The organism is Rhodosalinus sediminis, from assembly GCF_003385555.1.
Classification (GTDB): Bacteria; Pseudomonadota; Alphaproteobacteria; order Rhodobacterales; family Rhodobacteraceae; genus Rhodosalinus; species Rhodosalinus sediminis.
Window position 1 is genome coordinate 57,066 of the sequence record NZ_QOHR01000005.1, and the last position, 165,628, is coordinate 222,693.

153 protein-coding genes, 1 tRNA gene and 1 riboswitch (1 of these 155 running past the window's edge) are annotated in these 165,628 nt (G+C 71.9%); of the genes, 83 read left to right on the forward strand and 71 right to left on the reverse strand.

All coding sequences use genetic code 11. The annotated features are described in order from the left end of the window. Nucleotides 1–979 carry the 5' portion of a chorismate synthase gene (gene aroC, locus DRV84_RS06035; RefSeq protein ID WP_115978984.1) on the reverse strand. It extends 125 nt beyond the left edge of the window, so the window shows 979 of its 1,104 coding nt (coding positions 1–979); the start codon lies at nucleotides 977–979; its stop codon lies beyond the left edge, outside the window. Nucleotides 980–1,271: 292 nt separating this feature from the next. After that, a riboswitch (TPP riboswitch) is annotated at nucleotides 1,272–1,370 on the forward strand. Between the two features lie 52 nt (nucleotides 1,371–1,422). On the opposite strand from aroC, the gene thiB reads away from it, so the two are divergent. The 3 genes from thiB (at nucleotide 1,423) to DRV84_RS06050 (ending at nucleotide 4,661) form a co-directional block, all read left to right on the forward strand. Then, a complete protein-coding gene (thiB, locus tag DRV84_RS06040; RefSeq protein ID WP_115978985.1) occupies nucleotides 1,423–2,421 on the forward strand; it encodes a thiamine ABC transporter substrate binding subunit in 999 nt (332 codons plus the stop codon). 76 nt (nucleotides 2,422–2,497) lie between these two features. Next, entirely contained in the window at nucleotides 2,498–3,976 is a 1,479-nt protein-coding gene (locus tag DRV84_RS06045) for an ABC transporter permease family protein (protein ID WP_239994998.1), read from the forward strand. After that, nucleotides 3,969–4,661 carry a thiamine ABC transporter ATP-binding protein gene (locus tag DRV84_RS06050; RefSeq protein WP_115978987.1) on the forward strand — a complete coding sequence of 231 codons (693 nt, stop codon included), beginning with the start codon at nucleotides 3,969–3,971 and terminating at the stop codon, nucleotides 4,659–4,661. Before DRV84_RS06045 ends, DRV84_RS06050 begins: the two co-directional genes overlap by 8 nt. A gap of 221 nt (nucleotides 4,662–4,882) precedes the next feature. Here DRV84_RS06050 and mbfA read toward each other — a convergent pair whose 3' ends face one another. After that, nucleotides 4,883–5,857 (reverse strand): iron exporter MbfA, encoded by a 975-nt coding sequence (gene mbfA, locus DRV84_RS06055; RefSeq protein ID WP_115978988.1) that lies wholly within the window; start codon nucleotides 5,855–5,857, stop codon nucleotides 4,883–4,885. Between the two features lie 122 nt (nucleotides 5,858–5,979). On the opposite strand from mbfA, the gene DRV84_RS06060 reads away from it, so the two are divergent. After that, complete coding sequence (locus tag DRV84_RS06060; RefSeq protein ID WP_115978989.1) at nucleotides 5,980–6,597, forward strand: TetR/AcrR family transcriptional regulator; 618 nt, start codon at nucleotides 5,980–5,982, stop codon at nucleotides 6,595–6,597. Between the two features lie 246 nt (nucleotides 6,598–6,843). Here the strand turns inward: DRV84_RS06060 and DRV84_RS06065 are convergent, their stop codons facing one another. After that, nucleotides 6,844–9,099, reverse strand: a complete 2,256-nt coding sequence (locus DRV84_RS06065; protein ID WP_115978990.1) for an NADP-dependent malic enzyme — start codon at nucleotides 9,097–9,099, stop codon at nucleotides 6,844–6,846. A 39-nt stretch (nucleotides 9,100–9,138) separates the two neighbouring features. Next, nucleotides 9,139–9,807 (reverse strand): YrbL family protein, encoded by a 669-nt coding sequence (locus DRV84_RS06070; RefSeq protein ID WP_115978991.1) that lies wholly within the window; start codon nucleotides 9,805–9,807, stop codon nucleotides 9,139–9,141. A gap of 109 nt (nucleotides 9,808–9,916) precedes the next feature. On the opposite strand from DRV84_RS06070, the gene mutS reads away from it, so the two are divergent. Next, a complete protein-coding gene (gene mutS, locus DRV84_RS06075) occupies nucleotides 9,917–12,601 on the forward strand; it encodes a DNA mismatch repair protein MutS (protein ID WP_115978992.1) in 2,685 nt (894 codons plus the stop codon). Between the two features lie 62 nt (nucleotides 12,602–12,663). Here mutS and DRV84_RS06080 read toward each other — a convergent pair whose 3' ends face one another. After that, entirely contained in the window at nucleotides 12,664–13,923 is a 1,260-nt protein-coding gene (locus DRV84_RS06080) for a PP2C family protein-serine/threonine phosphatase (RefSeq protein ID WP_115978993.1), read from the reverse strand. Between the two features lie 170 nt (nucleotides 13,924–14,093). On the opposite strand from DRV84_RS06080, the gene DRV84_RS06085 reads away from it, so the two are divergent. Next, entirely contained in the window at nucleotides 14,094–14,381 is a 288-nt protein-coding gene (locus DRV84_RS06085) for an Hpt domain-containing protein (protein ID WP_115978994.1), read from the forward strand. Between the two features lie 4 nt (nucleotides 14,382–14,385). On the opposite strand, the gene ilvA is transcribed toward DRV84_RS06085, so the two are convergent. Continuing rightward, nucleotides 14,386–15,615: a threonine ammonia-lyase IlvA gene (gene ilvA / locus DRV84_RS06090; RefSeq protein WP_115979128.1), complete on the reverse strand. Its 1,230-nt coding sequence runs from the start codon at nucleotides 15,613–15,615 to the stop codon at nucleotides 14,386–14,388. A gap of 103 nt (nucleotides 15,616–15,718) precedes the next feature. Here ilvA and DRV84_RS06095 point away from each other — a divergent pair, with 103 nt between their 5' ends. From DRV84_RS06095 to msrA, 3 genes are all read left to right on the forward strand, one after another. Next, nucleotides 15,719–16,936, forward strand: a complete 1,218-nt coding sequence (locus DRV84_RS06095; RefSeq protein WP_115978995.1) for an argininosuccinate synthase — start codon at nucleotides 15,719–15,721, stop codon at nucleotides 16,934–16,936. Further along, nucleotides 16,929–17,348, forward strand: coding sequence for a DUF1810 domain-containing protein (locus tag DRV84_RS06100; protein ID WP_115978996.1), 420 nt, complete (start codon nucleotides 16,929–16,931; stop codon nucleotides 17,346–17,348). Before DRV84_RS06095 ends, DRV84_RS06100 begins: the two co-directional genes overlap by 8 nt. Nucleotides 17,349–17,495: 147 nt before the next feature. After that, complete coding sequence (gene msrA / locus DRV84_RS06105) at nucleotides 17,496–18,149, forward strand: peptide-methionine (S)-S-oxide reductase MsrA (protein ID WP_115978997.1); 654 nt, start codon at nucleotides 17,496–17,498, stop codon at nucleotides 18,147–18,149. Here msrA and DRV84_RS06110 read toward each other — a convergent pair. From DRV84_RS06110 to DRV84_RS06120, 3 genes are read right to left on the reverse strand one after another with little or no spacing between them, the layout of a single operon-like run. Continuing rightward, the gene (locus tag DRV84_RS06110) at nucleotides 18,146–18,742 is read right to left on the reverse strand and encodes a Smr/MutS family protein (protein WP_115978998.1); all 597 of its coding nucleotides are present in this window, start codon (nucleotides 18,740–18,742) and stop codon (nucleotides 18,146–18,148) included. The genes msrA and DRV84_RS06110 overlap by 4 nt on opposite strands. Next, on the reverse strand, nucleotides 18,739–19,782 hold the full coding sequence (gene mltA, locus DRV84_RS06115; RefSeq protein ID WP_115978999.1) for a murein transglycosylase A: 1,044 nt from the start codon (nucleotides 19,780–19,782) through the stop codon (nucleotides 18,739–18,741). Before mltA ends, DRV84_RS06110 begins: the two co-directional genes overlap by 4 nt. Next, nucleotides 19,782–20,450, reverse strand: a complete 669-nt coding sequence (locus DRV84_RS06120) for a Tim44/TimA family putative adaptor protein (RefSeq protein WP_115979000.1) — start codon at nucleotides 20,448–20,450, stop codon at nucleotides 19,782–19,784. Before DRV84_RS06120 ends, mltA begins: the two co-directional genes overlap by 1 nt. Nucleotides 20,451–20,557: 107 nt before the next feature. On the opposite strand from DRV84_RS06120, the gene DRV84_RS06125 reads away from it, so the two are divergent. Together DRV84_RS06125 and secB are read left to right on the forward strand one after the other, a co-directional pair. Next, the gene (locus tag DRV84_RS06125; RefSeq protein WP_115979001.1) at nucleotides 20,558–21,070 is read left to right on the forward strand and encodes an FxsA family protein; all 513 of its coding nucleotides are present in this window, start codon (nucleotides 20,558–20,560) and stop codon (nucleotides 21,068–21,070) included. Between the two features lie 71 nt (nucleotides 21,071–21,141). Then, complete coding sequence (gene secB, locus DRV84_RS06130) at nucleotides 21,142–21,687, forward strand: protein-export chaperone SecB (protein ID WP_115979002.1); 546 nt, start codon at nucleotides 21,142–21,144, stop codon at nucleotides 21,685–21,687. A 3-nt stretch (nucleotides 21,688–21,690) separates the two neighbouring features. On the opposite strand, the gene dnaQ is transcribed toward secB, so the two are convergent. The 4 genes from dnaQ to DRV84_RS06150 are packed head-to-tail and all read right to left on the reverse strand — an operon-like array spanning nucleotide 21,691 to nucleotide 24,395. Further along, nucleotides 21,691–22,383: a DNA polymerase III subunit epsilon gene (gene dnaQ, locus DRV84_RS06135; RefSeq protein ID WP_115979003.1), complete on the reverse strand. Its 693-nt coding sequence runs from the start codon at nucleotides 22,381–22,383 to the stop codon at nucleotides 21,691–21,693. Continuing rightward, nucleotides 22,376–22,969: a dephospho-CoA kinase gene (gene coaE, locus DRV84_RS06140; RefSeq protein WP_115979004.1), complete on the reverse strand. Its 594-nt coding sequence runs from the start codon at nucleotides 22,967–22,969 to the stop codon at nucleotides 22,376–22,378. Before coaE ends, dnaQ begins: the two co-directional genes overlap by 8 nt. Continuing rightward, a complete protein-coding gene (locus DRV84_RS06145) occupies nucleotides 22,969–23,799 on the reverse strand; it encodes a shikimate dehydrogenase (protein ID WP_115979005.1) in 831 nt (276 codons plus the stop codon). Before DRV84_RS06145 ends, coaE begins: the two co-directional genes overlap by 1 nt. Beyond that, nucleotides 23,796–24,395 carry a Maf family protein gene (locus DRV84_RS06150; protein ID WP_115979006.1) on the reverse strand — a complete coding sequence of 200 codons (600 nt, stop codon included), beginning with the start codon at nucleotides 24,393–24,395 and terminating at the stop codon, nucleotides 23,796–23,798. The genes DRV84_RS06145 and DRV84_RS06150 overlap by 4 nt, the downstream gene beginning before the upstream one ends. 410 nt (nucleotides 24,396–24,805) lie before the next feature. On the opposite strand from DRV84_RS06150, the gene DRV84_RS06155 reads away from it, so the two are divergent. The 7 genes from DRV84_RS06155 (at nucleotide 24,806) to DRV84_RS06185 (ending at nucleotide 32,182) form a co-directional block, all read left to right on the forward strand. Continuing rightward, on the forward strand, nucleotides 24,806–25,258 hold the full coding sequence (locus tag DRV84_RS06155) for a CopD family protein (RefSeq protein ID WP_115979007.1): 453 nt from the start codon (nucleotides 24,806–24,808) through the stop codon (nucleotides 25,256–25,258). 120 nt (nucleotides 25,259–25,378) lie between these two features. Next, nucleotides 25,379–26,650, forward strand: a complete 1,272-nt coding sequence (gene rho, locus DRV84_RS06160) for a transcription termination factor Rho (protein ID WP_115979008.1) — start codon at nucleotides 25,379–25,381, stop codon at nucleotides 26,648–26,650. A 31-nt stretch (nucleotides 26,651–26,681) separates the two neighbouring features. Next, nucleotides 26,682–27,962, forward strand: coding sequence for a tRNA uridine-5-carboxymethylaminomethyl(34) synthesis GTPase MnmE (gene mnmE / locus DRV84_RS06165; RefSeq protein WP_115979009.1), 1,281 nt, complete (start codon nucleotides 26,682–26,684; stop codon nucleotides 27,960–27,962). 24 nt (nucleotides 27,963–27,986) lie between these two features. Continuing rightward, on the forward strand, nucleotides 27,987–29,858 hold the full coding sequence (mnmG, locus tag DRV84_RS06170) for a tRNA uridine-5-carboxymethylaminomethyl(34) synthesis enzyme MnmG (protein ID WP_115979129.1): 1,872 nt from the start codon (nucleotides 27,987–27,989) through the stop codon (nucleotides 29,856–29,858). 2 nt (nucleotides 29,859–29,860) lie between these two features. Beyond that, nucleotides 29,861–30,472, forward strand: a complete 612-nt coding sequence (gene rsmG / locus DRV84_RS06175; RefSeq protein WP_239995000.1) for a 16S rRNA (guanine(527)-N(7))-methyltransferase RsmG — start codon at nucleotides 29,861–29,863, stop codon at nucleotides 30,470–30,472. Next, nucleotides 30,462–31,268, forward strand: coding sequence for a ParA family protein (locus DRV84_RS06180; RefSeq protein ID WP_115979011.1), 807 nt, complete (start codon nucleotides 30,462–30,464; stop codon nucleotides 31,266–31,268). The genes rsmG and DRV84_RS06180 overlap by 11 nt, the downstream gene beginning before the upstream one ends. Nucleotides 31,269–31,279: 11 nt before the next feature. Then, complete coding sequence (locus tag DRV84_RS06185) at nucleotides 31,280–32,182, forward strand: ParB/RepB/Spo0J family partition protein (protein WP_115979012.1); 903 nt, start codon at nucleotides 31,280–31,282, stop codon at nucleotides 32,180–32,182. Here the strand turns inward: DRV84_RS06185 and hemW are convergent. Genes hemW through rph form a run of 3 tightly spaced genes read right to left on the reverse strand, consistent with a single transcriptional unit; the run spans nucleotide 32,179 to nucleotide 34,674 of the window. Continuing rightward, the gene (hemW, locus tag DRV84_RS06190) at nucleotides 32,179–33,360 is read right to left on the reverse strand and encodes a radical SAM family heme chaperone HemW (protein WP_239995001.1); all 1,182 of its coding nucleotides are present in this window, start codon (nucleotides 33,358–33,360) and stop codon (nucleotides 32,179–32,181) included. The genes DRV84_RS06185 and hemW overlap by 4 nt on opposite strands. Then, nucleotides 33,353–33,964 (reverse strand): RdgB/HAM1 family non-canonical purine NTP pyrophosphatase, encoded by a 612-nt coding sequence (gene rdgB / locus DRV84_RS06195; RefSeq protein ID WP_115979013.1) that lies wholly within the window; start codon nucleotides 33,962–33,964, stop codon nucleotides 33,353–33,355. The genes hemW and rdgB overlap by 8 nt, the downstream gene beginning before the upstream one ends. Continuing rightward, nucleotides 33,961–34,674, reverse strand: coding sequence for a ribonuclease PH (gene rph / locus DRV84_RS06200; RefSeq protein ID WP_115979014.1), 714 nt, complete (start codon nucleotides 34,672–34,674; stop codon nucleotides 33,961–33,963). Before rph ends, rdgB begins: the two co-directional genes overlap by 4 nt. A gap of 116 nt (nucleotides 34,675–34,790) precedes the next feature. Between rph and hrcA the strand changes: the two genes are divergently transcribed. Next, nucleotides 34,791–35,855 (forward strand): heat-inducible transcriptional repressor HrcA, encoded by a 1,065-nt coding sequence (gene hrcA, locus DRV84_RS06205; RefSeq protein WP_115979015.1) that lies wholly within the window; start codon nucleotides 34,791–34,793, stop codon nucleotides 35,853–35,855. Nucleotides 35,856–35,864: 9 nt separating this feature from the next. Then, a complete protein-coding gene (locus DRV84_RS06210; RefSeq protein WP_115979016.1) occupies nucleotides 35,865–36,458 on the forward strand; it encodes a nucleotide exchange factor GrpE in 594 nt (197 codons plus the stop codon). Between the two features lie 3 nt (nucleotides 36,459–36,461). Here the strand turns inward: DRV84_RS06210 and DRV84_RS06215 are convergent, their stop codons facing one another. Then, entirely contained in the window at nucleotides 36,462–36,899 is a 438-nt protein-coding gene (locus DRV84_RS06215; protein ID WP_115979017.1) for an NUDIX domain-containing protein, read from the reverse strand. 80 nt (nucleotides 36,900–36,979) lie between these two features. Here DRV84_RS06215 and hslO point away from each other — a divergent pair, with 80 nt between their 5' ends. The 7 genes from hslO to DRV84_RS06250 all read left to right on the forward strand — a co-directional run bounded on the left by hslO (nucleotide 36,980) and on the right by DRV84_RS06250 (nucleotide 44,337). After that, nucleotides 36,980–37,975, forward strand: a complete 996-nt coding sequence (gene hslO / locus DRV84_RS06220) for an Hsp33 family molecular chaperone HslO (RefSeq protein ID WP_115979018.1) — start codon at nucleotides 36,980–36,982, stop codon at nucleotides 37,973–37,975. Then, a complete protein-coding gene (locus DRV84_RS06225) occupies nucleotides 37,959–38,564 on the forward strand; it encodes an NUDIX hydrolase (RefSeq protein ID WP_115979019.1) in 606 nt (201 codons plus the stop codon). The genes hslO and DRV84_RS06225 overlap by 17 nt, the downstream gene beginning before the upstream one ends. Next, nucleotides 38,561–39,730, forward strand: a complete 1,170-nt coding sequence (locus DRV84_RS06230) for a CCA tRNA nucleotidyltransferase (protein ID WP_115979020.1) — start codon at nucleotides 38,561–38,563, stop codon at nucleotides 39,728–39,730. The genes DRV84_RS06225 and DRV84_RS06230 overlap by 4 nt, the downstream gene beginning before the upstream one ends. A gap of 108 nt (nucleotides 39,731–39,838) precedes the next feature. Continuing rightward, the gene (locus tag DRV84_RS06235; RefSeq protein ID WP_115979021.1) at nucleotides 39,839–41,680 is read left to right on the forward strand and encodes an ABC transporter ATP-binding protein; all 1,842 of its coding nucleotides are present in this window, start codon (nucleotides 39,839–39,841) and stop codon (nucleotides 41,678–41,680) included. A gap of 32 nt (nucleotides 41,681–41,712) precedes the next feature. Next, on the forward strand, nucleotides 41,713–42,951 hold the full coding sequence (locus DRV84_RS06240) for a class I SAM-dependent RNA methyltransferase (RefSeq protein WP_115979022.1): 1,239 nt from the start codon (nucleotides 41,713–41,715) through the stop codon (nucleotides 42,949–42,951). A 3-nt stretch (nucleotides 42,952–42,954) separates the two neighbouring features. Continuing rightward, complete coding sequence (locus DRV84_RS06245; RefSeq protein ID WP_115979023.1) at nucleotides 42,955–43,764, forward strand: ion transporter; 810 nt, start codon at nucleotides 42,955–42,957, stop codon at nucleotides 43,762–43,764. A 75-nt stretch (nucleotides 43,765–43,839) separates the two neighbouring features. Then, nucleotides 43,840–44,337 (forward strand): L,D-transpeptidase family protein, encoded by a 498-nt coding sequence (locus tag DRV84_RS06250; protein ID WP_115979024.1) that lies wholly within the window; start codon nucleotides 43,840–43,842, stop codon nucleotides 44,335–44,337. On the opposite strand, the gene dalA is transcribed toward DRV84_RS06250, so the two are convergent. Further along, on the reverse strand, nucleotides 44,328–44,879 hold the full coding sequence (dalA, locus tag DRV84_RS06255; protein WP_115979025.1) for a divisome-associated lipoprotein DalA: 552 nt from the start codon (nucleotides 44,877–44,879) through the stop codon (nucleotides 44,328–44,330). The genes DRV84_RS06250 and dalA overlap by 10 nt on opposite strands. 152 nt (nucleotides 44,880–45,031) lie before the next feature. Here dalA and DRV84_RS06260 point away from each other — a divergent pair, with 152 nt between their 5' ends. Both DRV84_RS06260 and DRV84_RS06265 read left to right on the forward strand, forming a co-directional pair. Further along, nucleotides 45,032–45,640, forward strand: a complete 609-nt coding sequence (locus DRV84_RS06260) for a L,D-transpeptidase (protein WP_115979026.1) — start codon at nucleotides 45,032–45,034, stop codon at nucleotides 45,638–45,640. A gap of 146 nt (nucleotides 45,641–45,786) precedes the next feature. Beyond that, the gene (locus tag DRV84_RS06265) at nucleotides 45,787–45,984 is read left to right on the forward strand and encodes a ferrochelatase (protein ID WP_115979027.1); all 198 of its coding nucleotides are present in this window, start codon (nucleotides 45,787–45,789) and stop codon (nucleotides 45,982–45,984) included. Nucleotides 45,985–46,062: 78 nt separating this feature from the next. Here DRV84_RS06265 and hemH read toward each other — a convergent pair whose 3' ends face one another. Continuing rightward, nucleotides 46,063–47,127, reverse strand: coding sequence for a ferrochelatase (hemH, locus tag DRV84_RS06270; RefSeq protein WP_115979028.1), 1,065 nt, complete (start codon nucleotides 47,125–47,127; stop codon nucleotides 46,063–46,065). Nucleotides 47,128–47,184: 57 nt separating this feature from the next. Then, complete coding sequence (locus tag DRV84_RS06275) at nucleotides 47,185–48,003, reverse strand: methyltransferase domain-containing protein (protein WP_115979029.1); 819 nt, start codon at nucleotides 48,001–48,003, stop codon at nucleotides 47,185–47,187. Here DRV84_RS06275 and DRV84_RS06280 point away from each other — a divergent pair. Genes DRV84_RS06280 through DRV84_RS06295 form a run of 4 tightly spaced genes read left to right on the forward strand, consistent with a single transcriptional unit; the run spans nucleotide 48,002 to nucleotide 50,337 of the window. Continuing rightward, a complete protein-coding gene (locus DRV84_RS06280) occupies nucleotides 48,002–48,751 on the forward strand; it encodes a ComF family protein (protein ID WP_115979030.1) in 750 nt (249 codons plus the stop codon). The genes DRV84_RS06275 and DRV84_RS06280 overlap by 2 nt on opposite strands. 34 nt (nucleotides 48,752–48,785) lie before the next feature. Continuing rightward, the gene (gene grxC / locus DRV84_RS06285) at nucleotides 48,786–49,058 is read left to right on the forward strand and encodes a glutaredoxin 3 (protein ID WP_115979031.1); all 273 of its coding nucleotides are present in this window, start codon (nucleotides 48,786–48,788) and stop codon (nucleotides 49,056–49,058) included. After that, a complete protein-coding gene (locus DRV84_RS06290) occupies nucleotides 49,058–49,888 on the forward strand; it encodes a carbon-nitrogen hydrolase family protein (protein ID WP_115979032.1) in 831 nt (276 codons plus the stop codon). The genes grxC and DRV84_RS06290 overlap by 1 nt, the downstream gene beginning before the upstream one ends. A 2-nt stretch (nucleotides 49,889–49,890) precedes the next feature. Beyond that, entirely contained in the window at nucleotides 49,891–50,337 is a 447-nt protein-coding gene (locus tag DRV84_RS06295) for a MarR family winged helix-turn-helix transcriptional regulator (protein ID WP_115979033.1), read from the forward strand. Between the two features lie 79 nt (nucleotides 50,338–50,416). Here DRV84_RS06295 and ubiG read toward each other — a convergent pair whose 3' ends face one another. After that, nucleotides 50,417–51,163, reverse strand: coding sequence for a bifunctional 2-polyprenyl-6-hydroxyphenol methylase/3-demethylubiquinol 3-O-methyltransferase UbiG (gene ubiG, locus DRV84_RS06300; RefSeq protein WP_115979034.1), 747 nt, complete (start codon nucleotides 51,161–51,163; stop codon nucleotides 50,417–50,419). A 48-nt stretch (nucleotides 51,164–51,211) separates the two neighbouring features. Here ubiG and pip point away from each other — a divergent pair, with 48 nt between their 5' ends. After that, the gene (gene pip / locus DRV84_RS06305) at nucleotides 51,212–52,192 is read left to right on the forward strand and encodes a prolyl aminopeptidase (protein WP_115979035.1); all 981 of its coding nucleotides are present in this window, start codon (nucleotides 51,212–51,214) and stop codon (nucleotides 52,190–52,192) included. On the opposite strand, the gene hslU is transcribed toward pip, so the two are convergent. From hslU to regB, 10 genes are all read right to left on the reverse strand, one after another. Then, complete coding sequence (gene hslU, locus DRV84_RS06310; protein WP_115979036.1) at nucleotides 52,180–53,493, reverse strand: ATP-dependent protease ATPase subunit HslU; 1,314 nt, start codon at nucleotides 53,491–53,493, stop codon at nucleotides 52,180–52,182. The genes pip and hslU overlap by 13 nt on opposite strands. A gap of 100 nt (nucleotides 53,494–53,593) precedes the next feature. Then, the gene (hslV, locus tag DRV84_RS06315) at nucleotides 53,594–54,148 is read right to left on the reverse strand and encodes an ATP-dependent protease subunit HslV (RefSeq protein WP_115979037.1); all 555 of its coding nucleotides are present in this window, start codon (nucleotides 54,146–54,148) and stop codon (nucleotides 53,594–53,596) included. Between the two features lie 35 nt (nucleotides 54,149–54,183). Continuing rightward, nucleotides 54,184–54,504: a thioredoxin gene (gene trxA, locus DRV84_RS06320; RefSeq protein ID WP_115979038.1), complete on the reverse strand. Its 321-nt coding sequence runs from the start codon at nucleotides 54,502–54,504 to the stop codon at nucleotides 54,184–54,186. Nucleotides 54,505–54,569: 65 nt separating this feature from the next. Continuing rightward, nucleotides 54,570–57,965, reverse strand: a complete 3,396-nt coding sequence (gene addA, locus DRV84_RS06325) for a double-strand break repair helicase AddA (protein WP_115979039.1) — start codon at nucleotides 57,963–57,965, stop codon at nucleotides 54,570–54,572. Continuing rightward, nucleotides 57,962–60,919, reverse strand: a complete 2,958-nt coding sequence (gene addB, locus DRV84_RS06330; RefSeq protein ID WP_115979040.1) for a double-strand break repair protein AddB — start codon at nucleotides 60,917–60,919, stop codon at nucleotides 57,962–57,964. Before addB ends, addA begins: the two co-directional genes overlap by 4 nt. Beyond that, entirely contained in the window at nucleotides 60,906–61,598 is a 693-nt protein-coding gene (locus DRV84_RS06335; protein WP_115979041.1) for a nucleotidyltransferase family protein, read from the reverse strand. Before DRV84_RS06335 ends, addB begins: the two co-directional genes overlap by 14 nt. Continuing rightward, on the reverse strand, nucleotides 61,595–62,557 hold the full coding sequence (locus DRV84_RS06340; protein WP_115979042.1) for an aminoglycoside phosphotransferase family protein: 963 nt from the start codon (nucleotides 62,555–62,557) through the stop codon (nucleotides 61,595–61,597). Before DRV84_RS06340 ends, DRV84_RS06335 begins: the two co-directional genes overlap by 4 nt. Further along, nucleotides 62,547–63,029, reverse strand: coding sequence for a tRNA (adenosine(37)-N6)-threonylcarbamoyltransferase complex ATPase subunit type 1 TsaE (gene tsaE / locus DRV84_RS06345; protein WP_115979043.1), 483 nt, complete (start codon nucleotides 63,027–63,029; stop codon nucleotides 62,547–62,549). The genes DRV84_RS06340 and tsaE overlap by 11 nt, the downstream gene beginning before the upstream one ends. Before the next feature lie 227 nt (nucleotides 63,030–63,256). Continuing rightward, the gene (locus DRV84_RS06350) at nucleotides 63,257–64,759 is read right to left on the reverse strand and encodes a PAS-domain containing protein (protein ID WP_115979044.1); all 1,503 of its coding nucleotides are present in this window, start codon (nucleotides 64,757–64,759) and stop codon (nucleotides 63,257–63,259) included. Nucleotides 64,760–65,007: 248 nt separating this feature from the next. Then, entirely contained in the window at nucleotides 65,008–66,384 is a 1,377-nt protein-coding gene (gene regB, locus DRV84_RS06355) for a sensor histidine kinase RegB (protein WP_115979045.1), read from the reverse strand. An 88-nt stretch (nucleotides 66,385–66,472) separates the two neighbouring features. Between regB and DRV84_RS06360 the strand changes: the two genes are divergently transcribed. Together DRV84_RS06360 and DRV84_RS06365 are read left to right on the forward strand one after the other, a co-directional pair. Further along, nucleotides 66,473–67,117 (forward strand): SCO family protein, encoded by a 645-nt coding sequence (locus DRV84_RS06360; RefSeq protein ID WP_115979046.1) that lies wholly within the window; start codon nucleotides 66,473–66,475, stop codon nucleotides 67,115–67,117. Nucleotides 67,118–67,195: 78 nt separating this feature from the next. Continuing rightward, nucleotides 67,196–67,750: an ActR/PrrA/RegA family redox response regulator transcription factor gene (locus DRV84_RS06365; protein ID WP_115979047.1), complete on the forward strand. Its 555-nt coding sequence runs from the start codon at nucleotides 67,196–67,198 to the stop codon at nucleotides 67,748–67,750. 6 nt (nucleotides 67,751–67,756) lie between these two features. Here DRV84_RS06365 and DRV84_RS06370 read toward each other — a convergent pair whose 3' ends face one another. Together DRV84_RS06370 and DRV84_RS06375 are read right to left on the reverse strand one after the other, a co-directional pair. Beyond that, nucleotides 67,757–67,993: a hypothetical protein gene (locus DRV84_RS06370; protein WP_115979048.1), complete on the reverse strand. Its 237-nt coding sequence runs from the start codon at nucleotides 67,991–67,993 to the stop codon at nucleotides 67,757–67,759. 44 nt (nucleotides 67,994–68,037) lie between these two features. Then, nucleotides 68,038–68,637 (reverse strand): HD domain-containing protein, encoded by a 600-nt coding sequence (locus tag DRV84_RS06375; protein WP_115979049.1) that lies wholly within the window; start codon nucleotides 68,635–68,637, stop codon nucleotides 68,038–68,040. A gap of 325 nt (nucleotides 68,638–68,962) precedes the next feature. Here DRV84_RS06375 and ahcY point away from each other — a divergent pair, with 325 nt between their 5' ends. Further along, nucleotides 68,963–70,357: an adenosylhomocysteinase gene (gene ahcY, locus DRV84_RS06380; protein WP_115979050.1), complete on the forward strand. Its 1,395-nt coding sequence runs from the start codon at nucleotides 68,963–68,965 to the stop codon at nucleotides 70,355–70,357. Between the two features lie 333 nt (nucleotides 70,358–70,690). On the opposite strand, the gene DRV84_RS06385 is transcribed toward ahcY, so the two are convergent. The 3 genes from DRV84_RS06385 to tsaD are packed head-to-tail and all read right to left on the reverse strand — an operon-like array spanning nucleotide 70,691 to nucleotide 73,163. Then, on the reverse strand, nucleotides 70,691–71,110 hold the full coding sequence (locus tag DRV84_RS06385; RefSeq protein WP_115979051.1) for an EVE domain-containing protein: 420 nt from the start codon (nucleotides 71,108–71,110) through the stop codon (nucleotides 70,691–70,693). Nucleotides 71,111–71,121: 11 nt separating this feature from the next. Continuing rightward, nucleotides 71,122–72,087, reverse strand: a complete 966-nt coding sequence (locus tag DRV84_RS06390) for an NAD(P)H-dependent glycerol-3-phosphate dehydrogenase (RefSeq protein WP_115979052.1) — start codon at nucleotides 72,085–72,087, stop codon at nucleotides 71,122–71,124. Next, nucleotides 72,084–73,163 (reverse strand): tRNA (adenosine(37)-N6)-threonylcarbamoyltransferase complex transferase subunit TsaD, encoded by a 1,080-nt coding sequence (tsaD, locus tag DRV84_RS06395; protein ID WP_115979053.1) that lies wholly within the window; start codon nucleotides 73,161–73,163, stop codon nucleotides 72,084–72,086. The genes DRV84_RS06390 and tsaD overlap by 4 nt, the downstream gene beginning before the upstream one ends. 66 nt (nucleotides 73,164–73,229) lie before the next feature. On the opposite strand from tsaD, the gene DRV84_RS06400 reads away from it, so the two are divergent. From DRV84_RS06400 to DRV84_RS06420, 5 genes are all read left to right on the forward strand, one after another. Continuing rightward, entirely contained in the window at nucleotides 73,230–73,970 is a 741-nt protein-coding gene (locus DRV84_RS06400; protein WP_115979054.1) for a uroporphyrinogen-III synthase, read from the forward strand. 159 nt (nucleotides 73,971–74,129) lie between these two features. Further along, a complete protein-coding gene (locus DRV84_RS06405; protein ID WP_115979055.1) occupies nucleotides 74,130–75,785 on the forward strand; it encodes a COG4223 family protein in 1,656 nt (551 codons plus the stop codon). Nucleotides 75,786–75,796: 11 nt separating this feature from the next. Beyond that, nucleotides 75,797–77,266, forward strand: coding sequence for a heme biosynthesis protein HemY (locus tag DRV84_RS06410; protein ID WP_115979056.1), 1,470 nt, complete (start codon nucleotides 75,797–75,799; stop codon nucleotides 77,264–77,266). A gap of 67 nt (nucleotides 77,267–77,333) precedes the next feature. Further along, a tRNA-Thr gene (locus DRV84_RS06415) sits at nucleotides 77,334–77,409 on the forward strand. Between the two features lie 58 nt (nucleotides 77,410–77,467). Beyond that, on the forward strand, nucleotides 77,468–78,472 hold the full coding sequence (locus DRV84_RS06420) for a glycosyltransferase (protein WP_239995002.1): 1,005 nt from the start codon (nucleotides 77,468–77,470) through the stop codon (nucleotides 78,470–78,472). Here DRV84_RS06420 and DRV84_RS06425 read toward each other — a convergent pair. After that, the gene (locus tag DRV84_RS06425; RefSeq protein ID WP_115979058.1) at nucleotides 78,459–79,211 is read right to left on the reverse strand and encodes an ABC transporter permease; all 753 of its coding nucleotides are present in this window, start codon (nucleotides 79,209–79,211) and stop codon (nucleotides 78,459–78,461) included. The two genes, DRV84_RS06420 and DRV84_RS06425, sit on opposite strands and share 14 nt — an antisense overlap. 272 nt (nucleotides 79,212–79,483) lie before the next feature. On the opposite strand from DRV84_RS06425, the gene DRV84_RS06430 reads away from it, so the two are divergent. From DRV84_RS06430 to DRV84_RS06460, 7 genes are all read left to right on the forward strand, one after another. After that, complete coding sequence (locus DRV84_RS06430; RefSeq protein WP_147298840.1) at nucleotides 79,484–80,617, forward strand: KpsE/RkpR family capsule polysaccharide export protein; 1,134 nt, start codon at nucleotides 79,484–79,486, stop codon at nucleotides 80,615–80,617. 19 nt (nucleotides 80,618–80,636) lie between these two features. Then, the gene (locus tag DRV84_RS06435; RefSeq protein WP_115979060.1) at nucleotides 80,637–81,290 is read left to right on the forward strand and encodes an ABC transporter ATP-binding protein; all 654 of its coding nucleotides are present in this window, start codon (nucleotides 80,637–80,639) and stop codon (nucleotides 81,288–81,290) included. Nucleotides 81,291–81,395: 105 nt separating this feature from the next. Then, the gene (locus DRV84_RS06440) at nucleotides 81,396–82,427 is read left to right on the forward strand and encodes a DUF2793 domain-containing protein (protein WP_115979061.1); all 1,032 of its coding nucleotides are present in this window, start codon (nucleotides 81,396–81,398) and stop codon (nucleotides 82,425–82,427) included. Between the two features lie 11 nt (nucleotides 82,428–82,438). After that, nucleotides 82,439–82,777, forward strand: coding sequence for a hypothetical protein (locus tag DRV84_RS06445; RefSeq protein ID WP_115979062.1), 339 nt, complete (start codon nucleotides 82,439–82,441; stop codon nucleotides 82,775–82,777). After that, the gene (locus DRV84_RS06450; protein ID WP_115979063.1) at nucleotides 82,767–83,078 is read left to right on the forward strand and encodes a hypothetical protein; all 312 of its coding nucleotides are present in this window, start codon (nucleotides 82,767–82,769) and stop codon (nucleotides 83,076–83,078) included. The genes DRV84_RS06445 and DRV84_RS06450 overlap by 11 nt, the downstream gene beginning before the upstream one ends. 211 nt (nucleotides 83,079–83,289) lie before the next feature. After that, entirely contained in the window at nucleotides 83,290–84,003 is a 714-nt protein-coding gene (locus DRV84_RS06455) for a sulfotransferase family protein (RefSeq protein WP_275668731.1), read from the forward strand. Between the two features lie 4 nt (nucleotides 84,004–84,007). After that, on the forward strand, nucleotides 84,008–85,462 hold the full coding sequence (locus DRV84_RS06460) for a glycosyltransferase (protein WP_115979065.1): 1,455 nt from the start codon (nucleotides 84,008–84,010) through the stop codon (nucleotides 85,460–85,462). 39 nt (nucleotides 85,463–85,501) lie between these two features. Here DRV84_RS06460 and DRV84_RS06465 read toward each other — a convergent pair whose 3' ends face one another. Then, the gene (locus DRV84_RS06465) at nucleotides 85,502–86,155 is read right to left on the reverse strand and encodes a sulfotransferase family 2 domain-containing protein (protein WP_115979066.1); all 654 of its coding nucleotides are present in this window, start codon (nucleotides 86,153–86,155) and stop codon (nucleotides 85,502–85,504) included. 2 nt (nucleotides 86,156–86,157) lie between these two features. Then, complete coding sequence (locus tag DRV84_RS06470; protein WP_115979067.1) at nucleotides 86,158–92,181, reverse strand: glycosyltransferase; 6,024 nt, start codon at nucleotides 92,179–92,181, stop codon at nucleotides 86,158–86,160. A gap of 136 nt (nucleotides 92,182–92,317) precedes the next feature. Between DRV84_RS06470 and DRV84_RS06475 the strand changes: the two genes are divergently transcribed. Beyond that, on the forward strand, nucleotides 92,318–93,070 hold the full coding sequence (locus DRV84_RS06475; RefSeq protein WP_158547758.1) for a Stf0 family sulfotransferase: 753 nt from the start codon (nucleotides 92,318–92,320) through the stop codon (nucleotides 93,068–93,070). A gap of 32 nt (nucleotides 93,071–93,102) precedes the next feature. Here DRV84_RS06475 and glf read toward each other — a convergent pair whose 3' ends face one another. From glf to DRV84_RS06515, 8 genes are all read right to left on the reverse strand, one after another. Next, complete coding sequence (gene glf / locus DRV84_RS06480) at nucleotides 93,103–94,248, reverse strand: UDP-galactopyranose mutase (RefSeq protein ID WP_239995003.1); 1,146 nt, start codon at nucleotides 94,246–94,248, stop codon at nucleotides 93,103–93,105. Nucleotides 94,249–94,756: 508 nt separating this feature from the next. Beyond that, complete coding sequence (gene rfbA, locus DRV84_RS06485) at nucleotides 94,757–95,638, reverse strand: glucose-1-phosphate thymidylyltransferase RfbA (protein ID WP_115979069.1); 882 nt, start codon at nucleotides 95,636–95,638, stop codon at nucleotides 94,757–94,759. A 91-nt stretch (nucleotides 95,639–95,729) separates the two neighbouring features. After that, the gene (gene rfbD, locus DRV84_RS06490; RefSeq protein ID WP_115979070.1) at nucleotides 95,730–96,584 is read right to left on the reverse strand and encodes a dTDP-4-dehydrorhamnose reductase; all 855 of its coding nucleotides are present in this window, start codon (nucleotides 96,582–96,584) and stop codon (nucleotides 95,730–95,732) included. Next, complete coding sequence (gene rfbB / locus DRV84_RS06495) at nucleotides 96,581–97,627, reverse strand: dTDP-glucose 4,6-dehydratase (protein WP_115979071.1); 1,047 nt, start codon at nucleotides 97,625–97,627, stop codon at nucleotides 96,581–96,583. Before rfbB ends, rfbD begins: the two co-directional genes overlap by 4 nt. After that, nucleotides 97,624–98,196: a dTDP-4-dehydrorhamnose 3,5-epimerase gene (rfbC, locus tag DRV84_RS06500; RefSeq protein ID WP_420852966.1), complete on the reverse strand. Its 573-nt coding sequence runs from the start codon at nucleotides 98,194–98,196 to the stop codon at nucleotides 97,624–97,626. The genes rfbB and rfbC overlap by 4 nt, the downstream gene beginning before the upstream one ends. Before the next feature lie 76 nt (nucleotides 98,197–98,272). Then, complete coding sequence (tspO, locus tag DRV84_RS06505; RefSeq protein ID WP_115979072.1) at nucleotides 98,273–98,755, reverse strand: tryptophan-rich sensory protein TspO; 483 nt, start codon at nucleotides 98,753–98,755, stop codon at nucleotides 98,273–98,275. 58 nt (nucleotides 98,756–98,813) lie between these two features. Next, nucleotides 98,814–99,854: a 15-cis-phytoene synthase gene (crtB, locus tag DRV84_RS06510; RefSeq protein WP_115979073.1), complete on the reverse strand. Its 1,041-nt coding sequence runs from the start codon at nucleotides 99,852–99,854 to the stop codon at nucleotides 98,814–98,816. Then, on the reverse strand, nucleotides 99,851–101,395 hold the full coding sequence (locus DRV84_RS06515) for a phytoene desaturase (protein WP_115979074.1): 1,545 nt from the start codon (nucleotides 101,393–101,395) through the stop codon (nucleotides 99,851–99,853). The genes crtB and DRV84_RS06515 overlap by 4 nt, the downstream gene beginning before the upstream one ends. A gap of 126 nt (nucleotides 101,396–101,521) precedes the next feature. Between DRV84_RS06515 and crtA the strand changes: the two genes are divergently transcribed. From crtA to bchO, 4 genes are read left to right on the forward strand one after another with little or no spacing between them, the layout of a single operon-like run. After that, the gene (gene crtA / locus DRV84_RS06520) at nucleotides 101,522–102,229 is read left to right on the forward strand and encodes a spheroidene monooxygenase (protein ID WP_115979075.1); all 708 of its coding nucleotides are present in this window, start codon (nucleotides 101,522–101,524) and stop codon (nucleotides 102,227–102,229) included. After that, nucleotides 102,226–103,230 carry a magnesium chelatase ATPase subunit I gene (bchI, locus tag DRV84_RS06525; protein ID WP_115979076.1) on the forward strand — a complete coding sequence of 335 codons (1,005 nt, stop codon included), beginning with the start codon at nucleotides 102,226–102,228 and terminating at the stop codon, nucleotides 103,228–103,230. Before crtA ends, bchI begins: the two co-directional genes overlap by 4 nt. After that, nucleotides 103,227–104,906, forward strand: coding sequence for a magnesium chelatase subunit D (locus tag DRV84_RS06530; protein WP_115979077.1), 1,680 nt, complete (start codon nucleotides 103,227–103,229; stop codon nucleotides 104,904–104,906). The genes bchI and DRV84_RS06530 overlap by 4 nt, the downstream gene beginning before the upstream one ends. A 1-nt stretch (nucleotide 104,907) precedes the next feature. After that, nucleotides 104,908–105,759: an alpha/beta fold hydrolase BchO gene (gene bchO / locus DRV84_RS06535; protein WP_115979078.1), complete on the forward strand. Its 852-nt coding sequence runs from the start codon at nucleotides 104,908–104,910 to the stop codon at nucleotides 105,757–105,759. 231 nt (nucleotides 105,760–105,990) lie between these two features. Here bchO and crtC read toward each other — a convergent pair whose 3' ends face one another. Both crtC and crtD read right to left on the reverse strand, forming a co-directional pair. Beyond that, nucleotides 105,991–106,866, reverse strand: a complete 876-nt coding sequence (gene crtC, locus DRV84_RS06540) for a carotenoid 1,2-hydratase (RefSeq protein WP_115979133.1) — start codon at nucleotides 106,864–106,866, stop codon at nucleotides 105,991–105,993. Then, nucleotides 106,821–108,404, reverse strand: coding sequence for a 1-hydroxycarotenoid 3,4-desaturase CrtD (gene crtD, locus DRV84_RS06545; protein WP_115979079.1), 1,584 nt, complete (start codon nucleotides 108,402–108,404; stop codon nucleotides 106,821–106,823). The genes crtC and crtD overlap by 46 nt, the downstream gene beginning before the upstream one ends. Before the next feature lie 121 nt (nucleotides 108,405–108,525). Here crtD and DRV84_RS06550 point away from each other — a divergent pair, with 121 nt between their 5' ends. The 14 genes from DRV84_RS06550 to dxs all read left to right on the forward strand — a co-directional run bounded on the left by DRV84_RS06550 (nucleotide 108,526) and on the right by dxs (nucleotide 121,772). Then, entirely contained in the window at nucleotides 108,526–109,392 is an 867-nt protein-coding gene (locus tag DRV84_RS06550; RefSeq protein ID WP_115979080.1) for a polyprenyl synthetase family protein, read from the forward strand. 4 nt (nucleotides 109,393–109,396) lie between these two features. Next, nucleotides 109,397–110,554 carry a methyltransferase gene (locus DRV84_RS06555; RefSeq protein ID WP_115979081.1) on the forward strand — a complete coding sequence of 386 codons (1,158 nt, stop codon included), beginning with the start codon at nucleotides 109,397–109,399 and terminating at the stop codon, nucleotides 110,552–110,554. 114 nt (nucleotides 110,555–110,668) lie between these two features. Further along, a complete protein-coding gene (gene bchC, locus DRV84_RS06560) occupies nucleotides 110,669–111,610 on the forward strand; it encodes a chlorophyll synthesis pathway protein BchC (RefSeq protein WP_115979082.1) in 942 nt (313 codons plus the stop codon). Further along, nucleotides 111,607–112,611: a chlorophyllide a reductase iron protein subunit X gene (locus DRV84_RS06565; protein WP_115979083.1), complete on the forward strand. Its 1,005-nt coding sequence runs from the start codon at nucleotides 111,607–111,609 to the stop codon at nucleotides 112,609–112,611. The genes bchC and DRV84_RS06565 overlap by 4 nt, the downstream gene beginning before the upstream one ends. Continuing rightward, nucleotides 112,598–112,735: a hypothetical protein gene (locus DRV84_RS15575; protein ID WP_158547760.1), complete on the forward strand. Its 138-nt coding sequence runs from the start codon at nucleotides 112,598–112,600 to the stop codon at nucleotides 112,733–112,735. The genes DRV84_RS06565 and DRV84_RS15575 overlap by 14 nt, the downstream gene beginning before the upstream one ends. Then, a complete protein-coding gene (gene bchY, locus DRV84_RS06570) occupies nucleotides 112,732–114,315 on the forward strand; it encodes a chlorophyllide a reductase subunit Y (protein ID WP_115979084.1) in 1,584 nt (527 codons plus the stop codon). Before DRV84_RS15575 ends, bchY begins: the two co-directional genes overlap by 4 nt. 109 nt (nucleotides 114,316–114,424) lie before the next feature. After that, on the forward strand, nucleotides 114,425–115,897 hold the full coding sequence (gene bchZ / locus DRV84_RS06575) for a chlorophyllide a reductase subunit Z (protein ID WP_115979085.1): 1,473 nt from the start codon (nucleotides 114,425–114,427) through the stop codon (nucleotides 115,895–115,897). A 4-nt stretch (nucleotides 115,898–115,901) separates the two neighbouring features. After that, nucleotides 115,902–116,126, forward strand: coding sequence for a cytochrome PufQ (gene pufQ, locus DRV84_RS06580; protein ID WP_115979086.1), 225 nt, complete (start codon nucleotides 115,902–115,904; stop codon nucleotides 116,124–116,126). Between the two features lie 129 nt (nucleotides 116,127–116,255). After that, on the forward strand, nucleotides 116,256–116,405 hold the full coding sequence (gene pufB, locus DRV84_RS06585) for a light-harvesting antenna LH1, beta subunit (RefSeq protein WP_115979087.1): 150 nt from the start codon (nucleotides 116,256–116,258) through the stop codon (nucleotides 116,403–116,405). 15 nt (nucleotides 116,406–116,420) lie between these two features. Next, nucleotides 116,421–116,591, forward strand: coding sequence for a light-harvesting antenna LH1, alpha subunit (gene pufA, locus DRV84_RS06590; RefSeq protein WP_115979088.1), 171 nt, complete (start codon nucleotides 116,421–116,423; stop codon nucleotides 116,589–116,591). 115 nt (nucleotides 116,592–116,706) lie between these two features. Further along, the gene (gene pufL, locus DRV84_RS06595; protein WP_115979089.1) at nucleotides 116,707–117,546 is read left to right on the forward strand and encodes a photosynthetic reaction center subunit L; all 840 of its coding nucleotides are present in this window, start codon (nucleotides 116,707–116,709) and stop codon (nucleotides 117,544–117,546) included. Nucleotides 117,547–117,549: 3 nt separating this feature from the next. After that, complete coding sequence (pufM, locus tag DRV84_RS06600; RefSeq protein WP_115979090.1) at nucleotides 117,550–118,536, forward strand: photosynthetic reaction center subunit M; 987 nt, start codon at nucleotides 117,550–117,552, stop codon at nucleotides 118,534–118,536. A gap of 1 nt (nucleotide 118,537) precedes the next feature. Next, nucleotides 118,538–119,653, forward strand: coding sequence for a photosynthetic reaction center cytochrome PufC (gene pufC, locus DRV84_RS06605; RefSeq protein ID WP_115979091.1), 1,116 nt, complete (start codon nucleotides 118,538–118,540; stop codon nucleotides 119,651–119,653). A 193-nt stretch (nucleotides 119,654–119,846) separates the two neighbouring features. Further along, complete coding sequence (gene dxs / locus DRV84_RS06610) at nucleotides 119,847–121,772, forward strand: 1-deoxy-D-xylulose-5-phosphate synthase (protein WP_115979092.1); 1,926 nt, start codon at nucleotides 119,847–119,849, stop codon at nucleotides 121,770–121,772. 209 nt (nucleotides 121,773–121,981) lie between these two features. On the opposite strand, the gene hemA is transcribed toward dxs, so the two are convergent. From hemA to bchF, 14 genes are all read right to left on the reverse strand, one after another. Continuing rightward, complete coding sequence (gene hemA, locus DRV84_RS06615; protein WP_115979093.1) at nucleotides 121,982–123,196, reverse strand: 5-aminolevulinate synthase; 1,215 nt, start codon at nucleotides 123,194–123,196, stop codon at nucleotides 121,982–121,984. Further along, nucleotides 123,186–124,007, reverse strand: a complete 822-nt coding sequence (gene puhE / locus DRV84_RS06620; protein ID WP_115979094.1) for a putative photosynthetic complex assembly protein PuhE — start codon at nucleotides 124,005–124,007, stop codon at nucleotides 123,186–123,188. Before puhE ends, hemA begins: the two co-directional genes overlap by 11 nt. Then, nucleotides 124,007–125,122 carry a magnesium-protoporphyrin IX monomethyl ester (oxidative) cyclase gene (gene acsF / locus DRV84_RS06625; protein ID WP_115979134.1) on the reverse strand — a complete coding sequence of 372 codons (1,116 nt, stop codon included), beginning with the start codon at nucleotides 125,120–125,122 and terminating at the stop codon, nucleotides 124,007–124,009. Before acsF ends, puhE begins: the two co-directional genes overlap by 1 nt. Nucleotides 125,123–125,139: 17 nt before the next feature. Next, entirely contained in the window at nucleotides 125,140–125,436 is a 297-nt protein-coding gene (locus DRV84_RS06630) for a hypothetical protein (RefSeq protein WP_115979095.1), read from the reverse strand. A 17-nt stretch (nucleotides 125,437–125,453) separates the two neighbouring features. Beyond that, nucleotides 125,454–125,921 (reverse strand): photosynthetic complex assembly protein PuhC, encoded by a 468-nt coding sequence (gene puhC, locus DRV84_RS06635; RefSeq protein WP_115979096.1) that lies wholly within the window; start codon nucleotides 125,919–125,921, stop codon nucleotides 125,454–125,456. Nucleotides 125,922–125,950: 29 nt separating this feature from the next. Further along, nucleotides 125,951–126,586 carry a photosynthetic complex putative assembly protein PuhB gene (gene puhB / locus DRV84_RS06640; RefSeq protein ID WP_115979097.1) on the reverse strand — a complete coding sequence of 212 codons (636 nt, stop codon included), beginning with the start codon at nucleotides 126,584–126,586 and terminating at the stop codon, nucleotides 125,951–125,953. A 19-nt stretch (nucleotides 126,587–126,605) separates the two neighbouring features. After that, nucleotides 126,606–127,376, reverse strand: a complete 771-nt coding sequence (gene puhA, locus DRV84_RS06645; RefSeq protein WP_115979098.1) for a photosynthetic reaction center subunit H — start codon at nucleotides 127,374–127,376, stop codon at nucleotides 126,606–126,608. A gap of 30 nt (nucleotides 127,377–127,406) precedes the next feature. Further along, nucleotides 127,407–128,849 (reverse strand): PucC family protein, encoded by a 1,443-nt coding sequence (locus DRV84_RS06650; protein ID WP_115979099.1) that lies wholly within the window; start codon nucleotides 128,847–128,849, stop codon nucleotides 127,407–127,409. Next, on the reverse strand, nucleotides 128,846–129,526 hold the full coding sequence (bchM, locus tag DRV84_RS06655) for a magnesium protoporphyrin IX methyltransferase (protein ID WP_115979100.1): 681 nt from the start codon (nucleotides 129,524–129,526) through the stop codon (nucleotides 128,846–128,848). Before bchM ends, DRV84_RS06650 begins: the two co-directional genes overlap by 4 nt. Then, nucleotides 129,526–130,344, reverse strand: a complete 819-nt coding sequence (bchL, locus tag DRV84_RS06660; protein ID WP_239995009.1) for a ferredoxin:protochlorophyllide reductase (ATP-dependent) iron-sulfur ATP-binding protein — start codon at nucleotides 130,342–130,344, stop codon at nucleotides 129,526–129,528. The genes bchM and bchL overlap by 1 nt, the downstream gene beginning before the upstream one ends. A 301-nt stretch (nucleotides 130,345–130,645) precedes the next feature. Next, complete coding sequence (locus DRV84_RS06665) at nucleotides 130,646–134,218, reverse strand: magnesium chelatase subunit H (RefSeq protein WP_115979102.1); 3,573 nt, start codon at nucleotides 134,216–134,218, stop codon at nucleotides 130,646–130,648. Next, nucleotides 134,208–135,800 (reverse strand): ferredoxin:protochlorophyllide reductase (ATP-dependent) subunit B, encoded by a 1,593-nt coding sequence (gene bchB / locus DRV84_RS06670; protein WP_115979103.1) that lies wholly within the window; start codon nucleotides 135,798–135,800, stop codon nucleotides 134,208–134,210. The genes DRV84_RS06665 and bchB overlap by 11 nt, the downstream gene beginning before the upstream one ends. Next, nucleotides 135,797–137,083 (reverse strand): ferredoxin:protochlorophyllide reductase (ATP-dependent) subunit N, encoded by a 1,287-nt coding sequence (locus DRV84_RS06675; RefSeq protein ID WP_115979104.1) that lies wholly within the window; start codon nucleotides 137,081–137,083, stop codon nucleotides 135,797–135,799. The genes bchB and DRV84_RS06675 overlap by 4 nt, the downstream gene beginning before the upstream one ends. Further along, nucleotides 137,080–137,586, reverse strand: a complete 507-nt coding sequence (bchF, locus tag DRV84_RS06680) for a 2-vinyl bacteriochlorophyllide hydratase (protein ID WP_115979105.1) — start codon at nucleotides 137,584–137,586, stop codon at nucleotides 137,080–137,082. The genes DRV84_RS06675 and bchF overlap by 4 nt, the downstream gene beginning before the upstream one ends. Nucleotides 137,587–137,913: 327 nt before the next feature. On the opposite strand from bchF, the gene DRV84_RS06685 reads away from it, so the two are divergent. The 6 genes from DRV84_RS06685 (at nucleotide 137,914) to infB (ending at nucleotide 145,771) form a co-directional block, all read left to right on the forward strand. Beyond that, nucleotides 137,914–138,684 (forward strand): cobalamin B12-binding domain-containing protein, encoded by a 771-nt coding sequence (locus tag DRV84_RS06685; protein ID WP_115979106.1) that lies wholly within the window; start codon nucleotides 137,914–137,916, stop codon nucleotides 138,682–138,684. A 51-nt stretch (nucleotides 138,685–138,735) separates the two neighbouring features. Continuing rightward, nucleotides 138,736–140,175 carry a transcriptional regulator PpsR gene (gene ppsR / locus DRV84_RS06690; protein ID WP_239995005.1) on the forward strand — a complete coding sequence of 480 codons (1,440 nt, stop codon included), beginning with the start codon at nucleotides 138,736–138,738 and terminating at the stop codon, nucleotides 140,173–140,175. A 263-nt stretch (nucleotides 140,176–140,438) separates the two neighbouring features. After that, entirely contained in the window at nucleotides 140,439–141,008 is a 570-nt protein-coding gene (gene rimP, locus DRV84_RS06695) for a ribosome maturation factor RimP (RefSeq protein ID WP_420852967.1), read from the forward strand. Nucleotides 141,009–141,012: 4 nt separating this feature from the next. Continuing rightward, entirely contained in the window at nucleotides 141,013–142,638 is a 1,626-nt protein-coding gene (gene nusA / locus DRV84_RS06700; RefSeq protein WP_115979108.1) for a transcription termination factor NusA, read from the forward strand. A gap of 14 nt (nucleotides 142,639–142,652) precedes the next feature. Beyond that, nucleotides 142,653–143,303 (forward strand): RNA-binding protein, encoded by a 651-nt coding sequence (locus DRV84_RS06705; RefSeq protein WP_115979109.1) that lies wholly within the window; start codon nucleotides 142,653–142,655, stop codon nucleotides 143,301–143,303. Then, on the forward strand, nucleotides 143,300–145,771 hold the full coding sequence (gene infB / locus DRV84_RS06710; protein ID WP_115979110.1) for a translation initiation factor IF-2: 2,472 nt from the start codon (nucleotides 143,300–143,302) through the stop codon (nucleotides 145,769–145,771). The genes DRV84_RS06705 and infB overlap by 4 nt, the downstream gene beginning before the upstream one ends. An 81-nt stretch (nucleotides 145,772–145,852) precedes the next feature. On the opposite strand, the gene DRV84_RS15765 is transcribed toward infB, so the two are convergent. The 4 genes from DRV84_RS15765 to DRV84_RS06725 all read right to left on the reverse strand — a co-directional run bounded on the left by DRV84_RS15765 (nucleotide 145,853) and on the right by DRV84_RS06725 (nucleotide 148,609). Next, on the reverse strand, nucleotides 145,853–145,996 hold the full coding sequence (locus DRV84_RS15765) for a hypothetical protein (RefSeq protein WP_192881399.1): 144 nt from the start codon (nucleotides 145,994–145,996) through the stop codon (nucleotides 145,853–145,855). 123 nt (nucleotides 145,997–146,119) lie between these two features. Then, a complete protein-coding gene (mutT, locus tag DRV84_RS06715; protein WP_115979111.1) occupies nucleotides 146,120–146,521 on the reverse strand; it encodes an 8-oxo-dGTP diphosphatase MutT in 402 nt (133 codons plus the stop codon). Next, complete coding sequence (argJ, locus tag DRV84_RS06720; protein WP_115979112.1) at nucleotides 146,518–147,744, reverse strand: bifunctional glutamate N-acetyltransferase/amino-acid acetyltransferase ArgJ; 1,227 nt, start codon at nucleotides 147,742–147,744, stop codon at nucleotides 146,518–146,520. The genes mutT and argJ overlap by 4 nt, the downstream gene beginning before the upstream one ends. 4 nt (nucleotides 147,745–147,748) lie before the next feature. Further along, on the reverse strand, nucleotides 147,749–148,609 hold the full coding sequence (locus tag DRV84_RS06725) for a peptidylprolyl isomerase (RefSeq protein WP_115979113.1): 861 nt from the start codon (nucleotides 148,607–148,609) through the stop codon (nucleotides 147,749–147,751). 172 nt (nucleotides 148,610–148,781) lie between these two features. On the opposite strand from DRV84_RS06725, the gene secA reads away from it, so the two are divergent. The 4 genes from secA to DRV84_RS06745 all read left to right on the forward strand — a co-directional run bounded on the left by secA (nucleotide 148,782) and on the right by DRV84_RS06745 (nucleotide 156,917). Continuing rightward, nucleotides 148,782–151,547 (forward strand): preprotein translocase subunit SecA, encoded by a 2,766-nt coding sequence (secA, locus tag DRV84_RS06730; RefSeq protein WP_115979114.1) that lies wholly within the window; start codon nucleotides 148,782–148,784, stop codon nucleotides 151,545–151,547. A gap of 104 nt (nucleotides 151,548–151,651) precedes the next feature. Beyond that, the gene (locus DRV84_RS15580; RefSeq protein WP_158547762.1) at nucleotides 151,652–152,716 is read left to right on the forward strand and encodes a hypothetical protein; all 1,065 of its coding nucleotides are present in this window, start codon (nucleotides 151,652–151,654) and stop codon (nucleotides 152,714–152,716) included. Between the two features lie 39 nt (nucleotides 152,717–152,755). Next, nucleotides 152,756–154,300 (forward strand): phosphate ABC transporter substrate-binding/OmpA family protein, encoded by a 1,545-nt coding sequence (locus DRV84_RS06740; RefSeq protein WP_115979115.1) that lies wholly within the window; start codon nucleotides 152,756–152,758, stop codon nucleotides 154,298–154,300. A gap of 79 nt (nucleotides 154,301–154,379) precedes the next feature. Next, entirely contained in the window at nucleotides 154,380–156,917 is a 2,538-nt protein-coding gene (locus DRV84_RS06745) for a hybrid sensor histidine kinase/response regulator (RefSeq protein ID WP_115979116.1), read from the forward strand. 290 nt (nucleotides 156,918–157,207) lie between these two features. On the opposite strand, the gene yaaA is transcribed toward DRV84_RS06745, so the two are convergent. The 3 genes from yaaA to DRV84_RS06760 form a co-directional block, all read right to left on the reverse strand. Beyond that, nucleotides 157,208–157,978 carry a peroxide stress protein YaaA gene (yaaA, locus tag DRV84_RS06750; protein WP_115979117.1) on the reverse strand — a complete coding sequence of 257 codons (771 nt, stop codon included), beginning with the start codon at nucleotides 157,976–157,978 and terminating at the stop codon, nucleotides 157,208–157,210. 29 nt (nucleotides 157,979–158,007) lie between these two features. Next, a complete protein-coding gene (gene recQ / locus DRV84_RS06755; protein WP_115979118.1) occupies nucleotides 158,008–160,068 on the reverse strand; it encodes a DNA helicase RecQ in 2,061 nt (686 codons plus the stop codon). Nucleotides 160,069–160,143: 75 nt separating this feature from the next. Next, nucleotides 160,144–160,428, reverse strand: coding sequence for a YggT family protein (locus DRV84_RS06760; protein WP_115979119.1), 285 nt, complete (start codon nucleotides 160,426–160,428; stop codon nucleotides 160,144–160,146). A 125-nt stretch (nucleotides 160,429–160,553) separates the two neighbouring features. Between DRV84_RS06760 and DRV84_RS06765 the strand changes: the two genes are divergently transcribed. The 5 genes from DRV84_RS06765 (at nucleotide 160,554) to arfB (ending at nucleotide 164,805) form a co-directional block, all read left to right on the forward strand. After that, the gene (locus DRV84_RS06765) at nucleotides 160,554–161,120 is read left to right on the forward strand and encodes an acyl-CoA thioesterase (protein ID WP_115979120.1); all 567 of its coding nucleotides are present in this window, start codon (nucleotides 160,554–160,556) and stop codon (nucleotides 161,118–161,120) included. A 42-nt stretch (nucleotides 161,121–161,162) separates the two neighbouring features. Further along, nucleotides 161,163–162,524, forward strand: a complete 1,362-nt coding sequence (locus tag DRV84_RS06770) for an MFS transporter (protein ID WP_115979121.1) — start codon at nucleotides 161,163–161,165, stop codon at nucleotides 162,522–162,524. A gap of 46 nt (nucleotides 162,525–162,570) precedes the next feature. Next, on the forward strand, nucleotides 162,571–163,413 hold the full coding sequence (locus DRV84_RS06775; RefSeq protein WP_115979136.1) for an esterase-like activity of phytase family protein: 843 nt from the start codon (nucleotides 162,571–162,573) through the stop codon (nucleotides 163,411–163,413). A 93-nt stretch (nucleotides 163,414–163,506) separates the two neighbouring features. Continuing rightward, a complete protein-coding gene (locus DRV84_RS06780; RefSeq protein ID WP_115979122.1) occupies nucleotides 163,507–164,130 on the forward strand; it encodes a queuosine precursor transporter in 624 nt (207 codons plus the stop codon). Between the two features lie 255 nt (nucleotides 164,131–164,385). Continuing rightward, nucleotides 164,386–164,805, forward strand: coding sequence for an alternative ribosome rescue aminoacyl-tRNA hydrolase ArfB (gene arfB, locus DRV84_RS06785; protein ID WP_115979123.1), 420 nt, complete (start codon nucleotides 164,386–164,388; stop codon nucleotides 164,803–164,805). On the opposite strand, the gene DRV84_RS06790 is transcribed toward arfB, so the two are convergent. Beyond that, nucleotides 164,806–165,258 carry a phosphate-starvation-inducible PsiE family protein gene (locus DRV84_RS06790; RefSeq protein ID WP_115979124.1) on the reverse strand — a complete coding sequence of 151 codons (453 nt, stop codon included), beginning with the start codon at nucleotides 165,256–165,258 and terminating at the stop codon, nucleotides 164,806–164,808. Between the last annotated feature and the right edge of the window lie 370 nt (nucleotides 165,259–165,628).

The window sequence follows — 165,628 nt, forward strand, 5'->3', positions numbered from 1 at the left end:
GCCCCTTGGTGACGATCTCCGTCTCCTCGCCGGAGGTGGTGATCGTGCGCCGCGGCGTCAGGATCGAGGAGGTCGGCTTCACCGCGAAACGCACGACGAGGTCCTGCCCGGTCGAGATGCCGCCGAGCACCCCGCCCGCGTGGTTCGAGCCGAAGGCGGGCCGCCCGTCGGCGCCCATGGCGATCTCGTCGGCATTGTCCGAGCCGGTGAGCGCGGCCGCCGCCATGCCCTCGCCGATCTCGACGCCCTTGACCGCGTTGATGCTCATCATCGCCGCGGCGAGATCGGCGTCGAGCTTGCCGTAGACCGGCGCGCCGAGACCCTCCGGCACGCCGCTCGCCCGCACCTCGATCAGCGCGCCCGCGCTGTCGCCGGACTTGCGCAGCGCGTCGAGGTAGGCCGCCCAGTCCTCCGCCGCCGTCGCGTCCGGGCACCAGAAGGGGTTGCGGTCGATCTCCGCCGCGTCGAAGCGCGCCCGGTCGATCCCGTGCGGCCCGATGCCCACCATGTAACCGCGCACCGAGAGCCCGGGCGCGAGCGCGGCGAGCGCCGCGCGCGCCACGCCGCCCGCGGCCACCCGCGCCGCCGTCTCCCGCGCCGAGGAGCGCCCGCCGCCGCGGTAATCGCGCAGCCCGTATTTCCGCCAGTAGGCGATGTCCGCGTGCCCGGGCCGGAATTTCCCGGAAATCTCCGAGTAGTCCTTGCTGCGCTGATCGGCGTTGCGGATCATGAGCTGGATCGGCGTGCCCGTGGTGCGCCCCTCGAAGACGCCGGAGAGGATCTCGACCGCGTCCGGCTCGCGCCGCTGGGTGACGTAGCGGTTCTGCCCCGGCTTCCGCCGGTCGAGCCAGCGCTGCACCTCCGCCTCGGCGAGCGGCACGCCCGGCGGGCAACCGTCCACCACCGCGCCCAGCGCGGGTCCGTGGCTCTCGCCCCATGTGGTGACGCGAAAGACGTGACCGAAGGTGTTGAGGCTCATGCGCGCCCTCCTCCTCTTGCCGCGCGGTCTACCGGCGGGGGGGCGCGCTCACAAGCCGTTTCGACGCCGCGGCGCGGCCATGCGGCCGCACACCCGCGCTCGGGGCGAGGGGCGCTGCCCCTCGCGCTCCCCGGAGTATTTGGCCCAAGATGATGGGGCCCCGCGTCCGTCCCTTCTTCTTGGTGCAAATATCCCGGGGGAGTCGCGCGCCCCGCGCGCGACGGGGGCAGCGCCCCCTGCGGCGGTGGCGGCCTGCGCCGTCTTGCGGGCCGGGCGCGCGAGGCTTACCTTGCATGGAACCTCGGGGTGCCCGTTCGGGCTGAGACGCGCAAGCGAACCCGTTGAACCTGACCCGGTTCGGACCGGCGGAGGGAAGGTAAGGGACCCGGCGCCTCGGCCCGACCCGGACTCGCTCCGCCCGTCGCGACGAAAGGAGCGAGACGATGCGATCCCCTCTCACTGCCGCTGGCCCCGTCGCGGGGCTGGTCACCGCCACCATCATGGGCGCCGCGGCGGCACAGGCGCAGGACCTGACCGTCTATACCTACGACAGCTTCGTGTCGGACTGGGGCCCCGGCCCGCAACTCGAGGCGGCCTTCGAGGACCGCTGCAGCTGCGACCTCGAGTTCGTCGCCGCGGGCGACGGGGCGGCGCTCCTGTCCCGCATCCGGCTCGAGGGCGAGAGGACCGAGGCCGACGTGGTGCTCGGCCTCGACACCAACCTCACCCATGCCGCGCGCGAGACCGGGCTCTTCGCCGAGCACGGGCTCTCGCCCGAGCTCGATCTGCCCGTGGCCTGGGACGATGCGCACTTCCTGCCCTTCGACTGGGGCTATTTCGCCTTCGTCCACGAGGCGGGCTTCGACGCGCCGGGCTCCTTCCGGGCGCTCGCCGAGAGCGACGCCAGCCTCCTGATCCAGGACCCGCGCTCCTCGACGCCCGGGCTCGGGCTCGTCATGTGGGTGAAAGCCGCCTACGGCGACGAGGCCGGCGCGATCTGGGAGGGGCTCGCGGACAACATCGTGACCGTCACCCCCGGCTGGTCCGAGGCCTACGGGCTCTTCCTCGAGGGCGAGGCGGACATGGTGCTTTCCTACACCACGTCGCCCGCCTATCACCTGATCGCCGAGGACGACCCGACCAAGGCCGCCGCGCCCTTCGAGGAGGGGCATTACATGCAGGTCGAGGTGGCCGGCATGCTCGCCGGCACCGACGCGCCCGAGCTCGCGCAGGACTTCCTCGACTTCATGACCGGGCCGGCGTTCCAGTCGGTGATTCCGACGACGAACTGGATGTACCCGGCGGTCACGCCGCCCGAGGGACTGCCCGAGGGCTTCGACACGCTGATCCGGCCCGAGGCGGCGCTGCTCCTCGCGCCGGAGGAGGCGGCGGAGATCCGCGGCGCCGCGCTCGAGGAATGGCGTGCCGCCCTCTCTCGCTGAACCCCCGGCCAGGGCCGGTCCACGCCCCGGCGACACGGCGCGGCTGGGCATGCCCGCGGCCCTGTCGCGAGCGGCCATGGCGGGCGTCGCGGGGGCCGTCCTCCTGCCGCTCGCCGCGGTGGTCTGGCGCGCGGGCGGCGCGGGCTGGCTCAGCGCGGGCGACTGGGCCGCCGTGCGCTTCTCGCTGACGCAGGCGGCGCTCTCGGCGCTCCTGTCGGTGGCGCTCGCCGTGCCGGCGGCCCGCGCGCTGGCGCGGCGGCGGTTCCCGGGGCGCGGCGCGCTCGTCACCCTGCTCGGCGCGCCCTTCATCCTGCCGGTCGTCGTCGCGGTGCTGGGCCTGCTCGCCGTCTTCGGACAGGGCGGGCTGGCGAGCCGCGCGCTGGGGCTTTTCGGGCTGCCGCCGCTCTCGATCTACGGGCTGCACGGCGTGGTGCTGGCGCATGTCTTCTTCAACCTGCCGCTCGCCACGCGGCTCATCCTGCAGGGCTGGCTCACCATCCCGGCCGAGCGCTTCCGCCTCGCCGCGACGCTGGGCCTGCCGCCGGGGGCGGTGTTCCGCCTGCTGGAGGCGCCAATGCTCCGGCGCGCGGTGCCCGGCGCGCTGGTCGCGATCTTCGTGATCTGCCTGTCGAGTTTCGCCGTGGCGCTGACGCTGGGCGGCGGGCCGCGGGCGACGACCGTGGAGCTCGCCATCTATCAGGCCTTTCGCTTCGAGTTCGACCTCGGCCGCGCCGCGCTCCTGTCGGTGGTGCAGCTGGCGCTCGCGGGGGCGGCCGCCGCGCTGGCCGCGCGGCTCGCGCTGCCCCCGGCGATGGGCGCCGGGCTCGACCGGGTGACGCCGCGCTGGGACGCCGCGCGGCCGTGGCTCCGGGCGCAGGACGCGGCCTGGCTCGCGCTCGTCGCCGCGTTCCTGCTGCTGCCGCTCGCGATGATCGTGGCGCGCGGGCTGCCGGGGCTTGCCGAGATGCCGCCGCAGGTCTGGCGCGCGGCGGGTTTCTCGCTCGCCGTGGCGCTCGCCTCCACGGCACTCACGCTGGCGCTGGCGCTGCCGCTCGCCTCACGCGCAGGGGAAGGGCTCGCCATCGCGGCGATCGCGGTCTCGCCGCTGGTGCTGGGCACCGGGCTCTTCCTGATCCTGCGGCCGGTGGCCTCGCCCGGCGCCGTGGCGCTGCCCGTCACGGCGGCGGTCAACGCGCTGATGGCGCTGCCCTTCGCGCTGCGCGTGATACGGCCGGAGCTCGAGGCGGTGCGCGCCGACTACGGCCGGCTCTGCCTGTCGCTCGGCCTCAGGGGGCGGTGGTTCTGGACCCGCGTGGCGCTGCCGCGGCTGCGTCGGCCGCTCGGCTTCGCCACGGGGCTGACGGCGGCGCTCTCGGCGGGGGACCTCGGCGTCATCGCGCTCTTCGCCGATCCGGAGCGGGCGACGCTGCCCCTGCAGATGTACCGCCTGATGGGCGCCTACCGGATGGAGGCGGCCGCGGGCGCCGCGCTCCTGCTGCTGGCGATGAGCCTCGCGCTCTTCTGGGTCTTCGACCGGGGCGGGCACGGTGCTTGAGCTCGAGGACCTCCGCGCCGGGCACGGCGACTTCCGGCTCGCCGCCGAGTGGCACCTCCCGGCCGGGCGCATCGCGGCGGTAATCGGCCCCTCGGGCGGCGGCAAATCCACGCTGCTCGACGCGATCGCGGGCTTTCTCGCGCCGGAGGCGGGGCGCGTGCTCTGGCATGGCCGCGACCTCGGGCCGCTCGCGCCGGGCGAGCGGCCGGTGGCGATGCTCTTTCAGGACAACAACCTCTTTCCGCACCTGACGGCGGCGGAGAACGTTGCGCTGGCGCTCACGCCGAAGCGGCGCCTGACCGCCGCGCAGCGGGCAGAGGTCGAGGCCGCGCTCGCGCGCGTCGGCCTCGAGGGGTTCGGCGCGCGGAGACCCGCCGAGCTCTCCGGCGGCCAGCAGGGCCGCGTCGCGCTCGCCCGCGTGCTGCTGCAGCGCAAACCCCTTCTCCTGCTCGACGAGCCCTTCTCTGCGCTCGGCCCGGCGCAGCGGGGCGAGATGCTCGACCTCGTGGCGGAGCTCGCGCGCGAGACGGGTGCGACCGTGCTGATGGTCAGCCATGCGCCGGAGGACGCGCGGCGGATCGCCGACGCGGTCGTGCTGGTGGCCGAGGGGCGGGCGCAGGCGCCCGAACCGACCGAGCGCCTTTTCGCCGACCCGCCGCCGGCGCTGCGCGCCTATCTCGGCTGAGCGAAAGCGGAGCGCGCGAAGGGGGGCTGTCTGCCCCCCTCTTGGCCTTCGGCCAATTCACCCCCCGAGAGTATTTACACCAAGATGATGGATGAACGCCGGCCCCATCATCTTGGTCCAAATACTCCGGGGAGCGCGAGGGGCAGCGCCCCTCGCCCCTGCGAGGATGTGCGGCCGCGAGGCCGCGCCGCTATAATCTCCCTGTCCGCGAGACCCGCGGCTCAGCCGCTGCCGATCAGCACGCCGGCGGCGAAGACGAGCGCGCCGCCGAGGACCACCTGGAAGGCCGCGCGGAAGAAGGGCGTGTCCATGTAGCGGTTCTGAATCCAGGCGATGGCCCAGAGTTCGATGAAGACGACGATCGCGGCGGTGATCGTCGCGGTCCAGAAATGCGGGATCAGGTAGGGCAGCGCGTGGCCGAGCCCGCCGAGGGTCGTCATCACGCCGGAGGCGAGGCCGCGCTTGACGGGCGAGCCGCGGCCCGAGAGTTCGCCGTCGTCGGAGGCGGCCTCGGTGAAGCCCATGGAGATGCCCGCGCCGACGGAGGCGGCGAGGCCGACGAGGAAAGTCGTCCAGGTGTCCTGCGTGGCGAAGGCGGTGGCGAAGATCGGCGCGAGGGTGGAGACCGAGCCGTCCATGAGCCCGGCGAGGCCCGGCTGAACCCATGTCAGCACGAAGCGGCGCCGGGCGGTGTGGTCCTCAGCGCTGCGCGCGTCGTCGTCGAGATGGGTCTCGGCGAGCGTGTCCGCGACCTGCTGGTGCGCGGCCTCCGCCGCCGCGAGATCTCCGAGGAGGCTCCGCGTCTCGGCGTCGCAGCTGCGCTGCGCGGCCTTGTGGTAGAAGCGTTCGGCCTCCTGTTCCATGAGCTCGGCCTCGGCGCGGATGCGCTCGATCCCGAGGTTCTCGACGAGCCAGACGGGGCGGCGCGCGTAGAACCCGGCGACGTGCTCGCGCCGGATGAGCGGGATCGTCTCGCCGAAGCGCTTTTCGTGGAGCGCGATCAGCCGGCGGCGGTGGCGGTCCTCTTCCTCGGCCATGCCCTCGAAGAGCCGGGCGGTGTCCGGGAATTCGTCGCGCAGGCGATCGGCGTAGGTGCGGTAGATGCGGGCGTCGTCCTCTTCGGAGGAGATGGCGAGGGCGAGGATCTCGCGCTCCGAGAGGTCGGCGAAACGGCGGCGTTGGCTGAAGAAACGCATGACTGCTTCCCTCGATTTAGAATAATTCCAAACTAAACGGTTCAGGGGCGAGGGCAACCCCGCCCGCGCTTGCCGGAACTGAACCGAGCGGTTTATATTGTCGCAGGCAGGAGGAGGATCGCATGAACGCGCCCGCGCGCCGGAAGGGCCGGAAATACGACCAAGTGCTCGACGGGGCGCGCCGGGTCTTCATGGCCGACGGCTACGAGGGGGCGAGCGTCGACGCCATCGCGCGCGCCGCCGGCGTCAGCAAGGCGACCCTCTACAGCTACTTCGCCGACAAGCGCCTTCTGTTCATCGAGGTCGCGCGGACCGAATGCGCGCGGCAGGCCGAGGAATCCGCGCATCTCATCGATCTCGCCGCGCCCCCGCGGGAGGTTCTGCGCTTCGCCGCGCGGCGGATGCTCGGTTTCGTGCTCTCGGAGTTCGGGCAGCGCGTCTTCCGGGTCTGCGTGGCCGAGGCCGACCGCTTCCCGGAGCTCGGGCGCGCGTTCTACGAGAGCGGGCCTGCGCTGGTGCGGGCGCGGATCAAGGATTACCTGCGCGCCGCCGCCGGGCGCGGCGAGCTCGCGATCGAGGACTTCGACCTCGCCGCCGATCAGTTCGCCGAGCTCTGCAAGGCCGATCTCTGGCCGCGCGTCGTCTTCGGCATCGACCGCCGCTTTTCCGACGAGGAGGTCGCGCGGGTGATCGACGGCGCGGTGGAGACCTTCATGGCCCGCTACGGCGATTTTTCGTAAAGAACGCGCGGCTGGACCCCACCCCTCCACGAGCGTCGCGGATGGCGCGACGGGGCGGCGCGCTACGGCCGGGTGGGACCGCGGCGCCGGTCCTTCGGATCAGCGAACAGGCGCTCGATCCGGTGCGGCCCCCTTTGGGCCGCCTCTGGTCCGTCCGATCCCGCGGCGTGTCGCCAAGGGGCGCGCGCGTCGGCTCATGGGCGGAACCGCCCTTTCCCCGGCGCCGAGCTCATCCGTGCGCCGGCGTCAGCCCACCTTGCAGGCGGCGAGGACGGCCATGTTCAGGATGTCGTTCGCCGTCGAGACGGTCGAGCAGAGCTGAACCGAGGCGTCCACGCCGGCGAGGATCGGGCCGATCACCGTCGCGCCGCCCATCTCCTGCATGAGCTTGACCGAGATCGAGGCCGAGTGCCGCGCCGGCACCACGAGGATGTTCGCCGGCCCGGTCAGCCGCTGGAAGGGATAGGCGGCCTGCGCCTGCGCGTTGAGCGCGACGTCCACGGTCATCTCGCCCTCGTATTCGAAGTCCACCCCCCGCGCATCGAGCACCTGCGGCGCGCGGTGCATCTTCTCGGCGCGTTCGGAGACCGGGTAACCGAAGGTCGAGAAGCTGACGAAGGCCGCCCGCGGCTCCAGCCCGAGGTGGCGCGCGACGGCCGCACCGCGCTCGGCGATGGTGGCGAGCTCCTCGGCGCCGGGCCACTCGTGCACGAGCGTGTCGGCGACGAGCACGATCCGCCCGCGGTGCAGGAGCGCCGTGACCCCCGCCGCGCCGTGGCCCGCGTCGGCGTCGAAAACGTGATTGATGAGCTCCATCACATGCGCCGACTTGCGCGTGGCGCCGGTGACCACGCCGTCGCCGTGCCCGTGCGCGAGCATCAGCGCCGAGAACACGTGCCGGTCGCGCGCGGCGAGGCGGTGGATGTCGGCCATGTCGTGCCCGCGCCGCTGGAGCCGGGCGTAGAGGAAGGCCTTGTAGGTCTCGAGGTGCTCGGTGTTCGCCGCGTTCACGACCGTGAGTTCGCGCACCGCGTCGCCCATGCCCTCCCCCTCGAGCTTGGCGCGCACGTCCGCCTCGCGGCCGACGACGAGCGCGGTGCCGAACCCGGAGCGCTGATAGGCGACGGCCGCGCGCAACACGCGGATGTCGTCGCCCTCGGCGAAGATCATGCGCGCCTGCGCCCGCCGGGCGCGTTCCGTGATGCCGCGCAGGATGCTCGCCGTCGGGTCCATGCGGCCCTTCAGGCTCGCCTGGTAGCCCTCCATGTCCACGATCGGGCGCCGCGCCGCGCCGGTGTCCATGCCCGCCTTCGCCACCGCCGGCGGCACGCGCCAGATCAGCCGCGGGTCGAAGGGCGTCGGAATGATGTAGTCCCGCCCGAAGGAGAGCTTGCGCCCGTAGGCCATCGCCACCTCGTCGGGCACGTCCTCCCGCGCGAGGGCGGCGAGCGCCTCGGCGCAGGCGATCTTCATCTCCTCGTTGATCGCGCGGGCGTTCACGTCGAGCGCGCCGCGGAAGAGATAGGGGAAGCCGAGGACGTTGTTCACCTGGTTGGGATAGTCCGAGCGCCCGGTCGCCACGATCGCGTCGGGGCGCACGTCGTGCGCCTCCTCCGGGGTGATCTCCGGGTCCGGGTTCGCCATGGCGAAGATCACCGGGTTGTCGGCCATGCTCTCGACCATGGCGGGGGTCACCGCCCCCTTCACCGAGACGCCGAGAAAGACGTCGGCGCCCGCCATCGCCTCCTCGAGGGTGCGCAGGTCGGTCTCGACCGCATGGGCGGACTTCCACTGGTTCATGCCCTCGGTGCGGTCCTTGTGGATCACGCCCTTGGTGTCGCAGACGATGCAGTTCCGCGGCCGCGCGCCCATCGCCTTCAGGAGCTCGATGCAGGCGATACCCGCCGCGCCCGCGCCGTTGAGCACGATGCGGCAGTCCTCGATCCGCTTGCCCGAAAGATGCAGCGCGTTGATCAGCCCCGCCGCGCAGATCACCGCCGTCCCATGCTGGTCGTCGTGGAAGACGGGGATGTCCATCGCCTCCTTGAGGCGCTGCTCGATCACGAAGCAGTCAGGCGCGCGGATATCCTCGAGGTTGATGCCGCCGAAGGAGGGGCCGAGGTGCTTCACCGCGTCGACGAAGGCGTCGACATCCTCGGTGTCCACCTCGAGGTCGATGGAATCCACGTCGGCGAAGCGCTTGAAGAGCACCGCCTTGCCCTCCATCACCGGCTTGGAGCCCAGCGCGCCGAGGTTGCCGAGGCCGAGCACCGCGGTCCCGTTCGAGACGACGGCGACGAGGTTGCCCTTGTTCGTGTAGTCGTAGGCCGCCTGCGGCTCCTCCGCGATGCGCAGGCAGGGCACCGCGACGCCCGGCGAATAGGCGAGGCTGAGGTCGCGCTGCGTCGTCATCGGCACGGTCGCCGTGATCGCCCATTTCCCCGGCGTCGGCTCGTGGTGGAAGGCGAGCGCCTCCTCCTCGGTGAACTTGGTCCTCGACATGGCTCCTCCGCTGCGGCCGGCCATCACCCTAGGCCGCCCTCACGGAAGGTGAAACCGCCAATCCGCATCGCGCCAGACGAGGCCGAGCTTCCCGGCGATGCGCGCGAAGGCGTGGCGCAGGCCGGTACGGTTGGCCCGGCGCGACCAGTTGCGCACGGGCAGGGCGTGCACATCGCCGAACCCGTCCACGAGCACCACCTCCTCCGGCCCGCCGCGGCTGCCCAGCACGAGGTTCTTGGCGTTCAGGTCGCTGGCGCGGAGGTCCGCGCGGGCGATCCGCGCGGCCGTGTCGTTCAGAAGCTCCACCACCCGCGCGTCGAGCGCCCCGGCGCGGGTGAGCTGCAACAGGGTCGGCCCGACCCCGCCGTCCGGCGCCGCCACGCGCTGCGCCACCGCGCCCCAGCCGAGGCTCGTCGGGACGAAGCCGAAGTGCAGCGCGAAGGGCGGCCGGCCCCAGGCGTCGCGCCACGAACAGAGGGCACGCGCCTGCTCCTTCTGCTCGGCCAGCGTCGAGCGATAGAGCACCGAGGGAAAATACCGCGTCGTCACCCCGCGCATGCTGCGCGGATTGAGCTTGCGTTCGGCGAGCGGGATGATGAGCTTGAGTACCCGGTCGTCGCGATCGGGGTCGAGATAGACCCGCCGCTCGGCCCCTTGCGCCACCGGGAGGTGGCCAGTCAGATCGATGCGTGAAACGGGGTCGATCATCGGATATGCGCTCCCGGGTGAGACCAATGCGCGCCCGTCCCCCAGCGGACCGGGCGCCCGAGACGCAGGCAGGAGGTATAAGCTGGCGACCGCGGCCGACACAACGCCGATGATGGCGCAGTATCTGGAGATCAAGGCGCAGCATCCGGACGCGCTCCTGTTCTACCGGATGGGCGATTTCTACGAGATGTTCTTCGACGACGCGGCAGCGGCGGCGGAGGCGCTCGACATCGCGCTCACCAAGCGCGGCAAGCACGGCGGCGACGACATCCCGATGTGCGGCGTGCCGGTGCATTCGGCCGAGAGCTACATGCTCACGCTGATCCGCAAGGGCTTCCGCGTCGCCGTCTGCGAACAGATGGAGCGCCCCGAGGACGCGAAGAAGCGCGGGTCCAAGGCGGTGGTCAAGCGCGAGGTGATCCGCCTCGTCACGCCCGGCACGCTGACCGAGGACTCGCTGCTGGAGGCGCGGCGGCACAACTACCTCGCCGCCTATGCCGAGGCGCAGGGGCAGGGCGCGCTCGCCTGGGCGGACATCTCCACCGGGGCCTTCCACGTCATGGCGCTCTCGCGCGTGCGCCTCGGGCCGGAGCTCGCGCGGCTCGCGCCCGCGGAGGTGCTGCTGCCCGAGACGCTGGAGGCCGACTGCGCCACGATCGTGACCGACGGCGGCGCCGCGATGACGCCCCTCGCTCGCTCCGTCTTCGACAGCACGGGGGCGGAGAAGCGGCTGACCCGGCTCTTCGGGGTCGAGACGCTCGACGGCTTCGGGACCTTCACGCGCCCGGAACTCGCCGCGATGGGGGGGCTCGTCGATTACCTCGAACTGACGCAGAAGGGGCAGCTCCCGCTCCTGCGCCCGCCCGCGCGCGAGGCGGCGGGCGGCGTCATGCAGATCGACGCGGCGACGCGGCGCAACCTGGAGCTCACCCGCGCGATGGGCGGGGGGCGCGCGGGCTCCCTCCTCGCGGCGGTGGACCGGACGGTGACGGCGGGCGGCGCGCGGTTGCTCGAGGCGCGGATCGGCGCGCCCTCCCTCTCGCTCGAGACGATCCACGCCCGGCAGGAGGCGGTCGCCGCTCTGGTGGACGACGCGAGGCTCGCCGGCGACCTGCGCGATCTGCTGCGCCGCGCGCCGGATCTGGACCGCGCGCTCTCGCGCCTGTCGCTCGACCGGGGCGGGCCCCGCGATCTGGCCGCGGTGCGCGGCGCGCTGGAACAGGCCGCCGCGATCTCGACGCTCTGCGCGGAGCGCGATCTGCCGGAGCTGCTGCGCGCGGCGCTCGACGCGCTCACCGGTCAGGAGGAGCTGCGCGACCCGCTCGCCGACGCTCTGGTGGCCGAGCCGCCGCTCCTCGCGCGCGACGGCGGCTTCGTGGCCGAGGGCTTCGACCCCGAGCTCGACGAGACGCGGCAGCTGCGCGACAAGGGCCGCGGCGTAATCGCCGGCCTGCAGGCGCGCTACGCCGAGGAGACGGGCATCGCCGCGCTCAAGATCAAGCACAACAACGTGCTCGGCTATTTCATCGAGACCACCGCGACGCATGCCGAGCGGATGATGGCGCCGCCGCTTTCTGAGACCTTCATCCACCGCCAGACCACCGCCAATCAGCTGCGCTTCACCACGGTGGAACTCTCGGAGCTGGAGACGCGCATCCTGAACGCCGGGGCCCGCGCGCTGGACCTCGAGAAGGCGGTCTTCGCCCGGCTGCGCGCCGCGGTGCTGGAGGCGGCGGGCGCGCTCGGGCAGGTGGCCGCGGCGCTGGCCGAGATCGACCTCGCCGCCGGGTTCGCCGATCTGGCGCGGGGGGCGGACTGGACCCGGCCGGAGGTNNNCGACCTCGCCGCCGGGTTCGCCGATCTGGCGCGGGGGGCGGACTGGACCCGGCCGGAGGTCGACGCGAGCCGCGCCTTCGAGGTGACCGGCGGGCGGCATCCGGTGGTCGAGGCCGCGCTGCGCGCCGAGGGCGCGTCCTTCGTCGCCAACGACTGCACGCTGTCGGCGGAGGGCGAAGCGGCGGCGATCACGCTGCTGACCGGGCCGAACATGGCCGGCAAGTCCACCTGGCTGCGCCAGAACGCGCTGATCGCGCTGCTCGCCCAGATCGGCGCCTTCGTGCCCGCCGAAGCGGCGCGCATCGGCCTCGTCAGTCAGCTGTTCAGCCGCGTGGGCGCCTCCGACGACCTGGCGCGGGGGCGCTCGACCTTCATGGTGGAGATGGTCGAGACGGCGGCGATCCTCAATCAGGCCGACGAGCGCGCGCTCGTGATCCTCGACGAGATCGGCCGCGGCACCGCGACCTACGACGGGCTTTCCATCGCCTGGGCCGTGATGGAACAGCTGCACGAGGTGAACCGCTGCCGCGCGCTCTTCGCCACGCATTACCACGAGCTGACGGCGCTCGCCTCCCGCCTCGCCGGGGTGCGCAACGCGACCGTGGCGGTGAAGGAGTGGCAGGGCGAGGTGATCTTCCTGCACGAGGTGCGCCCGGGGGCGGCGGACCGCTCCTACGGCGTGCAGGTCGCACAGCTCGCCGGGTTGCCGGCGGCGGTGGTGGAGCGCGCGCGCGCCGTGCTGGAGGCGCTCGAGGCCGGCGAGCGGGAGAGCGGCGCGCGGCCCAAGGCGCTGATCGACGATCTGCCGCTCTTCGCCGCGGCGCCGGCGCCCGCCCCGGCCGCGCCGACAGGCCCCTCGCCGCTGGAGGCACGCATCGCGGAGCTGCATCCCGACGAGCTGACCCCGCGCGAGGCGCTGGACCTTCTCTACGAGCTCAAGACCATGACGCAGGGCTGACGCCGCCAAACGCCGAAGCGCGCGGGGCGCCCGCCGGACGCGTGCCAAGGGACCCGTCCCGCTCATCCGCGATAATCCAGAAGCGCCGCCGAAAGGTCATCCTCCGCCGCGACGCCGGGTCCCATCTCACGCCGGAGCTCCCGGAGGAGATCGTCGAGGAAATCCCGCCCGCTTTCGCGCGGCGCCGCGTGCGCGGCGAGGCGACGCAGCCCGGCCTCGCCGAGCATCCGGCCACAGGGCAGTTGCGCCTCGGTGAAGCCGTCGGAATGCAGGAGCAGCCTGTCGCCGGGGGCGAGGCGCGCCTCCACCTCCTCGAACTGCGCATTGGGGACGAGCCCGACGGGAAGCCCGCCGGCGCCCATGAACTCGCACGCGCCGCTCGCGCGGAGGATGAGGGGATAGGGGTGCCCCGCCTGGACCAGCCGCACGCGGCCGGACCGCAGGTCGACCGTCGCGTAGGCCATGGTGAAATACTCCTCCACCCCCTTGTCGGCGGCGAGGCGGTCGTTGAGAAGCCGCGCCACCTCCGCCGGGGGGCGAAGCGAAAAGAATCGCTCGAACCGGCGTGTGACGGCGAGATTCTGATCGAGAAACTCCCCCGACAGGTAGCCGCTGACCCGCGCCGCCATGAGCGCGGAGGTGATTCCGTGCCCCGAGACGTCGATCGCGTAGAGCCCGAGCGTCCCGTGACCCGGGCTGAACGCGCCGACGAGGTCGCCGCCCACCTGCCCGCAGGGCTGAAACAGCAGGTTGACCTCGGATCGGCCGAATCGGTGGGTCCGCTCCGGCACGAGGGAGCGCTGAATCTTGCGCGCCTGCTCCAGATCGGCGTCGAGCGCGGCCTGCGCGGCGCGCAGCTCCGCCAGCGTGTCGCTGAGATCGCGCTCCATCCGCAGGATGCGCGCCCCCGCCGCGAGACGCGCGCGCAACTCGGCCGGATCGACCGGCTTCGTCAGAAGGTCGTCGGCGCCGCCGTCGATCCCCTGCGCCACCTCGGCCTTCTCGCTGCGCGAGGTCATGAGAATGAAGTAGATATAATGGCTTGTCCGTTCCGCCCGCAGCGCGCGGCAGAGCGCCAACCCGTCGAGCCCGGGCATGAGCCAGTCGCTGACGACCATGTCGGGCGGCGCCTGACGGCAGAGATCGAGCGCCGCCTCGGCCGAGGCGGCCTCCGCCACACGATACCCGGCGCGCACGACGAGCTTCGCCAGCAAGCGCCGCTGAACGCGGCTTTCCCCGACGATCAGAACGTCGCGCGGCACGTCGGCGCGCCCCTCGCGGGCGGGCGGATCGGGATCGGCGTGGCGGACGGGCGCGGTCATGCGGGACACCTTCGGCAGGGCAGGGGGCGCCTGCCACGGCCCGACCCTGCACCATGGTCCCTGAACGCCGGGTTAAGGCCCGAGGTGCCCGCGCATGGCGGCCGGTAAGGGTTTCTTCACGTCCGTCTGCGATACCCCGCTGCGGGGGCCGCGAACTCGGGAGGGTGCCGATGATCGACTGGACCCGCGTGAAGGATCTGCATGAGGAAGTGGGCAGCCGTGATTTCGAAGAGGTCGTCACACTCTTCATCGACGAGGTGGAGACCGCTCTGGACCGCCTCGATGGCGATCCGACTCGCGAGGATCTGCATTTTCTCAAGGGCAGCGCGCTCAACCTCGGGTTCGCCGCGCTCGCTCAGGCGTGCCGTGACGGGGCCGATGCAACGACCCTGCGCCGCTGCTTCGCCGACTCGACGGCGCAGCTCCGCGCGGAGTTGCCGGAGCGCCTCGCGGCGTGACCGCTCAGATCAGGAACTGCGCGAGGATCTCGTCGTCGGTGATGTCCTGATAGGCCATGCCCGCCGCCTCGAGCCGCGCGAAGAGCCGGGCGAAGTTCGCCGGGTCCGTCGTCTCGATCCCGATCAGGACGGAGCCGAAGTTGCGCGCGGACTTCTTGAGGTACTCGAAGCGCGCGATGTCGTCGTCCGGCCCGAGGAAGTTGAGAAAATCGCGCAGCGCGCCGGGCCGCTGCGGCATGCGCAGGATGAAGTACTTCTTCACCCCGGCATAGCGCTGCGCGCGTTCCTTGACCTCCGGCAGCCGCTCGAAATCGAAGTTGCCGCCCGAGGTGACGCAGACCACGCACTTGCCGCGAATCGCCTCGGCGATGTCCGGCAGCACATCCACCGAAAGCGCGCCGGCGGGCTCGAGCACCATGCCCTCGACGTTCAGCATCTCGAGGATCGTGGCGCAGACCCGGTCCTCCGGCGCGCCGAGGACCGAGGCCGGGTCCTCACCGCTGAGCCGGGCGAACGGATGCGCGCCCACCATCGCCACCGCCGCGCCGTCCACGAAGGTGTCCACCGCCTCGAGCCGCACCGGCTCCCCGGCGGCGAGCGCGGCGTACAGGCTGCGCGCGCCCTGCGGCTCCACGAGCGTCATCGCCTGCTCCGGCCCGAACCAGCCGCGCGCGCCGGAAGACAGCCCGCCACCGCCCACCGCCATGACCAGCCGGTCGGGCGCCCCGCCGAGCTGCGCCTCGATCTCGGCGGAGACGGTCGCCTGCCCCTCGATCACGTCCGGATCGTCGAAGGGCGACAGGAACTGCGCCCCCGTCTCGCGACAATGCGCCTCGGCCGCGCGCAGCGTGTCGTCCACGTAATCCCCGACGAGGCGCACCTCGACCGCCTCGCCGCCGAACATCCGCGTCTTCTGGATCTTCTGCTGCGGCGTGGTCACCGGCATGAAGATCACGCCCTCGGCCCCGAAATGCCGGCACATGTAGGCCACGCCCTGCGCGTGATTGCCCGCGCTCGCGCAGGCGAACCGCCGCCCCTGCGCCAGCCGCTTGCGCATCGCGTTGAAGGCGCCGCGCAGCTTATAGGAGCGTACCGGCGACAGATCCTCGCGCTTGAGCCAGATCTCCGCGCCGAAGCGCTCGGAAAGATGCATGTTGCGGGTGAGCGGCGTGGGCTCGAACACCTCGCGCATGGCGGCCTCGGCGGCCCGGACGGCGTCGCGGAACTCGGTCATGGCCCCCGCCATGCCCCGCCGCGCGTGCCGGCGCAAGCCCGCGCGCCTTGCGGGGCCGGGGCAAACCCGCTATCCGCGCGGCGGTTTCCGCGGGAGAACGACGATGAACGCGCCGAAGAAAGTCGTGCTGGCCTATTCCGGCGGGCTCGACACCTCGATCATCCTCAAGTGGCTGCAGGCGGAATACGGCTGCGAGGTGGTGACCTTCACCGCCGACCTCGGGCAGGGCGAGGAGCTCGAGCCCGCCCGCGCCAAGGCCGAGATGATGGGCGCCTCGGCGATCTACATCGAGGACCTGCGCGAGGAATTCGTGCGCGATTTCGTCTTTCCGATGTTCCGGGCCAACGCCGTCTACGAGGGGCTCTACCTGCTCGGCACCTCCATCGCGCGGCCGCTGATTTCCAAACGCCTGGTGGAGATCGCGGCCGCCGAGGGCGCCGACGCGGTGGCGCACGGCGCGACCGGCAAGGGCAACGATCAGGTCCGCTTCGAGCTCTCGGCCTACGCCCTCGATCCCGAGATCACGGTGATCGCCCCCTGGCGGGAGTGGGACCTCACCAGCCGGACGAAGCTCATCGACTTCGCCGAAAAGCACCAGATTCCCATCGCCAAGGACAAGCGCGGCGAGGCGCCCTTCAGCGTGGACGCCAACCTCCTGCACACCTCCTCCGAGGGCAAGGTGCTGGAGGACCCGGCGGAGGAGGCGCCCGACTACGTCTATCAGCGCACCACCGACCCGGAGGCCGCGCCCGATCAGCCGGAGTACGTCGAGATCGGCTTCGAAAAGGGCGACGCCGTCAGCATCGACGGCGAGCGCCTCTCGCCCGCGGCGCTGCTGACGAAGCTCAACGAACTGGGCGGCAAGCACGGCTGCGGGCGGCTGGACCTTGTGGAGGGCCGCTTCGTCGGCATGAAGTCGCGCGGCATCTACGAAACCCCCGGCGGCACGCTCCTGCTGGAGGCGCACCGCGGGATCGAGCAGATAACGCTGGACCGCGGCGCGGCGCACCTCAAGGACGAGCTGATGCCGCGCTACGCGGAACTCGTCTACAACGGCTTCTGGTTCTCGCCCGAGCGCGAGATGCTGCAGGCCGCCATCGACACGAGTCAGGAGCACGTCACCGGCACCGTCCGGCTCAAGCTCTACAAGGGATCGGCGCGCACCGTCGGCCGCTGGTCGGAGCATTCGCTCTACTCCGAAGCGCATGTCACCTTCGAGGACGACGCCGGCGCCTACGACCAGACGGACGCCGCCGGCTTCATCCAGCTCAACGCGCTCCGGCTGAAGCTGCTGGCGGCGCGCGACCGCCGGCTTGGCTGACCTCGGCGAGTTCGTTGCCGCGCAGGATCCCGTCTGGGATCAGGTCCGGCGCGAGCTTCGCGCCGGGCGCAAGACGAGCCACTGGATCTGGTGGATCTTTCCCCAGCTCGCGTGCCTCGGCCGCTCCCCCCGGGCGCGGCATTTCGGGCTCACGGGGCTGGAAGACGCCGCCGCCTATCTCGCCCATCCCGTCCTCGGCCCGCGCCTCGAGGATGCCGCGCGCCTCGTGCTCGCGCACGCAGGCACCGCCCCCGAGGATATCCTGGGCGAGGTGGACGCGCTCAAGCTCCGCGCGTCGATGACGCTTTTCGAAGCGGTCCCCGGCGCATCGCCGACGTTCGCTGCGGTGCTCGACCGGCTCTACGCCGGCACCCGATGCCCCCGCACCCGCGCCGCGCTCGCCGGCGGCTAGGGCCTGCCCATCATCCTGGCACAAATACTCCGGGGGTGCGGGGGCAGCGCCCCCGCGTGCACGGCCGATCACCAGAGCGTGACATCACCGCATCGCCCTTGCCCGGCGCGACCGGCGGAACCAAGCTCTGGGGAAAGGAGATCCACCATGTCCACCTCCCGCGTGTTCGCCGCCGTCCTCGCCGCCCTCGCCCTCGGGCTCCTCGCTCAGAAATCCGCCGCCGACACCGCGACCGTCACCGTGGCCGGCGGCTGCTTCTGGTGCGTGGAAGCGGACTTCGAGAAGGTGCAGGGCGTCGACGAGGTCGTCTCGGGCTACACCGGCGGCGACGTGCCCGACCCGACCTACAGGGAGGTCGTCGGCGGCGGCACGGGCCACTACGAGGCGGCGCGCATCCGGTACGACCCGGAGGAGATCACCCGCCCGCAGCTTTACGACCTTTTCTTCCGCTCAATCGACCCCTTCGACGCGGGCGGGCAGTTCTGCGACCGGGGCGACAGCTACCGCTCGGCGATCTTCGTCGGCGGCGCCGCCGCGCGGGCCGACGCCGAAGCCGCGAAGCGCCGGGCCGAGGAGGAGCTCGGGCGCGAGGTCGTCACGCCGATCCTCGAGCTCAGCGATTTCTACCGCGCCGAGGACTACCATCAGGACTACTACAAGAGCGACGAGCGCCTCGCCGTCTCCTCGGTCGGCGTCGCCGTCCCGAAGAAGATCGCATACCAGCGCTATCGCGACCGCTGCGGGCGGGATGCGCGGGTGCGCGAGATCTGGGGCGACGACGCACCGTTCGCCGGCGGTTAACGCTTGCGCCTGAGATAGACGTAGAAGGCGCCGGACCCGCCGTGCTTCAGATGCGCCTCGCGCGTCTGCAGCACCACAGCGGCGAGCGGCGGCGTGGCGAGCCAATGCGGCAACTGATGCCGCAGGACGCCGCGCCGGCGCGGTATCGGGCCGTCGTCCTCCGACCGCCGGCCCTTGCCCGTGATGACGAGGACGAGCCGCCGGCCCCCCGCGTGCGACGACAGGATGAAGGACTGCAGCGCCGCATGCGCTTCCTCGAGGTGCATGCCGTGCAGGTCGATCCGGGCGTCCGGGTCGAGCTTGCCGCGCTGCATGCGCTGGTGCGTCTTGCGATCCATGCGCAGGGGAGCCTCCCGCACGCGGTCGGACACCGAGGGGGCGAGATCCCGCCGCTCGCCGGGCGGCGGCGCGGCGTCGCCGACGCGGAAGGGCGCGACCGGGCGGCGCTCGGCAGACTTGCGCCGGGGCAGGGGAGTGTGATCGGCCGGGTCCTCCTGCGGCGTCTCTTCGCGCCGCGGGTCGAGCGGCGCGGCGGTCTTGGCCACCTCGCGCCAGAGCGCGAGCTCGTCGGGCCTGAGACGCCGGCGGCTCATCGCCGCGCCTCCGGCCGTTGGGCGTAGGCGCGCTGGATCGGCAGCAGGACCACCATGCGGCCCGGGTCGCTCAGCCGGCCGGCGCGGCGGCCGGCCTCCGCGCCGGTGCCGAAGAAGATGTCGGCCCGCTGCGCCCCCTTGATCGCCGAGCCCGTGTCCTGCGCCACCATCAGGCGGCGCAGCGGTTCGTCGCCCCCTTTCTCGATCCAGACCGGGGCGCCGAGGGGCACATGCTCCGGGTCCACCGCGACCGTGCGCAGGGGCGTCACCGGGCGGTTCATCGCGCCGAGCGGACCGCGATGGGCTGGCACCTCGGTCACCTCGCGGAAGAAGACATAGGACGGATTGTGGAAGAGAAGCTCGCGCCCCGCCTCCGGGTTGCGGCGCACCCAGTTGCGGATCACCTGCGCCGAGACCTGATGCCGCTCGTAGATCCCGCGCCGGACGAGTTCCTGCCCGATGGAGCGATAGGGGTGGCCGTTCGCCCCGGCGTAGCCGACGCGGATCACGCTGCCGTCGCGCAGCCGAATGCGGCCGGAGCCCTGCACCTGAAGGAAGAAAAGCTCCACCGGGTCGTCCACGAAGGCGATCTCGAGGCCGCGCCCGTCGAGCGCGCCGGTGGTCACGATCTCCTGCCGGGTGAGCCAGGGCGACTGCCGGCCGGCCTCGGGCGGCTTGCGGTGGACCGGATGCCGGAAGCGCGGCGTGCGCCGGCGCGATCCCTCCAGCTCGGGCTCGAAATAGCCGGTAAAGAGCGCCGGGTCGCCGTCCTCGATCAGCACGGGACGGAAGAACAGCTCGAAGAAGCGGCGCGGGTGATCCTCGCCTTCGGTCTGCGCATAGGCGCAGAGCGCGCGCCAGTCCGGCGCGTCGAGATCGGGGCAGGTTTCGAGAAAGGTGTCGAGCGCGGCGGCATGGTCGTCCTCGGCCCAGCCGTCGAGATCCTCGAACGCGAGGAGGGTGCGCGTCGTCTCGGCGCCGCTCGCCGGTCCGGCCACCATCAGGCCGAGAGCGAGAGCCGCGCCGAGCGCCCGCCGCATCACTCGCTCGTGGCGACCAGCTGCCAGTTGGGATCGTCGGAGCCCATCACGCGCGCGAAGGTCCAGACGTCCTTCTGGCGGCGCACCTCGGTCGGGCTTCCCTCGATCACCTCGCCCTCGGCGTTCTTCACGACAGAGGTCAGCTCACCGACGAGGCGCACGGTGACTTCGCCGAGGCGGCTGGAGGTGTCGAAGGTCGCGTCCACGACCGAGACCTCGCGCACGCCGACGAACTCCGCCTCGATCGTGAGGCCCTGCGCCTCGCGCTCGCGCACGACCTCGTCGAAGCTCTCGTAGACGTCCTCGGCGAGGAAGGGCTTCACGCTTTCCATGTCGCCCTTCTCGAAGGCCATGAGGATCATCTCGTAGGCGCCGCGCGCGCCCTGCAGGAACTCGGAGACCGAGAAATCGGGATCGGCGGATTTCATCCGCGCGAGCGCGTCGGCGGCGTCGGAGCCCTGCGGCACGTGATCGGTGATGTCCTCGTCCGGGCCCCCCTCGATCACCTCGAATTCGGGCCGGCGCTGCGTGGCGCGGGCCGGCTGCTCCGCGCCGGGGACGGAGGATTTCTCGAAGCCGTCGCGGGTGCCGAGGACGCTGCGCAGGCGCAGGATCAGGAACACGGCGATGCCGGCCAGCACGAGGAGCTGCAGAAGCGGGGAGTTCATGTGAACCTCTCGGCGCGCGGATGGAAACGGGCGGTGTCCGTGCATATGTAGGGACCGCGGGCGGCCAAGTCCACCGCAAGCCCGTCACGCCGAGAAGGACCCCGCCTATGTGGCTCCTGATAGCTTTCCTCGCGGTCCCGCTGATCGAGATCGCGCTCTTCATCCAAGTCGGCGGCTGGATCGGCCTCTGGCCGACGCTGGCGATCGTCGTGGGCACGGCCTTCGCCGGGACATGGGCCGTGCGCAGCCAGGGGCGGGCGACGATGACCGACCTGCGCCGCCGGTTCGACACGCTGTCGGACCCGTCCGAACCGCTGGCGCATGGCGCGATGATCATCTTCGCCGGCGCGCTCTTGCTGACGCCGGGCTTCTTCACGGATGCGGTCGGCCTGTCGCTGATGGTGCCGGACGTCCGCCGCGCGGTGATGCGTTTCCTCGCCCGGCGGATCGAGGTGCAGCGCTTCCAGATGGGGCCGGGCCCGGAGGCGCCGCGGCGGCCCGGACCGGAGGGCGAGACGGTGATCGACGGCGACTGGGAGCGCGTCGATCCGGCGGAGGCCGACCGGGACGCGCCGCGCCGGCGGCCGGGCGACCGCGGCTCCGGCTGGACGCAGCACTGAGCGTGGCGGATTGAGCCCCTGCGGCGCGGTTGCTAGACACGCGCCGGTCCAGACCTTGAGCGGAGAGCCCGATGAGCGAAACAGAGAACGGCGCGGCCGAGGCCGGCAGCGGCCAGAGCGGCGGCGAGCAGCAGCCGCAGCCGAAGATGAACATCCTCGCGCAGTACATCCGCGACCTGAGCTTCGAGAACATCTACGTCCAGAAGGGCGGCGAGGCGCAGGGGCAGCCGGACGTGCAGGTGAAGGTGAACCTCGACGCCAAGCGCCGGCAGGCCGAGAACCAGTACGAGGTCTCGGTCAAGCTGAACGTGGACTCGAAGTCCAAGGAGACGGGCACGCAGCTCTTCCTGCTGGAGCTCGACTACGCCGGCGTGTTCCAGATCGAGAACGTGCCGGACAACCAGCTTCACCCGTTCCTGATGATCGAGTGCCCGCGGATGCTCTTCCCGTTCCTGCGCCGCATCGTCAGCGACGTCTCGCGCGACGGCGGCTATCCGCCGCTCAACCTCGAGACGATCGACTTCGTTCAGATCTACCGCAACGAAGTGCTGCGCCGTCAGGCCGAACAGCAGGGCACCGCGCAGAGCGCGAGCGACACGCCCGCCGGCACCGCCTGAGCCTCACTCGGACGGCCAGAGGGCGTCGTCCCCGAGGCGCGCGACCATCGCGGCGTGCGCCTCGGCCTCCTCGGGGGTGATCCGCCGGGGCAGGGGGCGCGGGCGCGGCCCCGGTCGCCACGCGTCGTTTTGCGTGTCGCGCGCGCCGCCCTCCGACGACGCGGCGCCCAGCGACAGGCCCGGCTGACGCCCGCCGATCAGCTCGAGATAGACCTCCGCCAAAATCTCCGCGTCGAGCAGCGCGCCGTGCAGCGTGCGCGCGGCGTTGTCGATCCCGAAGCGGCGGCAGAGCGCGTCGAGCGACGCCGGCGCGCCCGGAAACCGCCGCCGCGCGAGCGCGACGGTGTCGAGCGCCTGCGTCATCGGTAGCTGCGGCATGTCGAGCCGCGCGAGCTCCGCGTTGAGGAATTTCATGTCGAAGGCGGCGTTGTGGATCACGAGGCGCGCGTCGCCCACGAACTCGACGAAAGCCTGCGACACATGCGCGAAGACGGGCTTGGTGCGCAGGAACTCGTCGCCCAGCCCGTGCACGGCGAAGGCTTCCTCGGGCATTGACCGTTCGGGGTTGATGTATTCGTGAAAATGCCGGCCCGTCGGCATGTGGTTGTGAAGCTCCACCGCCCCGATCTCGACGATCCGGTGCCCTTCGGAGGGCTCGAAGCCCGTGGTCTCCGTGTCCAGCACGATCTCACGCATCGGTCTGCTGTCTCCTGATATCGGCCAGAATCGCGCGCACCTGTTCGCGCGCGTGCTCGGGCGTGTCGGTCTCGATCACGTAGTCGGCGCGCGCGCGCTTCTCGGCATCGGGCATCTGCCGCGCGAGGATACCTTCGAAGTCCGCCTCGGTCATCGATCCGCGGGCGAGCACGCGGCGGCGTTGCTCCTCGGGCGGGGCGCTGACGACGGCGACCGCGTCCATCTCGCGCTCGGCCCCGGTCTCGAAGAGAAGCGGGATGTCGAAGACGACGACGTCCGCCGCCGCCGCGTCGGCCCGGGCCGCGCGATCGGCCACGACGAGCGGATGCACGATCGCCTCGATCCGGGCGAGGGCGTCGGGATCGCGCGCGATGATCCGCCGCAGCGCCTCGCGCGAGACGGCGCCGTTCTCCACCGCCTCGGGGAAGGCCGCGCCGATCGGCTCGACCGCCGCGCCGCCCTCGGCGTAGGCGCGATGCACGGCGGCGTCGGCGTCCCAGACCTCGCAGCCCTCCTCGGCGAAGAGGCGGGCGGTCGCCGTCTTGCCCATGCCGATGGAGCCAGTCAGGCCGAGGCGAAAGACCATCAGAGCAGCACCTCGCGCGTCTCGGCGTCCACCTCCGGGCGCGCGCCGAACCACCGCTCGAAGCCGGGCACTGCCTGATGGATCAACATGCCGAGCCCGTCGACCGGGATACAGCCACGCTCCGCCGCGATGCGCAGGAGCCGTGTCTCGAGCGGCGTATAGACGAGGTCGTTGACGACCGTCCCCCGCTGCAGCCGGTCGAGCGCGATGGGCAAGTCCGGTTGCCCTGTCATGCCGAGGGACGTGGTGTTCACGACCGTCGCCGCTCGCGCGATCGCGTTACCCGCCTGCGTCCAGTCCTCGACCCGCAGGCGCGGGCCGAATTCCTGACATAGCTGTTCTGCGCGCACGCGCGTTCGGTTGGCGACGGTGATCTCCGGCGCGCCGGCGTCGCGCAGGGCCACGATCACCGCCCGCGCGGCGCCGCCCGCGCCGAGCACGACCGCCGGGCCGGCCTCCGCGCGCCAGTCCGGCACGCTCTGGCGCAGGTTTTCCAGGAACCCGTGGCCGTCGGTGTTGTCGGCCCGGATGCGCCCGTCCGCCTGAAAGGTGAGCGTGTTCGCGGCCCCGATCAGCGCCGCGCGATCGGTGACGATATCGGCGATGTCGAGCACCGCCTCCTTGTGCGGGATCGTGACGTTGACGCCGACGAAGCCCGCCTTCGGCAGGCAGGCCAGCACGTCGCGCAGGTCCTCGGGCGCCACGTCGAGCGGCACGTAATGGCCCGGAAGCCCGAGGCGGCGCAGCCAAAACCCGTGCAGCCGCGGCGAGCGCGAATGCGCCACCGGATGGCCCATGACCCCGGCCAGCGGGATGCGGTCGCCGCTCATGCCTCGATCTCCCCCGTGGTGGCGAGCCAGTTCAGAAGCTCCAGAAGCGGCAGGCCCTGAACGGTGAAGTGATCGCCGGTCACCGCCGCGAAAAGCCGCGCACCTTCTTCCTCGAGGCGATAGGCGCCGGCGCTCGTCGCCACCGTGGGCCAGTTCCGCTCGAGATACCCATCCAGAAATGCGTCCGAAAAGGCCCGCATCAGCATCCGCGCGACGCCGACCTGACGCCAGACGGGCTCCCCGTCCCGGCAGGCGACCACGGCCGACAGGAGCTGATGCCGGTCGCCGCGCAGGGCGAGAAGCTGCGCGCGGGCGCCCTCGCGCGTCTCGGGCTTCGGCACGATGGTTCCCCGGTGGTCGAGCACCTGATCCGCGCCGAGCACCAGCCGCCCGGGATGCTTGTCGCTGATCTTGCGCGCCTTCATCTCGGCGAGCGCGTCGGCCACGTCGCGCGGGGTGGCCTCTTCCGCGGCAAGACCCGCGCGCAGCGCGACCTCGTCGATCCGCGCGGGCACGACCTCGATCTTGAGCCCTGCGGCCCGAAGCAGGCGCGCCCGCGCCTCCGATGCCGATGCGAGAAGAAGCGGCGCCGCCATGGGGACAACCTGTGCAAGACCGGGCGAAGAACCTCTTGGAAACCTTGTCGAACAACGCCGGCCCGGATGCAAGCGGTGGAGATGCGGGCAGGCCGTCCGCCGATTCTCCCCGGTTTTCCCGATGGGGACAGGACAGATGCGCGCGGTGGACGAGCGGGGCTGGCGGGTCGCTCATCCGCCGAGTCGCTCCGGTTTTTCTCCGCAGGCCGGGAGCACGGCAAGTCGCTGCTAGGAAATGATAATCTTTCGATCTTCAGAAACCGTCCCCGAGTTATCCACACCCCGTTAACCGCTCTGGAAAACCCTGAGGACAGACGAACAATCCACCGCTGCGGCGCGAACATCCGAAACACCATCTTTTCTTTTTCTCTTCGAGTGAGTAGAGGCGCGGCGACCGACGGGAGCCCGCCATGATCGACCTCCTCGCGCTGCTTTACCCCTGGACCAAGTCGCTCCACATCCTCGCGGTCATCGCGTGGATGGCCGGGCTCTTCTACATGCCCCGGCTCTTCGTCTATCACACCGAGCGCTCGACCCCCGGCGACACCATCGACCCGGTGTTCCAGACCATGGAAGAAAAGCTCCTGCGGCTGATCATGAACCCGTCGATGATCGTGACCTGGGTCTTCGGCATCGTTCTGCTCTTCACGCCGCAGACCGGGGCGGGGTGGGACGTGCTCTGGGTCTGGACGAAGCTCGCGGCGGTGGGCGCGATGACCTGGTTTCACATGTGGCTCGCGGCGCAGCGCAAGGACTTCGTCGCCGGGGCCAACACGCTCACGGGCCGCCAGCACCGCATGATGAACGAGGTGCCGACGGTCCTTCTCGTGATCATCGTGCTGTCGGTCGTCGTGAAGTGGTGACGGCGCCGGATTGACTCGGCGCCGGCCCGCGCGTATCTGCACCAGATCCGTCCGTCCGGGCGGTCTTTCCCGTGCTAATCGACGAAAGCCGTGCCTCCCGCGCGGCGCGATAGGTTTTCCATGACCCAGACCCGTCTCAACCTCGCCGATCTGAAGGCCAAGAGCCCCAAGGACCTTCTGGCCATGGCCGAGGAGCTCGAGATCGAGAACGCCTCGACCATGCGCAAGGGCGAGATGATGTTCCAGATCCTGCGCGAGCGGGCCGACGAGGGCTGGCAGGTCGCGGGCGACGGCGTGCTCGAGGTGCTGCAGGACGGCTTCGGCTTCCTCCGCTCGCCGGAGGCGAACTACCTGCCCGGGCCGGACGACATCTACGTCTCGCCGGACATGATCCGGCAGTATTCCCTGCGCACGGGCGACTCGATCGAGGGCGGCATCCGCGCTCCGGAAGGCGACGAGCGGTATTTCGCGCTGGTCTCGGTGGACAAGATCAACTTCGAGACGCCGGACCGCGCGCGCCACAAGATCGCCTTCGACAACCTGACGCCGCTCTACCCGGACGAGCGGCTGCGCATGGAGATCGAGGACCCGACGATCAAGGACCGCTCGGCGCGGGTGATCGACCTCGTCTCGCCCATCGGCAAGGGGCAGCGCGCGCTCATCGTCGCGCCGCCGCGGACCGGCAAGACCGTTCTGTTGCAGAACATCGCCCACTCGATCGAGACGAACCACCCCGAGTGCTACCTCATCGTGCTGCTGATCGACGAGCGGCCCGAGGAAGTGACCGACATGCAGCGCAGCGTGCAGGGGGAGGTGATATCCTCCACCTTCGACGAGCCCGCCTCGCGTCACGTCGCCGTCAGCGAGATGGTCATCGAGAAGGCGAAGCGCCTCGTCGAGCACAAGCGCGACGTGGTGATCCTGCTCGACTCGATCACGCGCCTCGGCCGGGCGTTCAACACCACCGTGCCGAGCTCGGGGAAGGTGCTGACCGGCGGCGTGGACGCCAACGCGCTGCAACGGCCCAAGCGGTTCTTCGGCGCGGCGCGCAACATCGAGGAGGGCGGCTCGCTCACCATCATCGCCACGGCGCTGATCGACACCGGCTCGCGCATGGACGAGGTGATCTTCGAGGAGTTCAAGGGCACCGGCAACTCCGAGATCATCCTCGACCGCAAGATCGCGGACAAGCGCGTGTTCCCGGCGATCGACATCCTCAAGTCCGGCACGCGGAAGGAGGATCTGCTGATCGAGAAGGCCGATCTGCAGAAGACCTTCGTTCTGCGACGCATACTCAACCCGATGGGGACGACCGACGCGATCGAGTTCCTGCTGTCCAAGCTGAAGCAGACCAAGACGAACTCGGAATTCTTCGATTCGATGAACACCTGAAGGGGCGCGCCCGACGCGGCGCGACGGTGCCGTGAACGACACGATCTTCGCCCTGGCCACTGCGCGGGGCCGCGCCGGGGTCGCGGTGATCCGCATCTCGGGGCCTGCCGCTGTCGAGGCCGCGACGCGGCTCGCGGGTGCTGTGCCGGACCCGCGCCAGGCGGCGTTGCGTGTCTTGCGCGGCGCCGACGGGGCGGCGATCGACCGCGGTCTCGTCCTGTATTTCCCGAAAGGTGCCAGTTTCACAGGCGAGAATGTCGTCGAGCTTCAGGTGCACGGCAGCCCCGCGGTGGTCGCGGCGCTCTCGCGGGAGCTCGGCGCGATGCCCGGGCTGCGGATGGCCGAGGCCGGGGAGTTCACCCGCCGCGCCTTCGAGAACGGGTGCATGGACCTCGCCCAGGTCGAGGGGCTCGCCGATCTGATCGACGCCGAGACCGATCGTCAGCGCGCCCAGGCGCTGCGGATGCTCTCCGGCGCGCTCGGACAGCGCGCGGAGGTGTGGCGCGCGGATCTCTTGCGCGCCGCGGCGCTTCTGGAGGCGACGATCGACTTCGCCGATGAAGAAGTGCCCGTCGACGTGAGCGACGAGGTGCGCGGCCTGATCGACCGGTGCCGCGCCTCGCTCGCCGCGGAGATCGAGGGCGCGCGGGCCGCGGAGCGGGTGCGCGATGGCTTCGAGGTCGCCATCGTCGGCCCGCCGAACGTGGGAAAATCCACGCTTCTCAATGCCTTGGCCCGGCGGGAGGCAGCGCTCACCTCCGAGATCGCGGGGACTACCCGCGATGTGATCGAGGTGCGGATGGATCTCGAGGGCCTTCCGGTCACGCTCGTGGACACGGCCGGCCTGCGCGAGACGGAGGACCACGTGGAACGTCTCGGCGTGGAGCGCGCGCGCTCGCGCGCGGCGGAGGCAGATCTACGCGTGATCCTCACGGAGCCCGGGCAGCCTCCGGCGATCGAGCCTGCCGAGGAGGATATCGTCACCCCGGCCAAGGCCGATCTGCATGGCGACGGGATATCGGGCCTGACGGGGCAGGGGATCGACGCATTGGTGGCCGCGGTCGTGTCGCGTCTGGAGGCCCGCGTGGCCCACTCCCCGGTCGCGACGCGCGAGCGGCATCGGCAGGCGATGCTTGCAGCGGTGGAGGCGCTCGAAACGGCGCGCGACGGGCTGGCGCAGGGCCCCGACCGATATGATATATGTGCGGAGGATCTTCGCAGCGCGATTCGCGCGCTCGAATCCCTCACCGGGCGGATCGACGTGGAGAACGTCCTCGGCGAAATCTTCGCGTCCTTCTGCATCGGTAAGTGACGGATCACGTCGGGAGTGTTCCACGTGAAACACGAGAGCTTCGATGTCATCGTCGTCGGCGGCGGCCACGCCGGAAGCGAGGCCGCCCATGCCGCCGCGCGCGCCGGCGCCTCGGTCGCGCTCGTCACGCTGACCCGCGACGGGATCGGCGTCATGTCCTGCAACCCGGCGATCGGCGGCCTCGGCAAGGGGCATCTCGTCCGCGAGATCGACGCGATGGACGGGGTGATGGGGCGTGTCGCCGACGCGGCGGGGATCCAATTCCGCCTCCTGAACCGCCGCAAGGGTCCGGCGGTGCAGGGACCGCGGGCGCAGGCGGATCGCAAGCTCTATCGTGAGGCGATGCGCGCCGAGATGGAGGGGCATCCGGGCATCACGATCCTCGAGGGCGAGGTGACGGATTTCGCGATGGTGGGTGACCGGGTCGCCGGCGTCATACTCGCTGACGGATCGGACGTGCGCGCCCGCGCCGTGGTCCTGACGACCGGCACTTTCCTGCGCGGCGTCATCCACATCGGGGAAGAGCGCCGCGCTGGCGGGCGGATGGGCGACAAGCCCTCGGTACGCCTCGCCGAGCGGATCGACAGTTTCGGCCTGCCGCTCGGACGGCTCAAGACGGGCACGCCCCCGCGGCTCGATGGGCGGACGATCGACTGGGAGCGGCTCGAAGCGCAGCCGGGCGACGATGCGCCGGCGATGTTCTCCTTCCTGAACCAGGCGCCCGCCGTGCGGCAGGTCGCCTGCGGGATCACGCACACGAACCCGCGCACCCATGACATCATCCGGGAAAACCTCGAGAAATCCGCGATGCACAGCGGCGGCATCACCGGCGTCGGCCCGCGGTATTGCCCCTCGATCGAGGACAAGGTCGAACGCTTCGCCGACAAGGACTCGCACCAGATCTTCCTGGAGCCCGAGGGGCTGGACGACGACACTGTCTATCCCAACGGCATCTCGACCTCGCTCGCCGCCGACGTGCAGGAGGCCTACGTCCACTCGATCGCCGGGCTCGAGCGGGCCGTCATCAAGCAGCCCGGCTACGCCATAGAATACGACTACGTCGATCCCCGCGCGCTGACCGCGACGCTCGCGCTGCGCGACGTGCCGGGGCTCTACCTCGCTGGGCAGATCAACGGCACGACCGGCTACGAGGAAGCCGCGGCGCAGGGCCTCGTCGCCGGGATCAACGCGGCGCGCGCGGCCCGGGAGAAGGAGCCGGCGTGGTTCCCCCGGTCGGAGAGCTATATCGGCGTGATGGTCGATGACCTCGTGACGCGCGGCGTGACCGAGCCCTATCGCATGTTCACTTCCCGCGCCGAGTATCGCCTGTCGCTTCGCGCGGATAACGCCGACCAGCGGCTGACGCCGCGGGCGATGGAGCTTGGCCTTGTCTCCGAGCGGCGTCGGGCCGTCTTCGAGGACAAGCTCGAGCGGCTCGAGGCCGGGCGCGCGGCGCTCGACGCCCTGAGCGCGACGCCTGGGCAGCTGGCCGAGATCGGGCTGAAGGTGAAACAGGACGGCTCGCGCCGGTCGGGGATGGAGATCCTCGCCTTCCCCTACGTCGGTTTCGACACGGTGGTGCAACTGGACCCCGCGCTTGGCACAACTGATGCCGAGGTGCAGCGCCAGCTCGAAAGGGAAGCGCTCTACGCCAATTACATCGAGCGTCAGAAGCGCGACATCGACGCGCTCCGCCGGGACGAGGCGGTGGCGATCCCGCCGGATTTCGATTTCCGCGCGCTCAACGGGTTGTCGGCGGAACTTGGCGAGAAACTGTCCCGCGTGCGGCCGGAGACGCTTGCGCAGGCGGGCCGGATCGACGGCATGACGCCCGCGGCGCTGACCCTGATCCTCGCCGCGATCCGCAAGTCCGAGCGGCTGCGCGCGGCCGGCTGATCGTGGAGACGGTCCCGACCGATGTTTCACGTGAAACGAGGGAGCGTCTCGAGACGCTCCTCGCGCTCGTCGGGAAGTGGACGCGGCGCATCAACCTCGTCGCGCCGAGCACCGTCGAGGACGCCTGGCGCCGCCACATCCTCGATTCGATCCAGGTGCATCAGGCCGCCCCCGCCGCGCAGCACTGGGCCGATCTCGGCACCGGCGGCGGGTTTCCGGGGCTCGTCGTCGCCGTTCTCGAAACAGAGCGCACGACGCCGGCCAAGGTGACGCTGGTCGAGAGCGACCGGCGAAAGTGCACCTTTCTGCGCACGGCGCTCCGCGAGACCGGAGCGCAGGCGAGGGTCATCGACGCGCGCATCGAGCATGTGCCGCCGCTCGGGGCCGATGTCCTCTCCGCCCGCGCGCTCGCGCCGCTCGGCACGCTCCTCGGCTTCGCGCATCGGCATCTGGCGCCCGGCGGGACGGCGCTTTTCCCGAAGGGCGCGCGCTGGCGGGAGGAAATCGCCGCCGCGGAGCGTGACTGGACCTTCTCGGCGGAGCCGATTCCGAGTATCACGGATCCCGACGCCGTTCTTCTGAGGATCGGAGGCATCGCCCCTCATGCAGGCTGAGACACGCACACCCCCCCGCATCATCGCAATCGCGAATCAGAAGGGGGGCGTCGGCAAGACGACGACCGCGATCAACCTCGGCGCCGCGCTCGCCCGGGCCGGGCACGAGGTGTTGCTCATCGATCTCGACCCGCAGGGCAACGCCTCGACCGGCCTCGGCATGACGTCGGAGACGCGGCGGTTGACGACCTATGACGTGCTGATCGAGGGGACGCCGCTCTCGAAGGCGATTCAGCCGACGGCGCAGGAGCGGCTCGGCCTCGTCCCCGCCACCGTCGACCTGAGTTCCGCCGATCTGGAGCTCATGGGTAAGCAACGGCGGAGTTTCCTGCTGCGCTCCGCGCTCGCGCCGGTCACGCGGGGCGAGCTTGACGTCGATTACGTGCTGATCGACTGCCCGCCGTCGCTCAGCCTTTTGACGCTGAACGCGATGGTCGCCGCGCATGCCGTGCTCGTGCCGCTGCAATCGGAGTTCTTCGCGCTCGAAGGGCTGTCGCAACTCATGCTCAGCGTGCGCGAGGTGCGGCAGACGGCGAACCCGAACCTTCGGATCGAAGGGGTGCTGCTGACCATGCACGATACCCGTAACCGCTTGGCGCAACAGGTGGAATCCGACGCGCGGGAGACGCTGGGCGAACTGGTGTTCCAGACGGTGATCCCGCGCAACGTCCGCGTGAGCGAGGCGCCGTCCTACGCGCTCCCGGTGATGGACTACGACCCGACGTCGAAAGGGGCGCTCGCCTATGCCGCGCTCGCCGAGGAGTTGCGCCGCAATCACACCCGTGTCGCCGCCTGACGGAGCGTGCCATGACCGACAAGACCCCGAAATCGCGCGGGCTCGGCCGCGGTCTCTCCGCGCTAATGGCCGACATCGGCCCGGAGGAGGAGCGGACGCCCGACGCCCCGGCGCCGCGGCCGACGACGACGGTGCCCATCGACCGGATCGCACCCAACCCGGACCAGCCGCGGCGGACCTTCGGCGAGGAGGAGCTCGCCGAGCTCGCCAAGTCGATCGCGGCGCGCGGCATCCTGCAGCCGCTGATCGTGCGGCCCGACCCCGAGAAACCCGGCCATTACCAGATCGTCGCGGGCGAACGCCGTTGGCGCGCGGCGCAGCGGGCGCAGGTGCACGATGTGCCGGTGATCGAGCGGGAGCTCAGCGATCTCGAGGTGCTCGAGGTCGCGATCATCGAGAACATCCAGCGCGCCGACCTGAACCCGGTCGAGGAGGCGGCGGGCTACCGGCAGCTTCTGGAGAAATTCGGGCACACCCAGGATCAGCTCGCCGAGGCGCTCGGCAAGAGCCGCAGCCATATCGCCAACGCGATCCGCCTCTTGAAACTGCCCGACGAGGTGCAGGCGATGGCGCGCGACGGTAGCCTCAGCGCGGGGCACGCCCGGGCGCTCATCACGGCCTCCGATCCGGTCGCGCTCGCCCGGACGGTGGCGATGAAGGATCTTTCGGTCCGCGAAACCGAGGCGCTCGTGCGCAAGGGCGCGGCGGAGGCCAAGGGGGCAGGGGGCGCGGAGCGGCGCAAGCGCGGCGGCGAGAAGGACGCTGACACCCGCGCGCTCGAAAGCGATCTTTCCGCGATGCTGGGCATGAAGGTCGCCATCGAGCACAAGGCGGGGGCGGAAAGCGGGAAGCTCGTGATCGAGTATCCGGATCTCGACCAACTCGACGCGCTCTGCAACAAGCTGAGCGGCTAGGCGCCGAGAAGCTCCGGAATGATACGGTTGAGCAGCATCTGGCCCTGCGCGGTCGTGCAAAGCCGCCCCTGTTTCACGTGAAGCAGACCTGAGTGCACGAGCGCCGCGATCGCCTCGGGGTCGAGCGATTGGCCGGCGAGCCGCGCGTGGCGCTCCAGATCTATGCCGTCCGTGACGCGCAGGCCCATCATCAGGTGTTCGGCCGCCTGCTCGGCGTCGCGAATCACCGTCGTCCGCTCCGGCGTCGCGCCGCGCTCGACGCCGTCGAGCCATTGCCCGGGGGCCGACGCGGCCTCCGTCGCGATGCGGCGTGCGCCGAGCGTCAGCCGCCCGTGCGCGCCGGGGCCGATGCCGGCGTAATCGCCGTAGCGCCAGTAAACGAGGTTGTGCCGACTTTCCGCGCCCGGCCGCGCGTGGTTCGACACCTCGTAGGCGGGGAGACCGGCGGCGTCGCAGAGCTCCTGCGTCGCCTCGTACATATCCGCCGCGAGGTCCTCTTCGGGCAGCCCGGCGAGCTTGCCGGCGGCGAAACGGTCGCCGAAGGCGGTGCCCGGCTCGATCGTCAGCTGGTAGAGCGACAGGTGATCGACCGCCATCGCGAGCGCCTCGGCCAGTTCCGCGCGCCAGTCGGCGAGCGTCTGGAACTGCCGCGCATAGATCAGGTCGAAGCTCACCCGGTCGAAATGCGCGCGCGCGATGTCGAAGGCCCGCCGCGCCTCCGCCGCGCTGTGCAGCCGCCCGAGGCGGGTCAGATCCCGGTCGTTCAGCGCCTGCACGCCGAGCGACACGCGGTTGACCCCCGCCTCGGCGTAGCCGCGAAAGCGCTCGGCCTCCACCGAGGACGGGTTCGCCTCCAGCGTCACCTCCAGATCGTTGGCGAGGGGCCACGTGCGGCGGATGCGCGCGAGGATCGCCGCGACGAGGTCGGGGTCCATCAGGCTCGGCGTGCCGCCGCCAAGAAAGACGGAGTTGAGCACGCGGTCGCCGGTCATCCGCCCGAGGCGATCGATCTCGGAGAGATAGGCCGCGCGCCACCGCGCCTGATCGATAACCCGCGAGACGTGGCTGTTGAAGTCGCAGTAGGGGCACTTCGCCGCGCAGAACGGCCAGTGCAGGTAGAGCCCGAAGCCGCCCGCCCGCCAGTCCTCGACCAGCGGCGCGGCGGCGGCCTCAGTCAAGGCAGCGGCGCACCAGATCCGCGAAGGCGCGGGCGCGGTGGCTGATGCGGTTCTTTTCCCAGCGGTCCATCTCTCCGAAGGTAATTTCGTAGCCCTCGGGCTGAAAGATGGGGTCGTAGCCGTGCCCCTGATCGCCCCGCATGGGCCAGACGATGCGGCCCGGCATCCGGCCCTCGAACACCTCGTCGTGCCCGTCCGGCCAGGCCACGACGAGCGTGCAGCAGAACGTAGCGCGCCGCGGTTCCGGCGCGTTCGCCGCCTCGAGTTCCTCCCAGGCGCGGGTCATCGCCATGACGAAGTCGCGGCCCTGCGGCGTTTCGGCCCAGTCGGCGGTGTGCACCCCCGGCGCGCCGCCGAGCGCGTCGATGGCGATGCCGCTGTCGTCGGCGAGCGCGGGCAGACCGGTGGCCTGCGCCGCGGCATGCGCCTTGATCCGGGCGTTGCCGACGAAGGTCTCCTCGGTCTCCTCCGGTTCGGCCAGATCGAGGTCGCCCGCGCCCACGGGTGCGATCCCGTAAGGCCCGAGGAGCGCCTCGATCTCCTCGAGCTTGCCGCGGTTGTGCGTGGCGACGACGAGCCGGCCGGCGGAGAGTTTGCGCGTCATGCGGCCGCCGCGCGCTGCGCCTCGGCCAACTGCGCGACGCCGTCGCCCGCGAGGTCCAGAAGGCGCGTCATCTGATCGCGGGAGAAGGTCTGTCCCTCGGCCGACATCTGCACCTCGATCAGCCGGCCGTCGCCGGTCATGACGAAGTTGCCGTCGACGCCGGCCTCGCTGTCCTCGGGGTAGTCGAGGTCCACGACCGGCTGCCCGGCGTAGATCCCGCAGGAGACCGCCGCCACCGGCTCGCCCAGCGGATCGGAGGTCAGGTCCCCGGCCTTCAGCAGGCGGTTCACCGCGAGGCGCAGCGCGACCCAGCCGCCGGTGATCGCGGCGCAACGGGTGCCGCCGTCGGCCTGGATCACGTCGCAATCGACGGTGATCTGCCGCTCGCCGAGCGCCTGACGATCCACGCCAGCGCGCAGGGAGCGTCCGATAAGGCGTTGAATTTCAACGGTTCGGCCGCCCTGCTTGCCGGCGCTCGCCTCGCGGCGCATGCGCGTCGTGGTGGCCCGGGGCAGCATGCCGTATTCCGCCGTCACCCAGCCCTGACCGCCGCCCTTGAGGAAGGGCGGCACGCGCTCCTCGACGCTCGCCGTGCAGAGGACGTGGGTGTCGCCCACCCGGATCATGCAGGCGCCTTCGGCGTGTTTCGTGATGCCCGTCTCGATTGAAACGGGGCGCATTTCGCTTAAGTCTCGTCCTGAGGGGCGCATTGCCTATCCCTTGTCGCCGGTCGCCCTCCGATAGCGGCGGGCGCGGCGGCAGCGCAACCCCGATTGATTTTTCCTCCGCGCCCCTCTTTGATGTCGTGCCGGACAGGGCATGCGAAATGACCGAGACTCCGAATCTACTGGAAGAACTGAACGACCGCTCGCGCGAGGTCTTTCGCCGGGTGGTTGAGGGCTACCTGCAAAGCGGGGAGCCGGTGGGCTCGCGCACGCTGACGCGGACGATGAGCGAGAAGGTGAGCGCCGCCACCGTGCGCAACGTGATGCAGGATCTCGAGTACCTCGGGCTGCTCGACAGCCCGCACGTCAGCGCCGGGCGCATTCCGACGCAGGTCGGGCTGCGGATGTTCGTGGACGGCTTCCTCGAGATCGGGGACCTGTCGGAAGGCGACAAGGAGCGGCTCGATTCCACGCTCGGCGGCAACACCTCCGACGTGTCGTCGCTGCTGGACCGGGTGGGGTCCGCGCTCTCGGGCGTGACGCAGGGGGCGAGCCTCGTCCTCGCGCCGAAGCACGAGGCGCCGATCAAGCACATCGAGTTCGTCGGCCTCGGCCCCGACCGGGCGCTCGTGGTGCTCGTCTTCGCCGACGGGCACGTGGAGAACCGCGTGTTCTCTCCTCCGCCGGGGCAGACGCCCTCCTCCATGCGGGAGGCGGCGAATTTCCTGAACGCCATGCTGGAGGGCCGCACCCTCAGCGAGATCCGCCACCAGCTCGGCGCCGAGATCGCCGCGCGCCGGCAGGAGGTCGATCAGCTCGCGCATCAGCTGGTGCAGAGCGGCCTCGCCGTCTGGAGCGAGGACGGCGAGAGCGACGCGCGCCTCATCGTGCGCGGGCGGGCGAATCTCCTGGGCGAGGAGGCCGACGAGACCGACCTGGAGCGCATCCGCGTGCTCTTCGACGACCTGGAGCGCAAGCGCGACATCGCGGAGTTCCTCGAACTCACCGACGAGGGCGAGGGCGTGCGCATCTTCATCGGCTCGGAGAACAAACTTTTTTCCTTGTCGGGTTCCTCTCTGGTGGTCTCCCCATATATGAACGCGGACCGGAAGATCGTCGGCGCCGTGGGCGTGATCGGGCCCACGCGGCTCAACTACGGCCGCATCGTTCCGATCGTGGATTACACGGCGCAACTGGTCGGGCGGCTTCTGTCCGACCGGAGCTAGAGGTGAAAGATGGGTGACCCGAAGCGAGACGAGGACGAGTTCCTCGACGACATCGAAGCGCTGGAGGCCGAGGCCGAGGCGGCCGAGGAGGACTCCGGCGGCGCCGGCCGGGCCGCGCCGGGCGAGAGCGAGGAGTCCGAGCTCGACGCGCTGCGCGCCGAGCGCGACGACCTGAAGGACCGGTTCATGCGCGCGCTCGCGGACGCCGAGAACGCCCGCAAGCGCGCCGACAAGGACCGCCGGGAGGCCGAGCGCTACGGCGCCACGCGCCTCGCCCGCGATCTGCTGCCGGTCTACGACAACCTGCAGCGCGCCATCGCCGCCTCCCGCGAGGAGGGCGAGACCGCCTCCGACGCGCTCATGGAAGGGGTGGAGCTGACGCTGAAGGAGCTTCTCAACGTCTTCCACCGCCACAGCATCGAGGCGATCTCGCCGCAGGTGGGCGACACCTTCGATCCCAACCTGCACGAGGCGATGTTCGAGGCGCCGGTGCCGGACACCACCGCGGGCGAGATCATCCAAGTCTCGCAGGACGGTTTCATGCTGCACGACCGGCTGCTGCGGCCGGCGCAGGTGGGCGTTTCCTCCAACCCCGGAAGCTGACGCTCAGCCGAAGTAACGCGCGGCCACGGCGCGGTCGCCTGCGTTGGCGAGCGCGCCGGGCACCTCCCGCGCGGGTAGCCAGACCTCGGCGTGGCCGGCCTCGTCCGGCGGGCCGAGGCGCTGCACGGGGCGGGCCGTGTAGATCGTGCAGATCTTCTCGGCGTGGATGCCGTACTCCGGCATCCAGGTGAACCGCCGGAAGGCGCCGATCCGCCGCGGCGCCGCTATGGTCCAGCCGGTCTCCTCCCGCACCTCGCGGAAGAGCGCGGCGAGCGGCGGCTCCCCCGGATCGACGCCGCCGCCCGGAAGCTGGATCTCGGGCCACGGCGCGGCCTGATGGGTGAGCAGCACGCGGCGCCCGCGCGGCAGGATCGCGTAGACGCCGGGCCGCGCGACGTAGCGGCGGCCGGGCTCGGGCGGCGCGTCGTAGCGGGGGATCATCGCGGCGCGGCTCCTTGGGCTCGGCGCTTGAGGCGCCTATATGGGCGCGGTATGCCAATCCCCGACCCTCGAGGAAACCCATGACCTTAGGCACCAAGATCGCCTGGGACGACACGGTGCTGCCGTTCCAGCTCGACAAATCCGACACCCGCGGGCGCATCGCGCGGCTCGACGGTGTGCTGGAGGGCGTGCTGCGTCAGCATGACTATCCCGCCCCGGTCGAGGCGCTGGTCGCGGAGATGGCGCTTCTGACGGCGCTCATCGGCCAGTCGATCAAGCTGCGCTGGAAGCTCTCGCTTCAGGTGCAGACCGACGGGCCGGTGCGCATGATCGCCACCGATTTCTACGGCCCCTCCGAAGAGGGGCAGGCGGCCTGGATCCGCGCCTACGCCAGTTTCGACCGGGAGCGGCTGACTGACGCCGCACCCTTCGAGCAACTGGGCAAGGGGTATTTCGGGGTCCTCATCGATCAGGGGCAGGGGATGGCGCCCTACCAAGGGCTCACGCCGCTCAACGGCGGCTCGCTCCGCGCCTCCGCCGAGACCTATTTCGCACAGTCCGAACAGCTCCCCACCCGCTTCGCGCTCAGTTTCGGCCGGGCGCAGGCCCCGGGCGAGGCCGAGCACTGGCGCGGCGGCGGCATCATGCTGCAGCACCTGCCCAAGAGCGCCCCGGACGTGAGCGGCGGCGGCTCGGGCGACGACGGGCTGCTGGAAGCCGGCGACGTGGTGCCGGGCGACGAGGAGGAGGACTGGAACCGGGTGAACCTGCTCCTCGACACGGTGGAGGACACCGAGCTCGTCGGGCCGGGCCTGCCGCTGACGGATCTCCTGGTGCGGCTCTTTCACGAGGAGACGCCGCGCGTCTTCGAGACGCAGCCGGTGCGCTTCGGCTGCACCTGCTCCGAGGATCGCGTGCGCCGCGCGCTCTCGATCTACTCGGCCAAGGACATCGCCACGATGACCACCGAGGAGGGCACCGTCACCGCCGACTGCCAGTTCTGCGGCGCGCATTACGTGCTCGACCCCGCGACGCTGGGCGCGGAGGCGGAGGGGGGCGATGGCGCCGGCCACTGACCCCTGGGCCGCGCTGGAGGCGGCGCTCGCCCGGCCGAGCGCGCCTTCCTCGGACTACGACCTCGCGCCGGAGCGTCCGCCGGCCCGGGGCGCCGGATTGCGCCCCGCCGGGGTGCTGATGGCGCTTGAGGACGGGCCGGGCGGCCCGCGGCTCTACCTGACGAAACGCTCCCCGGCGCTGAAGCACCATCCGGGCCAGATCGCCTTTCCCGGCGGCAAGCAGGACGCAGGCGATGCCGACCCGACCGCCGCGGCGCTGCGCGAGGCGGAGGAGGAGATCGGGCTGGCCCGCGACGGGGTCGCCATCCTCGGCACGCTGCCCCCGCACGAGACGGTCACCGGCTTCACGGTGACCCCGGTGCTCGCCCGGGTGACGGCGCCCTTCGCGCCCGTGCCCGAACCGGGCGAGGTTGCCGAGGTCTTTTCCGTGCCCTTCGCCCATGTCGCGGACCCGGCGAACTACGGCGTCGAGGCGCGGCGCTGGCGCGGGCGGATGCGGCGGTACTACGCCGTGCCGTGGGGGCCATACTACATCTGGGGCGCGACGGCGCGCATCCTGCACGGCCTCGCGGAGCGGCTCGCCCGATGAAGGTCGCGGGCGACTGGATCGCGCGGCCCGCGACGCAGGCCGTCTGCGCGGCGCTCACCGGCGCGGGGCACCGGGCGCTCTTCGTCGGCGGCTGCGTGCGCAACGCGCTCCTCGGCGCGCCGGTCAGCGACATCGACATCGCCACCGAGGCGCGGCCCGAGCGCGTGGTCGAGGTCGCAGAGGCCGCCGGGCTCAAGGCCGTGGCGACCGGTATCGAGCACGGCACGGTGACCGTCGTCTCCGACGGCCTCCCGCACGAGATCACCACCTTCCGCCGCGACGTCGAGACCTTCGGCCGCCACGCCGTCGTCGCCTATTCCGACGACATCCGCGAGGACGCTGCGCGGCGCGATTTCACCATGAACGCGCTCTATGCGCTGCCCGACGGCACGGTCGTGGACCCGCTCGGCGTCGGGCTCACCGATCTGGAGGCGCGGCACGTCCGCTTCGTCGGCGACGCCGAGACGCGCATCCGCGAGGATTACCTGCGCATCCTGCGCTTCTTCCGTTTCACGGCATGGTATGGCGACCCGGACGCGGGCTTCGATCCCACGGCGCTCGCCGCGGTGGCGGAGACGGTCGAGGGCCTCGCCGGGCTGTCGGCCGAGCGGGTGGGCGGCGAGATCACGAAGCTCCTCGCCGCGCCGGACCCGGCGCCGGCCGTCGCGGTGATGGAGCGCACGGGCGCGCTCGCGCAGGTGCTGCCGGGGGCGGCAGCGCGGCTCATCGCGCCGCTCGTGCATCTGGAAGCGCGAACCGGCACGCCGCCCGACCCGATCCGCCGCCTCGCCGCGCTGGGCGCGGGGGAGGCGGAGGGCCGCGCGCTGCGCCTTTCGAAGCGCGAGACACGGCGGCTCGCCCGCCTTGCAGAGCTTCAGGGCGCGGCCATGGCGCCGGCGGAACTCGGGTACCGCCACGGGGCGGAGGCGGCGCGCGACGCGCTTCTCCTGCAGGGGGCGATGGCGGGGACGCCCCCCGAGGACGCCGCGCTCGCCGCGGCGGAGGAGGGGGCGCGGCAGCGGTTCCCGGTCGCGGCGCGCGACCTGATGCCGGCCTACGCGGGCCCGGCGCTCGGCGCGAAGCTCGCCGAGCTGGAGGCGCGCTGGATCGCGTCGGGCTTCCGGCTGTCGAAAGAGGCGCTGCTCGAGGACGCTCATCGCCCCTGACGGGGCGCTTCGCGCCGCGCCGCGCGGTGGGCTTCCGGCCGGGCATGACCTATATGCAGAGGCTCGGGCGCGGCAATCCGGCGGCGTCCCGAACCCGGAGGTGGCGGAATGAAGGCGACGCTCGGCCGCATGCTCGACCCGTTCCGCCCGGCGGCGGGGCCGCCGCCGCGCACGCTCGCGCGGTTCTTCGGCTGGTGCCTCTCGGGCGCCTGGCCGGCGCTGGCGCTCGCCGCGCTTCTCTCGGCGCTCGCCGGGGGGATGGAGGCCGGCACGGCCTGGGTGCTCGGCCGCGTGATCGACACGGCGCAGGCGGCGGGGCGCGGCGGGCTCCTCGCGCCCGAGAACCTCGCGCTGCTCGTGGGCGCGGTCATCTTCTTCGTGGTGGCGCGGCCGGTGCTCTCGGGGCTCTCGGCGGCGGCGAACTCGATGATCGTGCAGCCCAACGTGATGCCGCTCGTGTTGTCGCGGCTGCACCGCTGGGGGCTGGGGCAGGCGGTCACCTTCTTCGACAACGATTTCGCCGGGCGCATCGCGCAGAAGCAGATGCAGACCGCGCGCGCCGTCACCGACGTCGCGGCGGAGGTGATCAACGTGGTCGCCTTCGCGCTCGCCTCGCTCGTCGGCGCGGTGATTCTGCTCGGCTCCATCGACCTCTGGAACGCGGCGATCTTCGCGGTCTGGCTCGCGGGGTATTTCGCGCTGATCCGCTTCTTCCTGCCGCGGGTGCGGGCGCGCTCGGGCGCGCGGGCGGCGGCGCGCGCCAACGTCAGCGGGCAGGTCGTGGACACCATCACCAACATCAAGACCGTCAAACTCTTCGCCCACGACGCGCACGAGGACCGCGCGGCGCTCGACGCGATGCAGAGCTACCGGGAGCGCGCGCTGCACTTCGGCGTGCTCTCGGCGTGGTTCCGCCTCGCGCTGATGACGATCGCGGGGCTTTTGCCGGTGCTGATGGTGGGCGCGACGCTCCTGTTCTGGCAGGCGGGCACGGCGACGGCGGGCGACATCGCCGCGGCCGGCGCGATCTCCATCCGCATCGCGCAGATGACCGGCTGGGTCAGCTTCACGCTGATGGCGATCTACTCGAACGTGGGCGAGGTCGAGGACGGGATGAAGACGCTCACCCCGCGCGAGCGGCTGGAGGATGCGCCCGACGCTGCGCCGCTCGACGTCACGGAGGGACGCATCACCTTCGAGGACGTGAGCTTCGCCTACGGCCGGGAGGTGGGCGGCGTCGCCGACATCGCGCTCGACGTGGCGCCGGGCGAGAAGCTGGGCGTCGTCGGTGCCTCGGGCGCGGGGAAGTCGACGCTGGTCGCGATCCTCCTGCGCCTCTACGCGCCGGAACAGGGGCGCATCCTGATCGACGGGCAGGACCTCGCGCAGGTGACGCAGGAGAGCCTGCGCCGGCAGATCGGGATGGTCACGCAGGAAACCGCGATGTTCAACCGCACCGCGCGGGAGAACATCCTTTACGGCCGGCCCGACGCGACGGAGGCCGAGATGATCGCCGCCGCGAAGAAGGCCGAGGCGCACGACTTCATCATGGCGATGGAGGACCACCGCGGAAACCGCGGCTACGACGCCTACCTCGGCGAGCGGGGCGTGAAGCTTTCGGGCGGGCAGCGCCAGCGCATCGCGCTCGCCCGGGCGATCCTGAAGGACGCGCCGATCCTCGTCCTCGACGAGGCAACCAGCGCGCTCGATTCGGAGGTCGAGGCCTCGATCCAGACCGCGCTCGAGCGGGTGATGGAGGGCAAGACGGTGCTCGCCATCGCGCACCGTCTCTCGACGCTTTCCGAGATGGACCGGATCGTGGTGCTCGACGCGGGCCGCATCGTGGAGCAGGGCACACATGACGCCCTTCTGGCGCGCGGCGGGCTCTATGCCCGCTACTGGGAGCGGCAGTCGGGCGGTTTCATCTCCACGCAGGAGGCGGCGGAGTAGCGTCACGGCGCGCGCCGCGCTATCCGGGGACCATGCAGGAGATACGGATCGAGCGGCTGGGCCATCTGGGCGACGGCCTCGGCGACGGGGTGATCGTGCCCGGCGCGCTGCCGGGCGAGCTGGTCGCGGGGGAGGCGCGCGACGGCCGGCTCGAGGGGGTGCGCGTGCTGGAGCCCGCGCCGGAGCGCGTCGCCCCGCCGTGCCCGCACGTGCGCCGTTGTGGCGGCTGCGCGGTGCAGCACCTCGCCGACGATGCCGTGGCCGCGTGGAAGGCCGATCTGGTGCGCCAGGCGCTCGCCGCGCAGGGGTTGGCGGCGGAGATCGCAGGGGTCGAGACCTCGCCCCCCGCCTCGCGCCGGCGCGCGGTATTCGCCGCGCGGCGCACGAAGAAGGGTGCGCTCGCCGGGTTTCACGCCCGCGCCTCGGCCGAGATCGTGGCGGTGCCGGAGTGCCGCGTGCTGCACCCCGACCTCGTCGCCGCGCTGCCGGTGGCGGAGGCGCTGGCCGAGGCGGGCGCCTCGCGCAAGGGCGAGTTGGACGTGGCGGCGACCCGGACGGAGGCGGGGCTCGACCTGGCCGTGACCGGGGGCAAGCCGCTCGACCGGGCGCTGCGCACCCGGCTCGCGGAGATCGCGGGGGACGCCGACCTCGCCCGGCTGAGCTGGGACGGGGAGCCGGTGGCCATGGCGCGGCCGCCCCTCGTGCGCTTCGGCCGCGCAGCGGTGGTCCCGCCGCCGGGTGCCTTCCTGCAGGCGACGGAGGCGGGCGAGGCGGCGCTCGTCGCGCGCGTGCGCGCGCTCCTCGCCGGGGCGCGGCGGGTCGTGGACCTTTTCGCTGGCTGCGGCACCTTCGCCCTGCCGCTGGCCGAGGCGGCCGAGGTGCATGGCGTGGAGGGCGATCCGGCGATGACCGCCGCGCTCGACGCGGGCTGGCGGCAGGCCGAGGGACTCAGGCAGGTGACGGCGCAGGCGCGCGATCTCTTCCGCCGGCCGCTCGAGGCGGACGAGCTCGCGCCCTTCGAGGCCGCGGTGATCGACCCGCCCCGGCAGGGCGCGGCGGCGCAGGTCGCGCGGCTCGCAGCCGCGGGGGTGCCGCGGATCGCGCATGTCTCCTGCAACCCGGCCACCTTCGCGCGGGACGCGGCGACGCTCGTGGCGGCGGGCTACCGCATGGGGCCGGTCACGGTGGTGGACCAGTTCCGGTGGTCCCCGCACGTGGAGCTTGTGGCGGGCTTCGCGCTGGACCATATGCCGGGCGGCGAGAGGGAGTAGGTGATGGCGTTCCGCACGCGACTGGGGGAGTGGCTGGCCCGGCCGTGGGTCACCAACGCGATCATGGGCGTGATCGGGGTGAACGCCGTGGTCCTCGGGCTCGAGACCTCGGACGAGGCGATGGCGGCGGCGGGCCCGGCGCTGATCGCGATCGACCGGATCTGCCTCGCCATCTTCACCATCGAGATCGCGCTGAAGCTCGTTGCCCACGGCGGGCGGTTCTTCCGCAGCGGCTGGAACGTCTTCGACTTCGTGATCGTGGGGATCGCGCTGGTGCCGGCGAGCGAGGGGCTCTCGGTGCTGCGCGCGCTGCGCATCCTGCGGGTGCTGCGCGTGATCTCCGTCGCGCCGCGCCTGCGCCGGGTGGTGGAGGGCTTCGTGCGCGCGATCCCCGGCATGGGTAGCGTCTTTCTGCTGATGACGTTGGTCTTCTACATCGGCGCGGTCATGGCCACGAAGCTCTTCGGCGACGCCTTCCCGCAGTGGTTCGGCACGCTCGGGGACTCGGCCTATTCGCTCTTCCAGATCATGACGCTGGAAAGCTGGTCGATGGGCATCGTGCGCCCGGTGATGGAGGTCTATCCCTACGCCTGGGCGTTCTTCGTGCCCTTCATCCTCGTGACGACCTTCGCGGTGGTGAACCTGCTGGTGGGTCTGATCGTGAACTCGATGCAGGACGCCCATCAGGAAGAGGAGGGCCTGCGCACCGACGCTTACCGCGACGAGGTGCTGGAGCGCCTCGCGCGGATCGAGGCGCGGCTGGGCGACGCCGAAAGCGGCGAGGCGACGCCGGAGCGGCGCAAGGGCGCCTGAGGCGCAGATTGCGCTACGCGGGCGCCGCGATCCGGTGTACTCTCGCCGCAACGATACCCCCTCCGAGGGACAATGATGGCAGGTCTGGCGAGAGCGGCGGCGCTCCTTCTCGTGGTGGCGGCGGTTTCGGGGTGCGCGGGCAAGTTCCGCAGCTACGACGGCCCCGAGGTGACGCGCATCCTCGTCCTGAAGGGCGAGCGGAAGATGGCGCTCCTGCATCACGGCGAAGTGCTGGAGAGCTACGACATCGGCCTCGGCTTCGAGCCGGTGGGCCACAAGCAGCGCGAGGGCGACGGGCGCACGCCGGAAGGGGAGTATTTCATCGACCGGCGCAACCCGGAGAGCCAGTTCCACCTGTCGCTCGGCATCTCCTATCCCGAGCCGCACGAGCGCATGGCGGCCTCCGAGGCGGGCGTCGATCCGGGGGGCGACATCTTTATTCACGGCACCCCGCGGGAATACCGTGACGACGGACGCGACTGGACCGCCGGCTGCATCGCGGTCACCAACCGCGAGATGGAGGAGATCTACGCCATGGTCGGCACCGGCACGCCGATCACCATCTACCCCTGAGGGGTATCGGCGGCCCCGCCCCCGCCGCTCTTGCCGAAGACCATGGTCCACCAGATCCGGCCGCTCGGCTCCTGGTACCAGGAGATGCCCATCTCGTCGGCCTGCGGGTCGAGGATGATCTCGCGGGTCGGCGCCTCCTGCATCCATGCGGCGAGCGTCTCGACCTCCGTCTCGTAGGTCTCCGAGATCGTCTCGCCGCGGAACTGGCCGTCGTAGCCCACGCGCCGCACCCGGTCGATCGGTGAGGAACCGTCGGAGCCGAAGTGCCAGGGGCGGTTCTGCACCGACATGTCGCGGGAATGCGTGGCCGCGGCGGCGGTGAGCGCCTCGTCGAGCGCCACGGGCGGCGCCCCGGCCGCCGCGCGCAGGGCGTTGACGGAGTCGAGCACCTCGAAGGGGATGCGCCGCTCGTCCGCCGCGGTGATGCGATAGACGCGGGGCAGGGGCTTGCCGTCCGGGCCGAGCTGCGGCGGAGGCGGCGGCGCCGCGCAGGCGGCGAGCGTCGCGAGCAGCGAAACGAGCAGGATCAGGGGTCGCAGCATGGCACGGGCGCTCCGCGGTTGGGGTCTTTTCGCTCTACTCCGGGCACCGTGGCGTTTCCAACCCGGGTCGGACCCGATGACGCCGGTTTGATTTGCGGTTGCGGCATCCCGGCCATATGTATCTTTCGTCAGAGTTTGCGGAGTGAACACCGATGTCCGGCAAGCGATCCGTTCAGATCCTCGATCGGCGTGCGTTTCTCGCCGGGGCGGCGGCGGCGCTGGGCGCTCCGGCCGTGGCGCAGCAATCGCAGATGCCCGGCAGCACCGAGATGGAGACCGACCCGGCCGAGCAGGGCGTGCGCCGCAATATCTCGAGCTTCCGGTCCCTCGACTGGAAACCCTATTTCAGCGACCTGACCAGGGGCGCGATCCTCGTCGACATCACCTCGCGCGCGCTTCATTACTGGAGCGAGGACGAGAGCGTCTATCGCCTCTACCCCACCTCCGTGCCGCTCAGCGAGGAGCTGACGCGCCGGGGGCGGACACGGGTGACCTACAAGGACCCGGAACCCGACTGGCGCCCGACCCCCTCCATGAAGGAGCGCAACCCCGACTGGCCGGATTACGTGCCGCCGGGGCCGGACAATCCGCTCGGCACGCGGGCGCTGCACCTGTCGTGGACCTATTACCGCATCCACGGCACGCACGACACGCGCAAGATCGGGCGGCGCTCGTCGAACGGCTGCATCGGCCTTTACAATCGGCACATCGAGGAGCTCTTCGAATTCGCCGAAGTCGGGACACAGGTGTTGCTGATTTGACGACAGTGCCCGCGCGATCCCGGGCGTCGCGCATCGCGGATTTGCACTTTCGCCATGGGGCTGCTTAGACGATCATGCAAGCACGGCCTCTCGAGGCTCGTCGCAGGTATGCCGGACGACCGGCAAGCGTCTCATTGGAGGACCCCATGAAGAAACTCGTTCTCGCCGCAACCGTCTCGGCCTTCGCGGCACCCGCCTTCGCCGGCGGTCACACCGGGCCGAAGCAGGAAATCGAAATGGAGCCGCCGGTCATCGTCGAGGAGACCGAGCAGGCGTCCACCGCGGCCGGCATCATCGTGCCGCTGCTGATCATCGCCGTCGTGGCGGCCGCCGCCGGCGACTGATCCGATCCCCATCGCGGACAAGGAAAGAGCGGCGCCACGGCGCCGCTCTTTTCGTGCGTGGCCCCTGTCGTGGCCGGCTCAGTCGAGCCAGCCCTTCAGGTTTTCCCGGATCACGGACGACAGCGCCTCGATATGGGCCGGGTCGTCGTTGAGGCAGGGGATATAGGTGAACTCCTGCCCGCCGGCCTCCTCGAAGCTTTCCTTGATCTCCTCGTTGATCTCCTCGAGCGTCTCGATGCAGTCGGCCGAGAAGGCCGGGGCGATCACGGCGATCTTCTTCTTGCCCTCTTCGGAGGCGAGGCGCGCGACCTCCTCGACGGTGTAGGGGCGCAGCCATTCCTCCGGGCCGAACACCGACTGGAACGTCGTGGTGATCTCCGTGTCGTCCCAGCCGAGCCGCTCCTTCAAAAGGCGCGTCGTCTTCTGGCACTGGCAGTGATAGGGATCGCCCTCCGTCAGGTAGCGCTGCGGCATGCCGTGGTAGGAGCACACGAGGATATCCGGCCGGTTCTCGAGCTCGCCGTAGGCGCGTTCCACCGACTGCGCGAGCGCCTCGATGTAGAGCGGATGCTCGAAGTAGGGATCGACCGTGCGCGCCGTCGGCTGCCACTTCTGCTTCATCAGCGCGCGGAAGAACTGATCGTTCGCGGTGGCCGAGGTGGCGCCGGCGTAATGCGGGTAGAGCGGGAAGAAGAGGATGCGCGTGCAGCCGGCCTCCACCATCGCGTCCACTTTGGACTGCGTGGAGGGGTTGCCGTAGCGCATGCAGTAGTCGACCATCACCTGATCGCCGAACTGCTCCTTCATCGTCCGCGCGAGCGCCTCGGTCTGCGCCTTGGTGATCGTCATCAGCGGGCTCTCGCCGAGATCCTCGTTCCAGATCGACTTGTACGCCTCGCCCGAGGAAAAGGGCCGCTTGCTCAGGATGATGAGCTGCAAAAGCGGCTGCCACTTCCACGGCGCGTAGTCGATCACGCGGCGGTCCGACAGGAACTCGTTCAGGTAGCGCCGCATTGACCAGTAGTCGTAGTTGTCCGGCGTGCCGAGGTTGGCGATCAGCACGCCCACACGCTCCGGCGGCAGCTTCGGGTGGTCCGCGGGGGCGTGGACGGGGCAGGTCGCAGCTTTGCTGGCGTCGAGCATGGCACTATCCGTAATCTCGGCAGGTTCCTGAAGGAAATATGTGATTTCGGCGATACGTCAATCTTCGAGGGGCGTTTCCGTCGTCCCGAGCGCATCGGCGAGGCGATGCGTCGCGGTCCCCGGGCGCAGCGGCTTCGGCTGGCTCTCGTCCGGCGCCCAGCCGGTGAGCACCACGAAATCCGCCGTCGCGGCGACGCCGCCCTCGGGGTGCGCGGCCCGCTCGGCGTAGATCTCGGCGGCGCGCAGGAGCACCGCGCGCCGCGTCGGGCGGCGCAGCCGGCCAGCGAGCGCGTTCGCCTCGCCCATTCCGCGCAGCTCGCGCATCAGGTGCAGCGCGCTCGGATAGCGGACGTTCAGCGCGAAACTGTCCGCCACCGGCAGCGCGAAGCCCGCGCGTTGCAGGAGCGCGCCCAGATCCCGCACCTCGCCCATCGGCGCGACGCGGGGGCTCAGCCCGCCGGCGACCTCGCTTTCCGCCTCCGCGAGCGCGGCGCGCAGCTCCTGCAGGCTTCGGCCGGCGAAGAGCACCCCGAGGAAGAGCCCGTCCGGCCGCAGTGCGCGACGGCACTGGATGAGCTGGCCCACGGGGTCGTCGGCCCAGTGCAGATCCATGGCGTGCACCACCAGGTCATGCGCCTCCGCCTCCAGCGGCAGCACCTCGGCGGGCGCGACGTGCACCGCATCCGCCAGCCAGCCGTCCCAGACTTCGGGCCGCGGGCTGACGACGGCGGGCGCCGTAAATTGCTTGTTAACCATGGAGAGCCGATCCTCCAGGTCGTCGCGCGCGACCTCGTGCAGGAAGGTGACGGGCGCGCGCGCGGCGCGGGCCCGGTTCCGGGTGAGCGCGGCGCGATCGGTGAGGGCGGGCGTCTCCATGGGCGGAATAGATAGTGTCTGGGCGCGCGGGCTTCAAACGGCGGTGCGGCTCGTCTATCCGCCGCGCTGCCTCGCCTGCGGAGGCCCGGTCGAAAGCGATTTCGGCCTTTGCCCCGCCTGCTGGCGGGAGACGCCCTTCATCGGCGGGCTCGTCTGCGACGCCTGCGGCACGCCGCTGCCCGGCGACGATCCCGGAGAGGCGGTGCATTGCGACGACTGCATCGCCCATCCCCGGCCCTGGGCGCAGGGGCGCGCGGCGCTTCTCTACCGCGACGCCGGGCGGCGGCTGGTGCTGGGGCTGAAGCACGCCGACCGGGCTGACATCGCGCAGCCCGCGGCGCGCTGGATGGCCGCGGCGGCGGCGTCCATGCCGCTCGACGGGGCGCTCGTCGTGCCGGTGCCGCTGCACTGGCGGCGGCTGGTCGCGCGGCGCTTCAATCAGTCGGCGCTGATCGCCGCGCCGCTCGCGCGGGCGCTCGGGCTCGCCCATGCCCCGGACCTTCTGGAGCGGGTGCGCCGGACCGCGCCCCTCGGCGGGCAGGACCGCGGCGCGCGGGCCGCCACGCTCGAAGGCGCGCTGCGCGTCGCGCCGCGCCGGGCGGCGCATGTCACGGGGCGCCCGATCCTGCTGGTCGACGACGTGATGACCACCGGCGCGACGCTCGAGGCGGCGGCGCGGGCGCTTTCCGACGCCGGGGCGGGGGCGATTCGCGTCGTGGTTCTGGCGCGCGCGGCGCGGGAGGCTTAGGTTCGCGGCAGACCCGACCGAAGGAGGCCGCGCCGTGACCGACGCAACCCCGAAACCCGTGGTGATCTACACCTCGCCGCTCTGCGGCTTCTGCACCGCCGCCAAGCGCCTTCTCGCGAAGAAGGGCGTCACCTTTGAGGAGATCGACATCTGGGCCGCGCCCGACCGCAAGCCCGAGATGATCCAGCGCGCCCACGGTAGCCGCACCGTGCCGCAGATCTTCATCGACGAGGAGCACATCGGCGGCTGCGACGAGCTCTACGCGCTCGAGCGCGCGGGCAAGCTCGACCCGATGCTCGCCGCCTGATGCGCGCCGCGCTGCTGCAGCTGACCTCGTCCGACGACCCCGAGGAGAACCTCGGCCTCGTGCGCGGCCGGCTGCGCGAGGCGGCAGCGGAGGGCGCGGGATTCGTCCTGACGCCCGAAGTGACCAACTGCGTCTCGGCCAGCCGGACGCATCAGCACTCCGTGCTCACGCACGAGGCGAATGACCCGGTGCTCGCCGGCCTGCGCGAGGAGGCCGCCCGCGCCGGCGTCTGGCTGCTGATCGGCTCGCTCGCGCTGACGACGGACGACCCCGACGGGCGCTTCGCCAACCGCTCCTTCCTGATCGGACCGGAGGGGCGGCTCGTCGCGCGCTACGACAAGATCCACATGTTCGACGTGGCGATCAGCGACGCGGAGACCTACCGCGAATCGGCGGGCTTCCGCCCCGGACGCCGCGCGCGGGTGGCCGAGACGCCCTTCGGCACGCTGGGGCTGAGCATCTGCTACGACCTGCGCTTTCCCTATCTCTACCGCGCGCTCGCGCAGGCGGGGGCGGAGATCCTCACCGTGCCCGCCGCCTTCGCGCAGCCGACCGGCCGGGCCCACTGGCGCCCGCTCCTGCAGGCCCGGGCGATCGAGACGGGCGCCTGGGTGCTCGCCCCCGCGCAGACGGGCACCCACGCGGCGCGCCGCGGCAAGGCGCGGCGGACCTGGGGCCACAGCATGGTCGTCAGCCCCTGGGGCGAGGTCGTGGCGGAGGCGGGCGAGGCCTCCGGCATCCTCTACGCCGAGATCGACCGCGCCGCGGCGGCCGAGGCCCGCGCGCGCGTGCCCTCGCTGCAGCACGACCGGGAGTTCGACGGACCCTGACGATGGACCAGACGACGCATGCGCTGGCGGTGACGCTCTTCAGCGAGATCCTGACCGCCGATCAGCTCGTCCGGAACCGGCTGAGCCGCAGCCTGCCGCGCGGCATGGAGATCAGCCATTTCTCGGTGCTCAACCATCTCGCCCGCTTCGGGGTGGAGCGCTCTCCGGCGCAGCTCGCGCGGAGCTTCCATGTCACCCGCGGCGCGATGACCAACACCCTGAGCAAGCTGGAGGCGCAGGGCCATATCCACATCCGCCCGGACTGGGACGACGCGCGGCACAAGATGGTCGCGATCAGCCCCGCGGGCCGGCGCGCGCGCGACGACGCGCTCGCCGCCGTCGCGCCGATGGTCAGCGAGCTCATCGGCGAACTGGGCGACGAACGGGTGCGCGCCGTGCTGCCCATCCTGCGCGAGTTGCGCCTGAAGCTTGAGAGCGGGCCGGAGTGACGGAGAATTTTCGTACGAAAATTCTCCTGACACGATGCGGGGCCCTTGGCGAATTTTCGTACGAAAATTCGCCCCGCGCTCAGCCCTGTTTCCGGCTCGCCGTGACGTAGTTGACGCTAAGGTCGCGGGCCGAGATCGACCAGGACCAGCTCAGCGGGTTGAAGACGAAGCCCTTGGCGTCCACCGCGGCGAGGCCCGCCGCCTCGATGTGCTGCGTCAGCTCGTCCGGCGTGATGAACTTGCGCCATTCGTGCGTGCCCTTGGGCAGCCAGCGCATCACGTATTCCGCGCCGACGATCGCCATGGCGAAGCTCTTGGCGTTGCGGTTGATGGTCGAGCAGATCATCAGCCCGCCGGGCTTCAGGAGCGCGGCGCAGGTCGCCGTGTAGGCGCGCGGGTCCGCGACATGCTCGACCACCTCCATGTTGAGCACCACGTCGAATCGCTCGCCCGCGGCGGCGAGTTCCTCGGCGGTGCCGTGGCGATAGTCGATCTCGAGGCCGGACTGCGCGGCGTGGGTCTCGGCCACGGGGATGTTGCGCGCGGCCGCGTCGACGCCCACCACCTCGGCGCCCAGCCGCGCCATCGGCTCGCAGAGCAGCCCGCCGCCGCAGCCGATGTCGAGGATGCGCAGGCCGGCGAAGGGCGCCTCGGCCGAGAGGTCGCGCCCGAACTCCGCGGCGATCTGTCCGGTGATGTAGTCGAGCCGACAGGGGTTGAGCATGTGCAGCGGGCGGAACTTTCCGTTGGGGTCCCACCACTCCGCCGCCATCGCCTCGAACTTGGCGACCTCGTCCGCGTCCACGCTGGTTTCGGCTGCCTGCATCGTGATCTCCTATGGTCTTCCGCCGCTCTCGCCCAATATAGTGCCGGCATGGACAAGTTCTCGGGCCAAAACCGCACACCCGCGCATCTCTACCCGCCGATCGACCCCTTCGACCAGCGGATGCTGGAGGTGCCCGGGGGGCATTCCCTCTACGTCGAGCAATGCGGCGCGCGCGACGGGACGCCGGTCGTGGTGCTGCACGGCGGTCCGGGCGGCGGCTGCAGCCCGGCGATGCGGCGCTACTTCGACCCCGCCCGTTACCGGATCATCCTGTTCGATCAGCGCGGCTGCGGCCGCTCGCGCCCGCATGCGAGCGTCGAGAACAACACCACCTGGGATCTCGTCGCGGACATCGAGCGCATTCGCGCGGCGCTCGGGATCGACCGCTGGATCGTCTTCGGCGGCAGCTGGGGGGCGACGCTCGCGCTCGTCTACGCGCAGAGCCATCCGGAGGCCGTGCGCGCGCTGGTGCTGCGCGGCGTCTTCCTGATGACGCGGGCCGAGCTCGACTGGTTCTACGGCGGCGGTGCGGCGCTCTTCTGGCCCGAGACATGGGCGCGCTTCGTCGAGCTCGTGCCGGAGGACGAGCGTGGCGACCTGATCGCGGCCTATCACCGGCGCCTGTTCTCCGGCGACGTGCGGACCGAGACGCGCTTCGCGCGGGCCTGGACCGCCTGGGAGAACGCGCTCGCCTCGGTGCAGAGCAACGGCTCCGGCGGCGAGGCGCCGGGCGATTACGCGCGCGCCTTCGCCCGGCTGGAGAATCACTATTTCAGCAACCTCGGCTTCCTCGAGGAGGACGGGCAGATCCTGAACCGGGTAGAGCGCATCCGCGACATCCCCGGCTACATCGTGCAGGGGCGCTACGACATGATCTGCCCGCCGCGCCGCGCCTGGGAGCTGGCGCAGCGCTGGCCGAAGGCGGACCTGCGCCTCGTGCGCAACGCGGGCCACGCGCTGAGCGAGCCGGGCATCACCGGCGAGCTCGTGCGCATCATGGACAACATGCGCACGCCTCAGAGCACGTAGCGGCTCATGTCCGTGGAGCGGGTGAGCTCGCCGAGGTTGGCCTCGACGTAGGCGGCGTCCACCGTGACGGTGCCGCCCGCCTGATCCGGCGCGGTGAAGGAAAGCTCCTCGAAGACGCGCTCCATCACCGTGTAGAGCCGCCGCGCGCCGATGTTCTCGACGCTCGCGTTCACCTCCGCCGCGATCCGGGCGAGCGCGGCGATGCCGTCCTCGGTGAAGGCGACGGTGACCTCCTCGGTCTGCATCAGCGCGGTGTATTGCCGCGTCAGCGCGTTGTCGGTCTCGGTCAGGATGCGGACGAAGTCCTCCTCGCTCAGATCGCGCAGGGTCACCCGGATCGGCAGGCGGCCCTGAAGCTCCGGCAGCAGGTCCGAGGGCTTGGCGATGTGGAAGGCGCCCGAGGCGATGAAGAGGATGTGATCGGTGCGGATCGCCCCGTGCTTGGTGCTGACGGTGGTGCCCTCGATCAGCGGCAGGAGGTCGCGCTGCACGCCCTCGCGGCTCACGTCGCCGCTGCGCGTCTCCTGCTTGGCGCAGACCTTGTCGATCTCGTCGAGAAAGACGATGCCGTTCTCCTCCACCGCCTCGCGGGCGCGGGCGGTCACCTTCTCGTCGTCGAGGAGCTTGTCGGCCTCCTCCGAGATGAGGACGTGGTAGCTCTCGGCGACGGTCATGCGCTTGCGGGTGGTGCGCTGGCCGAAGGCCTTGCCGAAGATGTCGCCGAGGTTGACGCCCCCCATCGCGCCGCCGGCGCCGGGCTGGCCCGGGATCTCGAGGCCGGGGAAGGGGTTCGACGTCTCGGCGAGCTCGAGCTCGATCTCCTTGTCGTCGAGCTCCCCGGCGCGGAGCTTCTTGCGGAACATCTCGCGCGTGCCGTCGCGGGCCTGCTCGCCGGCGAGCGCCTCGATCACCCGGTCCTCGGCGGCGGCATGCGCGGCGCTCTCCACCTCGGCGCGCATCTGTTCGCGCACCATGACGAGCGCGGTGTCCATCAGGTCGCGCACGATCTGCTCGACGTCGCGGCCGACGTAGCCCACCTCGGTGAACTTCGTCGCCTCCACCTTGACGAAGGGCGCGCGGGCGAGCTTGGCCAGCCGCCGGCTGATCTCCGTCTTGCCGACGCCGGTGGGGCCGATCATCAGGATGTTCTTGGGATAGACCTCTTCCTGCATCGCCGCGTCGAGCTGCTTGCGCCGCCAGCGGTTCCGGAGCGCCACCGCGACGGCGCGCTTCGCCTCCTTCTGGCCGATGATGAACCGGTCGAGTTCGCTGACGATTTCGCGGGGGGTGAGGTCGGTCATTCAGGGATCATCCTTCGCTCGGCCGAAGAAAATTCTTCGTCCGAAGAATTTTCGGAGGGGCGCCATCGGGCCTCGGCGATTTTTCGTACGAAAAATCTCGTCAGCCGGCCTCGATCGTTTCCACGGTCAGCCGGCCGTTGGTGTAGACGCAGATATCGGCGGCGATGGCCATGGCCTGTCGGGCGATGGTCTCGGCGTCGAGGTCCGTCTCCATGAGCCCGCGCGCGGCGGCGAGCGCGAAGTTGCCGCCCGATCCGATGGCCGCGGCCTCGTGCTCGGGTTCCAGCACGTCGCCCGCGCCGGTGACGACATACATCTGCCGCCCGTCCGAGACGATCAGCATCGCCTCCAGCTTCTGAAGATACTTGTCGGTGCGCCAGTCCTTGGCCAGCTCGACGCAAGCGCGCTGCAGCTGGCCGGGCGTCGCCTCCAGCTTGGTCTCGAGCCGTTCGAGCAGGGTGAAGGCGTCGGCGGTGGACCCCGCGAAGCCCGCGACCACCTCGCGCCCGCCGGGCGACAGGCGGCGCACCTTGCGCGCGCCGCCCTTGATGACCGTGTCGCCGAGGCTCACCTGCCCGTCGCCCGCGATCACCACGCGGCCGCCGCGGCGCACCGCGAGGATCGTCGTCCCGTGCCAGCCGGGGCCGTCGGACATGGGCGCCTCCTGGGGTTTCGACGCGTGGCCGGGGATCAGATCGAGGAGTCGATCCAGGTCTGAAGCGCGGCCTTCGGTGCGGCGCCGGCGCGGTTCGAGACGACTTCGCCGTTCTTGAAGATGAAGAGCGCCGGAATCCCGCGCACGCCCATCGAGGCGGCGGTGTTCGGGTTCTGGTCCACGTCGACCTTGGCGACCTTGATCTTGCCGTCCATCTCGGTCGCGATCTCCTCGAGCGCGGGGCCGATCTGGCGGCAGGGGCCGCACCACTCGGCCCAGAAATCCACGACGACGGGAACGTCGGACTGACGCACTTCGGCGTCGAAGGTGTCGTCGGTGACGGCGACGGTTGCCATGGCGGTGTCTCCTGACAGCGGGAATGAATTTCGAGGTGCGAACGTATGGACGCCCCGCGAGAGCGTCAAGGCGGCGCCGCGCGGCCGAGCGCCGCGCGCACGAGGGGCTCCGGCAGCGTCATGAGCGTCGCGTCGCGCGTCCAGACGAGCGCCGTCTCCACCCGCCGCTCCGGCCAAAGCCGCGCGAGCGCGGCGGCGTAGGCGCCCATCTGCCGCAGCAGCCCCTCGGGCACCTCGTCCGGGGTCGCCGGCACGGTGCGGTTCGTCTTGAAATCGACGGCCAGCACGTGCTCGGGCCCGACGAGAAGCCGGTCGATCGTGCCGTGCACCCGGCGCCCGCCGAGCTCCGGCAGATCGGCGGAGACCGGCACCTCGGCGAGCGCCTCCGCCCCGAAGAGCGGCGCCAGCGCCGGGGCGTCGAGCACCCGCTCGGCCTCGGCCAGAAGCGCGGCGATCTCGCCCTCCGCTGCGGGCTCCGGCCCCGTGCCGAGCAGCGCCCGCGCCAGCGCCGCGCGGTCCGCGCGCGCCGCGTCGGGCAGATGCTCCAGCAGGAGATGCAGCCGCGTGCCGTGGAGGAGCGCCGCCTCCTCCGAGAGCCCGGCGTCGCCCGGCAGCGCCTTCGCGCCGCCGAGGTCCGAGGGCGCGAGCGTCGGCGCGGACAGGACCGGCGCCGGAGCTTCGGTGCGAAAGCGCGGCGGGACCGTGACTGCCGGCCCCTCGGTCTCCGGCACGCCGCCCTCCGCCGGGGCGGTCCAGTCGCCGTGCTCCAGCCGCAGGCCCGGCCCCTCCTCGAAGCCGAAGTCATGGCGCGCGGCGCCCTCGGCCTCCATCCCGCGGCGCACCATGTCGTGCCAGGCGTCGCCCGATTGCCCGAGATCCCCCGCCGCGGCGACGATCAGCCAGCTTTCGGCGCGGGTCATGGCGACGTAGAGCAGCCGGTCGCGCTCGGCCTGCTCGGCCTCGGCGGCGGCGGCGCGGGCGGCGCGCTGGGTCTCGGGCTCCTCGGCCTTCGGCATGGCCCAGATCGGGCGGTCGCCGGCCATCGGCAGCGGGTCCTGGTGGTTGCGCAGGTCGCGGCGCGCGCAGTCGGGCAGGAGCACCACCGGCGCCTCGAGCCCCTTGGCGCCGTGCACCGTCATCACGCGGATGCAGTCGCCCGCGGCGTCCATCTGGCGCTTCACCTCGGAGTCGTCGGTCTGCATCCAGCGCAGGAAGGCGGTCAGGCTGGGCACCTCGCTGCGCTCCTGCGCCAGCGCCTGCGCGAGCAGCGCGTCGATGCCGTCGGCGGCCTCGGCGCCCAGCCGCCCGATCAGCCTGCGCCGCCCGTCGTGGCGGATGAGCACCCGCTCCAGAAGGTCGTAGGGCCGGAGGAAATCCGCCTGCGCCATCAGGTCGTCGAAGATGGCCATGGTCTCGGGGAATTCGTCCCGCCGCCGCGTGAGCGCGCGCCAGAGGTAGCGGTCCGTTCGCCCGTGGGCGAGGTCGAAGAGCGCCTGTTCGCTCCAGCCGAAGAGCGGCGAGCGCAGCGCGCAGGCCAGCGACAGGTCGTCCTCCGGCAGGTCGAGCACCTGCAGAAGCGCGCCGAGGTCGCGCACCGCGAGCTCCGCGCCGAGCTTCAGCCGGTCGGCCCCGGCCACCGGCAGCCCCTCCGCCTTGCAGGCGCGGATGATCTCGGCGAAGAGGGCCGAGCGCCGCTGCACGAGGATCAGCACGTCGCCTGCCCGCATCGGCCGCATGGGCCAGGGCGTGCCGTCGCCCTTGTCCTTCGGGATCGGCGTGCCCTCGTCGATCTGCGCCTTGAGCCACGCGGCGATCCGCCGGGCGAGGCGGATGTCCGGGCTCCGTTCGCTCGGCCGGTCGACGGGGGCGTACCACGGCGCGGGTTCCTCCGCGGGCGTCTTGGGCACGAGCGGCCAGAGATCGACGCGCCCCGGCATGTCGCCCTTGAAGGCGATGTGGCGCTCCTCCGGCGTCATGCCGCTGCCGGCGCGGCCGTCGAAGGTCGCGTCCACGAGGCGCAGCACCGCCTGCGACGAACGGAAGGAATACTGTAGCGCGAGCGATTGCAGCGGCCGCTCGCTCTCCGCGAGGCGGGTGTCGAAATCCGCCTGCATCCGGGCGAAGGCGTCCGGGTCCGCGCCCTGGAAGGAATAGATCGACTGCTTGCGGTCGCCCACCACGAAGAGGCTGCGCGGCACGTCGGCCCGCGCGCCCTCGCCCGAGGTGAACTCCCGCGCGAGGCGTTCGATCACCGCCCATTGCTCGGGGCTGGTGTCCTGCGCCTCGTCCACGAGGATGTGGTCGATCCCGCCGTCGAGCTTGTAGAGCACCCAGTCCGCCACCGCCGGCGCGCGCAGGAGCTCCGCGGCGCGGCGGATCAGGTCGTCGAAGTCGAGCCAACCGCGGCGTTGCTTCTCGCGCTCGTACCGCGCGAGGAAGGCGCGCGCGAAACCGTGCAGCGCGAGGGTCGCGTCGGCGGCCGCGAGGGCGAGGCGGCGCTCCCGCGCGGCCTCCACCCGGCGCATCAGCGCCTCGAGCGCCGGCATCTCATCGGCGAGCGGCCCCTCGCGCAGGGTCTTGGTCGGGAAGGCGCCGATCTTGGCGGAAAAGGGCGCCTTGGCGGTCGGACCGTTGAGGAACACGTCCTCGAGCACCGGCAGCGCGGCGAGCTCCGGCGCGCCCACCGCGCGCAGCTTCGCGGCTGCCTTGGCGTCGGTCGTCCCGCCCGTCTCCAGCACCGCGCGGAGGCGGGCGAGAAGCTCCATCTCGCCGCCGAGAAAGACGTCGGCGCGCACGCGCTCGGCGTCGTCGTCCTCCGCCAGCCCGAAGAGCGCCCGCGCGCCCGCGGCGTCGAGAGGCGGCGTGATCCCGGCGCGGCGGGACAGGATGCTGCGGCAGAGCCGGGTGAGATCGGCGTCGGGCGCGATCTCCGTCACGGCGGAAAGCTGCGCCGCGTCGGCGTCGCGCGCCATCGCCTCGACGATCTCCTCGATCAGGAGATCGCCCGCGCGCTCCTCCATCTCGGTGAAGGCCGGGCTGACGCCCGCCTCCAGCGGGAAGCGGCGCAGGAGCGCGGCGCAGAAGGCGTGGATCGTCATGATCTTCAGCCCGCCGGGCGCTTCGATCGCGCGGGCGAAGAGCGTCCGCGCGCGGGCGAGGTCGTCGGCCCCGCCGGGCCGCTCCTGCCCGAGCCCCGCGAGCGCCGCGCGCAGATCGGCCTCCGGCAGCATCGCCCATTCGCCGAGCCGCGCGAAGAGGCGGTTCTGCATCTCGCTCGCCGCGGCCTTGGTGTAGGTCAGGCAGAGGATGTGCTCGGGCAGCACGCCGTCGAGCAGCAGCCGCGCCACCCGGTCGGTGAGCACCTTGGTCTTGCCCGAGCCCGCGTTCGCCGAGACCCAGACCGAGGCGCCCGGATCGGCCGCCTGCGCCTGCGCTTCGCTCGCCGCGTCGCGGGGGGTCATGAAAGGTCCTCCGGATGGATGGGGTCGGCCTCCTCCCATTCGCCGAAGCGGGCGAGGTGGTCGTAGCCGTTGTCGTAGGGCATGCGCTCCATCGCCCGGCGCGCGGTGAAGCCCTGCTCGGGGTCGAGGTGGCGCCGCATGAGATGCGCGAACTCCGTCCAGACCTGCGCGGCGGTGACGCGGCCCTTGTCCGGGTCCGCCACCTCGGCGAGCGGCGCGGGCACCTCCTTCGGCGCGCGTCCGAGCCCGATGTAGACCGCGCGCGCCACCGGGGCGGGGCCGAGCGTTTCGAAGGCGCCCTCCTCGGCCATCGCCGCCTCGAGCAGAAGCTGCTTGTCGAAGTGAAGCTGCTGCTTCGCGCTCGGCGGGTCGCCCGTCTTGTAGTCGTAGATATGGAGCCGCCCCTCGGCGTCGCGGTCGATGCGGTCGGCCTTGCCCCGGAGCGTCACGCCGAGGTCGGCGAGCTGCGCCGCGCCGCGTTCCTCCAGCAGGACCGGCTCGGCGCGTTTTCGGCGCGCCGCCTCGCCCTCGACGATCCACGCCGCCACGCGGGCGAGGCGCGCGCGCCACTGCATCCGCGTCGCCGCCCAGGGCACCGCCCCGGCGAGGACGGCCTCTGCCGTCGCCATGAGCTCCGCGACCGTCGTGCGCTCCGGCGCGTCCCGCGTGGCGGCGACGAAGCGGTCGAGCACCTCGTGGATCGCCGTGCCGCGCAGGAGCGCGTCGGGCGGCCGGTCGAGCGGATCGAGCGGGCGCAACCCGAGAACGTGGCGCGCGTAGATCGCGTACGGATCGCGGATCAGCGTCTGCACCTCCGTCACCGACAGCGACCGGGGCCGCGCGGGCACCGGCGGGCGCGGCGCGGGCCGGCGCGCGGCGGGCAGCGCCTCCGCCTCTTCCAGCGCCGCGCCAAGCCGCAGCCAGTGGCGCCCGCGGTCCCGCATCCCGTCGAGCGCGGCGCGCCCGCCCTGATCGGGCAGCCCGTGCAGCAGGTTCGTCAGGCGATTGAGCCAGCGCGCCGGGACGGTCGGCGCCTCCTCGGAGCGCGCGGCGCGTGTCAGCCAGACCTCGCGCGCGCCGGCGGCCTGCTGAAAATCATGCGCGGCGAGCCCGATCCGCCGCTCCGGCAGGAGAAGCCCCGCGCGATGGCGCAGCGCGCGGTTGAGCCACGGGTCGGGCGCGGGCGCCTCGGGCCAGCTGCCCTCGTTCAGGCCGCCGAGGATCAGCAGATCGGCCCCCTGCACCCGCGCCTCCAGCGTGCCCCAGATGCGGATGCCGGGGTGCGGCGCCTCGATGTCGTGCACCGCCTCGCCCTGCAGGAGCGTGGCCAGCAGATCGGCGAAGGTCGCCGCGTCCATCGCGCCGCCCGCCGCGGCCTCCCGTTCGAGCCCGGCGTAGAGGGTGGCGGCCTTGCGCCCCGCCTCCCGCTCCCAGAGGGCGCCCGCGCCCTCCGCCTCCGGCCCGGCGGCGAGGCGCTCGGCCCGGGCGCGCAGCGCCGCCGCATGCCCGGCGAGCGGCAGCGTCTCCGGCGCGGCGTCGAGGCAGGCGCCGAGCCACGCCGCCCAGTCCGCCGCGGCCGGGTCGCTCATCCCCGCCGCCCAGCGCGCGAAATCCGCCGCCCCCGGCTGCGGCACCGCCTCGCGGCGCAGCCAGAGCTCCAGCTCGCGCGCCAAGCGCAGGTGGCGGTTGCGCTCCGCCCCGGAGTGGGTCAGCGGATGCCGGACGAGCGCCATGACCTCGCCCGCGCCGGGCGGGCGCGCGGCGAGCCCCGCGACCATCCGCAAAAAGCGCCCCGGCGCGGAAAGGTGCAGGGGCCGCCCCGCGCTGTCGTCGGGCACGATCCCCCACCCGGCGAGCCGCGCCTCCACCTGCCGGGTCAGCCCGCGGTCGGGGGTGATGAGCGCGGCGCTCTGCCCGGTTTCGGCCGCCTCCCGGAGGCGCAGCGTGATGGCGAGCGCCTCCTCCCGCTGGCTCGGCGCCTCGACGAGGGTGAGCCCCGCGCAGGCCGGCCCCGGATCGCCCAGCGCCGGCCCCTCGGCCAGCCACTGATCCGTCACCGGCGCCGGCCGGAGCGCGAGGGAGATCAGCCGGTTGCGCGCCGGATCGGAGAGCGCCTCCGCCTGCCAGAGCCGCACGTCGCCGGGCCGCGCGCCCAGCGCCTCCATCAGCCGGCGGAAGCGGTACTGCGGATGATCCTCCCCGCTCAGGGCGTCGCCCATGCCGTTCCAGACGGCCTCCGGCAGGTGAAAATCGAAGCCGGGCAGCACCACCGCCCCCTGCGGCAGGCGCGCCACGGCCTCCATCAGCCGCGCCACCGCCCCGCGCGAGCCGGTGGAGCCGGCGACGATCACCGGATGCGCCGGCGGCGCGGCGTCCCAGGCCGCGATGCGCCGCTCGATCGCCGCGCGCAGCCGCGCGCCGGGGTCCGGCGGCGCATCGAGCGCGGCGAGGTAGTCGCGCGCGATCGAGAGAAACTCGAGCGCGCGCTGCCAGTGCCCCGACTGGTCCGAAACGTCGAGAGAGAGGACCGTCTCCGGGTCCACCCCCTCGACCCCCATCTCGTCCATCAGCGCGGCGAGGCTGTCGGTCAGATCGAAGAGCGCGGCCTCCGGCGCGAGGTCGGGCCGCGCCTCGATCAGCCGCGCGACGAGTTGCGACAGCTCCAGCCGGCGGCGGAGCGGCGGCACCGCGGGCGGCAGGTCGGCGAGGTCTGCGGCCTCCGACAGGTCGGTGACGAGCCGGATGCGCGGCAGCAGCACCGGCGGCCCGGCGTCGAAGATCGCGCGCAGCCGCCGCGCCATGCGCTCGGTGTTCACGATGAGTTCGACCCGCGCCATCGCCTCGGGCGGGGCGCCCGCGAGCCGCGCGCGCAGCCCCGCGACCAGCGCCGCCGGGAAATCCGCGCCCGGCGGCAGGCCGAAGAGCCGGGGCGCGCCCTCCTCAGGTCCGAACACCGCCGCCCTCCGTCAGCATCGCCTCGGCCGCCGCGATCCCCTCGGGGCGGCCCACGTCGCACCAGTGCCCCGGATAGAGGAGCGCGTGCAGCGTGCCCCGCGCGATCATCCCGTCCCAGACGCGGTTGAGCGAAAAGACGCGCTCGGGCACCGCGGCGACCGGGCCCGCCGCGGTGATCTGCGCCCCGGTGAAGACCGCCCCCGGCCCGCGCGTCGCCCGCCCGTCGGGGGCGATGGCGAAATCGCCCGCGCCCGCGTGGCTCCGCGCCCGCGCGGGCGGCACGCAGAGCAACAGCGCCTCCATCCGCGCCGGGTCCCAGGCCTCCGCCAGCATCCGCAGGGGGTTCGGCCCGGCCCAGACGGCGTCCGTGTTGAGCGTGAAAACCGGGTCCGCGTCGAGCTGCGGGAGCGCCGCGCGCAGGCCGCCCCCGGTGTCGAGGATCGCCTCCGCCTCGTGTGACACGCGCACCTCCGTCCCGGCGAGATGCGCGGCGACTTGTTCGGCGCGGTAGTGGGCGTTCGCCACGATGCGCCCCGGCGCGACGCCCCGCGCGATGTCCAGCGCGTGATCGAGGAGCGGTCGGCCCGCCACCTCGATCAGGGGCTTCGGCCGATCCGCCGTCAGCGCGCCCATCCGCGTGCCGAAACCCGCGGCGAAGAGCATCACCGCCCCCCTCACGCCGCGCTCCGCGGGGCCGGAAGCTCGGCGAGCGCGCGGGCCACGCCCGCCGCCGCCGGGTGGGCGAGATCGGCCCGGAGCTGGCGCCAGACGCGCGGCATGAGGGCGAGATACCGCGGTTTGCCCGCCCCCGCCAGCCGCGCGAAGATGCCGAGGATGCGCAGGTTGCGCTGCACGGCGAGCAGCGCCAGCGCCGCCTCCGTCTCGGCCCGTGCGCGGCCCGTGGCGGCGAGCCATGCGGCGAGCGCGGCCTCCGCCGCCTCGGCCGAGACGTCGCGGCGCGCGTCCCGGGTGAGCGAGGCGAGGTCGTAGGCCGGGTGCCCGGCGACCGCGTCCTGAAAATCCAGCAGCCCGAGGCGCGCGGGCCCCGCGCGCTCCGGCAGCCAGACGAGGTTTTCGGCGTGGAAATCGCGCAGGACGGGGACCGGCGCCTCCGCCGGTAGAGCCCCGAGCGCGTCGCGCAGCACCGCCTCGGTCGCGTCCCGATGCGCCGGGGCGAGGTGAGGCGCGTAGTGCGTGAAGAGCGGCGCCACCGCCTGCGCGAGGCGCTCGGGCGTGGCGAGGGGCCAGTCGGCGGGCGGCGCGTGCCGCTGGAGCGCGGCGAGCGTTTCACCAGCGGCGGCGTAGAGGGCGGGCTCCGCCCCGGGTCGCGCCGTGGCCTCCCGCGCGACGAGCGCGTCGCCCAGGTCCTCCAGCAGCAGAAAGCCCGCCGCGTCGTCGGCCGCGTAGACCTCCGGCGCGCTCAGCCCCGCGCCGCGCAGGAACGCCGCGACGCGGCGGAAGGGGCGCATGTCCTCCCCGGTGGCCGGGTCGGCGTCCATCAGGACCGCGCGCGCGCCGTCCACCCGCGTGAGCCGCAGGTAGCGCCGCGCGGAGGCGTCCCCGGCGAGCGGAGTCACCGCCGCATCGCCCCAGCCCGCCGCGTGAAGGACCGCCGCGCGCGCCGCCTCACGCGTCATCGTGCAGGTCCTCGAGCCGCGCGGCCCAGTCGCCCGCCGACCAGCTGAGCCTCGCGCGCCGCGCCGCCCCGTCCTCCACCGGCGCGAGGGTCACGGTGAGGGCGCTCGCGGGCGCCGCCGCGCCCAGCCGCTCGGGCCATTCGACGAGGCAGATGGCGCTGCCGAAGGCCTCCTCCAGCCCCAGCTCTGCGAGTTCGTCGGGATCGCCCAGCCGGTAGAGATCGGCGTGCCAGATCGGCCCGCTTCGCCCGGCATAGGTCTGAACGAGGGTGTAGGTGGGCGAGGGGATGTCCTCCGGCACGTCCAGAAGCGCGGTGATGAGCGCGCGGGCGAGATGCGATTTCCCCGCCCCGACCGGCCCCTCGAGCAGGAGCGTGTCGCCCGGGCGCAGCCGGGCCGCGAGCCGCCGCGCGAGCGCGTCGGTCGCCTCGGGCGAGGGGAGGTGCAGCGTGACGCCGTCGGGTGCGGTCATGGCGGCAGACTACCGCCCACGCACGCCCCTGCAAGCCCGCCCGCCGGGTCAGCGCCGGGCCCCGGGCCCGTGGCCGATCCTCGGCAGCGCCGCAGTGTCGCGCGCGGCCGCGGCGCAGGACGACAGGACGCCGGCGGCGCACCGTCCCGCGCCGCCCCCGCGCGGCCGGCGGCTGGCCGCGGCTCGGATCGCGGGGGATCGCGCGCCGGGCCGCACCTCGGCGGGCGTCATGGCGCGGTCGCGACCGGGGGCGGCAGGGCGGCGGGCTGCGTTCGGCGGAACCGCGCGAGCCGGGCCCCGCCCGGCAGCGGGGTGAGCCGCAGTTCGGCGACCGCGCCGTCGCGCAGGGTCAGGCGCCCGTGCCACTGCGCGGCCTCGCCCTCCGCGTCGAGCGCGGCGCGCAGCCCCGCCCAGTCGGGTCCGGGCCGGCAGCCGGCCTGCCAGAGCGCGACGGCCTCCGCCGCGGTGGTGGCCTCGAGCCTCGTGTCGGGCGCGCCGCCCCAGAGCTCCCGGTAGGCGGCGTTGGTCAAGATGATTTCCCCCTGTGCCGAGACGACCGCGATCGCCTCGTCCAGCGCGTCGAGCACCGATTGCCCGAGTTCGAGGTCGGTGCGGAAGCGGCGGGTCAGCGAGACCTCGCTCGTGGCGTCCTCGATCACCACGGCGAGCGCGCCGTCCGCCTGCGGCCGCGCGGCGACCCGGTAGACGAGGCCGCTCGGCAGGGTCCAGCTGTCGGTGTGCTCCGCGCCGCCGCCGGGGCGCGTCAGCGCGTCGAGACGCGCGCGCCACGCCGCGGGGTCGCGGGGCGGCGGCATCACCTCCGCCTCGCGCAGCAGATCGAAGAAGGTCACGAGATCCGGCCGCGCGCTCAGCCGGTCCGCGGGCAGGCCCGTCAGGTCGAGCAGCGCCGGATTGAACAGCGCGAGCCGCCGGTCGCGGTCGAAGACGGCGAGACCCTCGGGGAGCTGCGCGAAGATCCGGGTGAGCGTCTGCACGAAGGCGCGCTCGGCGACGGCGCCCTGAACCGCGGCATCCGCGGGCGTCGCGTGGCCGAGGGTGAGCGCCCCCTCGGGCCGCAGCGTGATGTCGAACCAGCGCCGCGCGCCGCTGTCCGGCATGACGAGAGAGACGCGCCCGTCGTCCTCCGGGGTGGGGGCGAACAGGCGCGGCAGCGCCGTCCCCTCCGCCCAGCTCCGGATCTCGAGGGCGAGCGCGCGATAGGCCGCGTTGGTCCAGGTCACGCGCCCGCTCGCGTCCTCGAGCCACGCGGGATCGCTGCAGAGCCCCGCGGCGGTGCGCATCGCGCGCAGGTCCAGCCGGTCGAGCACGTCCCGATGCCGCGCGGCGGCGTCGGGCGCGCGGTCCTCGAGCGTGAGGCGCAGGAGGCCGGGCGCCTCGCGCGCGATGGTCAGGGCGCCGCGCGTATCCTCGAGCTTTCGCGGCGCGCCGTCCTCCGCCGCCTCGGCCGTGGCGGGGAAGGCGGCGAAGCGGCGCGCGAAAACGGCCGCGAGCGCGGCCCAGTCCGCGCCGCCCCCCGCGAGATCGTCGAGAAGCGCCTGCGCGGCGGGCGTCGCATCCGCCACCTCGCCCCCGTCGACGAGCAGCGCGACACGCTCCGGCGGCGCGGTCGCGGCCTGCGTGTCGCCCGGCCGCCGGCGCAGCATCGCGACGGCGAGCGCGGCGCCCGCAAGGCTGGCGGCGGTGATGGCGAGCAGCGTGTCGAGCCCCAAGTCCGTCCCCCGGTGCGCATCCCCGATCGGGGCAGGTGTGCCGCACCACGGTAAAGGAAGGGTTAAGCCCGCTGGTCCGCGATGATCCGGCGGTCCCGCCTGCGATGGCGCACGGGCGCGCCGTCGCCGCCGCCACGCCGCACGGGGCGCGCCCCCGGGGGCCGCGTCGGGATGGACGCCGCCGCGATCTGCGCGGCGCGACCGGGCGCCGAGACCCCGCGACCGGCTGCCTCGTCAGGCGGGCGCCCTCAGGCGCGGATCGGGCGGTTCTGCCCCTGCGGCACCGGCGTTTCGCCGCGGATCGCGTCGATCTTGCCGCGCGGCCAGACGACCTCGACCAGCGCGCCGCGCGGGGCGTCCGCGCCGGCGCCCGGCTCCCCGCCATTGGCGAAGGTGAGTTCCGCGCCCGAGCGTTCCAGCAGCGTCTTGGCGATGAAGAGGCCGAGCCCCATCCCCTCGTAGCCCGGCCGCGCGCCGCGTTCGCCGCGCCGGGTGCGCATGAAGGGCTCGCCGATGCGCGACAGCATGCCCGGCGGGAAGCCGGGGCCGTCGTCGGCGATGCGGATCCAGATGCGCGCGTCGGTCCAGCCGCATTCGATCCGCACCGCCGATTCGGCGAAATCCACCGCGTTCTGCACGAGATTGCGCAGCCCGTGGATGATCTCCGGCCGGCGCAGCACCGCCGGCTGCGCGCCGTGGGCGGTGCGCGCCGCGGCGCGCTGGATTTCCTTGCCGCGGTCCTCGTGCGGCTCGACAGCCTCGCGGACGACCTCCTCGAGCGGGGCCTGCTTCACGTGCAGGTCGTCCTTCCCGGCGCGACCCATGGAGCGCAGGATGTCGCGGCAGCGGTCGGCCTCGTTGCGGATCAGCGCCGCGTCCTCGCGCAGTTCCGGGCGGTCGTCGAGCTCCTCCAGCAGTTCGGCGGAGGTGAGCTTGATCGTGGCGAGCGGCGTGCCGAGTTCGTGCGCGGCCGCGGCGACCACGCCGCCGAGATCGGTGAGCTTCTGCTCCCGCGCGAGGGCCATCTGCGTCGCGGCGAGCGCGTCCGACATGGCGTGCATCTCGCTGCTGACCCGGCGCGAGTAGATCGACAGGAACACCAGCGCGATCACCAGCGCCACCCATGTGCCCGCGAGCAGGAGCTCGGGCTGGCGCAGGACCTCGCCGTCGGGGGCGCGGAGCGGGCGGGCGGTGAGCGCGAGGAGCGTGACCACGGCCACCGCGACCGTCCCGAGCAGGGTCGTCGCGCGCAGCGTCAGCACCGAGGCCGAGACGGTCACCGGCCCGAGCAGCAGCAGCGCGAAGGGATTGTGCAGCCCGCCGGTGAGGTAGAACAGCACGCCGAGTTGCAGGATGTCGAAGAGCGCGAGCGCCGCGGTCTCGCGCTCGGTCAGGCGCTTGGTCTCGGGAAAGACCACCGTCGCGATCAGGTTGACGATCACCGCCGCCCCGATCGCCGTCAGGCAGAGCCCGAGGTCGAGCGGGATGCCGAGGCCCCACTGCGTGATGACGACCGCCGTGAGCTGCCCGGTGATCGCGATCCAGCGCAGCAGGATCAGCGTGCGCAGACGGATCCAGTCGCGCCGGCGCTGCCCCGGCAGGAGGGAGAGGTCGGTGTCGGACATGCGCGCTTTCGCTCCCTTGCGGCCCCGCCGCTGTCGCTTAAGTAGGGGACGCCTCGGGATCAATCCAGGTGCGACGGCGGAGGACGCGATGAGACGACTGAGCGCGATCGTGACGGCGGGCCTGATCGCTGGCGCGGCGGGCGCCGGCGCGGCCGCGGCGGACGGCTGGTTCTCCGGCCTGTTCGGCGGCGGGCAGGAGGACGCCTTCGCCGAGTGCCGCGGCGGTCAGGTCGCCGGCGGCGCGGGGCAGATCGGCGGGCCCTTCACCCTCGTCAACGCCGAGGGCGAGACGGTCACCGACGAGGAGGTGATCACCGAGCCGTCGATCCTCTACTTCGGCTACACCTTCTGCCCGGACGTCTGCCCGCTCGACACCGCGCGCAACGCCGCCGCCGTCGATATCCTCGAAGAGCGGGGGCACAGCGTCACGCCGGTCTTCATCTCGGTCGACCCGGAGCGCGACACGCCGGAGGTCGTCGGCGATTTCGCCGCCAACCTGCATCCGAAGATGGTCGGCCTCACCGGCTCGCCCGAGCAGGTCAAGGCGGCCAGCGACGCCTACCGCACCTTCTACAACGTGCGCGACGCGGGCGAGGACGAGTTCTACCTCGTCGGTCACTCGACCTTCAGCTACCTCGTCCTGCCGGAGCACGGCTTCGTCGATTTCTTTCGCCGCGACGAATCGCCGGAGGCGATGGCCGATCGCGTGCAGTGTTTCATCGAAGCGGGATAGGGTGACGCGGGGTCGCGATTTGACGCGGGCGCGCGCGCGGGCTAACTGCTTGGGTGCGAAAAACCCGAGGGTAGTCCCGTGGCCGAGGCACAGAAACCCGATCTTGGGCCCGATCCGTCGCTCCTGATCCTTGACGACGACGAATCGTTCCTGCGGCGTCTGGCGAAGGCGATGGAAAAGCGCGGCTTCGCCGTGGACATCGCGGGCTCCGTCGCGGACGGCAAGGCGCGCGTGACGACCAATCCGCCGGCCTACGCGGTGATCGACCTCCGGCTTGAGGACGGCAACGGCCTCGACGTCGTGGAACAACTGCGCGAGGCGCGGCCCGATGCGCGGATCGTCGTGCTCACGGGCTACGGCGCCATCGCAACGGCGGTGGCCGCGGTGAAGGCCGGCGCGACCGACTACCTGTCGAAGCCCGCCGATGCCGGCGACGTGACGAACGCGCTGCTCGCCATGACCGAGGACATGCCGCCGCCGCCCGAGAACCCGATGAGCGCGGACCGCGTGCGCTGGGAGCATATCCAGCGGGTTTACGAGCTCTGCGATCGCAACGTCTCCGAGACGGCGCGGCGGCTCAACATGCACCGCCGGACGCTGCAGCGCATCCTCGCCAAGCGCAGCCCGCGCTGAGGCAGCTCAGGGCACGCGGAACCACCGCCAGACGCCGATCAGGTTGATGCCCAGCAGGACGAGGTTCTGCAGGGCGAGCGCCGGCGCGCCGTCGATGACCGCCGCGGCGATCCAGGTCACGGCCGCCACGCTGAACAGCACGAAGCCCCAGGCCGTCTGCCGCGGCGGGCCGCGCCACGCGACGAGGCCCGCCGCCGCCATGGTGGCGAGCGCCGCCGCCCAGCGCAGAAGGTCCGTCTCCACTCCCATCGCTCCCCGTGAAGCCCCGTCCGGCGTGGGCGGTTCCGTCAGCCCGTCTGCGACAGGAGCGCCGCGTGCCGCGCGAGATAGGCGGCGCGCACCTCCGCCGGCGGGCGCGGCGCGATGCGGTACCCGGCGAGCGCGGGCGGCGGCCGCCCGAAGAAGCGCGTCGCCTCGGCCTCCGAGAAGCCGGCGATCTGCACCGCCTCGAGCCAGGCGCTCACGCGGTCGGCGCGCTTGATCCGCTGCTTGACGGTCTTCGGCAGCTCCGCGGGCAGACCGAAGCGCAGGTGGATCGCCACGGCGAGCCGCGCCTCGAGTTCGCCGTAGCCCGGCCCGACCGCCGCCTTCACCGGCGAGATCATGTCGCCGATCACGTATTCCGGCGCGTCGTGCAGCAGCGCGGCCAACCGCCAGCGCGCGGGCGCGGCGGCGAGGCGGCCGAAGATCTCCTCCACGAGGAGCGAGTGCTCGGCCACGGAATAGGGCCAGTCGCCGAGCGTCTGCCCGTTCCAGCGCGCGACGAAGGCGAGGCCGTGCGCGATGTCGTCGATCTCGATGTCCACGGGCGTCGGGTCGAGCAGGTCGAGCCGCCGCCCCGAGAGCATCCTCTGCCACGCCCGCGGCGGTGCGTTGCGATCTGCCATGCGATCCCTCCGGAGCCGAGGGCTAGGCCCGCCGCGGCCTGCGCGCAAGGGGCGACGCGGCGGACGCGGAGGGTGGCGCGGGGGCCGGCGCGCCGGCCGGATCGGGGGGTTGACATGCCCTTGCGTCACGAAATCCGCCAATCCCGCGCGGGGCGGGCCGGGGATGGAATATTTGTTTTTTCACATGGGCTTGCCGGCGGGTCGCGCCGCCTGAACCTGCGTCCGATCTGCCCGTTTCCGTGGCCGTTTCGCCACGCTGCATTGCCGCGAAGGCCCCTGAATGGTAGGAGCCCCCCATCCCTAAACAGGACAGGAGCATTGGCACATGCCACGTGATTACGTCGTCAAGGATCTGTCGCTGGCCGAGTTCGGCCGCAAGGAGATCGAGATCGCCGAAACCGAGATGCCCGGGCTGATCGCCCTGCGCGAGGAGTACGGCGACTCGAAGCCGCTCGCCGGCGCGCGCATCGCGGGCAGTCTGCACATGACGATCCAGACGGCGGTCCTGATCGAGACGCTCAACGCCCTCGGCGCCGACGTGCGCTGGGCGTCGTGCAACATCTTCTCCACGCAGGATCACGCCGCAGCGGCGATCGCCGAGGGCGGCACGCCGGTCTTCGCCGTCAAGGGCGAGACGCTCGAGGAATACTGGGACTACATCGACCACATCTTCCACTTCGAGGAAGGTGGCGCGAACATGATCCTCGACGACGGCGGGGACGCGACCCTCTACATCCTGATCGGCGCGCGCGTCGAGGAGGGCGAGGACGACCTGATCGCCGTGCCCACCTCCGAGGAGGAGGAGGCGCTCTTCGCCCAGATCCGCAAGCGCATCTCGGAAAGCCCCGGCTGGTTCGTCAAGCAGCGCCACATGATCAAGGGCGTCACCGAGGAGACGACCACCGGCGTCAACCGCCTCTACCAGATGATGCAGAAGGGGCACCTGCCCTTCCCGGCGATCAACGTCAACGACTCGGTCACCAAGTCGAAGTTCGACAACAAGTACGGCTGCAAGGAAAGCCTCGTCGACGGCATCCGCCGCGCCACCGACACGATGATGGCCGGCAAGGTCGCCGTCGTCATGGGCTACGGCGACGTCGGCAAGGGCTCGGCCGCCTCGCTCCGCGGCGCCGGCGCGCGCGTGAAGGTGACCGAGGTCGATCCGATCTGCGCCCTGCAGGCGGCGATGGACGGCTTCGAGATCGTCACCCTCGAGGACACGCTCAAGGACGCCGACATCTTCATCACGACGACCGGCAACAAGGACGTCATCCGTCTCGAGCACATGCGCGAGATGAAGGACATGGCGATCGTCGGCAACATCGGCCACTTCGACAACGAGATTCAGGTCGCCGCCCTGAAGAACCACAAGTGGACCAACATCAAGGAACAGGTGGACATGATCGAGATGCCCTCGGGCAACCGCATCATCCTCCTGTCGGAAGGGCGCCTGCTGAACCTCGGCAACGCGACGGGGCACCCGTCCTTCGTGATGTCGGCCTCGTTCACCAACCAGGTGCTCGCGCAGATCGAGCTCTTCTCGCGTGGGGAGAACTACGACAACGAGGTCTACGTGCTGCCCAAGCACCTCGACGAGAAGGTGGCGCGCCTGCACCTCGAGAAGATCGGCGCGAAGCTCACGAAGCTCGATCCCGAGCAGGCGGCCTACATCGGCGTCAGCCCCGACGGGCCGTTCAAGCCGGAGCACTACCGCTACTGAGCCCTCGGGCCTCGATGAACCCGGCACCCGGCGCGGTCTCCGCGCCGGGTGTTTTCGTTTCCGCGGCCGCCTGCGGCGGCGGGGCCGGGCGATCCCGGCGCGCCCTCGGCCCGGCGGGCGCGTCCATCGCCCCCGCCTGACGCGCCGGGACGCGGCGCACGGCTCTTGAGACAAATGCGCGGCATTCCCTGTTTGGTGCCGACCCGGCGGTTGCGTTACCGTTCCGGTGCGTGGCCGCTCCGGGCCGCGATCTCGCAGACGACCGTCGGTGTGTGGGAGCGCCGGGGGTGACGGAGGGTCCCGGTCGCGCGGGGCCCTCCGCTGCCCGGGGGGTCAGGGCTCGGTCTCTCCCATCGCGCAGACGATGCGCCATTCCTCTTCCGTGACCGGCTGCACCGAAAGCCGCGGGCGCCTGACCAGCGCCATCTCCGAAAGCCGCGGCTCCGCCTTGATCTTGGCCAGCGTCACGGGCCGCGCAAAGGGGCGGACGGCCTTCAAGTCCACGCAGTCCCATTTCGGGTCGTCGGCGGTGCTGTCGGGGTGCGCCTCGGCGATCACCTCCACGATGCCGACGACGGCCTTCTCCGTCTGCGAATGATAGAAGAAGCCGCGGTCGCCCGCCGCCATCTCGCGCATCATGTTGCGCGCCTGATAGTTGCGGACGCCGTCCCATTCCTCGCCCGCGTCGCCCTTCGCCACCTGATCGTCCCAGGACCAGGCGTCGGGTTCGGACTTGAACAGCCAGTAGCGCATCGCCCTCTCCCTCATTCCTCGCGCAGCGGCCGCGCGAGGAGCGTCTCCATCGCCTCGTTCAGCGCCATGCGCCCGTCGAGCACCGCGACGACCGCCTCGGTGATCGGCATCTCGACGCCGAGCCGCCGGGCGCGCTCCGCCGCCGCGCGGGCGGTCGCCGCGCCCTCCACCGTTTCGGCGGCCTCCGTGCCCTGTGCGCGGCTCTCTGCAAGCCCCATGCCGAACCGATAGTTGCGCGAGCCCTCCGAGGTGCAGGTCAGCACCAGATCCCCGAAGCCCGAGAGCCCCGCCAGCGTCGCGGGCGCCGCGCCGAGCGCCTGCGCCATGCGGTTCATCTCGGCGAAGCCGCGCGTCATCAGCGCCGCCCGCGCGCTCGCGCCCAGCCCGGCGCCCATCGCGGCGCCGCAGGCGATGGCGATCACGTTCTTGAGCGCGCCGCCCAGTTCCGCGCCGGTCACGTCCTCGGTGCGGTAGAGCCGGAGCGTCGGCGTCGAAAGCTGCGCCTGCAGCCGCGCGCCGAGGTCGGGCTCGGCGCAGGCCAGCGTGAGCGCCGTCGGCAGCCCGGCGGCGATGTCGGCGGCGAAGGAGGGGCCGGTCAGCACCGCGCGCGGCGCCTCGGGCACCACCTCGGCCAGCACGCCCGCGGGGCCCAGCGTCGTGCCGAGCTCCACGCCCTTGCAGCAGGCGACCAGCGGGCGGTCCGCGAGCGCGGCGGCGTGCCGCTCGGCGAGGGGGCGCAGCCGCTGCATCGGCACGGCCAGCAGGAGCGTCCCGGCCGCCGCGGCCTCGGACAGGTCGCCGGTCGCCCGCAGCCCCTCGGGGAAGCGAGGACCGGGCAGGCGGCGGGCGTTCTCGCGCGCGGCCTGCATCTCGTCCGCCCCTTCGCGCGCCCAGAGCGTGACGGGCCGCCCCGCGCCCGCGAGCACGATGGCGAGCGCCGTGCCGAAGGCCCCCGCGCCGAGGACGCCGACGCTCATGCCTTCGCCCCTTTCCGGCCCCCGCCGACCAGCGCGGGGCTCCGGTCATCGAGCGGCCAGCGCGGGCGCGCGGCGAGTTCCGGCCCGTCGCGCCGGCCCGCGCGGTAAAGTTCCGCCCCCGCGTAGGCCACGATCGCCGCGTTGTCGGTGCAGAGCTCGAGCGGCGGCGCGACCCAGGCGGCGCCGGCCTCCGCGGCGACGCGTTGCAGCGCCGCGCGGATCGTGGCGTTCGCCGCCACGCCCCCGGCGACGGCGAGCGCGGGCATCCCGCTCTCGGCCAGCGCGCGGCGCGTCTTTTCGGCCAGCACCTCGGCCACCGCCGCCTGAAACGCCGCGCAGAGATCGGCGCGGTCGCCCCGCGTCAGCCCGCCCTGCGCGGCGACCCGCCGGTCGCGCTGGCGCAGCACGGCGGTCTTCAGCCCCGAGAAGGACATCGCGCAGCCCGGCTTGTCCAGAAGCGGCCGGGGCAGCGGAACGCGCGCGGGATCGCCCGCGGCGGCCTCGCGCTCCACCGCCGGGCCGCCGGGCTGCGGCAGGCCGAGGAGGCGCGCGACCTTGTCGAAGGCCTCCCCCGGCGCGTCGTCGATGGTCCCGCCGAGGCGGGTGAAATCCTCCGGCCCGCGCACCTCCAGAAGCTGGCAGTGCCCGCCCGAGACGAGAAGCATCAGGTAGGGATAGGCGAGCCCGTCCGTCAGCCGCGGCGTCAGCGCATGCGCGGCGAGGTGGTTCACCCCCACGAGCGGCAGCCCGGCGCCCGCCGCGAGCCCCTTGGCCAGCATCACGCCGGCGAGCACGCCGCCGATCAGCCCCGGCCCGGCGGTCACCGCCACCGCGTCCATCTCGCCGAGGGCGAGGCCCGCGTCCTCCAGCGCGCGGCGCACGGCGAGGTCGAGCTTCTCGGCGTGGGCGCGGGCCGCGATCTCGGGGACGACGCCACCGAAGGCCGCGTGCAGATCGCCTTGTCCGAGCACCACGGAGGAGAGGATGTCCGCCCCCCCGGCGCCCTGCTGGACCACGGCCGCGGCGGTGTCGTCGCAGCTGCTTTCCAGCCCGAGTATGGTCAGCCTGTCGCCCATCGTCCGCGCGCCCGCCGGGAAAGGCTCTTGCTACCACCCGCGCCCCGGCCCCACAATCCCGCCCGCATGGCCGAGACCCCGACCCTCCTGCTCACGCGCCCGGCCGAGGCCTCCGACCGCTTCGCGGCGCAGCTGCACGGCATCCTCGGCGGCGCCATGCCGCGCGTCCTGACGGCGCCGCTGATCCGCGTGGACTACGCCGGCCGGCTGCCGGAGATGGCCTCGGTCGCCGCGCTCGTCTTTACCTCCGCCAACGGGGTGCGGGCCTATGTCGCGGCGGGCGGGCCGCGGGGCCTGCCGGCCTGGGCGGTGGGAGAGGCGACTGCGGAGGCCGCGCGCCGCGCCGGGCTCGCGCCCCGGACGGCGGGCGGCGACGCGCGCGCGCTGGTCGAGACGCTGACGCAGGCGCGGCCGGGGGGGCGGCTCCTGCACGTGCACGGCGAGCACGCGCGCGGCGAGGTGGCGCAGAAGCTGCGCGCGGCCGGCCTCGACGCGGAGGAGGCCGTGCTCTACCGCCAGATCCTCCTGCCGCTGACCGATGCGGCGGCGCAGGCGCTCGACGGGGCGGCGCCGGTGGTCGTGCCGCTTTTCTCGCCGCGCACCGCGGCGCAGTTCGCGGCGCAGCACCGGGGCCGCGCGCCGCTCCTGCTCGCCGCGATGAGCGCGTCGGTGGCGCACCGGGTCGCGCATCTGCCCGCCGCGCGGCTCCTGCAGGCCGAGCGGCCGGACGCCCCGGCGATGCTCCGCGCCGTCGTGTCGCTGCTCGATCACGCCGCACGGCTTGAGGGACCGGAACCCGGCGGGTAAGCTGCCGCGCGGCGGTGCTTCGGCCGTCGGGGAATCGAGAGGGACGACGCGGTGGCGAGGAAGAACAGGCGCCGGGCAGCCGGCCAAGGCGATCCGAAGCCGGCGGCGTCCGGCGCGCCGTCCCCAAAGGACCGGCCGGACACGGGCCCCGAAGGCGAGATGCCGACCGGCGCCGCCAGCCCCGAGGCGCAGCCCGACGCCACGCCCGAGACCCCTGCCCCCGAGAGCGAGACCGAGACCGAGGGCGCCGCGGCCACGGAGGCCGCGCCCGGCCCGGCCGAGGGCGCCGACGCCACCGAGCCGGGCGCGACGGAGGAGATCGCCGCCGGGGCGGCCGCCGTCGAGGCGGTGCCAGAGGCGCCGGGGGCCGATGAGGCCGCGACAGCGGCCGAAGAGGCCGGCGAGAGCGTGCAGGAGGCCGCGACATCCTTCGCGGAGACGCCGGAGGGCGAGGCGCCCGAACCGCAGGGCGCCGCATCGGAGCCGGCCGACACGGACACCGATAACGAACGCGCGGATGGCGGCCGCGACGAGACCGGCAGCGACAGCGTGACGCCTGAGCCTGACGACGCCGCGGCGACCGAGGGCGCGACTGCCGACGCTGCAGCGACCGAGGACGCAACCATCGGCGACGCCGCGACGGAGGCAGAGCCCGGCGCGACCGACGACACGGCGACCGGGGCAGAGCCCTCCGCGCCGACCGCCCCCTGGGCGGCCGCGGCGGGCGCCGGGGCGGCGAGCGCCGCAGGCGGCGCCACCGCCGACAGCGCCGGCGCCCGCGAGGCCCGGTCGGACGCCCCCCCGCGCGAGGTGATCGTCAGGCGCGGCGGCTTCGTGCCCGCGCTGATCGGCGGGCTCGCCGCCGCCGTCGTGGGCTTCGCCGCCGCGCGCTATGTCGTGCCGGAGGGCTGGCCCTTCCCTGGCGTGGACACGCCCGATTTCCGGGCCGAGACGCGCGCCGCGCTCGACGCGCAGGCCGAGGCCGTCGCGGCCCTGCGCGAGGAGATCGCCGCGGCCGAGCCCGATCTCGCCCCGCTCGAAAGCCGGATCGACGCGCTCGACGCCGGGCTCTCGGAGCTCGGCGCGCGCGTCGGCGACCTCGCCGCCACGCGCGACGCGCGCTTCGCCGAGATCGAGAGCCGCCTGACCGCGCTCGAGAAACAGCCAATGGAGGGCGCGCTCTCGGAAGAGGCGATCGCCGCCTACGAGCGCGAGCTTCAGGCGCTGATGGATCAGGTCGCCACGCAGCGCGCGGAGATCGAATCCATCGCCGACGACGTGCTCGCCCGCGAGGCCGACGCGCAGGCGGCCGCGCGCCGCGCCGCGGCGCTGGCCGCGCTCTCGCGCGTGACAGCGGCGCTCGATGCCGGCGCGCCCTTCGCCGGGCCGCTCGCCGATCTGGACGACGCGCTCGAGCGGGCGGTGCCCGATCCGCTGGCAGCCGCGGCCGCGGACGGCGTGGCCACGCGCGCCGAACTGGAAGAGAGCTTCGCCCCCGCCGCGCGCGCCGCGCTCGCCACGGCCCGGTCGGCGGAGGCCCCGCCGGACGATCCCGCCGACCGCGTCGGCGCCTTCCTGCGCGAGCGGCTGGGCGCGCGCTCCGTCGCCCCGCGGGAGGGCGACGATCCGGACGCCGTCCTCTCGCGCGCCGAGGCGGCGCTCGACGCCGGCGACCTGGGCCGCGCGCTCGAGGAAATCGATGCCCTGCCCGAGGCCGCGCAGGCCGAGCTGGCCGACTGGGCCGAGGCCGCGCGCACGCGGCACGCGGCGGTCGAGGCCGCCGACACCCTCGCCGAGACACTCAACGAAGAATAGGACGCCGATACATGCTCTGGTCCCTGCTCAAGATCCTGTTCTTCGTCGCCATCGTCGCCGCCGCCGCCTATGGCGGGCTCTGGCTCATGGAGGCCGAGGGCGGCGTGCGCATCGTCGTCGCGCAGACCGAGTTCACGCTCGGCGCGCTCGAATCGGCGATCGCGCTTCTGGTGCTGCTGGTCGCGCTCTGGGTGATCCTGAAGCTCGCCTCGCTCCTCGTGGCGACGCTGCGCTTCATCAACGGCGATGAGACGGCGCTCAGCCGCTATTTCGACCGCAACCGCTCCCGCAAGGGGCTGAAGGAGCTGACCGCGGCGCTCAACGCGCTCGCCGCCGGCGAGGGGCGCGAGGCGATGGTGGAGGCGCGCAGGGCGGCGAAGCACCTCGACCGCCCCGAGCTCGCCAACCTGATCACCGCGCAGGCGGCGGAGGCCGCGGGCGACGACCGCACCGCGCAGGAAATCTACCGCAAGCTGGTGGAGGACGACCGCACCCGCTTCGTCGGCGTGCGCGGGCTGATGAAGCAGAAGCTCGCCGAGGGCGACACCGACACGGCGCTCCAGCTCGCGCAGCGCGCCTTCGCGCTGAAGCCGCGCCACGAGGAGACGCAGGACCTGCTCCTCCGGCTTCAGGCGGGCGCGCACGACTGGTCCGGCGCGCGCCGGACGCTCGCCGCGAAGCTCAAGCACGGGGGCCTGCCGCGCGACGTGCACAAGCGCCGCGACGCGGTGCTCGCGCTGTCGCAGGCGAAGGACGTCCTCGACGAGGGCAAGGACGTCGCGGCGCGCGAGGCGGCGATCGAGGCGAATCGCAAGTCGCCCGACCTGATCCCGGCGGCGGTCATGGCCGCGCGCGGCTACATCGCGCAGGGCAAGGGCAAGAACGCGACGCGCCTCCTGACGAAGGCCTGGGCGGCGCAGCCGCATCCCGACCTCGCCGCCGCCTTCGCCGAGATCGCGCCGGAGGAATCGCCCGACGCGCGGCTCAAGCGGTTCCAGATGCTGGTCAAGACGAAGCCCGAGCACCGCGAGTCGAAGCTCCTGCTGGCGGAGCTCCACATCGCCGCCGAGGATTTCCCGGCCGCGCGCCGCGCGCTGGGCGATCTGGTGGAGAGCGACCCGGACGTGCGCGTGCTGACGACGATGGCCGCGATCGAGCGCGGCGAGGGCGCCTCGGACGCCGTGGTGCAGGGCTGGCTCGCCAAGGCGGTGACGGCGCCGCGCGGGCCGCAGTGGGTCTGCAGCAAGTGCAACGCGATCCATGCCGAGTGGGCGCCCGTCTGCGAAAGCTGCGGCGCCTTCGACACGCTCGCCTGGACCCGTCCGCCGGAGCAGGCGGTGGCGACCCCGGTCGGCACCGGGATGCTGCCGCTCGTCGTCGCCGGCGCGGGGGACGCCGACACCTCGGATGATACGGCGCGCGACGCCGTGCCGGAGGCGGAGACCGTCGAGGGGACGGCCGAGACGGAACGCGCGACGTAAACCGTCGCGGCCCGAAAAAGGGGGCTTTTCCCTCGCAGACCGCGGTGCTAAAGGCTCCGCCCAGACGGCCGGTGTAGCTCAGGTGGTAGAGCACGTCATTCGTAATGATGGGGTCAGGGGTTCGAGTCCCTTCACCGGCACCACATTCCTCCCACATGATCGATGACGCGGGCGACACGCCCGGCAGCGCCGGAGCGCGCCGTGGATGACGCGCCGACCGCGGACCCCGACGCCCGCGCGCGCCGGCTGGTCGCCGTCGTCGTCACCTACAATCGTCTGGACCAGCTGAAGGTCACCGTCGGGCGGTTGCTCGACGCGGGGCCGGGGGTCCTCGACGCCCTGCTCGTGGTGGACAACGCGAGCGATGACGGCACCGCGGACTGGCTCGCCGGGCAGGGCGACCCGCGGCTTGCGGTGCTGCGCCATGCCCGCAACCTCGGCGGCGCGGGGGGCTTCGAGACCGGGATGCGCCACGCGGTCGCGCATCTGGCGCCCGACTGGCTCCTGCTGATGGACGACGACGGGCGGCCGGAGCCCGGCGCGCTGGAGGCGTTCCACGCCGCGCGGCCGGAACGCTGGGACGCGATCGCGGCGGCCGTCTATTATCCTGACGGCACCATCTGCGAGATGAACCGACCGTCGGTGAACCCGTTCCGGACCGCGCGCGGCGTCCTGCGGGCGGTGCTCGGAGGGCGCGACGGGTTCCACATCGGCCCCGCGTGCTACGACGCGCCGCCGCGGGACGTCGACGTCGCGAGCTTCGTCGGCCTCTTCGTGTCGCGCCGCGCGGTGGAGCGCGTCGGCTATCCCGACGGTGCGCTCTTCGTCTACGGCGAGGACGGGCTCTATACCCTCGGCCTCAGCGCCGCGGGCGGGCGCATCGGCTTCGTGCCCGCCATCCGCTTCGAGCACGACTGCCGCACCTTCGCCGCGGAGCCGGGCCGCTTCGCGCCGCCGTGGAAGAGCTATTACTACCACCGCAACCTGCTCTTCCTCTATCGCCGCGCGGCCGGGCCGCTCTTCTGGCCGGCGCTGGCGCTCGTCCTGCCGAAGTGGCTGCTGAAGGTGCGGCGGCAACGGGGCGCGCGGTGGACGTACCTGCGCCTGCTCGGCCTCGCCGTCGCGCACGGTCTGACCGGCCATACCGGGACGCCGCACGAGGCGATCCTGTCCCGCGCCAGGGGGCGGCGGATCAGCGGTTCATGATGTCCTTGTTGTACCGCCGCAGAAGCAGAAGCCCCAGCGCGAGCGGCACGAGCGAGACGATCAGCACGTAGAGGACGCTGACGTACTGCGGATCGTACATCCCGTAGAACCCCTGTCGCATCAGGCCGCTCGTGTGCATGAGCGGGTTCCACCAGAGCACCGCCTGCGCCATCGCCGGCAGGTCCTCGTAGATGTAGAAGATCCCCGAGGCGAGAAAGAGCGGCCGGGTCGCGATGGACCAGACCACGTCGTAGGTCGGAAAGAGCCCCATCAGACAGCAGTTGAGCGTCCCGACGCCGAGGCCCAGCAGCGCGTTCAGCGTCAGAGCGAGAAGCGCCGTCTCGGCGTCGAGGACGACGCGCGTCTCGGTGGCGAGAATGATGCCCGTCAGGAGCAGATAGACGACGAGCGCCGTCGTGAGCACGTTCAGGAGAAAGCGCGCGGCGATGGCGTCGATCCATGTCACCGTCGGGTACGTGAGCAGCGGCGCGGAAAAGATGATCGAGCGGGCCACGGCCACCTGCACGCCCTGATACATCTGGAACGGCAGGAATCCCGTCGCGTAGAAAATGAGGAAGTTGCTGCCGAGCGACGGGGATCGCAGGAGCAGCGAAAAGCCGATCGACAACAGGACGATGAAGCCGAGCGGTTCCACGATCGCCCAGATGTAGCCGCCCGGCGTCCGGCCGTAGCGCGTGGACATTTCCCGCAGGACGAGCGCCAGAACCGTGCGCCACATGTGGCTCCGGCCCGCCGGGGATTGCGCGCGCGGCGGTCGCATGTCGTCCGGGGTGGATGTCACGGGCGCCCTCGCCTATGGCAACATTCTGCCACATTATGTATGTCTCGGGGCGAGTGAAAACCGCGTGATTTCCGGATGACGCTTTGACGGACGCAGAGTCGAAGGCCCCAGACCCCGCCCGCGCCCCCGGCGCGCCGGCCGGCGGGACGGGCGCGAAGGGCGGTGCGGGCGCGGCGCCTGCGGCGCCTGCGGGGCCGAAGGTCGTCGAGGTGCGCCCGCCCGCCGGACCGGCCCGCGTCGAGCGGCGCCACCGCGGGCTGATCCTGTCGTTCGTTCTGCTCGTCCTCGTGCCGATCCTCGCCGTGGCGGCCTACCTCTGGGTGGTCGCCGAGGATCAGTACGCCTCCGTCACCGGCTTCACCGTGCAGCAGGACGAGGGTGGCACGGCGGCCGAACTGCTCGGCGGGCTCGCCGAGTTCGCCGGCGCCGGGCAGCAGTCGGACAGCGACGTGCTTTACGAGTTCGTCCAGAGCCAGGAGCTCGTCGAGCGGATCCGGGAGGATCTCGATCTCGTCGGTCACTACACGCAGCACTGGCCCGGCGACCCGGTGTTCGCGCTCCCGGCCGATCCGACGATCGAGGACCTCGTCGCCTACTGGCAGCGGATCGTGCGCGTCGCCTACGATCAGTCCACCGGCCTGATCGAGCTGCGGGTGCTCGCCTTCGACCCGGCCTTCGCGCAGACCCTCGCGCAGGCGATCGTCGCCGAGAGCCAGGCGATGATCAATGCGCTCAACGATCAGGCGCGCGCCGATCTCATGGCCTACGCGCGCGACGATCTCGACCGCGCGCTGGAGCGGCTGCGCGCGGCGCGGCAGGCCCTGACCGAGTTCCGGACCCGCACCGGGATCGTCGACCCGCAGGCCGATGTTCAGGGCCAGTTCGGCGTCCTGAACACCCTCCAGCAGCAGCTGGCCGGCGCGCTGATCGAATACGACCTGCTCGCGGGGTCAGCCGACCCGGACGATCCCCGTCTCGTCCAGCTCGAGCGGCGCATCGAGGTGACGCGCGCGCGCATCGCGGAGGAGCGGGAGACGCTTTCCTCCGACGCCGTCGAGGGATCGGACGTCGATTTCCCGACGCTGATGGCGGAGTACGAAAGCCTCGTCGTCGATCGCGAGTTCGCCGAGGAGACCTACCGCGCGGCGCTCTCGGCCTTCGACATCGCCCGCGAGAAGGCGCAGCGCCAGAGCCGCTATCTCGCCACCTTCGTGCGGCCGACGCGCGCGCAGTCCGCGGAGTATCCGCAGCGTTTCACGCTCACCGGGCTCGCCGGGCTGTTCCTGCTGCTGGTCTGGGCGATCCTCGCGCTGGTCTACTACAGCGTCCGCGACCGGCAATGAGCGGCGACGGGCCGGGCGCATGATCCGCTTCGAGAACGTCACCAAGAGCTTTCGCGTGCGCGGCCGGCGGAAGGTGGTGATCGACGACCTGACCTTCGCCCTGCCGCCCGGGAAGGCCGTGGCGCTCCTCGGGCGCAACGGCGCGGGCAAGAGCACGCTCCTCGATCTCGTCGCGGGTCGGCAGCGCCCGGACAGCGGGCGCATCCTCCACGAGGGCAGCGTGTCGTGGCCGGTGGGCTTCGGCGGGTCGTTCCACCGGGAGCTCACGGGGGCGCAGAACGTCCGTTTCATCGCGCGCATCTACGGTGTGGACACCGACGCGCTCGCCGCCTTCGTCGAGGATTTCGCGGAACTCGGGCAGAATTTTCACATGCCGGTGCGCACCTATTCGCAGGGGATGCGGGCGCGGCTCGCCTTCGGGGCGTCGATGGGGATTCGCTTCGACACCTATCTCGTGGACGAGGTGACCGCGGTGGGCGACGCCGCCTTCAAGCGCAAGAGCCAGGCCGTCTTCCTCGACCGGATGCAGGACGCGGGCGCCCTGCTCGTCAGTCACGCGATGGCGCAGGTCAAGAGCCTCTGCGACGAGGCGATCGTCCTCGATCAGGGGCGCCTCCTCCATTTCACGGACGTGAACGCGGCGGTGGACCATCACAGGGCCCTGATGGCGTAGCGCCGCGGCCCGTTGCGCGGCGCGGCGCCCTGCGTCCGCCCGGGTGCCCGCGCGTTAACGGCGCCGGGCCATGGTCGCCGGGTCCTGTCCCGCAACGGAGGCGTCATGTCCGATCTGTCGCCCAACCTCGCCCTGCCGCTGCTTTTGCCGGCGCAGGCGCAGAAACACGTCACCCACAACGACGCGCTCGCCCTGCTCGATCTTCTGGTGCAGTTGCGGGTGCAGCGCTTCGACGCGCGGACGCCGCCCGAGGCGCCCGGGGACGGCGAGGTGTACGCGGTGGGCGCTGGCGCGACCGGCGCCTGGGCCGGGCAGGACGGGCGGCTCGCGGCGCGGGTGGGCGGCGGCTGGGTCTTCGTCGCGCCGCGCGAGGGGTGGCGCGCCTGGGACGTCGCCGGGGCCGAGGTGCGCGTTCATGCGGACGGGGCGTGGCGGCCGCTCGAGGCGCTTCCGCCGGGGACGGTCGAGCGCCTCGGCGTGAACGCCGCGAGCGACGCGGGCAACCGCCTCGCCGTCGCCGCGCCGGCGACGCTCCTGACGCACGAGGGCGCCGGTCATCAGCTCAAGATCGACAAGGCGTCGGCGGGCGACACCGCCTCCCTCCTGTTCCAGACGGGCTTCTCCGGCCGGGCCGAGATGGGCACCGCCGGGAGCGACGACTGGTCGATCAAGGTCAGCGCGGACGGCGCGTCGTGGACCGAGGCGCTGCGGATCGCCGCGGCGACCGGCGTGCCCGACCTGCGCGCCGGCGCGACGATCGGCGGGGCGGTGGCGTTTCACCGCACGAACGCCGCTGGCTCCGTCAGCCAGTCCGGCGGCGTGCCGACGGGCGCCCTGATCGAGCGCGGCAGCAACGCCAACGGCGAGTATGTGCGCTTCGCGGACGGCACGCAGATCTGCACGCATCGGCAGATGTCGAGCAGTTCCTCAAATGCGACCTGGACCTATCCGGCCGAGTTCGCGCCCGGAAAGACCGACTGCCTGCTGGGCACCGCGACGCCCATGACCGGCACCAACGTCGTGAGCGTGGTGCAAAGCACGACCGGGTCCGCGATCTTCACGATCCGGGACACGCTCAACTACGGCGTTCGGATCGAGGCGGACGTCTGGCTGTTCGCAATGGGCCGCTGGTTCTGAGGAGGTATCTCATGCGCATCACGCTTTCCCCCGTCCGCGGCCTTCCCGGTCAGCCCGAGACCGAGATCGCCGTCGCGGGCGAGACGATCACCGTGGACGGCACGCCCTACGACCTTTGCGCCGTGCCCGAAGGCGGCGAGGCGGTGCCCGCGGGCGAGCATCCCTTCGTCGGCACCATCACGCGGGAGGACGGCGAAATCGCCTGCACCGTCCGCGTGGCGCTCGGTGACGACGCGGCGCTGGATCAACCGCGCGATCCGACCGTCTGGACGGTGACCGCGACCGACGGGCCGGTGGCGATCCCGGCCGTCCGCAAGCCCGAGCCAAAGGAGCCCACCGATGACGTTTGAGCTGCACATCCGCACGCCGGAGGAGATCGCGGCCGAGAAGGCGGAGGCGCGCGCCGCTCGGCTCAAGGCGGAATGCCGCGCGCGGATCGAGGCGCGACTCGACGCGCGCACGGCGCAGAACCTGCTCGTCGCCCGGCTGCGCTCCGCGCTGTCGGCCGATCAGCTCGCGGCGTTCGACGCGGCCGAGGACTGGAAGCTCGCCACGATCGCCGAGTGCCGCCGCGCCATCGCGGAGGGCGACGATCCGGTCTGGCCCGAGTGGCCCGGTGGTGCGGCGGATGCGCTGGTGGCGGAGGTCTGAGCCATGGGCGCCGTCGGGCGCAGGGATTGCAACCTCAAAGTGAATTTTTTACTCCTTTAGTTGTATGCGCGGACTTGGGCATCGGGCCGTGTCCCGGGCGATCCACCCGGCGCGGTCGCTGCCGTCCGCGGGCGGCCGATCCCGTGCGGGAGCCTGACGATTGGTGAAGCTGTTTCGAGGCTCGAAGGTGTCGCCGCCGCCTGGCCGTTTCGTGATCGTCGGCCTGCCGCGCAGCGGATCGACATACCTCATGACCCTTCTCGGGTCGCACCCGGCGGTCTACTGCTCCGGCGAACAATACAACCCCTACGCCATCGTCGGCATCGGAGAGGAGCGCGACGACAGCTTCGAGGGCGTCGTCCGGCAGCGCGACGCGGACCCGGTCGGCTTTCTCGACAGGTTCTACGCCGAGCGCGTGCCGCCCGGCGTCACCTGGGCCGGTTTCAAGTTCATGCTGGGTCACAACATCGCAGCGTTCCGCGCGCTGGCCGAGCGTCCGGACATCCGGATCATCTACGTCTGGCGCGAGAACCGGCTGGCGCAGGTCGCCTCCCTGATCAAGGCGACGCGCACCCGGCGGTGGGCGCAGCAGAAACCGGACGCACACATCGCGCGCCGCATCGCGGCGAAGCCGCGACAGATCAGTCATCGCTGGCACGAGTTCGAGATGACCGATTACCTGTTTCAGCACTGGCTCGCGCAGGCCCCGCACCGCTCGATCACGCTGGAGTATCGCGAGCTCTTCGCGCCGGGTTTCCGCGAAAGGATCTGCGATTTCCTCGGGATCGCGCCCGACCGCCGCATGAAGAGCCCGCTCGTCAAGCAGGGCAGCAACACCATCGCCGACCGTTTCGAGGACCCGCGCGCCATCTCGACCTATTTCCGCGAGATCGGCCACGCGCGTTGGCTCGAGGACGAGCTCTGAGCGGATGCGCGTTCTCTATTACAACTGGGCCGACTACCTCGACGACGAGCGGCGGGGCGGCGGCGTCTCGGTCTACCAGCGCAACCTGATGGCGGCCATGGAGGCCCGGGACGACGTCGTCGCGGGTTTCTTCTCGTCGGGGCTGTCGTACGACCTTCCGGCCGGTCCGCCCCGCTGGGAGGCGGTCCGGCACGGGCCGCGCACCGACCGGCACCGGCGCTGGGAGATCGTGAACGCCGCACCGCTCGCGCCGGCCCATCATTCCTTCGGCGATCCGGCGCAGATCGAGGACCGGCCGACGGAAGCCGCGGTCTGCGATCTCGTCGCGGCGACGGGGCCGTGGGACGTGCTGCACCTCAACAACCTCGAAGGGCTGCCGGTGGCCGTCCTCGGGCGTCTCAAGGCGCGCTTCCCCGGGTTGCGCATCGTCCTGTCGCTGCACAACCACTTTCCCGTCTGTCCTCAGGTCAACCTCTGGTGGCAGGAGCGCAGCGCCTGCACGGATTTCGACGGCGGCCGCGCCTGCGTCACCTGCCTGCCTCGCATGCCCGACCGGCGCATGCTGCGGCTGGCGAACGGGCTGGCCTACCGGTTGAAACGCGCGGGTCTCGGGCCGGGCACCCGGGCGGTGCGGATCGGGGGGCGCGGGATGCGGGCCCTGCGCCGGTTGCGTCCGCCGCTGTCGGCCCTCACGTCCGGCGCGCCGCCCGCTCCGGTGCGTCCCGACGGCGCCCCCTTCGCCGCGCGGCGCAGCGCGATGGTCGCCGCGATCAACGCGCATTGCGATCGGGTGCTCTGCGTCTCCGACGCGGTGCGCCGGATCGCCCTGCGCCACGGCATCGCGCCGGACCGCGCGCATGTGTCCTACATCGGGACGGCGGAGGCGGAGGCCTTCGCGCGCACCGCGCCGCGCCGCGTGCCGCGCGCGGCGGACGGCACGCTCACCCTCGGGTTTCTCGGGTACATGCGCCGCGACAAGGGGTTCCATTTCCTGCTCGACGCGCTCGAGAGCCTCCCGGCGTCGCTGGCCGCGCGGATCCGGCTCGTCGTCGCGGCGCGCCGGGGCGACCGTGCGACCATGGCGCGGCTCGCCGGGCTGGAGGCGCGTCTCGCCTCGGTCGATCACGCGGACGGCTACCGCCACGCGGATCTCGACCGGCTGCTGGCGCCCGTCGACGTCGGCGTGATCCCTGTGCTCTGGGAGGACAGCCTGCCGCAGGTGGCGATCGAGATGCACGCCCGCCATATCCCGCTGCTGACCGCGGACATGGGCGGTGCGCGGGAACTGGGCCGCTGTCCCGACATGGTGTTTCCCGCCGGCGACACGGCTGCGTTTCGCGCCCGGCTGGAGCGGCTCGTGGCGGGGGGCGTCGATTTCGGGGCCTACTGGGCCGGGGCCATGCCGCCGGTGAGCCTCGAGGCGCACGCAGCGGCGTTGATGCGCCATTACCGGGGCTGATGCCCCCCGTCTGCCCCGCGTCGCGCGGCTGCGGCCCGGTCAGGCCTCGAGGGTCGCGCCGAAGGCCTTGTAATCGGCCGCATAGACATCCCGGAGCTTGCGGAGCTGCGCCGCCGTCAGGGCGCCCGCGTCGAGTTTCGGACCCCCGGTCTGAACATGCGGCAGGGTGAGCGGCTGTCCGGTCCGCGCGCGCATGTCGGCGAGAAACCGGTCGAGCTCCGCAAGAGTGTAGAGCTCCGAGAACCAGCCCGGATCGGGCCCGAGGAAGTCCACCATCGGCCGCGTGTGGTGATGGATCGACGGGCTGAGGGCGGCGTAGTCCTCGAGCCGGTCCACGAACGTCCCGAGGTCCGGATCGGGGTCGAGGCCGGTTTTGGCGAACTTCGCCGGCGCGCTCTCGCGGGCGAGTTCGCGGTGATTCCGGACCCGGTTTCGATAGGCCGAGATCAGCCGTTCGACGGGATCGCGGATCACGGCGACGCGGTGCATGTCGGCCAGGCGCGCGAGGGGCAGATCCGCATGGAGCGTCGTCGCATAGGCGGCGTTGTGTATATGGCGCGTGCGGCCGTTGACGACGAAGGGCTCGAACGGCCGTCCGTTCTCGGCCGAGAAGAACAGGAGCTTCAGGCTCGTGCAGGCGACCTTCGGCACGGGCGCGTAGAACAGGTCGAACTGCGGCAGTATGACGGCCATCCTCACAACTCCTGATGCTGGGGTGCGCGCTTCGCGCCCGGTGGCGTCGCGGCCGGATCGGCGCTCGTGGCGCCACGGGGCGGCGGCGGGCTGGCGCGGTCGAGCCGCGCGGCCACGAAGGGCGCCTCCGTCCAGGGCACCGAAACGTCCGGATCGAAGATGCGCTCGCGCCCCTCGGACACGAGGGCGAGGTACTTGCGGTATTCCCGCGCGTCGCCCCAATGCTGCCCGCGCGCGACCTCCGCCTCCGCCTTGCGGCGAAAATCGGCGGTGTACTTGAAATGGCCGAAGATCAGCTCGCGCGTGGCGATCCGCGCGTCGGCCACGAAGTGCAGCCCCGCCGAGAGCCGCATGAAGGGGTGATACCTCAGCAGCCCGAGCTTCTGCGCGGTGAAGTCGTTGGGCGACGCCCCGGGGATCAGCCGATGGCGCAGCGCCGAGGTCCAGGCGGGCTGATCCGAGAAGGGGCCGCGCATCGGGCTGTGCGTCAGGAAGGGTTCGCGGTCGGCGTAGCCCGCCTCGGCGAAGGGGTCGCCGCTCTGCAGCGTGACGTCGGACAGGCGGCCGTCCGGATACATGTCGAGCATGAAGATCCGCACCGCCTCGGCCGTCGCGAACTCGGGCGCCCGCAGGAGCTCCGGCAGCGTTTCGGTCTGCCGGCGCTGCCAGACGAGCAGCTCGTCGGCATCCGCGACGAGCGACCAGCGGCCGGGGCGGAAGGCGGACAGCAGGGCCTGCTGCCACGCGACGCCGAACGCTGAGCGGTTGTAGTCGGTATCGACGGAAAACAGGGCCACGTCCTCCTGCTCCGCGAGCATGTCGAGCGTGCCGTCGTCCGAGCCGTTGTCCGCCACGAGGAACGCGCCCACCCCGAGCCTGCGATAATGCTCGAGGAAGGTCTCCAGCATGAACATCTCGTTGCGCATGCAGGCCACGACGGCGACCTCGGCCTCGCGCGCGCGCTCGACCCGCGCCTCGGGGCTGACGAGGTCCAGCGCGTTGGACTGATATCCGAGCCGCACGTCCTGAAAGCTCGGCCAGATCTTCCGCGGCGCGAGCGTGGGGGCGGAAAGCTGTCGCATCGCCTCTGCCTGATCCGTCGTCCGGTCGAGATGAGCGAGCGTCACCGGCGCGGCGCGCGACGGCAGGAACCCGTTCACCCAGGCGGAGACGGGTGTCGCGTCGCGGTGGGCGCGCCGCCGTATCGAGATCCTGTAGTCCTCGTCCGCGACCTGAACCCCCTTCAGCGCCAGCAGGTCGCCCAGCAGCTTGTCCTCCATGAAGCTGTCCGCGATGAGCCGCCGGCCCTCCGGGCTGTCGGCGGCAGCACACGCGGCGCGCATGGCGGCGCGCGAGAGCGTGTAGCCGCTGCCGCCGTCGGCGTAGGTCGAGGGCTCGGGCGAGCGGTCGAGGTCCAGTCGGCCGCGCGCCGACCGGGATTTCGCCTGATGCCAGGCGCGGTCCATCTGCCCCGGCGCACGGTGCAGCCGGCGGCCGTAGTAGTCGTGCTTGCGAAAGCTCAGCGACCGGAAGAACAGCGGCGCGTTCAGGAAACAGTCGTCGTCGATCTTCAGCATGTGGGCGTGGCGCGTCCGGCGGACCACCCAGTCGATCGCGGCGAGCGTCTTCTGCGGCAGCCCCTCGTAATCGTCGGGCGCCTCCAGAAAGACGGTGTCGCCGCGGCGCGTGCCGTCGCCGTCGCCCACCATCACCAGATAGGGCACCCCGAGGTCCTCGAGCAGCGACAGCCAGCCCGCGCGCAGGGCCGGGATGCGCGTTTCGAGGTTCGCGCGGCAGGAAAAGACGGTCACGACGGTATCGTAAAGGGGCGCTTCGGGCAGTCCGGTGTCGAGCGGCTCTCGCGCGGACCGGGCCGGCGGCAGGATGTTTCCGAGCGCGTCCCGGACTCGCCGCGCCACGGCGTCGTCGCGCGCCGTCAGGCGGGCGAGCGGGGCCTGAAGCGCGGGGGCCGCGGCGAGCCCGGCGCGCGACGCGTCGGGCAGGCCGGCGACCCGGGCGAGCGCCCAGTCGGCCGCCCGGTCCGCAGCCGGCCCGTCCGGGGGCCAGGCCGCCGCGAGGCTCAGCGCGAGGCCGATGCCGAGGTAGCCGTCGCGCGCGTCGGCCAGCGGGGCGAGCTCCGCGAGGATCCGATCCGCGGGCTCCGCATCCGGGTCGCGCACGAGCCGCTCCAGCCGTTCGGCCACGCGTATCTGATGGCCCGGATGGCGAGCGCGGGGGATGTCGGGGTAGAGGTCGCCCATCCCCTCGGTCGCGAGCGCGACGACGTCCGTCTCAACCGGCGCGCTCCCGGGAAAGGCCATGTGACGGATCGCGCTTTTGGCGGGCGTCGGGCTGTCGCCCTCCAGCGCGCGTCGCGTCGGCGCTTGCCCGCGCTCGCGCGGCAGGCCCGCGGGACCGAGCAGGTCGCGGCGTATCCGGGCGGCGTCGGCGGTCCCGTGCGCCTCGAACCAGCGCAACGCCTCGTGCCGCGCGGCGTCGGAGCTTCCCTCGGCCCGAATGGTCTCGAAATGCTGGCGGGCCGGCACCAGCTCTGGCGGCGGGACACCGTCCGTTTCGGCATCGAGCGCCGTCCAGAACGCCCGCGACAGGCCGTAGATCTCGATGCAGCTCCGGACGACGTCGCGCCGCATCTCCTCGTCGCCTCGCATGTGCGCCGCGAGCCACGCCGCCACCGCGACGAATTCCGCGCAGGGCGCGCGCCCCCAGTAATCTTTCGACTGTCGGCGCGCGATCTCGAAGAAGGCATAGGCAGCCCCGTCCCGCAGCCACGCCGGCACGTCGTCGCGTGTCTGCGCCTGCCGGACGGTGCGGGCGATGCAGGGCGTGAGCGCCCACCCCTCGTCCGGGTCCGTCAGCGACCAGAGCGTGCGGTCCACCGCGGCGTGATCCCCCGAAAAGAGCAGGAACGGCAGCATCGCCGAGCGCGCCCAGACATCGGCCTGCGCCGGGTCGAAGCGATGCAGTCCCTCGGCCCGGGCGGCGTCGAACAGCACGCCGAAGTCGGCGCGTCCCGTGCAGAAATGCTCGGACAGCGCGAGAAAGAGCCCGCGGCGCTCCGCCGGGGGGAGCGCGAGCCCGGCGAGAACCTGCGCCGGGTCGGCGGGCGGATCGCTGCGCTGGCTCTGCGTGAAGCGCGCCACGGCCGCGTCGATCGCGGCCCGGCCGGGATCGACCCGGCGCAGGGCCTCGGCGGCGGCGTCGCCCGCGCGCGGGGCGTCGTCGTCCTCGCACCGCTCGAGGCTCCCGGAGAGGCCGACGCGCCGCGCCAGCGTGCGGATCCGGTCGCGCTCCGCGGCGGGCAGCAGCGGCATCAGGCGGGCCGCGGCCACCTGCTCGATCGCCACGGTGAGCAGGGGCATGTCGCCGGTGTCGAGCCCGGCCTGCAGCAGCGCGGCGATCCGGGCGGCCATGTCCTCCCGCGTGAGGGTCAGGCGCGCCTCCCGGCCGAGCCGGACGGTCACCGCGTCCTGTCCCGGCGTCCAGAGGCGCCCGACCGGCGCGGCGACGAGCGCCGGTGTGCCGTCGGGGAGCGCGGCCTCCGTGACCGGCAGGGCCGCGTCGCGTGCATCGCAGGTCAGCGTCGCGCCGTCCGGCGGGCGGGCGGCGCGGAACATCAGCCGCGGATCGAGCGTCAGCGCGCGCCCCGGCGTCCGGGGCACGAGGTCGAGCGCCCGCGCGCCGCCTTCGAGCGACAGATGCGTGATCCGGTCGAGCGCGTGCAGCCCGCCGCGATGCCGGAGGCTGCGCGGGCCGAGGGTGCAGACCCGCGCGCCGTCGATCGCGACATGCACGCGCGGCAGGTCGAAGTGGACCGTCACGGCGTGGCCCTCGCGCCGCAGCGGAAACGGCATGGGCCGCTCCGTGCGCCACCGGCCGTCCGCGCGGGTGTCGTTGACCACCAGCCGCTGCTCATCGGCCCGGAACGAGAGATGGAGGGGGCACAGCGCGCCGCGCGCGTCCGTGAAGAAGATGTTCGCGCATGGATGCGCGTGGAACGCGATCCTGAACCGGGCGAACCCGTCGTCGTGCAGGGGAAAGATGTGCCGCTGCGCCTGCGGCGCCACCGGTCCGACGCCGGGGCTCGAATGGCGCGCCGCCCGGAGGAGCGAAAGCGGGTCGAGCAGCCGGGCGAGGCGCGGCCCGACGCTCGGGTCGAGGCCGGCCGGCGTGTGGGCTGCGTCGCCGTATCCCCGGCGCAGGGCGCCAGCCGCCGCCGCGCCGAGCCGCAGCGCCCGCGCGGGCCGGGCGGCGGGCAGCGCCGTGTCCACCTCGTCGCGCAGGGCGCGGGCGTAGAGCCTGCGCTGCCAGCCGCGCGGCAGGCGCGCCGCGGCGCGCGCGGGCAGCGCCGCGAGCAGGGCGGCATGCCCGGCGCCGAGCCGTCCGCCCGCGCGCCGGCCCGGATCGTAGCGCGCCAGCGCGACCGCCGGCCGGTCAAGGTAGGCGCCCCGCTCTGCGAGAAGCGCAGCGCCGAGCGCGACGGCCCAGCCGGAGCGCGGACCGGGCGTGAAGCGCAGCCCTTCCGCCTCGGCGAAGGTGCGCCGGATCAGCCGGTTGCCGAGATCCGGGGCGAGCGCTATCGCGACCTCCGGGGCGAGGTCGAGTGGTCCCTCGGGCGGTTGGCCGTCGCGCAGCGGTCGCATGTCGGCGAACCCGTTGTGCACGGGGGCCACGTCCGTGGTGCCCATGCGGAACTGCGCCACGGCGATGTCCGCCCCGGCGCGCAGCGCGGCCTCCGTCCAGTCGGCGAGGGCCCCCGGCACGACGCGGTCGCCGGCCGCGAGGAACAGGACGTAGCGCCCGCGCGCCGCCGCGAGGCCCGCCTGCCGCGCCCGGCCGGGGCCGCGCGCCCGGGTCGCGATCACCTGCGCCGCGCCCAGCGATCGCGCGGATGGCGCCGCGGCGGGCGGGCAGACCACGATCACCTCGTGCGCGGGGCCGGGCTGACCGGCGAGCGTCGCGAGCGTGGCGGCGAGCGCGTCGGTGTCCCGCCCGTCCCAGGGCAGAACGACCGACAGCGGCGTCTCTCCGGCCACCTCGATATCCCGGGCCTGCGCGCCGCCCGCGTCCTGCCCGGCGCGATGGTCCACGTCGGCCGCGCGGAGCGTCTGCGCGGCCGTCCGCGCGAAGCGGGCGAGGCGCTCGGGATCGCGCAGCGCGGTGCTGCGTTCGGAGGTGAGCCGCGCGGCGAGGCGGGCGAAGGCCGTGTCCGCCGCCCCGTGCGGACCCGCCTCGAGGATGGCGCGGACCGTGTCGAGGACGGGGAACTGGTCGAAGACACGCTCGTCGTCCGACGTGGTGATCTGGCCCGGCCGGCCCCGCGTCTGCAGGTAGAGCGGTTCCGGCAGGTGCAGGATGTGGTCGGTGCGCGCCGCCGCGCGCAGGAAGAAGGCGTGATCCTCGAACCATGTGCCCGGGTCGAAGCGCAGCCCGTCGATCAGCGAACGCCGGTAGAGCTTGTTCCAGGCCGAGGGGAAGTGCCGGATCACTTCGCACCAGTCGTCGAAGCGGTAAAGCCGCGCCGTCGGATGCGCGGCGAGGTCCGCCGCGTCGTGGATCGCCGAATGCGCCGTGCCCGACCCGTCGCCGAAGCAGTAGCGCAGCGCGCAGGCGACCCAGTCGGCGTCATGCGCCACGAGCGCGCCGTGCATCCGCGCGAGAAAGTCGGGCATCACCCGGTCGTCGCCGTCGACGAAGGCGAGGACCGCCCCCTTCGCGGCGTCGAGCCCGGCGTTGCGCGCCTCCGACAGGCCGCGATTGTCCTGCCGGATAAGGCGGAAGCGCGGATCCTGCGCGACGGCCGCGCGCGCCGCCCGGTCGCTGCCGTCGGTCGAGCCGTCGTCGACCACGATGACCTCGAAATCCGTGAAGGTCTGTTCGCGGAGGCTCTGCAGGCACGGGCCGATATGCGCGGCGACGTCGTGGACCGGCACGATGACCGATACCGCGGGGGACGCGTCGGCGCGCGCCGCGCCCCGGGGCATCTGCGGGTCCGGTGTGATGCGCATGGCTCCCGCCTTTCTCCGCGTCGGCGACGAGCAGCGGCGCGGCACGCGACCGGATGGCGCAGCTGTCGCATTGGTTGCCAAAAGTCATGGCAAATGCTACCTGAAGTTGTCAACGCGGACTGGGCAGGCGGCCCCGATGACCTTTCCTCATGTCATATGGACGTTGCGCCGCACGGGGGGCACCACGCTGGCGACGCTGCTGGCCGATCTGTCGGACTATCCCGGCGTTCAGCATGAACCGTTCAACGCCGAGCGCATTTTCGGCGAGGTGACGCGCAACTGGACGGCCACCCGTGACACCGGGCTCCTGCGCGCCGACATGCAGCGCGTCCTCGCTCGCAAGCCGGTGATCAAGCACTGCGTCGAGCTGGTGCCCGAGCCCGTCAACGACGCCCTGCTGACGGTCTCCGCGTCGCTGGGTTACGTGCAGATCGTGCTCGACCGGCGCGCGGACGTGGACCGGATCCTGTCGCTCGAACTCGCGCGGCACACGGGCGCCTGGGGCAAGGCCGAGGCCCGCCGCGTGCATGAGGCGGTGCAGTCGGGCGAGCGGAGCCTGCCGCCCATCGATATCGCCGCCGCCGCGACGCATCTGCGGGCCTGCGACCAGCGCCGCCGGAACATGCACGCCCGGTTTGCGGACCACGGCATCGCGCCGTTCGTCGTCCATTTCGAGGATATCTACGCCGATCCGGTGCGCGGCCGCGACACGGTGGCGGCGCTCACGGCGTTCATCGGCATCGACCGGTCCGCCGTGGACGACTACGACGCGCGGGTCGAGGAGGCGCTCCTGACCAAGGGCCAGAAATCGGCCCGCCTTCTCGACCGGGTGCCCAACATCGACGAGGCGCGCGCAGCCCTCGAGGAGGTCCGCCGCCCGTCGGCCTGAACGGCGGAGCGCGACCCGCAGCATGGTCGTCGTCAGAGCGGCGCGGCCGAGAAGCGGGGCAGCCGGTCGCCTGCGCGCGCGGCGTCGCGCATGGCGCGCGCGGTGTCGAGCGCTTCGCGGATCGTGACGTCCATGTCGATGTAGCGATAGGTGCCGAGGCGTCCGACGAATGTCACGTTCTCCTCGGCCTCGGCCATCTCGACGTACCGCGCGAGCAGCGCCTTCTCCGCGACGAGGCGGATCGGATAATAGGGGATGTCCCCGGGACCGCAGGCGCGGCTGTATTCGCGGTAGCAGACCGTGCCGGCGTGCTCTTCCCAGGGCGCGAAATGCTTGTGTTCGGTGATGCGGGTGAAGGGCACCTCCGGGTCGGGATAGTTCATCACCGCGCAGCCCTGCCAGTCGCCCTCGGCGCGGAACGCCTCGAAATCGAGCGTGCGGTAGCCGAGGCGGCCGAGCCGGTGCCCGAACCATTCGTCGAGCGGCCCGGACCAGACGACGTGATCGTGCCGCTCCGCCATCTCCGGCGCGAAGGCGGTCTCCAGATGCACCTCGATCCCGGCCGCGTCGAGGATGCGCTCGACCATGGCGGTGTAGCCCTCCTCTGGGATGCCCTGGAAGCTGTGGAAGAAGTAGTTGTCGTCGTAGCTGAAGCGCAGCGGCAGCCGCTTGAGGATCGACGCCGGAAGCTTCGCGGGGCTCACGCCCCACTGCTTCTCGGTGTAGCCGCGCAGGAAGGCGTCGTAGAGTTCGCGCCCCACCATGCGCAGCGCCTGCTCCTCGAAGCTCGCGGCCTCGCCCTCGCCCGCCTCGGCGCGCGCGGCGACATGCGCGCGCGCCTCTTCCGGGCGCAGGGTCGCGCCGAAGAACTGATTGATCGTGTGAAGGTTGAGCGGCATCGCGTAGACGCGCCCGCGCGCCGTGGTGCGGACCTGATGGCGGTAGGGGCGGAAGCGGGTGAAGCCGTTGACGTAGTCCCAGACCTCCGCGTCGTCGGTGTGGAAGATGTGCGGGCCGTAGCGATGCACCAGCACGCCGGTCTCCGGGCAGCGCTCGGTGTGGCAGTTGCCGGCGATATGGGGGCGCGCCTCCACCACGGTGGCGCGGTGACCGCTCTCGCTCAGCGACCGGGCGATGACGGCGCCGGACAATCCGGCGCCCACCACGAGGACACGCACGCCGGCCTCCATTTCCAGCCAATGCTGAAATACAACCTAAAAGAGAAAATAATCCGCATCAATACAATCCAGGGAGAAGGTGCGCCGCGTCTGGCTCCGGTCGCGCCGCGCAGGCGGCCGCCGCGCGGCGCACGGCTATCGGGCAGCCACCCTGCGCCGTCCTGCACGCGCGGATTGTCCGCAAATCGCGGGCAGCCCATGAGGCGCCGGGATCGGCGCCGATCACGCGTGTCCGGGTCCGCTCCCTGCTCCCGGCGGGGCCGCGGTCCGCCGGCACGACCGGGCCGTCGCGGGCAGCGCCACCCGGCCGGGGGCCGCGTCGCCAGGCCGAACGCCGGCCGCCGGATCGCGCCCCGGCGCACGGCGGGTGCGATGACCGCCTCCCCCTCAAGCCCCGGTATCGCGCGACCGTCGTCTCACGGGTGTGCGCCCCCGCGCCGGACGCGTCCGAGGCCCGCGCCGTCCGAGCCTCTCGCCGCGTGCCCGGTCCCTTGCAGGGGTGGTCGCGTCAGGCCTCGCCGTCCAGCAGCCCGCTCAGATAGGCGCCGTAGCCGTTCTTCACGAAGCGGTCGGCCTGCGCGCGCAGGTCCGCGGCGTCGATCCAGCCGTTTGCGAAGGCGATCTCCTCGGGGCATCCGACCTGCTGGCCCTGCCGCTCGGTCAGGGTGCGCACGAAGTTCCCCGCATCCAGAAGGCTCGCGTGGGTGCCCGTGTCGAGCCAGGCGTAGCCGCGCCCCATGCGCTGCACCGTCAGGCTCCCGGCGTCGAGGTACATCTGCAGAAGATCGGTGATCTCCAGCTCGCCGCGGGCGGAAGGGCGGACGGCGCGCGCCCGTTCCGGGGCGGTGCCGTCGAGGAAATAGAGCCCCGTGACGGCGAAGGGGGAGGGCGGCGTCTCGGGCTTCTCGACGATGGCGCGCGCCCGCTGCTCGGCGTCGAAATCGACGACGCCGTACCGCTCCGGATCGGCGACGCGGTAGCCGAAGACGGTCCCGCCCGCGGCCTGATCCATCGCGGCGCGCAGAAGCTCCGGCAGCCCGTGCCCGAAGAAGAGGTTGTCGCCGAGGATCATCGCCGAGGGCGCGCCGTCGAGGAACGCCTCGGCCAGCAGATAGGCCTGCGCGAGGCCCTCGGGCGCGGGCTGCTCGATGTAGGTGAACGAAAGGCCCCACTGGTCGCCGTCGCCGAGCGCGCGGCGGAACTGCGCCTGATCCTCGGGGGTGGTGATGATCGCGATCTCGCGGATGCCGGCCAGCATCAGCACCGAGATCGGGTAATAGATCATCGGCTTGTCGTAAATCGGCAGGAGCTGCTTCGAGAGCCCCATGGTGATCGGGTAGAGGCGGGTGCCCGAGCCCCCCGCGAGCACGATGCCCTTGCGCTCGGTCATGCGCCGTGTCTCCTCCGTGGTGCCGCGCCGGGGCGCTCGGCCGGCGGGCGCGGCTTTCCCGCGGCCCCGCGGTGGTCTCCGCCCGCGGGCGTCATGCCGCGCCGAGCTCGCGCAGGATGTCCCCGAGCCCCGCCCGCCAGTCCGGCCGCGCGAGGCCGAAGGCCGTCGCGGTCGCGCTGCAGTCGAGGCGCGAATTGAGCGGCCGCCGGGCCGGGGTGGGATACTCCGCCGTCGGGATGTCGGCCACCGCGCAGGTCAGATCGGCCCGTACGAAGATCTCCCGCGCGAAATCCGCCCAGCTCACCTCCGGCGCGGCGGCGAAGTGGTAGGTCCCCGAGAGATCGGGCGCGCGCGCCAGATGCTCGGCGATGACCCGGCAGGCGTGCGCGATGTCGGCCGCGGGCGTCGGGCCCCCGATCTGATCCGCGACGATCGAGAGGCTCTCGCGCTCCGCGCCGAGGCGCAGCATCGTCTTGACGAAGTTCGCGCCATGCGCCGAGACGACCCAGGAGGTGCGCAGGATCGCGTGCGGCCCGCCCGCGGCGCCCACCCGCTCTTCGCCCAGGCGTTTCGAGCGGCCGTAGGCGTTGAGCGGCGCGGTCGCGTCTCCGGGCCGCCACGGCGCGGCGCCGGTCCCCGGAAAGACGTAGTCGGTGGAGATCTGCACGAAGGGCAGACCGCGCGCCGCCGCGGCGCGGGCCATCGCGGCGGGCGCCTCGGCGTTGATCACGATGGCCGCGTGCTCCTCCGCCTCGGCCTTGTCCACGGCGGTCCAGGCGGCGGCGTTGATCACGGCGTCGGCCTTGGCCGTGTCCACCGCGCGGGCGCAGGCCTCCGGGTCGGAGAGGTCGGCGTCCGCGCGCCCGAGCGCCGTGACCGCCGCGCCGCCCTGACGGCGGAGCTCGGTCGCCACCTGACCGCTGTGGCCGAAGACCAGAAGCCTCATGCCCCGGCCCCCAGCCGGCGCCCCACGCCCTCGCGGTCCGCGAGCTCGCGCCACCAATCCTCGTTGGCGAGGTACCAGTCGACGGTCCGCGCGAGCCCTTCCTCCAGCGTGACGGAGGGGCGCCAGCCGAGTTCCTCGGTGATCCGCGTGGCGTCGATGGCGTAGCGCAGATCGTGGCCGGGGCGGTCGGCGACGAAGTCGATCAGCCGCTCGTGCAGCGCGCCCGCGGGGCGGCGGGCGTCGAGCAGGCGGCAGATCATGCGCACGAGGTCGATGTTGCGCGCCTCGTTCCCGCCGCCGATGTTGTAGGTCCGCCCGGGCGTACCTTGGGCCACCACGGTCAGCAGCGCCTCGGCGTGATCCTCGACGTAGAGCCAGTCGCGCACGTTCTCGCCCTGCCCGTAGACCGGGATAGCCCGCCCGGCGAGCGCGTTCAGGATCACCACCGGGATGAGCTTTTCCGGAAAGTGATAGGGGCCGTAATTGTTCGAGCAGTTGGTCAGCACCACCGGCAGCCCGTAGGTGTGATGCCACGCGCGCACGAGGTGGTCCGAGGCGGCCTTGGACGCCGAATAGGGGCTGCGCGGGTCGTAGGCCGTCGCCTCGGTGAACTTCACGGAAGGGTCGGGCGGGAGCGAGCCGTAGACCTCGTCGGTCGAGACGTGGTGAAAGCGGAAGCCCTCGGGCCGGCCTTCGCGGGTCCAGTGGGCGCGCGCGGCCTCCAGCAGGGTGTAGGTGCCGGTGACATTCGTCTCGACGAATGTGCCGGGGCCGTCGATCGAGCGGTCCACGTGGCTCTCGGCGGCGAGGTGCATCACCGCGTCGGGGCGGTGGGCCGCGAAGATCCGGTCGAGCGCGGCGCGGTCGCGGATGTCGGCGTGCTCGAAGGCGTAGCGCGGGCTCTCCGCCACTTCCGCGACGTTGTCGAGGCAGGCCGCGTAGGTCAGCGCGTCGAGGTTGACGACCGCATGCCCCGCCGCCACCGCGCGCCGCACCACCGCCGAGCCGATGAAGCCCGCGCCGCCGGTGACCAGAAGCTTCATGCGGCGCCCCCGTGGACGAAGGGCGAGACCCAGTCGCGCCAGCGGGGCGCGCGGGCGTCCTTATCGCTCAGGATCGCGCGGTCGGGGTCGATGCCCCAGTCGATGCCGAGGTCCGGGTCGTCGAAGCGCACCGCGCCGTCGCTCTCCGGCGCGTAGAAATCCGTGCACTTGTAGAGGATCTCGGTATCTGGCTCGAGCGTGGCGAAGCCGTGCAGGAAGCCTTTGGGCACGAAGAGCTGCCGCCCGCTCTCGGCCGAGAGTTCGACGGCGAGCCACCGGCCGAAGGTCGGGCTGCCGCGGCGCGCGTCCACCGCCACGTCGATCAGCCGCCCGCGCCCGCAGCGCACGAGCTTGTCCTGCGCGTGCGGCGGCGCCTGGTAGTGCAGGCCGCGCACGGTGCCGGCCTCGCGGCTGAGCGACTGGTTGTCCTGCACGAAAGTCAGGTCGAGCCCGTGCTCGGCCATGCGCCGGGCGTTCCACGTCTCGGAGAAGAAGCCGCGATCGTCGCCGAAGCGGCGCGGCGTCAGCAGGAGCACCCCGTCCAGTGCCGTCGCCTCCACCGTCAGCATCGCGCCTCCGCCATTCCCGGGCTCGCCTGACGCAGGGCTAGCCCCCCGGCTGGCGACATGCAACGGCGGGCGCGGCTCAGCGCGGCATCGGCGGCGGGTTCGCGGCGACCTCGGGGTTGCGGAGCCACACGGAGAGGTTCAGCGCGCCGGCGAGCGAGACCCACGAGAGATAGGGCACGAACAAGAGCCCCGCGCGCCAGTCCACCTGCCAGAGCGCCCAGAGCGTCGCCGCCACCGAAAGCCAGAGCGCGGCGAGCACGCCCATGCCGAGCCTGATCCGCTTGAGCCCGAAAAAGACCGGCGTCCAGAGCCCGTTGAGCGCGATCTGAAGCGCCCAGAGGGCGAGCGCGAGTTCGGCGCCCGGCTGCCCGGCGGCGAGCGCCCCGGCGGCGGCCATGAAGATGTAGATCACCATCCAGGCGACCGGGAAGAGCCAGTCGGGCGGGGTCCAGACCGGTTTGGACAGGTCGCGATACCACGGCCCGGGGGCGAAGAGCCCCCCGGTGGAGCCCGCGCCGAAACAGGCGGCGAGCAGGATCGCGAAGATCACCCAGTCCATGAAATTGAGCTAGACTGCCGCGACGCGCGGTTCAAGGTGCGCGCGCCGCCTGCGGCGATCAGCCCGCGCGGCGCATGCCCCCCGGAACCCGGCGCCGCCGCGCGATCTCGTGCGCCTTGGCGCGCGCGAGCGTGGCGTAGAGCCGGTCCGACCAGTCGCCGGTCTCGGGCTCCGGCGCCGCCGCCGCCTCGACGAGGAAGGCCGTCTCGGGCAGGGGGCGGGCGTAGAGCAGCGGCGAGACCGGCATCACCAGCGTCGCGGCGCTGCGCACCATGGCGAGGCCGAGCCAGCCGGCCTTGTGCCGCCCGCCGGTGACCGCGCGCCGCGTGACCGAATCGTGATCCGCCGCGGCGATCCGCCCGTTGATCCCGGCGTAGATGTAGCGCGCCGCGAAGATGCCGGGCCGCGCGCGGAGCGGCAGGCGCTTCACCCCCGCCTCGGAGCGCGCGTAGAGCGCGTCGGCCTCGCGCAGGAGCCGGCGCACCAGCGCGCGCACCGGCGGCGTGGCCGCCGGATCGGCGAGGAAGGCCTCCGGGTCGAGGCCGGCGTCCTCCAGCCAGTCGAGCGGCAGGTAGAGCCGCCCCTCGCGCGCGTCCTCGCCCACGTCGCGGGCGATGTTGGTGAGCTGCATGGCGACGCCCAGATCGCAGGCCCGCGCCAGCGCGCCGCGCTCGCGCACGCCCATCAGGACGCACATCATCACCCCCACGGCCGAGGCGACGCGCGCCGAATAGGCGTAGAGGTCCGACAGCGTCTCGCAGCGCCGCTCCAGTGCATCCCAGGCGAGCCCCTCGAGCAGCGCCTCGGGCAGGGCGCGCGGCATCTCCACGGCCTCCACCATGGCGGCGAAGGCGCGGTCGGTCGGCGCGTTGCGCGGCCGCCCGTCGTAGACGCGGCCGAGGCGCTCCTGCAGGTCGTCGACCGCGGCGGCCTTCGCCTCCTGCAGGTCCACAGCGTCGTCGGCGAGCCGGCAGAAAGCGTAGAGCGCGAGCGCATGGTCCCGCACGTCCCGCGGCAGAAGATGGGAGGCCGCGTGGAAGCTGCGCGACCCGTGGCGGATCGCCTGCGTGCAGTGGTCGAGATCCGCCGCCGCGATCACGCGGGCACCTCCGCCGGGTCGGGCACCATCTTGTCGAGCACCTCCGCCGAGGAAACGACTCCCGGCAGCCCCGCGCCCGGATGCGTCCCCGCGCCGGCTAGGTAGAGGCCCTCGGCCTCCTCGCTGACGTTGTGCGGCCGGAACCAGGCGGATTGCAGAATGCGCGGCTCGATCGAGAAGCCGCAGCCCATGGGCGAGAGATACCGGTCGCGGAAGTCCTCCGGCGTGTAGATGAGCTCCGCCGAGAGGTGATCCTCGAAGCCGGGGATGACGCGCTGCAACTCGGCGGCCACCTTCGCGCGGTAGCGGTCGCGCATCTCTGACCAGTCCACCGGATCGTCGTGGCCGAGGTGCGGCACCGGCGAGAGCACGTAGAAGGTGTCGTCGCCCTCGGGCGCGACGCTGGGATCGGTGACCGAGGGCCGGTGCAGGTAGAGGCTCATGTCGTCGGCGAGATGGCCCTTGAGGAAGATGTCCTGCAGAAGCCCCTCGTAGCGCGGGCCCGAGAGGATGGTGTGGTGCCCCGCGTCGGGCCACATGCGCGCCGTGCCCTTCGTCCCGAAATACCAGACGAAAAGCCCCATGGACCACCGCTTGCGCTCGAGCTTGCGGTCGGACCAGCGCCAGCGCGGCAGGTTGCGCAGGAGCCGCGAATAGGTGTGCCCCGCGTCCGCGTTGGAGACGACGACGCGCGCCGGCAGCACCTCGCCGTCGGTCAGGCGCACGCCGGTCGCGCGGCCCTTGTCCACGAGGATCTCGTCGGCCTCCGTGCCGTAGCGGATCTCGCCGCCCTGCTCGGTGACGACCTTCGCCATGGCGTCGGCGATCGCCTGCACGCCGCCCATCGCGTAGTGGACGCCGTATTCCTTCTCGAGGTGGCTGACGAGCGCGTACATGGAGGTCACGTGCATCGGGTCGCCGCCGATGAAGAGCGGATGGAACGACAGCGCCATGCGCAGCCGCTCGTCCTTCACCCGCTTCCGCGCGAGGCCGAGGATCGAGCGGTCCGCGCGCAGCACGCCGAACTCGGGCAGCACCTTGGCGGTGTCCCAGAGCCGGTGCATCGGCTCGGCGACCATGCCCTCGTAGCCCACGACGTAGCGCCGCTCGGCATCCTTCAGGAAGCGCAGGTATCCGTCTACGTCGCCGGGCGAGAGGCGGCGCACCTCCTCCACCATCGCCTCGGTCGAGGCGCGGGCGGTGAAATGCGAGCCGTCCGGCCAGCGGATCGTGTAGAAGGGATCGAGCGCGCGCAGGTCCACGTCGGCGTGGAAGTCGCGCCCGCAGGCGGCCCAGAGCTTCTCGTAGACCTGCGGCACGGTCACGATGGTCGGGCCGAGATCGAAGCGGTGGCCGGCCTCCGTCACCGAGGAGCCGCGCCCGCCGGGCCGATCCAGCCGGTCGAGCACGGTGACGCGGTAGCCGCGCGCGCCGAGGCGCATCGCCGCCGCCAGACCGCCCAGTCCGGCGCCGACGATCACGGCATGAGGGGCGGCGGGCGTGGCGCCGGCGACGAGGTTGGGGTCGAGGCGTGTCAACATGAGTCCGATGCTACTACTGTCCACTCAAGTTGACAATAAGCGCAGCCTGCGGCGTTGGCGACACTTTTCCGGCCCGGGCCGATGTGTCAAATTGACTTGACACTATCGGCTGGAGAGACAGAGACGATGCAGACCGTCAGCCTGAGCTTTTTCCGCTTTCCCAAGGGCCTCGCCCGTGTCTGGGCCTTCGCGCAGATGGGCCTCGCGCGGGGGCCGATGGCCCGCGTGCCCGACATCGGCACGTGGAAGCTCTGCGGTTCCGGCGTCGGCGAGGGCTTCACGCCCTGGCCCAACTGGGGGGTCTACGCGATTCTCGCCACCTGGCCCGATCTCGAGACCGCGCAGAAACGCACCAAGGAGGCGCCGGTTTTCCGCAGCTACCACGACCGTGCGGAAGAGGCCTTCACCATGTTCCTCGCGGCGAGCTCGGCGCGCGGGCGCTGGGCGGGCGTCGAACCCTTCGAGGTCACCGCCGAGCCGTGGTCCGGCCCGACCGCCGTGCTCACCCGCGCCACCGTGAAACCCTCCCGCGCGCTCGCCTTCTGGAGCCAGGGCCCCTCGGTCAGCCGCGCCATCGGCGAGAACACCGACGTGCGCTTCAAGATCGGCATCGGCGAGGTGCCCTGGGTGCAGCAGGTGACCGTCTCGATCTGGCCCGATACGGCGAGCATGGCGCGCTTCGCCCGCGGCGACACGCCCCACGGCCGGGCTATCCGCGCCGTGCGCGAGGGCGACTGGTTCCGCGAAGAGCTCTATGCCCGCTTTCGCATCCTCGCGACGCGTGGCACATGGGAGGGCGTCGATCCCGTCGCAAACCTGGAGCTCGCCGCATGACGCCAGCCTTTCCCTTCTCGGCCATCGTCGGGCAGGAGCAGATGAAGCTCGCCATGATCCTCACGGCGATCGAGCCGGGGCTCGGCGGGGTGCTCGTCTTCGGCGACCGCGGCACCGGCAAGTCGACCGCCGTGCGCGCGCTCGCCGCGCTCCTGCCGCCCATCCGCGTGGTCGAGGGCTGCCCGGTGAACGCCGAGACGCCCGAGGCCGTGCCGGAGTGGGCCGTCGGCGTGGGCGAGGCGATCGTCGAGCGGCCCACCCCGGTCGTCGATCTGCCCCTCGGCGTGACCGAGGACCGGGTGACCGGCGCGCTCGACATCGAGCGCGCGCTCACCAGCGGCGAGAAGGTCTTTCAGCCCGGCCTCCTCGCGCAGGCCAACCGCGGCTATCTCTACATCGACGAGGTCAACCTCCTCGAGGATCACGTCGTGGACCTGCTGCTCGACGTCGCGCAGTCCGGTCAGAACGTGGTCGAGCGCGAGGGGATGTCGATCCGCCACCCGGCGCGCTTCGTGCTCGTCGGCTCCGGCAACCCGGAGGAGGGCGAGCTGCGCCCGCAGCTCCTCGACCGCTTCGGGCTCTCGGTGGAGGTCGCCTCGCCTTCCGACATCGACGAGCGGATCGAGGTTGTGCGCCGCCGCGACGCCTTCGAGACCGACCGGGAGGCCTTCATGGCGCACTGGGGCGCCGAGGACGCGAAGGTGCGCGACCGCATCCTCGCCGCGCGCGACGCGCTGCGCGGCGTCGCGGCCGAGGACGACGCCTTGCGCGATTGCGCGCAGCTCTGCGTGACGCTCGGCGCGGATGGTCTGCGCGGCGAACTCACCCTCCTGCGCGCCGCGCGCGCGCTCGCCGCCTACGAGGGCGACGACACCGTGGAGCGCAGCCACCTGCGCCAGGTCGCGCCGCTCGCCCTCTCGCACCGGCTGCGCCGCGATCCGCTCGACGAATCGGGCTCCGGCGCGCGCGTCGCCCGCGTCGTGGAGGAGGTGCTCGCGTGAGCGAGGGCGCGGCGCGCTGGGCGCGGGCGCTCCGCGCGCTGGCGCTCTTCGCCGTGGACCCGCAGGGTCTGCGCGGCCTCACTGTGCGCGCCCGCGTCGGCCCCGTCCGCCAGCGGTTCGAGGCGCTCCTCTCCGCGCTCGACGGGGAGGCGCACCGCATCCACCCCGAGATCGGCGACCCGGAGCTTTACGGCGGTCTCGACGTGACCGCGACGCTCGCCGCCGGGCGCCCGGTGATGGCCGGCGGCCTCGCCGACCGGCCCTCCCGGCTGATCCTGCCGATGGCCGAGCGCGCGGCGCCCGATCTCGCCGCCCGCCTCGCGCAGCTTCTCGACGCTTCGCCGGGCCACTCCCTCGTCCTTCTGGACGAGGGCGCCGAGCCGGACGAGCGCGCGCCCGCCGCCCTCGCCGAGCGGCTCGCGCTGTCGCTCGATCTCGACGGGATCGGCCGGCTGGAGGCCAAGGGCGATCTCCCCTGGACCGCGATCGCTGAGGCCCGCGCGCGCCTGCCCGACGTGGCGATCCCCGAGGAGGTCGCGCCGGCCCTCACCGCCCTCGCCGCGCGCTTCGGCATCGACTCGCTGCGCGCGCCGCTCCTCGCCCTGCGCGCCGCCCGCGCCGAGGCCGCGCTCGAGGGCCGGGAGACCGTGACCGAGGACGACATCCGCGCCGCCGCGGAACTCGTCTACCCGGACCGCGCCACGCGCACGCCCGAGCCGCCCCCCGAGGAGGACGAGACCCCGCCCGAGGACACGCCGGAGCCCGAGCCCGAGAGCGAGCAGGACGACGACGGCGACCTCGGCGACCTGCCCGAGGAGATGCTGGTCGAGGCCGTCGCCGCGCTCCTGCCGCCCGACCTGCTGACCCGCCTCGCCGAGGGCGGGGCGACCCGCGCCGCGAAGGGCTCCGGCGCCGGCGCCAAGCGGCGCGGCAACCGCCGCGGCCGGCCGCTGCCGTCGCGCCCCGGCCGCCCCGGCGGGCGCGAGCGGGTGGACCTCGTCGCCACGCTGCGCGCCGCGGCGCCGTGGCAGACGATCCGCCGCCGCCAGCAGCCCGACGCCGGCCGCGTGCTCGTCCACGCCTCCGACGTGCGCCTGCGCCGCTACGAGGACCGCTCCGACCGGCTGGTGATCTTCGCCGTGGACGCCTCCGGCTCGCTCGCCATGACGCGCCTGAACGAGGCGAAGGGCGCGGTGGAGCTCCTCCTGGGCGAGGCCTACTCGCGCCGCGACCACGTCGCGCTGATCGCCTTCCGCGGCACCGAGGCCGAGCTTCTCCTGCCGCCGACCCGCTCGCTCGTGCAGACGAAGCGTCGCCTCGCCGCGCTGCCGGGCGGGGGCGGCACGCCGCTCGCCGCCGGGCTGCAGGCGGCGGGCCTCCTCGCCCATCAGTCCGAGGGCCGCGGCCTCAGCCCCCGCGTCGCGCTGCTGACCGACGGGCGCGCGAACGTCGCGCTCGACGGCGCCGGCGGGCGCGCGCAGGCGATGGAGGACGCCGCCCGCACCGCGCGCGCCCTGCGGGGGCAGGGGCTCTCGGCCCTCGTCATCGACACCGCCGCGCGGCGCGGCGAGGCGGGCCGCCAACTGGCCGAGGCGCTCGGCGCGGGCTACCTCGCCCTGCCACGGGCGGACGCGCGCCGGCTCTCCGGCGCGGTCGCCGAGGCGCTGGAGGACTGAGATGGACTGGGCGCGTGACCTTCCCGGCTGGCCGCATGCGGCGCACTCCCGCCGCGTTGCGCATCCGCCCCACCGCTGGCACGTGCAGGAGATGGGCGAGGGCGAGACGCTCCTCCTGATCCACGGCGCCGGCGGCTCCACGCACAGCTGGCGCGGGCTGATGCCGCTCCTGGCGCGCCGCCGCCACGTCGTCGCGCTCGACCTGCCCGGTCAGGGCTTCACCCAAGCGGGCACGAAAAGCCGCTGCTCGCTCCCGCTCATGTCCGACGACATCGCCGCCCTCACGGAGGCGCAGGGCTGGCGCCCGGTCGCGGTGATCGGCCACTCCGCCGGCGCGGCCATCGCGCTCGAACTCGCCCGGCGCCTCGCCCCGCAGCCCCGCGTCGTCGGCCTCAACGCCGCGCTCGGCAACTTCGAGGGGGTCGCCGGCTGGCTCTTTCCCATGCTTGCGAAGGCGCTCGCCCTCAACCCGCTCTCCGCGACCATGCTCACCCTGGGCGGCGCGAGCCCCGCGCGCACGCGCCGGCTGATCGAATCGACCGGCTCCACGCTCGACGACGCGGGCCTGCGCCTCTACGCCCGCCTCGTCGGGGACCGCGGCCATGTGGACGCGACGCTCAAGATGATGTCCCAATGGCGCATCGATCCGCTGCTCGACATGCTCCCCACGATCGACGCGCCCACGCTCTTCGTCACCGGCGACAGCGACACCGCCGTCCCGCCCGCGACCTCCGACCGCGCCGCCGCGCGCATGCCGCAGGCCGAGGTCCGCCACCTCCCCGGCCTCGGCCACCTCGCCCACGAGGAAGACCCGCAGGCCGCCGCCGCCGAGATCGAGGCCTTCCTCACCTGATCGCTGCCCCCGGTCGCTTCGCCGCAGCCCGCCCGCAGCGCCACGCGAAGCCCACGGCCCGGCCGTCGCCCCGCATCCCGCGCCCATCATCTTGGCTCAAATACTCCGTGGGTGAATTGGCCGCAGGCCAAGAGGGGGCAGCGCCCCCTCCACGGCGGCCGCCCGACGCGCGGCCGCCACCCCCCGGCGACGACGGCCCGCCCGGGCCGGAGGAGCGCTCCCCCGGCCCGCTCAGTCCGGAAACCGCCAGCCCGCGCGGCGGGGCACGCGCACGGCGAGCATCGGCTTGATCAGCCGCGTGCGGAACCGCGTGAGGTCGAGCGCCTCGTGCACGCCCACCGTCTCCTCGCCGTCGAGCCGCGTTTTCACCGCCGCGCGGCAATAGAACGGCGCGTCGAGCATCGGCAGCACCTGCCGCGGGCGATAGCCCGGATCGGCCCGCGTTTCGCGCTTGACGGCCCAGAGAGAGCGGCGGAATTCGGTCTTCGGGTGCGGGTCGACCATGTGCGCGCCGCCGTCGTGGTCGAAGTGGATCGCCTGCGCCAGTGTGCTGCCGTCGAGGCGCGTGGCGTCGTAGAAGCAGGTCGCGCCGCCCGCCGCCGGGAAGCGGCCCCAGGTCCAATAGGCGAAATCCTCCTCCAGCGCGCGGGTGCCGAAGTTGGCGTCGAAATAGCCGTGCCCCGACCATTGCCAGCCCGGCGCCTCGAGCTCCACCTCGATGTCGGCGTTCGGCGCGAAGGGTCGCCAGAGGTGCGACTCGTCCGGCGTCAGCAGCATCTCGACCGAACTCATCGCCACCGGTTTCACCCGGATCTGTCCGCGCACGCGGCTGATCACGGGCGGCGCGGAGATCTCGTTCACGTCGATCACCAGCGCCCCGTCCTGCCAGTGGAGGGCCGAGGGGCCGACGCGGAAGCTGTCGCGCGATTTCCTCAGCGCCTGCCGTCCCCGGTCGGTCATGGTGAAGCGCCCGCCGGGGCCGTAGGTCGCCACGTTGATGCAGACGTGGTTTTCCGGGTCGCGCCGGCCCGACCAGCGGTACCAGGGCGAAAAGACCGAGCCTATGAAGGCGATGACCGAGACGGCGCGGGAGCCGTCGTCGCTGATCCCGTCGATGTACCACCAGGCGTAGCCGTTCGGCCCGACCTCGAGGTCGAAGTTCGGGCGCTCAGCATCGCCTCGGCCGCGTGCCGCGCGGAGAGGGTCGCCATCGGCACCCCCGCTCCCGGGTGCGCGCCGCCCCCGGCGAGGTAGAGGCCCGTGATCCGCGTCCGCGCCCGCGGCCGGGCGAGCGAGGCCGTCATCCCCTCCGGGCTCTGGCCGTAGAGCGCCCCGAGGGAGCCCGGAAACAGCGCCTCGAACCCCGCGGGCGTCGTCAGGCTCTCCGCCCCGGGGATCGGATCGAAGCTCAGCCCCATCCGGGCCAGCGTCTCGAAGGTGCGCGTCCGACATGATCCATACTCCTCGGCCGGGTGCGGCGGCCGCCCGAGCGGCGGCGCGTTGACGATGATCTCGAAGCGTTCCGGGGCGGGCACCGGCGACGGCGTGCCGCGGTCCTGCGCGCAGACGTAGAGCGTGGGCTCCCGCGGGGCGCGGCCGGCGTGCAGATCGCCCCATTCCTCGGCGTAGTCCGAGGAGAAGAAGACGTTGTGATGGGCGAGCTCCACGCCCGCGGGTTTCGCCGCGAAGGCCCAGACCTGCGCCGAGAGCGCGCGGGGGGCGTTTCGCGTCTGCGGCGCGACCGCACCCACGTCGGGCCCGAGCGCGCCGGTGGCGAGCGCGCGGGGATCGCCGTTGAAGAGCACCTCGCCCGCGGGGAGGCGCGTGCCGTCGTCGAGCACCACGCCGCGCACGCGGCCCGACGGCGCCTCGATCCGCGCGACGCCGGCGCCGTAGCTGAACTCTGCCCCATGCGCCGCGGCGAGGCGCTCGAGCGCGCGGGCGAGCGCGTGCATGCCGCCCTCGACCACCCAGACGCCGCGCGCCTCCGCTTCCCAGACCAGCGACAGGAGCGCCGGCACCCGGTAGGGCGAGCCGCCGACGTAGGTGGCGTAGCGCCCGAAGAGCTGCGCGAGGCGCGGCTCGCCGAGCTGCCGGGCGAGGGCCGTGGCCAGCGTCGCCCCCGGCGCCATGTCGGCCATCAGGCGCGGCCGGCGCATCACCGTCGCGGCGAGGCGGGGCAGGGCGGGCTCGGCCGCCTGCATCATCGGCGCGTCGAAGGCCTCGTAAAGCCGGCGCGCCCGACCCGCGAAGGCGCGGAAGCGCTCGGCGACCCGCCGCCCGGCGAAGGCCGCGATGGCCTCGACGTTGGCCGCCTCGCTGTCGTGCAGGTCGAGGGTCGATCCGTCGGGCCAGACGTGGCGGGCGAGGATGCACTGGCGGTGCAGCGTGACGTGCTCCTCCAGCCGCGTGCCGAGCGCGGCGAAGAGCTCCTCGAAGACCGGCCGCATGGTCAGCACCGTCGGCCCCGCGTCCACCGGGCCGGCGGGGCTTTCGAGCACGCGCATCTTGCCACCGGGCGTCGGGTGCCGCTCCAGCACCGTGACGCGCCGGCCCGCGCGGGCGAGGCGCGCCGCCGCGGCGAGCCCCGCGATGCCGGCCCCGACGACGATGGTGCCGTCTTCGGCGAATTCGTTGGACGTCATGGCGGGGATTGTTGACTCGTCAGCGGAAAGTGTCCAGTCTAATTTACAGTCGCGCTGTCATGTGTTGCAGACGCATGCCGCCGGCGCGGCCGCCGAGGGACAGAGGCAGAGGAGCGCCCGCATGGATCTTCACGCGCGGATCGACACGGCGATGGCCCGCGCCGTCGCGCTGGGGCAGGGGGGCACGCCGCCCGCCCGGCTGGCCGAGGCGCTGGACTACGCCACCGCGCCGGGCGGCGCGCGCATCCGGCCCACGATTCTCACCTCCGTCGCGCTCGCCTGCGGCGACGACCGCCCGGCGCTGACCGACGCGGCGGCTGCGGCGCTGGAGCTCGTGCACTGCGCGAGCCTCGTGCACGACGACCTGCCCTGCTTCGACGATGCGGCGACGCGCCGCGGCAAGCCCGCGCTGCATCGCGCCTACGGCGAGCCGCTGGCGGTGCTGACGGGCGACAGCCTCATCATCCTCGCCTTCGAGGTGCTCGCGCGCGCCGCGTCCGAGGACGCGCAGCGCGCCGCGCAACTCGTCCTGACGCTGGCGCAGCGCTCCGGCATGCCCGGCGGCATCTGCGCCGGTCAGGGCTGGGAGAGCGAGCCGCAGGTGGACCTCGCCGCCTATCACCGCTCCAAGACCGGGGCGCTCTTCATCGCGGCGACGCAGATGGGCGCGATCGCGGCCGGCCACGAGCCGGAGCCGTGGTTCGAGCTCGGCGATCGCATCGGCGAGGCCTTTCAGGTCGCCGACGACCTGCGCGACGCGGTGATGGACGCCGAGGCGCTGGGCAAGCCCGTCGGGCAGGACGCCGCGCACGGCCGGCCGAGCGCCGTGGCCGAACTCGGCGTCGAGGGCGCGGTGGCGCGGCTGCGCGACACGCTCGCCGGGGCCATCGCCTCGATCCCGTCCTGCCCGGGCGAGGCGCAACTCGCCAAGATGGTGCGGATGCAGTCCGAGCGCATCATGCCCGCCGCCGTGCGGCATCTGGCCTGACGCCATGGCGGAGGTGGCGGGCGCGCGCCCCGAGCGGCCCCGGCGCCGCGATCTTCCGACCGCGCTCGCGCGGCTCGCCGCGCGGCCCGGCTTTCAGCGCTGGGCGGCGGCCTTTCCCCTGACCCGGCGGCTGGTGCGGCGCGAGGGCGACGCGCTGATGGATCTCGTCGCGGGCTTCGTGCAGGCGCAGGCGCTCGCCGCGCTGGTCGAGCTGCGCGTGATCGAGACGCTTCTGGAGGGGCCGCAGGACGCGGCCGCCCTCGGGCGCGCGCACGACATTCCCGTAGAGCGGATGCAGGCGCTTTTGCAGGCGGGGGCCGCGATGGGCCTGCTGGCGCGCCGCCGCGGCGCGCGCTTCTCGGTCACGGCGCGCGGCGCGGCGCTGACCGGGGTGCCGGGGCTTCTGCCGATGATCCGGCATCACGGCGCGTTCTACCGTGACATGGGCGATCCGGTCGCGCTGTTGCGGGGCGAGGCGGAGACCGAACTCGCCGGGGTCTGGCCCTATGTTTTCGGCGCGCGGGAGGGCATCGACCCCGCGACGGCGCGCGCCTATTCCGACCTTATGACGCAGAGCCAGGCGCTCGTCGCCGAGGACACGCTGCGGCTGGTGTCGCTCAAGGGCGTCGCGCGGCTTCTGGACGTGGGCGGCGGCACGGGCGCCTTCCTGCGCGCCGCGGCGGCGAAACGGCCCGACCTCGGGCTCATGCTCATGGACCTGCCCGAGGTGGTCGAGGCCGCGCGCGAGCAGATGGCCGCGGCGGGGCTCGGGGATCGCGCGACGCTGCACCCCGGCTCCTTCCGCGATGCGCCGCTGCCCGAGGGGGCGGACGCGATTTCCCTGATTCGCGTGCTCTACGACCACGAGGACGCGACGGTGCGCGGCCTGCTGGCCAAGTGCTTCGCCGCGCTGCCACCGGGCGGGCGGCTGATCGTCTCGGAGCCGATGTCGGGCGGCGCCCGGCCGGATCGGGCGACCGACGTCTATTTCGCCTTCTACTGCATGGCGATGCGCACGGGGCGCACCCGCTCGGCCGCCGAGATCGCCGCGCTCCTGCGCGAGGCGGGCTTCGAGACGCCGGAGCGGGAGAACAGCCTGCGCCCCTACGTCACCACCGCCCTCGTGGCGCGCAAGCCGTTGCAATCTGTCGTGCAGGGCTGACAGTTTTTACGTCACTGCTAATTGACATGCCCATGTGTAAAGTTAAACTGACACCACTTACGCCGACCGTGCCGGCGGGCGACTCGCCCTGGCCCCGGTGAAGGGAGAGAGACGATGCACACCCCTGCGGTGCTCCTGAACGGACCGAAGGATCTGCACCTCGACAGCGTGCCGCTGGTCGCGCCGGGCGAGGGCGATCTGGTGGTGCGCATCGATCACTCCGGCATCTCCACCGGCACGGAAAAGCTATTCTACACCGGGCAGATGCCGCCGTTTCCGGGCATGGGCTATCCGCTGGTCCCCGGCTACGAGGCCGCCGGCGAGGTCGTCGAGGCCGACCCGGCCACCGGCTACCGCCCCGGCCAGCACGTCTTCGTCCCCGGCGCGAACTGCTTCGACGGGGCCTTCGGCCTCTTCGGGGGCGCGGCGCATCTGCTCGTCACGCAGGCCGACCGCGTCACGCCGATCGAGGCGGGCTGGGGCGCGGAGGGCGCGCTCCTGGCGCTCGCCGCGACCGCGCGCCACGCGATGGCCGGCCTCGACAAGCGGGTGCCCGACCTGATCGTCGGCCACGGCGTCCTGGGTCGGCTGCTCGCGCGGCTGACCATCGCCGCCGGCGCGCCCGCGCCGACCGTCTGGGAAGTTTCGGAGGGCCGCTCGGGCGGCGCGGAGGGCTACGAGGTCCTGCGCCCCGAGGACGACCCGAAGCGCGACTATCGTTCCATCTACGACGCCTCCGGCAACGCCGCGATCCTCGACGACCTGATCGGGCGGCTGGAGAAGGGCGGCGAGGTGGTGCTCGCCGGGTTCTATCCCGAGGGCCTCTCCTTCGCCTTCCCGCCCGCCTTCATGAAGGAGGCGCGCCTGCGCGTCGCCGCCGAATGGGCGCGCGAGGATCTCGCCGCGACCCGGGCGCTGGTCGAGAGCGGCGCGCTCTCGCTGTCCGGGCTCATCACGCACACGGCCCCTGCCGCGGAGGCCGAGACCGCCTACAGGACCGCCTTCGAGGACGAGTCCTGCCTGAAAATGATTCTCAACTGGGAGGATGCGGCGTGAAGGACGAAGTGCCCAACCTGAAGGATTTCGACCAGCGTCTTCGAGACGAAGCGGCCGAAGAGCCGACGCTCGAGGTGCCGGCCGAGGAGCCCACGAAACACACGCAGATCATCGCGATCTACGGCAAGGGCGGCATCGGCAAGTCGTTCACCCTGGCCAACCTGAGCCACATGATGGCCGAGCAGGGCAAGCGCGTGCTGCTGATCGGCTGCGACCCGAAGTCGGACACCACCTCGCTCCTTTTCGGGGGCAAGGCCTGCCCGACGATCATCGAGACCTCGACGAAGAAGAAGCTCGCCGGCGAGGAAGTCGAGATCGGCGACGTCTGCTTCAAGCGGGGCGGCGTCTTCGCGATGGAACTCGGCGGCCCGGAAGTGGGCCGCGGCTGCGGCGGGCGCGGCATCATCCACGGGTTCGAGCAGCTCGAGAAGCTTGGCTTCCACGACTGGGATTTCGACTACGTGCTGCTCGACTTCCTGGGCGACGTGGTCTGCGGCGGCTTCGGCCTGCCGATCGCGCGGGACATGGCGCAGAAGGTCATCCTCGTCGCGTCGAACGACCTGCAGTCGCTCTACGTGGCCAACAACGTCTGCTCGGCGGTGGAATATTTCCGCAAGCTCGGCGGCAACGTCGGCGTCGCCGGCCTCGTGGTGAACAAGGACGACCAGTCGGGCGAGGCCCAGGCCTTCGCCGAGTCGGTCGATATCCCGGTCCTCGCCGCGATCCCGGCCGACGACGACCTGCGCAAGAAGTCCGCGAACTACCAGATCGTCGGCACCGCCGAGAGCCAGTGGGGCGAGCTGTTCGCCGGGCTCGCCGAAGAGGTCGCCGGCGCGCCGCCGCTCCGGCCCACGCCGCTCAGCCAGGACGCCCTGCTCGATCTCTTCGACAGCAAGGACACCGGCGCGGACTTCGTGCTGGAGCCGGCGACCGACGCCGACATGCGCGGCAAGTACTACGCGCCGAAGGAATCCCTGGAGGTGGTCTATGACGACGTCTGATCCGCAGGAGGCCATTCGCCTCGCGCGGCTCCGGCGGCTGGTCGAGACCGCGCCGCCGGAGCGCCTGCGCCGGCTGATGGAGGACATCCGCAAGTCCCCGGGCGACGACGGGAGGGCGGCATGACCGACGAAGTGCGTTACGACGCCGCCGCCGACGCGGTGGTGATCGAGGGCGAGCGCCGCGCGGCCCGCGAGGCCGGCGCCGCCGCCACCGAGCCGCAGCCGGGCGTGGACGGCATGGGCTGCCACTCCGGCGCCGAGATGGAGACGGCTGCGCGCATGGCCGGCCAGTCCGAGATCCTCGACCAGTACGCGGCCGACTATCCGCAGGGGCCGCACGACAAGCCGCAGAGCATGTGCCCCGCCTTTGGCAGCCTGCGCGTCGGGCTCCGGATGCGCCGGGTGGGAACGATGCTCTCGGGCTCGGCCTGCTGCGTCTACGGGCTGACCTTCGTGAGCCACTTCTACGGCGCGCGGCGCTCGGTGGGCTACGTGCCCTTCAGCTCCGAGACGCTGGTGACCGGCAAGCTCTTCGAGGACATCCGCGACGCCGTCTACGAGATGGCCGACCCGGACCACTACGACGCGATCGTGGTCACCAACCTCTGCGTGCCGACCGCCTCCGGCGTGCCGCTGCGGCTCCTGCCGGACGAGATCAACGGCGTGCGCATCGTGGGCATCGACGTGCCGGGCTTCGGCGTGCCGACCCATGCCGAGGCGAAGGACGTGCTCGCCGGGGCGATGCTCAACTACGCCCGCGCCGAGGTGGAGGCCGGCCCCGTCGCCGCCCCCGAGGGCGGGCGCGGCTCGCGGCCCACGGTGACGATGCTGGGCGAGATGTTCCCGGCCGATCCGATGATGATCGGGCGGATGCTCGACCCCCTCGGCCTCGCCGCCGGGCCGGTGGTGCCGGCCCGCGAGTGGCGCGAGCTTTACGCCGCGCTCGACAGCTCGGTGGTCGCGGCGATCCATCCCTTCTACACCGCCGCGATCCGCGAGTTCGAGGCGGCGGGCCGGCCGATCGTCGGCTCCGCGCCCGTGGGCTACGAGGGCACGGCCGCCTGGCTGAAGGCCATCGGCGAGGCGCACGGCGTCTCCGCCGGGAAGATCGCCGAGGCGCAGAACGCGGTGCTGCCGTCGATCAAGGAGGCGCTCGAGGGCGCGCGGCTCGAGGGGCGGATCACGCTCTCGGGCTACGAGGGCAGCGAGCTTCTGGTCGCGCGGCTGCTTGTCGAGAGCGGGGCGGAGGTCGCCTACGTCGGCACCGCCTGCCCGAAGACGCCCTGGAGCGCGGAGGACGCCGCCTGGCTCGAGGCGCATGGCGCGAAGGTCACCTTCCGCGCGAGCCTCGAGGACGACTGCGCTGCGATGGAGGCGGTGCAGCCCGACCTCGCCATCGGCACGACGCCGGTGGTGCAGAAGGCCAAGGAGCTCTCGATCCCCTCGCTCTACTTCACGAACCTCATCTCGGCCCGACCGCTGATGGGGCCCGCGGGCGCCGGTTCGCTGCAGCAGGTGATGCGCGCGGCGATGGGGAACAAGGACCGCATGGCCCACATGACCGAGTTCTTCCACGGCGTGGGCGAGGGCGACACCGCCGGCATCTGGGAAGGCGCGCCGAACCTGCACCCCGAGTTCGCGGAACGCCACCGCAGGAAGCTCGAGAAGCAGGCCCGCGCCGCCAAGGCGGAGCAGATGATATGACCGCCGCGGTCCGCAATCAGCCCGCAGGGCGCGCGCGCGCCCTGCGCGACGCGGGGGCGCTGCCCCCGCACCCCCGGGATATTTCCACCAAGAAGAATGGAGGTGGGAAATGCTGATCCAGGACCATGATCGGGCCGGCGGCTACTGGGGCGCGGTCTATGCCTTCACCGCGGTGAAGGGCCTTCAGGTGGTCATCGACGGGCCCGTGGGCTGCGAGAACCTGCCGGTGACGTCGGTGCTGCATTACACCGACGGGCTGCCGCCGCACGAGCTGCCCATCGTCGTCACCGGGCTCGCCGAGGAGGAACTCGGCAAGGACGGCACCGAGGGCGCGATGAAGCGCGCCTGGGAGACGCTGGACCCGGCGCTGCCGTCGGTCGTCGTCACCGGCTCCATCGCCGAGATGATCGGCGGCGGCGTCACGCCCGAGGGCACGACGATCCAGCGCTTCCTGCCGCGCACCATCGACGAGGATCAGTGGGAATCGGCCGACCGGGCGATGACCTGGATCTTCACCGAACACGGCATGACCAAGGGCCGGATGCCCCCCGAGAAGAAGCGCGAGGAGGGCGCGAAGCCGCGGGTCAACATCCTCGGGCCGATGTACGGCGTGTTCAACATGCCCTCCGATCTCGCCGAGATCCGGCGGCTGATCGAGGGGATCGGCGCCGAGGTGAACATGGTGATGCCGCTGGGCAGTCACTTGGCCGAGATGCGCGACCTGGTGAACGCCGACGTGAACGTGGTCATGTACCGCGAGTTCGGCCGGGGCCTCGCCGAGGTTCTGGGCAAGCCGTATCTGCAGGCGCCCATCGGCATCGAGAGCACCACGAAGTTCCTGCGCAAGCTGGGCGAGCTTCTGGGTCTCGACCCCGAGCCCTTCATCGAGAAAGAGAAGCACTCGACCATCAAGCCGGTCTGGGATCTCTGGCGCTCGGTCACGCAGGATTTCTTCGCCACCGCGAACTTCGCGGTCGTCGCGAACGAGACCTACGCCCGCGGCATCCGCCACTACCTCGAGAGCGATCTGGGGCTGCCGTGCTCCTTCGCGGTGGCGCGCATCGCCGGGCGCAAGACCAACAACGAGGAAGTGCGCGCGCTGATGGCGCGGGAGCGGCCGCTGATCGTGCTCGGCTCGATCAACGAGAAGATGTATCTCGCCGAGCTCAAGGCGGGGCACGGGCCGCAGCCGGCCTTCATCCCGGCGAGCTTCCCGGGCGCGGCGATCCGCCGGGCCACGGGCACGCCGATGATGGGCTACGCCGGCGCGACCTACCTGTTGCAGGAGGTCTGCAACGGGCTCTTCGACGCGCTCTTCCACATTCTTCCGCTCGGCTCCGAAATGGACGCCGCGGACGCCACGCCGGCGCGGCTGCGCCGCGATTTCCCCTGGGACGAGGACGCCCAGCGGGAGCTCGACCGGATCGTGGCGACCCACCCCGTACTCACCCGGATCTCCGCGGCCAAGACGCTGCGCGACGCCGCGGAGCGCGCCGCGCTCGATGCGGGCGCGGAACGTGTGGTCCTCGAGACCGTGAAGGCCGTGTCGCCGGCCGTGAAAGGCGACGCCAAGGAGGGCTGACCAAATGGCAGACATCACGTCCAACCCCCCGCCGCGCACCCGTTCGGGCCGCCGCCGCGGCGCCGAATTCCACATCTATTTCGCGGTCATCTTCGTCGTGGCGATCCCGTTCACGACGATCCGGTGGACCCGCGACGTGATCCGCGACCGCACGCTCAACATGCACGGGCCGCTCGCCCGCGCCTGGGCCGAGGCGGACCGGATCACGCCCCTGATCTTCTCGGCCTGAGCGAGGCTCGGGCCGAGGCACGCCCTGCCCTCCCGGTGATCGGGAGGTCAGACCGGAGGGGCCCCTGGGCCCCGAAGGAACCCGGCCGCGGGGTTCGCGGCGTCAGCATAACGTTCCGGAGGAAAGTTCATGGCTGATAAGAACGACCTGTCCTTCACAGGTCTCACGGACGAGCAGGCCCAGGAGCTGCACTCGGTCTACATGAGCGGCCTTTGGCTGTTCGTGGCCGTTGCGGTGGTCGCGCACATCGCGACCTTCATCTGGTTCCCCTGGTTCTGATCGGAGGAAGAAAAGATGGCAAAATTCTACAAGATCTGGCTGATCTTCGACCCCCGCCGCGTGTTCGTGGCGCAGGGCGTCTTCCTCTTCCTGCTCGCGGTGATGATCCATCTCGTGCTCCTGAGCACGGACGGCTTCAACTGGTTCGAGATCGCGTCGGCCAAATACGGCCACGGCGGCGGCTGAGAACCCACCGCACTGCCATTGGCCGCGGGCGGTCCGTCCGCCCGCGGCGATCCGACAAGAAAACACTGACGGCTGAGGGTCGCAACCGGAAGGCCGCCAAACGCGGAGTACAAGAATGGCTTTGCTCAGTTTCGAGAGAAAGTACCGCGTCCGCGGAGGGACGCTGATCGGCGGCGATCTGTTCGATTTCTGGGTCGGCCCCTTCTACGTGGGGTTCTTCGGCGTCACGACGATCTTTTTCGCCGCGCTGGGGACGATCCTCATCCTCTGGGGCGCCGCCGAACAGGGGACGTTCAACCCCTGGCTCATCAATATCGCGCCGCCGGACCTGAGCTACGGGCTCGGCATGGCGCCGCTCATGGAGGGGGGCCTCTGGCAGATCATCACGATCTGCGCGATCGGCGCCTTCGTCTCATGGGCGCTGCGCGAGGTGGAGATCTGCCGCAAGCTCGGCATGGGCTATCACGTGCCCGTCGCCTTCGGCTTCGCCATTCTCGCCTACGTCACCCTCGTCGTGTTCCGCCCGGTCCTGATGGGCGCCTGGGGGCACGGCTTTCCGTACGGCATCTTCAGTCACCTCGACTGGGTGTCGAACACCGGCTACGCCTACCTGCACTTCCACTACAACCCGGCGCACATGCTGGCGGTGACCTTCTTCTTCGCCACCACGCTCGCGCTCGCGCTGCACGGCGGCCTGATCCTCTCGGCGGCCAACCCCGAGAAGGGCGAGGAGGCCAAGACGCCGGATCACGAGGACAGCTTCTTCCGGGATTTCATCGGCTATTCGGTGGGTACGCTCGGCATCCACAGGGTGGGCCTTCTGCTGGCGCTCAATGCCGGCTTCTGGTCCGCGGTCTGCATCATCATCTCCGGTCCCGTCTGGACCGAGGGCTGGCCGCAGTGGTGGAACTGGTGGCTCGAACTGCCGATCTGGCCGTCTCAGGTGGGGATGTAAGACATGCCTGAATATCAGAATATCTTCACGCAGGTTCAGGTGCGCGGTCTGCCCGAGCCGGGGCTCGACGACTACGGCACCCTCGCCGCAGAGCGGACGAAGCCCTTCGGCTTCTCCAAGCTCCTCGGCTGGTTCGGCAACGCGCAGCTCGGGCCCTATCACCTCGGCATCACCGGCGTGGTCAGCATCGCCTCGGGCCTGATCTGGTTCGTGATCATCGGGATGAACATGCTCGCGCAGGTGGGCTGGTCGATCCCCGAGTTCATCCGTCAGCTCTTCTGGCTGGCGCTCGAGCCGCCGGGGCCGGAATACGGGCTGAGCTTTCCGCCGCTGAACGACGGCGGCTGGTATCTCATCGCCTCGTTCTTCCTGCTGGTCTCGGTGATGCTCTGGTGGCTCCGGTCCTATCAGCTGGCCCAGGAACACAAGATGGGTAAGCACATCTTCTGGGCCTTCGGCTCGGCGATCTGGCTCTTCCTCGTGCTGGGTCTCTTCCGGCCGGTCCTGATGGGGTCGTGGTCCGAGGCGGTGCCCTACGGCATCTTCCCGCACCTCGACTGGACCACCGCCTTCTCGATCCGCTACGGCAACCTCTACTACAACCCGTTCCACGCGCTCTCGATCGTGTTCCTCTACGGCTCCGTGCTCCTTTTCGCGATGCACGGCGGCACGATCCTCGCGGTCTCGCGCTTCGGCGGCGACCGGGAGCTGGAGCAGATCTACGACCGCGGCACGGCCTCCGAGCGGGCGGCGCTCTTCTGGCGCTGGACCATGGGCTTCAACGCCACGATGGAGGGCATTCACCGCTGGGCGTGGTGGTTCGCCGTGCTGACCCCGATCACGGGCGGCATCGGGATCCTTCTGACCGGCACCGTCGTGGACAACTGGTTCATCTGGGCGCAGGAGCACAATTTCGCGCCGGCCTACGATGGCTCCTACGGCTACGAGGCCTACGGTTCCTACGAGGCCTTCATCGGACAGGAGAACTGACATGCTGCCGAAGTGGTTCAACAAGTGGAACGCCGAGAATCCGACCAACATCTACGGTCCGGCGGTCCTCCTCGGCGGCATCGGGGGCGCGGTCGTCGTGGCGACGCTCCTGGTGACCTGGGGCCAGCCCTACGCCACCGACAGCCTGCAGACCGGCCCGCGCGGCACGGGCATGTCGGTCCCCGAGTTCGAGTACGAGCTCGCGACCCCGGACCCGGCGATCGAGGGGTGGTTCGCCTCGACCTCGGATCCGATCCCGCCCCAGGGCGGCGAGACGACGGCGGCGGAGGCGCGTGAAAACGTGCCTCCGGGCCTCGGGGACCTGACGGTGGAGAACTACGACCGCCTGCTCGCGGCGATGCGCGAATGGACGGGGATCCCCGACCTCTTCGAGGACGCGGCTTCCTACCAGACGGCGGTCGGCCACACGATGGTCTCGATGACCCAGAACCTCAACGAGAACTGGGGGGCCCACGTCAACGCGAACAAGGAGGTGGGCGTCACCTGCTACACCTGCCACCGCGGGCAGCCGGTGCCGGACAACATCTGGTTCCAGGAGACCCCCACCGTCGAGAGCATGGCGGGCTGGTCGGCGAACCAGAACCGGGTGACCCCGGTCAGCCAGTTCACCTCGCTGCCGTCGGACGCGCTGCAGAAGTACCTCGTGGAGAACGAGCAGATCACGGTCCACGACCTCGAGAGCCGCGTGGACAACCAGATTCCGGGCGATCCGCTGATCCAGCACACCGAGCGGACCTATTCGCTGATGAACTACTTCAGCAACTCGCTCGGCGCGAACTGCCTGTTCTGCCACAACAGCCGGGCGTTCTACGCCGCCTCCGGTCAGGTCACGCTGCAGTGGAGCACGGCCAACCTCGGGATCGACATGGTTCAGGAACTCAACAACCAGTACCTGATCCCGATCGCCGGGCTGCTGCCCGAGAAGCGTCTCGGCCCCGTCCATCAGGACGCGCCGAAGGCCGCCTGCAAGACCTGCCACCAGGGCTACCAGCAGCCCCTGCAGGGCACGAACGTCATCGCCGACTGGCCCGAGCTCGCCACGACCGGGGATCCGGTCTACGCCGAGCCCTCGGAGCAGGCCGCGGTGACCGACTGAGATTGGCCGGGCGGCCGCGCGCCGCCCGACCTCGCCGCGTTCGGGCCGGCTGCTTCCCCGCCGGTCCGGGCGTCGGGGTCCCTGACCCCGGTTCCCTTCCTGTTGGCGACAGGACCGGCGCCGCGCCCGCTGCTTGCTTCACCCAAGGGCGCGGCGCCAATCCCCCGAGGGGGAGCAGAGGGAGGAGACACCCATGACACGCCCCGACACCCCGCTTCTCGACCGCGTCGCCGGCCCCGCCGATCTGAAGGGCCTGAGCGACCGGGCGCTTTCGCAACTCGCCGACGAACTCCGGTCCGAGGTGATCTCGACCGTTTCCGAGACCGGCGGGCACCTGGGTTCCTCGCTCGGCGTCGTGGAGCTGACCGTGGCGATCCACGCCGTCTTCAACACGCCGATGGACAAGCTGATCTGGGACGTGGGCCATCAGTGCTACGGCCACAAGATCCTGACCGGCCGGCGGGACCGCATCCGCACCCTGCGCCAGAAGGACGGTCTGTCGGGCTTCACCAAGCGCGCCGAGAGCGAGTTCGACCCCTTCGGCGCCGCGCATTCCTCGACCTCGATCTCCGCCGCGCTCGGCTTCGCCGTGGGCCGCGACATGGGCCAGCCGACGGGCGACGCGATCGCCGTGATCGGCGACGGCGCGATCTCGGCCGGCATGGCCTACGAGGCGCTCAACAACGCGGGTGCCGAGGGCCGGCGCCTCTTCGTGATCCTGAACGACAACGAGATGTCGATCGCGCCGCCGGTCGGCGCGATGTCGCAGTATCTCTCGCGGCTCTACGCCAACGAGCCGCTGGCGCGCATGCGCTCGCTCGCCGAGGGGTTCGAGGACGCGCTGCCCGGGCCGGTCCGCGAGGGCGCCAAGCGCGCGCGCCAGCTCGTCACCGGGGCGAGCGGGCAGGGCACGCTCTTCGAGGAGCTCGGCTTCGAGTACATCGGCCCGATCGACGGCCACGACATGAGCCAGCTCCTGCCGGTGCTGCGCGCGGCGCGGGCGCGGGCGACGGGGCCGGTGCTCATCCACGCCTGCACCGTGAAGGGCAAGGGCTATGCCCCCGCCGAGAGCTCGGCCGACAAGTATCACGGCGTCGCGAAGTTCGACGTGGCCACCGGCGCGCAGGCCAAGTCGAAGCCCGCCGCGCCGGCCTACACCGCCGTCTTCGGCGACGCGCTGACCGAGGCCGCGGCCCGCGATCCCAAGGTGGTCGCGATCACCGCCGCCATGCCCTCGGGCACCGGCGTGGACCGGATGGCGAAACGCTTCCCCAACCGCGTCTTCGACGCCGGCATCGCCGAGCAGCACGCGGTGACCTTCGCCGCCGGCCTCGCGGCGAGCGGCCTGCGCCCCTTCGCGGCGATCTATTCGACCTTCCTGCAGCGCGGCTACGACCAGGTCGTGCACGACGTGGCGCTTCAGGGCCTGCCCGTGCGCTTCGCCATCGACCGGGCGGGGCTCGTCGGCGCGGACGGGCCGACGCACGCGGGCGCCTTCGACATCGGCTACCTCGGCGCGCTGCCCGGCATGACGCTGATGGCCGCGGCCGACGAGGCGGAGCTCGTGCACATGGTCGCCACCGCGGCCGCGTTCGACGACGGGCCGATCGCCTTCCGCTATCCGCGCGGCAACGGCACGGGCGTCGAGATGCCCGAGCGGGGCGAGGTGCTCGAGATCGGCAAGGGCCGCGTGGTGCGCGAGGGCAGCGACCTCGCCCTCGTCTCCTACGGCGCGCATCTCGCGGAGGCGCTCGCCGCCGCCGAGGCATTGGAGGCCGAGGGGATCTCCGTCACCGTGGCCGACGCGCGCTTCGCCAAGCCGCTCGACGAGGAGCTGCTGATGCAACTGGCGCGCCACCACCGCGGCCTCGTCACGCTGGAGCAGGGCGCGGCGGGCGGCTTCGGCGCCTTCGTGATGCAGGCGCTCGCGCGGCGCGGGGCCTTCGACCGCGGGCTCGCGGTGCGCAACATCTGCCTGCCGGACCGCTACATCGATCAGGCGTCGCCCGCCGAGATGTACGCCGATGCGGGCATGAGCGCCGCCGACATCGCCGCCACCCTGCGCGAGATCGCCGGACAGGGTCAGGGCCGGGTGCTGCCCTTCAGCGTCACCGGCTGAGCCTCGGCTCAGGCGACGGATCGGCGCCCGCCTCCCTCGGAGGCGGGCGTTTTCGCGTGCCGCCGGCTCGTCGCGCCCGCGCGGGCGCTCCTCGCTGCGTCGGGCGGCCGCCGCGCCCGGACGGGGTTCGCCCGAACGACGACCGCCGCGCCCCGGGTGGGGACGCGGCGGTGCGAAGAGGGCCCGTCAGGGCCCGATGAGCGCGCGGCTCAGGCGACCTCGTGGGCGATGGCGCACTGCTTCCAGAGCACGGTGAGCGCGTTGATCAGGTGGTCGATGTCCGCGTCCGTGTGCCAGGGCGAGGGGGTGAAGCGCAGCCGCTCGGTGCCCTTCGGCACCGTCGGATAATTGATCGGCTGCACGTAGATCCCGTAGTCGCGCATCAGGATGTCGGCGATCATCCGGCATTTCACCGGGTCCTTGATCATCACGGGGATGATGTGGCTCGGGTTCGGCAGATGCGGGATACCCGCGCGGTCGAGCCCGGCACGCAGCCGCGCCACGTTCTGCCGCTGCGCCTGCCGCTCGGCGTCGGACTCCTTGAGATAGGCGATCGAGGCCTGCGCGGCGGCCGCCACCGCGGGGGGCAGGGCGGTCGTGAAGATGAACCCGCTGGCGAAGCTCCGCACGAAGTCGCAGAGCGCCGCCGAGCCGGTGATGTAGCCGCCGACCACGCCGTAGGCCTTGCCGAGCGTCCCTTCGATCAGGGTGATGCGGTGGGCCAGCCCGCGCTCTTCCGAGACGCCGCCGCCGCGGGGGCCGTAGAGGCCCACGGCGTGCACCTCGTCGAGGTAGGTCATCGCGCCGTGTTTCTCGGCGACCTCGACGATCTCCTCCATCGGGCAGATGTCGCCGTCCATCGAGTAGACCGATTCGAAGGCCACGATCTTCGGCGCGTTGGCCGGCAGCGCGGAGAGCTTCGCGTCGAGGTCCTCGGGGTCGTTGTGCTTCCAGATGACCTTCTTCGCGCGGGAGTGGCGGATGCCCTCGATCATGCTGGCGTGGTTCAGCTCGTCCGAGAGGATCACCGCGTCCGAGAGCCGCCCGCCCAGCGTCGAGAGCGCCGCCCAGTTCGAGACGTAGCCCGAGGTGAAGAGGAGCGCGCCCTCCTTGCCGTGCAGGTCGGCAAGCTCGCGCTCGAGCGCGACGTGGTGCGCGTTGGTGCCCGAGATGTTACGCGTGCCGCCGGCGCCCGCGCCGCAGCTGTCGATCACCTCCTTCATGCGCTCGGTGACCACCGGGTGCTGGCCCATGCCGAGGTAGTCGTTCGAGCACCAGACCGTGACCTCGGCCGGGGCGTCGTCGTCGTGGTTGCGCGCGCGGGGAAAGCGCCCGCACTGCCGCTCGAGATTGGCGAAGCGGCGATAGTTGCCCTCTTGCCTCAGGGCGTCGAGCTGGGTCTCGAACAGCGCTTCAAAGTCCATGAGCGTCCTCCGGTCCGTAAGTCGTTGTCTTGGGCGCACGGCGACGCTCGGGGAGCATCCAGCGCCAGAGTTTCGCGTCCTGCCACGGGATCACCATGAGCCAGTGCTCCAGCAGCGCGAGCGCGGTGAGGGCGGCCAGCAGCGAAAAGCCCACCGTGGCCGAGGCGGTGTCGGCGGAGATCAGCCGCTCGACCCAGCAGGCGGTGGCGGCGGTCAGCGCCGAGACCGAGAGCGGGAAGAGCCGGTTGAGCCGGCCGGTGCGGAAATGGCTCGGCAGATGCGCGAGCGCGTCGGGGATGAACTCCAGATTGATCTTGGGCACCCCGTAGAAGAGATTGAGCTTGGCCGAGATGCGCGCGCCGAAGAGCACCGCGAAGGTCCAGAGCCCGAAGAGGTTCTCCGCCCCCCAGCCGGTGAGCGCCATGGCGATCAGGAGCGCGGCGAGCAGCATCTCGTGATAGGCGACGGTGCCCCAGGCGCGCAGGAAGCGCTCGCCCTCGCCGACGCCCGGCGGGCAGGGGCGGGCCGCCGGCCCGGTGATCCGCCCGGTCAGGAAGGCGAGCTCGACCCAGCCCCAGACCGCGAGCGCCGAGAGGAAGGCGCCGTAGACCGCCGCCGTGCCGGTGCCGTCGAGGGTGGCGTGGTAGCCCCAGAGCCCCGCCGCCAGCAGCGGCAGGGTCCAAAGCACGGCCGCGGTGTTGGCCCGCGGCCCGCGCCGGTCGGCGAAGCGGACGAGGGCGAGGATCGCCCCGGTGGAGAACCACCAGGCGAAGAGCGCGACGAGCGCCGCGATCCAGCCCGAGGCGGCCATCAGTAGACGGGCTCCAGGCGCGGGCTGTCGGGCACCTGATGCGTCTTCGCCGGGATCGTGTAGAGCGCCGCGAAGGTCATCGCGGCGCGCGCGCTGTTCGTCCACTGCTTGAGCTTGCCGCCGACGCCGCCCTGTTTCTTGCCCTCGGCGATGCCGACGTTCGCCCGGTGCAGCCGCTCGAGGTTGCGCTGCCAGCGCGGGTTGTCGATGTCGAGCGTGATCGGGAAGATCTGCTTTGAGAGCTCGCTCGTCTTGGTGAAGACCTCCCGCGCGTACCAGTCGGGGTCCACCCCGATCGCATTGTGGAAGGCCGGGCGCTGGTGGTCACGGACGTACATCGTCGCGAAGACCGCCGTCAGGAAGAACTTGATCCAGAGCACGTTGACGCCGCTCGTCAGCTTCGGGTCGGTCTTCATCAGGAGGGCGAAGGCCTCGCCGTGGCTGAACTCGTCGTTGCACCACTCGCGGAACCACTTGAAGATCGGGTGGAAGCGGTGCTCCGGATGCTTCTCGAAGTGGCGGTAGATCGTGATGTAGCGCGCGTAGCCGATCTTCTCCGAGAGATAGGTGGCGTAGTAGATGAACTTCGGCCGGAAGAAGGTGTACTTCTTCTTCTGCGTCAGGAACCCGAGGTTCACGGCCACGCCCGCCTCGCGCAGGGCGTCGTTGATGAAGCCGGCGTGCCGCGCCTCGTCCCGCGCCATGAGCTGGAAGAGCTGCGTGATGTCCTTGTTGTGGCCGCGCCGCTTCATCTCCTTGTAGAGGACGCAGCCCGAGAACTCGGCGGTGCAGGAGCTGATGAGGAAGTCGATGAATTCCTTTTTCAGCTTGGGGTCCATCCCCTCCCAGTCGACGTGGTCCCAGGACTCGTCCTTCTTGAAGTGGCCCTTGTTCGGGTCCGCCTCCATCTGCGCGATGAGCCGGTCCCAGTCCTCGCGCACCGGGCTGACGTCGATGGCGTCGAGCTCGTCGAAGTCGGTGGTGTAGAAGCGCGGCGTCAGCAGGGTGTTCTGCATCGCCGTGTCGGTGGCCGACTTGCTGTCGAACTTCGCCTGCTCCTCCTGGATCGCGATGCCTTCCTCGGCGGTGGTCGCGTCGGCGGAGTGCTTGGGCATCTGGCGTGTGGGGGCGTTCATAGGTCCACCTCCTCGGAGAACGAGAATTCGCAGAGCTCCATCACCTCGACGTCGCCCGTCAGGCGCGTCCAGAGCCGTTCGAGACCGGAGGCGCGGACGATGATCGCCTCGCGGTCCTCGGTCACGATCTCGCCGAAGGGGGCCATGATCTCGGGGCCCTTCACCTTCACCTCGTCGCCGGGGTGGACGACCGCCCCGTTGTTGAAGCGCACATGCGCGTGGAGGCTTTCGAACCTGTGGCTCACCTCCACCGTGCAGGGCGCGTGTTCGATCTCTCGCGTCAGAAGTCCCATGTCTCGGTTCCCTTTCGTCACTTCAGCAGAAGCTTGGCGAAGGCTTCCGCGTTGTCCCGACCGAACCCCATCAGGTCTGCTCCCCACCCGGTGGAGGGATCGTGGACGGAAAAGCGCCCGTTCTCGTGGCGCCGCAGTTCGACGGGGCCGTCGAGGGCCACGCCGTGCTTGGTGCGCTCGCGGTGGAGCACACGGTAGACGCCGGACACGAAGCCGCCCTCCTCGGGCGACAGGTCGGCGATGATGGTCCCGTCGGCGGCGCGCACCGTGGCGGCGCCGGACATGTCGCCCTCGAGGTGGAGCATGCGGGCATGCGTCACCGGGCTCTCGGGCGGGGTCGAGGTGACGGGACGGCCCGTCCAGACCGCGATCGAGACGATCACGAGGACGGCCATGACGAGCCCGAACATCGCGCGCACCAGCACGACGGGAACGATCCGGTGTTCCGGCGTGTAGGTGCGCGGCGGGCGGGCGGTCTGCGACATCTTTCTGTCTCCTCCCCTGGCTTACGGTGTCATTCGGCGGCCACGCCGGCAACCGGCGCGTCGGCGCGGGCCACCTGCGGCTCGGCCACGCGGGTCTCGGCGGCCTCTGCGAGGATCCCCGCGACGCGCTCGGCGTCGGGGATGCAGCGCAGCGCCGGCTCGGGATTGCGCAGGTGCCACGGCCGGACGTGCGGCCAGAGCACCAGGTAGCTGAACCGCGTCTCGCCCATCAGCTCCAGCGCGATCGTGCCCGTGCCGCGCCGGCGCAGGTCGAGGTTGGCGTTGGCGATCTGCGTGTAGGGCAGGTTGAGCGTCACGGTGAGCGCCGCGCCCACGCGCATCGCCACCCGGCGGTTGGTGATCGTGTAGACCGTCGCCCGCGCCTGCACCCATGCGACGATGGCGAGCAGGGCGCAGACGATCAGCCCCATGACGATGAAGGGCGTCGAGATCGCCACCGCCTGCGCGAACGGCATCAGGTCGATGGCGGCGACCAGACGCCATGCCGCGAGCAGGACGAAATAGCCCATCACCCACTTCAGGTTCATCGACTCGAGGGCGAGCGCCCAGGCGTCGGGGCGGCCCTGCCAGAGGATGCGCTCGCCCTCGGGCGGCGTCTCGGGCAGGCCCTTGACGGGTTCGAATGCGAAATCGTCGTGCGACATGGCGTCGGGTCCTTTCCGGTCAGAGTTGCGGCTCGAGCCGCTCCTCGTCGGCGTAGATCACGCCGCCGGCGTAGTAGGCGGCGATCTTGTCCTCCTCGAGCAGGGTCACCTGCCGCGGCGAGGCGTGCACCGGCACGTTGGCGAAGTGCTTGGCGTAGATCGTGCGGATCTTGACGTGGTCGCGCTTGATCACCGCCAGCGTCATCGGCACGAGGCGCTTGCCCTCGCCCCACTCGGGGTCGAGCTGATATTCGATGAAGCGCACGAGCTGCTCGGGCTCGTCGATCCACATGTCGGTCACCGTGCCGACCACGACCTTGTCGCCCGACATCACCGGCAGACCGCGCGGATCGCGGCCCGCGGCGACGTGGAAGTTCTCGGTCGCCGCCATCGGCACGATCTTCGGGTGGCCGTGGCCGTCAAGCTCGGGCACGTCGCGGCGGTTCACCCAGGCCGCGGGGCCGATGCCGTCGACCAGCGGATCGCCCGTCGGCACGAAGGGATAGCCGCGCACCGGCTGCGTCTGCTCCATCGCGAGGTCCTCGCGCTCCTGCACCTGCTGCGAGGGATAGGAAACCTCGCCGCGGCCGTGCGCGAGCTTGAAGGTCTTGTCCTCGGGCAGGGGGAAGACGCTCGGCGTGGGCGCCGGATTGCCCTGCTCGTCCTCGAGCGGATAGCCCTCGCGCATGTTCTCGCGCTGGAGGTAGACGACCAGCCCCGCGAAGAAGAGGTAGAAGAGCCAGAGCGAGAGGCTGGCAAGATCGAATTGTCCGAAGAAGGTCTCAGTCATTGGTCTTTCCTTTCGAGAGACGGACGGCGGTCATGTCGGCATCTCCGCGAGGCCGAAGCGATGCTGCTCCGGGTCGCGCCGCGCGGGGCCGGCGGCATGCTTCACGAGCGGGCCGATCGCCACGAGAGTGACGAAGAGAAGCCCGATCTCCAGGTGGTAGACGAAGGAATATCCGGTCGCCGGGTCGTTCAGCGCCTCGCCGAGGCGGCCCGACAGCGCGGCATGGTTGACGAGGTCGCGCAGCCCGCCGCCGAGCGCGATGGCGAGGCCCGCGGCGGTGGCCTGCGCCGCGCCCCACGCGCCGAGCGCGAGGCCCCGGCCCGCCGCGCCCTCGGCCGGCATGGTCATCGCCGCGGTCAGTGTGGCGACCGCGAAGAGCCCGCCGCCGAAGCCGATCAGCGCCGCGCCGAGGAAGAAGACCGCGCCGGAGCCCATCGGCGCCGCGAAGATCACCGTGGAAAAGGCGGCGACCCCGATCAGCACGCCCATCGCCGCCATGCGGTAGGCGTTCGAGCCGCGCGCCAGAAGCCGCGCGGCCAGCGCGAAGGACAGGAGCGCGCCGCCGGCCCAGGTCGCGGTCAGCAGCGTCGTCGCCGAGACCGACAGCCCGAGGATCTCGCCGCCGTAGGGCTCCAGCAGCACGTCCTGCATGTTGAAGGCCATGGTCCCGAGGAACACCACGGCCAGCAGCCGCCCCGCCGTGCCGCCCGCGGCCAGATCGGACCAGGCGTCGCGGAAGCGCGGGCGCGGCGCCGCGCGCTCCTCGCGCGACATCGGGCGGATCTTCTCCTGCTTCCAGAGCGCGACGAGGTTCAGCAGGATACCGGCGAGCGCCACGCCCTGCACCACGCGTACCAGCGTGAAGGGCGCGAAATCCCGCAGCAGCCAGCCGACGACGATCGCCGAGCCGCCCATGCCGATCAGGTACATCACGTAGAGCAGCGCGACGACGCGCGGGCGGGTCTCCTCCGTCGCGCGGTCCGCGGCGAGCGCGAGGCCCGCGGTCTGCGTCATGTGCATCCCGAGCCCGGCCATAAGGAAGGCCACCGCGGCGAGCGCCTCGCCGGCCCACCAGGGCCCGACCGCCTGCTGCCCGCCCAGCACGAGGATCGCGAAGGGCATCACGGCGAGCCCGCCCATCTGCCAGAGCGAGCCGAACCACAGGTAGGGCACCCGCCGCCAGCCGAGCGCGCTCTTGTGCGTGTCCGAGCGGAAGCCCAGCAGCGCCCGGAAGGGCGCGACCAGCACCGGCAGCGCGATCATCGCCGCCACGATCAGCGCGGGCACCGAAAGCTCCACGATCATCACGCGGTTCAGCGTGCCGAGCAGCATGACCATCGCCATGCCGACCGAGACCTGAAAGAGCGACAGCCGCAGAAGCTGGCTCAGCGGCAGACCCTCGCTCGCGGCGTCCGCGAAGGGCAGGATCTGCGTGGTGAACCGCGCGAGCGGACGGAGACGCCAGAGACTCATCGCGACACCTCCAGCGCCTGCGAGATGTAGAAGCCTTCCGCGACCCGCTCGAGCACGCGGAGCCGCCCCGGCGCGCCCGCCTCGCGGAGCGCGCGGGCGAGGCGCTCGGGCGCATGCGGCACCATGGTGGGCGAGCGGTCCGAGCGCGGGAAGAGCCGACCCGCCTGCCACATCGCCATCAGGAGCGGCGTGCGCGGCGCGACGGTGAAGACGACCCGCCCCTCGGTGCGCCGCGCCAGCCCGTCGAGCGCGCGGGCGAGATCCGGCAGGCGGTAGTAGATCAGGCTGTCCATCGCCACGACGTGGTCGAAGCGCCCGCGCGCGGGATCGAGCATGTCGCCCGCGGCGAAGGTCACGCGGCCCCGGCAGCCCTCGGGCAGCCGCGCCTCGGCGATCTTCACGAGGCTGGGCGAGATGTCCACCGCCACGACCTCCGCGCCGCGCAGGGCGAGCTCGGCCGTCATCGGTCCCGCCCCGCAGCCCGCGTCGAGCACCCGCATGCCGCTCAGGTCCTCGCCCAGCCGGCCGAGGATCTGCGCGCGCATCGCCTCCCGCCCCCGGCGCACCGTCTCGCGGATCTTCGAGACGGGCGCGTCCGAGGTCAGCCGCTCCCAGGTGCGGGTCGCGGTCTTGTCGAAATAGGTCTCGACGCGGGAGAGGGTGCTCTCGTAGCTCATCAGTCGAAGCCCAGCAGCTCGAAGATGTCGCGGTCCTCCATCGGGTCGGGCGCGAGCGCCTCGGTCCCGTTCCAGAGCGTCTCGGCGAGGCGCACGTATTCCTTGCGCGCCATGACGATGTCCTCCTCGTCGGGCATCTCGAAGAGCGTCTTCTTCTTGAGCCGCGAGCGCCGGATCGCGTCGAAGTCGGGCATGTGCGCGATGCGCTGGAAGCCCACCGCGTCGCAGTAGCGGTCCACCTCGTCGGTGTCCTTCGAGCGGTTGGCGACGCAGCCCGCGAGGCGCACCTTGTAGTTGTTCGCCTTGGCGCGGACGGCGGCGATGATCCGGTTCATCGCGTAGATCGAGTCGAAGTCGTTCGCGGTGACGATCATCGCCCGGTCCGCGTGCTGGAGCGGCGCGGCGAAACCGCCGCAGACCACGTCGCCGAGCACGTCGAAGATCACCACGTCCGTGTCCTCGAGCAGGTGATGCTGCTTCAGGAGTTTCACCGTCTGCCCCACGACGTAGCCGCCGCAGCCCGTGCCCGCCGGCGGCCCACCGGCCTCGACGCATTGCACGCCGTTGAAGCCCTCGGTCACGAAGTCCTCGGGGCGCAGCTCCTCGGCGTGGAAATCGACCTCCTTGAGGATGTCGATCACCGTCGGCTGCAGATGCCCCGTCAGCGTGAAGGTCGAATCGTGCTTCGGGTCGCAGCCGATCTGCAGCACCCGCTTGCCGAGGCTCGCGAAGGCCACCGACAGGTTCGACGAGGTCGTCGATTTGCCGATGCCCCCCTTGCCGTAGACCGAAAAGACCTTCGCCCCCTCGATCTTCATCGAGGGGTCCTGGTGCACCTGGAGCGAGCCCTCGCCGTCCTCGCCCTTCTTGATCGCGGGCGGCGCGCCGAGGCCGCGTTTCTTCAGCCCGTCCCGTTCGCGGGCGTTGGCCTTCGCGGCCGGCGGCAGCTTGCTGTCGAGCGGACTCATGCGCGTCTCCCTTTCACGTCTGCGGCGGCGCGTTCCCGTCCCGCGCCGCTCGGGTCCTTCTTCTTGGCGGAAATATCCCGGGGGGTGAGGCCCGCGAGGGCCGAGGGGGGCAGCGCCCCCCTTGCGACCTCGCCGTATGCGCGCCCCCGGATCATTCCGCCGCGATCCCTTCCATCCGGTCCTCGAGCGCGTCGGCCGCGTCCTGCAGCGCCGCGAGCGTCGCCGCGTCGGGCTGCCAGTAGGCACGGTCCGAGGCCTCCAGAAGGCGGTTCGCCATCCGGCTCGAGGCCTGCGGGTTGAGCTCTGCGAGACGCGCGCGCATCTCGTCGTCGAGCACGAAGGTCTCGGAGATGCGCTGATAGACCCAGGGCTCGACCGCCCCGGTCGTCGCCGACCAGCCGAGCGTGTTCGTCACCTGCGCCTCGATCTGGCGCACGCCCTCCGAGCCGTGGCTCAGGAGCGCCTCGTAGAACTTCGGGTTGAGCGAGCGCGACCGCGTCTCGAGCGAGACCTGCTCGGCCAGCGTGCGCACCTTGCCGGCGCCGCGCGTCGTGTCGGAGATGTAGACCTTGGCCTCCTCCCCGCCGCGCGCGCGCTTCACCGCGCGCGAGATGCCGCCCAGCGTGTCGAAGTAGTGATCCACCGTCGTCACGCCGAGCTCGACCGACTCGAGGTTCTGATAGGCGAGCTCCACGTCGCCCAAAGCGGTGCCCAGAAGCTCGGGCTGCGCCGCGGCCTTGCCGTCGCGCCCGTAGGCGAAGCTCTTGCGCGTCTGGTAGGCGTCGGCGAGCTCGTCCTCGTCGCCGAAGGCCGAGCTGTCCACGAGCTGGTTCACGTTCGATCCGTAGGCGCCCTCGGCGTTGGAGAAGACGCGCAGGGCGGCCGTCTCCATGTCGCAGCCGATCTTCTCGGCATAGGCGAGCGCGTGGGCGCGGATGTGGTTCTGCTCCAGCGGCTCGTCGGCCGTCGCGGCCTTCCAGGCGGCCTCGGCCAGCATCCGCGTCTGCAGCGGCAGCAGGTCGCGGAAGATGCCCGAGAGCGTCATGATGACGTCGATGCGCGGGCGGCCCAGCTCCTCCAGCGGGATCAGGTCGGCGCCGGCGAGGCGCCCGAAGCTGTCGAAGCGCGGCACGGTCCCCATGAGCGCCATGGCCTGCGCGATCGGCCCGCCGTCGGACTTGATGTTGTCCGAGCCCCAGAGCACCATCGCCACGCTCTTCGGGATCTCCGCATGCGTGGCCAGCAGGAGCTCCGCCTGCTTGGCGCCTTCCCGGCAGGCGAACTCCGTCGGCATCCGGAAGGGGTCGAAGGCGTGGATGTTGCGCCCCGTGGGCAGCACATCCGTCGAGCGGATCAGGTCGCCGCCGGGCACCGGCGCGGTGTAGCGCGCGTCGAGCGCCTTCAGCAGCGCCGGGATCTCGTGGTCCTGCGACAGAAGCTCGGCGACCCGCGCCTTCGTCTCGTCGTCGGCGTCCTCGATCAGGCCGAGGTAGTCGGTCACCTGCGCCTCGGTCATCGGCCGGCCGAGCACGTGCAGCCCCTCAGGGATCAGCGCGTCCTCGGTCTCGAGCAGCTTGAGCCAGAGCTCCTCGGGCGGCGTGCCGCCCATGTCCACGGCCTCCGCCTGCTCGGCGATCAGCGTCTCGAGCTCGGCGCGCGCCGGGTCGCTCTCGGCCATCCCGCGCCACCGCGTGAGCGAGTCCTTCAGCTCCGACAGCCCCTTGTAGAGCCCCGAGGCCGCGAGCGGCGGCGTCAGGTGGGTGATCGTCACCGCCCCCGAGCGCCGCTTGGCGAGGCTCGCCTCGGAGGGGTTGTTCGAGGCGTAGAGATAGACGTTCGGCATCTCGCCGATCAGCCGGTCGGGCCAGTCCATCGCGCCGAGCCCCGCCTGCTTGCCCGGCATGAACTCCAGCGCGCCGTGCATCCCGAAGTGCAGGATCGCGTCCGCCTGGAAGGTGTTGCGGAGCCAGAGGTAGAAGGTGACGAAGGCGTGCGTCGGCGCGAAGCCCTTCTCGAACAGGAGCCGCATCGGGTCGCCCTCGTAGCCGAAGGCCGGCTGCACGCCGACGAAGACCTTGCCGAACTGCGCGCCCAGCACGAAGACGCCGCGCCCGTCGGACTGCACCTTGCCCGGCGCCGGGCCCCAGACCGCCTCGATCGCCTTGAGCGGCGGGGTGGTCTTGACGATCTCGTCGGCGCTGACGTGGGCGGCGACGTTCGCCTCCTGCCCGTATTGCGCCGCGTTGCCCTCCAGCACCGTGGCGCGCAAGGCTTCCACGCTCTCCGGCGGGTCGAGGTCGTAACCCGCTTCCGCCATGCGGTGCAGCGTGTTGTAAAGGCTCTCCCAGACGCCGAGATAGGCCGCCGTGCCCACCGCGCCCGCGTTCGGCGGGAAGCCGAAGAGCACCACGCCCACCTTCTTCTCGGCGTTCCTCTTGCGGCGCAGGCGGACCTGCCGCTCGACCTTTTCCGACAGGCTGTCGATCCGCTCGTGGCAGGGGGCCATGTCGCGGCTCTCCTGCTCCACGTGACAGGCGTAGCGGCAGCCCTTGCAGGGCTCGGTGCCGTGCCGCCCGGCGAAGACGCAAGGGTTGGTCGCCCCGTCGAGCTCCGGCAGCGCGATCAGCATCGTGGTCTCGATCGGCCCGAGGCCCTGGCTCGATTCGGCCCACTGCGCGAGCGTCTGGAACTCCAGCGGATGCGCGGCGAGATAGGGCACGTCCAGCCCCTCGAGCACCTCGATCGCGGCGTCGCTGTCGTTGTAGGCCGGCCCGCCCACGAGGCTGAAGCCCGTGAGCGACAGCAGCGCGTCGATCCTCGCGCCGGCGGCGTCGCGGAAGAAGCGGTCGATCGCCGGCCGCCCGTCGAGCCCGCCCGCGAAGGCCGGCAGCACGCGCAGCCCCTTGGCCTCCAGCGCGCGGATCACCGCGTCGTAATGCGCCGTGTCGCCCGACAGGACGTAGCTCCGCATCATCAGCAGGCCGACGGTGCCCTTCGGCGCCTCCGGCGCGGGCAGCGCCGCGGGGTCCTCCACGATCCGCTCCGGCAGGTCCGGGTGGTAGAGCCCCACCTCCGGGTATTCCACCGGCGCCGGCGCCTCGCCGCCGCGCCAGGCCTCGTGGCGGCAGTAGCGCGACATCAGGAAGCGCAGCATCGCCTCGATGTTGTCGTCCGACCCGCCGAGCCAGTACTGCATCACCAGGAACCAGGCGCGCAGGTCCTGCGCCTTGCCGGGGACGAAGCGCAGGATCTTCGGCAGCCGGCGGAGCATCTTCATCTTGCTCTCGCCCGAATCGCCCGAGGGCTTCGAGGAGCCGCGCAGCTTCTTGATCAGCTTGCGCATGCCCGAATCGGGCGCCGACATGTCGAGCGTGCCCATCTTCGTGAGCCGCACGATCTGCGCGTCCGCGATCACGCCGGCCATCGCGTCGCAGCGTTCCCGCGCGGCCTCGAGATGGGGCAGGATCGGCTTCACGTGCTCCTCGAGGAAGAGCAGGTTGGCGATCACGATGTCCGCGTTCTCGACCGCCTCGACGGCGGCCTCGAAGGCGCCCGGCGTCTCGCCCCATTCCGCCGCCGCGTGCAGCGAAACGTCGAGCCCGGGAAACTCCGGCGCGAGCCGCTCCGCCACCCGCCGGCAGGCGCTCGCCGCGTGGGCGTCGAGCGTGACGATCGTCACACGGTAGCCGGGCCGCCGCCCTGTGATGCCGGTTTCATCGCGCATAATGGGCCTTCGCCTCGTAGAGGGTGTCCACGTCGATCTCCGCGACCCCGCGCTCGCGCGCGAAGGCCTCGGTGTTCCGCTTCGCCTTGCCGCGCACGAAGAAGGGGATCTTCTTCAGCTCCTTCTCCGCCGCGGGGCGCCAGACGATCTCGATCCCGCCGGCCGCGGCCGGTCCTTCTTCTTGGGTCGAAATATCCCGGGGGGAGTCCGGCGCAGCCGGACGGGGGGCAGCGCCCCCCTCGTGCGCGGGCTCGGCCGGGCGCGGCGCCGGGGCATGCGCGGCGTGGTGCGAGGGCCCGGCCTCGTCGTGAAACTCGAAGTCCTCGCGGAACATGTGCAGCAGGTGCTCCTCGAGCCCCATGACGAGCGGATGCACCCAGGTGTCGAAGATCACGTTGGCGCCCTCGAAGCCCATCTGCGGGGCGTAGCGCGCGGGGAAGTCCTGCACGTGCACCGGCGCCGAGATCACGGCGCAGGGGATGCCGAGGCGCTTGCCGATGTGGCGCTCCATCTGCGTGCCGAGGATCATCTCGGGGGCGGCGGCCTCGATGGCGGCCTCGACCTCGAGGTAGTCGTCGGTGATCGTGGCCTCGACGCCGTAGTCCTTGGCCACCCGGCGGATGTTGCGCGCCTGCTCGCGGTTGTAGCAGCCGAGCCCCACGACCTCGAAGCCCATCTCGTCGCGGGCGATGCGGGCCGCGGCGGCGACATGGGTGCCGTCGCCGAAGAGGAAAACGCGCTTGCCGGTCAGATAGGTCGAATCGACGCTCGCAGAGTACCACGGCAGGCGCAGCCGGCTTTCGTCGGTGCGCACGGGCAGGCCGGTGATCCCGCTCACTTCCTCGAGGAAGTCGCGCGTCGCGCCGACGCCGATCGGCACGGTCTTCGTGAACGGCAGGCCGAGCTCGCGCTCCATCCAGCGCGCGGCGCTCTCGGCGGTCTCGGGGTACATCAATACGTTGAAATGTGCCGCCCCCAGCCGCGTCAGGTCCTCGGGCGTCGCGCCCATCGGGCCCACCACGTTCACGCCCACGCCCATCTCCTCGAGGTGGCGCGTGACCTCCGTGATGTCGTCGCGGTGGCGGAAGCCGAGCGCGGTCGGCCCGATCAGGTTGGCGGTGATCGCTTCCGTCTTCTCCACCGGCCGGGCGAGTGCCTTGACCAGCTGGAAGAAGGTCTCGTCGCAGCCGAAGTTTTCCTTGCGCTGGTAGCTGGGCAGCTCCAGCGGCACGATCGGGATCGGCATGCCCATCGTCTCGGCCATGCCGCCGGGGTCGTCCTGGATCAGCTCGGCGGTGCAGGAGGCGCCGACGATCATCGCCTGCGGCTGGAAGCGTGCGTAGGCGTCCTCGCAGGCGGTCTTGAAGAGATCGGCGGTGTCCGACCCGAGGTCGCGCGCCTGGAAGGTGGTGTAGGTGACCGGCGGGCGGTGGTCGCGCCGCTCGATCATGGTGAACAGGAGGTCGGCGTAGGTGTCGCCCTGCGGCGCGTGCAGCACGTAGTGCAGGTCGGTCATCCCCGTGGCGACGCGCATCGCGCCGACGTGGGGCGGGCCTTCGTAGGTCCAGACGGAAAGCTTCATTCGGCGGCCTCCAGCTTCAGGAGGTCATGCCGGCGGATCGGGCGCGAGAAGAGCCCCGCGAGGTCGCCGGCCTGTTCGTAGAAATGCACGGGCGTGAAGACGAGCTCGATCGCCCATTTCGTCGTCAGCCCCTCCGCCTCCAGCGGATTGGCGAGGCCGAGGCCGCAGACCGTCAGGTCGGGGCGCGCGGCGCGGCAGCGGTCGAGCTGCAGGTCCACGTCCTGCCCCTCCGAGATCACGGGGCCCTCGGCGAGCAGGTCGAGGTCCGGGGCGACCACCTGCTTGTTGATGTAGGGCGCGCCGACCTCGACCGCCTCCATGCCGCACTCGCGGGTCAGGAAGCGCGCCAGCGGGATCTCCAGCTGGCTGTCGGGGAAGAAGAAGAGCGAGCGGCGGTTGAGCGTCTCGGCGGCCTGCGCCACGGCGCGGCGGGCGCGGGCGCGCGGCGCGGCGGTGACCTCCTCAAGGCGCTCCTCGGAGACGCCGAACTCCTGCGCGACGGCGCGGAGCCAGGCGGTCGTGCCCTCCTCGCCGAAGGGGAAGGGCGCCGCGAGGTGGCGCGCGCCGCGGCGTTCGAGCGCCGAGAGCGTCTCGCCGAGGAAGGGCTGCGTGAGCGCGACGACGGTGTTCGGCCCCACGGCCACCTGATCGCTCGCCCGCGCGGCGGGCAGCACGGTGACCGGGCCGACGCCGAGCTTTTCGAGCAGGTCGAGGGCCTGGTCCTCCACCACGTCCGGCAGCGCGCCGACGAGCATCAGCTGCCGGCGGTCGGTCTCGGGCAGGACGGGCACCATGGAGGCGAGGCAGGCGTCCTCGCCCTCGGTGAAGGTCGTCTCGATGCCGGAGCCCGAGTAGTTCAGCACCCGCACCCGCGGCGCGTGGCGCTGGGTGAGCCGCTCGGCGGCGCGCGACAGGTCGAGCTTGATGACCTCCGAGGGGCAGGAGCCCACGAGGAAGAGCTGCCGGATGTCGGGGCGCCGGTCGAGCAGGCGCTCCACCTCGCGCTCGAGTTCCTCCTGCGCGTCGGCGAGCCCGGCGAGGTCGCCCTCCTCGAGGATCGCGGTGCCGAAGCGCGGCTCGGCGAAGATCATCACGCCGGCGGCGGATTGCAGGAGATGCGCGCAGGTGCGCGAGCCCACCACGAGGAAGAAGGCGTCCTGCATCTTGCGGTGGAGCCAGATGATCCCGGTCAGCCCGCAGAACACCTCGCGCTGGCCGCGCTCCTTGAGGACGGGCGTGTCGCGGCAGCCCGCGGCGGGCGGCGGGGTGAAGCTCTCGGTCATGCGGCCTCCCTGGCGGCGGCGGCATCGGCGGCCTCTGCGGCGAGGCGCGCCATGCGGAGTTTCCAGAGGAACTGGCCGGCGTTGACGACATAGGCGAGATAGGCCGCGAGCGCGATCGCCATCTCGGCGGAAGCGCCGTAGGCGCCGGTCCAGAGCGCGTAGAGATACCAGGTGTGCAGTGCGATCACCCCGAAGGAGACCACGTCCTCCCAGAAGAAGGCGGGCGCGAAGAGATACTGGCCGAAGACGACCTTCTCCCAGATCGCGCCGGTGATCATGATGCTATAGAGCACGCCGGTCTTGATCACGATCGACCAGGTCGCGGCGGCGTAGCCCTCGCCGGTGACGAGGAAGCGCACGACGAGCGCGAGCGAGACGAGGAACACCAGGAACTGCGCCGGGGCGAGCAGCCCCTGCACGAGCGTCCAGACGCTCTCGTCGCGGCGCTTGCGCTGCTCCGGCGTGTAGAGCGTGGCCGCGGTCCGGGGGTGGTGGTCGCCCATCTCTCCTCCGAGGGCTCGGATCAGGTTGAGGCGATGCTAGGGCCGGCGGGTGGAAAGTGTCAATCCTAATTTACACTGCGGCTCGCCGGGGATGTAAGTTCGCGTGGACGTGCGCGCGAGGCCGTCGAAACCGGGCTTGCAAAGAGGTGTCGGAACGAAACTAACTGAAAAAAGGGAAAAATTTCTTCCGGTGGAATCAGGGTGCAAGCTTGCGGCACCCCCGCGAAGGTGTCAGGAAGATTTGACAGCCACGCGGGGCGCCCGCAAGCTGCCACCAGCGCGCTGCGAGGGCGCGCCGCGAATCTGGCCTTGGGGACGGAGGGCACCATGAGGGACACCGTGGAGACCTGCAGCGAAAGCCCCGACGACAGCCCCGGCATCCGCTGCCTCGCCGAGTCGGCGCTGAAGATCCTCGCGGAGCGCAAGCAGGGCGCGCGGAGCGGCGGCTCGCAGGACTGGGTGGAGCGCCTCTGCGACGCCGTCGTGTCCGATTCGGAGACGAGCCACCAGAAGGTGATCTCCAGCATGATCTCGCGCGGCATCACCAGCGACGACGTCTTCGACGTCTACCTGCCCGCGGTCGCGCGCGAACTCGGCGAGCGCTGGGTCCGCGACGAGGCGAACTTCGTGCAGGTCACGCTCGGCACCGGGCGGCTGCAGACCCTGATCCGCGAGCGCGCGGGCCTCGGCGCCGGCAGCGCCGACGGAACCGGCCGGGTCCTGATGGTGTTGCCGCCCTTCGAGGCGCATGCGCTGGGCGTGTTCATCGCCGCCGACCAGATCCGCCGCGCGGGCCACTCCGTGCACGTCTCGGTCGCGCCGGAGGCGCCCGAGGTCGTGGAGATGCTGAACGAGCGCGATTTCGACATGGTCGGGCTGACCTGCGCGACGCGGCGGTCCATCGGCCGGCTCGGCGATTACATCTCGGAGATACGCGCGGGCGCCCCGGCGGCGCCGCCGCTCGTCGTCGGCGGGCCGATCGTGCCGGAGGTCCGCGATCTTGCCGCGATATGTGGCGCCGACCACGCGGCGGCGAGCACGGAGGACGCTCTGAGGGCCGCCGGTCTTGTATCGGCGCCCGAGTCGCTATGTATATGACACCAGCCGGGAGCGGGGGCGCTTCGCGGCGTTAATGTCGAAGGGACCGCCGTGACCAAACAGGCCCGGATGTCGGATCGGATTCGTGTCGGTGTCCTCCCTGCGCCGTCGCGCATCGAGTGGATCATCGAGCAGTTCGCCGATCTCGCGGTCGCCATCGACCGCGACGGCCGTGTGCTGGGTCTCTCGGTGAGCCCGGAAAGCCCCTATCTCGGATGTCTCGACCACTGGATCGGGCGCGATTTCCGCGAGTTCCTGACCGAGGACAGCCGCTCCAAGTTCGAGGACCGCATCGCCACGGTGCTCGCCGACCCGGACGCGGTCGTGCGCCCGATGGAGCTCAACCACGTGGACAACGCGAACTGGGAATTCCCGATTCGCTACACGATCCACGACGCGGGCGAGGACTACGGCATCCTGCTCCTGGGCCGCGACATGCAGCCCTTCGCCGACATCCAGCAGCGCCTCGTGCGCGAGCAGCTCGCCCGCGAGCGTGACGCCGAGCGCTTCCGCGGCGTGGAGACACGCTATCGCGTGGTCTTCGACGCCTCCGAGACGCCGATGGCCATGGTCGAGCCGGACACCGGCCGCGCGCTCGACCTGAACCGCGCGGCGATGCAGCTCCTGTCGGTCAAGACCGACAACCTGAGCGCCAACGCCTTCGCGCAGTGCTTCGAGGGCCGGCGCAAGGGCGAGTTCGGCGAGGCGCTCCGCGCCGCCGCGGCTGCCGACGACGCGCAGGGCGTGACGGCGGTGCTGCGCCGTACCGGCGGCGAGGTGCGCCTCTGCCCCGAGTTCTTCCGCGCCTCCGGCGAGGTCGCGCTGCTATGCCGGATGATGCCGGTCACGGACGAGGACCAGTCCGGGCGCGAGTTCCAGAACGCGCTCGCGCAGCTCTACGAAAGCACGAGCGACGCCATCGTCCTCACCGACGCCAAGGGCGCCGTCCGCGAGGCGAACGAGGGCTTCCTGCGCCTGACCGACGCCGCGCAGCTGCGCGACGTGCAGGGCCGGCCGCTCGCCGATTTCCTCGCCCGCGGGGCGGTGGACATGAAGCTCATCTTCGAGCAGCTCGACAAGACCGGGCGGCTCAGGGGCTACGCCGCGCAGGTCGAGAGCGTGGTCGGCATGCGCGCGACGGTGGACATCTCCGCGGCGCGGCTCACCGGGCGCGCAGACCGGCAGATCGGCTTCATCCTGCGCGAGGCGAGCGCGACGCAGGCGATCTCGGTCGCCGAGGCCGGCGCCACCATGAGCGAGGAGGCGATGACCAACGTCATGGACCTCGTCGGCACCGCCTCGCTGAAGGAGCTCGTCGGCGCGACCACCGACGTGGTCGAGAAGCTCTGCATCGAGACGGCCGTGCGGCTGACCGACAACAACCGCGTCGCCGCCGCCGAGATGCTCGGCCTGTCGCGGCAGAGCCTCTACGTGAAGCTCCGCAAGTACGGCCTTCTGGACAGCGCGTCTGAGGCCGGCGGCGACGAGTGACCGGCGGCGCGGGGAGGGGGCGCTGCCCCCTCTTGGCCTGACGGCCAATTCACCCCCGGGATATTTGGGCCAAGAAGAAGGACCGGGGGGCGGGGCCGCCGGGGCGTCGCGTGGGGCGCGGGCCGGTGGGGCCTTGCGGAGGCGGCGCGGCGTGCGTATATGGCAATCGACAGCGGTTCGCCGGACCCGAGGGCCAGCGACCACCGGGATCTTCGGGCGGGCCGCGTGCCCGCCTTTTCGTTGCCCGGAGCCGCAGGATCTTCATGAGCCTGATCGCCAAAGCCGCCATCGACCGGCGCCTCGCCGAGATCGTCCAGCCCGTGATCGAGGACATGGGCTTCGAGCTCGTGCGCGTGCGGCTGATGGGGGGCAAGACCTCGACGTTGCAGATCATGGCCGAGAAGCCCGAGGGCGGGATCGAGGTGGACGACTGCGCCGAGATCTCCACCGCCGTCTCGGCGGTGCTCGACGTGGAGGACCCGATCCTCGACGCCTACACGCTCGAGGTGTCCTCGCCGGGCATCGACCGGCCGCTGACGCGGCTCCGGGATTTCGCGGATTTCGAGGGCTACGAGGCCAAGCTCGAGACCTCGGAGCTCATCGACGGGCGGCGGCGCTTCAAGGGGGTGCTCGCCGGCGTCGAGGGCGACGAGGTCCTGGTGAACCTGCCCGAGGGCACGGTTGGGCTGAAGTTCGACTGGCTGTCGGACGCCAAGCTCGTGCTCACCGACGATCTGATCAGGGACATGCTCAAGGCGCGCAAGGCGCAGCCCCTCGACGAGGGCGCTTACGACGAGATCGAGTCACACCCCGCGGGGACCGAAGAGGAATAACGCCATGGCCATCACCTCCGCCAACCAGCTCGAACTGCTCCAGACCGCCGAGGCGGTGGCGCGCGAGAAGATGATCGACCCCGCGCTCGTCGTGGAGGCGATGGAGGACAGTCTCGCCCGCGCCGCGAAGAGCCGCTACGGCTCCGAGATGGACATCCGCGTCTCCATCGACCGCAAGACCGGTAAGGCGACCTTCACCCGCGTGCGCACGGTGGTGCCCGAGGACGAGCTCGAGAACTACCAGGCCGAGATGACGGTCGAGGACGCGAAGCAGTACATGGACGACCCCTCGGTGGGCGACGTCTACGAGGAGGAGGTGCCGCCGGTCGAGCTCGGCCGCATCGCCGCGCAGTCGGCCAAGCAGGTGATCCTGCAGCGCGTCCGCGAGGCCGAGCGCGACCGCCAGTACGAGGAATTCAAGGACCGCGCGGGCACGATCATCAACGGCATCGTCAAGCGCGAGGAATACGGCAACATCATCGTCGACGTGGGCGCCGGCGAGGCGGTGCTGCGGCGCAACGAGAAGATCGGGCGCGAGAGCTATCGCAACGGCGACCGCATCCGCGCCTACGTCAAGGACGTGCGCCGCGAGACGCGGGGGCCGCAGATCTTCCTCTCGCGCACCGCGCCGGAGTTCATGGCCGAGCTCTTCAAGATGGAGGTGCCGGAGATCTACGACGGCATCATCGAGATCAAGGCGGTGGCCCGCGACCCCGGCTCGCGCGCGAAGATCGGCGTGATCTCCTATGATTCGTCGATCGACCCGGTGGGCGCCTGCGTCGGCATGCGCGGCTCGCGCGTGCAGGCCGTCGTCAACGAGCTTCAGGGCGAGAAGATCGACATCATCCCCTGGAACGAGGATCAGGCGACCTTCCTCGTCAACGCGCTGCAGCCGGCGGAGGTGGCCAAGGTGGTCATCGACGAGGACGCGCAGCGCATCGAGGTGGTGGTCCCCGACGAGCAGCTCAGCCTCGCCATCGGCCGGCGCGGGCAGAACGTGCGGCTGGCGAGCCAGCTCACCGGGCTCGACATCGACATCATGACCGAGGAGGAGGAGAGCCAGCGCCGGCAGAAGGAGTTCGAGGAGCGCACGCAGCTCTTCATGGACAGCCTCGACCTCGACGAGTTCTTCGCGCAGCTCCTGGTTTCCGAGGGCTTCACCAACCTCGACGAGGTCGCCTACGTCGAGCTCGACGAGCTGCTGGTGATCGACGGCGTGGACGAGGAGACCGCGCAGGAGCTTCAGACCCGCGCCCGCGAATACCTCGAGGCGCAGGCACGCGCCGCGCTGGAGCGCGCGCAGGAGCTCGGCGCCGAGCAGAGCCTCATTGACTTCGAGGGGCTCACGCCCCAGATGGTCGAGGCATTGGCGAAGGACGGCGTCAAGACGCTGGAGGATTTCGCGACCTGCGCGGACTGGGAACTCGCCGGCGGCTGGACCAGCGTCGACGGGCAGCGCGTCAAGGACGACGGTATTTTGGAACCCTTCGATGTCTCGCTCGAGGAAGCGCAGAACATGGTGATGACCGCCCGCGTCATGCTGGGCTGGGTCGATCCCGAGGATCTGGTGTCCTCCGAGAGCGAGGACGAGGGCGACGACGGCGAGAGTGCCGAGGAGGAGACGGCCTGAGCGGCGGCGCGACGATGACACGGGGCGGCCGGACGAAGGACCGCGCGCAGGGCCCGATGCGCAGCTGCATCGCGACCGGCGCGGAGCGGCCGAAGGCGGAGCTTCTCCGCTTCGTCGTCGGGCCGGACGACACGGTCGTGCCAGACATCCTCGGGCGGCTGCCGGGGCGCGGCATCTACGTCGCGCCCGAGCGCGCGGCGCTCGAGCGGGCGGTGAAGAAGCGGCAGTTCGCGCGCGCCGCGCGCCGGCCGGTCACGGTGCCCGAGGATCTGGTCGCCGTGGTCGAATCGCTGCTCGCGCGGCGGGTGGTCGATCTGATCAGCCTCGCCCGCAAGGGCGGGGCGGCCGTGGCCGGCTATGAAAAGGTGAAGGCCGCGCTGGACCGCGGCGACGCCCGCGTGCTGCTGCAGGCCTCCGATGGCTCGACGCGCGGCAAGTCCAGGCTCTCGACACCCGAAGGGGGGCGCTGGATCGGCTGGCTCACCTCGGACGAGTTGGGTTTGGCATTCGGGCGACAAACTGTGATACATGGGGCGCTCGGCGCTGGCGGACTCACCTCGCGTGTTGTAGAGGAAGCCACGAAACTCCAGGGCCTGCGCGAAGACGAGCAGAGCAGGGGCGGCGCAGGGGCGCCCCCCGCCGGAAAGGACAAGACGGCTACATGAGCGATAGCGACGGCAAGAAGACCCTCGGCCTGCGCGGCGGCGCGCGTTCCGGGAGCGTGAAGCAGAGCTTCAGCCACGGGCGCACCAAGAACGTGGTCGTGGAGACCAAGCGCAAGCGTGTGGTCTCGAAGCCGGCCGCGGGCGGCGCGCAGGGCGGCGGCAAGCAGTCCGGCGGCGCCGGCGGCGGCAAGAAGCCGGCCGGCGTGTCCGACGCGGAGATGGAGCGCCGCCTCAAGGCGCTGCAGGCCGCCAAGGCCCGCGAGGCCGAGGAACAGCGCCAGCGCGAGGAAGAGGAGCGTCGCCGCGCCGAGGAGCGCGAGCGCCGCCGCGCGGAGCAGGAGGCCAAGGAGCGCGAACAGCGCGAGGCCGAGGAGCGCGCGCGTCAGAAGGCCGAGGAAGAAGAGCGCAAGCGCGCCGAGGAGGCCGCGCGCGCCGCCGGCGGCGCGCAGGCCGAACAGGCCCCCGCCGCCAAGGCCCAGCCCGCGAAGCCCGCTGCGCCCACGCCCTCCAAGAAGAAGGAGCGCGACGACGCGCGCGACGCCAAGGGCCGCAAGGGCGACGGTGGCCGCCGCTCGGGCAAGCTGACGCTCAATCAGGCGCTCTCGGGCGGCGAGGGCGGCCGCCAGAAATCGCTCGCGGCGATGAAGCGCAAGCAGGAGCGCGCGCGCCAGAAGGCGATGGGTCAGCAGGCCCCGCGCGAGAAGATCGTGCGCGAGGTGCAGCTGCCCGAGACCATCGTCGTCTCCGAGCTCGCCAACCGCATGGCCGAGCGCACCGCCGACGTGGTCAAGGCGCTCATGCAGAACGGCATGATGGTCACCCAGAATCAGGTGATCGACGCCGACACCGCCGAGCTCATCATCGAGGAGTTCGGGCACAAGGTCGTGCGCGTCTCGGACGCCGACGTCGAGGAGGCGATCCACCAGGTCGAGGACCGGGACGAGGACATGCGCCCGCGCCCGCCGGTCGTCACCGTCATGGGCCACGTCGACCACGGCAAGACCTCGCTGCTCGACGCGATCCGCAAGACGAAGGTCACCACCGGCGAGGCCGGCGGCATCACGCAGCACATCGGCGCCTATCAGGTGCAGAGCGAAAGCGGCGAGACGCTGACCTTCCTCGACACGCCGGGGCACGCGGCCTTCACCTCGATGCGCTCGCGCGGCGCGCAGGTGACGGACATCGTCGTGCTCGTGGTCGCCGCCGACGACGCGGTGATGCCGCAGACGGTCGAGGCGATCAATCACGCCAAGGCCGCCGGCGTCCCGATGATCGTGGCGATCAACAAGGTCGACAAGCCCTCGGCCGATCCCGACAAGGTGCGCACCGACCTCCTGCAGCACGAGATCATCGTCGAGAAGCTCTCGGGCGACGTGCAGGACGTGGAGGTCTCCGCGATCTCGGGGCAGGGGCTCGACGCGCTGCTCGAGGCGATCGCGCTTCAGTCCGAGCTTCTGGAGCTCAAGGCCAACCCGGACCGCGCCGCCGAGGGCGCGGTGATCGAGGCGCAGCTCGACGTGGGCCGCGGCCCGGTCGCCACCGTCCTCGTGCAGAAGGGCACGCTGAAACGCGGCGACATCTTCGTGGTCGGCGAGCAGTGGGGCAAGGTCCGCGCGCTCGTCAACGATCAGGGCGAGCGCGTGACCGAGGCCGGGCCGTCGGTGCCGGTCGAGGTGCTGGGTCTCAACGGCACGCCGGAGGCGGGCGACGTCCTGAACGTCGTCGAGACCGAGGCGCAGGCCCGCGAGATCGCCGAGTACCGTCAGGAGAAGGCCAAGGAGAAGCGCGCCGCCGCCGGCGCCGCGACCTCGCTCGAGCAGCTTCTGGCGAAGGCCAAGGAGGATCAGAACGTCGCCGAGATGCCCGTGCTGGTGAAGGCCGACGTGCAGGGCTCCGCCGAGGCGATCGTGCAGGCGCTCGAGAAGATCGGCAACGAGGAGGTGCGCGTGCGCGTGCTGCACTCGGGCGTCGGCGCCATCACCGAGACGGACATCGGCCTCGCCGAGGCGTCCAAGGCGCCGGTGATCGGCTTCAACGTCCGCGCCAACGCGCCGGCCCGCAACGCCGCCAACCAGAAGGGCGTCGAGATCCGCTACTACAGCGTGATCTATGACCTCGTGGACGACGTGAAGAAGGCGGCCTCGGGTCTCCTCGGCGCCGAGGTGCGCGAGAAGTTCATCGGCTACGCGGAGATCCGCGAGGTCTTCAAGGTCTCCAACGTCGGCAAGGTCGCTGGCTGCCTCGTGACCGAGGGCATCGCGCGCCGCTCCGCCGGCGTCCGCCTCCTGCGCGAGGACGTGGTGATCCACGAAGGCACGCTGAAGACGCTCAAGCGCTTCAAGGACGAGGTCGCCGAGGTGCAGTCCGGTCAGGAGTGCGGCATGGCCTTCGAGAACTACGAGGACATCCGCCAGGGCGACGTCATCGAGATCTTCGAGCGCGAGGAGGTCGAGCGCACGCTCACCTGACCCTGCGGCCTCTGAATCCAAAGACTAAAGGCCGTCGCCCGCGGGGCGGCGGCCTTTTCGCGTCGGGCGTGCGGCGGTGGATCAGGCGGCCGTGACGCCGCGCTCCACCGGCGTTCCGGCGAAGACCCGGTCGCCCACGCGCACCGCGATCCGGTTGCCGGGCAGATGCTGGACGAAGATGCCCTGCACGGACACCGCGCTGCCGATGACGATGGTTCTGAGCATGAGTGCCTCCCGAGGGCTCGCCCGGACGCCGGGCGAACTGCGCTCATTTTACGCGGTTCGTGAAAAAGGGGCAGCTGATCGTTCGATCGCCGCGGTGCGCTTAAGACAGCGCGCGGCGGCGCGCTAGAGCCAGTCGCGCAGGATCGGGATCAGCGGCAGGTCGGCGGGGGGCATCGGGTAGTCGCGCAGTGCCTTCGGCGCCGCCCAGGCGAGGCGCTGGCCCTCGCGGCCCTGCGGTATGCCCTCCCACTTGCGGCAGGCGAAGAGGGGCATCAGCAGGTGGAAGTCCGCGTAGGCGTGGCTCGCGAAGGTGAGCGGCGCGAGGCAGCTCGCCGCCGTGTCGATCCCGAGCTCCTCGGAGAGCTCGCGGATGAGCGCGGCCTCCGGCGTCTCGCCCGGCTCGACCTTGCCGCCCGGAAACTCCCAGAGGCCCGCCATGCTCTTGCCCTCGGGCCGCTCGGTGAGCAGCACGCGCCCGTCGCGGTCGATCAGCGCGACCGCCGCCACCAGAACCACCTTCGTCACGAGCGATAGTCCGCGTTGATGTCGATGTAGCCGTGGGTGAGATCGCAGGTCCAGACGGTCGCCGCCCCGGCGCCGAGGCCGAGGTCCACGCCGATGCGGATTTCCTGCCCGTGCATGTGCGCGGCGGCGTCCGCCTCGTCGTAATCGGGGGCGACCCAGCCCGCCTCGGCCACGCGTACGTCGCCGAAACGGATGCTCAGCCGGTCGCGGTCCGCCGCGGCGCCGGATTTGCCCACCGCCATGACGACGCGGCCCCAGTTCGGGTCCTCGCCCGCCACCGCGGTCTTGACCAGCGGCGAATTGGCGATGGCGAAGGCGTGGCTCCTCGCGTCCGCCGCGCTCGCCGCGCCGGTGACCGCGATCTCGACGAACTTCGTCGCGCCCTCGCCGTCGCGCACCACCTGCTGCGCGAGGTCCAGCATCACGCCGTGCAGCGCCGCGCGGAAGGCGGGATCGCTCGCGGCGTCCACCCCGCTCGCCCCCGTCGCCGCCGCGAGCAGCGTGTCGGAGGTCGAGGTGTCGCCGTCCACGGTGATGCGGTTGAAGGTCTCGTCGGACAGCTCCGAGACCATCTCCTGCAACGCCGGGCGGGAGAGGCGCGCGTCGGTGAAGATGTAGACGAGCATCGTCGCCATGTCCGGCGCGATCATGCCCGAGCCCTTGGCGATCCCGGCGATGCGGACCGGCCCGCCGGCGAGCTCCACCGTCGTGCCGGCGCCCTTGGGGAAGGTGTCGGTCGTGCCGATCGCCCGCGCCGCGGCCTCCCAGCCGCCGGGGGCGAGCGATCCGGCCAGCCCGTCGAGCGCGGCGGCGATGCGGTCGTCGGGCAGCAGTTCGCCGATCACGCCGGTGGAGGAGGTGAACACCCGCTCCCCCGGCAGGTCGAGCGCCGCGCCCGCGGCCGCGGTCAGCCGCGCGACCGCCTCCGCGCCGTGGCGCCCGGTGAAGGCGTTGGCGTTGCCCGCGTTGACGAGAATCGCCGCCCCCGCCGCGCTCTCGGCGCCGATCTTGGCCTCGCAGTCGAGCACCGGCGCGGCGCGGGTCGCGGAGCGGGTGAAGACCCCGGCCACCGCGGTGCCGGGGTCGAGCCGGGCGAGCAGCACGTCGTCCCGGCCCGCGTAGCGCACGCCCGCCGCCGCGGTGGCGAGCGTCACGCCCGCGACGGGGGGCAGATCGGGAAAGCGCGCCGGCGCGAGGGGCGAGCGCGGGGGTGTGGCGCCCATGCGCTTACTGCGCCTGAACGGAGGCCGCGGCGGCGCCGAGGTCCGCGGGTGCCAGCGTCTCGGCGCCCGAGCGGTCGATCTCGGCCCCGCCCTCGAGCTCCTCGACCCGCGCGCTCACCGCGGACTGGCGCAGCTCTTCGGAAAGCTCGCCGCGCACCTCGTCGAGCGTCGGTGCATCGGCGGTGCGGGTCTCGTTCAGCCGGATCACGTGCCAGCCGAACTGCGTCTCGACCGGGCTTTCGGAGACGGTGCCGGGCTCCAGCGTCTCGACCGCCTCCTGGAAGGGGGCGACCATGGCGCCGGCGCCGAACCAGCCCAGCTCGCCGCCCGCGGAGGCGGAGGGGCCGGTGGAGCGCGCCTCGGCGAGCTCGGCGAAATCGGCGCCCGCCTCGATCTCGGCGATGATCTCCTGCGCCTCCTCCTCGCTCTCGACGAGGATGTGCGAGGCGTTGAACTCGGTCCCGCCCTCGGCGTCGGCGTAGCGCTCGTCGTAGAGCGCCTGCAGCGCGTCGTCGGTGACGGCGGTGTTCACCACGTCCTCGACCGCCTGCGCCGCGCCGAGCAGCCGGCGCTCGTTCTCGAGCGTCATCTCGGCGATGCTGGTGAGCTCGTCCTGCGACTGCGAGAGCAGCGTCTGCTGCACCAGCTGGTCGAGCAGCGCGTCGAAGAGCACGTCGTCGGGCAGCTGCTGGTACTGCTGCGGCAGGTTGGAGCGCGCGGCGACCATGTGGCCGAGCGTGATCTCGTCGCCGTTCACGGTCGCGACCACCGTGGCGAGGTCGGGCGCATCGTCCTGCGCGGCGGCGGGCACGGCGAGGGCGAGCGCGGTCAGCGCGGCGGCGATCGGGCGCGTGAGGGTCTGCATGGTGGCTCCTTGACTGCGGCCGCGGCGGGCGGCGACGTTGACACTCGAAAGGCCGCCCCTTACATCGCCGTCAAGGCCCGGGCGGTGCCGTCTTTCCCAACACCTATGGGCTCCGGAGCAGGCGGGCAAGCGGGCGCCGCGCAAGAAATCGTCAACCCGGACGGAGAGAACCATGGGCATCGGACGCATCGCCAGAAAGGTCTTCGGCACGCCGAACGACCGCAAGATCAAGGCGACCCGCCCCCTGGTCGAGAAGATCAACGCGCTGGAGCCGGAGTATCAGGCGCTCTCCGACGCGGGGCTGATCGAGAAGACCGAGGCGTTCAAGGCCCGTCTGGCCGATGGCGCGCGCCTCGACGATCTCCTGCCGGAGGCCTTCGCCAACTGCCGCGAGGCGGCGCGCCGCGCGCTCGGCCTGCGCGCCTTCGACGTGCAGCTCATGGGCGGCATTTTCCTGCATCAGGGCAATATCTCCGAGATGAAGACGGGCGAGGGCAAGACGCTCGTCGCCACGCTGCCGGCCTACCTGAACGCGCTGACGGGCAAGGGCGTGCACATCGTCACCGTCAACGATTACCTCGCCCGGCGCGACTCGGAGTGGATGGGCAAGGTCTACGCCGCGCTCGGGATGACGACCGGCGTCGTCGTCCCCCAGCAGCCCGAGGAGGAGAAGCGCGCCGCCTATCAGGCCGACATCACCTATGCCACGAACAACGAGCTCGGCTTCGACTACCTGCGCGACAACATGAAGGCCTCGCTCGAGGAGATGTACCAGCGCGGCCATCACTTCGCGATCGTGGACGAGGTCGATTCGATCCTCATCGACGAGGCGCGCACGCCGCTCATCATCTCCGGGCCGAGTCAGGACCGCTCCGAACTCTATCAGGAGATCGACCGCCTGATCCCCGAGCTCTCGGACGATCACTACACCATCGACGAGAAGACGCGGAACGTCACCTTCACCGACGAGGGTAACGAGGTCCTCGAGGAGATGCTGCAGGCGCGCGGCCTGCTGCCCGAGGGTCAGTCGCTCTACGACCCGGAAAGCACGACGGTCGTGCACCACGTCAACCAGGGCCTGCGCGCGCACAAGATGTTCCAGAAGGACAAGGACTACATCGTGCGCGACGGTCAGGTGGTGCTGATCGACGAGTTCACGGGCCGCATGATGGTCGGCCGGCGCCTCTCGGAGGGGCTGCATCAGGCGATCGAGGCCAAGGAGGGCTGCGAGATCCAGCCCGAGAACGTCACCCTCGCCTCGATCACCTTCCAGAACTACTTCCGCCTCTACGAAAAGCTCTCCGGCATGACCGGCACGGCGAGCACCGAGGCCGAGGAATTCGCCGAGATCTACGGCCTCGGCGTGGTCGAGGTGCCCACGAACGAGCCCATCGCCCGCGTCGACGAGGACGATCAGGTCTATCGCACCGCGCGCGAGAAGTTTCAGGCCATCGTCGAGGAGATCCGCGCGGCGCACGCCAAGGGTCAGCCGGTGCTCGTCGGGACCACCTCCATCGAGAAGTCCGAGGCGCTCTCGGAGATGCTCAAGAAGGAGGGCGTGCCGCACAACGTGCTCAACGCGCGCCAGCACGAGAAGGAGGCGCAGATCGTCGCCGACGCCGGCCGCCTCGGCGCGGTGACCATCGCCACCAACATGGCCGGCCGCGGCACCGACATCCAGCTCGGCGGCAACGTCGAGATGAAGGTGATGGAGGAGCTCGCCGCCAACCCCGAGGCCGATCCGGAAGCGATCCGCGAGCGGATCGAGGCCGAGCACGCCGAGGAAAAGGCGAAGGTGAAGGAGGCCGGCGGGCTCTTCGTGCTGGCCACCGAGCGCCACGAGAGCCGGCGCATCGACAACCAGCTGCGCGGCCGCTCCGGCCGTCAGGGCGACCCGGGCCGCTCGGAGTTCTTCCTCAGCCTCGAGGACGACCTGATGCGCATCTTCGGGTCCGACCGGCTCGACAAGATGCTGAACCGCCTCGGCATGAAGGAGGGCGAGGCGATCGTCCATCCGTGGGTCAACAAGAGCCTCGAGCGCGCGCAGGCCAAGGTGGAGGCGCGGAACTTCGACATCCGCAAGCAGCTCCTGAAGTTCGACGACGTGATGAACGACCAGCGCAAGGTCATCTTCGGCCAGCGCCGCGAGATCATGGAGGCCGAGGACCTCTCGGACGTGGTCGAGGACATGCGCCATCAGGTGGTCGAGGATCTCGTCAACACCTACCTGCCGCCCAAGACCTACGCCGACCAGTGGGACACGCAGGGCCTCTACGCCGCCGCCATCGAGAAGCTCGGCATCGACGTGCCGGTGATCGACTGGGGCGAGGAGGACGGCGTCGACCAGGAGGTCATGCGCGAGCGGCTCCAGAACGCCGCCGACGATCACATGGCCAAGAAGGTCGCCGATTTCGGCCCCGAGACCATGCGCGGGATCGAGAAGCAGATCCTGCTGCAGACCATCGACTCGAAGTGGCGCGACCACCTGCTGCGGCTCGAGCACCTGCGCTCGGTCGTGGCCTTCCGCGGCTACGCGCAGCGCGATCCGCTCAACGAGTACAAGACCGAGGCCTTCCAGCTCTTCGAGGGGATGCTCGACTCGCTGCGCGAGGAGGTGACGCAGAAGCTGTCGCAGATCCGTCCGATGACGGAAGAGGAACAGCGCGAGATGATGCGCCAGATCCAGGATCAGCAGGCGCGCCTGCGCCAGCAGGCCGACGCGGCGACCGCGCAGCATCCCGCCCGCACGCCGGAACCCGTGGGCGCCGGCGCCCCGGTGGAGCCCGCCGCATCGGGGGCCGGGGCCGCAGCGGCCGGGGCGGCCGCGCCGGGCTTCGTGGAAAGCGATCCCGCCACCTGGGGCGACCCGGGCCGCAACGAACCCTGCCCTTGCGGATCGGGCAAGAAGTTCAAGCACTGCCACGGCAAGCTCGTGTGACCGCGCGGCGCGCCTCACAGATTCCGCGCGCCTGCCCCGTGAGCGCCAAGATTGACCGCGATGAAGAGGGCTGACCCCGGCGCCAGTGCCAGGAGAGCAGCATCATGTCGCACGTCCTTTCGAACCGGTATGTCATGGCAGGGGCGACGCTCGCCGTCGCGCTCGGCATCGGCTTCGTGATGCAGCGAGGGGCGCCCGATCCGATGGCGACGGCCATGCGCGCGGCCTCCGCGCCCGGGGCGGCGGGCGCTCCGACGGCCGCGGCGCCCCGCGCGCGCGACGGTGCGGGCGCGGTGCGCGAAGCGGGGGCGGACGGCGGCCTCGCCGCGGCGCCCGCTCAGCCCGCCCGGCCCGCGACCGACGCGGTGCTCACCGACATTCACTTCACCTCGGCCACGATTCCGCCGCGCCCGGCGCCCGCGCCGCGGCCGGCGCCGCCCCTGCGCGACGCCGCGGCCGAACGCCCGGCGCCGCAGGAGGCCGCGGCCGAGAGCGCGCCTGCCCCCGCCTGCGACGTCACGCTGGAGGCCGAGCCCGCCCCGTCGGCGACCGTGCGGCTGACCCTCGACGCGCCGTGCCTGCCTGAGGAGCGGCTGACGCTGCATCACGACGGGCTCATGTTCACGGCCGTCACCGACGCCGAGGGGGCGCTGACGCTCCGTGCGCCGGCGCTCACGTCCTCGGCCGTCTACATCGCCGCCTTCGCGAACGGCGACGGCGCCGTCGCGCAGGCGACCGTGCCCGACGTGGGGGCGCGCGACCGCGTGGCGCTGCAATGGCGGGGCGCGGCGGCGCTGCACCTCCATGCCTTCGAGGGCGACGCGCGCCATGGCGCGCCCGGACACGTCTGGGCCGGCGCCCCGCGCGCGCCGGAGACGGAGGGCGGCTTCCTGATGCGCCTCGGCGCGCCGGACGTGGCGGATGGGCGCGTCGCCGAGGTCTACACCTTCTCGGCCGAGCCCCCCGCGGGCGGTGTGACCCTCACAGTCGAGGCCGAGGTGACCGAGGCGACCTGTGGCACCGATATCGCGGCCGACACGCTCGCCCTGCGCGACGGGACCGCGGCGCCCCCGCGCGAGGTCGCCATGTTCATGCCGGATTGTTCCGCCGTGGGCGACTTTCTGGTGTTGAAAACCCTCTTCGACGACAGGGAGATCGCGGCCGAGTGACGGCCGGGGGCGGCCGCGGCAGGCGGGATCGAGACAGCGATGCGATCATGGCGTGCGGCGGTGACGGCCGCACTTCTCCTACTGGCGACCGCCGCCGCGGCGCAGGATGTGACCCTCCGGTCGCCCGACGGCGAGGTGGCGGTCGAGGGCACGCTGCTGGGCTTCGACGGGCGGTATTACCGCGTCGACACCGTCTATGGCGAGCTGACCGTGGACAGCTCCGGCGTGCTCTGCGAGGGGCCGGGCTGCCCCGGCCTCGAGCCCTTCGTCGCCGAGCTGCGCCTCTCGGGCGCGCCGGCGGTGACGGACGTCCTGATACCCGCGCTGATCGAGGGTTTCGCCCGGCGCAGCGGCTTCGCGCTCGAGCGGACGGAGGTCGGGCCGGATCGCCGCCGCTTCGCCCTGCGCGCGCCGGAGGGAGAGCGCCTCGCTCGTATCCACCTGCGCGCGACCACCACCAATGAGGCCTTCGCCGATCTCCTCGCCGACGAGGCCGACATCGCGATCGCCGTGCGCGCCGTGCGCCCGGAGGAGGCCGCGCGCGCCCGGGAGGCCGGTCTCGGCGACCTGACCGCCGACGGGCAGCGCCGGGTGCTGGCGCTCGACGCGCTGGTGCCCGTCGTCGCGCCGGGCCATCCCGTCCGCGCCATCGCGCCCGCGGAGCTTCTGCGCGTGCTGTCCGGGGATATCCGCAGCTGGGCGGCGCTGGGCGGGCCGGACGCGCCGATCACGCTCCACCTGCGCGCGGCGGGCTCCGGCCTCGCGCAGGTCGTGGCGGACCGGCTGCTCGCGCCGGCTGATGCGACCCTCGGCGCCGACGTGGTCCGCCACGCGAGCGACGCCGCGCTCGCCGAGGCCGTGGCGCGGGACAGGCTCGGCCTCGGGCTCGCGCGCTTCGCCCGCATGGGGAACGCGCAGCCGCTCGCGCTGACCGGGCCGTGCGGGCGCGCGCTCCGCGCGGAGCGCCGGGCCATCAAGATGGAGGACTATCCCCTCCCCGCGCCCGTCTTTCTCTACCTGCCGCGCCGGCGCCTCCCCGAGATCGCGCGCGACTTCCTCGCCTACATGCAGAGCGCGCCGGCGCAGATCGTGATCCGCCGCGCGGGCTTCGTGGATCAGGCGGCGGAGGAGGTGGCGATCGCCGATCAGGGCGCGCGGTTCGCCAACGCCATCGCGGCCGCGGGACCGGAGGTGCCGCTCTCCGAGTTGCAGCGCCTCGTCGCGACGCTGCGGCCCATGCGGCGGCTGACGACCTCCTTCCGGCCCGGCGCGGTCGAGCTCGACGCGCAGTCCCGCGCCAATGTCGCCCGCCTCGCCCGCGCGCTCGGGGCGGGGCGCTACGATGGGCGCGAGCTTCTCTTCGTCGGGTTCAGCGATGGGCAGGGGCCGGCGCAGACCAATCGCCGCATCGCGCAGCGCCGCGCCGACGCGGTGCGCGCAGCCATCGAGGCGGCGGTCCGCGATGCGGACCTCGCGCAGGTGGAACTCGGCACCGACGCCTTCGGCGAGGCGATGCCCATGGCCTGCGACGACAGCGCCTGGGGCCGACAGGTGAACCGGCGGGTGGAGGTCTGGGTGCGCTGAACCGGAGCGCGATTAAGCCGGCCTTCACCCTCCCTGCGCCATCCTCCCGGCGATCCGTCGTCGGGAGGGGCGCACATTCATGAGCCTGTCCACCGAACTCGCCGAGGAGCGGCGCGCGCGCCGCGCTGCCGAGCGTCTGCTGGAACAGAAGCAGGCCGAGCTGTTCGAGGCCAAGCGCAAGCTCGGGCAGCACGCCCGCGCGCTCTCCGAACAGATCGTCGAGACGAAGGCGGAGGTGGCGACCGTCCGCGACGAGAACGCGCGCGTGAAATCCGACCTGAGCGCGGCGAACGAGAAGATCGCCATCGTCGAGACGCAGCTCTGGCAGGCGCTCGAATCCGTGCGCGACGGCTTCGCCATGTTCAACGCCGACGGGCGTCTCGAACTGGCCAATTCCGCCTATCTCTCGGTCTTCGGGGGCATCGCCTCCATCGCGCCGGGGGCGAGCTTCGCGCATGTCGTGGACGTCATGATCGAGGAGGGCATCGTCGATCTGCAGGGCGAGCCGGGCATCGCCTGGCGCGAGCGGATGCTGGCGCGCTGGGACATGGCCGAGATCCCGCCGGAGGTGATCCGCTTCTGGAACGGGCAGTTCGTCAAGCTCATGGACCGGCGCACGCCGGATGGCGGGCTGGTGACGCTCGCCGTCAACAACACCGAGCTCATGCGCATGTGGTCGGCGGTCGAGGAGCTGCCCGACGGCTTCGTCGTCTACGATTCCGACGACCGGCTGGTGACCTGCAACGCGCGTTACCGCGAGCTCTACGCCGAGACCGCGCCGGCGATGGTGCCCGGCGCCACCTTCGAGGAGCTCCTGCGCTACGGCCTCGCCCGCGGCCAGTATGCCGAGGCCATTGGCCGCGAGGAAGAGTGGCTGGCTGAGCGGCTCGAGAAGCACCGCGCCGCCGAGGTGGCGATCGAGCAGCAGCTGGGCGACGGCCGCTGGCTGCGCATCTTCGAGAAGGAGACGCGCGACGGCGGCCGCGTCGGGCTGCGCGTCGACGTCACCGCGCTCAAGGAGCAGCAGAAGGCGCTCGAGCGCGCGACGGAGCGGGCGGAGGCCGCGAACCGCGCGAAATCCGCCTTTCTCGCCAACATGACGCACGAGATCCGCACGCCGATGAACGGGGTGGTGGGCATGGCCGAGCTTCTGGCCGACACCGAGCTGACCGAGGATCAGTCGCTCTATGTCGAGACGATCCGCGCCTCGGGCGAGTCGCTTCTCGTCATCATCAACGACGTGCTGGACTACTCCAAGATCGAGGCCGACCGCCTCGCCCTGCACCCCGAACCCTTCGACCTGGAGCGCTGCATCCACGAGATCGTGATGCTCCTGCAGCCCTCCGCGCGGGACAAGGGGCTGGTGATGCTCGTCGATTACGACCTCTTCCTGCCCACCCGCTTCGTCGGCGATCCGGCGCGCGTGCGGCAGGTGCTGACCAACCTGATCGGCAACGCGGTGAAGTTCACGCCGGCGGGCCACGTGCTCGTCCGCGTCACCGGCGTGCCGGAGAGCGGGGACGGCGCCGCCGAGGTGATCGTCACGGTGGAGGACACCGGCATCGGCATCCCCGCCGAGCGGCTGGAGCACGTCTTCGGCGAGTTCAATCAGGTGGAGGACGACCGCAACCGCTCGTTCGAGGGGACGGGCCTCGGCCTCGCCATCTCGCGGCGGCTGATCGACCTGATGGGCGGGCAGATCTGGGTCGAGAGCGAGGAGGGCGCGGGCACCTGCTTCGGCCTCCGCGTGCCGCTGCCCGCGGCCGAGGCCGTGGAGGAGGCGCCCTCCGGCCCGCCCGCGCTCGGGACCGCGCTCGTCGTGGACGACCACCCCACCAACCGCGAGATCCTGCAGAAGCAGCTCGCCGCGCTGGGCGTCGAGGTGCGCTGCGCGGAGAGCGCGGAGGCGGCCGCGCCCTCGCTCTCGCCGCCGCCGGACGTGGTGCTCACCGATCACCTGATGCCCGGGGTCGACGGCGTGCGCTTCGCCCGGCGCCTGCGCGCCGAAGGGCACGCGATGCCGATCCTCCTGCTGAGCTCGAACCCCTCGATGGTGGAGCCCGACCTGGAGCCCGGCGTGCTGCAGGCCGTGCTGCAGAAGCCGTTGCCGCGCCACGAACTTCTGCGCCGGCTGCACGGGCTCGGCGGGGTGCGGGGCGTCGCCGCGCCCACTGCCGCGCCCGCGACGGGACAGGCGCGCGCCGCGCGCCCGATGCGCGTGCTCCTCGCGGAGGACAACCGCACCAATCAGCTGGTCTTTTCAAGGATGGTGCAGGGGCTCGACGTCGATCTCGCCATCGCCGCGAACGGGCACGAGGCCCTCGCGGCGTGGGAGGCAGGGCCGCCCGACCTGATCTTCATGGACATCTCGATGCCGGGCATGGACGGGCGCGAGGCCGCGCGCGAGATCCGCCGCCGCGAGGGGGCGGCCGGCGCGGCCCGCGTGCCGATCGTGGCCGTCACCGCGCACGCCATGGAAGGTGACCGCGACGCGATCCTCGGCGACGGGATCGACGGCTACATCAGCAAGCCGGTGCGCAAGGCCGCGCTTCTGGACGCCATCCGCGCCCACCGCCCCGCCGCGGCCCGGCCGCCCGCGCCGGAGGGGCCGGGGTGAGGGGGCCGGAGACCAGCGCGGCACGGGCCTGTGCGCTCGCAGGGCCTCGCGTCCGGGCCCGGCTGGGTAGTGGCGGGCAGTGCGGCCCGCCGGTGCCGTCCTCGGGGGTGCGGGCCGTCGTCCGGTCTGCCGACGGTGCGGCGCCGGGGTGGCCCTCGGCGCCCGGCCGTGCCGCACCATCCCCGGCCCGCCCTGCCTAGAGGTCGACCGCCCCGTCGCGCCGTCGCGCTCGGCCCCTGCCGCCGCCGGTCCAGAACCGCGCGCCGGAAGGCCCCGCGGCGCGGCCCGGCTCAGGCCTCGCCGCGGACGAACACCGGGCGGTCGGGTTCCGACAGCTCGGGCGTGTAGGCATAGCCGCCCGCGTCGAAGCCGGTGAGCGCCTCGGGGTCCTCCAGCCGCGTCTCCAGCAGGAAGCGCGCCATCGCGCCGCGCGCCTGCTTGGCGTAGAAGCTGACGACCTTGGGGGTGCCGGCCTTCATCTCCATGAAGACGGGCGTGATCACCCGCAGGTCGAGCGCCTGACCGTCCACCGCGCCGAAATACTCCTGACTGGCGCAGTTGACGAGCGTGTCGGTCCCGGCCTCCGCGGCGGCGGCGTTCAGCGCCCGCGCGATCCGGTCGCCCCACCAGTCGTAGAGCGACCGGCCTCGCTCGGTGCGCAGGCGGCTCCCCATCTCGAGCCGGTAGGGCTCGATCAGGTCGAGCGGGCGCAGCACGCCGTAAAGCCCCGAGAGGATGCGCAGCCGCGCCTGGCCCCAGCGCAGCGCGTCGGCGTCGAGCGTCCCCGCCTCGAGCCCGCGGTAGGTGTCGCCGGCGAAGGCGAGCGCGGCGGGCTTCGTCGGCTGTTCGCCGAAGGCCGCGAAACGCTCGGCGTTGAGCCGCGCCAGCTTGTCGCTGATGCCCATCAGCGATTGCAGCTCGGCGTCGGAAAGCCCCTGCGCCACCTCGGCCAGCCGGGCGGCGTCCTCGCCGAAGTCAGGCGTGCTCGGCTCCGGGGCGCCGGCGGGCAGCGCGGCCTCCTCCATGTCGAGTTTCTTCGCGGGCGAGATCACGACGAGCATCGGCGGTCCTCCTGAAACGCGCTCAGGACTTAATCCGCCGCGCGCAGAACGTCCAGAAAGGCGTCGCCGAAGCGCTCGACCTGTCGCGCGCCCATGCCGGGGATGCGCGCCAGTTGATCGAGGTCGGCGGGCCGGCGCTCGGCGATGTGGCGCAGCGTCGTCTGCGTGCAGGACATCGGCTTCTCGATGCCGGTCTCGCCGCGGGCGAGGCGGCGCTCGGCCTCCTGCAGCCGGTCGAAGAGCGCGCCCTCGGGCCGCCCGGCGAGGCGCCGCCGGCTCGGGTGCAGTTCCGCCGTCCCCTCCGGCCCCTCCGCGATCACCTCGAGGAAGGCCTGCCCGTAGGTCTCGAGCTTCTTGGCGCCGACGCCGGGGATCGCCGCCATCGCGTCGAGCGTGGCGGGCCGCGCCTCGGCCATGGCGATCAGCGTGCGGTCGTTGAAGACGATGTAGGCGGGCACGCCGGCGGCCTCGGCCAGCGTGCGGCGCTTCGCCTTGAGCGCGGCGAGGAGCGGCGCGTCCTCCTCCGAGACGAGCGCCTTCGGCGCGGGCGCCTGCGTCCTCGTCACCGTGTCGCGGCGCAGGTCCACGCGCGCCTCGCCCTTGAGCACCGGGTGCGCCGCCTCGGTGACGCGGAGCGCGCCGTGCCGCTCGGGGTCGGGGCGCAGCAGATCGCGGCCCATGAGTTGCCGGAAGAGGCCCTGCCACTGGCTGCGCCCGTGCTCGCGCCCGACGCCGAAGGTGGGCAGCCGGTCGTGCCCGCGCTGGCGGACCTTGTCGGTCTCGGTGCCGGTGAGAATGTCGATCAGATGCCCGGCGCCGAAGCTCTCGCCCGTGCGCAGCGCGGCCGAGAGCGCCTTCTGCGCGGCCTCGGTGCCGTCGAAGGTCTCCGGCGGGGTCTCGCAGAGATCGCAGTTGCCGCAGGGCGCGGCCGTTTCGCCGAAATACTCCAGCAGCGTGCGCCGCCGGCATTCGAGCGCCTCGGCCAGCCCGAGAAGCGCGTTGAGCCGCCCGTGGTCGGCGGCGCGGCGCTCGGGCGGCGCCGGACTCTCGTCGATCTGGCTGCGGCGCAGGCGGATGTCGTCGGCGCCGTAGAGCGTCAGCGTCTCCGCCGGCAGCCCGTCGCGCCCGGCGCGGCCGATCTCCTGATAGTAGCCCTCGATGGACTTGGGCAGATCGGCGTGCGCGACCCAGCGGATGTCGGGCTTGTCCACGCCCATGCCGAAGGCGACCGTGGCGACCACGATCAGCCCCTCCTCGGCGGCGAAGCGCGCCTCGACCGTGCGACGGGCCTCGGCCTCCATGCCGCCGTGATAGGCGGCGGCGCTGTGCCCCGCCTCGCGCAGCGCCTGCGCCAGCGTCTCCGTCTTGGCGCGCGTGCCGCAGTAGACGATGCCCGACTGCCCGCGCCGCGCGTCCGCGAAGGCGAGGATCTGGCGCCGCGGACTGTCCTTCGGCCGGAAGGCGAGGCGGATGTTCGGCCGGTCGAAGCCGCGCAGGAAGCTCTCCGGCGCGCGGCCCGCGAAGAGGCGGGCGACGATCTCCTCGCGCGTCTCGGCGTCGGCGGTGGCGGTGAAGGCGGCGAGCGGCACGCCGAGCGCCTGCCGCAGCTCGCCGATGCGCAGGTAGTCGGGGCGGAAGTCGTGGCCCCACTGGCTGACGCAATGCGCCTCGTCCACGGCGATCAGCGAGACACCGGCGCGGCGCAGCACACCCGAGGTGGAGGCCGCGCCGAGCCGCTCGGGCGCCATGTAAAGAAGCTTCAGCCGCCCGGCCTCCAGCGCGGCCCAGACGGCCTCGGTCTCCTCCTCGGTGTTGGCGGAGGTGAGCGCGCCCGCCTCGACGCCCGCGGCGCGCAAGCCGCGCACCTGATCGCGCATCAGCGCGATGAGCGGCGAGACGACGAGCGTCACGCCGTCGCGCAGGAGCGCGGGAAGCTGATAGCAGAGCGACTTGCCCCCGCCCGTCGGCATGATCGCCAGCACGTCGCGGCCGGCGGCCACGGCCTCCACGATCTCGCCCTGTCCGGGGCGGAAGCCGTCGAATCCGAACACCTCGCGCAGAAGAGCCTCTGCGCCGCCTGCCTCGCTCATGCGTCCTGCCGTTCGTCTGCTCGCCGTGTCAGGCTATCCCGGTGAACGGGCGGGGAACAAGGCCCGGCCCGCGCGTCAGCCGAAGAGCACCGTCGGCAGGATGAAGTCGCGCAGCGAGATCACGATGATGATCGCCGCCAGCGGCGCGAGGTCGAGCGGCCGCGTGTCCGGCAGGATGTTGCGGATCGGCTGATAGATCGGCTCCAGCAGGCGGTTGAGCCCCTCCCAGATGGAGGCGACGACCTGCTGGCGGAGGTTCAGCACCTGGAAGTTGATGAGCCAGCTCATGATGATGTGGGCGATCATGATGAAGAAGGCCACGTCCAGGATCAGTTTCAGTGGTCCGTAGATCGCCATCATCGCGCTGTCCTTTCCCCGTCGCCGCCCTGATCTAGCCATGCCGGCCCGGCCGGGCAAGTCTGCCGCGAGGTCGCGGTTGACGCGGGCGACCCGCCGCGTCACCCCGCCGGCGAAGGAGACGCGCCATGTATCCCCTCGTGCGGATGGTCAAGGAGGTCTGGGTGGCGCGCGGGGGCGATCCGCTGCCGCTCACCGCGACGCATGTCTCGCATCACCGCTGCTGGCCCTGGGATCTCGACATCTGGTTCGAGCTCAACAACGGCCGGGCGCTCACGCTCTACGATCTGGGGCGCATCCCGTTGGCGATGCGCACGGGGCTCGTCGGCGCGCTGCGGCGCAACCGCTGGGGGCTGACGATGGCGGGGGCGAGCGTGCGCTACCGCCGCCGCATCCGCGCCTTCCAGAGGATCGAGATGCGCTCGCGGGCGGTGACCTGGGACGCGCGCTTCATCTACCTCGAACAGTCGATGTGGACGACCGCGGGGGACTGCGCGGGTCATGTCCTCTATCGCTCGGCGGTGACGGGGCGCGACGGGATCGTGCCGCCCGCGACCGTGCTCGCCGCGATGGGACAGGAGACGGCGCCGCCCCCGGTGCCCGACTGGATCGCGGCCTGGATCGCGGCGGAGGACGCGCGCCCCTGGCCGCCGATGCAGGACGACGCGGCGCTTGCACGCGGCGGCGCGGCGTAGTCTCCTGACGCGGGGGCGGCGACCGCCCGGAGGGAGAGGGGCATGGCCGCGCCGTCGCTCGGCAAACGCATCTGGGGCTGGTTCTTCTTCGACTGGGCGAGCCAGCCCTACAACACGCTGCTCATCACCTTCATCTTCGCGCCCTACGTGCAGGAGATGGTGGGCGACGGCAGCCGCGCGCAGAGCGCCTGGGGCTTCGGGATCGGCGCGGCCGGCATCGTGATCGCGCTCCTCGCCCCCGTGCTCGGCGCGCTGGCGGACACCTCGGGCAACCGGCTGACGTGGATCAAGGGCTTCTCGGCGATGTATGTCGCGGGGGCCGGGATGCTCTGGTTCGCGGCGCCCTCGGACTTCGACCTGGTGCTGACGCTCTTCTGGTTCGCGCTGGGCATGATCGGGATGGAGTTCGCCACGATCTTCACCAACTCGATGCTGCCCGACCTCGGCCCGGCGGAGAAGATCGGGCGGATCTCCGGCAACGGCTGGGCCTTCGGCTACGCGGGCGGGCTGGTGGCGCTGGTCGTGATGCTGACCCTCTTCGCCGAGAGCGGCGAGACGGGCCGCACGGTGATCGGCATCGCGCCGGTCCTCGGCCTCGACCCGGAGGCGCGGGAGGGCACGCGCTTCGTCGGGCCGCTCACCGCGCTCTGGTACGCGGTCTTCATGGTGCCCTTCTTCCTCTGGGTGCGCGATCCGAAGCCGCCCGCCCTGCCCGCCGGCGCGGTGCGCCGCGCGCTCGCCGAGGTGGCGACGACCGTGCGCCACCTGCCGCGCACGCCTTCGCTCTTCGCCTATCTGGGCAGCTCCATGGTCTACCGCGACGCGCTGAACGGCATGTACACCTTCGGCGGCATCTACGCCGCCGGGGTGCTCGGCTGGTCGGTCGTGGACGTGGGCGTCTTCGGCATCCTCGCCATCATCTCGGGCGCGGTCTTCGCCGTGGTGGGCGGGCGCGCGGACGAGGCCTTCGGCCCGAAGCCCGTGATTACCGCCTGCATCCTGATCCTGACCGGCGTGGCGGTGGCGATCCTCTTCGTCTCGCCCACGCGGCTCTTCGGGGTGCCGCTGGCCGAGGGCTCGTCCGCGTCGGACGTGGCCTTCTACATCCTCGGCGTGACGATCGGCGCGGCGGGCGGCGTGATCCAGGCTGCGAGCCGGACGATGATGGTCCGCCAGGCCGACCCGGCCAAGATGACCGAGGCGTTCGGCCTTTACGCGCTGGCGGGCAAGGCGACCTCCTTCGTCGCGCCGCTCGCCATAGGCTTCGCCACATGGGCGACGGGCAGCCAGCAAATGGGCGTGACGCCGCTGATCGCGCTGTTCCTGATCGGGCTCGCGCTGCTCGCCTTCGTGAAACCGGACGGAGACCGCGCCGCATGGTCCGCCGCGCGCGCCTCCGCATGAGCCGCGCCCCGTCGCCTTGCCTCACGAGGACCGACCGCCCGTGTCGATGCGCCGCCGTTTCGCCGCCGCCCTGATCCTCGCCTGTCTGCCTGCGTCCTGCGCGCCGCCCGAGGGGGTGACCTTCCTCGGCCGTCACGCGCTCGCGCTGGAGGACCCGCGGGCCGGTGGTTTCTCGGGGCTGGAGCTCGACGCGACGGGCACGCGGCTCGTCGCCGTCAGCGACCGCGGCGCGCTGCTCGAGGCGCGGCTGCACCGCGAGGGCGGGCGCATCGCGGGGCTCTCGGCGGTGCGGCTGAGCGACCTGCCGGGCCTGCCGGGCGCGGGCGCCCGTGCGCCCGACGCCGAGGGGCTCGCGCGGCTGGGCGAGCGGCTCTGGATCTCCTACGAGGGGCGGGCCCGCGTCGCGCGCCACCGGGGCGACACGCTGCCCCGCCCGGCGGCCTTCGCGGCATGGCCCGAGAACCGCGGGCCCGAGGCGCTCGCCGTGGACGGGGCGGGGCGGCTCTACACCTTGCCAGAGGCGGCGGAGGGCGGCGCCTTTCCGCTCTATCGCTTCGCGGAGGGTCGCTGGCGCCGCATCGGGCGCCTGCCGCGCGACGGCGGCTTCGTGCCCGTCGGCGCGGATTTCGACGACGCGGGCCGGCTCTACGTCCTCGAGCGTGCCTTCGTCGGGCTCGGCTTCCGCAGCCGCGTGCGCCGCGTCCGGCCGGGGGACGGCCCGCTGGACCCGGAGACGGTGCTGCCCGCGACCGCGCCGGGCCGGCACGGCAACCTCGAGGGGCTCGCCGTCTGGCGCGACGGGGGCGGGCGGCTGCGCCTCACGATGATCGCCGACGACAATTTCCTCGCCGTCCAGCGCAGCGAGATCGTGGACTACGCGCTGCCCTGAGCCTTGCGCGACCTGGCGGAACCCCGTATGCGCGGCGCGTCCGCCATGGGGGCGGGCCAAGTCCCCGACCACCTTGTCAAAACGGGAAAGCTCATGACACGCGCGCATCTGCCCGGCATCCTCGCCATGGCGGCCATCGTGGTCGCCTCCAACATCCTCGTTCAGTTCCTCTTCGGCCAGTGGCTGACCTGGGGCGCCTTCACCTATCCGCTGGCCTTTCTCGTCACCGACGTGATGAACCGGGTCTACGGGGTCGGGCCGGCGCGCAAGGTCGTGCTCGCGGGCTTCGCGGTGGGGGTCCTCTGCTCGCTCGTCGGCTCGCAGATCCAGGGGGAGTTTGGCCCGCTGGTCACCCTGCGCATCGCGATGGGCTCCGGCCTCGCCTTCCTGACGGCGCAGCTTCTCGACGTGGCGATCTTCGACCGGCTGCGCGCGGGGCGCTGGTGGCGCGCGCCGCTGGTCTCCACGCTGGTGGGCTCGACCGTGGACACGGCGATCTTCTTCACCGTCGCCTTCTCCGCCTCGCTCGCATTCCTCGAGCCCGGGAACGACGTCGCCTGGGCGAACGAGGCGCTGCCGCTTCTGGGGGCGGGGCCCGCGGTGCCGCTCTGGGTCTCGCTCGCCGTGGCCGACTGGATGGTGAAGCTCTCGCTCGCGCTGATCGCGCTGGTGCCCTTCCGCCTGATCGTCGCGCGGCTGACCGCGCGGCCGGCATGATTTCTCTTTGCAGGGGCGGCGATCCGTGCCACCCTGTCCGCAACGGCAACAGAGAGAAAGGAGGTGATCCAGTGTCTAGAGAAGCATTGGAGAGAGGTGTCGGGACAGTCCGGGAGGCGCGCCTCTGAGGCAGCCCTGAGGGGCGAGGCCCCCGGATTGGCGCGTGCCTGAACCGGCGCCGCCTCCGAGTTCTCGGAAAGGGCCGTCCGCGGGGCGGCCCTTTTTCGTGGACGCGACATGCCCCACACTGCGCCCATGCTGCGGATCACCGACGATATCGCCATCGAGGAGTGGGAGCTCTCCGAGCAGTTCACCCGCGCCGGCGGCCCGGGCGGGCAGAACGTGAACAAGGTGAGCTCGGCGGTGGAGCTCCGCTTCGAGGCGGCGCGCTCGCCCCACCTGCCCGAGCCGGTCAAGCGGCGCCTGCAACGCATCGCCGGCAGCCGCTGGACGAAGGACGGCGCGGTGGTCCTGCGGGTGGAGGAGACGCGCCACCAGGCCCGCAACCGCGAGATCGCGCGCGAGCGGCTGGCGGAGCTCATCCGCCGCGCGACCGAGCGGCCGAAGAAACGCCTGCCCACGCGGCCGACGCTCGCCTCGAAGAAACGCCGCCTCGAGGCGAAGAAGAAGCGCGGCGCGGTCAAGGCGCTGCGCGGCCCGGTGGAGGGCGACTGATCACTCCTCCGCGCCGGGGGAGGGCAGCCGCTCCACCTCCGCCCGGCGCTGCACCCACGAGAGCGCGGCCAGCGCCGCGGCGAGCGCGACGATCACTGCCGAAAGCCCCACGAGGAGCAGCGGATCGACCGAGCCGATGTCGATCAGGATGAGCTTGCGCACCACGGCGAGCACGCCGATCGCCAGCACCGCGCGCAACTGCACCAGCCCGCGCCGCCCGGCGACCATGAGCTGCACCGAATGCGCGAGCTCCAGCGCGATGATCGCGGCGAGCAGCCGGTCGAAGAGGGTCTGGAACACGGGATAGTCGAGCGCGGCCGCCGGATCCGCCGCGGCCGTCCCGGTCGCCCGCAGAAAGCTCCACACGGCGAGCGCGATGACCACGACCATCCCGGCCATGAGGACGAAGGCCACCCCCCGCTCGAAGTGACGGTAAAGGTCGTCGAGTTGCATGGAAGGGGGAACGCTCCCTAGCCTGAATTGGTTTCATGCGCCTCTTGAAAGTCACGCAGCGCACCCCCAATTCGTGTGCGATCCCGGCTTAAGGGGTCTCCTGCCCGCGGGTGGTTCCATTTCAGGAATCCTGCGTGTGTCACATGGCAGCCGTTCCTGATGGCTGTTTCGAGTGATTGGTTAAGGCTGGGCGTAATTCTGCGTTCGCCAGGTTGCCGGGAGAGCAGGAGACGACAAATGAAGAGATTCACGCGTCGCAACCGCCTGGTCCGCGAGATCGCCTACACGCTCATCGTGCTGGCTAAGCTAGTGCTTGTGCTGAGAGATCTTGTGGGCCCGGCTCTTAAGGATCGTCTGATCTACCGCTTCG

Coding starts and splice junctions, on each gene's coding strand:
- thiB (WP_115978985.1), top strand. CDS start 1,423: ATGCGATCCCCTCTCACTGCCGCTGGCCCCGTCGCGGGGCTGGTCACC.
- DRV84_RS06045 (WP_239994998.1), top strand. CDS start 2,498: ATGGCGGGCGTCGCGGGGGCCGTCCTCCTGCCGCTCGCCGCGGTGGTC.
- mbfA (WP_115978988.1), bottom strand. CDS start 5,857: ATGCGTTTCTTCAGCCAACGCCGCCGTTTCGCCGACCTCTCGGAGCGC.
- DRV84_RS06060 (WP_115978989.1), top strand. CDS start 5,980: ATGAACGCGCCCGCGCGCCGGAAGGGCCGGAAATACGACCAAGTGCTC.
- DRV84_RS06065 (WP_115978990.1), bottom strand. CDS start 9,099: ATGTCGAGGACCAAGTTCACCGAGGAGGAGGCGCTCGCCTTCCACCAC.
- DRV84_RS06070 (WP_115978991.1), bottom strand. CDS start 9,807: ATGATCGACCCCGTTTCACGCATCGATCTGACTGGCCACCTCCCGGTG.
- DRV84_RS06080 (WP_115978993.1), bottom strand. CDS start 13,923: ATGACCGCGCCCGTCCGCCACGCCGATCCCGATCCGCCCGCCCGCGAG.
- DRV84_RS06085 (WP_115978994.1), top strand. CDS start 14,094: ATGATCGACTGGACCCGCGTGAAGGATCTGCATGAGGAAGTGGGCAGC.
- ilvA (WP_115979128.1), bottom strand. CDS start 15,615: ATGACCGAGTTCCGCGACGCCGTCCGGGCCGCCGAGGCCGCCATGCGC.
- DRV84_RS06095 (WP_115978995.1), top strand. CDS start 15,719: ATGAACGCGCCGAAGAAAGTCGTGCTGGCCTATTCCGGCGGGCTCGAC.
- msrA (WP_115978997.1), top strand. CDS start 17,496: ATGTCCACCTCCCGCGTGTTCGCCGCCGTCCTCGCCGCCCTCGCCCTC.
- DRV84_RS06110 (WP_115978998.1), bottom strand. CDS start 18,742: ATGAGCCGCCGGCGTCTCAGGCCCGACGAGCTCGCGCTCTGGCGCGAG.
- mltA (WP_115978999.1), bottom strand. CDS start 19,782: ATGCGGCGGGCGCTCGGCGCGGCTCTCGCTCTCGGCCTGATGGTGGCC.
- DRV84_RS06120 (WP_115979000.1), bottom strand. CDS start 20,450: ATGAACTCCCCGCTTCTGCAGCTCCTCGTGCTGGCCGGCATCGCCGTG.
- DRV84_RS06125 (WP_115979001.1), top strand. CDS start 20,558: ATGTGGCTCCTGATAGCTTTCCTCGCGGTCCCGCTGATCGAGATCGCG.
- secB (WP_115979002.1), top strand. CDS start 21,142: ATGAGCGAAACAGAGAACGGCGCGGCCGAGGCCGGCAGCGGCCAGAGC.
- dnaQ (WP_115979003.1), bottom strand. CDS start 22,383: ATGCGTGAGATCGTGCTGGACACGGAGACCACGGGCTTCGAGCCCTCC.
- coaE (WP_115979004.1), bottom strand. CDS start 22,969: ATGGTCTTTCGCCTCGGCCTGACTGGCTCCATCGGCATGGGCAAGACG.
- DRV84_RS06145 (WP_115979005.1), bottom strand. CDS start 23,799: ATGAGCGGCGACCGCATCCCGCTGGCCGGGGTCATGGGCCATCCGGTG.
- DRV84_RS06150 (WP_115979006.1), bottom strand. CDS start 24,395: ATGGCGGCGCCGCTTCTTCTCGCATCGGCATCGGAGGCGCGGGCGCGC.
- DRV84_RS06155 (WP_115979007.1), top strand. CDS start 24,806: ATGATCGACCTCCTCGCGCTGCTTTACCCCTGGACCAAGTCGCTCCAC.
- rho (WP_115979008.1), top strand. CDS start 25,379: ATGACCCAGACCCGTCTCAACCTCGCCGATCTGAAGGCCAAGAGCCCC.
- DRV84_RS06180 (WP_115979011.1), top strand. CDS start 30,462: ATGCAGGCTGAGACACGCACACCCCCCCGCATCATCGCAATCGCGAAT.
- DRV84_RS06185 (WP_115979012.1), top strand. CDS start 31,280: ATGACCGACAAGACCCCGAAATCGCGCGGGCTCGGCCGCGGTCTCTCC.
- rdgB (WP_115979013.1), bottom strand. CDS start 33,964: ATGACGCGCAAACTCTCCGCCGGCCGGCTCGTCGTCGCCACGCACAAC.
- rph (WP_115979014.1), bottom strand. CDS start 34,674: ATGCGCCCCTCAGGACGAGACTTAAGCGAAATGCGCCCCGTTTCAATC.
- hrcA (WP_115979015.1), top strand. CDS start 34,791: ATGACCGAGACTCCGAATCTACTGGAAGAACTGAACGACCGCTCGCGC.
- DRV84_RS06210 (WP_115979016.1), top strand. CDS start 35,865: ATGGGTGACCCGAAGCGAGACGAGGACGAGTTCCTCGACGACATCGAA.
- DRV84_RS06215 (WP_115979017.1), bottom strand. CDS start 36,899: ATGATCCCCCGCTACGACGCGCCGCCCGAGCCCGGCCGCCGCTACGTC.
- hslO (WP_115979018.1), top strand. CDS start 36,980: ATGACCTTAGGCACCAAGATCGCCTGGGACGACACGGTGCTGCCGTTC.
- DRV84_RS06225 (WP_115979019.1), top strand. CDS start 37,959: ATGGCGCCGGCCACTGACCCCTGGGCCGCGCTGGAGGCGGCGCTCGCC.
- DRV84_RS06230 (WP_115979020.1), top strand. CDS start 38,561: ATGAAGGTCGCGGGCGACTGGATCGCGCGGCCCGCGACGCAGGCCGTC.
- DRV84_RS06235 (WP_115979021.1), top strand. CDS start 39,839: ATGAAGGCGACGCTCGGCCGCATGCTCGACCCGTTCCGCCCGGCGGCG.
- DRV84_RS06240 (WP_115979022.1), top strand. CDS start 41,713: ATGCAGGAGATACGGATCGAGCGGCTGGGCCATCTGGGCGACGGCCTC.
- DRV84_RS06245 (WP_115979023.1), top strand. CDS start 42,955: ATGGCGTTCCGCACGCGACTGGGGGAGTGGCTGGCCCGGCCGTGGGTC.
- DRV84_RS06250 (WP_115979024.1), top strand. CDS start 43,840: ATGGCAGGTCTGGCGAGAGCGGCGGCGCTCCTTCTCGTGGTGGCGGCG.
- dalA (WP_115979025.1), bottom strand. CDS start 44,879: ATGCTGCGACCCCTGATCCTGCTCGTTTCGCTGCTCGCGACGCTCGCC.
- DRV84_RS06260 (WP_115979026.1), top strand. CDS start 45,032: ATGTCCGGCAAGCGATCCGTTCAGATCCTCGATCGGCGTGCGTTTCTC.
- DRV84_RS06265 (WP_115979027.1), top strand. CDS start 45,787: ATGAAGAAACTCGTTCTCGCCGCAACCGTCTCGGCCTTCGCGGCACCC.
- hemH (WP_115979028.1), bottom strand. CDS start 47,127: ATGCTCGACGCCAGCAAAGCTGCGACCTGCCCCGTCCACGCCCCCGCG.
- DRV84_RS06280 (WP_115979030.1), top strand. CDS start 48,002: ATGGGCGGAATAGATAGTGTCTGGGCGCGCGGGCTTCAAACGGCGGTG.
- DRV84_RS06275 (WP_115979029.1), bottom strand. CDS start 48,003: ATGGAGACGCCCGCCCTCACCGATCGCGCCGCGCTCACCCGGAACCGG.
- DRV84_RS06290 (WP_115979032.1), top strand. CDS start 49,058: ATGCGCGCCGCGCTGCTGCAGCTGACCTCGTCCGACGACCCCGAGGAG.
- DRV84_RS06295 (WP_115979033.1), top strand. CDS start 49,891: ATGGACCAGACGACGCATGCGCTGGCGGTGACGCTCTTCAGCGAGATC.
- ubiG (WP_115979034.1), bottom strand. CDS start 51,163: ATGCAGGCAGCCGAAACCAGCGTGGACGCGGACGAGGTCGCCAAGTTC.
- pip (WP_115979035.1), top strand. CDS start 51,212: ATGGACAAGTTCTCGGGCCAAAACCGCACACCCGCGCATCTCTACCCG.
- hslU (WP_115979036.1), bottom strand. CDS start 53,493: ATGACCGACCTCACCCCCCGCGAAATCGTCAGCGAACTCGACCGGTTC.
- hslV (WP_115979037.1), bottom strand. CDS start 54,148: ATGTCCGACGGCCCCGGCTGGCACGGGACGACGATCCTCGCGGTGCGC.
- trxA (WP_115979038.1), bottom strand. CDS start 54,504: ATGGCAACCGTCGCCGTCACCGACGACACCTTCGACGCCGAAGTGCGT.
- addA (WP_115979039.1), bottom strand. CDS start 57,965: ATGACCCCCCGCGACGCGGCGAGCGAAGCGCAGGCGCAGGCGGCCGAT.
- DRV84_RS06340 (WP_115979042.1), bottom strand. CDS start 62,557: ATGACGCGTGAGGCGGCGCGCGCGGCGGTCCTTCACGCGGCGGGCTGG.
- tsaE (WP_115979043.1), bottom strand. CDS start 63,029: ATGACCGCACCCGACGGCGTCACGCTGCACCTCCCCTCGCCCGAGGCG.
- regB (WP_115979045.1), bottom strand. CDS start 66,384: ATGTCCGACACCGACCTCTCCCTCCTGCCGGGGCAGCGCCGGCGCGAC.
- DRV84_RS06360 (WP_115979046.1), top strand. CDS start 66,473: ATGAGACGACTGAGCGCGATCGTGACGGCGGGCCTGATCGCTGGCGCG.
- DRV84_RS06375 (WP_115979049.1), bottom strand. CDS start 68,637: ATGGCAGATCGCAACGCACCGCCGCGGGCGTGGCAGAGGATGCTCTCG.
- ahcY (WP_115979050.1), top strand. CDS start 68,963: ATGCCACGTGATTACGTCGTCAAGGATCTGTCGCTGGCCGAGTTCGGC.
- DRV84_RS06385 (WP_115979051.1), bottom strand. CDS start 71,110: ATGCGCTACTGGCTGTTCAAGTCCGAACCCGACGCCTGGTCCTGGGAC.
- DRV84_RS06390 (WP_115979052.1), bottom strand. CDS start 72,087: ATGAGCGTCGGCGTCCTCGGCGCGGGGGCCTTCGGCACGGCGCTCGCC.
- tsaD (WP_115979053.1), bottom strand. CDS start 73,163: ATGGGCGACAGGCTGACCATACTCGGGCTGGAAAGCAGCTGCGACGAC.
- DRV84_RS06400 (WP_115979054.1), top strand. CDS start 73,230: ATGGCCGAGACCCCGACCCTCCTGCTCACGCGCCCGGCCGAGGCCTCC.
- DRV84_RS06405 (WP_115979055.1), top strand. CDS start 74,130: ATGCCGACCGGCGCCGCCAGCCCCGAGGCGCAGCCCGACGCCACGCCC.
- DRV84_RS06410 (WP_115979056.1), top strand. CDS start 75,797: ATGCTCTGGTCCCTGCTCAAGATCCTGTTCTTCGTCGCCATCGTCGCC.
- DRV84_RS06425 (WP_115979058.1), bottom strand. CDS start 79,211: ATGTGGCGCACGGTTCTGGCGCTCGTCCTGCGGGAAATGTCCACGCGC.
- DRV84_RS06435 (WP_115979060.1), top strand. CDS start 80,637: ATGATCCGCTTCGAGAACGTCACCAAGAGCTTTCGCGTGCGCGGCCGG.
- DRV84_RS06440 (WP_115979061.1), top strand. CDS start 81,396: ATGTCCGATCTGTCGCCCAACCTCGCCCTGCCGCTGCTTTTGCCGGCG.
- DRV84_RS06445 (WP_115979062.1), top strand. CDS start 82,439: ATGCGCATCACGCTTTCCCCCGTCCGCGGCCTTCCCGGTCAGCCCGAG.
- DRV84_RS06450 (WP_115979063.1), top strand. CDS start 82,767: ATGACGTTTGAGCTGCACATCCGCACGCCGGAGGAGATCGCGGCCGAG.
- DRV84_RS06460 (WP_115979065.1), top strand. CDS start 84,008: ATGCGCGTTCTCTATTACAACTGGGCCGACTACCTCGACGACGAGCGG.
- DRV84_RS06465 (WP_115979066.1), bottom strand. CDS start 86,155: ATGGCCGTCATACTGCCGCAGTTCGACCTGTTCTACGCGCCCGTGCCG.
- DRV84_RS06470 (WP_115979067.1), bottom strand. CDS start 92,181: ATGCGCATCACACCGGACCCGCAGATGCCCCGGGGCGCGGCGCGCGCC.
- DRV84_RS06475 (WP_158547758.1), top strand. CDS start 92,318: ATGACCTTTCCTCATGTCATATGGACGTTGCGCCGCACGGGGGGCACC.
- rfbA (WP_115979069.1), bottom strand. CDS start 95,638: ATGACCGAGCGCAAGGGCATCGTGCTCGCGGGGGGCTCGGGCACCCGC.
- rfbD (WP_115979070.1), bottom strand. CDS start 96,584: ATGAGGCTTCTGGTCTTCGGCCACAGCGGTCAGGTGGCGACCGAGCTC.
- rfbB (WP_115979071.1), bottom strand. CDS start 97,627: ATGAAGCTTCTGGTCACCGGCGGCGCGGGCTTCATCGGCTCGGCGGTG.
- rfbC (WP_420852966.1), bottom strand. CDS start 98,196: ATGCTGACGGTGGAGGCGACGGCACTGGACGGGGTGCTCCTGCTGACG.
- tspO (WP_115979072.1), bottom strand. CDS start 98,755: ATGGACTGGGTGATCTTCGCGATCCTGCTCGCCGCCTGTTTCGGCGCG.
- DRV84_RS06515 (WP_115979074.1), bottom strand. CDS start 101,395: ATGTTGACACGCCTCGACCCCAACCTCGTCGCCGGCGCCACGCCCGCC.
- crtA (WP_115979075.1), top strand. CDS start 101,522: ATGCAGACCGTCAGCCTGAGCTTTTTCCGCTTTCCCAAGGGCCTCGCC.
- bchI (WP_115979076.1), top strand. CDS start 102,226: ATGACGCCAGCCTTTCCCTTCTCGGCCATCGTCGGGCAGGAGCAGATG.
- bchO (WP_115979078.1), top strand. CDS start 104,908: ATGGACTGGGCGCGTGACCTTCCCGGCTGGCCGCATGCGGCGCACTCC.
- crtD (WP_115979079.1), bottom strand. CDS start 108,404: ATGACGTCCAACGAATTCGCCGAAGACGGCACCATCGTCGTCGGGGCC.
- DRV84_RS06550 (WP_115979080.1), top strand. CDS start 108,526: ATGGATCTTCACGCGCGGATCGACACGGCGATGGCCCGCGCCGTCGCG.
- DRV84_RS06555 (WP_115979081.1), top strand. CDS start 109,397: ATGGCGGAGGTGGCGGGCGCGCGCCCCGAGCGGCCCCGGCGCCGCGAT.
- bchC (WP_115979082.1), top strand. CDS start 110,669: ATGCACACCCCTGCGGTGCTCCTGAACGGACCGAAGGATCTGCACCTC.
- DRV84_RS15575 (WP_158547760.1), top strand. CDS start 112,598: ATGACGACGTCTGATCCGCAGGAGGCCATTCGCCTCGCGCGGCTCCGG.
- bchY (WP_115979084.1), top strand. CDS start 112,732: ATGACCGACGAAGTGCGTTACGACGCCGCCGCCGACGCGGTGGTGATC.
- bchZ (WP_115979085.1), top strand. CDS start 114,425: ATGCTGATCCAGGACCATGATCGGGCCGGCGGCTACTGGGGCGCGGTC.
- pufQ (WP_115979086.1), top strand. CDS start 115,902: ATGGCAGACATCACGTCCAACCCCCCGCCGCGCACCCGTTCGGGCCGC.
- pufB (WP_115979087.1), top strand. CDS start 116,256: ATGGCTGATAAGAACGACCTGTCCTTCACAGGTCTCACGGACGAGCAG.
- pufA (WP_115979088.1), top strand. CDS start 116,421: ATGGCAAAATTCTACAAGATCTGGCTGATCTTCGACCCCCGCCGCGTG.
- pufL (WP_115979089.1), top strand. CDS start 116,707: ATGGCTTTGCTCAGTTTCGAGAGAAAGTACCGCGTCCGCGGAGGGACG.
- pufM (WP_115979090.1), top strand. CDS start 117,550: ATGCCTGAATATCAGAATATCTTCACGCAGGTTCAGGTGCGCGGTCTG.
- pufC (WP_115979091.1), top strand. CDS start 118,538: ATGCTGCCGAAGTGGTTCAACAAGTGGAACGCCGAGAATCCGACCAAC.
- dxs (WP_115979092.1), top strand. CDS start 119,847: ATGACACGCCCCGACACCCCGCTTCTCGACCGCGTCGCCGGCCCCGCC.
- hemA (WP_115979093.1), bottom strand. CDS start 123,196: ATGGACTTTGAAGCGCTGTTCGAGACCCAGCTCGACGCCCTGAGGCAA.
- puhE (WP_115979094.1), bottom strand. CDS start 124,007: ATGGCCGCCTCGGGCTGGATCGCGGCGCTCGTCGCGCTCTTCGCCTGG.
- acsF (WP_115979134.1), bottom strand. CDS start 125,122: ATGCCCAAGCACTCCGCCGACGCGACCACCGCCGAGGAAGGCATCGCG.
- DRV84_RS06630 (WP_115979095.1), bottom strand. CDS start 125,436: ATGGGACTTCTGACGCGAGAGATCGAACACGCGCCCTGCACGGTGGAG.
- puhC (WP_115979096.1), bottom strand. CDS start 125,921: ATGTCGCAGACCGCCCGCCCGCCGCGCACCTACACGCCGGAACACCGG.
- puhB (WP_115979097.1), bottom strand. CDS start 126,586: ATGTCGCACGACGATTTCGCATTCGAACCCGTCAAGGGCCTGCCCGAG.
- puhA (WP_115979098.1), bottom strand. CDS start 127,376: ATGACTGAGACCTTCTTCGGACAATTCGATCTTGCCAGCCTCTCGCTC.
- DRV84_RS06650 (WP_115979099.1), bottom strand. CDS start 128,849: ATGAGTCTCTGGCGTCTCCGTCCGCTCGCGCGGTTCACCACGCAGATC.
- bchM (WP_115979100.1), bottom strand. CDS start 129,526: ATGAGCTACGAGAGCACCCTCTCCCGCGTCGAGACCTATTTCGACAAG.
- bchL (WP_239995009.1), bottom strand. CDS start 130,344: ATGAAGATCGAGGGGGCGAAGGTCTTTTCGGTCTACGGCAAGGGGGGC.
- DRV84_RS06665 (WP_115979102.1), bottom strand. CDS start 134,218: ATGCGCGATGAAACCGGCATCACAGGGCGGCGGCCCGGCTACCGTGTG.
- bchB (WP_115979103.1), bottom strand. CDS start 135,800: ATGAAGCTTTCCGTCTGGACCTACGAAGGCCCGCCCCACGTCGGCGCG.
- DRV84_RS06675 (WP_115979104.1), bottom strand. CDS start 137,083: ATGACCGAGAGCTTCACCCCGCCGCCCGCCGCGGGCTGCCGCGACACG.
- bchF (WP_115979105.1), bottom strand. CDS start 137,586: ATGGGCGACCACCACCCCCGGACCGCGGCCACGCTCTACACGCCGGAG.
- DRV84_RS06685 (WP_115979106.1), top strand. CDS start 137,914: ATGAGGGACACCGTGGAGACCTGCAGCGAAAGCCCCGACGACAGCCCC.
- rimP (WP_420852967.1), top strand. CDS start 140,439: ATGAGCCTGATCGCCAAAGCCGCCATCGACCGGCGCCTCGCCGAGATC.
- nusA (WP_115979108.1), top strand. CDS start 141,013: ATGGCCATCACCTCCGCCAACCAGCTCGAACTGCTCCAGACCGCCGAG.
- DRV84_RS06705 (WP_115979109.1), top strand. CDS start 142,653: ATGACACGGGGCGGCCGGACGAAGGACCGCGCGCAGGGCCCGATGCGC.
- infB (WP_115979110.1), top strand. CDS start 143,300: ATGAGCGATAGCGACGGCAAGAAGACCCTCGGCCTGCGCGGCGGCGCG.
- DRV84_RS15765 (WP_192881399.1), bottom strand. CDS start 145,996: ATGCTCAGAACCATCGTCATCGGCAGCGCGGTGTCCGTGCAGGGCATC.
- argJ (WP_115979112.1), bottom strand. CDS start 147,744: ATGGGCGCCACACCCCCGCGCTCGCCCCTCGCGCCGGCGCGCTTTCCC.
- DRV84_RS06725 (WP_115979113.1), bottom strand. CDS start 148,609: ATGCAGACCCTCACGCGCCCGATCGCCGCCGCGCTGACCGCGCTCGCC.
- secA (WP_115979114.1), top strand. CDS start 148,782: ATGGGCATCGGACGCATCGCCAGAAAGGTCTTCGGCACGCCGAACGAC.
- DRV84_RS15580 (WP_158547762.1), top strand. CDS start 151,652: ATGTCGCACGTCCTTTCGAACCGGTATGTCATGGCAGGGGCGACGCTC.
- DRV84_RS06740 (WP_115979115.1), top strand. CDS start 152,756: ATGCGATCATGGCGTGCGGCGGTGACGGCCGCACTTCTCCTACTGGCG.
- DRV84_RS06745 (WP_115979116.1), top strand. CDS start 154,380: ATGAGCCTGTCCACCGAACTCGCCGAGGAGCGGCGCGCGCGCCGCGCT.
- yaaA (WP_115979117.1), bottom strand. CDS start 157,978: ATGCTCGTCGTGATCTCGCCCGCGAAGAAACTCGACATGGAGGAGGCC.
- recQ (WP_115979118.1), bottom strand. CDS start 160,068: ATGAGCGAGGCAGGCGGCGCAGAGGCTCTTCTGCGCGAGGTGTTCGGA.
- DRV84_RS06760 (WP_115979119.1), bottom strand. CDS start 160,428: ATGATGGCGATCTACGGACCACTGAAACTGATCCTGGACGTGGCCTTC.
- DRV84_RS06765 (WP_115979120.1), top strand. CDS start 160,554: ATGTATCCCCTCGTGCGGATGGTCAAGGAGGTCTGGGTGGCGCGCGGG.
- DRV84_RS06770 (WP_115979121.1), top strand. CDS start 161,163: ATGGCCGCGCCGTCGCTCGGCAAACGCATCTGGGGCTGGTTCTTCTTC.
- DRV84_RS06775 (WP_115979136.1), top strand. CDS start 162,571: ATGCGCCGCCGTTTCGCCGCCGCCCTGATCCTCGCCTGTCTGCCTGCG.
- DRV84_RS06780 (WP_115979122.1), top strand. CDS start 163,507: ATGACACGCGCGCATCTGCCCGGCATCCTCGCCATGGCGGCCATCGTG.
- arfB (WP_115979123.1), top strand. CDS start 164,386: ATGCTGCGGATCACCGACGATATCGCCATCGAGGAGTGGGAGCTCTCC.
- DRV84_RS06790 (WP_115979124.1), bottom strand. CDS start 165,258: ATGCAACTCGACGACCTTTACCGTCACTTCGAGCGGGGGGTGGCCTTC.